General features: G+C 66.7%; 181 protein-coding genes and 2 pseudogenes (2 of these 183 cut by a window edge). 93 read left to right on the plus strand and 90 right to left on the minus strand.

Features of this window, described 5'->3' with window-relative positions; all coding sequences use genetic code 11:
- The 5 genes in view from FHS28_RS02400 to FHS28_RS02420 are tightly spaced (at most 32 nt apart) and all read right to left on the minus strand, a layout consistent with a single transcriptional unit that may run on beyond the window.
- Positions 1-1,736: the 5' portion of a site-2 protease family protein gene (locus FHS28_RS02400; RefSeq protein ID WP_246409427.1), read on the minus strand. It extends 394 nt beyond the left edge of the window; 1,736 of the gene's 2,130 nt are visible here — the first part of the coding sequence; it begins with the start codon at positions 1,734-1,736; the stop codon falls past the left edge of the window.
- On the minus strand, positions 1,721-3,055 hold the full coding sequence (locus tag FHS28_RS02405) for an efflux RND transporter periplasmic adaptor subunit (protein WP_088449258.1): 1,335 nt from the start codon (positions 3,053-3,055) through the stop codon (positions 1,721-1,723). The genes FHS28_RS02400 and FHS28_RS02405 overlap by 16 nt, the downstream gene beginning before the upstream one ends.
- 10 nt (positions 3,056-3,065) lie before the next feature.
- Positions 3,066-3,917, minus strand: a complete 852-nt coding sequence (locus FHS28_RS02410) for an efflux RND transporter periplasmic adaptor subunit (RefSeq protein WP_246409429.1) — start codon at positions 3,915-3,917, stop codon at positions 3,066-3,068.
- A complete protein-coding gene (locus FHS28_RS02415; protein ID WP_221193670.1) occupies positions 3,914-5,461 on the minus strand; it encodes a TolC family protein in 1,548 nt (515 codons plus the stop codon). The genes FHS28_RS02410 and FHS28_RS02415 overlap by 4 nt, the downstream gene beginning before the upstream one ends.
- A gap of 32 nt (positions 5,462-5,493) precedes the next feature.
- On the minus strand, positions 5,494-11,685 hold the full coding sequence (locus tag FHS28_RS02420) for a DUF4347 domain-containing protein (protein ID WP_184294027.1): 6,192 nt from the start codon (positions 11,683-11,685) through the stop codon (positions 5,494-5,496).
- 555 nt (positions 11,686-12,240) lie between these two features.
- Between FHS28_RS02420 and FHS28_RS02425 the strand changes: the two genes are divergently transcribed.
- From FHS28_RS02425 to FHS28_RS02445, 5 genes are all read left to right on the plus strand, one after another.
- Positions 12,241-12,654 (plus strand): hypothetical protein, encoded by a 414-nt coding sequence (locus FHS28_RS02425; RefSeq protein WP_246409431.1) that lies wholly within the window; start codon positions 12,241-12,243, stop codon positions 12,652-12,654.
- A gap of 92 nt (positions 12,655-12,746) precedes the next feature.
- Positions 12,747-13,553: a DUF2145 domain-containing protein gene (locus tag FHS28_RS02430; RefSeq protein WP_088449255.1), complete on the plus strand. Its 807-nt coding sequence runs from the start codon at positions 12,747-12,749 to the stop codon at positions 13,551-13,553.
- Positions 13,554-13,737: 184 nt separating this feature from the next.
- Positions 13,738-15,354: a PHP domain-containing protein gene (locus FHS28_RS02435; RefSeq protein ID WP_088449254.1), complete on the plus strand. Its 1,617-nt coding sequence runs from the start codon at positions 13,738-13,740 to the stop codon at positions 15,352-15,354.
- A 176-nt stretch (positions 15,355-15,530) separates the two neighbouring features.
- The gene (locus FHS28_RS02440) at positions 15,531-17,867 is read left to right on the plus strand and encodes a DOMON domain-containing protein (RefSeq protein WP_184294029.1); all 2,337 of its coding nucleotides are present in this window, start codon (positions 15,531-15,533) and stop codon (positions 17,865-17,867) included.
- 178 nt (positions 17,868-18,045) lie between these two features.
- Positions 18,046-19,020, plus strand: coding sequence for an alpha/beta hydrolase (locus FHS28_RS02445; RefSeq protein ID WP_184294031.1), 975 nt, complete (start codon positions 18,046-18,048; stop codon positions 19,018-19,020).
- Here the strand turns inward: FHS28_RS02445 and FHS28_RS24535 are convergent.
- The gene (locus FHS28_RS24535) at positions 19,005-19,931 is read right to left on the minus strand and encodes a PEP-CTERM sorting domain-containing protein (protein ID WP_184294034.1); all 927 of its coding nucleotides are present in this window, start codon (positions 19,929-19,931) and stop codon (positions 19,005-19,007) included. The genes FHS28_RS02445 and FHS28_RS24535 overlap by 16 nt on opposite strands.
- Before the next feature lie 100 nt (positions 19,932-20,031).
- On the opposite strand from FHS28_RS24535, the gene FHS28_RS23825 reads away from it, so the two are divergent.
- From FHS28_RS23825 to FHS28_RS02465, 3 genes are all read left to right on the plus strand, one after another.
- Complete coding sequence (locus tag FHS28_RS23825) at positions 20,032-20,331, plus strand: hypothetical protein (protein ID WP_221193673.1); 300 nt, start codon at positions 20,032-20,034, stop codon at positions 20,329-20,331.
- Between the two features lie 123 nt (positions 20,332-20,454).
- Positions 20,455-21,840 carry a GntP family permease gene (locus FHS28_RS02460; RefSeq protein WP_088449250.1) on the plus strand — a complete coding sequence of 462 codons (1,386 nt, stop codon included), beginning with the start codon at positions 20,455-20,457 and terminating at the stop codon, positions 21,838-21,840.
- A 52-nt stretch (positions 21,841-21,892) separates the two neighbouring features.
- Positions 21,893-22,396 carry a cupin domain-containing protein gene (locus FHS28_RS02465; RefSeq protein WP_088449249.1) on the plus strand — a complete coding sequence of 168 codons (504 nt, stop codon included), beginning with the start codon at positions 21,893-21,895 and terminating at the stop codon, positions 22,394-22,396.
- A gap of 27 nt (positions 22,397-22,423) precedes the next feature.
- Here FHS28_RS02465 and FHS28_RS02470 read toward each other — a convergent pair whose 3' ends face one another.
- Positions 22,424-22,837: a RidA family protein gene (locus FHS28_RS02470; protein WP_088449248.1), complete on the minus strand. Its 414-nt coding sequence runs from the start codon at positions 22,835-22,837 to the stop codon at positions 22,424-22,426.
- Between the two features lie 141 nt (positions 22,838-22,978).
- Here FHS28_RS02470 and FHS28_RS02475 point away from each other — a divergent pair, with 141 nt between their 5' ends.
- From FHS28_RS02475 to FHS28_RS02485, 3 genes are all read left to right on the plus strand, one after another.
- Positions 22,979-23,884: a LysR family transcriptional regulator gene (locus FHS28_RS02475; RefSeq protein WP_088449247.1), complete on the plus strand. Its 906-nt coding sequence runs from the start codon at positions 22,979-22,981 to the stop codon at positions 23,882-23,884.
- 145 nt (positions 23,885-24,029) lie between these two features.
- Entirely contained in the window at positions 24,030-24,704 is a 675-nt protein-coding gene (locus FHS28_RS02480) for a DUF6345 domain-containing protein (protein ID WP_184294036.1), read from the plus strand.
- A gap of 16 nt (positions 24,705-24,720) precedes the next feature.
- Positions 24,721-25,569: a hypothetical protein gene (locus FHS28_RS02485; RefSeq protein WP_088449245.1), complete on the plus strand. Its 849-nt coding sequence runs from the start codon at positions 24,721-24,723 to the stop codon at positions 25,567-25,569.
- Between the two features lie 37 nt (positions 25,570-25,606).
- Here FHS28_RS02485 and FHS28_RS02490 read toward each other — a convergent pair whose 3' ends face one another.
- The 3 genes from FHS28_RS02490 to FHS28_RS02500 form a co-directional block, all read right to left on the minus strand.
- Positions 25,607-26,611 carry an alpha/beta hydrolase gene (locus tag FHS28_RS02490; protein WP_088449244.1) on the minus strand — a complete coding sequence of 335 codons (1,005 nt, stop codon included), beginning with the start codon at positions 26,609-26,611 and terminating at the stop codon, positions 25,607-25,609.
- A complete protein-coding gene (locus tag FHS28_RS02495; protein ID WP_088449243.1) occupies positions 26,601-26,993 on the minus strand; it encodes a VOC family protein in 393 nt (130 codons plus the stop codon). Before FHS28_RS02495 ends, FHS28_RS02490 begins: the two co-directional genes overlap by 11 nt.
- Positions 26,994-27,095: 102 nt before the next feature.
- Complete coding sequence (locus FHS28_RS02500) at positions 27,096-27,569, minus strand: hypothetical protein (RefSeq protein ID WP_184294038.1); 474 nt, start codon at positions 27,567-27,569, stop codon at positions 27,096-27,098.
- A 126-nt stretch (positions 27,570-27,695) separates the two neighbouring features.
- Here FHS28_RS02500 and FHS28_RS02505 point away from each other — a divergent pair, with 126 nt between their 5' ends.
- Positions 27,696-28,271, plus strand: coding sequence for a hypothetical protein (locus FHS28_RS02505; RefSeq protein WP_184294040.1), 576 nt, complete (start codon positions 27,696-27,698; stop codon positions 28,269-28,271).
- Here the strand turns inward: FHS28_RS02505 and FHS28_RS02510 are convergent.
- Positions 28,252-29,019, minus strand: coding sequence for an NAD(P)H-dependent oxidoreductase (locus FHS28_RS02510; RefSeq protein WP_310736727.1), 768 nt, complete (start codon positions 29,017-29,019; stop codon positions 28,252-28,254). The genes FHS28_RS02505 and FHS28_RS02510 overlap by 20 nt on opposite strands.
- A 293-nt stretch (positions 29,020-29,312) precedes the next feature.
- On the opposite strand from FHS28_RS02510, the gene FHS28_RS02515 reads away from it, so the two are divergent.
- Positions 29,313-30,209, plus strand: a complete 897-nt coding sequence (locus FHS28_RS02515) for a LysR family transcriptional regulator (RefSeq protein ID WP_088449239.1) — start codon at positions 29,313-29,315, stop codon at positions 30,207-30,209.
- A gap of 15 nt (positions 30,210-30,224) precedes the next feature.
- Here FHS28_RS02515 and FHS28_RS02520 read toward each other — a convergent pair whose 3' ends face one another.
- Positions 30,225-30,836: a PH domain-containing protein gene (locus FHS28_RS02520; protein ID WP_088449238.1), complete on the minus strand. Its 612-nt coding sequence runs from the start codon at positions 30,834-30,836 to the stop codon at positions 30,225-30,227.
- Positions 30,837-31,107: 271 nt separating this feature from the next.
- On the opposite strand from FHS28_RS02520, the gene FHS28_RS02525 reads away from it, so the two are divergent.
- On the plus strand, positions 31,108-31,908 hold the full coding sequence (locus FHS28_RS02525) for an alpha/beta fold hydrolase (RefSeq protein WP_246409433.1): 801 nt from the start codon (positions 31,108-31,110) through the stop codon (positions 31,906-31,908).
- Between the two features lie 4 nt (positions 31,909-31,912).
- On the plus strand, positions 31,913-32,920 hold the full coding sequence (locus FHS28_RS02530; RefSeq protein WP_088449237.1) for a dienelactone hydrolase family protein: 1,008 nt from the start codon (positions 31,913-31,915) through the stop codon (positions 32,918-32,920).
- A gap of 162 nt (positions 32,921-33,082) precedes the next feature.
- Here FHS28_RS02530 and FHS28_RS02535 read toward each other — a convergent pair whose 3' ends face one another.
- A complete protein-coding gene (locus FHS28_RS02535; RefSeq protein WP_088449236.1) occupies positions 33,083-34,183 on the minus strand; it encodes an ABC transporter substrate-binding protein in 1,101 nt (366 codons plus the stop codon).
- Between the two features lie 364 nt (positions 34,184-34,547).
- Here FHS28_RS02535 and FHS28_RS02540 point away from each other — a divergent pair, with 364 nt between their 5' ends.
- Positions 34,548-35,630 (plus strand): S1 family peptidase, encoded by a 1,083-nt coding sequence (locus FHS28_RS02540; RefSeq protein WP_246409435.1) that lies wholly within the window; start codon positions 34,548-34,550, stop codon positions 35,628-35,630.
- Positions 35,631-35,657: 27 nt separating this feature from the next.
- Complete coding sequence (locus tag FHS28_RS02545) at positions 35,658-35,888, plus strand: hypothetical protein (protein WP_246409437.1); 231 nt, start codon at positions 35,658-35,660, stop codon at positions 35,886-35,888.
- Position 35,889: 1 nt separating this feature from the next.
- Here the strand turns inward: FHS28_RS02545 and FHS28_RS02550 are convergent, their stop codons facing one another.
- From FHS28_RS02550 to FHS28_RS02560, 3 genes are all read right to left on the minus strand, one after another.
- Entirely contained in the window at positions 35,890-37,224 is a 1,335-nt protein-coding gene (locus tag FHS28_RS02550; RefSeq protein ID WP_246409439.1) for a sterol desaturase family protein, read from the minus strand.
- Positions 37,125-37,841 carry a MipA/OmpV family protein gene (locus tag FHS28_RS02555; RefSeq protein WP_088449233.1) on the minus strand — a complete coding sequence of 239 codons (717 nt, stop codon included), beginning with the start codon at positions 37,839-37,841 and terminating at the stop codon, positions 37,125-37,127. The genes FHS28_RS02550 and FHS28_RS02555 overlap by 100 nt, the downstream gene beginning before the upstream one ends.
- Positions 37,842-38,023: 182 nt before the next feature.
- Positions 38,024-39,073: a hypothetical protein gene (locus FHS28_RS02560; RefSeq protein ID WP_184294042.1), complete on the minus strand. Its 1,050-nt coding sequence runs from the start codon at positions 39,071-39,073 to the stop codon at positions 38,024-38,026.
- A gap of 171 nt (positions 39,074-39,244) precedes the next feature.
- On the opposite strand from FHS28_RS02560, the gene FHS28_RS02565 reads away from it, so the two are divergent.
- Positions 39,245-39,907, plus strand: coding sequence for a hypothetical protein (locus FHS28_RS02565; protein ID WP_088449231.1), 663 nt, complete (start codon positions 39,245-39,247; stop codon positions 39,905-39,907).
- 30 nt (positions 39,908-39,937) lie between these two features.
- On the opposite strand, the gene FHS28_RS02570 is transcribed toward FHS28_RS02565, so the two are convergent.
- Complete coding sequence (locus FHS28_RS02570) at positions 39,938-40,639, minus strand: PEP-CTERM sorting domain-containing protein (protein ID WP_184294044.1); 702 nt, start codon at positions 40,637-40,639, stop codon at positions 39,938-39,940.
- Between the two features lie 218 nt (positions 40,640-40,857).
- Between FHS28_RS02570 and FHS28_RS24715 the strand changes: the two are divergent.
- A pseudogene (locus FHS28_RS24715) lies at positions 40,858-41,076 on the plus strand (hypothetical protein); the annotation flags it as partial.
- Between the two features lie 391 nt (positions 41,077-41,467).
- On the opposite strand, the gene FHS28_RS23835 reads toward FHS28_RS24715, so the two are convergent.
- The 3 genes and pseudogenes from FHS28_RS23835 to FHS28_RS02580 all read right to left on the minus strand — a co-directional run bounded on the left by FHS28_RS23835 (position 41,468) and on the right by FHS28_RS02580 (position 43,591).
- Complete coding sequence (locus FHS28_RS23835; RefSeq protein WP_221193679.1) at positions 41,468-42,421, minus strand: hypothetical protein; 954 nt, start codon at positions 42,419-42,421, stop codon at positions 41,468-41,470.
- A 59-nt stretch (positions 42,422-42,480) separates the two neighbouring features.
- Positions 42,481-42,681 (minus strand): annotated as a pseudogene (locus FHS28_RS24030) (DDE-type integrase/transposase/recombinase); the annotation flags it as partial.
- A 559-nt stretch (positions 42,682-43,240) separates the two neighbouring features.
- Positions 43,241-43,591 (minus strand): hypothetical protein, encoded by a 351-nt coding sequence (locus FHS28_RS02580; RefSeq protein ID WP_088449229.1) that lies wholly within the window; start codon positions 43,589-43,591, stop codon positions 43,241-43,243.
- Between the two features lie 421 nt (positions 43,592-44,012).
- On the opposite strand from FHS28_RS02580, the gene FHS28_RS02585 reads away from it, so the two are divergent.
- The 8 genes from FHS28_RS02585 (at position 44,013) to FHS28_RS02620 (ending at position 50,390) form a co-directional block, all read left to right on the plus strand.
- A complete protein-coding gene (locus FHS28_RS02585; RefSeq protein ID WP_088449228.1) occupies positions 44,013-44,306 on the plus strand; it encodes a hypothetical protein in 294 nt (97 codons plus the stop codon).
- Positions 44,307-44,758: 452 nt separating this feature from the next.
- Positions 44,759-44,977 (plus strand): hypothetical protein, encoded by a 219-nt coding sequence (locus FHS28_RS02590; RefSeq protein WP_088449227.1) that lies wholly within the window; start codon positions 44,759-44,761, stop codon positions 44,975-44,977.
- 195 nt (positions 44,978-45,172) lie between these two features.
- Positions 45,173-46,348: a hypothetical protein gene (locus tag FHS28_RS02595; RefSeq protein WP_184294047.1), complete on the plus strand. Its 1,176-nt coding sequence runs from the start codon at positions 45,173-45,175 to the stop codon at positions 46,346-46,348.
- On the plus strand, positions 46,348-46,674 hold the full coding sequence (locus tag FHS28_RS02600; protein WP_088449225.1) for a DUF5455 family protein: 327 nt from the start codon (positions 46,348-46,350) through the stop codon (positions 46,672-46,674). Before FHS28_RS02595 ends, FHS28_RS02600 begins: the two co-directional genes overlap by 1 nt.
- A 1-nt stretch (position 46,675) precedes the next feature.
- The gene (locus FHS28_RS02605; RefSeq protein WP_088449224.1) at positions 46,676-47,482 is read left to right on the plus strand and encodes a zonular occludens toxin domain-containing protein; all 807 of its coding nucleotides are present in this window, start codon (positions 46,676-46,678) and stop codon (positions 47,480-47,482) included.
- Positions 47,483-48,032: 550 nt separating this feature from the next.
- Entirely contained in the window at positions 48,033-48,893 is an 861-nt protein-coding gene (locus FHS28_RS02610; protein WP_088449223.1) for a rolling circle replication-associated protein, read from the plus strand.
- A 238-nt stretch (positions 48,894-49,131) separates the two neighbouring features.
- Entirely contained in the window at positions 49,132-49,755 is a 624-nt protein-coding gene (locus tag FHS28_RS02615) for a DUF2726 domain-containing protein (protein WP_246409442.1), read from the plus strand.
- Positions 49,756-49,880: 125 nt separating this feature from the next.
- Positions 49,881-50,390 carry a hypothetical protein gene (locus FHS28_RS02620; RefSeq protein WP_088449222.1) on the plus strand — a complete coding sequence of 170 codons (510 nt, stop codon included), beginning with the start codon at positions 49,881-49,883 and terminating at the stop codon, positions 50,388-50,390.
- Here FHS28_RS02620 and FHS28_RS02625 read toward each other — a convergent pair.
- From FHS28_RS02625 to FHS28_RS02640, 4 genes are all read right to left on the minus strand, one after another.
- The gene (locus FHS28_RS02625) at positions 50,354-52,276 is read right to left on the minus strand and encodes a hypothetical protein (RefSeq protein ID WP_221193681.1); all 1,923 of its coding nucleotides are present in this window, start codon (positions 52,274-52,276) and stop codon (positions 50,354-50,356) included. The genes FHS28_RS02620 and FHS28_RS02625 overlap by 37 nt on opposite strands.
- A gap of 242 nt (positions 52,277-52,518) precedes the next feature.
- A complete protein-coding gene (locus tag FHS28_RS02630; protein ID WP_088449220.1) occupies positions 52,519-53,250 on the minus strand; it encodes an SDR family NAD(P)-dependent oxidoreductase in 732 nt (243 codons plus the stop codon).
- Positions 53,251-53,277: 27 nt separating this feature from the next.
- Positions 53,278-54,678, minus strand: a complete 1,401-nt coding sequence (locus FHS28_RS02635) for an FAD-binding domain-containing protein (RefSeq protein ID WP_375140712.1) — start codon at positions 54,676-54,678, stop codon at positions 53,278-53,280.
- Positions 54,679-54,690: 12 nt separating this feature from the next.
- Positions 54,691-55,788: an NAD(P)/FAD-dependent oxidoreductase gene (locus FHS28_RS02640; RefSeq protein ID WP_088449219.1), complete on the minus strand. Its 1,098-nt coding sequence runs from the start codon at positions 55,786-55,788 to the stop codon at positions 54,691-54,693.
- A 95-nt stretch (positions 55,789-55,883) separates the two neighbouring features.
- Here FHS28_RS02640 and FHS28_RS02645 point away from each other — a divergent pair, with 95 nt between their 5' ends.
- A complete protein-coding gene (locus tag FHS28_RS02645; protein ID WP_088449218.1) occupies positions 55,884-57,035 on the plus strand; it encodes a MerR family transcriptional regulator in 1,152 nt (383 codons plus the stop codon).
- A 42-nt stretch (positions 57,036-57,077) separates the two neighbouring features.
- Here the strand turns inward: FHS28_RS02645 and FHS28_RS02650 are convergent, their stop codons facing one another.
- The 5 genes from FHS28_RS02650 to FHS28_RS02670 all read right to left on the minus strand — a co-directional run bounded on the left by FHS28_RS02650 (position 57,078) and on the right by FHS28_RS02670 (position 61,863).
- Positions 57,078-57,596 (minus strand): GFA family protein, encoded by a 519-nt coding sequence (locus FHS28_RS02650; protein WP_088449217.1) that lies wholly within the window; start codon positions 57,594-57,596, stop codon positions 57,078-57,080.
- A gap of 106 nt (positions 57,597-57,702) precedes the next feature.
- The gene (locus FHS28_RS02655) at positions 57,703-58,320 is read right to left on the minus strand and encodes a LysE family translocator (RefSeq protein ID WP_088449216.1); all 618 of its coding nucleotides are present in this window, start codon (positions 58,318-58,320) and stop codon (positions 57,703-57,705) included.
- Positions 58,321-58,380: 60 nt separating this feature from the next.
- Entirely contained in the window at positions 58,381-60,411 is a 2,031-nt protein-coding gene (locus FHS28_RS02660) for a DEAD/DEAH box helicase (protein WP_088449215.1), read from the minus strand.
- 220 nt (positions 60,412-60,631) lie between these two features.
- On the minus strand, positions 60,632-60,973 hold the full coding sequence (locus FHS28_RS02665) for a hypothetical protein (protein ID WP_088449214.1): 342 nt from the start codon (positions 60,971-60,973) through the stop codon (positions 60,632-60,634).
- Positions 60,974-61,107: 134 nt separating this feature from the next.
- Positions 61,108-61,863 carry a hypothetical protein gene (locus tag FHS28_RS02670; protein ID WP_088449213.1) on the minus strand — a complete coding sequence of 252 codons (756 nt, stop codon included), beginning with the start codon at positions 61,861-61,863 and terminating at the stop codon, positions 61,108-61,110.
- Between the two features lie 319 nt (positions 61,864-62,182).
- On the opposite strand from FHS28_RS02670, the gene FHS28_RS02675 reads away from it, so the two are divergent.
- Together FHS28_RS02675 and FHS28_RS02680 are read left to right on the plus strand one after the other, a co-directional pair.
- Positions 62,183-63,619, plus strand: coding sequence for an esterase-like activity of phytase family protein (locus FHS28_RS02675; protein ID WP_088449212.1), 1,437 nt, complete (start codon positions 62,183-62,185; stop codon positions 63,617-63,619).
- Positions 63,616-64,221 carry a PEP-CTERM sorting domain-containing protein gene (locus FHS28_RS02680; protein WP_088449211.1) on the plus strand — a complete coding sequence of 202 codons (606 nt, stop codon included), beginning with the start codon at positions 63,616-63,618 and terminating at the stop codon, positions 64,219-64,221. Before FHS28_RS02675 ends, FHS28_RS02680 begins: the two co-directional genes overlap by 4 nt.
- Positions 64,222-64,369: 148 nt before the next feature.
- Here FHS28_RS02680 and FHS28_RS02685 read toward each other — a convergent pair whose 3' ends face one another.
- Positions 64,370-64,672, minus strand: coding sequence for a YkgJ family cysteine cluster protein (locus tag FHS28_RS02685; RefSeq protein ID WP_184294049.1), 303 nt, complete (start codon positions 64,670-64,672; stop codon positions 64,370-64,372).
- A 194-nt stretch (positions 64,673-64,866) separates the two neighbouring features.
- Positions 64,867-66,312 carry an NAD-dependent succinate-semialdehyde dehydrogenase gene (locus FHS28_RS02690; protein WP_088449731.1) on the minus strand — a complete coding sequence of 482 codons (1,446 nt, stop codon included), beginning with the start codon at positions 66,310-66,312 and terminating at the stop codon, positions 64,867-64,869.
- Between the two features lie 306 nt (positions 66,313-66,618).
- Between FHS28_RS02690 and FHS28_RS02695 the strand changes: the two genes are divergently transcribed.
- The 4 genes from FHS28_RS02695 to FHS28_RS02710 all read left to right on the plus strand — a co-directional run bounded on the left by FHS28_RS02695 (position 66,619) and on the right by FHS28_RS02710 (position 70,292).
- Positions 66,619-67,491 carry a poly(ethylene terephthalate) hydrolase family protein gene (locus FHS28_RS02695; protein ID WP_088449209.1) on the plus strand — a complete coding sequence of 291 codons (873 nt, stop codon included), beginning with the start codon at positions 66,619-66,621 and terminating at the stop codon, positions 67,489-67,491.
- 12 nt (positions 67,492-67,503) lie between these two features.
- A complete protein-coding gene (locus FHS28_RS02700) occupies positions 67,504-68,238 on the plus strand; it encodes a lipase secretion chaperone (RefSeq protein ID WP_088449208.1) in 735 nt (244 codons plus the stop codon).
- 208 nt (positions 68,239-68,446) lie between these two features.
- Complete coding sequence (locus FHS28_RS02705; RefSeq protein ID WP_088449207.1) at positions 68,447-69,334, plus strand: alpha/beta hydrolase family protein; 888 nt, start codon at positions 68,447-68,449, stop codon at positions 69,332-69,334.
- Positions 69,335-69,428: 94 nt separating this feature from the next.
- Positions 69,429-70,292: a helix-turn-helix transcriptional regulator gene (locus tag FHS28_RS02710; RefSeq protein ID WP_184294051.1), complete on the plus strand. Its 864-nt coding sequence runs from the start codon at positions 69,429-69,431 to the stop codon at positions 70,290-70,292.
- Here FHS28_RS02710 and ggt read toward each other — a convergent pair.
- The 4 genes from ggt to FHS28_RS02730 form a co-directional block, all read right to left on the minus strand.
- Positions 70,241-71,983, minus strand: coding sequence for a gamma-glutamyltransferase (gene ggt, locus FHS28_RS02715; RefSeq protein ID WP_088449205.1), 1,743 nt, complete (start codon positions 71,981-71,983; stop codon positions 70,241-70,243). The genes FHS28_RS02710 and ggt overlap by 52 nt on opposite strands.
- A gap of 40 nt (positions 71,984-72,023) precedes the next feature.
- Positions 72,024-72,404, minus strand: coding sequence for a response regulator (locus FHS28_RS02720; RefSeq protein ID WP_088449204.1), 381 nt, complete (start codon positions 72,402-72,404; stop codon positions 72,024-72,026).
- A 124-nt stretch (positions 72,405-72,528) separates the two neighbouring features.
- Positions 72,529-73,938, minus strand: coding sequence for a type II toxin-antitoxin system HipA family toxin (locus FHS28_RS02725; RefSeq protein WP_088449203.1), 1,410 nt, complete (start codon positions 73,936-73,938; stop codon positions 72,529-72,531).
- The gene (locus FHS28_RS02730) at positions 73,935-74,249 is read right to left on the minus strand and encodes a hypothetical protein (RefSeq protein WP_088449202.1); all 315 of its coding nucleotides are present in this window, start codon (positions 74,247-74,249) and stop codon (positions 73,935-73,937) included. Before FHS28_RS02730 ends, FHS28_RS02725 begins: the two co-directional genes overlap by 4 nt.
- A 149-nt stretch (positions 74,250-74,398) precedes the next feature.
- Between FHS28_RS02730 and FHS28_RS02735 the strand changes: the two genes are divergently transcribed.
- Both FHS28_RS02735 and FHS28_RS02740 read left to right on the plus strand, forming a co-directional pair.
- A complete protein-coding gene (locus FHS28_RS02735; protein ID WP_088449201.1) occupies positions 74,399-75,151 on the plus strand; it encodes a YoaK family protein in 753 nt (250 codons plus the stop codon).
- Positions 75,152-75,240: 89 nt separating this feature from the next.
- Positions 75,241-76,077: a hypothetical protein gene (locus FHS28_RS02740; RefSeq protein ID WP_184294054.1), complete on the plus strand. Its 837-nt coding sequence runs from the start codon at positions 75,241-75,243 to the stop codon at positions 76,075-76,077.
- A 21-nt stretch (positions 76,078-76,098) separates the two neighbouring features.
- Here FHS28_RS02740 and FHS28_RS02745 read toward each other — a convergent pair whose 3' ends face one another.
- Complete coding sequence (locus tag FHS28_RS02745; RefSeq protein ID WP_088449199.1) at positions 76,099-77,256, minus strand: YeiH family protein; 1,158 nt, start codon at positions 77,254-77,256, stop codon at positions 76,099-76,101.
- 200 nt (positions 77,257-77,456) lie between these two features.
- On the opposite strand from FHS28_RS02745, the gene FHS28_RS02750 reads away from it, so the two are divergent.
- Both FHS28_RS02750 and FHS28_RS02755 read left to right on the plus strand, forming a co-directional pair.
- Entirely contained in the window at positions 77,457-78,386 is a 930-nt protein-coding gene (locus FHS28_RS02750) for a LysR family transcriptional regulator (protein WP_088449198.1), read from the plus strand.
- 150 nt (positions 78,387-78,536) lie between these two features.
- A complete protein-coding gene (locus FHS28_RS02755; protein ID WP_184294056.1) occupies positions 78,537-78,986 on the plus strand; it encodes a hypothetical protein in 450 nt (149 codons plus the stop codon).
- A gap of 94 nt (positions 78,987-79,080) precedes the next feature.
- Here the strand turns inward: FHS28_RS02755 and kdgR are convergent, their stop codons facing one another.
- The 9 genes from kdgR to kduI all read right to left on the minus strand — a co-directional run bounded on the left by kdgR (position 79,081) and on the right by kduI (position 89,955).
- Positions 79,081-79,890 (minus strand): DNA-binding transcriptional regulator KdgR, encoded by an 810-nt coding sequence (gene kdgR / locus FHS28_RS02760; protein ID WP_088449197.1) that lies wholly within the window; start codon positions 79,888-79,890, stop codon positions 79,081-79,083.
- Positions 79,891-79,919: 29 nt separating this feature from the next.
- Positions 79,920-82,298, minus strand: a complete 2,379-nt coding sequence (locus FHS28_RS02765) for a pectinesterase family protein (RefSeq protein ID WP_184294058.1) — start codon at positions 82,296-82,298, stop codon at positions 79,920-79,922.
- A gap of 362 nt (positions 82,299-82,660) precedes the next feature.
- Positions 82,661-83,812 carry an oligogalacturonate lyase family protein gene (locus FHS28_RS02770; protein WP_088449195.1) on the minus strand — a complete coding sequence of 384 codons (1,152 nt, stop codon included), beginning with the start codon at positions 83,810-83,812 and terminating at the stop codon, positions 82,661-82,663.
- 28 nt (positions 83,813-83,840) lie between these two features.
- Positions 83,841-85,169: an ABC transporter substrate-binding protein gene (locus FHS28_RS02775; RefSeq protein WP_088449194.1), complete on the minus strand. Its 1,329-nt coding sequence runs from the start codon at positions 85,167-85,169 to the stop codon at positions 83,841-83,843.
- On the minus strand, positions 85,166-86,305 hold the full coding sequence (locus FHS28_RS02780) for an ABC transporter ATP-binding protein (protein WP_088449193.1): 1,140 nt from the start codon (positions 86,303-86,305) through the stop codon (positions 85,166-85,168). Before FHS28_RS02780 ends, FHS28_RS02775 begins: the two co-directional genes overlap by 4 nt.
- A gap of 106 nt (positions 86,306-86,411) precedes the next feature.
- Entirely contained in the window at positions 86,412-87,287 is an 876-nt protein-coding gene (locus FHS28_RS02785; RefSeq protein WP_088449730.1) for a carbohydrate ABC transporter permease, read from the minus strand.
- 44 nt (positions 87,288-87,331) lie between these two features.
- The gene (locus FHS28_RS02790) at positions 87,332-88,201 is read right to left on the minus strand and encodes a carbohydrate ABC transporter permease (protein WP_221193682.1); all 870 of its coding nucleotides are present in this window, start codon (positions 88,199-88,201) and stop codon (positions 87,332-87,334) included.
- 101 nt (positions 88,202-88,302) lie between these two features.
- The gene (kduD, locus tag FHS28_RS02795; protein ID WP_088449191.1) at positions 88,303-89,064 is read right to left on the minus strand and encodes a 2-dehydro-3-deoxy-D-gluconate 5-dehydrogenase KduD; all 762 of its coding nucleotides are present in this window, start codon (positions 89,062-89,064) and stop codon (positions 88,303-88,305) included.
- Between the two features lie 54 nt (positions 89,065-89,118).
- Positions 89,119-89,955 (minus strand): 5-dehydro-4-deoxy-D-glucuronate isomerase, encoded by an 837-nt coding sequence (gene kduI, locus FHS28_RS02800; protein WP_088449190.1) that lies wholly within the window; start codon positions 89,953-89,955, stop codon positions 89,119-89,121.
- 213 nt (positions 89,956-90,168) lie between these two features.
- On the opposite strand from kduI, the gene FHS28_RS02805 reads away from it, so the two are divergent.
- The 3 genes from FHS28_RS02805 (at position 90,169) to FHS28_RS02815 (ending at position 94,640) form a co-directional block, all read left to right on the plus strand.
- Positions 90,169-90,501 (plus strand): cupin domain-containing protein, encoded by a 333-nt coding sequence (locus tag FHS28_RS02805; protein ID WP_088449189.1) that lies wholly within the window; start codon positions 90,169-90,171, stop codon positions 90,499-90,501.
- Positions 90,502-90,785: 284 nt separating this feature from the next.
- The gene (locus tag FHS28_RS02810; RefSeq protein WP_088449188.1) at positions 90,786-93,845 is read left to right on the plus strand and encodes a TonB-dependent receptor; all 3,060 of its coding nucleotides are present in this window, start codon (positions 90,786-90,788) and stop codon (positions 93,843-93,845) included.
- Positions 93,846-93,878: 33 nt separating this feature from the next.
- Positions 93,879-94,640 (plus strand): rhamnogalacturonan acetylesterase, encoded by a 762-nt coding sequence (locus tag FHS28_RS02815; RefSeq protein WP_310736728.1) that lies wholly within the window; start codon positions 93,879-93,881, stop codon positions 94,638-94,640.
- A 37-nt stretch (positions 94,641-94,677) separates the two neighbouring features.
- On the opposite strand, the gene FHS28_RS02820 is transcribed toward FHS28_RS02815, so the two are convergent.
- Positions 94,678-95,610, minus strand: a complete 933-nt coding sequence (locus FHS28_RS02820; protein WP_088449186.1) for a sugar kinase — start codon at positions 95,608-95,610, stop codon at positions 94,678-94,680.
- Positions 95,611-95,945: 335 nt separating this feature from the next.
- On the opposite strand from FHS28_RS02820, the gene FHS28_RS02825 reads away from it, so the two are divergent.
- From FHS28_RS02825 to FHS28_RS02835, 3 genes are read left to right on the plus strand one after another with little or no spacing between them, the layout of a single operon-like run.
- Positions 95,946-96,815: a sensor histidine kinase gene (locus tag FHS28_RS02825; RefSeq protein WP_088449185.1), complete on the plus strand. Its 870-nt coding sequence runs from the start codon at positions 95,946-95,948 to the stop codon at positions 96,813-96,815.
- The gene (locus tag FHS28_RS02830) at positions 96,812-97,489 is read left to right on the plus strand and encodes a response regulator (protein ID WP_088449184.1); all 678 of its coding nucleotides are present in this window, start codon (positions 96,812-96,814) and stop codon (positions 97,487-97,489) included. Before FHS28_RS02825 ends, FHS28_RS02830 begins: the two co-directional genes overlap by 4 nt.
- 16 nt (positions 97,490-97,505) lie before the next feature.
- Positions 97,506-98,315, plus strand: a complete 810-nt coding sequence (locus FHS28_RS02835; protein WP_088449183.1) for a bestrophin-like domain — start codon at positions 97,506-97,508, stop codon at positions 98,313-98,315.
- Between the two features lie 44 nt (positions 98,316-98,359).
- Here the strand turns inward: FHS28_RS02835 and FHS28_RS02840 are convergent, their stop codons facing one another.
- Together FHS28_RS02840 and FHS28_RS02845 are read right to left on the minus strand one after the other, a co-directional pair.
- Entirely contained in the window at positions 98,360-98,917 is a 558-nt protein-coding gene (locus FHS28_RS02840) for a hypothetical protein (RefSeq protein ID WP_088449182.1), read from the minus strand.
- Positions 98,918-98,923: 6 nt separating this feature from the next.
- A complete protein-coding gene (locus FHS28_RS02845) occupies positions 98,924-102,448 on the minus strand; it encodes an nSTAND1 domain-containing NTPase (protein WP_184294060.1) in 3,525 nt (1,174 codons plus the stop codon).
- Positions 102,449-103,006: 558 nt separating this feature from the next.
- Here FHS28_RS02845 and FHS28_RS02850 point away from each other — a divergent pair.
- The 17 genes from FHS28_RS02850 (at position 103,007) to FHS28_RS02930 (ending at position 125,474) form a co-directional block, all read left to right on the plus strand.
- Positions 103,007-103,582: a contractile injection system cap protein gene (locus FHS28_RS02850; protein ID WP_088449180.1), complete on the plus strand. Its 576-nt coding sequence runs from the start codon at positions 103,007-103,009 to the stop codon at positions 103,580-103,582.
- A complete protein-coding gene (locus FHS28_RS02855) occupies positions 103,579-104,466 on the plus strand; it encodes a hypothetical protein (RefSeq protein WP_088449179.1) in 888 nt (295 codons plus the stop codon). Before FHS28_RS02850 ends, FHS28_RS02855 begins: the two co-directional genes overlap by 4 nt.
- A gap of 68 nt (positions 104,467-104,534) precedes the next feature.
- Complete coding sequence (locus tag FHS28_RS02860) at positions 104,535-106,178, plus strand: contractile injection system sheath protein (RefSeq protein ID WP_088449178.1); 1,644 nt, start codon at positions 104,535-104,537, stop codon at positions 106,176-106,178.
- Positions 106,179-106,229: 51 nt separating this feature from the next.
- Positions 106,230-106,688 (plus strand): phage tail protein, encoded by a 459-nt coding sequence (locus FHS28_RS02865; protein ID WP_088449177.1) that lies wholly within the window; start codon positions 106,230-106,232, stop codon positions 106,686-106,688.
- A complete protein-coding gene (locus FHS28_RS02870) occupies positions 106,688-107,212 on the plus strand; it encodes a phage tail protein (RefSeq protein ID WP_088449176.1) in 525 nt (174 codons plus the stop codon). The genes FHS28_RS02865 and FHS28_RS02870 overlap by 1 nt, the downstream gene beginning before the upstream one ends.
- Positions 107,209-107,385 (plus strand): DUF5908 family protein, encoded by a 177-nt coding sequence (locus FHS28_RS02875; protein WP_184294062.1) that lies wholly within the window; start codon positions 107,209-107,211, stop codon positions 107,383-107,385. The genes FHS28_RS02870 and FHS28_RS02875 overlap by 4 nt, the downstream gene beginning before the upstream one ends.
- Position 107,386: 1 nt before the next feature.
- The gene (locus FHS28_RS02880) at positions 107,387-108,256 is read left to right on the plus strand and encodes a CIS tube protein (protein ID WP_088449175.1); all 870 of its coding nucleotides are present in this window, start codon (positions 107,387-107,389) and stop codon (positions 108,254-108,256) included.
- 6 nt (positions 108,257-108,262) lie between these two features.
- Entirely contained in the window at positions 108,263-110,062 is a 1,800-nt protein-coding gene (gene vgrG, locus FHS28_RS02885; protein WP_088449174.1) for a type VI secretion system tip protein VgrG, read from the plus strand.
- A 53-nt stretch (positions 110,063-110,115) separates the two neighbouring features.
- Positions 110,116-110,415, plus strand: a complete 300-nt coding sequence (locus FHS28_RS02890) for a PAAR domain-containing contractile injection system baseplate protein (RefSeq protein ID WP_088449173.1) — start codon at positions 110,116-110,118, stop codon at positions 110,413-110,415.
- Positions 110,416-110,433: 18 nt separating this feature from the next.
- Complete coding sequence (locus FHS28_RS02895) at positions 110,434-110,952, plus strand: gp25 family contractile injection system sheath assembly initiator (RefSeq protein WP_088449172.1); 519 nt, start codon at positions 110,434-110,436, stop codon at positions 110,950-110,952.
- Complete coding sequence (locus tag FHS28_RS02900; RefSeq protein ID WP_088449171.1) at positions 110,949-114,821, plus strand: baseplate J/gp47 family protein; 3,873 nt, start codon at positions 110,949-110,951, stop codon at positions 114,819-114,821. Before FHS28_RS02895 ends, FHS28_RS02900 begins: the two co-directional genes overlap by 4 nt.
- Entirely contained in the window at positions 114,818-115,618 is an 801-nt protein-coding gene (locus tag FHS28_RS02905; protein WP_088449170.1) for a contractile injection system tail -fiber like adhesin, read from the plus strand. Before FHS28_RS02900 ends, FHS28_RS02905 begins: the two co-directional genes overlap by 4 nt.
- Positions 115,615-118,536, plus strand: a complete 2,922-nt coding sequence (locus tag FHS28_RS02910) for a contractile injection system baseplate wedge protein (RefSeq protein WP_088449169.1) — start codon at positions 115,615-115,617, stop codon at positions 118,534-118,536. The genes FHS28_RS02905 and FHS28_RS02910 overlap by 4 nt, the downstream gene beginning before the upstream one ends.
- Positions 118,529-120,430, plus strand: a complete 1,902-nt coding sequence (locus tag FHS28_RS02915) for a contractile injection system tape measure protein (protein ID WP_088449168.1) — start codon at positions 118,529-118,531, stop codon at positions 120,428-120,430. Before FHS28_RS02910 ends, FHS28_RS02915 begins: the two co-directional genes overlap by 8 nt.
- Entirely contained in the window at positions 120,414-121,841 is a 1,428-nt protein-coding gene (locus FHS28_RS02920) for an ATP-binding protein (RefSeq protein ID WP_088449167.1), read from the plus strand. The genes FHS28_RS02915 and FHS28_RS02920 overlap by 17 nt, the downstream gene beginning before the upstream one ends.
- Positions 121,842-121,880: 39 nt before the next feature.
- Entirely contained in the window at positions 121,881-124,868 is a 2,988-nt protein-coding gene (locus FHS28_RS02925) for a hypothetical protein (RefSeq protein WP_088449166.1), read from the plus strand.
- A 66-nt stretch (positions 124,869-124,934) separates the two neighbouring features.
- Positions 124,935-125,474 (plus strand): eCIS core domain-containing protein, encoded by a 540-nt coding sequence (locus tag FHS28_RS02930; RefSeq protein ID WP_088449729.1) that lies wholly within the window; start codon positions 124,935-124,937, stop codon positions 125,472-125,474.
- A 161-nt stretch (positions 125,475-125,635) separates the two neighbouring features.
- On the opposite strand, the gene FHS28_RS02935 is transcribed toward FHS28_RS02930, so the two are convergent.
- Complete coding sequence (locus tag FHS28_RS02935) at positions 125,636-125,968, minus strand: hypothetical protein (protein ID WP_088449165.1); 333 nt, start codon at positions 125,966-125,968, stop codon at positions 125,636-125,638.
- Between the two features lie 313 nt (positions 125,969-126,281).
- Here FHS28_RS02935 and FHS28_RS02940 point away from each other — a divergent pair, with 313 nt between their 5' ends.
- The 11 genes from FHS28_RS02940 to FHS28_RS02990 all read left to right on the plus strand — a co-directional run bounded on the left by FHS28_RS02940 (position 126,282) and on the right by FHS28_RS02990 (position 146,716).
- Positions 126,282-127,544 carry an ROK family transcriptional regulator gene (locus FHS28_RS02940; protein WP_088449164.1) on the plus strand — a complete coding sequence of 421 codons (1,263 nt, stop codon included), beginning with the start codon at positions 126,282-126,284 and terminating at the stop codon, positions 127,542-127,544.
- Complete coding sequence (xylB, locus tag FHS28_RS02945) at positions 127,544-129,031, plus strand: xylulokinase (protein ID WP_088449163.1); 1,488 nt, start codon at positions 127,544-127,546, stop codon at positions 129,029-129,031. The genes FHS28_RS02940 and xylB overlap by 1 nt, the downstream gene beginning before the upstream one ends.
- A gap of 99 nt (positions 129,032-129,130) precedes the next feature.
- Positions 129,131-130,450, plus strand: a complete 1,320-nt coding sequence (gene xylA, locus FHS28_RS02950; RefSeq protein WP_088449162.1) for a xylose isomerase — start codon at positions 129,131-129,133, stop codon at positions 130,448-130,450.
- 337 nt (positions 130,451-130,787) lie between these two features.
- Positions 130,788-133,871, plus strand: a complete 3,084-nt coding sequence (locus FHS28_RS02955) for a TonB-dependent receptor (RefSeq protein WP_184294064.1) — start codon at positions 130,788-130,790, stop codon at positions 133,869-133,871.
- Between the two features lie 23 nt (positions 133,872-133,894).
- Positions 133,895-135,565 (plus strand): DUF5597 domain-containing protein, encoded by a 1,671-nt coding sequence (locus FHS28_RS02960; RefSeq protein WP_246409447.1) that lies wholly within the window; start codon positions 133,895-133,897, stop codon positions 135,563-135,565.
- The gene (locus tag FHS28_RS02965; RefSeq protein ID WP_088449160.1) at positions 135,565-138,036 is read left to right on the plus strand and encodes a sialidase family protein; all 2,472 of its coding nucleotides are present in this window, start codon (positions 135,565-135,567) and stop codon (positions 138,034-138,036) included. The genes FHS28_RS02960 and FHS28_RS02965 overlap by 1 nt, the downstream gene beginning before the upstream one ends.
- A gap of 143 nt (positions 138,037-138,179) precedes the next feature.
- A complete protein-coding gene (locus FHS28_RS02970; protein WP_184294066.1) occupies positions 138,180-141,059 on the plus strand; it encodes a glycoside hydrolase family 95 protein in 2,880 nt (959 codons plus the stop codon).
- A gap of 17 nt (positions 141,060-141,076) precedes the next feature.
- Positions 141,077-142,465: a GDSL-type esterase/lipase family protein gene (locus FHS28_RS02975; protein ID WP_184294068.1), complete on the plus strand. Its 1,389-nt coding sequence runs from the start codon at positions 141,077-141,079 to the stop codon at positions 142,463-142,465.
- A gap of 112 nt (positions 142,466-142,577) precedes the next feature.
- Entirely contained in the window at positions 142,578-143,975 is a 1,398-nt protein-coding gene (locus FHS28_RS02980) for a GH1 family beta-glucosidase (protein WP_221193685.1), read from the plus strand.
- Between the two features lie 79 nt (positions 143,976-144,054).
- Entirely contained in the window at positions 144,055-145,143 is a 1,089-nt protein-coding gene (locus FHS28_RS02985; RefSeq protein WP_184294070.1) for a LacI family DNA-binding transcriptional regulator, read from the plus strand.
- A gap of 124 nt (positions 145,144-145,267) precedes the next feature.
- Positions 145,268-146,716: an MFS transporter gene (locus FHS28_RS02990; RefSeq protein ID WP_184294071.1), complete on the plus strand. Its 1,449-nt coding sequence runs from the start codon at positions 145,268-145,270 to the stop codon at positions 146,714-146,716.
- A 62-nt stretch (positions 146,717-146,778) separates the two neighbouring features.
- On the opposite strand, the gene FHS28_RS02995 is transcribed toward FHS28_RS02990, so the two are convergent.
- From FHS28_RS02995 to yicI, 10 genes are all read right to left on the minus strand, one after another.
- Positions 146,779-147,018 (minus strand): hypothetical protein, encoded by a 240-nt coding sequence (locus FHS28_RS02995; protein WP_184294073.1) that lies wholly within the window; start codon positions 147,016-147,018, stop codon positions 146,779-146,781.
- On the minus strand, positions 147,015-147,728 hold the full coding sequence (locus FHS28_RS03000) for a hypothetical protein (RefSeq protein WP_088449154.1): 714 nt from the start codon (positions 147,726-147,728) through the stop codon (positions 147,015-147,017). Before FHS28_RS03000 ends, FHS28_RS02995 begins: the two co-directional genes overlap by 4 nt.
- A 194-nt stretch (positions 147,729-147,922) precedes the next feature.
- Positions 147,923-149,227: a porin gene (locus FHS28_RS03005; RefSeq protein ID WP_375140713.1), complete on the minus strand. Its 1,305-nt coding sequence runs from the start codon at positions 149,225-149,227 to the stop codon at positions 147,923-147,925.
- A gap of 322 nt (positions 149,228-149,549) precedes the next feature.
- On the minus strand, positions 149,550-149,942 hold the full coding sequence (locus tag FHS28_RS03010; RefSeq protein WP_088449152.1) for a response regulator transcription factor: 393 nt from the start codon (positions 149,940-149,942) through the stop codon (positions 149,550-149,552).
- A 101-nt stretch (positions 149,943-150,043) separates the two neighbouring features.
- The gene (mmsB, locus tag FHS28_RS03015; protein ID WP_088449151.1) at positions 150,044-151,282 is read right to left on the minus strand and encodes a multiple monosaccharide ABC transporter permease; all 1,239 of its coding nucleotides are present in this window, start codon (positions 151,280-151,282) and stop codon (positions 150,044-150,046) included.
- The gene (mmsA, locus tag FHS28_RS03020) at positions 151,275-152,858 is read right to left on the minus strand and encodes a multiple monosaccharide ABC transporter ATP-binding protein (RefSeq protein ID WP_088449150.1); all 1,584 of its coding nucleotides are present in this window, start codon (positions 152,856-152,858) and stop codon (positions 151,275-151,277) included. The genes mmsB and mmsA overlap by 8 nt, the downstream gene beginning before the upstream one ends.
- 23 nt (positions 152,859-152,881) lie before the next feature.
- Entirely contained in the window at positions 152,882-153,973 is a 1,092-nt protein-coding gene (gene chvE / locus FHS28_RS03025; RefSeq protein WP_088449149.1) for a multiple monosaccharide ABC transporter substrate-binding protein, read from the minus strand.
- Positions 153,974-154,318: 345 nt separating this feature from the next.
- Entirely contained in the window at positions 154,319-155,728 is a 1,410-nt protein-coding gene (locus FHS28_RS03030) for an MFS transporter (protein ID WP_088449148.1), read from the minus strand.
- Positions 155,725-157,830 (minus strand): glycoside hydrolase family 9 protein, encoded by a 2,106-nt coding sequence (locus FHS28_RS03035; RefSeq protein WP_221193687.1) that lies wholly within the window; start codon positions 157,828-157,830, stop codon positions 155,725-155,727. The genes FHS28_RS03030 and FHS28_RS03035 overlap by 4 nt, the downstream gene beginning before the upstream one ends.
- Positions 157,831-157,897: 67 nt before the next feature.
- Positions 157,898-160,168 (minus strand): alpha-xylosidase, encoded by a 2,271-nt coding sequence (gene yicI / locus FHS28_RS03040; protein ID WP_088449147.1) that lies wholly within the window; start codon positions 160,166-160,168, stop codon positions 157,898-157,900.
- Between the two features lie 306 nt (positions 160,169-160,474).
- Here yicI and FHS28_RS03045 point away from each other — a divergent pair, with 306 nt between their 5' ends.
- The 6 genes from FHS28_RS03045 to FHS28_RS03070 all read left to right on the plus strand — a co-directional run bounded on the left by FHS28_RS03045 (position 160,475) and on the right by FHS28_RS03070 (position 170,195).
- Positions 160,475-162,223, plus strand: coding sequence for an IlvD/Edd family dehydratase (locus tag FHS28_RS03045; protein ID WP_088449146.1), 1,749 nt, complete (start codon positions 160,475-160,477; stop codon positions 162,221-162,223).
- A 363-nt stretch (positions 162,224-162,586) separates the two neighbouring features.
- Entirely contained in the window at positions 162,587-163,564 is a 978-nt protein-coding gene (locus FHS28_RS03050) for an ABC transporter substrate-binding protein (RefSeq protein ID WP_088449145.1), read from the plus strand.
- Between the two features lie 13 nt (positions 163,565-163,577).
- On the plus strand, positions 163,578-165,185 hold the full coding sequence (locus FHS28_RS03055) for a sugar ABC transporter ATP-binding protein (RefSeq protein ID WP_088449144.1): 1,608 nt from the start codon (positions 163,578-163,580) through the stop codon (positions 165,183-165,185).
- Positions 165,186-165,315: 130 nt separating this feature from the next.
- The gene (locus tag FHS28_RS03060; protein WP_246409595.1) at positions 165,316-166,317 is read left to right on the plus strand and encodes an ABC transporter permease; all 1,002 of its coding nucleotides are present in this window, start codon (positions 165,316-165,318) and stop codon (positions 166,315-166,317) included.
- A gap of 134 nt (positions 166,318-166,451) precedes the next feature.
- Positions 166,452-167,378, plus strand: a complete 927-nt coding sequence (yjfF, locus tag FHS28_RS03065) for a galactofuranose ABC transporter, permease protein YjfF (RefSeq protein ID WP_246409597.1) — start codon at positions 166,452-166,454, stop codon at positions 167,376-167,378.
- 366 nt (positions 167,379-167,744) lie between these two features.
- Complete coding sequence (locus tag FHS28_RS03070) at positions 167,745-170,195, plus strand: autotransporter domain-containing protein (protein WP_184294075.1); 2,451 nt, start codon at positions 167,745-167,747, stop codon at positions 170,193-170,195.
- 3 nt (positions 170,196-170,198) lie between these two features.
- Here the strand turns inward: FHS28_RS03070 and FHS28_RS03075 are convergent, their stop codons facing one another.
- Positions 170,199-171,227: an AraC family transcriptional regulator gene (locus FHS28_RS03075; RefSeq protein WP_088449141.1), complete on the minus strand. Its 1,029-nt coding sequence runs from the start codon at positions 171,225-171,227 to the stop codon at positions 170,199-170,201.
- 127 nt (positions 171,228-171,354) lie between these two features.
- Between FHS28_RS03075 and FHS28_RS03080 the strand changes: the two genes are divergently transcribed.
- Both FHS28_RS03080 and FHS28_RS03085 read left to right on the plus strand, forming a co-directional pair.
- Positions 171,355-172,197, plus strand: coding sequence for an oxidoreductase (locus FHS28_RS03080; protein WP_375140719.1), 843 nt, complete (start codon positions 171,355-171,357; stop codon positions 172,195-172,197).
- Positions 172,198-172,372: 175 nt separating this feature from the next.
- Positions 172,373-173,803: a DUF2130 domain-containing protein gene (locus FHS28_RS03085; protein WP_088449139.1), complete on the plus strand. Its 1,431-nt coding sequence runs from the start codon at positions 172,373-172,375 to the stop codon at positions 173,801-173,803.
- Between the two features lie 116 nt (positions 173,804-173,919).
- Here the strand turns inward: FHS28_RS03085 and FHS28_RS03090 are convergent, their stop codons facing one another.
- The 4 genes from FHS28_RS03090 to FHS28_RS03105 form a co-directional block, all read right to left on the minus strand.
- The gene (locus FHS28_RS03090) at positions 173,920-174,864 is read right to left on the minus strand and encodes a LysR family transcriptional regulator (protein ID WP_088449138.1); all 945 of its coding nucleotides are present in this window, start codon (positions 174,862-174,864) and stop codon (positions 173,920-173,922) included.
- A 10-nt stretch (positions 174,865-174,874) separates the two neighbouring features.
- Positions 174,875-175,627, minus strand: a complete 753-nt coding sequence (locus FHS28_RS03095; protein WP_088449137.1) for a FadR/GntR family transcriptional regulator — start codon at positions 175,625-175,627, stop codon at positions 174,875-174,877.
- 66 nt (positions 175,628-175,693) lie between these two features.
- Positions 175,694-177,136: an aldehyde dehydrogenase family protein gene (locus FHS28_RS03100; RefSeq protein WP_088449136.1), complete on the minus strand. Its 1,443-nt coding sequence runs from the start codon at positions 177,134-177,136 to the stop codon at positions 175,694-175,696.
- Positions 177,137-177,147: 11 nt separating this feature from the next.
- On the minus strand, positions 177,148-178,077 hold the full coding sequence (locus tag FHS28_RS03105; protein WP_088449135.1) for a dihydrodipicolinate synthase family protein: 930 nt from the start codon (positions 178,075-178,077) through the stop codon (positions 177,148-177,150).
- A 177-nt stretch (positions 178,078-178,254) separates the two neighbouring features.
- Between FHS28_RS03105 and FHS28_RS03110 the strand changes: the two genes are divergently transcribed.
- The 8 genes from FHS28_RS03110 (at position 178,255) to tagF (ending at position 188,584) form a co-directional block, all read left to right on the plus strand.
- Complete coding sequence (locus tag FHS28_RS03110) at positions 178,255-179,010, plus strand: SDR family NAD(P)-dependent oxidoreductase (protein ID WP_088449134.1); 756 nt, start codon at positions 178,255-178,257, stop codon at positions 179,008-179,010.
- The gene (locus FHS28_RS03115) at positions 179,007-179,903 is read left to right on the plus strand and encodes an SMP-30/gluconolactonase/LRE family protein (protein ID WP_088449133.1); all 897 of its coding nucleotides are present in this window, start codon (positions 179,007-179,009) and stop codon (positions 179,901-179,903) included. Before FHS28_RS03110 ends, FHS28_RS03115 begins: the two co-directional genes overlap by 4 nt.
- Positions 179,904-179,911: 8 nt before the next feature.
- The gene (locus FHS28_RS03120) at positions 179,912-180,961 is read left to right on the plus strand and encodes an aldose epimerase family protein (protein ID WP_088449132.1); all 1,050 of its coding nucleotides are present in this window, start codon (positions 179,912-179,914) and stop codon (positions 180,959-180,961) included.
- Positions 180,962-181,051: 90 nt separating this feature from the next.
- Positions 181,052-181,543, plus strand: a complete 492-nt coding sequence (gene tssJ, locus FHS28_RS03125; RefSeq protein WP_088449131.1) for a type VI secretion system lipoprotein TssJ — start codon at positions 181,052-181,054, stop codon at positions 181,541-181,543.
- A complete protein-coding gene (gene tssK / locus FHS28_RS03130; RefSeq protein ID WP_088449130.1) occupies positions 181,540-182,928 on the plus strand; it encodes a type VI secretion system baseplate subunit TssK in 1,389 nt (462 codons plus the stop codon). Before tssJ ends, tssK begins: the two co-directional genes overlap by 4 nt.
- 39 nt (positions 182,929-182,967) lie before the next feature.
- On the plus strand, positions 182,968-184,290 hold the full coding sequence (locus FHS28_RS03135) for a DotU family type VI secretion system protein (protein ID WP_088449129.1): 1,323 nt from the start codon (positions 182,968-182,970) through the stop codon (positions 184,288-184,290).
- A complete protein-coding gene (gene tssM, locus FHS28_RS03140) occupies positions 184,287-187,856 on the plus strand; it encodes a type VI secretion system membrane subunit TssM (protein WP_088449128.1) in 3,570 nt (1,189 codons plus the stop codon). Before FHS28_RS03135 ends, tssM begins: the two co-directional genes overlap by 4 nt.
- Positions 187,857-187,864: 8 nt before the next feature.
- The gene (tagF, locus tag FHS28_RS03145; protein WP_088449127.1) at positions 187,865-188,584 is read left to right on the plus strand and encodes a type VI secretion system-associated protein TagF; all 720 of its coding nucleotides are present in this window, start codon (positions 187,865-187,867) and stop codon (positions 188,582-188,584) included.
- Positions 188,585-188,679: 95 nt separating this feature from the next.
- On the opposite strand, the gene FHS28_RS03150 is transcribed toward tagF, so the two are convergent.
- Positions 188,680-189,621: a PP2C family protein-serine/threonine phosphatase gene (locus tag FHS28_RS03150; RefSeq protein ID WP_088449126.1), complete on the minus strand. Its 942-nt coding sequence runs from the start codon at positions 189,619-189,621 to the stop codon at positions 188,680-188,682.
- Positions 189,622-189,646: 25 nt separating this feature from the next.
- Complete coding sequence (gene tagH / locus FHS28_RS03155; protein ID WP_184294077.1) at positions 189,647-191,902, minus strand: type VI secretion system-associated FHA domain protein TagH; 2,256 nt, start codon at positions 191,900-191,902, stop codon at positions 189,647-189,649.
- Between the two features lie 365 nt (positions 191,903-192,267).
- On the opposite strand from tagH, the gene FHS28_RS03160 reads away from it, so the two are divergent.
- Positions 192,268-193,035, plus strand: a complete 768-nt coding sequence (locus FHS28_RS03160) for a LysM peptidoglycan-binding domain-containing protein (RefSeq protein ID WP_184294079.1) — start codon at positions 192,268-192,270, stop codon at positions 193,033-193,035.
- 148 nt (positions 193,036-193,183) lie between these two features.
- Here FHS28_RS03160 and FHS28_RS03165 read toward each other — a convergent pair whose 3' ends face one another.
- The 18 genes from FHS28_RS03165 to FHS28_RS03250 all read right to left on the minus strand — a co-directional run bounded on the left by FHS28_RS03165 (position 193,184) and on the right by FHS28_RS03250 (position 216,587).
- A complete protein-coding gene (locus FHS28_RS03165) occupies positions 193,184-194,020 on the minus strand; it encodes a HEAT repeat domain-containing protein (protein WP_088449123.1) in 837 nt (278 codons plus the stop codon).
- A gap of 111 nt (positions 194,021-194,131) precedes the next feature.
- The gene (locus FHS28_RS03170; protein WP_088449122.1) at positions 194,132-195,394 is read right to left on the minus strand and encodes a tetratricopeptide repeat protein; all 1,263 of its coding nucleotides are present in this window, start codon (positions 195,392-195,394) and stop codon (positions 194,132-194,134) included.
- Positions 195,391-196,428, minus strand: coding sequence for a polysaccharide deacetylase family protein (locus FHS28_RS03175; RefSeq protein ID WP_088449121.1), 1,038 nt, complete (start codon positions 196,426-196,428; stop codon positions 195,391-195,393). The genes FHS28_RS03170 and FHS28_RS03175 overlap by 4 nt, the downstream gene beginning before the upstream one ends.
- 11 nt (positions 196,429-196,439) lie before the next feature.
- Positions 196,440-199,010, minus strand: coding sequence for a protein kinase domain-containing protein (locus tag FHS28_RS03180; RefSeq protein WP_088449120.1), 2,571 nt, complete (start codon positions 199,008-199,010; stop codon positions 196,440-196,442).
- Positions 199,011-199,304: 294 nt separating this feature from the next.
- A complete protein-coding gene (locus tag FHS28_RS03185; RefSeq protein ID WP_088449119.1) occupies positions 199,305-201,575 on the minus strand; it encodes a type VI secretion system Vgr family protein in 2,271 nt (756 codons plus the stop codon).
- 127 nt (positions 201,576-201,702) lie between these two features.
- Complete coding sequence (locus tag FHS28_RS03190; RefSeq protein ID WP_088449118.1) at positions 201,703-202,185, minus strand: hypothetical protein; 483 nt, start codon at positions 202,183-202,185, stop codon at positions 201,703-201,705.
- An 84-nt stretch (positions 202,186-202,269) separates the two neighbouring features.
- Entirely contained in the window at positions 202,270-204,921 is a 2,652-nt protein-coding gene (gene tssH / locus FHS28_RS03195; protein WP_088449117.1) for a type VI secretion system ATPase TssH, read from the minus strand.
- Positions 204,918-206,084: a type VI secretion system baseplate subunit TssG gene (gene tssG / locus FHS28_RS03200; RefSeq protein WP_088449116.1), complete on the minus strand. Its 1,167-nt coding sequence runs from the start codon at positions 206,082-206,084 to the stop codon at positions 204,918-204,920. The genes tssH and tssG overlap by 4 nt, the downstream gene beginning before the upstream one ends.
- Positions 206,081-207,994 carry a type VI secretion system baseplate subunit TssF gene (gene tssF, locus FHS28_RS03205; RefSeq protein WP_088449115.1) on the minus strand — a complete coding sequence of 638 codons (1,914 nt, stop codon included), beginning with the start codon at positions 207,992-207,994 and terminating at the stop codon, positions 206,081-206,083. The genes tssG and tssF overlap by 4 nt, the downstream gene beginning before the upstream one ends.
- A 2-nt stretch (positions 207,995-207,996) precedes the next feature.
- Positions 207,997-208,494, minus strand: a complete 498-nt coding sequence (gene tssE, locus FHS28_RS03210) for a type VI secretion system baseplate subunit TssE (protein WP_088449114.1) — start codon at positions 208,492-208,494, stop codon at positions 207,997-207,999.
- 82 nt (positions 208,495-208,576) lie between these two features.
- A complete protein-coding gene (locus FHS28_RS03215; RefSeq protein WP_088449113.1) occupies positions 208,577-209,458 on the minus strand; it encodes a type VI secretion system accessory protein TagJ in 882 nt (293 codons plus the stop codon).
- 19 nt (positions 209,459-209,477) lie between these two features.
- On the minus strand, positions 209,478-209,972 hold the full coding sequence (locus FHS28_RS03220) for an Hcp family type VI secretion system effector (RefSeq protein WP_184294081.1): 495 nt from the start codon (positions 209,970-209,972) through the stop codon (positions 209,478-209,480).
- A gap of 65 nt (positions 209,973-210,037) precedes the next feature.
- Entirely contained in the window at positions 210,038-210,535 is a 498-nt protein-coding gene (locus tag FHS28_RS03225; protein WP_310736746.1) for an Hcp family type VI secretion system effector, read from the minus strand.
- Positions 210,536-210,662: 127 nt separating this feature from the next.
- The gene (gene tssC / locus FHS28_RS03230) at positions 210,663-212,162 is read right to left on the minus strand and encodes a type VI secretion system contractile sheath large subunit (protein WP_088449110.1); all 1,500 of its coding nucleotides are present in this window, start codon (positions 212,160-212,162) and stop codon (positions 210,663-210,665) included.
- A 50-nt stretch (positions 212,163-212,212) separates the two neighbouring features.
- Positions 212,213-212,725, minus strand: coding sequence for a type VI secretion system contractile sheath small subunit (gene tssB / locus FHS28_RS03235; RefSeq protein WP_088449109.1), 513 nt, complete (start codon positions 212,723-212,725; stop codon positions 212,213-212,215).
- Between the two features lie 79 nt (positions 212,726-212,804).
- Positions 212,805-213,845, minus strand: coding sequence for a type VI secretion system protein TssA (gene tssA, locus FHS28_RS03240; RefSeq protein ID WP_088449108.1), 1,041 nt, complete (start codon positions 213,843-213,845; stop codon positions 212,805-212,807).
- A gap of 248 nt (positions 213,846-214,093) precedes the next feature.
- Positions 214,094-215,941 (minus strand): ATP-binding response regulator, encoded by a 1,848-nt coding sequence (locus FHS28_RS03245; RefSeq protein WP_088449107.1) that lies wholly within the window; start codon positions 215,939-215,941, stop codon positions 214,094-214,096.
- A gap of 4 nt (positions 215,942-215,945) precedes the next feature.
- Positions 215,946-216,587: a response regulator transcription factor gene (locus tag FHS28_RS03250; RefSeq protein ID WP_088449725.1), complete on the minus strand. Its 642-nt coding sequence runs from the start codon at positions 216,585-216,587 to the stop codon at positions 215,946-215,948.
- Between the two features lie 619 nt (positions 216,588-217,206).
- Here FHS28_RS03250 and FHS28_RS03255 point away from each other — a divergent pair.
- From FHS28_RS03255 to FHS28_RS03270, 4 genes are all read left to right on the plus strand, one after another.
- Positions 217,207-218,616 (plus strand): glycoside hydrolase family 53 protein, encoded by a 1,410-nt coding sequence (locus FHS28_RS03255; protein WP_088449106.1) that lies wholly within the window; start codon positions 217,207-217,209, stop codon positions 218,614-218,616.
- An 87-nt stretch (positions 218,617-218,703) separates the two neighbouring features.
- Entirely contained in the window at positions 218,704-221,334 is a 2,631-nt protein-coding gene (locus tag FHS28_RS03260) for a TonB-dependent receptor (protein WP_088449105.1), read from the plus strand.
- A 268-nt stretch (positions 221,335-221,602) separates the two neighbouring features.
- Complete coding sequence (locus tag FHS28_RS03265) at positions 221,603-221,968, plus strand: hypothetical protein (protein ID WP_184294083.1); 366 nt, start codon at positions 221,603-221,605, stop codon at positions 221,966-221,968.
- Entirely contained in the window at positions 221,958-223,952 is a 1,995-nt protein-coding gene (locus FHS28_RS03270; protein WP_088449103.1) for a glycoside hydrolase family 19 protein, read from the plus strand. The genes FHS28_RS03265 and FHS28_RS03270 overlap by 11 nt, the downstream gene beginning before the upstream one ends.
- A 92-nt stretch (positions 223,953-224,044) precedes the next feature.
- Here the strand turns inward: FHS28_RS03270 and FHS28_RS03275 are convergent, their stop codons facing one another.
- The 6 genes from FHS28_RS03275 to FHS28_RS03300 form a co-directional block, all read right to left on the minus strand.
- Entirely contained in the window at positions 224,045-224,488 is a 444-nt protein-coding gene (locus tag FHS28_RS03275; protein WP_310736730.1) for a glycosyl hydrolase 53 family protein, read from the minus strand.
- Between the two features lie 79 nt (positions 224,489-224,567).
- Positions 224,568-225,635 (minus strand): galactose-1-epimerase, encoded by a 1,068-nt coding sequence (locus FHS28_RS03280; protein WP_088449102.1) that lies wholly within the window; start codon positions 225,633-225,635, stop codon positions 224,568-224,570.
- Entirely contained in the window at positions 225,632-226,522 is an 891-nt protein-coding gene (gene malG, locus FHS28_RS03285) for a maltose ABC transporter permease MalG (protein ID WP_088449101.1), read from the minus strand. The genes FHS28_RS03280 and malG overlap by 4 nt, the downstream gene beginning before the upstream one ends.
- Positions 226,523-226,532: 10 nt before the next feature.
- Entirely contained in the window at positions 226,533-228,329 is a 1,797-nt protein-coding gene (malF, locus tag FHS28_RS03290; protein ID WP_246409450.1) for a maltose ABC transporter permease MalF, read from the minus strand.
- On the minus strand, positions 228,329-229,762 hold the full coding sequence (malE, locus tag FHS28_RS03295) for a maltose/maltodextrin ABC transporter substrate-binding protein MalE (protein ID WP_246409451.1): 1,434 nt from the start codon (positions 229,760-229,762) through the stop codon (positions 228,329-228,331). The genes malF and malE overlap by 1 nt, the downstream gene beginning before the upstream one ends.
- Positions 229,753-230,686: the 3' portion of an ABC transporter ATP-binding protein gene (locus FHS28_RS03300; RefSeq protein WP_088449100.1), read on the minus strand. It continues 227 nt past the right edge of the window; only the last 934 of its 1,161 coding nucleotides appear in the window; its start codon lies off the right edge, out of view; it ends in the stop codon at positions 229,753-229,755. The genes malE and FHS28_RS03300 overlap by 10 nt, the downstream gene beginning before the upstream one ends.

Here is a 230,686-nt window from a genome sequence, read left to right on the forward strand (position 1 = left end):
CCGGCCACACTCAGCAGACGCTCCCCACCCGGCACCCACACGCCGGGGTGCAGTCCTTCGGCTACTTCCACGACGGTGCCGGCAAACGGGGCCCGCACGGCGAGGCGCTCTCGCTGGGCACGCAGTCCGTCCAGCTCTGCGACCGCGCCTTCCCACTGTTTGCGCAGCGCCGGTCCAAGATCGCGCAGCCGCTCGTCGAAGGGCTGTTGCTCCAGTTGCAGCCGCAGTTGCTGTTCCTGCACCACCGCCTGCTGCCATTGCATCTCCAGCTCGGGCGAGCGCAGCTGCAGCAGCAGGTCGCCGGCCTTCACCCTCCGGCCTTGCTGCGGGGCCTCGTTGACCACCTGAGCCGCATGGCTCGCCACCACCACCTGGACCTCGCTCGGGGACAACACCGCCGGCAGACGGACCGAGGTGCGCCAGGGCCAGCACAGCAGGATCAATGCCGCGCCCAGCACCAGCAGCGTGCGACGCGACGCCCGGCTCCAGCGCCAGCGCTGACGCTGCTCCCACCAAGCCTGAAGCTCCCGCCAGATCGGCCGGGCGATGAACCACAGCAGCTCCACCGCCAGCAGCACCAGGCCCAGCGCCTTGAAGAAGGCGTGATAGACCAGCAGCGCAATGCCGAAGAACAGCACCAGCCGGTAGAGCCAGGTGGCCAGTGCAAAAGCGATCAGGCCGCGACGGCGCGACGGGCTGAAGCGTTCGGGCGGCGGGTCGCCCCAGCCAAAGAGCGCTTCCCGCATCCACCAGCGTCCCAGCGCAAAGGAGCGCTCATGCAGGTTGGGCATGTTCAGCGCGTCGGAAAGCAGGAAGTAACCGTCGAAGCGCATGAACGGACTGGCGTTGATCGCCAGCGTCAACACCCAGGTGGTGGTGGCCAGCAGGAAGGCGCCAGACCGGATCGGCGCCCAGGCCGGTGTGTCCGGCAGCAGGCTCCAGGCCAGCAGCGCCACCGATGCCAGCGCCAGTTCACTGAGCATGCCCGCCGCGCCGACCCACAGGCGCTGCCTTCGGGAGGTGAGCTTCCAGGCTTCGTTGGTGTCGGTATAGAGCACCGGCCACATCACCAGAAAGGCCACGCCCATGGTGGGCACCCGGCAGCCGAAGTGGGTGGCGGTGAAGGCGTGGCCCAGCTCATGCAGCACCTTGGCGCCGCTCAGAGCGAGGCCCACGGCCAGCAGGCCTTCCCAGCTGGCGTAGCTGGTGAGGGTGTGGCTGAACTCGTCCCAGCGGCGGCTCGCCATGACCAGCCCCAGCAGGGTCAGCACGGCGCAGGTCAGCCAGAAACCGGGCTGGAAGGCCCAGCGCACCCAGCGGCTCATGCGCTGCAGCCAATGCATCGGCTGCAGCAGCGGAATGCGGAAGAACAGATAGTGCTTGAGCAGCCACTGCCCGGCGGACATGCGGGTGGCGTTGGCATAGGCGGTCAACTGGTCGGTGTGGCTCGCGTCGGACGCCACCAGCAGGTGGTTGCGGCGCAGCATCTGCAGCACCGCCAGCAGGTCGTTCTCGCCCAGGCGCAGCGTGGTGTCACGTGCCACCGCAGCCAGCAGCTCGCGCGGGTCCGATAGATGCCAGCGCGAGAGCAGCTCGAACGCCGGCCAGCTCAGCGCATAGAAGCGATGGCTGGCCGGGTCATGCAGCGTCCAGGTCGGTGAGCCATCGTCGGCTTCCGGGCCGGGATGCAGCGCCAGGTCTTCCCGCAGCGGCGGCAGTGTCACCAGCCCAGCCATTGCCTCACCGTGGACAGCGGCCGCCGCAGGGCCACGTAGATCAGCGGTGCCCAGCCACCGTAGACCCGGGCGCTTCCGAGTTGCCCGATGCGGGGCAGCGGCTGGTCGGTGCGAAAACTCGCCTTGATGCGGTAGGCCATGAAGCCCTCGCGGGTGGCTTCGGCCCGGTAGGAGACGCTCTCCACCCGCGCGTCGAAGGACTGCATCGGCGCGCCCTGGGGATGCAGCGTCAGCGTGTCGCCGGGCGACACTGGCAGGCGGTCCGCCGCCGGCATCCAGGCCACCAGCTCCACCCGCGCCGGGTCAGCCACGAGCAGCACCCGCTCGCCCAGGGTGACCGCCTTGCCGATCCAGTCATTGGCATCAGCGAACACCGCGATGCCAGCCCGGTCCGACTTGACCTGTACCCGTGCGAGCTGCTCGGCGGTGTAGTCCAGCTCGACCGATTTTTCCTGCACCTTGCCGCGCCGCAGCACCAGCTCAGCGCGGGTTTTGTCGTTGGTCACCGCCGCCTGGGCGGATTGGCGGTATTCCTCCTGCGCCGTGTCGACGGCCTTGCGGGCCACCTCCAGACGGGCGCGCAGGGCGGTGGTGTCCAGGCTGAAGAGTGGCGTGCCGGCCTGCACCGGCTGGTTGGGCCGGATGTCGAAACGGTCGATGACGCCGTCCAGCGGCGCACGCACGACGAATGGCTCGAACGGCACGACCTCCGCCTGGGCCAGGGCCGACAGACGCATCGGGCATAGGCTCACCAGCAGGGCGCCTGCCAGCAGCCAACGGCGCGTCTTGCGTTTGCGCAGCAGCGGCGCGAGGCCTTCCCGCCACGGATGGCGGGGCTGCAGCGCGTCGAGCGCATGGCCGTAGGCATGGGCCAGTTCACCGAGCAGTCCGATTTCATGCGGGGACCACGGCGTGTCGCGCGCCAGCAGCAGGCCGGCCGCCGCGGGACGATCGCCGGCGGGCAGCGGCAGCCAGAGGGCATGCGCGGGCAACCAGCTGGCCCAGTCGGCGCGCACGGTCTCGGGCAGGGCACCGATGACGACTTCGCCTGCCGGCGTCGCTTCCCGCATCAGATGGCGGAACAGCGGCGCCAGCCACTGGATGTAGGGCGCCTGGGGATCGGGTTGGGGCGGCCCGGAGACGGCCATGACCTGGCCGAGCCCCGTGGCGGTCCACATCGCTGCCTGGCGGTAGGCCACCAGCTGCAGCGTTTCATTCACCGCCACGAAGCCCAGCGCCTGCGGCGTGCCTGCCTGCCGGGCACGCCGCTGCAACTGCAGCAGCGTGACCAGGGGAGCCGAACGTTCCGGCGCGGTCATGCTCCGGCCCTCACGGATGCGGCGGAAACACCGCCCAGCCGCTCATGCCGGGCAGCAGGCCCGGCTGGCTGCCGTCCATCACGCCGAAGACGCCGACGGTCTGGCTGACCGGATCAATCTGCGCACCCAGGCGCTGCACCTTGGCGGGATAGCGCTTGCCCAGTTCTTCCACATCCACCTGGAAGGCGGCACCAGGGCGCAGCCACGCCAGCCAGCGGGAGGGCACGATCATCTGCACTTCCAGCTGTCCGGTTTCGATGATGTCCAGCAGCGGATTGCCGGGGGACACGAACTGATGGGCCGCCACATGCCGCTTGGCCACGCGGCCCGCAAACGGCGCCGAGATGTTGCAGCGGCTGACCAGCATCTTGTTGCCCGCCAGCTCGGCCTGCGCTTCCTTCAGTCGCGCCTGGCCTTGCTGCACTTCCAGGGCGCCGATCGAGTTGAGCTCGGCCAGCCGCTGGTTGGAGGCCACCAGCGCGCCGGCGGCTTCCACCGCGGCTTCGGCCTTCTTCTGCTGGCTCTGGTGCAGCGAGCAGTCCAGCCCCACCAGCAGCTCTCCGGCCCGGAAGGCGTCGCCTTCCCGCAGGCGCAGTGTGGCCACGCGAGCGGGGATCTCCGCGGCGATGGTCACGCTGTTGCGTGCACTCAGCTGCGTACGGATGCGGCCGTCCTTGTCGCTACTTGCGCCACTGTTGCCGCTGGTGCCGGTGCTCATGCTGCCAGCGCCGACGTTCGCGGCCGCTGGCGCTGGCCGGGGGGCGTTCTGTGCGTGGGCGGAGGCGGCCAGCACCACCATCCAGCCCGTCATCATGATGCCCAGGCCCCACTGCCGGCTCAGGGCATCCCATCCGTCTCTCATGCACCGCCCTCGGGATTCATCGTCTTGGTCCAGTTCTGCTCGGATGCCTTCACCGCCTCGCCCAGGCTCTTGAGGTCATACCCAGGGACCGACTGGGGCAGGGGATCGAGCCCCAGCGTGGCCACCAGCTGGCTGTAGGCGCCTTGCAGGGCGCCATAGGTCTGATAGAGGCGCAGCTCGGACATCATCGCCGCGGCGGAGGCCCGGATCTCTTCCAGCTTGCCCTGGCTGTTGGCCGTGGCGGCATTGCGGGTGTAGCCCAGAATGCGCTGCTCGACGCCATTGAGCTGCTCGGTGAGTTCGAACTGCCGCAGGCGGCCCTGATAGTCCAGACGCGCCACATGCACCTGCGTCAGCACCGCCATGTTCAGGGCCAGGCGCTGCTGACGGGCGAGGTCCAGCTGGGCCTGTGCCATGCCCCGGATGTTGCTGGCGTTCAGCACGTTGAAGAGGTTCCAGCCCACGCGCAGGCCGGCATCGCCCCACTGGCGATTGACCAGGAAGCTGTTGCTGTCGTAATGGCCGCCCACGCTGATTTCCAGGCCGGGCAGCAGCTTGGCCAGCGCCTTGCGGGTTTCCAGCACGCCGATGCGCTCGTTGTACTGAGCCTCCACCAGTTCCGGACGGCGCATCAGCGCCGCTTCTTCCATGCTGGCAGGGGCCAGCGTGATCCGCGGGGCCTGCATGCTGGTGGGCATCTGCACGGTGAAGCCCTGGCCCGGTTCCAGGTTCATCAACGCGGCCAGGCGCGGCTTGGCCTGGGCCAGTTCATCCCGCACGGCTTCCAGCTGACGCACGATGTCCAGCAGCTGTCGCTGATAGTTCAGTGCCTCCAGCGGGGAGCGGAGCTTCTCCACTTCCACCTTGCGCGAGTCGTCCAGTGCGCGGCGGGTGGTTTCCAGCACCGGCTCGATCTTGCCTTCGAGCATCTGCGCGCCGGCAGCCTGCCAGTAGGCTTGCGCGGTCTGCTGCATCAGCAGATGCAGCACCTTGCGGCGACGTTCCTCGGCCACCAGCACCCGGTCCGCCTGCTGGCGGGCCCCGAAGTAGCTGACACCGAAGTCCAGCACGTTCCAGCTCAGGGTCAGGTCGGCCGTATTGCGCTCACGGTCGCTGGAGGTGGAGGGTTCCAGGGACTGTTGGCCGCTCAGCACGCTGCGCGATGACGATGCAAGTTCGCTGTCCCGCCAGCTGTAGCCCGCCTGCAGCGTCAGCTTCGGCAGCAGGTCGCTGCGGGTGAGGTCCAGTTGGCGCTGGGCCACCGCGGCTTCCATCAGCTTGACGCGATGGTCGAGGTTGTACTTGATGGCCCGCGCCATCGCTTCTTCCAGCGAGATCGGGCCCGCGATGGGCTCCTGCTGGCTGGTCAGCGTCTGGCGGTCCGCCTGGATCAAGCTCTGGCGCTCCTCGGCGGTCAAGGCCTGGGGGGCGACCGCGCAGCCGGTGAGGGCGGCAGCCACCACGGCCATCACGGCCAGGGCCACCCGGCTGGGGCGACCCGGCAGGGGACCGCGGAGCATCGAGTCCTTCGTTTCCATCGTCATCTTGTGCTTCTCCTCTGAATGCATCGTGGGATTCAGGCCGGGGTGCCGGCGTCGGTCAGGACCTGTTCCCAATGTTGTCGTTCAGCCTGCCAGGCGCCGCGTCCATGCTGGCTGAACTGGCTGGCGAGGCCGGGTCGGCCAGCCGGGCTGTTGGGCCGATCGGTTGGCCGCGCCTCGGCCACCCCCGCATCGGTGCCGCGGGAATCGGCCGTCCGGACATCAGCCGCGTCCCAACGGGCCGACAGGTCCGCACCGGCCGCGGTGGCCCGCGCCAGTCGTTCGTGGCCCTCGTTGGGCGCCGCGGCGCCGGACTGCGGCCGGCCCCCCTTGACCTCGACCTCGATCGTGCTGACCGCGCGCTGGCCCTTGGCGTCCCGCACCACCACTTCGATGGCGATCTTCTGGCTCAGGCCGGCGGGCGCGCGGCCGACCAGCGTGCCGGTGACCGGGTCATAGCGCAGCCAGGCGGGCAGCGGCCGTCCGTTGGACAGACGCACTTCCACGGTGGTCGGGCCATCGCGGTTCAGCGTGGAGAGCACATCGATAGGCAGGGCAATCCGCACTGGCTCACCGGCCGCGACTTCGACCGAGGTGGGACGATCCAGCAGCTGCGAAGAGCGGCCGGTGGGCACGCTTTCGGGCATCGCCGTGCTGTCAGGGACACGCCCGGTGATGGTGGGCTCCTGGCGAATCGAATAGTTGGCCGTGTTGATCAGCACCGGCAGATCGACCGGTCCCGCGCTCGCGCCTGCACCCGCGGGAATGACCACGGTTTGCGGCGCTGGCGGAATGACCAGACCGGTGCCGAGGTCCTGGGGCGCCTCGAAGGTCACTGGCACCTGTGTCGGAATCTCCGACGCAGGCGTCTGGAACGTCGGCACGGGCGCTGGCGTCTCGGCCGGTGGCAGGGGCGGCGGAGCGACCGGGGCGATCGCATAGGCCGGCCCTTCCGCATTGCTGCTCAGGGCGTTGCCGGCGCTGTCGGCGATGCCGCTGGCAGCGGCGGCCAGTTGCAGGCTGACCTGGCCCGCGCCGGAAATACCGCCCACTTCGACCACATAAGTACGGCTGTCCACCTGCGTCAGCCCGGTGATGCTCGCGCCGGCATTGCCCGTCGTGGCGAGGCGGAAGTCCGCAGCGTCCACGCCGGTCACCGATTCCGAGAAGGTTACCTGGTAGCGCACCGGCTGGCCGCTGGTCGCGCTGCCGTCCAGGCGGCTGATGGCGGAGACGGACGGCAACACGGCATCCACGCGGATGGCCGTTCTGGCGCCCCCGCCGGTCAGGGCTGCCGTGGCGAGATTGCCGACGCCATCGCGCACGACGGCGCCATTGGCATCGACCGAACCCGCGAGGGTGATGCCTTCGGCCGCCGACTGGCCCGGCGCGACCGTGAGACGGAAGACCAGCGAGCTGCTGCCGGAGCCGGAGACGTAATCGGCATAGGCCACCTGGCCGCCATCCAGCGTGACGCCCAGGCGGGGCGCAGCGTTTGTGCCGGAGAGGGTCACGGCCTCGCTGTAATCCACGACGAAGTCCAGCGTCTGGCCGGCGACGTAGGTGCCGGCCGCGGGCAGCCGCACGCCGGTCACCACCGGCACCACGCCGTCGATCTGGATGGCGTGCTGCGCGGCCAGCGACGCGCCCTGACCGGGGACGGGCAGGTCCAGCACCGCATCGTATTGGGTGGCGCTGCGGATGCTGCCGCCATTGAGTGTCAGGGCGGCGGTGGAGGCGTAGTCGAGGCGGGCTGCGACATCCCCGGCCTGCACGACATAGCTGAAGGTGAGGGTGTTCGTGCCGGAACCGGACTGATAGACCGCCTGGCGGTCGATGCTGCCGGTCTCCAGCAGGAGGCTGGGGCGTCCCCCGGCCACGTCGACCACCACGGCCTGGTCGAAGGTGACGGTGGTGGTGATGGTGTCACCGATCTTGTAGCCACCGTCCGGCGTGGGGGTGCTCACGCCGGTGATGACCGGGTTGATCGGGTCGACGATGAGCGCCAGGGTGTCGGTGTCGGTGCGCGCGGGGCCGCCGGTGTTGCCCAGGTCATCGGTGGAGATCTGCAACTGGGCAGCGCCGTTGTAGCCGGTGGTGGGTCGGAAGCTCAGGCCCTGCAGCGCGGCATTGATGTCGCTGAGACTGCCGCTGAAGGTCATGGTGGCGTTCGCGCTGCCGGTGCCCACCGCAAAGCTGAGCCCGGTGGTGCTGCCGAGGCTGAGCGTGCCCTGCGTCACGGTGAGGGTGACCTGCAGCAACCCGTTGCCCGCATCGGCGTCGCTGATGCTGATGGCATTGCCCTGCGCGGTGCCAAAGACCAGCGTGCCGTCCTGGAAGAGACGCTGCCCGGCGGCGGGCAAGGTGTTGAGCGGCGTGTCGTTGGCGCTGGTGACGGCGACCGTGCGGGTGACGGTATTGCTGTCGATCGTCCCGTCGTTGACGGTGAAGCTGATGACACGCGAGGCGGTGTTCGGCGCTTCGGAACTATTGCTGTAGGTAACGGCGCGCAGCGCGGCTTCCCACTGCGCAACGGTGGCGGTGCCGCCAGCGGAGGCCAGGCTCAACACACCGGTGGTGGCGTCATAGCTGCCGCTGATGTTGCCGTACACGGTGGCATCGGAGTTGAGGAAGGCCAGGCTGTCCTGGCCCGTCTGCAGATTGCCGGTGATAGCCACCAGCGCACTGACAAAGGTGGCGTTGTCGCCATCGCTGACCGTGAGCCCGGGGGCGACGATCACCGGCGCCGTGACCGTCCCGTCGCCTTCGGCAAACACGGGGCTGCCGGTGCCGGCGCTCAGCAGCGGGGCGTCGTTGACCGGCACGACGTTCACATCCCGCAGAACGGGCGCGCTGCTGACGGCACCGTCCTCGACCGCGAAGCCGATGCTTCGCACCAAGGGAGACGGCGACTCGGACGTGCTGGTGTAGGTGACCGCGCGCAGCGCTGCCTGGAACTGGGCCACCGTGGCGGTGGAACCGGCCGAAGTCAGCGTCAGCACCCCGGTCGCAGCGTCGTAGCTGCCGACGATGTTGCCGAAGAGCGAGCTGTTCATGTTGGCGAAGGCCAGGACATCCGAGCCCGCTTCGAAATTGCCCACGATGGCCACCGACGCGCTGCTGAGCGTCGTGCTGTCGGCGTCGGTGACGGTGATGCCGCTGTCAATGACCACCGGCGTGCTGGTGACCTGATTGCCTTCGGTGAAGGTGGCGGAGCCGCCGGACGTGGTCACCACCGGTGGAATGTCGACCGGGATGACGTTGAGGTCACGCGTACTGATGGCGCTGGTCTTGACGCCGTCATTCACTGCGAAGGACAAGGTCCGGACGCTGCTGTCCGGATTGAACGAGGTGTTGGCATAGTTCACCGCGCGGAGCGCCGCCTGCCATTGGGCGACGGTGGCGGTGCTGCCGGCTGAGGTCAGCGTCAGCGCGCCGGTGCCGGCGTTGTAGCTGCCGACGATGTTGCCGTAGGTGACGGCACTGGTGTTGGTGAACAGCAGCAGGTCCTCGCCACTGCGGAAGTTGCCGGAGATCTGCACGGTGGCGGAGGACAGTGTGCTGTTGTCCAGGTCGCTGACGCTCAGGCCGGGGTCGGCCTGCACAGGCCCCTGGCCTTCGGTGAAGGTGCTGTTGCCGCCGCTGGTGCTCAGCAGCGGGGTCTGGTCCACGGCCGCGACGGTGACGTTCCGCGTCGCGGTGATGCTGTTGCTGGTGCCGTCATTGACCGTGAAGCTGATGGTGCGGGTGGAGGTGTTGGGCGTCACCGCCGTGTCGGTGTAGCGTACGGTGCGAAGGGCGGCCTGCCACTGACTCAGCGTGGCAGTGGAACCGGACGAGGTCATCGTCAGCACGCCCGTGCCGGCGTTGTAGCTGGCGGTGATGTTGCCGTAGAGCGCGGTGTTGTTGTTGATGAAGATCAGCTGATCTTCGCCACTGCGGAAGTTGCCGGTGATGGCAACGGAGGCAGATGCGGCGGTCGTGTTGTCGATATCGCTCAGTGTCAGGCCCGCGTCGACGACGACGGGGGTGGCGCTGGCATTGTCACCGGCGGTGAAGGACGTCGATCCGCCGTTGGTCGTCACTACCGGCGCATCATCCACCGGGACCACGGTGATGGCGGACGAGACCGCCAGGGATGCCGTGTCGACGCCGCCATTGGCGGTGCCGCCGTTGTCGCGTAAGGAGCTCAGGGTGGCGATGCGGAGACCACTCGTCGGGTTGTCGCTCGTGTTGCGGTAAGCCAGGCCGTCCACCAGGCTCTGGACGTTGGCCGCGCTCAGGCCCGAGGAGGAATTGAGGCTGATGGTGGCCACGCCCCCCGAAACGCTGACGGTGGCGGACAGCCCCCAGGCCGAGGTGCTGGTGCTGTTGACAATGGAGCCATTGAACAGCGCCACGGACGTGCCGTCGACCGTCAGCACTTCACTCGCCCCGTCACTGACGTTGTTGATGGTGAGTGTCAGGCTGTTCAGGTTCTGTCCGAATTCGACCGTTGACACGGCAGTGCCGTTGAAAAGCTGAACCGCGGATCCGTTCTCCGTGTAGGCGGGGTTGCGGCCCGTGGCGGTCAAGGTCGGTGCGTCATTGACGGGCTGGACCGCGACGGTGACACTCGCTGGGGTACTGTCGTTCAGGCTGTCGCCATCGTTCAGCGTGAATGTAACGGTGCGGGTCTGGGTGCGGGGGTCATTGCCGCTGTCGAAGCCGATGCTGTCGATCAGCGCGCGGACGGATGCCGAAGTGGCGGCGGCATTGAAGCTGACCACCAGGGAACTCGTGCCCGTTCCCCCGGTATAGGCGCCGATCACCACGCCTTCGTAGGTCACCTGGCTGCCGGAGACGCCGATTTGCCCGGTGCCGGTTCCCTGATTCAAGATGACCAGCTTGTCGACGCCGTCGAGTCGATTGCCCGTGATCTGGACGGTGAGGTTGCCCCCCTGGAAATTCGCGCTGTCTCCGTCGGTGACCGTGGCGCTGACGCCCGCATCCAGCAGCACCGGCCCCGACTTCTCCACCCAGGTCACCGCATCGCCATTGAGGTTGCCAATGACGGGCGGTACGTTGGGCGCAGTGCCTGTCGAGACGTTGAGGTCGTCCATGAAGACGGACACCCCGGCGCTGCCGTTTTGCAGAACGATGCGGACTTCATCCACGTACTGCCAGGGCACACCGCTCACGGACACTGTGGTGCCACCGACCGAATTGCCATAGTAGGGCAGTGTGAAATCCTGGCTCGCACCGAGCACTGCCACACCATCCAGATAACCCACCAGACGATAGTTCTGATTGGTGCTTTGACCGTCTTCCAGCGTGATCGAATTGAACTTGAAGGCTTCCCCATTCACGGACTTGAAGACAATCGCCGTGGTGGTGTTGCTGGTGTCCTGCGCAAGAAGCGCGCCATCACCCGTATTGGCAAGGACCGTCTGATTGGGATCGTTGGTCATCCAGATTATCCCGCTGTTGTCCAGGGTCCCGGTGGAGCGGAGCGTTTGGAAGGACCATCCGTTCAGGCTGTAGGAACCGTTGGAGCCGACAACATCCGTCTGATTGGTGCCAGTGAAGGGGTAAGTGTCGAACGTCTCGTAGCCGGGAGCTGCCAGCAGGGCCTGATAGCCGGCCACAAGCGCCGCATCCGCGGAGAGGCTGCGGGCTTCAATGGCGCCGGTGCTACGCTCCAGCGTCCAGTTGCCACCCAGGGCCGCCGAGCCGGTGTTGTCCGTGGAGGCAGCCACGTCCGCGGAGGTGAGCGAGGCGATCTGATTCAGAAACTGCTGACCGCTGGCATCCGCGCCGACCTTGCAGCCGTACAGCAGCAGGTCTCCGTTGTCGGAGAGCGAGGCGCCAATCGTCTTGAGCGCGTCCGCATGGGCTGCCAGATTGTCCGAGGTGAGCCAGACGGAGCCGCCCTGCACGGCGCCGGTGGCGCCGTGAGAGATCAGTGCAATCGAATCAATGTCATGCCGGTTGGCGAGATAGGCCGCCATCTGCGCAAATCCGTCCTTGGTGCCGTCCAGCATCACGACCTCGGTGCTGGCGGGAAGGTTCTGCGCGATCTGGAGGGCGTCCTGCACCTTGCTGTCGACGAACACCACGTCATGACGCGTGGTGGCCGGGGCCGCTTCAAGTGAAACGGGGCGTGCATCGATGCTGGCGGCATGGCTGTGGTCCTGCACCGCGGCATCTGCGGCAGCAGCGGTCACCGCGACCGATGCGTCAAACATCAGCCGGGGCTCCAGCGCGATGATCAATGGCGAACCAAGGGTAGATCGGTGGAGCGGGGCAACTGCATCAGCCGCGGGATCAGTCGCGGGATCGGCCGCCGAATCAGCCGTTTGACTGGCCCGCGTGCCAATGAATTCCCGCTGGGCCCGTTTCCAGAATGTAGCCATTGACGCCTCCCCGTTTTTTAGATTCCCTTGCTGTCGGAATGATACGGGAAGGCCCTTGGACGGCATGAGTGACTTACGGACGCAACTGCGCGACCTGTGACTAGATAGAAACCCTGCTTGACGGCACCATACCGGCATCCGGCGCTGCTTGGGGTCGCGTCAAAACTTCAGTAGCATTCGCTGTGCGCCGGGCTCATTGAAGCAGGGCGTCGTCCACGGTCCACGCCGGGGCGAAACAAAGAATGCAAGGGAGGATGGATGATCAAACAACTCGAGCCCGGAGAGGGGCGGTCTCCAACGAGCGCGTCCCTCTGCGGACATACCCCGCACAAAGTGTCGCGGCGTCACGCCGGGAAAAGGTTCGGCGCTGGCCTGCTGGCCACCACCATGCTCACCGTCAGCCTGGTCGCGCCCGCACAGGCCCATGGCGGTGGACTGAGCCGGGCCAGCGAAGCCTCGCTGTTCCCGGTGGCCGTATCGGTGGCAGTGCCCGCTGTGCTGATCGGGGCTGCCATCGGCGTCACCGTGGGGCTGACGGTCAAGGTGGTCGAATCGACCGCGCAGGGGACGGTGTGGGTACTGGAACGTGCGTCGGACGGCGTGCAGTTCAGCGTCAGGTTTGTCGGCGATGCAGTCACGGCGTCCGCCGTCGCAGTCGGCACCGCAGTGACCGTCAGTGTGGTGGCCACCGGCTACATCGTCTCCAAGGGGTCGGAGGTCATCGCCTTCGTTCCCAATGAGATCGGCGCTTCACTGATGCACAACGAACGCGTCACCCGCAAAGACGAGGTGCTGCGATGAGGGCGTCGGGGACCGCAACAAGCGCAACGGGCGCGGCGATGGGCCCCACCCGCATCACAGGTCGGACCGGCGCGACCGGTTCGACCGGTGCAATGTCCGCGATGGCCGCGATTGCCGTGGCGGTCTGCATGCTCGCCGCACCGGGCGTGGCGCGGGCCGGTCGTCCTTGTGAAGAAACCGCGCTCACGGCCGATCAGGTCCGCAACGGCCTGGCGCTGGCCCAGGCGACGGCCGAAGCGCTGGACAAGTCTGGCGCGCAGGTGGTGCTGCTGGCACGTGCCGGCCAGAACCTCGATGAATACGGCTTGCGCTGGTCGCATGTCGGTTTTGTCTACCTTGACGTCGACCCGGCCGGCAAACCGGTCTGGCGGGTGATGCACAAGCTCAATGAATGCGGCACCGCGCAGGCGGATCTGTATCGGCAGGGATTGGCCGAGTTCTTCATGGACCGGCCCTACCGGCTGGAGGGCGCGTTCTCGGTGCTCAAGCCGCAGTTGCAGGAAGCACTGCTGCCGGTGCTGAAGGACAACGCACGGGCTGCCACCCTGCACACGCCGGCCTACAGCATGCTGGCCTACCCGTGGGCCCAGCAATATCAGCAGAGCAATCAGTGGGCGCTGGAAACCCTGGCCGGTGCGGCCGCCCCGGGGGAGGTGTTCAACCGGCCGCAGGCGCAGCAGTGGCTCAAGGCGGCCGGGTATCAGCCCACCGACTTGCGCATCTCCACCGCCAAGCGGCTGGGTGCCCGCATCGGCATGGCGAACGTGGCGTTTGACGACCATCCTTCGGCGCGCCGGTACAGCGGTCACATCGACACCACCACCGCGGACACCATCTTCCAGTGGCTGTCGCGCACCGGATGGGGCGCAGCGCCCACGGTCGTGCGCGCACCGCGCTGAAGCGAGTCGTTGTCACGGACGTGACATGCGCGGCCGACACAGTGCCGCGCTGTTGTCAACGCCTGGCTCCGGCCCCGCTCCCGTGATTGCTTCCTCCGCTTCCTCAGATTCGTCCGCTTCGTCCGCTTCGGTCCCTTCCGCGGTGCCTTCCGTTGATCGGCCCTCCCGTGGCGCCCGTGCCCGGATGGGCAGCCGCTTCTTTCTCTCCGCCGTGTCGCTCGCGGCGGTGTCCGTGGTGTCCGCAGTGGCCCTGGTGGCCTGCGGCGGCAGCGACGGCGGCAGCGCCACCCCGGCCGAACAAGGCACCTGGACCACCGGCGACCTGCATGTGCACACGGTGCAGTCAGACGACTCCCGCACCACGCAGACGCTGGACTTCGTGCTCGGCAAGGCCTTCACCACCCACGGTCTGGACTGGATGGCGGTGACCAATCACCTGCGCTCGTCCAAATACGACAACAACGGCAACCTGCTGACCGCACCCGTCGCCTTCGCCTACGGCATGGAGAGCTACGAGGCGCCCCGCATCAAGGCCCTGCAGGCCGCAGGCAGCTACACCGGCAAGCTGATCTTCTCCGGCTTCGAATGGGATGCGCCGGCGCATGATCACATTGGCATCGGCATCTTTGACGGTGGTGCCACGCTGACCTCGTCCGCCAGCGCCTTCAAGGAATTCCAGTATGCCTTCACCACCGGCGCCGAATCGCTGTTCACCGCGGACGATGTGACCCGCTTCAAGGCCCAGTATCCACAGCGCTTCAACACCACGGCGGCGGACACCCTCAAGGGCATCAGCTGGCTGAAGGAGCGTTATCCGGACACCAGCTACGCGCTGATCAACCATCCGTCCCGCAATCCCGGCAAGTACACCATCGCCGACTTCCGCCAGATGAATGATCTGGCGCCGAAGATCGTCTTCGCCATCGAGGGCATGGTGGGCAACCAGATGGAGCCGGACCGCGGCGGCTACACTTCGGCCTACATTGATGCCAACCTGCCCAATCGCACCTATGGCGGCACGGATGCTGTCGTGGCCCAGCTCGGAGGCGTCTGGGACGCCTTGCTGGGGGAGGGGCGCCGCATCTGGAACGTGGCCAACTCCGACTCGCACTTCGAGATCGATGCCGCGGGCAACAGCAGCGGCTACTACCCTGGCGAGTATGCAAAGAACTTCGTGTGGATGCCCAAGGGCAGCACCGGCGTGGCCGGTCTGCTGGATAGCCTGCGGTCGGGGCGCAGCTTCGGTGTGTTCGGCGATCTGATCAGCGCGCTGGACTTCACCGCAGGCAGCGGCTCGGACACGGCGCACATGGGTCAGGAACTCAGCACTGCCGCCGGCCGTACGGTCACCCTGACCATCCGCTTCAAGAGCCCGCCGGTGAACAACTACCAGCGGCCGGTGAACAGCGGCAATCTCGGCAACATGGTGCCCAAGGTGCATCACCTCGACCTGATCGTTGGCGACGTGGGCGCCAAGGCCGCGCCCGGGACCGAGGCCTACAACGTGGCCACTAACGCCAGCACCCGCGTGCTCAAGCGCTTCACCAGCGCCGACTGGAAGCAGGGCGCGGACGGCTACTACACGGTGACCACCACGGTGACGGCCGGCAAGAACCAGTACTTCCGCCTGCGCGGGACCAATCTGGCGGAGGATGTGGCCGGGCAGACCGCGGGCGGCGAGCCGCTGCCCGATCAGAAGATCACCACCACCGACAACGCCACCCGTCATGACCAGATCAACGACCGGAACTACGGCAGCCTCTGGTTCTATTCGAATCCGATCTTTGTGACGGTGAAGTGAGAGGGCGGGAGGTGACTGCGGGCCCTCACTGCGGTCACGTCCCGTTTTTCATGGCGAATGGTGCGCGCCTGCAATGACATACTCCCGGCCGCCCCGGCATTCATCGATCGGGGAGTGGCCAGATGCAGGGAGAGAAGTTGCAGTTTCAGAAGTTCCGGGGCGCGGTGCGACGCCCCATGCGTGTCCTTCCATGGGCGTGGCGGACCCACCATCTCGGGGCGGCATTCGCCATCGGACTGGTGCTCGCCGGGCCTGCCCAGGCCTTCGAGGTGCTGACCCTGGGCGAGAGCGATCCTGCTGTCGTTGTGGACGGACGGCTGGACGATGCGGTCTGGCAGCGTGCCGCGGTGCATCGCCGGTTCGCGCAATTGCAGCCGACCGCGGGGGCCGCCTTTGCCGACGACCTTCGCACCGAAGTCCGGGTGGTGGCGGATGGACGGGCGCTGATCATCGGCATCCGCGCCTGGTCGGCACAGCCGCCGCGCAGCCTGCTGTCCCGCCGCGATGCGGTGCAGCGGGACCAGGACATGATCGGTCTGTGGATCGACACCAACGGCCGCGGCGAGTCCGCCATGTTCATCAAGGCCAGTTTGTCGGGCGTGGTGACGGATGGGCTCTACCGGGCGTCCGACGACGAAGAAGACCTCGGCCCCGACTTTCCAGTGCAGGTCGCCGCGACCCGCCTGCCGGACGGCTACAGCATGGAAATCCGCTGGCCGCTGGCCGCCCTGCGTTATCCCTATCAGGCGGCGGCGCCGTGGCGCATGGTGGTGGCCCGGGCCGTTCCCGCGGCCAACGACCTGTTGCTGGTCAGCGGTGATGCGGATGCGGAAGCCTTGAGTTTTCTCCACGCCAGCGAGCCGGTGACCGGGCTGGCGCCGGTGCTCTCGCAGCATCGCGACCGGCAGGAAGGCGATGTCACGGTGGAATGGACCGGACGATCGGTCCGCACCGGCAGCGAGACCGCCAACCGGGGCAGCGTCGGGGTGGAAGGCTGGTGGCGTCCGCGCGCAGACTGGCTGGTCAATGCGACGCTCAACCCTGACTTTGCCCAGGTGGACATCGACGCGCCGCAGACCAGTGGCAATCGCGCGGTGGCCCTGGCGCTGCCGGAGAAGCGTCGATATTTTCTGGAGAGCGCGGACGTGCTGGGACTGCCCCTGTCGGCTTTCTATTCCCGCACGGTGGCCGATCCTCGCTGGGGCCTGCGTGCGACCTGGCGGGGCGAGGGCGCCGACGCGACGATGCTGCTGGCGCAGGACCGCACCGGGACGGTCGTCACTCGCGGTCGGCCGTGGGGGACGGACGAATGGACGCTCGGCGCGCCGAGCAGTGCGCAGGTGTTGCGGAGCCGGTGGCAAGTGGGGATGGCGGCGAGCGGTGAGGGCGCGGAGCTCGCCGAGGATCCGGACGCCGGCGACCGTGCGCTGACCGTGGGGGCCTTGCTCTCGCGCCGGTCGGTGGAAGGCGCCGGGGAGGGCGCGCTGGTGGGCGTCGACGGCCTCTTGCGGCAGAGCCGTGATGGGACGCACTGGAAGGCGCAATGGAGCCTGATGGCGAGCCGTCATGACCTGGCGGTCGATGACGAGGGCCGGGTGGTGCCGGGGCGCGGGCCGCAGCGCCGGGACGCCTCCGCCTGGGGCAGCCTGCTCTACAGCGATGACCACTGGCTCAATGCCGCCGAGTTGTCGGTGATCGGCCCGGACTTCGTCAATCTGCTGGGTTTCGTCGATCAGGCAGGCTTGTGGAAGGCCTCCGGGGAAGTGAACCGGCGTCTGGGCGAAGTGACCTTGCCCGGCGGTGGGCTGCTCAATCAATCGGAATGGCACTGGGGGCTGAAAGAGCTGCGCAGCTTGAAGGATGCGTCCCGCGATGAACCCGGCGGCGAGGTGATTCTGCGGGAGCGCCGCACCGGCCTCTGGCTGGCGACCGCACGCCGCACCGCTGCCTGGCTGCACTTTGGCCTGGATCAGCAACGTGCCCGCAGTGGCGGCCGGCTGCACGACACGCCGGCCTGGCACGGCGGCGTGGAAACGACGCCGTTCGCCTGGATGGCGCGGCTCACGGCGGAGGGCAGTGTGGGACGGCAGCTCGATACCGATTTCGACCGGGTGGGGCACGGCGGCTGGTGGTCGGTGCAGGCGAGTACCCGGTGGGCGCTGCCGGGGGATCGCAGCCTGGAGATTGATCCGGTGCTGACCGGCACACGCATCGCGGCGGAAGGGCCGTTCCCCGCGCTGCGCGAGACGGGGATGCGGCTGCTGACGCTGCTCCATCTGAATGCGCAGGAAAGCGTGCGGGTGATCGTGCAGAACGAGCGCAGCGCGCGTGGGGCCACGCCGCTGCATGCAGCGTGGTCGGAGAAGAGCCGGCATCGGTCGCTGATGTGGAAGAAGCGGTTCTCGTCGCGGTGGCAGCTCGCGCTGGGCGCGCAGTGGGAGGCAAGGCCCGATCAACCGTCGACGCGGGAGGTGTTCCTGAAGCTGGAGGCGGCGCTCGGGGATGAGGGGTGAGCGGTACCTCGGTGCCCCGGTGCCCCGGTGCCCGTTACCCCGGTAACCCGGCTTCGGTCTGGAGCCTCACGCGGGCGTCGCCACAATCGCGCGCTCTGGCTTCACGGACGTTCTCGGCCGTCGAAAGCACCTCTGCAAAGCCGCGGGCCCTGGTGGCCGCCGTACACGTCACGCTCCAATGCTCCATCTGTCCACCCGTCGTCAACACCTGATCCTGTCCGCATGCGGCGCCCTGAGCCTGGCGCCGCACCGCCTGGGCCTCGCGGCTGCAGCGACGCCCGCCACCTCACCGGTGTCGCTACCGCCCGCGTCGGGCCCCTACGTTCTTCCAAACACCTTTGTCCACCCATTGCCGGATCCGGTCAGCGGCCGGCGCTACGAGGTCTGGGTCGACCTGCCTCCCGGGGTGTCCGCCGCGGCGGCGCCGGTGCTGCCATCCGTCTTTGTCACCGACGCGCCGTATGCCTTTCCGCTGGTGCGGGCGCTGCGCCATCGTGTGGGACAGCGGGGACAGAACATCGCCGACTTCGTGCTGGTCGGGCTGGCGGGACCGCCGAATGAATCCGCGGTCGACATGCGGAACCGCGACTACACCCCGACCGACCCGATGAAGCGGCCAGGCAGGCGCCAGCGCCACTATGGCGGTCAGGTCTATGGCGGCGGCGCGGACTATCTCCGTTATCTGGCGGAGGTGGCCGTCCCGGCCGTGTCGTCCCGTTATGGGCTGGATCCCCGTCGCCGAGTCATCCTGGGCCACTCGTACGGCGCCTTGCTGGCGGCCCAGATGCTGCTGGCCCGCAGCGCCTTGTTCAGTCACTACATCCTGGGAAGCCCGTCGTATTGGTTTGATGAGGGGGTGATCTTCGAGCAGCTGGCCGCCCATGGCCGAGATCGTCGGGATCTGCAGGCCCAGGTGTTTCAGTATGTGGGCGGCTATGAAACCGTTGGGCGCGGGGAGCGCTACAACCGGGAGGTCGATCTCGTCGCGGACGCCCGCCGCTTCCAGGTGATGCTGGAGCGTGCCCGATACCCGTCCCTGCGCATTCGAACGACGGTGCTGACCGGGCAGGATCACCTCACCGTGGCACCCGACGGCGCCACGCAGGGGCTGCTCTGGGCGCTGCCCGGGCGAGGACCTTACACGGGAGGTTGATGGGCGCGCCTGCGCTGGCGGACGGCCAGGGCGCCCATGCCGAGCAGCATCAGCCAAGCGGTCGACGGCTCCGGTATGGGCGGTGGCGGAAGGGCCAGCGCGTAGTCCACGCCGGACGCATTGAAGGCGTGGACGTCGGTCAGCAGCTGTCCCTGCGCATCCCGAAGTTCCTCGATACCGCCCCAGTAGAGGGTGCTGCCGAAGTCAGAAAAGTAAGCCGAACTAGCGGCCACCTTGCCTTCGTCCGTGTAGTTGCCGACGACGGCGCCGCCTTGTGCCCAGGCGGACCAGTTGAAGGTCAAAGGCTGGCCCAAGGTGATGCGCGCCGTGATCCCCTCTCTCCAGAACGGGCGGTCGCGGTAGTCCTCATGTTGGCCATAGCGCACGATGGACAAACTCATGAAGCTTTCGGCGGGTTCCCCGGGAATGTTGGCGTCCGCTGCACTCAGATGAAAGTAGCTGGACACATCCCCGTGGGCGCTGTAGATGGATCCCCGGCTGTCTTGCGGCGGCACTTCGGGGCTTCCGGCGGCAGCGACGTCGCCATGTGCGTAGACTCGCACCGTCAGCGTCGCCTCGGTGCCGTCCACGCAGGCCGGACAGGTGATCATGAAGCTGTCGGTGAGGTTGGCACGGGCCTGTGCCTCGGTGGAGATCTGGCCGTAGGGCCCATAGCCGCCGATGTTGGCTTGCCCGAAGGTCCTGAGCTGCATGTAGCCGGTGCCGACGCGGCCCCAGGCGGTCGATGTTGCACTGCCGACCAAGCCGCTGGAGCTGCCCTGGAACGACGAATGCGATGAGACGCTCCCGGGGGCGGACATCGACTCGGTGGGTAGGGCGTCCGACTCACCGAAGGCGGTGGTTCGGGTCGAGACGTATACCGAGTTGGGCAGGTCCTGGGCGAACGTCACAGCGGGGACCCCAACAAGCGCGAGGGCAAGCGCCAGCAGTGACGCGCCCCCTGCGATTCCGACGCAATGGCTCCTCAGAGCCTCTGATGGGATCCTGGTCATGAAAGTCTCCCGCTCGGCCGCAGGTGCGGGCGACCTCTCTACAGTAGTGCAGGAAACGACGGAGGCTTGTCCGGGTTTTGAGGTTCACCGAAGTCCCTGGGCCCTTCACGAGCAGGTGGTGGAAGAAACGCTGTTCGTGCTGGATGTGGATGCGGCATTCGCCGTGGCCGGTGACATTCGTCGTCAGTTCTATGGTGCCAAGCCGCAGCTGGCCAGCAATCTGATCGGTGTCTCCCGTCCGGCCTTCAAGGAGCAGCTGATCGAGATCACCTTCCGGGTCGACCTGTCGATTCAATAAGCGCGCGCTGCGAACTCACCTCGCACCGGATCGGCGTGGGCCTGCTAACGTGGATGACTGCTGCCCATCGCTTGCCAGCCTTCTGGGCATTGGGCGGCCCCCCTCAACCACGGAGACAGGCCCATGAGCCTTGCCGACATCGAATTGCTGGTCATCGCACTCGTCAGCGTACTGGGTCTGGTGGCCTTGATCGTCCTGAAGCCACGGCTTCATCCTCTGGTGGCCCTGCTGGTCGTTTCCATGGCGGTGGGTCTGGCGACAGGCATGCCGCTGAACAAGCTGGCATCGGCGATCTCGTCCGGCGCCGGCAAGACGCTCGGCGCTGTCGGCCTGGTGGTGGCACTGGGCGCGATGCTGGGCAAGCTGCTCGCCGATTCCGGCGTCACCACGCGGATCGCCGACGCGATCGTGGGCCGATCGTCCTATCGCATGCTGCCCTGGGCGATGGCGGGGGTGGCCTTCATCATCGGCATTCCGATGTTCTTCGAGGTCGGCCTGGTGGTGCTGCTGCCGCTCATCTTTGGGGTAGCCCGCAAGCTGGAGACCGGCGGGGCAGGCCGCGGGTCGGCGTATGTGTATGTGTCGGTGCCGGTGATTGCCGCACTGGCCGCAATGCACGGCATGGTGCCGCCGCACCCGGGGCCATTGACCGCCATTGCCACGCTCAAGACCAGTGTGGGCGCGACCATGATCTATGGTTTCATTGCAGCGATTCCCGCCATCATTCTGGGCGGGCCGCTGTATGCGGCCTTCATTGCGCCGCGCATGAAGGCCCGACCGGATGAGGCGATGATTCATCAGTATGTGCCGCAGGTGGAAACGTCTCCTTCCGTAAACAATGCCCTTCCGGGCGTTGGGATCGGCGTGCTTTGCGCCTTGCTGCCCGCACTGCTGATGCTCTTTCACGCGGTCGCGGAAGTGCTGCTGGACAAGGGCAACGGCCTGCTGCATGCGGCGGCCTTCATCGGCAATCCGATCGTGGCCATGCTGCTGGGGCTGCTGTTCGCGATGGTGATGCTGCGCGCCGGAGATCCGGAGGCGGTGCGCCAGTCCCTCAGCGCCAGCGTGAAGCCGATCTCCAACGTGCTGCTGATCATTGCCGGTGGCGGCGCTTTCCAGCAGGTGCTCACCGACGCTCGTGTGGGCGACGCCATCGTGCACATGAGCCATCAGTTCAATGTGTCACCACTGCTGCTCGGGTGGCTGATCTCGATGCTGCTGTCGGTGTCCACCGGCTCGGCCACGGTCGGCATCGTCGGCGCGGCGGGCCTGCTGGCACCGTTGGCGGCATCCGGCACCGACCTCAATACGCCGCTGCTGGCCTTGTCGATCGGCTGCGGTTCGCTCTTCTTCAACTATGCCAACCATGCCGGCTTCTGGCTGGTGAAGGAGTCCTTCGGCATGAGTCTGGGAGAGGCGACGCAGACGATCTCCGTGGTTCAGTCCATCGTCTCGGTGGTGGGTCTGGTGATGGTGTTTGTCCTGAATCTGCTGCCGGCGTTGGGCTGAAGGCGCAGAATGGGCTGGTTCATGAGTCCCTGCCCCCACTGCCGGAGCCTCCATGCCAAAGCCCTTTGTGAATCTCGCGGACGTCGTTTTCACCGACATTGAAGAGAACGGCTATTTCACATCGCGACGTGCCCAGTTCAGCGCCGGCATCGGCGCCAGGAAGCTGGGCTACAACCTCACCGAGCTGCCGCCAGGCAAGGCGCAATGCCCGTTCCACGCCCATCGTGCGGAAGAGGAGATGTTCCTGATCCTGGAAGGAGAAGGGGAGCTACGGTACGGCGATCAGCGCTACAAGATCCGCCCGCATGACGTGATTGCGTGTCCCACCGGGGACCGCAGCACCGCCCACCAGATCATCAACACCGGAACAGTCGTCATGCGCTACCTGGCGCTGTCCAATCTGGCCGAGATCGAGGTCTGCGAGTATCCGGATTCGGATAAGGTGGGTGTCCATGCGGACCAGCCGGAGCCGGGGGTGCACAAGATGTATCGGGCGGACACCACCGTTGATTACTACGATGGTGAAAGCACCGAGGCACCGGAGGGCAGTGGGTGAAGGGATGGGCGTGGTGTCGCGCCGGCGTCACTCTGCGGCGGGCGGATGCGATGATTCCGGAAGCCGCGCAATCACCTTGATTTCGAACTGGAAGCCGTAGAGCCAGGTGACGCCCACGCCGGTCAGCGTGGGGTAGGGCGCATCGCCCCAGTGGGACATCACCACGGGCCAGACCCGCTCGAAGATGGCTTCGGGATCCACCATGAAGAGGGTGACGTCCACCACATCCGAAAAGCTGCAGCCCGCGGCGGCGAGGATGGCATTCAGATTGCTGAAGGCCAAGCTGACCTGGGCCTCCAGATCGGCGTGCGGCGCGCCGTCGGGCAGGCTGCCGACCTGGCCGGAGACAAAGAGGAAGCCATTGGAGCGGATGGCCGGGGAATATCGGTTGCGCTCATAGAGGGCCTGGCGGCCGGCGGGGACAACGACATCGCGTGACATGCAGCAATTCCTTTGAGGTGAATCGGGACCGGGAAATCGGCTGACCGAGGGCCCGAAACCCCACTGTAGGAATTTGCCGGATCGGAATAAACAGGCGTGCAGCACAATCACTGTTTGATAGCGCCAAACAGTGGAGCGGCCGTGGATCGATTTGACGTCCTGAAGACCTTTGTCCGTGTGGTGGAAGCGGGCAGCTTCACTCGCGCGGCGGAGACGCTGTCGCTCAGCAAGACGACCGTCACCCAGCAGATCCAGCAGTTGGAGGCGCATCTGCGGGTGCGCCTGCTTCACCGAACGACGCGGCAGGTGACCGTCACCACCGAAGGCTCGGCCTATTACGAGCGGGCCGTCCGTCTACTGGCGGATCTGGAAGAGGCGGATGCGGGCGTACGCACCGCTTCCTCCTCCCCGCGCGGCGTGCTGCGGGTGGATGTGCCCAGTCCATTCGCCTCGAAGGTGCTGGTGCCGGCACTGCCGGACTTTCATGCGCGTTATCCAGAGCTGCAACTGGAACTCGGCGTGAGCGATCGGGAGGTTGACGTCATTGGCGACAACGTCGATTGCGTGGTGCGCGGGGGCCGCCTGGCGGATTCGACGCTCATCGCCCGCCGCATTGGTGACCTGCCGCTGGGCATCTTTGCAGCCCCGCGCTATCTCCATTTGGCTGGCACCCCCGCGCATCCGCGTGAACTGGAAGATTCCCATCACCGGGTGGTCGGTTTTCTCAGCTCCCGCACGGGGCGAACGCTCCCGCTGAGCCTGCATCGTGGCGGCGAACGGCTGGAGATCCACGCACGCCATGCGGTGGCGCTGGACGATGGCAATGCCTACCTCGCGGCCGGCGTCGCCGGCATGGGCATCCTCTGGCTGCCCCGCTACATGGCCGCGGACCCATTGGCGCGGGGCGAGCTCATGCCATTGTTTGAAGACTGGTCGTGCGACCCCATGCCGATGTCCGTGGCCTTTGCGCCGCATCGTCATCGCAGTGCCAAGCTGCAGGCCTTCCTCGACTGGATCGATGCACTGATGAAGCGCCTTCCCCCCTGATTGCGGGCCCCTAATCCTGTCCCCCTAGCTTCCGGCTCCATCGCGCTGTCGCGTCCTCTGCCTTGTGGATGGCATGGCTGATGCGCGCGGCGCATCGTTGCGCCTCGTCATGACGGCCTTACGCCGGTTCTGAAGGAGTAGTGCAATGGGCAGTATCGGAATTGAATGGGTGCGGCAGTACCACGGGTTGGCTTCCAATCTGAACAACACCAAGCCGCAGGCAGAGGGCTTCTACAACACCCTCAGCGCCACGCGTCGTTTCCAGTGGGGCGACGATCTGGCCTGGGACCAGGACTTCGAACAGCAGGGGCTGGGCAGCCCCGCCGCCGGCACCGACACCACCTGGGTGGACAACGTCGATATGGTGTTCTTTTCGGGACATGGGTCACCGGGCGGCTTCCTGTTCGGCGTGAAAACCGACGACGCACGCGCCAAGCCCACCGAGATTCGTTGGGGTGACAAGGAATTGGAATTCATTGCGCTGGACGCCTGTAACGTGCTGTCCGTCGACGGCGTCTTCGACCGCTGGGGGTGGCCGGTCTTCAAAGGCCTGCATTACATCCTGGGCTTTCACACCACCACCTCGGACGAGCCGGACCGCGGTCGCCTATTGGCGCAATACCTGAATGCCGGTGAGACGATGCGCCGCGCCTGGATCAAGGCCTGCCAGGACACCGAAAACGCCGACACGGTGTGGGCCTACCTGCGGGCCGATACGGCCAGCACCGACACCTACAACGACCACTGGTGGGGCAAGGGAAGCGTCTCGACCGATCCCTACAATCCCACCGTGCTGGTCCATACCCGCGGCACCTGCTGAGGCGAAGGAGAACGACATGTCAGTGAAGATCCAATTCGCGGAAACGCCCCGGGTGCCGACCGAACTGCCCGTGTATGCGGCCCTGCCGCCCCTGTGGACCGAGGACCAGGTGGCCCGACTGGCCGAACGCTTCGAGCTGAAGGGGGACGTGGCGGACACAGGCCTGTGGTACGTGTGCCGCAGCGAGGCCCTGATGCTGGAGGTGTACCAGGCCAGCCATTCGATGCGCATTGAACGGCGCGACCTGGACGGTGAAGGCCGCGGCGCCTCCCAGGATCCGCCCGACCGCGAGCGGGCCCTGGCGATGGCGGAGCGGGTCATGTCGATGTTCGGCGGCGAATACGCCAAGCCCCGGGTGCATTCGGTCACCGAGCTCGAAGTGCAGCGGTCGATGCGAGGGCAGACCGAGATCGAACGTCAGGTGGTGGGGCTGCAGGTCAACTATCGGTATGAGATGGACGGACTGAACCTGGTCGGGCCGGGCGCGAAGGCGCAGATCACGGTGGGCTCGGACGGAGACATGATGCAGGCCTATCGTTTTGCGCGGGCGGCCGAGCGCATCGAGTCCCGCCCCACGGTAGCCCCGGAAGATGCCTTGCGGCGTTTTGCGGCGAGCGAGATGTTCACGCAGCTGGACGGTCGCGCCAAGGTGGCGATCACCTCCACCGAGCTGGGCCTGCTGTCGGTGCCGCCGACCGAAGTGCAGAGCGTGCTGGTGCCGGTCTACGTCATCAAGGGCGAGATCAGCACCGAGCAGTTGCCGCGCTACGCCTTCGTCCGGTATGTGGCGGCGACCGACCTTGGCGACGCGGACATCAAGCGCCGCCGTTGGGAGCAGGTCCGGCCGGCCCTGCTGGCGGCCTGACCCTGCACCCCTGGAGGCCGTGCGCAAGGGCGCCGGCTCAGCCCAGCGCCTTCACCAGCAGCGGCAGGCTTACGTCCATGCGGTAGTCCACAGCGGTGTGATCGTCGGGGAATTCCTCGTAGACGTGCTGGACGCCCAACGCAGTCAGGCGCTTGTGCATGCGGCGGGCGCCGTAGACCAGGTTGTACTGGTCCACGTCGCCACAGTCGATGTACAGCGCCTTGAGTGCCTTCAGGCCCGGGCCATGGGTCTCGACCAAGGTCAGCGGATCCCAGGCGAGCCAGCGTTCCCAGCGCTCCGGAATCAGCTCGCAGGTGTCCAGCGTCACCGGCATCCGCACGCCGTAGGGCGCGGAAGGGTCCGGGTCGAAGCTGGCGGCCTGGGCCATCATCATGAGGATGTGGACGTCGCTGTCCTTGAACTTGCGACCGTTCCAGAAGCTGTCGACCCAGCGGCCCACGTCCGGCTCTTTGGCCAGCGCACGCAGCACCGGAACGAACTCATGGCGGTAGACCAGGTCGAAGCCCATGTCGCCGGAGTGGACCGCCGCGGCGGACCAGAACTGCGGATGCAGCAGGGCATGGACCATGGCGCCATAGCCCCCGCTGGACTTGCCGAACAGACCCCGCCGTCCGGTGCCGCCGCAGGAGAACTGCGCTTCCACCAGGGGCACGACTTCATCGCGCAGGAAATCGTCCCAGCGTCCCATGGCCACTGAGTTCACATATTGGTTTCCACCCAGGCGGGTGAAGCAATCGGGAAACGCAACCACCACCGGCGGCATGGCGCCGGTGGCGATCAGCCGGTCCAGCCGCTCCGGCACGTTCTCACCGAAGTTCTTCCAGTTGGTGTGGATGGGGCCTCCGGCGGTGAAGCCGACGACGTCCACCAGCAGGGGCAGGTTCCGGCCGTCGTGACCGTAGGGAATGTAGACATCCAGCTGCCGCCGGGTGGGTGCGCCCACGAGATTGCCGGCCAGCACTTCGCTGTTGATCGTCAGTCGATGAAGGGTGCCGGCGGGGGTGAGTGGATCACGCTGCATGGGGTGGCTCCCACAACTCGACCTTGCGTCCTTCGGGATCGATGACCCAGCCGAACTTGCCGTATTCCGATTCGTCCATTCGCTCGAGCACTTGGCAGCCTTCCTGGCGCAGCGCCTGCAGCAAGGCTGGCAGGTCGTGCACACGATAGTTGATCATGAAGCCGGGCGATGCCGGGCCGAAGTCGTCGGTGTCGATGTCGTCCGGTTGCACGGACCAGGCCGTCACGCCCTTCACCGGCTGACCGGCGTCGTCCTCCCAGCGAAAGCTCGCGCCGCCCCAGGCATCGACCTCGATGCCCAGGTGTTGCTGGTACCAGGCGCGCAGGGCTGCGGGATCCTTCGACTTGAAGAAGATGCCGCCAATGCCGGTGACTCGCTTCATCGGAACGCTCCGTTGAGGGGGGACGCGACGAGCTTATCACCGGCCAGGGACGAGGATTCGTCTGCGGGTGTCGCGAACGCAGTACGCTCGGCCTGCTGCCTCTCAGTGCTCGCGTTCCTGCCGTTCCTGCTCCTCTTTCCGGGGTCCGTGCGCCACTGGCAGGGCCCGTGGTGACGGGTGGTCCGGCGACGGGTGCTGAGCGCTGTAGACCGGCACAGGCATGGGATTCGTCGGCACCGGCGCCGCAGCGCGCACCACCGCCGGCATTGCAGTGGCGAGATGGGCCGCGGCGGGCGCATGGCCTTCAAAGGCGCGGCCGTTGGCGGTGGCCGATGCGGGCGCAACGATGGTCACGTTGTTGACCGCATTCACGTTGTTGACGTTGTTGATGTTGTTCGTCACGTTTCGGAAGTTGGTCACGTTGGTCACATTGGTGACGTTGGTCGTGTTGGTGACGTTCTGCTGGACCCGCATCCCGACGTTGACGATCGGGGGTGCGCTGACGACCACGGCGGGTGCGGTGCCCACCGGCGCAGGCACGATCAGCCCGGGCCGCGAGCGCGGTGGCGGCGGCACGAAAACGCCTTCGGGGCCCATGGCCGTGTGGCAGCGCTCTGGCGTACCGCGCACGTGATTTGCCCTCTGGCAAGATGGCCCGCGCGACCAAGCGCCGTCCCGCATCGGATTCACTCTGCATTGACCATGAAAACATCGCTCCTGCTTTCCGCACTCGCCGCCACACTCCTGAGTGCGCCCCTCGCGGGCCGCTGCGCGGAAATCGTGCTGGAACAGTCGGCCGTTCAAACCCTCGTCATGGAGGGACTCTTCAAGGACAACGGACGGCTTTATCTGCAGAAGGGCGTGTGCTTTGCCTATCTGGACAGTCCGCAGGTGGCCTTGCAGAACGGCCGGGTGATCATTCGAGCGCATCTCAGCAGCCGGCTGGGCGTGCCTTCGGGGCGCGAATGCGTCGGGGTCTCGCTGGCCAGTGGTGCGACGATGTCGGCGGTGCCGGCCGCGCAGGGTCAGGTGGTGCGGCTCACCGACATCCGGGTCGACGAGGTGGAAGATCCCAACACCCGCAACCTGCTGAACCTCGGCCTGACGCCCGCGGTGCCGGGCACCGTCGAGTTCGATGTCAAGAAGGCCGTCGAAGACATGCTCAAGGGCTCCGGCAGCCGTCTTCAGGCCGAGGTGCAGATGCTGAAGATCGATGCGGTCCAGGTGAAGGAGAACCGCTTGTCGATCAGCTTCGATTTCAAGCTGGCTGGGCGCTGATGAGGTGAGCGTCGAAGCCCACCACGCCCGGCGCCACCTCGTCCCGGAGCTGGTGGCGCCGCTCGTCGAAGTCGCCGCCGTTCTGCGCGCGATACGGAATCGGTGACTCCTCGAAGACACCGGCGAGCCGCTGGGTCCAGGCCTGAAGCGCGGCCTGGATGCCGTCGCGGTCCATCCGCCCCGTGCCATGCACCGCATGGGTGGGCAGCACCTGCATGCCGGGATAGAACAGCGTGCCATGGGTGATGGGGAAGAGCAGGGCGTCCAGCGGACCGTTGATGCCGCGCGGCCCGTAATCGGCTGCCGGACCGCCGGTGGTGACGGACAGCATGGCCCGGCGCCCCTGGAAGCCGCCCTCACCATACCGATGACGATTGCCAGCGCCCTGGAAGCCATACGCCAAGCCCTGGGCCCAGACCCGGTCGATCCAGCCCTTCATGATGGCCGGCATGCCGAACCACCACAGCGGGAATTGCAGGATCACCAGATCGGCGGCGAGCAGCTTGCGCTGTTCTTCCACCACATCCGCGGGTTGGGTGCCGCCGTTGTAGGCATGGCCCGACTCCTTGACGAACGACAGCCGCTCCGGGTCCAGCCGCTGCGGGAAGTCGTCCGTGTCGTACACCGCCTTCCAACCCATGCCGTAAAGATCTGATTCCATGACCTGGTGGCCGGCCTGCTCGAAGGCCGCCCGGGCCGCCTGCACCATCGAGCGGGTGAGGGAGGTGGGCTCGGGATGGGCGTGCACGAGCAGGATGCGACGACTGGCCAATGCAGAGGCCGATGGGGAAGACGATGCAGAAGACGATGCGGACCACGGCGCGGGCAAGGAGCCGGGCGCAGACCCGGAGGAGGCATCCGATGGGGCGCCGGTCGAAGTTGGAAGCGTTGAGTGATGGATCGTCATGGGAAGCCTTTTTCAACGGAACTGCGTGCTGGGTAATACGCCAGAGGCCTTTGGGCCGGGCAGCGAATGCACCCAGTGTGGTGGGCGCTCTGCCATCTGTGAAATCGTGGATGCTTTGGCCTACTATCCAAACCATGGATACCCGACGCCTCGACCTCAACCTGCTGGTCACGCTGGAAGCACTCCTGACCGAACGCAATGTCACCCGTGCGGCCGCCCGGCTGAACCTGAGCCAGCCGGCCGTGAGTGCGCAGCTCAGTCGGCTGCGGGACGTGTTCGATGATCCGCTGCTGCTACCCGCACAGCGCGGCATGACGCCGACGGCCAAGGCGCTGGAAATCCTGGACCCGCTGCGGTCCGCGCTCGATCAGGTGCGCGGCGCGGTGACATCGCATCTGGACTTCGATCCCGCGTCCGCGTCGATGACGGTCACCCTGGCCGGCTCTGACTACATGCAGACGGCGGTGGTGCAAGCGCTGGTGCTGCGGCTTCGCAAGCGGGCGCCCGGCGTGCGGGTGGCGGTGCGTCACATGGATCCGCACCAGATCGAGGGTCAACTGGCGCGGGGCGATGTCGACATCGGCTTGTTGATGCCGAGTGAAGCGCCAAGTTCCGCGCGGATGCGCCACCTGTTCCATGAGCGCTATGTGCTGATTGCGCGGCGAGGCCATCCGGCGGTGCACGGCGCGCTGACGGCGCGCCAGTTTGCGAAGCTGGAGCAGGTGATCGTGTCGCCCGCTGGCGGAGCGTTTTCATCCCCGGTGGATCACGCCCTGGCGGCGCGTGGACTTCAGCGCACCGTGGTGCTGTCGGCCGCGTCGTTTCTGTTCGTCCCGGATATCGTCGCGAAGTCCGACCTGGTGGCGCTGGTGCCGGAGCGGCTCGTCAAAGGTCGCTCCGCGCGGCTGCAGGTGCTGGAATGCCCGTTGCCAATCGAGGGTTTCGAGATGGCCATGGTCTGGCATGAGCGCAGCCATGGCCATGTGGCGCAGCGCTGGCTGCGCGAGGAGATTCTCGCGCTGGCCCGATGAAGCCGCTGGGAGCGCTCAGCTGCGCAGGTACTTCTCGAACACCGGGCCGAAGTCTCGCTGGGTGTAGCGGTCCAGCTGCATCGTGTTCACTGCATGCAGCAGCGCCTGATAGTGCTTGACCAGGGTGGCTTCGCTCTCCACTTCACTGATCTTGTGCATGGCGCCCAGCGCGTCCAGACAGGGCAGCACGTTCTGCTGAGACAGTTCATTGCGATGCTGGATCTTGCCGATGCTGTGCAGCGCTTTGTAGATGTCCTTCAGGATCTCGAGCTGGTCCTTGCGCACGTCGATGCTGAAGGTCGGACCGTCCGCCAGTGAGAATTTCAGCTCCACATCGCGGTCGATGGTGCCCGCCGTTTCGATGGACACGTCGCTGACGTGGTGGCTGGCGTAGTCGTAACGGCGGATGCTGCGCTTGGAAGAGACCGCGGAGTCGCCGTCCACATGGATCAGGGCGAGGTTGGTGAAGCAGTACTCGTCCTTCTTCGACTTGATCAGGAAGAAGATCTTTTCGCTGTCCTCGTGGAAGAGGTAATCGTCGGCATCGACCTTGTCGTAGTCCTTCGGCGAGACGATGACGCCGAGATCACTCAGGCCGAGGGCTTCGGAAGCGAGACGCTTGAACATGGAGACTCCGGATAAAGAAACGCCAGCATGCGCTGGCGAGGAGCATCTTCTCATCGGGTGATGCGGGCGCGGTTCCCACTCAAGGGGGTGGTCCGCGATCGAGGAGGCGGCACAGCCTCGTCGCCATGGGCAGTTCGGAGAAAGCGGCGGAAGGCTCAGGAAAATTCGGCTGTGTTAACGTCCCCGGCCAATGGCCTCCAGTCGCAACGGCTGAGCCTTGAAACGAGAACAGGCTTGCAATGACTAGCCGCCTTTCAGCGAAGGGACTGACTTGACAGAGACGATTGAGATCGACGGCACCACCGTTCATATCGAAGGTGAGGGCGCGGACACCCTCGTGATGGTCCACGGCTGGCCAGACACCCACCGGATCTGGGACGCCCAGGTCGCGGCATTCCGTCACCAGTACCGATGCGTCCGGTTTACGCTGCCGGGTTTCGATGTGCGCGACGAGCGCAGGCTGTATTCGCTGCAGGAGATCGAGACCCTCTACAGGAAGGTCATCGACCGGGTGTCTCCGCATGCGCCGGTGATCTTGCTGGTGCATGATTGGGGCGCTGTCTTTGGCTATCGGTTCCTGTGCCATCATCCTCAGCGGGTCAGCCGGGTGATCGGGGTCGACATCGGTGATGCCGGCTCCAAGCCGCATCTGAAGTCACTGAGCCTGAGCGGCAAGCTGTTTCTGGTGAGCTACCAGGGATGGCTGGCCCTGGCGTGGCGGCTTGGCCCCGGCCTGGGGGACTGGATGTCGCGCGCATTCGTGCGCCGGGTCGACGGCCCCACCGCGCCCGACGCTGTCTTCTCGAAGATGAACTATCCCTACTGGATCCAGTGGACCGGGGCCGCGGGCGGCTATGGCAGGGCGGTCAGCCCTGACCCCACCTGCCCGATGCTGTTCATCTACGGAGAACGCAAACCCGCCATGTTCCATTCCCAGGTGTGGATCGAAGGCCTTGCTGCGCGTCCGGAGTGCGCGGTGAAGGCACTTCCCACCGGGCACTGGGTCATGAACGATGCACCCGAGGACTTCAATCGAACGGTGCTGGATTGGTTGTTGAGTTCAAGGAGCTGATCGGATGCTGAATGCGCTGCGAAAACGCCTGGGTCTGGCAGGTCTCTGTTTGGCGCTATGGCTGACAGGCATGCTGCAAAGCGCTGCAGCGGCAGATGTTCAGCGCGTTGTGCTCCGCAGTGCCACGCCAGCGAGCCTGTTTGACCTGGCCCGGGAGCGGCGGGACCGCTGGACGCCCATCGACATCTGGGGCGACTTGAGCATGCCCGAGGGCTCGCAGGCACCGGTCCCGGCAGTGGTGCTGTCCCACGGCAGTGACGGTGTGACGCCGAGCCTGACCCAATGGGTGAGCCTGTTCAATCAATTGGGTGTGGCCACCCTGGTGGTGGACAGTTTCGGACCTCGTGGCGTGTCATCCACCGCTGCAGATCAGACGGCGGTGCCAGCCGCGGCCAACGTGATGGATGCGCTGACCGCTCTGCAGTGGCTGGCGGACGATCCCCGCATCGATGCACGGCGCATCGGCATCATGGGTTTTTCTCGTGGGGGTTCGGTCGCCTATCAGACGGCCCAGCGGCCGTTTCTTAGGGCCGTGGTGAAGTCGGATCGGGCCTTCGCATTTCATATCGCCGCCTATGCAGGCTGCTTGCAGATCTACACCTCCCGCGAGGTGACCCAGGCACCGCTCCTGAATCTGGTCGGCGGCGCTGACGATTACACCCACCCGGAGCCTTGCGAAGCCTTGGCCGCAGAATACGCGGCGCTCGGCACGCCGGTGAAAAGCATCCGATACGAAGGCGCCCATCACGCCTGGGACAGCCTGCTGCCGGTGCGATGGCTCCCCAATGCCACCAGCGGTTACGCCTGTGGGGTGGTCCGTACCGACATCCCGAGCTGGACGGTCACGAGCGTGTCGTCGGGCGCCGTGATTCCTTCCGCGGACCTGGGGACGTTCTTCAAGGCCTGTGTGACACGCGGGGCGCATGTGGGGCGCAACGCCGCTGCGCTGGAAGCATCGCGTCGGGACGTCACGCGCTACGTCCAGGAAGTGCTGGGCCGTCGCACGGAATGACGCGTGGTGGGTTCGACCGCATGCGGAGCGCGAGGGCGTTGCGTCAGGCAGGGTAGCGGTAAGGCCGCCCGATGAACCCCTCCATCACCCGGCGGCGCACCGAAAACAACCTCAGGCGACGAATCGCACTGAGGTTGAGAGCGGTGCCGAGGGCAGGGGGCCTCAGCGCATGAACTTGCCGTCGGTGCCCACCATCGACAGATCGGTGTAGTCCAGGCCGGTGTGATCCGTCGGCGAGAACGACACTTCCAGCCCGCCGATATCGACCTTGCGCATGCCTTCCAGTGCATCGCGCAGCTTTTGACGGGTCGGATTGGCACCCGCGCGGCGCAGGCCTTCCACCAGGACCTTGGCGGCGGCATAACCTTCCATCATGGCGGGTGTGATGTCGCCCTTGCCCTTGGCCTGCGCCATCTGGGCCGCCTCAGTCACGATTTTGCTGGCCTTGGAACGTTCATACGGGAACACCTGGGTCACGATCACCCCCCGTGCGTTCTCGCCCAGCTCTTTCACAAAGCCCTGCGCAGCATTGTTGGACAGCGTCACGATCTGCGCTTTGGAGCCCGCCGCGCGAATGGCGGCGATGCCATCGGCCACCGCCTTTCCGGAGCCCAGGAACAGAATGGCCTGAGCGTTGCTGGACACAGCGCTTTGCGCGGCCACCTTGAAATCGGGCTTGGCGCGGTCGAACTTGGCCGAGAAGGCGGCCGTCTTGTTCACTGCGGCCAGGCCGTTGTTGGCGCCGATCACCGCGTCCGCACCGAACGAATCGTCGACCTGCACGATGCCGATTCGCTCAATGCCGATGAGGCTGAGGTGACGAATCGCGCGCTCCGCTTCGCGCTGGTAGGTGGCCCGCACATTGAAGACCCACGGGTTGACCGGGAAATGCAGCAGCGAGGCGCCGGAAGAAGGCGCGATGAGCGGCACATGATGGCTAGCCAGCAGCGGGATGATCGCCTGGTTGTGCGGCGTGCCGCGGGTCAGGAACAGGGCCAGGACATTGTCGGCGGTGATCAGCTTCTGCGCATTGGCGGCAGCGGTGGGCGGATCGAACTTGTCGTCCATCGACACGAGCTTCACCGTCTGGCCGTTAATGCCGCCGGCCGCATTGATGGAGTCGAGATAGAGCTTGGCGCCCTCGGTCGTCTCCGTCACGCTCGCAGCGACCGGGCCGGTGAATCCGGCCGTCTGGCCGATCAGGATGTCGGCCTGCGCTGCCAGTGGCAACACGGCAAGGGCAATCAAGGACAGCAACTTCATTCATGTCTCCCTGGAGATAGGTGGTTATGGGGCGGATGCTCGGCGCACTCGCTTTCGGCCCCTCCAGGGATTCCCCTAATGTCATCATTGCATGTGACAAAGTGCGCGGTTCGTTGCGAAAGCGCTTGCAGGAACGGGGTAATTACCAACGGCTTGTGAGCAGGTGTAAAGGGCTTGGTCCGCTTCGAGCCCGACCGGCTTGTGTAAAGCCGCCGAGAAATTCCCTTCCTGACACCGCACGCCGCTACATTAGGAGACTACCGGGCACGCTCGATTTCTGACCGCCCCCTTGTATTCATGCCTTGAAGCGCCACCGGCGGAAGCGTCGCCCCTGTCGGGACAAGTCCTCATCATGAGGTGTTCCTTGACGTCCGACAGCCCCCCACCCGCCACCCCGTTCGAAGAAGCCGCGACAACAGTCACTTTGTCCAGCCCCAACGCGACGCCGAACGTCCGTGCCCGCAGCAAGTCCATGGTGGATGAGCATGCCGAGCTTCAGCGACTGGGCGCGAAGGCTGCGGCGCGTGGGGAACATGCGCTGACCAATCCGATGCTGGATTCGGCCAATCAGCCGGATGCCACCGGCGAGAGTTCCAAAACCTGGGCCGATCGGCGTGACGCCTGGTCACGTGGACATCTCGCCCAGCAGACCGATGTCCCGCGAGCCCTGGTGGCGTCCTCCGCAGGTCGGGAGCCTGCGCAGGATCAGGCACTCTTTGGCGTCACCCGAGTCATGACCTTCCATGGCACCCTCCCGTTGACGGCCGCCAGCGGCTTTTTCTTCGAGCGGGAAGGACGGCTGTTCCTGATCACGAGCCGGCATGTCCTCTTCGACGCCGCGACCGGGCATGCGCCCGACCGCATCGAGATCGAGCTACATACGGATGCGCGAGACCTGACCCAGATTGGCAGATTGTCCGCACTGCTTTATCGCGACGGGCAGGCCGAGTGGATTCAGGCGCAGGACAGTGGCGGTGACGTGGACGTTGCTGCGCTGGCTTTGGACCGCTCCGCCCTACCGCAGGGATATCTGGTTCGGCCGTTTACCCCTTTGGACCTACCGACTCACGGGCTGGAGGTCGTGGTCGGCGACCGGCTGGTGATCCCCGGCTTCCCGCTGGGCTTTTTCGACACCCTTCACCATCTGCCGGTGGTGCGTCAGGCTGCGGTCGCCTCTTGTTACGGCATCCGCTTCCAGGGTGCCGGGTATTTTTTGACCGACGCCCGCATGCACCGGGGCTGCAGCGGCTCGCCCGTGCTGGCACCGGTCAGCGATGCTGCGACGGGGCAGCGCTGGCAGCTGCTGGGCATTCACTCGAGCCGGATGGACATGGCCGATCGCAACAGCGAGCTGGACGAGTCCCTGGGCTTGAATTGCGCCTGGTATGCCGATGTACTGATGACGCTGACGGCGGCGCCATGCCCCGCCTCATCTCGGGTTGAGTGATCACGCTTCTTCCAATAGGAGAGTTACATGACTTCCATGACCAAGACTGCACTGGCTTCACGCCGTCCGGATCTGCAGGAAAAATTGCTTCAAGTGGTGGACCTGCTCAACCGACGGCTCGCCAGCGAGATTGCCAGCGAAGACATTGACGACTATGTGGCGCTGCACTGGCTGGAATGGAATGGCGGCGGCCTGCGGTTGACCACCACCGGCGAGAACATCTGCAAGCAGATGCGAGCGTTGTTGGTGAAGGCCTGAATCAACCCTGCCAAGCCGTCATTACAGCGATCAGTCCGACACATAGGACCAACGCAATGAGGTAGATGCCCCACGCCCGCCGCCGGGAGATCCGCTCGCTGGCGGTGTGCTCATCGACGCCACGTGTCAGCATCACGCCTGTCGCTGACAAACCAATGGCCACCACGGCTGCCGCCAGGAGGTTGCGACCTTCACCCAGGTCGTCAGCGACGTCCAACCACATGGCCGTCGCGGCCCCCGTCGCCAGGAAGAGGCTGATTGCGCGCCCGATATCGAGCGGCTTCAGGTGCGAGACGAAGCGGGGCTGCCGCAGTCGCGCCTCATCCGGCGGTGCAAACGCCGGCAGGCCCGGCGGCGCCCATCCGGGTGACTTGAACAGCACCCGCACACGATCGCGCCAGCGTGGCGTAGCTCGGGCGCGCTCAAAAAGCTCGCCGTAGAACTGACCGACCGCGCGCAGCGGTGACCAGCTGTGCAATGGTTTCACCGTCCCGAAGACGCAGGGCTCTGTTTCTTCGGTGAAGCTGCCGAACATCCGGTCCCAGATCACCAGCACCGCGCCGTAGTTTTTGTCCAGGTAGCCCGGATTCACCGCATGATGTACCCGGTGGTTGGACGGTGTCGAAACCACCCGGTCCAGCCAGCCCAGCTTGCCGATCAGCTCGGTATGGATCCAGAACTGATAGAGCAGCACGAACAGGCCGGCGCCCAGGTAGAGATCGACCGGCATGCCCAGCAGCGCCATCGGCAGGAAGAAGGGCGCGCCCATCACCGCGTAGAAGCTCTCCTGCCGCAGCGCCGTCGTCAGGTTGAAGCGCTCGCTTTGGTGATGCACCGCGTGAGCGGCCCAGAAGATCGCGCTTTCGTGGCTCACGCGGTGCAGCCAGTAGTCGCAGAAGTCATAGACGATGATGGCGGCAGCCCATCCCCAGCCGCTTGACCATGCGGAAGCCGGAAGCAGCGCGACATGCGGCAGCGTGGCGGCATAGAGGCCGGTCTGGAAGAGGGGGGTAACGGCTGCCACCGCCAGGCTCATGAGGCCCTGGCTGAGACTGCTGATCGAGTCCGCCAGATCGTGCGTGTTGCGGCCCATGCGACGGCCCCACATCCACTCAATGACCATGCAGAGCGCGAACAGCGGAACGGCGATCAGGAGGACACGGTGCATGGCGAGTGGGGTGGTGGGCGACGAGAGCGGTGGAACGCAGAGCGGAACGTTGATCGAGGCCCGTGGGTTCAGAAGCGATACCAGAGGCTGGCGCTGAACGTCTGCTGGGATTTGGCGGTGGTCAGCGGCGAATGCGCCGCATCGCCGACCAGCCGTGCATTCAGCCATTGACCACTGACCGACCAGCGCGAGGAAAACTTGTGCTCGCCATTGAGGGCCATGCTCCAGTCCATCATGCCGGCGCGGGGGCGCCATTCAGGCAGACCGCTGGCCAGCGCTTCCCGCGGGCCGATGCCATAGCTGCTGCGCAGGTGAGCAGCGTTGGCGAAGCTTGCCGCAAGCGTCACGCCGATGACGTCATCTCCGATGGGAATGCCGGAGGTCGCGCCGAGCTCCAATTGCTGACCGTCGTGGTGTCGGCCGCTGCCCCAGGAGGCCCCCGATTGCAGCAGGAGCCAGGAGGTCGCCTGCACATTGGCGAAGGCCTCGGTGGTAATGCGCGAACCCAGCCGGTCGATGCCCTGCGGCGTCACGCGGGAGGGACGCCCGAACTGCGGCCACAGGCGCGCGCCCGCTTGCCAGGTTTTGGCGGCGTCGACACCGGCCAGCAGCGGGACGAGATTCCAGCCGACGCCCAGGTCGGTCGAAACAAACGCACCGTTGGGCGAGAGGTACTCGAGCGCGGGCAGCACGTCGTCGCTCCTGGCCCGGGAGCCTGGCGCGGAGGGCCAGCTGCGGGTGGAGACGCCGCCCGACCAGCTGGATTCCGCGGGGGGCGCATCCATCAGTACGAGGCTTCCGGCCGCCCAAGACGGGATGGCGATGGTCAGCAGCCCCGCGCAGAGCAGGGACAACCGGGGAAGGTGGGGGCGAGCAGTGGAGGGCGTGCGGCAGGTCACGCGAAATTCTAGGATGCAAGGTTCCCGCGGACCTTGCAGCAGCCTGTCGCTTGGCCGTCGACGGCCCGTCAGTCACCAGCCAACAAGCGAGGAGCGATGCGCCTGCCAGCTCCTGGCAGGCGGTGCTTCCGTGACGAGCACGCGCTCATCAGGCACAGGGCCGCAAGTCCCACCCACATCAGCCACGCGGCGGAGCTCTCCGGAACGGGAGGCGCCAGCGCATTGGCATAGTTCACGCCGGCAGCGTTGAAGGCGGTGATCCCAGTCAGCAGTTCCCCACTGGCGGTACGCACCTCGGTGATGCCGCCCCAATAAAACCCGGCACTGTAGTCGGTGCCGTAGACCGAGGACGCCTCCATGGTGCCCAGGTCGGTGTAGTTGCCCGCCGAGGCGTTGCCATCCATCCATGCCCACCAGTTGAAAGACAAGGGGTTGCCCAGCGTGAAGCGTGCCGTGACCCACTCGTTCCAGAAGGGGCGGTCATGGTAATAGCCGCCCCCAGGCTCCATGCGCAAGACGGAGAGTCCGAGCGCAGTGCCGGCCGGCTGGGACGGGTCGTCGGCATTGGGAGCGTTCAGGGTGAAGCTGCTGACCATGGAGGCATAGGCGGAGAAGACGGAGCCCATGCCGTCATCGGGGTCCTGCACCATCTGGCCGTCGGCGCCGCCGCCACCGTTGGCGATCACGCGGAAGGTCACCGTCGCTTCGGTCCCGGCGATGCAGGACGGGCAGGTGATCATGAAACTGTCGGTCAGAGAGGCGCGCGCGGCCGCAGAGGTCTTCACTTCGCCCACCAGCCCGCCACCGCTGAGCTGCGTATTGCCAGCGGTGTAGAGCCGCATGTAGCCGTAGCCCACTTTTCCCCAGGCGGTGGATTGGGCATCGCCCGTCAGGCCACCGGATTGGCCTGAAATGGCGGCATGCGTGTAGAGACTGCCCGCGCGCTCCAACGATTGAGGCGGTGGTTCCTGGTCCCGCTGAAAGGCCATTGCGGTGGCGGATACAGAGACGGACATCGTCGCGTCTTGCGCCCATCCGCTGACACTGACAAGCGCCAGTGAGGACGACAGGACGAGCGATGTCCAGCGCCAGCGCTGGCGGGACTGGGTTCGGTGCATGAGAGACTCCTCGCCAGGGGAGGGACCCGGACGCTCTGGAAGCGTAGTCCACGTCGCATCGGGCGGCTGTGACGGGCTGTCGGCGATTTCGGTGTCATGGGACGGAGTGGGACTTGCTCACCCGTATGAAAGTGGACGGCAGCCCGCCCCGGCCGACCACTTGAAGACGACATGGCGCCCATGAATTTCAAGACGCTTTCGATCCCCGACGGCACACGGCTGGCGGCCTTGCCGCTGGACCACGAATGGGAGAACGTCATTGCGGATGGCTTCCTGGCGGCCTCGGATGAAGAGCATCCGAGGTTGTGGAATGCGCTGGCCCCCCTCAACATTCACGGCCTGTCGGATGTGGTGGTCGCCGCGGCTGAACGGTGCGTGGCGCGGCTGAGTGCCCACGTCAACACGGACGATGCGATGCTGAGGCTGCAGTCCGCCTGGGCGGCCACGGTGGACCAACGGTTGTCCCACCTGTCGCAGGCCAATCCCACACCCCCTGCCCAGGGAAACGTGTGGACCCGGCCGGAATGGTTTGTGCGGGCGATGCTGCATTACCTGCACTTCTTCCTGGAGCGGGGAAGAACCGTGAAGGTGCGGCAGTTGGCCGTCACCGGATTACTGACCGCCGAACACCTGTGCGGGCGGGATGTGGACTTCGACCGGTGGATGCAGGACCTGTTGCAGACCAAAGCCCCGCAACGCCCTGAGCGCCCATGCTTCAGGGTCGCTTCCGGTGCGGGAAGCCGTCTCGGCTTGAACCCGCTGGCCTACAGCCGCCCTTGGCCGATTCGATCACGGGCAGCAGGGATCAAGCCGCTTTCAGCACATGGCCGTTAATTTTCGGGCGCGGAAGGCGCTCTGTGGTCTTCAGACATTGACTTGGGGCCGGGCGACATCCAAGGCCCGGGCCCGGGCCTGGAAGGCCTGGTAAGCGAGCCAGCCGGCCAGCCCCAGCAGCATCAGGCCACCGGTGGACGGCTCCGGAACGGGTGGCGTCAGGGGGATGCTCCGGAAGTCCGGCGCGACCACCTGGCCCACATAGAAATTGGTCCCGTCCGGCGGTCCGCCGGTATAGGTGGGCGCGTACAGCTCGTAGGTCACGTCCATCAGGGCGGTGCTCGGCGCCCGGTCGGTGCTGAAACTGAACACCACGTTGTTGCCGGGGAGCCGCGGCTGGTTGACGCCCCATCCCCATAGAACAATGGGCGCGTTGTGGTGCTGGGGCGGGTCGTCTCCCATGTAACCGCCGTAATAGACCCCGAAGTTCCAGCCCGTGGGCGCGTTGTAGGCCGCAGGCGGGAAGCCCGACTCGCCATAGGCCTGATGGCTGTTGACCACCACGAACACCTCATACACCTCCAGGCTGGGGTCATCTAGCACATAACTGTAGGTGTAGATCCCGTTGGCGAAGCCGACGCTGCCCGTGAGTGACGCGTCCGCCAGTGCGGTGAGTGGGCTGGCCAGGATCGCCAGCGCGGCCAGCATGGGGCCCAAGTGGCGACGGCCGGGCCTGGGTGAGGTAGCGATGGAACCGGCGGATGCAGGCGCGCGGGCGGCCGACGTGGGCATTTTGTGTCTCCGTTGCGGTGCGCGGGCTCTGGCTCGGGCGGCGCCTACAGCCAGGCGGTGGTCAGATGCTCCGCCCATCAACGTTAGCTGGAGGAGGGTGGGGATGCCATCCAATGGGGAGGAATTTCGGGGGACAAGATAGTGTTTGTTGCCCGGGCACTCCGGGCTTTGGGAGATTGATCTGCATTGCAGAAATCGAGACAAGCTGAGCGGCGGAGGCGTGCCGCAAGTTGGGCATCAGCAAGCAAATTGTCTATCGCTGGAAGAAGCAGTATGGGAACCCGGAGTCTGGCCTAGCGCGCGAGCTCAAGCAGTTGCAGGGGATCCGCGGCCCGAGTTGCGACGACGCATGCGGGACCTCGCCAACATGTACAAGCCGATCCTGGACATGTCGGACCAGCACTTGCGACGCTTGTTCAAAGAAGTTTCGGCGCTGACCTCGTCTGCGCGTCGCCTATTGCGGGAGGCTGGGTGGCTCGACTTCAGAATCGCCTGTAAACCTTCTCGTTGCTCACGCGGCAATCGCTGTAGGTGAGGCGGATGTCGCTCTGGGTTTCGAACGGTCGCAGCATGACCAATTCGAGGTCTGGGCAGCCAGGCGTCGAAGTCAACAGTGCAAAGATGAAGTTCGACATGGTCAACTGGACGTCGTTGCACGGATGCTGCTCACCCTGTTCCCGTCCTTCGTGGACAAGTTTTTTGCCATCGTGGGTCGAGTAAACGTAAGCGTCAGATCTGAAGGCTGGCCACTTGAACGGCTTCGAAAGTGATGTTGGATGTGCAGGCCAGACCTAACCCCAAAGGACGGCGGGGGAAAGGCACGAGATCTCAGCGTGGATACAGCCCTCGGCGCGCCGCCTCTTGGTCCATCGCGTACGCGCTCATGTAGTCGGGATTGAAATTGAGCCCCTTGGTCGCCCAGAACTGAGCACGGGAGATGTCTTTGACCTTCTGGTCCATCGCGTACGCGGACATGTACTCAGGGTTGAAGGTGTGGCCGCGAGCCTGCCAGAAAGTGGCTCGCTCGATGTCTTTGACCTTTTGATCCATGGCATAGGCGCTCATGAATTCAGCGCTGAACGTGTAGCCGCGTTGCTTCCAGAATGATGCGCGCTCGATGTCCTTCGCCTTCTGGTCCATCGCGTAGGCCGACATGTAGGTCGGATCGAAGGAGTAGCCCTTGTCGCGCCAGAACTGTGCGCGCGCGGCGTCCTTTGCCTTCTGTTGCTGCAGATAGCCGCTGCCGCTGCCGGTCAACGGGGCGGTGTATCTGGCGTTCGTGGTCGCCGGCGGAGATAGTCGGCTAAATACCGGAGTGGGGTGCGGCTGAATTACCACGGGCACCAGGGGGCTTTGCAGCCAGGCAGGGGTGACCGGCGGTGTCATCGGGGCCTCCGGCGCAACAGTTAAAGGCTGCTCTGGCTGGGAGGCGAGGGGGTTCACACTTTCGCCGCCTAGCACAGGGACCGCCGGCACATAGACTTGCGGCGCTAGGGCCAGGTGCGGGGGAGGAGTCCACGTCCGGACGGCGGGCGCTACGCCTGGCTGGGCAGCCGGGGCCGTCTCTACCTTGCCCGGCTCTCCGGTGTACGGGTTGACGTTGCCCGTGGTGCTCCAGTTGTTCTGGAAGTTGGCGTCCGGAGCAGACCGCATGTGCGGTGCGACGTAGGTGCCGTCCTTCTTGACGTACCCGCGTACTGCGACAGCGCCACCACCCTTGGCAAACACTGTGGCGGCCATCGTGCAGATGGCCAGAGTGACCAGGATTCGCCGATCCTTCATGCTAGCTCCCAGTTTTCGTGTGAGTGTAGCTCTGGCCTATGAGAATGGCAGCGCCCTCCAAGTGGGAACTCCGTGTGCATCGGACTGCTCTGACACCAGCCCACGATGCGCCTGCTGAACGCGTCCACGGCGAACGCGACGTAGACCTAGCCTTCCCAGGTACGAGACGTACGTAAGTCCGAGACCCACAGCTGGTTGGGCCCCTCAGCGCGGAACTGCCGGTTGCCCCGGTCCAGCGGGCACGGCGCCTTGGTGTCAGCCGAGTTTCTGTTTGGCGGGGGCGGTCGCAACCGGATAGCGGGGTCCGTCAGAAGCGTGCTGCGACGGGCTGCAGACCTTGCAGAAGCTGACGGCGCTGCCCGGAGCGAGGAAGAACTGCACAGTGCGAATTTGACTTCCTTTCGGAATGCCGTCGAGAGCCACTCGGGCGGCGATCGTGCACTCACTTTGGGGTTCGTAGTCAACGCCAAGGGTTCGCGGGGTGTGGTGGCCGAGTACTTCCTACGGATCGTTTTGGACAACGCAGCGACTGCTGCTGGCTGGGAACGGCTCGCCGAGCATTGGCAACCCTGTAGCGAGCGCCTCGCGTTGACCTCGAAAAAGAGTGGCACCACAGGCTGAGTACGAGAGCGCGGGCGTGTCTGCGAGCCCTTTGGCCAGCCGGGCCGACGCCACGGATCTCGACGGCAAGGTCCTAGCAGCACGGATTTGCCTATCGCTAGGGCTGTGTTGACGCGAAACGGCCCATCGGAAGGGGTTTCTCTTCGGACAGCTGCCTTTGATCGAACAGCGCCACTCTCTGTCAATAGCTTATTCAAGTCACATAATGCACCTTGTCGTATCCAGGCACATGTTGACCAGGTCAAAAAGCCCGACGCTGCCGAAAATGCTCATGGTCGCCACCGCGCCAGCGCCCACGTTTCCCAAAACACTCAGGAGGCGCTCTCCCAGCGGCGTGTTGGCGTGCTTCTCGAGTAGTGCCTCGTGGATCACCTCGTCCACGTTGTACCCGGCTAGGTCGGCCATCAGGGCCCGGTACTCGATGCCGCAGCTTGCGCGCTTCGCTCGCCAGTCGCTGATCTTCTGGCGCCCGACGCCCAAGGTCTGGGCGAGTCGGTAGTCGCTGCCGGTTCGTTTTGCCGCTGCGTCGATCAGTTCATCTAGTTGCATACGTTCACTCCATCGGGTACATTCAGTACACGTTCCCTGGAAAGGGTACGGACCCTGTACCGTGATCATACGCGGCCGCCAGAGATGTCGGCCAGCGCCGGGCTGCTACCCGGTCGGTGGTCACGCATTCGGGGGTCACCTTGTCAACCAGGTCACGCGGCGCCCTTCATGACTGTTGAGGGCTACTGCCAGAAGCGGCCGCGCTGGGGAGAGGTGTTTGACCAGGTCAAAGCTGCCGGGTGGCGTGCCCGGTTGGTGTCGGCATCTGAAAGGACCGGCGGCGTGGTCGTCAACCAGGTCAAAGACCTGCACTCCTGGGAGGGAGAGTGCCTGGAATGGCACGGCTTGGACGGTGATAGCCCGTGGACCTCCTTCGTCTGAACCCCCGGCCTAAGGGCGCGGGCAACCTGAAGGGTTATCCATGAAGTCCATCCTGCAAATCATCAAGGTCAACGATCTGCGCACCGGCAACAAAGACGGCCGCACCTGGGAGATGCAAGACGCTGAGTGCATCTTGCTGAATGACGATGGCGAGGTTGAATCGGTCGGCGTTCTCCAGCTCCCCAAGGAACTGCGCGGCGCCACCAAGACCGGCACGTACCTGGGCTCCTTCGCGCTGCGTCCGAACCTGTCCACCCGCCGTATTGAGGCCGTGCTCACTGGCCTCCAGCCTTACGCCGTCAAGGGCAAGGCTCCCGCCGTCGCTGGGGCTTGATCGTGCGCCGCTGCGTCGTCTTCCTCGTCGGCTGTGTTGTTGGCCTGACTGGATGTTCTTCGCAGTGGCTTTATCACGCTGAGGGCTGCCGCCCTTGGCGCCTGTATGCCTTGGACGCCGGTCGTGACGATGGCCTCGCGCGTCGCTGCTCTGACCTCCAAGCGCAAGTGCAAGAGGAGACCCGCCGTGTTCACCACTGAGCAAGCCCTGACCCTCTTGGCCTACGGCTTCGTGCTGCTTCTTCTGTTCCTCGGCTACATCGCCGGTCGGATGCGCTGATGGATTCCTCTGTTGCTTGGTATGTGGGCTGGTGCCTCATGGCGTTCTCGATTGGCTTTGCGGCTGGTCTCGTGCATCGCTGGTTCCTGCAGTTTGTCGAGACCGCTGTGTGATTTCCTGCCGCGTTGACTGGGCACCTCTGCGGCTTTTTCAACCGCCCACGGAGTCTTTTTATGAAGTCCAAGTTCGCTCTCGTTTCGGTCGTCGCTGCTGCTGCAGTCATCGCTGCTCCCGTGATGGCCGCAGTCCCGGATGGTGCTGCGGAGGTGTTCACCACTGCCGCCGCTGATGCCAAAACCGTTCTCGGCTACGCCTTCACCTGCATGGCCGCTGTGGTCGGTGGCTTCGTCGTCATGAAGCTGGTCAAGCGCGCTGTCAAGTCGGCTACCTGACCTTCTCGCCCGGGCTAACCCCCCGGGCTTTTTCATATGCACTCGTCGCGCTTCCTCTTTCTGTTGTTGCTGTCACTGGTTGCCCTGCTTGCTCCTGCGCGTCACGCTGGCGCCCAGACCCCCGGTAAATGCTATTTCACGTCCTCGCTTCCTACGCCGGTTGCGCAGCAGTGCTATTCCAGTCCTTCTGCGGTTATGTCTGCTGTGGTTGCGCTGGCTCCGGGTCACTACACCGATATTTATGGCAACACGTATGACGAGACCTGGAAGGTTGACACTGTGCCTCCCGATACTGGCGGGACTGGTGTTATCGCTACGACAAAGTGCCCTGCGAACTCGTCCAGTTGTCTGACTGGCACCAATTACGTCTCAGTCGGCCTGCGCCAGATACCTGCAAGTGCGTGCTCGGAAAAGGCTGGCAAGTCTGAGAGCCGCAATTTCACGGTTGGCCACTCGCGCACGTCCGGTTCTGAGCGTGAGTCTGCGTGGGACGCCGCCGTGTTGAAGCGTGGCGCAGACCTTCACAATGCCACTGTCTGCGACGGTACTTGCGAGGGCGTCGCTACTTTTGATCAATCGTCTAACGCCTGGCAGTCCACAGCTCCTGATTCCAACGGGCTTTACCGGCTCTCTATTGACCTTACCGTCACCTACACCGGCGCCACGTGCACGCCGGCTCAGAAAACTCCCGCGATGGACCCTGCGGCCCCTTCTCCCGGCTGCGATGGCTACGTTGGCCAGATCAACGGTAAGACTGTCTGCGTTGGCAAAGTCGGCACCTCCGACCCCATCTACACCGCTCCGAATCCTATCCTTGCTGGTAATCCCGCTGCCGGTAGTAACGGGTCCGCTAGCACTGGTACGCGTACCAACGGCACCGGGGGCGCTGCTGGTGGCCCTCCCTCGTCTGTTGACGGTTCTATTCGTGGCGGCACCGGCTCGGCGACTAACGGCTCTGGTGGTACCGGGTCATCGCCCTCCTCGTCTTCCAACGGTCCGCAACAGGAGGTGAAGGTCTGCGGCACTCCGGGCAATGCTCCCTGCAAGATCGATGAGAGCGGCACCCCTGACGGTAAGGGCGCCTTTTCGTCTGCAGATGGTTTGCTCGAGAGCGCTTCAAAGGCGCGCGAGGCTGGCATGCGCGAGGCTGGCGACCGTAAGGACCTCCCCTGGTCTCCTTCCGGCATCTTGTTGCCCGCTGCAGGCTGTGAAGTACAGAAAACGGAAACGCGCCTGGGCACCATGCCTCTTGATCTCTGCAGCAGTCCCATTGCCCAGCTCTGGCGGCAGTTGCTCGGCTGGCTGCTCTACATGCTCACGTTGCTTTACTGCTGGCGCGTCGCTGGCGGCTCTATTGGCGGAGGTAAGTAATGCCCTTGGTTGCTGGTCTGCTCGTTACGCTCTTCGCTGGCGTCGCTGAGTTCTTCATGCGCTATGTGACTAAGAAGGTCGCGTTTGCCGCTGCTGCGGTCGCCACCTTCACCGCGCTGACTCTTGCGATGTGGGGGCTATTCACTGCCGCACTTGTCGGCGTTGCTGCATCGTTCCCTGGTGGTTCTGCCGTCACAACTGGTGTTTGGCTTATGGTCCCTGACAACGGTCCCGCGTGTTTGAGTGCCATCTTCGCGATGGATACCGCTGCGTATCTCTATCGCTGGAACATGGAAGGCCTGAAGCTCGCAAGCTGGGTGACCTGATATGGCTGGCTACTGCATCACTGGCACGCGTGGTGCTGGCAAGAGCCTCGTTGCCGTGGCTCGTATTCGTGACTACATCCAGCGGGGTTTGCCTGTTGCTACCAATCTGGATCTGTCCCTGGATAAGCTGGTCTCTTCCCCGCCTACGGCGCCGGTCATCCGCATGCCTGACCGCCCTACCGCCGATGATTTCGACGGCTTGCCTGTGGTGCATGACAGTGGGGATGAGTCTCGCAACGGTGCCATCGTCTTGGACGAGTGCGCTGTCTGGCTCAATGCCCGTGAGTGGTCGGGCGGTGATCGTCAGCGCATCATCGATTGGCTTCTGCAGAGCCGAAAGCGCGGCTGGGACCTCTACTTCATCGTCCAGGCCGTGGGGCTGCTAGACAAGCAAGCCCGGGACACCCTCTTTGACTACAAAGTCGTCTGTCGACGTCTTGACCGTCTGAAGATTCCGTTCGTTGGCCAGCTCATCAAATGGCTGTCGCTCGGCATGTTCCAAGGCACCATGCCCAAAGTTCACATGGGCGTTGTTTCCTATGGCTTCGGTCCTGGCAGTCCTCACGCTGACACGTGGTTCTATCGCGCTCACGACCTCTATGCGGCTTATCGCACCGGCCAGCTCTTCATGGCTGACCGCGAGGCGGGCAACCATTGCATGCTCTACCCTCCCCGCCCCCGCCTTGATCCCAAGGGCGCTGTCGTGGATCCGAAGCCCAAGCTGCCTCAGGTGCTTGCGCTGATGGATCTTCCTGAGGCTGAGCGCATTTCAGCCTGGCGCGCGCTCTCTGCTTCCGGGGCGCTGTGATGCGCGCGCACCTCCTCCTCAAGACAGGCCCCGTGGTTATCGCTGCCGTCTATGCATGGTGGGCCTTCGGCCCGGATTACTCCGTTCACCGCCGGGCGTCGCAAGCCAAAGGCCTTGCGGACTGCCGCGCTGCTTCGTTCCGCGCAGCGGGCGAAGCGGCGCGCAGCGCCGCTAGATTTATTCCTAGGACACTTCAGAACACGGGGGGCATTGATGCCTGATTCCATCGGTGTTCTCACGTCCCCGGTACCTCCGGTGACGCGTGAGCGTTGCGTTCATTGTTCGGGGTTGGGTGTTGTTGGTCGTTATGGCCGTTGGCCCCTCCTCTGCGGTGAGTGCGATGGCTGTGGCTTCCACCTTGTTCCTGTTGCTGAGGCCGTCGATGGCCCCCAAGGCGATTGAATGGCGCCGGCTAGGTCTTGGTATCAACCGGACCTCTTCGGCGGCCCTACGCTGGAAATAGCCCCCCGCACGGGGCAACCCAAAAAGAAAGCCCCCGCGACTGCTACCAACAGTCCGGGGGCGGTGACCACAGATCAAAGGACGATCAATGGCAGTAAGGCTTATAGACGGCTGGCTGTACGAAAGCAAGCCCTCAGATGAATACGAGTTGCGCCTGCATCATCTCGGCAATGGGCATCGCGAGGCCGTTATCCAGCGGCAGGACGTCTGGGAAGAAATCCGGCCTGCCACCCGCGACGAGCTCGATATGTGGGCTCGTGAGCGTGAGGAGGGTGAAGAGGAACGGCGCGAGGCAAACCGGCTCCGTGCTGCTCGCCGGGCTAAGACTAAGGTCCGGCGCATGGTCAAGGTGCTTGGACTGGATGCCCTGCTCACCCTCACCTATCGCGCAAACCAGACCGACCTTTCATTGTGCAAAGCGCACATGAAGGAATTTGTCCGACGCATGCGGCGCATCCTTCCTGGCTTCGTCTACGTTGGCGCCTTCGAGCAGCAGCGCCGCGGGGCGTGGCATGTTCATATGGCCATTCACGCCCTTCCTCGTGATCTGCCCTGGTCAGGCGTCAAGGTGAAGTCCTTCAATGTCGTGCGTGCTGTCTGGCGCTCTGTCGTCGGTGATCTTGGCGGCAACATCGATCAGGCGCGTCGTAAGCGGTGGTCCCAGCAGTCATGCGGCAAGCTGGCTGCCTACCTCTCCAAGTACATGCTCAAGGCATTTGAGGATGGTGATGACTGGTCCAATCGATACAGCGCCAGTGCCGGCGTCACCTTGCCTAAGGCCCAGGTCGTCCGGTTTCGCTCGTATGCCCTCGCCGACCTCATTGCATTGGCCTATGAGGAGATTGCAGCCGGCGCCTGTGAGTGCATGTCATGGCTCGCCCGTTGGGGGGATACGTTCTTTCTCTCAACTGAGGAATCCGACCCAATGAAAAAACCCCCGCGCTGGTAAGCTACGGGGGTCAAGTGTTGCATGGTGTCAACAATGTGCGTTTGTCGGTCGCAAACGCAACAACCTGCACCTTGTAGTCTCTCCACAGGTCTAGGCTGACCCGACTCAACGTCTGCAGTGAACCAGCGCCACCCATCCCGGCCCCACATCTTTCACGTTGACGGTCCGCCACACCTGTCCTCATCGCCCCAGACCCGCAGATACTCCCGCTCCTAAACAGAGACCAGGGAGGGTCCAAATGATGAAACTGCTGTGGGTGGTTCTGCCCGTGTTCGTCCTCGTGCTGCTGGCTGCAGCGGTCGCCGGTGCCAGGAACCAGGGTCGCAAGGCCACTGGGTTGCTCGGCGGCAAACGGCCGCTGACCAACCGTGAACAGGCCATGTACTTCCGCCTGGTCCAGTCGTTCCCAGACCATGTGGTGCTGGCCCAAGTTGCGTTCTCGGCCATTCTGACCACCAAGGATCGGCCCACGCGCGCGACGTTTGATCGCAAGGTCTGCGATTTTGTTCTTTGCTCCAAAGCCTTCGACGTGCTGGCCGTCATCGAACTCGATGACGCGAGCCATAAGGGCCGCGCCGATGCGGACCGCAAACGCGACGCCATCCTGACGAAAGCGGGCTATCGCGTCCTTCGATTTCCGCAGGTTCCGGACGCAGACGACTTGCGCATGACGTTGGCACTGCCGGGATCGCAAGTTCAACCGGTGCCGACCAGCTCAGCAGCGCCGACAGCGTCAATTGCACCCTCGATGTCCGCCACGGCAGCTGAACCGGCACCTTCCGGCCAGCGACGGCAGACGCAGTCTGCCCGCACCGAGCGAGCTCGTGCGAAGACGGTTTCCGAAGACAAAGTTTCCAGTTAACCACGAGGACTCAACCTGATCTGCCGCAACGCCGTGAGACTTCGTCGCGTCGTCGCCTCGTCGTCTCATCGCACGGCGGCATCAAGCGCGCGTGGAGCACCGCGCGACCTCATTACCCGAAGATCATGCTCGCAGAGAAACCGGCCTGGATCATCCGTCGCATCAGCCCCGATCCCGTGTTAGACAGAAGGCCGACCTACGTCCTCAAAACGACTCTGATCTCTGTCGCTACGGCACTGACGGTGGTCCACGTGGTCGGTTTTGTTTGGCTCGAATGGCTTGAGTGGCCACCGGGAGCATCGTCCGCCGACCGCCATAACGGTGTGTGGACCTGGCTGTCCGCCGTCGTCTGGGGACCGATCGGCGAAAGCCTGTTCTTGTATTTGGCCTGCGCCTTCGCCTTTATCAATGCCCGGGAGCGCCCAGTCGCTGCATCCGTCGTCATCGGCATCGTGGCAGGATTGCTCCACGGCATCTTCGCCCCGCTCTGGTTCTTTGGCCCAGCAGTCAGTTTCGGCATTTGGAGTTTTGCCTGGTTCCGATGGAGGACGGTACACCCCCCGCGCGGCTTTCTGATTCTCCTGGTTCCGCACATGCTTCAAAACCTGCTGGCAATGGTGCTCGTTGCTGCATGACCGGCCAGGTTCACTTCGGGACGAGTCGCGGGCCGGCCCCGCTCGCCGCCAGCGAGCCCCCTTCTCCGCACCCCCGTCAACTCGACCGCAGCCCGCACCTCCGGCCCAACCACCCCGCCCCGCAATCGCTGCGCAGCCCCCCGTACCGCGCCAAACACCGCCGACAGGCAATCCGCATCCGCATGTCGTCCGACCCATTGCCCGACGCCCGTCGCAGCGCCCGCCAGCACCGCCATCAACAGGCTGCTGACCGTCGCCTTGAGCGCATGCTCAGCCGCAAGAATGTTGTCCTGCGCTGAAGAGTCTGAACCCCGGTCGCCGCCCTCACGCCCATCGGAAAGCGCAAGCCCCGGCACCAACCCGATGTTGATGCCCATCAGCAGCGCCACCAGCGGTGTCATCACCAGCCCGGTCACCGCCAGGGTTGAAGGCGCCAACGCCCCTTCCCCCACGCCCCGCCCGAATGCCGACAGCGACCGTACGGCGCCCCAGGACCAACGGGTACCCGCTCTGGCACGCTGAATCATCTCCGGCAGGTTGTCCTGCGTCAGCAGCTTGAAGTCCTGCGAACTCCGGCAGTCCAGTGTGCGCCGCGTCAGCAGGGTGGCCGCGGCGCCAGAGAACAATCCACCGCCAGCGTCTCCCGCGAAGTCGATGTGATCCCGAAGGTCCCGGCTGACCCCTTGCGGATACGCAGCCGCATACACCGCCGACGGCAGCACCGCTCGCAACAGCGCATTCTTCGTGAAGGTGGCCAGTGCCGAAATGCCCAATCGCATGCCGATGTCCCGAGGCTCGGAGACTCTCATCGCGCTGGCCAGCGGACTGGTGCTGCCCCCGGAACCTGCATACGACAGCGCCGAGCGGACCGCTGACGCCCCGGCACTGGCCACCGAATCGAAGTAGCCGATCATCGCCCCGGCGACTGCGCCAAAGGCCGCAGCGCCGCGAAACCCGCCTTCCGCCCCCAGCAGGACCGGCGCCAGCTGCGGACCGATGCCCCACAGGAAAGCGGACATGCCCACCGGGTAGCCCACCTGCCCCAGCAGGCCTGTCGCGAACGCCAGCCAGTCGTCAATCCGGCGGGCGTGATCCAGAAACTCCTGCACCTTCTCCGGGGTGTCGAGCTCATGGTCCACCAGCACTACAGCCGCTTGTCGCAGCGCGCGAAGCCCTTCCTGTTCGTGATCCTGCGGAGGCAGCTTGAATCGATTCAATGCATCCATCAAGCCGGGCTGAAGGCATTCGACAATTCGGTGAACGTCTGGTTCGATGTCCCTGGCAGGGCAAAGGCGCCGGCCATTCGCCAAGCTCCGGCCGTAGTCGCGACGCACCTCCGCCACCAGCCCTTCGAACCGAACACCCGCGTCAGTGTCCGCCAGGGTCGATGAGGCCGCGACGCCGCCGAGGTCCATCAAGAATCGTTGAATGTCTCCGGGGTCGGCCTGCGACACCGCCTGCCTCAGGCCGTTGGCCGTCAGGCAGATCTCCTGGGCCAATTGTTGCCGGGCCAGCTCCACATCGGCCCGGCGCGCCAGGTCGCACAGCGTCTCCAGCAGGCGGTCCCGCGCCGAGGAGACGGCCGTATGAGGAGGCGCGGAAAGCTTCAGCGCGCCCGGGGCGTCCGGCCGCAAGCACGCGACTTCACCATCCAGTTCTGCCAATGCAAGGCGCAGCTGGTCATTCAGCATCCGCCGCGCCTGCGTCGTCAACGCCTGCTCCAGCGACTGTGTGGCGGAGGGACAAGACGCCGCCGCCTGCACCCGCAACAGCAGCGCCTCGCTCGACTGCTGGATCTGATCCAGCACCTGCGCCGTACTGGCCGAATAAACACCTGCATGGGCACGCTCCGCCGAGCCGTCGCCCCCGACCGGCGTGCCAGTCAAATCCGGCGACCGCCGTGCGCCCCCCTCGGCGCCCTGCCCTGGCTGCGGCTCCGTCCACGCCGGGCTGTCATGGAGAACGCCATCATTGGTAACCCCGAGCGCCGCCCCGTTCATCGCCACACCCATCACCATGACCTCCTACCGGGCCCCTGCCCCGATGCGCATGAGTTGGAGCTGGCTGGGCCAGAGTTCTCGTTGCAGGCGGAAAGACGGGTCCGGAATTTCCTTTAAGGGTTACTCCCTCATTTCACCAGCGGGCGCACGTTGGTGAACCCACCATCCACTGGAATGATCTGGCCAGTGATGCGGCTCGCCTGATCGCTGAGCAGCCAGGCCAGCACCTGCGCCACTTGCTCCGCCGACTGCACGCCGCCCAATGGATATTGCTTTGCCGCGCCCTCGCGCATGGCCGGCATGCTCAGGAGGCCCGACGTCATCGGCGTGTCCGTCATGCCGGGCGCCACCGCGTTGATGCGGACGCCCTGAGCTGCGTAGGTGGCCGCGGCACTGCGTACCAGCGCTTCCACCCCGCCCTTGGCTGCTGCAATGGCCTCATGGTTGGCGACCCCGATCCGTGCCACCACCGAGCTGGCCAACACAGCCGCCCCCGGCGTGCCCTTGAGGGCCGCCAGCCAGGCCTGCAGCATGAAGACGGCACTGTCCAGATTGACGCGGATGAGGTCACGATAGGCCTCAGGCTTGGTCCGATGCAAGGGCGCGATCAGCGTGTTGCCGACGCAGTGGGCCAACAGGCTCGGCGCCGCGCCCAGCCCACCCAGACAGGTTTCCACAGCCGCAGCGGCACCTTCAGGTGTGGTGACGTCGGCCGCGATTCGCAGGTGCGCGTCGATGTCGGCCAGCCGTCCGAGATCCCGGCTCACCGCCGCGATCTGAAAACCCTGCGCGCGCAGGTGGTTCACCAGGGCTCGGCCGATGCCGCCGGACGCGCCGGTGATGAGTGCGATGGAAGTCATGTTGCCTTGTCCTCGTTGTTGTTCAATTCAGGGGCCCGGGGCCCTACGCGCGGTTGCCACAAGGCTGGCTGATCCGACGGGGTCGGGGTCGGGGGCTTGCGCAAGCAAGTCGTCCGCCGTCTGCAGTCCCTTCACCGCGCGGCGCCACCATTGCGAGAAGCTGTCGCAGCGAAGCGGCACCTCAGGAAACAACGGCGAATCCGGCACCCAATCCACCCCACCCGCTGCCGGGGCCATTCCCGGCGCTGCCGGCGCCCGCTGCGGCTCTGTCGAAGAACTGCACCCGATCCAGGGGCGCAGATGCTGGTCCCACCGGCCCTGCACCGCGGACGCCTCGCGCAACACCACGGCCAGCGATGCGACGTCGGTCCACCAGCGGATCGGCGTCAATGCCGCCATTCGTGTATCCACAAATGCCCAGCGCGCATCGCTCCACGGCCAGACATCATGGAAATCCTTCAAGTAGAGACCGACGATGACCGTGTCCGGCGCGAGGTCCGCAGGCAGCGGCCCCAGGCTCCAGGGGTGCACCAGCCAGACCTTCTTCCCCGCGATGAGCGCGACCTCCGGAGCGGTAACGCCCATGGCCGAGCCAGGGGCCCGCCGAACCGCCGGCTGCTCCATGCCGCCGAAACCCGTCAATGCCGAAGTCTCCGGCTTGGCCCGTCGAGAGGAGGCATGCGCCCAGGCGTCCAAGGCGGCATACGACAGGTCCACGGCACTGCCAAAGCTGTGCCAATCCGTCGGCGCATACCGCGCCACGTTTTCGGCATTGAAGACATAGGGCTTGCTGCTGCCGGTGCCGGCCACCCATTGCCAGCTCAGGTGGTTGCTGGCCAGGTCGCCGTCCAGCAGATGACCATAGAGCCAGTCCGCGCCAGCACGCCAATGCACCTTGCGCAGATGCACGACATAGCTCGCCAGCCACATGCGCGCGTGGTTGTGCAGGGTGCCGGTCGTGTAGAGCGTCTCCACGGCGCGGTCGATGACCGGCACGCCTGTGCGGGCCTGACGGATGTCCTCGGGCAGTTCGCGGTCGTACGCCCCCTCCGGCAAGGGGCCGGCATGGAGGGATTGCAGGATATCGTCGCCCCGGTGCTGCCAGACGTGCCGGAAGAACGCGCGCCATCCCAGTTCGTAGACCAGCTTGTGCTGCACATCGAGCGGATGCCGGGCATTCACCTCCGCCAGCACCTGACGCAGGCTGAGCAGGCCGTGGGTGATGTAGGGCGAAAGACCGGTGACCGCGCCTTCGATGGCATTGCGGGTGCGGGCGTAGGCGGACGGTTGCACGGCGGCCAGGCGGGCGAGCGCCGCGTCCATCGTCGGCGGGTGGCTGGCGTGGATCGGCATGGGAGCGGCGAACGGCAAGACGCTCGCACCGTCGATGCCGTCCAGCTGCGGATCGGCTTGATGTCTGTTGCGCACGGTGCCGCTCCTTCAAACGGCAGCGCTTGGCTGCGGAGTGGACGTCGGTAACGATCCACGCATCGCATCCACCAACGCAAGCGCAGACAGATAGGCGCCCTCCACGCCATCCATGCCGTGTCCGGTGAAAAGATCGCCGCAGACGCCCAGCCCCATTCGCTCGTCCCACCAGTGATGCGGTGCCGGCGGTTGCGGATGTGCCGGCGTGCGGGACATCGGCGGCAAGGCATAGCGCCATCGATGCACCACCGAATGCAGCCAGCGCACGCGGTGTCCCAGCACCACCTCCAGCGCGGTGCTCAGCTGGTGCTTCACCCAGTCGGCATCCTGCTCCAGATTGAGCCGACTCCACCCCGCCCTCGCATGCACCACCCATTGCGCCTGGCCAGCATCAGCGCTGCGCCCCGGCCGACGGTCGTTGCGCATCACCCAGGCCAGCGGACCGGTTTCCGGTCGCGCGAGCGACCATTGGGATTCCCGCGCGGCATCCTGCGCCTCCACGGCGGCGACGCCCATCAAGGTCCAGCAGGGCTGCATCGGAACGAGCGACGCATAACGCGCCCAATCGTCGCGCAGGCCGTTCAGCAACACGGCCGCCTGCGCCGGCGGGATGGCGAGCACCACCACATCGAAGGTCTCGGCCACCGCCTGATCGCCAACGTGAAGTTGCCACCCCGTCTCATCACGGGTCAGCCGGTCGACCTGCGCACTCCACTGCGTGCCCATGCCGGCCAGCAGTTGCCTGCATAGCGCCGGCATGTCCGGAGTGGCCACCAGCAGCGGACCCTCCCGTTCCAGCGGCAGGCTGTCAGGGGCCAGGTCCGGCACCCAGGGCGTCACAACGCCCAACCCCTGCATCTCCCGAAGAAAGTCCTGGAAGGCCTCGCTGCCTGCGGTGAAGCCCAGCGCGCCATGGTCCAGGCGGGCGCGACCGGGGGCGCCGTCCTCCCGGAGCCACTCAAACCGCCGGGTGGCCAGTCGTCCGCCGGGCCCACGCGCTTTATCGAAGACCTGGACCCGGTGGCCGGCCTGGCGAAGCGCTCTGGCGCACGCGGACCCCGCCAACCCGGCGCCCACGACAGCGATTGAAGCGGTTTTGTGTGTCAACATGAGTCAATGCTAAAGGTTTCGACGCCGCAAAACGCTTCAATGACCCCATAATCGCCGCATAGATCACCTTTAATGCGAGTCAAAAGGAGGACGATATGTCCGATCCCACGCCATCGCTGACGCCCCTCACTGCCAGTTCCGAAGAAGACGTCTCCCTGCGTCGCAGCGGCGCGGTAGCGCGCATGCTGCGCATGCCGGTCGCCACCCTGCGGGTTTGGGAGCGCCGATATGCCCTGACACCGCCTCGCTGGTCGGCCGGTGGACAGCGCCTGTATTCCGCCGATGACGTGCGGCGACTCGCCCTGATCAAGCAACTCACTGAACTGGGTCACGCCATCGGCAGCCTTGCTCCGCTGGACATGGCGCAGCTGGAAGCGGTGGCCGCCACCCACGTCGGCGCCATGTCGGTGGCCACCCGCAAGGAACACGGGCCGCGCGGGCAGTCCTCCTCGCAGCGCCCGTGGCGAGTGGCCGTCATCGGCGCCGCGCTGGGGGCCCGGCTGGAGCGTCCTTCGCTGCGGCGTCGACTGGGCCGCAGCGTCGAATGGATCGGCCCGTTCGACTCCATGGCGCAAGCCGGCGAAGCGGTGCACCGGGACGATGTCGACGCACTGCTGATTCATCAGCCCCACCTACACGCCGGCTGGCTGGCCGAGCAGGAAGCCGCCGCGCCCAAGCTGATGGGCACGCCAATGGCGGTGCTCTATGTCTTCGCTGCGGATGCGGTCTGTGAATCACTGGCGGCAGTGGGCACGACCCTGCTCCGCGAGCCCCAGCCGGATGTGGTGATCGGCCAATGGTTGCGGCAGTTCGCCTTGGAGACCGGGGAAGAACCGGAGGTCACCGCCGAGGCGGAGATCGCGACACCGGCACCGCGCTCGTCGCGTCGCTGGGACGATGCCAGCCTGGTGGCCTTTGCGAATCGATCGTCAACGGTCGCTTGTGAATGCCCGCGGCATGTGGCCGAGCTGCTGATGCAGCTCTCGCATTTCGAGACCTACAGCGCCAAATGCGAAAACCGCGGCCCGGCGGATGCGGCGCTGCACGCGTACTTGAAGCAGACGGCAGCGGAGGCCCGTGCAAGGTTTGAAGACGCGCTGGAGCGCGTGGCACAGCATGAAGGCTGGCCGCTGCCCGCGCCGGCTGCGGGGCCGCTGGAGAGTGGCGGCGGGCCCTCGCCTTCCCCGTCGACATCATCGTCATCGTCCCTGTTGCCGGGGTCCAGCGTCTTTGCGCCGATCCGTTAGGGCCGGAGAGACTGTCCGCTCCTCCCGCAACGGGTCCGCGAATCAACCTGCGGCCTGCGCCGCTGCCAGGGACTCGCGGTAGGCCTTGATCTGCGGCGCCAGCGCCGCCCAGCGGGCGCGCGCCTCGGCGGTCCAGACCTCCGCCGGCTTGTAGAACTCGGCGAAGACGCGCGCATCCGCCGGCAGCGTCACCCAGGGCTGCTTGCTGCTGGTGAAGATGTGAACGTCCGGCGGGCATCGATCCGGCTCATCCAGCGTGCCGACTCGCACAAAACGGGTCACCGGGCCCGATCCGGCGTAATGGCTCCACACGGCCACGCGGCATTGTGGGCAACGCGCAATCTGCTGTCCGGCGCCGCTGGCGGACGGCGTGTCGACCAGCTCCGGCGTCTCGCCTAGACACTCCACGCGGTCCGCTTCGACCACCGCGTTCAATGCAAAGGACGCGCCCGATCCGCGCTGGCACCACCGGCAATGGCAGCAATGGACGATCATCGGCGCGGACAGCAGCCGGTACCGCACTCGGCCGCAATCGCAGCCGCCTTCGAGAAGCTCACTCATGATGTCGTTTCGATGGATCTTTCGAAATGATGGCAATTGCCACCTGCCAGCCAGTCCAGAGACCCTTGCGACGAATCATGGGGAATCACCTTGCCCCTGAGGCGCCTCAACGCGTGAAGGGCAAGGCCATGCCCAGCACGCCAAACATGCCACCGCAGGCGCGGTTGAACTGACGCCCGGTCTTCTGCAACCAGGGCCGGATGCGGAAAGCCAGCCGCACCAGCCCGTACTCCACCAGGCCTTCCACCAGCGCGAAGGTCCCGGCCATCCAGAGGAACTGCACCCAGAGGCTACCGGACGGGTCAATGAACTGCGGCAGGAAAGCGCCGTAGAACAGCAGCACCTTCGGATTGGAGACAGCCGCAAAGAGCCCTTGGCGGAAGAGCGTCCAGCGGGCCGCGTCCGCCTTGCGGCCGGCGGCCACCGGCGAGAGGTCAATGGCCGGCGCGCGCCACAGCTTGAAGCCGAGCCAGCAGAGATACAAGCCACCGATGACCTTGAGCGCCGTGAGCGCACCAGAAATCGTCTGCAGCAAGGCGCTGATGCCCAGCATGGACAACCCGATCAGCGACACGAATCCGACCGCGCCACCGAGCACAGTGAAGCTGGCGCGCCGATGTCCATACAAGGCGCCGTGGCTCAACACCAGCAGGCTGTTGGGGCCCGGCGTGAAGGACAGGCCCACGACGGCCAGGAGGTAGATCAGCCAGGTATGCAGCGCCATGAATGGTCCTGAAAACGGGTGATTGTCGACCCCTGCCGCTTCGGCGGCCCGGTCAAAGGCCTACTGTGCCACAGGCCCGTCGACCGCCCTCGCCCGCTGACGCCAGAAGGCGACATCCAGCGTCTGACGGATGCCGGTGCGTTCGTTGATCAGCCACAGCTGCAGCCCGTCCGGGCTGACGCCCGCCACCTCTCCGGTCACACGACCGGCCGACACCCGCCGCCCGACCGCATTCCCAGGAAACCCACGTTCGGCCGCCAGGCTCGCCAGCGGCACCACCGCGCGCGCATCCTGCGCCAGCCGCTGACGCTGCACGATGGGCGCCAGCAGCGGATTGGTCAGGTCACCCGCGGACAGGTACAGCACCACCTTCGCCTGGGCGCGACTCAAGGCCACGTTGATCAGCCGCTGCGCTTCTTCCGTCTGAAGGAACGGCTGCCGCCCATCGGCCGGATCAAACAGCACCACCGGGGCCTCACTGCCCTGCGCCCGGTGCACGGTGCTCACCCGGACGGCGTCCGGCACCCCGTGCGCCTGCATGCAGTGCCGGATCAATGCGCGCTGGGCCCGGAACGGCGTCAGCACGATGATGTCCTTGGGTGCCCAGTCACCGCTGTGCAAGGCCGCCGCCACGGCGGTCGCTGCCGCCTCGGCCGATTCCCGCCGCACGGGTCCCCGGGCATCGGCGGACCAGCCGCCATCGCGGGACACCGGGTGCACATGCACGTGCTCGTCCGGACCGATGGCGCCAAACGTCCGTTCCCGCGCGGCGCGCCAGTCGGGCGAGTGCTGCGCGACCTCGGCCACCCGCAGGACGCCGTCGTAGAACAGGTCGCTGACCAGATCCCCGATGGGCGCGGCCATGCGGGACTGCTCGTCCAGCATCGCCACCGACGGCGCCCGCCGCGGCATCTGCGCAAAGGCGGAGCGGCCGAGCCAGCGCCGCGCCTCGCGGTCGGTGCTGCGCAGCACGGGCGACAGCTGCTGGGGGTCGCCGGCAAACAGGCGGGCACGCCCCAGCGGCATCAGGATCAGCGCATGCGCCAGGCTCACTTGGCTGGCCTCATCAAACACGATCAGGTCGAACGGCGGTTCGCCATCGGTCGACAGCTCGCGCAGCGTCTTGAGGGTGAAGGCGGCCCGTGTGGTGGTCATGCTGGCGAGTCGGCAACGCTGCAGCACCTTGAGGGATGAGGCCCGCAGGTCATCGCGCAAATCAGCCACCCGGTCGGCCCAGGCTTTGAGCGCCGCAGCGTCGCGGGCGGCGGGACGGGCGGCTTCAGCGCGGGCCAATCGGGCGATCAGGTCATGGTCGCCCGTCGGGATGAGATGCTCGCGGCCGGCGTAAGCGGCCGCATCAAAGCGCGTGCCCAGACGTTGCACGAATGGGCGCAAGGCCTCGCGACGGCCTTTGTGCAGGGCCTTGTCCACCGCGACGGTGGCGACATCCACCGCCTGGTTGGTGGTGGACAGCAGCAGCACCCGCGCCTGCGGCCGGCGCTCCAGGTATTCGGCGAGGAGCACGCCGAGCGTGGTCGTTTTGCCGGTGCCCGGCGGCCCCCAGAGAAAGGCGCTGGTGTACTGCACCAGCGACAAGGCCTGGCGCTGCGCCGGCCTCAGCCAGCGGAACGGAGCGCCGGTCAGCGGCTCGCCGGCCTCGGAGGCGTCGGGATGCTGCAGATCCGGCAGCGCGGCCAGCGCCTGCTCCGCCCAGGGCGTGTCGGCCCAGGCATCGGCCACTGCATTCAGGAACCGGGGCGGATAGAGGCGGATCAGGTGGTCCGGCCCGGGCGGCGGGGCGGAGGCGTTCTGCAGCACCAGTTGGTCTTCTTCCGGCACGACGGCCAGTACGCTGGCGCCGCCTTTGCTCGGCAGGCCCCACCAGGCCGAGGCGCCGTCGAGGCTGTCGTCCAGTAGCGCCTGCGCGGACGTCTGTCCTGGACGTTGGCCCTCCGCATAGACGTAGCCCGGCTCCAGGGTCACCCGCCAGAGGGACCCTTCACGTTCGGTGTGCAACACCTTGAAATCGTAGAACTCGGGCGTGGCCGACAACTCGGCCTGCAAGGCCGCACGGACGTCGGCAAGAGACATGATTCAGACAGCAACGAGCGCGCAGCGCGAAGGAGCCGGCGCGGCCGTGGACCACGTGGCATCGAGGGCCGCGACTATAGCGTCTGGTGACCGGGCGACAGGCGTCGCTGTGCCGGCGCGAAGCGCTGGAGGAAGCAGCAGCTGGTGCCGATTCGGAGGCGACCGCAGCGCTTCAAGCAGTGTTCCGGGCCGCGCTGCGGACGACGCTTCCGGTCCGGCGTCAGTTGCGATCGTGTCTGCGCGCCAGGCGCCGTTCGCCCGGGGCCGGCGCAGGTCGGCCCGCCTCAGCGGCCTCGCTCTGTCCTCCGCCCACCGACGGCGAGGACCGCAGCGGCGCGGAAGCTGTCGGGTTGGGGGCTGGCAGCGGCGAGGTTTCCACCTCGGACGCCTGCGGATTGGGCGTCGGCGCGGCATCCGGGCTCGCGCCCACGGTGCCGGACTGCCGACGGCTGGGCGGTGCTTGGGTAGCTGCCGGAGCCGCCGTCGACGCCGTGGCGGCAGCGGCCGGTTCCGGCGGCCGCGTCTGCGCGATGGCCGCAGCAGCAACGACAGCCACAGACATTGCAAGCGCGGCAGTGCTGAGGTGTTTCATGGTGAGGCGCCCCGGACTGGGTGAACTCCGATGCCAGTAGGCGGCAATTGGCGCTCCCATGTCCACCTCAGGGTCTTGACGCCCTCGCCTTCTGGCCCTGCCGGTCAGCGACCGCTCAAGCGCACCAGCTCGTACGGCTTGCCCTGAAATCGCCCGGCCCGGAGTTCGCCCGGTGTTCGGAGGAACGGGTTGTCCTCCCATTGGGCCGTCGCCAGCACCGACTCCAGAAACGCCCGGCCGGTATTGCCATCAAACGGAATCGCCAGATCGAACACCTCCCGCGGCACCCAGCGACCGAGTCGTGCGGCGGAGTCGTGGGCGAACAGGTCCGCCACCAGCGGATCTTCCTGCGCCGCGGGATACACCAGCGCCAGCCGGTCCAGCACCAGCGGCAGCCAGGCGGACAGCGGGCCGGCGGATGGCTGCACATGCACCGCCAGTCGGGTCAGATAGGACAGCGCATCGAAGAGATGCCGGGGGAAGTCCACGCCCCGGGTGATGGCGTGACCCAACTGGGTCAGCGCGCACCACAGCGGGCCCTCCACCGGACCGCGCCAGTCGGCACGAAGCAATTCAAAGGCGCGCAGGTATCGCGGGTCCGCCGTGGCGCACCAGGCGGCTTCCAGGTACGCGCTGGGCTCCGTGCGGGTATGCAGTCCGTCGAAGCGCCAGACGATCCATTCCGTCAGCGCAATGGCCAGCGCGAGACGCGCCCGGGGCTCAATCCGCTGTGCCGTCCGCAAGACTGGTTGCGCCTGGGTTTCATTGCCCAGGTCGCGTGTGCTCAGCACCGCATCTTCCCAGCGGAAATGCAATCGGCCAGCATCATGAAAGCGCACCCAGGGCGGTGTGTGAAGCATCTCGCAGGCGGCTCTCGGAGGCGGCTGAGTCAGGTCAAAAAGGGACAACCCGGCAGGTTACCGGCGCGATTTCGCACAAGAGCGGCAAGGTCGGAAACCAATGGCAAGCCCTGTGTCCAACTGATAGCCGCGGCCTCTGAACGCGGTCCGATCGGCCTCAGCGAAACCATTGCGGATGATAGGGGCGACGCAGCGAAACACCGTATGACTAAAGACCTGCGAGCGGCTTCGTCGCCCCTGAACCCGGGGGGCGAGGCGTCACGGAACCGTCACGGCCCATGTTGAACATGCGAGCTTTCCATTGCAGCAATGTCGCACCATGACGCTTGCCTCTCGTGCTCTGGGCTCTGCCCGCCTGTTCCGTCCCGGCCGACTCGTGGGGGCTGCCCGCCGGTGGTCGGCCGCCTGGCGCGTCACGGCGCTGAGCCTGTCGCTGGCCGCGTCCGCACAGGCTGCTCCCCAGCTCATCGCGATCGGCGCACTGGACGGCGCCGGTTCTGATTTCTCGGGACAGTCCGGCGCCCTGGAAAACGGCACTCGGGGCGATCTCCTGGGCGGCCTCGGATCGGGTCTCGCCTGGGCTGGAGGCAGCACCTTCCTTTCGGTGCCGGACCGTGGTCCCAATGCCACCGCCTGGAACAGCACCCTGGACGACACCACCAGTTACATCCCCCGCTTTCACACCCTGAACCTGGCTCTCCAAGCCACGCCGGATCGCACCACCGGTCTGCCTTTCACCCTCACACCGCGCCTGGTGTCGACCACCCTGCTCTATTCCCGCACGCCGCTCACCTATGGGCAGACAGTCGGCGGATTCCCCGCAGTTCCTGCGGCCAATACGGCGACCCGGTTCTACTTCAGCGGCCGATCGGACAACTTCGCCGCCGACACCACGTCCGGCGATGTGAATGATGGGCGGCTGGACCCGGAAGGCATTCGCCTCTCCGCCAACGGACTCAACGTCTATCTGTCTGACGAATACGGCCCCGACCTCTACATCTTCAACCGGGCCACCGGCCAACGCGTGCGGACCTTGCGCCTGCCCCCGGAACTGACCGTGGCGGTGAAGTCGGCGCGAGGCAGCGACGAGATCGCGGGCAACGCCGTCGGACGTGTGGCCAACAAGGGCATGGAAGGGTTGGCGATCTCGCCCGACGGCACGGTGCTGTGGGGGTTCATGCAAAGCGCCCTGGCCCAGGATGGCGGCGACGGCGCCCGCGTCAACCGCATCGTGCAGGTGGAGCTGGCCACTGGCCGGGTGCGCCAATTTGCTTACGACAACTATCTGGCCGATACCGGAAAGACCTACGGCAGCAGCGAGCTTCTGGCTCTGAACAGCCATGAGCTGCTGGTGCTGGAGCGCGATGGCAAAGGCCGTGGCGATGGCTCAAAAGCAGTGGTCAAGCGGGTCTACAAGATCGATCTGGCGGGCGCTGACGATGTGAGCGGCCTGCAAGGCGAAGCCACGCTGCTGCCGCTGGCGGTAAAGAAAACGCTGTTCCTGGACATTGTCTCCAGCCTCACTGGTTACGGCATGGCTGCCAAACAGATTCCGGCCAAGCTGGAAGGTCTGGCTTTCGGTCCGGACATCGTGGTGGATGGCGTGCTCAAGCACACGCTCTACATCGCCAATGACAACGACTTCCTCCCGGTCACCGCCGACGGCCTGGCCAACCCGAACCAGTGGTTTGTGTTTGCCTTCACCGACGCCGATCTCGCCGGTTCCATCTTCACTCCTCAGACCCTGCCCCAATGACCCATATGTTCAGCCGCGGCGCACTGGCCGCGACAGCCACGGCGCTGATGACCCTTGGCCTTTCCACCCCCGCGGTGGCCGCGCTCACCGGTGACTATGACAACAGCCACTGGACGACCATCAACACCCATGGCGGCAATGGCTCGATTCTGGCCATGCCGGACACGGTGACGATGACGTCGTCCGACTTCAGCCTGATCGACGCGACGCCCGTCGAGTCCTGGCTGAGCTATGGGCTGACGGTGACCCGGGACACGCAGCTGGCTTTTGACTGGCACTATGAAACGCAGGACATGAGCAGCAGCTTTGATGTCTTCGGCTATACGCTCAATGGTGTGTTCACCCCACTGAGCCAGGAGGGGCTGAGCTTTCTTGAGACGCAAGGCGGGCGGCAATCGCTGAACCTGATCGCGGGCAGCAGCTTCGCATGGAGCCTGCGCTCGGTGGACAGCGAAGGCGGCTCGGCGATCGTGCACCTGAGCGGACTGTCCGCTCAAGAGGTGACCGCCGTACCGGAGCCGACGACCTGTGCGTTGATGATCGCAGGGCTGGGTCTGGTGGTCGGCGTCACCCGTCGCCGCCCGCGACGGACCCACAACTGACCCACAACTGACCCACAGGCGCGTCCAGCGCGGGGATCTGTGCAGGGATCTGCGCAGGAAGCTGCGGAAGCACGCTCGAAGGGAATGCCCCGCCGCTGCCCATGCCACAGGTCCATGCCGCACGTCCATGCCGCACGTCCATGCCGGATCACATCCGGGCGACCAGTGGCGCGGCAACCGTCAGCACCGTCTGCAGCCCCGCATTCATCTCTTCATCGGACAGTGGGGCGGGCCATGCGCCGCCCTGCTCGTCTGCCAGCGCCTGCATCACCGCCTGCGGGACCTCGCGATTGCTGGCGTCCAGCGCCACGCACCCGGCCGCCTGAACCAGGTAGTAGACCCGCGGCGTGAGCTGTCTGGACAGTCGCTGTTGATACAGCTCGTCGATTCGGCAGATGAGCGGGCGCTCGGCGTACACCGCGCAGCGCTGGGTTGCGGCGTCCAGATGCATGCAGGTGCCATCCCCCGTGTTGAGCACGGAATGCGACGGCAGATGGCGGCAGCAGGCACCGCAGGAGGTACAGGGAAAGTTCATGATCCAAGGGGCGGAGGCCGCCGCAGTGCAGTGCCTCCTAGTCCCCCGGACCCGACGGGGCGGTTCCCTGCCCGCCCCCGCGCTCATCACGGATTGCGCAAACCTCGGGCTTACACGCCCAGAATCGACACCGCCTTGGTGTTGAGGTAGGCCTCCAGCGCTTCCGGCCCACCCTCGGACCCATAGCCGGAATCCTTCACCCCGCCAAACGGCATCTCGGCGGACGGCGTGGCGGGCTGGTTGATCCAGAGCATGCCCACTTCCACCCGCTGCGACAGCAGATGGGCGTTCTTGATGGACCGGGTGAAGGCATAACCCGCCAGTCCGAACGGCAGGCGGTTGGCTTCAGCGATGGCTTCTTCCAGCGAGTCGAAACCGCGGATGGCAGCGATCGGCCCAAACGGCTCGTCATTGAACACCGAGGCGTCCAGCGGCACATCGGCCAGCACCGTCGGGGCGAAGAAGTTGCCTGCATCGCCCACGCGCTCACCGCCCGCTGCAATGCGAGCGCCGCGCTGACGGGCATCCGCCACGATCTTGGCCATCGCCGCCACCCGGCGCTCGTTGGCCAGCGGGCCGAGCGTCGTGCCTTCGGCCAGGCCGTCGCCGAGCTTCAGACCCTGCGCATGCGCCACCAGCGCTTCGGTGAACGCGGCCTTGATGCTGTTGTGCACCAGGAAACGGGTCGGGGAAATGCACACCTGACCCGCATTGCGGAACTTCGCGCCACCCGCGGCCTTCACCGCCACGGCGACATCCGCATCGTCCGCGACGATCACCGGGGCGTGCCCGCCCAGCTCCATCGTCACCCGCTTCATGTGCGCACCGGCCAGCGACGCCAGCTGCTTGCCCACCGGGGTGGAGCCGGTGAAGGTGACCTTGCGGATGATCGGATGCGGGATGAGATAGCTGGAAATCTCCGCGGGGTCGCCAAACACCAGGCCGACCGTCCCTGCAGGCACGCCGGCATCAACGAAGGTCTTGAGCAGCGCCGCGGGCGACGCGGGCGTTTCTTCCGGCGCCTTCACCAGGAAGGAGCATCCGGTGGCCAGGGCCGCGCCGAGCTTGCGCACGATCTGATTGACCGGGAAGTTCCACGGCGTGAACGCCGCCACCGGTCCGACCGGCTCCTTGATCACCAGTTGCTGCGCTGCCAGATTGCGCGAGGGCACGATGCGTCCATACACCCGGCGGCCTTCATCCGCGAACCATTCAATGATGTCGGCGCCCGCCAGCACTTCGCCCTTGGCTTCCGCCAGCGGCTTGCCCTGCTCCTGCGTGAGCAGGCGGGCAATCTCGGGCGCACGCTCTCGCAGCAGGGCAGCGGCGCGGCGCATGGTCGCCGCACGTTCGTGCGCAGGCACGTCGCGCCACGCTTCAAAACCCTGGCGGGCGGCGGTCAGCGCACGGTCCAGGTCTTCCTGGCCCGCATGCGCGACCGTGCCAATCACCTGACCCGTGGCCGGATTGCGCACATCGATCTTGCGGCCGCTGGTGGCGTCCACCCATTCGTTGGCGATCAGCAGCTGGGTATCGGGGTAATGCGGTGCACTCATGGTCATTCCAGAGGAGGGACGCCGTGACGGCCCTCCGTGATGTAACGAAGATGACCCCACTCTACAGCGCCGCCCCATGCAGCGCCGGTGACACGCCGGATGCCGCTGTTGGCCGGGTGGGTTTCCCCGCATGTGAATCTAGGGGGGTCAGGTCATTCCGATACAAGGCATTGCGGCGCGCGGTTTCTAGACTCTCCCGGCCGCTGTGCGCCCGGCTCCGCTTGCACCGTGGGACCGGCCTCCCCTGCCCGACCCTTGTGCAGACAGGACGCGGCGGCGAACCATGTCACTGAACAGGGAGACAACATGCACTTCACGACCCTCTGGCGTCGCCATGCGCGCGCCTGCGCCCTGGCGGCTTCGGCCGTCCTGTCACTGTCCGCCAGCAGCGGATGGGCGCAGCAGACGGGCCCCGATCCCACTTCCGCCAGCCTCAATGCCACGGCCGGTCCGTTTGCGGTCAGCACGTCGACGGTGACGTCGCCGGTCGGTTTCGGCGGCGGCACCATCTACTATCCCACCACTGCCGGGCAGTACGGCGTCGTGGCGCTGAGCCCGGGCTTCACGGCGACGCAGACCAGTGTCGCCTGGCTGGGCCGTCGCCTGGCCACCCACGGCTTCGTGGTGGTGACGATCAACACCAACAGCACCCTGGATCAACCGGCCAGCCGCGCGACGCAGCTGATCGCCGCCTTGAACTATGTGGCCAACAGCGCCAACAGCACGGTGCGCAGCCGCGTCGACCCCAACCGTCGTGCCGTCGGCGGCCATTCGATGGGCGGCGGCGGGTCGCTGATTGCCGCGCAGAACAACCCCAGTCTCAAGGCCATCCTGCCGCTGACTCCGTGGAACCTCAGCACCAACTTCAGCGGCGTGCAGGTGCCGACGCTGATCGTTGGCGCCGACGGGGATGTGGTGGCGCCGGTGTCCTCCCATGCGCGGCCCTTCTACGCAAGCCTGCCCAGCACGGTCCGCAAGGCCTATGGCGAGCTCAACATGGCCAACCACTCGACACCGACCAGCGGCGTGAACACGCCGATCGGCCGGTATGGGGTGACCTGGATGAAGCGCTTCGTCGACGGCGACACCCGCTATTCCACCTTCCTGTGCGGCGCAGAACATCAGGCCTATGCCACGGCCGCAGTGTTCGACCGCTACAGCCAGAACTGCCCGTACTGATGGAGGTCCGCCATGCCGCATCCGCACAAACGTGGAAAAGGCTGGCGCATCTTCGGCCTGGCCCTGATCGCAGGGCTGGGCGCCGCCGGGCTGTATGCCTGGATGGCGGATGCGTCTTCGTCGGAGCCGGTCGTTGCGAGTCAGCAGTTCCCCTGGAGTCAGACGCCGGGGACGCCTGGCGCGCCCGGTACCGCCGGGAATGCCGGCGGGACTGCGGGTCTGTCCGCGACGGAGCTGGCTGCGATGGCCGCCACCAGCGCCGGTGATCCGGACGGCTCGGGCGGCCCCCGTCCGCGGCCCTTCCGGGTCGACGCGCGGGGTCAGCTCGTGACCGACCAGACCCTGAGGCTGGAACTGGAGTCCTTGCTGGCGCTGTATCAAGGCGCGGCACAGACGGCCGCCCTGGAAGCGCAACTGTCCGGCTTGCCGGCAGCGGCCGCGGCCCAGGCGCGGCAACTGCTGAGCCAGTTCGCGAGCTATCAGGAGGCGCAGCGGCAAGCGTTTCCCCCGGACCAGGCGCCGCTGATGCCGGAAGAAGGCCTGGCGCAGCTCAATGCCCTGCAGTCCCTGCGCGCCACCTACCTGGGCGCGGACAACGCGCGGCAGATGTTCGCGCAGGACGATGCCGTGTCGCGGCGTCTGCTGGAGTTGATGCGGGAGGATCCCTCCCCCAACCTGTCCATGTCGGAAAAGGCGGTCCGCGCACAGGCCCGCTACGACGTCGAGCGCAACGGCGCACAGCCCTGAGGTCCCGCCCACGTGTCGGCGCCTGCCGGCACGTGGGTTTCTCCGGATGGGAGCTAGGGGGCAGACGATCCATCCAATACAAGGCATCCCGGGAGGGGATTCCTAGACTGGATCCGCCGCAGCGCATCGGGGTCAGGCGTCCACCGGGCGACCCTGGCCAAGCCTGTTGCTCGCGGCGTTGTCCAACGTGACCTCTCAGGGAGACATCATGACCCTCACCTCGAGCCTGCGCCGTCAGGCACGTGCCACCGCTGCATCCGTCTGCACCCTTGCGGCCGTCTTCGCTGCGGCCTTGACCGTCGCCACGCCGGCCCTGGCCCAGCAGACCGGGCCGGACCCCACGTCCACCAGCCTCAATGCCACTGCCGGCCCCTTCGCCGTCAGCACCGCGACGGTGGTGGCGCCGGTCGGCTTTGGCGGCGGCACCATCTACTACCCCACCACGGCGGGGCAATACGGCGTGGTGGCGATGAGCCCCGGCTTCACTGCCACCCAGTCCAGCATTGCCTGGCTGGGCCGACGCCTGGCCACGCATGGCTTTGTGGTGGTCACGATCAACACGCTCACCACGCTGGACCAGCCCGCCAGCCGGGCCACCCAGCTGATGGCCGCGCTCAACCATGTGATCAACAGCGCCAGCAGCACGGTGCGCAGCCGTGTGGATCCGAACCGGCGTGCGGTGGCCGGGCATTCAATGGGTGGCGGCGGCGCCTTGATCGCCGCGGAGAACAATCCCAGCCTGAAGGCCTCCCTGCCGCTGACGCCCTGGAACCTGACCACCAACTTCAGCGATGTGCGGGTGCCCACGCTGATTGTGGGCGCCGATGGCGACACGGTGGCGCCGGCCGCGGTGCATGCCCGGCCGTTCTATGCGAGCCTCTCCAGCAGTGTGTCGAAGGCCTACGCCGAGCTGAACTTCGCCACGCACTTCACGCCCAACACCACCAACACGCCCATTGGCCGTTATGGCGTGACCTGGATGAAGCGTTTCGTCGATGGCGATACGCGGTACTCCACCTTCCTGTGCGGCGCCGAGCATGACGCGTACAACTCCGCGCTGGTGTTCGAACGTTACAGCCAGAACTGCCCGTATTGATCGGATCGACCCTGCCCGCGGTGCTTTGATGACACCGCGGGCAACAGGGTTCCGTCTTGACGGGGGTGGCGGCGTGCCGGAGCATGCCGCCACGATGCACAAGACATTGGCGACGCCCCGCCTGGGGCTGCTGGGAGACAGCTTCATCTATGCCGGCCCCAACATTCAGGCGGACGTGTGCCGCCATTCCGTCACCCTGGCCTGCGCCCTCGGTCCGGAACCGATCACCATCGCCGCCGAAGGCCGGTCCTGGCAGGGGCACCTGCTGGCCATCCGGCCCTTCCTGAAGCGGGCGGTGGCGTCGGGACCGGCGCCGGTCGCGCTGATTGATCTGGAGCCGTCCCACCCGCGCTACAACACCTTCAGCTGCCAGGCGCCGGACGCTTCCGTCACGGTGCTGGACACCGCGCGATTTGCAGGTCTGCTCAGCTGTGTGCAGGGATTCGCCGATCAGCGTCTGAGCGGATCGCAACTGCGCGCCGCCGTATGCCTGCATGTGGCCGATGTGGCGGACAGCATCGGACCGGAAATGCCGGTGTCGGCGCCGGTGCTGCAGATGATGGCCGCCGTGCGGATGGACCCTGCTTCCGATCTCGGCGTGCTGGGACGCCGGGTTGGACTGCCGGCGCGGCGGGCCTCGCAGCTGTTTGTGTCGGCGCTGGGGCTCACGGTGCGGCAGTACGCATTGGCGGAGAAGATCCGCCGCGCCGCGATGTTCCTCGGCAGCCGCCGACCGCTGACCGACATCGCCCAGCTATGCGGCTTTGCCGATTCCGCCCATCTGGCCAAGGTCTGGCAGCGTTGTTATGGCATGTGCCCGTCGACCTTCTTCGGCGGGCGACTCGCCGCGAGCCACGGCAACCTGGACCTGGCCTGGCGGCAGCAGGTGAGTCTGGCGGACGCGGCTCAGTATCCCAGCGCCAGCCCCGTATTGCGGCGCGGGTCATTCGCGCCATAGAAACGGTTCTTGCCCACGGGCGTGCCGCCCAGGGACGGCGCGCCGATCAGGATCGCGGCCACATGGTTGGCGGGCTGCGGCGGTCCCAGCTTCTGGCCCTTCGCCACGAGCAGCGCCTGGGTATCCGGCGACAGCGCAAACGGCTCGACCTGGGTGACGCCCGGCAGCCATTGTTGATGGAAGCGCGGCGCGTCGACCGCTTCCTGCACCGTCATGCCGTAGTCGATGACATTGAGCATCGTGTGCAGCACCGCGGTGATGATGCGGCTGCCGCCCGGCGTGCCGACCACCATCACTGGCTGGCCGTTCTGGGTCACGATGGTCGGGCTCATCGACGACAGCGGACGCTTGCCGGGGGCGATGGCATTCGCTTCCCCCTGCACCAGTCCGTACATGTTGGGCACCCCCGGCTTGGCGGTGAAGTCGTCCATCTCATTGTTCAGCAGCACGCCGGTGCCGGCGGCCGTCACCTTCGCACCGAACCAGTCGTTCAGGGTGTAGGTGACCGAGACGGCATTGCCCCAGCGGTCGGCGATCGAGTAGTGGGTGGTGTTGCTGCCCTCATGCGGCTCGACGCCCGGCTTGATGTCCTGCGATACGCCCGCCCTGTCGGGATTGATCACCGCGCGGATGCGGGCGGCATAGGCCTTGTCGGTCAGGCGGGCCACGGGGTTCTTCACGAAGTCCGGATCGCCGAGATAACTGTTGCGGTCGGCATAGGCATGCCGCATCGCTTCGATCTGATAGTGCACCGATTGCGCGGAGCGCCAGCCCAGGTCCTTGAGCGGATAGCCCTCGAGAATGTTGAGCATCTCGCAAATGATCACGCCCCCGCTGCTGGGCGGCGGCGCGGAGACCACGTGATAGCCGCGGTAATCGCATTCCACCGGGGCCAGCTCCCGGGTGCTGTATTGGTCGAGATCGGCCTGGGTGAGGATGCCGCCGCCGCTCTTGCTGGATTTCGCCAGGGCCGCACCCACGCTGCCTTGGTAGAAGCCGGCGGTGCCCTTGCTGCTGATGGCCTTCAAGGTGCGGGCCAGGTCTTTCTGCACCAGCGTGTCGCCGACCTGAAAGGGCTCACCGGTGCGGCGCAGGAAGATCGTCCCCGAGGCCGGATCCTTGCGGAAATCGGCGGTTGCGGTGTGCAGCATGTCGATGTCGCCCTGGTCCAGGACGAAACCCTTCTCCGCCAGCCGAATCGCCGGCGCGATCAACGCCTCCCGCTTCATCGAGCCGTATTTGGCACGGGCATATTCAAGTCCGGACACGGTGCCGGGGACCCCCACCGCCAGATGCCCGTGGGTGCTCAGGCCCGGAACCACATTGCCGCTGCGGTCCAGATACATGTTGGCGGTGGCAGCCAGCGGGGCTTTCTCGCGGAAGTCGAGAAAGGTCTTGCGGCCATCGGCCAGCTGGACCGTCATGAAGCCGCCGCCGCCCAGATTGCCGGCGGCGGGGTACACCACGGCCAGGGCATAACCGACTGCCACGGCCGCATCGACCGCATTGCCGCCGCGCTCCAGCACCTGCACGCCGACCTGGCTGGCCAGATGCTGGGCCGTGACCACCATGCCGTTCTCGGCGGCCGCCGGGGCGACCGAAGCCGCCAGCGCGGTGGCGCTGAAGGGGGCGAAGGGAGCCAGGGGGACGAAGGACAGGGTCAGCCCTGCCAGCAGCAACCGCACACGCATCAACTTCTCCAGGAAGGACAGGTGCGGTTGATTATGACGCTCAGGCGGCCGCCATCCAGCCGCTGTGCAGCAGACCGTTCAGATCGCTGACGAGTTCCTCGAACTCGAAGGACTTGTCGTAGAAGCCGTCTGCACCGCGGTGCACCACCTGCGGCCCGAAGATCTGGCTGTTCTCGGCACTCAGCACAAACAGCTTGCCCCGAAAACCGTCGGCACGGATGCGGGAGATGACGCCCAGGCCGCTGCCGGCGGACAAGGTCAGGTCCACCAGCACGACATCCGGATGATTCAGCGCCACCATCGCCACCGCGGCGCTTTCACTGTCGGTCTGGCCGACCACGGTGATGTGGCCCTCCGTCTGGAGGCGGTCCACCATCAGGCGGCGCAGGCGGCTGCAATCTTCCACCAGGACAACTCTCATCTTGTCACTCCCTGTTGGACGTGATGATGCGCGGTGCCGACGGCTTTGCCGATGGCGGGTGCCCGCGGCCTGATGACAGTCATCCCACCCTTGCGGTGTAGGTGTTTGACCGGCGTGTGGGGGGTCAGACGCGCGCGGCCTTGGCCGCCGGGGTGTAGCTGTCCAGCCGCGCGAGCAGCCGTTCCTTCATGCGGTCGGTGATTTCAGCGTCACGGATCAGCGCCGGCCAGGTGTCGAAGGCGCGCTGGGCGCAGCGGCGCAACGCCGTCCAGGCGGGCTTTTCCGGCAGTCCCAGCCGGGCACAGAAATCACGGACCACCACCGGGTGCAACGGGGACTTGCGGTCCGCCGGACGGCGGGCCGCCGCCTTGGACGACGAGGCCGCCGGCCATGAAGCCGCTTGTGATGGAGATGGCGCAGGCATCAGTGACAGCGCCCGCCCGTGGATGCCGATGGGATAGGCCGCATAGGCCACCAGGTCGTAGGCGGGCGGCAGGTCGGGTGCGCGTGGGTCGGTATAGCGCAGGCCGATGTTCTTCAGATGCATGTCCGGATTGCCCATCAGGTCACTGACCAGGATTCGCCGCAGCAGTTCATGCACCGCCGCTTCACCGAGGCTCGGCACCGTCATCATGACGGCGGCGATGGTGAGGTAATCCTGCGTGTATTTGTCTTCCGGCTGCACACCCAGGATCTGCGCAAAATCTTCGCAATGGATGCGCCGGGTGGGCGTGTCCGCGTCCCGGTCGTAGCGATAGACCGCCAGGAAGCGGGTGCGACCGTTGACGTCCCCCAGTTCGTAATGATGCTCGGCGGCCAGCAGGTCCAGCGGCGCCAGTTCGGCCTCCACCACCTGCACGCCGGCGGACCGTGCCAGTTGCAGGGACAGCGCTTCCAGTTCTGGCAGGAAGGGATACTCCGCCACCGGCAGCTTGGCAATGACATGCCGCGCGCCGGTATCGTCCGCCAGCTTGGTGCGGGCCACGAAGCGGCCGCCCTGGTCGCGCAGGACCGCCAGTTTGGCCTGGACGCCGGAGACCGAGATCGCGTCGTCCATCGGTGCCGCCACCACCGACATCTCAAGCGCATCATTGTTCTGGGTGATCAGCCGTTCCAGGTCGCCCCGATCGAGCGCCGCAGGCATGGCGTGCACATCGCCCGGCAGGTCCTTGCCGGTGGCCGCCAGCAGTTCGAAATGATCGTTGGGGCTGCAGCCGCGCATGTCGGCGATACGGGTGCGGAGCGGCCCTTCCGGCAGCAGGTTCTGAAAGAAGGCCGGCAGCAGCCAGCCTCGCTGTGGATCCTTGGAGAGGCTGCCGTTCAGCGGCGGCGCGGTGATGGCCTTCCAGAATGCGGCTTGTGCCTGGGGCTGACGGGCGCGGAAGGACAGCGACAGGATGGGTTGCGCCGGGTCGTTGAGGAAGTCCTCATCCGCCACGAAGCGGTGGACGGTGTGGTCGTGGGAGAGCGGGTACTGGAACAGCACCCCGATGCGACGCTCTCCCAGCAGCAGGGCCAGTCCCTTGACGTTCATGACGCCTCCCCTTCCGGCGTCTGCCCGGCGGCGCGTTGGCGGGCGAGGTCGACCAGCGTTTCCACGACCGGTCCTCCCTCGTCCTCCGGCGCCAGGCCACGGGCGGCGCCCTTGGGCAGCAGGAGCAGCTCCAGCCCCAGACGGTCGGCCAGCGCCAGCAGGGTGCTGAGCTTGAAATCGTTCTCCCCGCCCATGACGTTGGCAAACGTTTGACGCGACAGGCCCGCTGCCTCACGCAAAGACTGGCCGGTGCGGCCACTTTGCTGCAGCTGGCTGCGCAGTGCGGCGGAGATCTCAGGGATGCTGTTCATGTCTAACGTAGTAGAACAATCGTAAGTAATTCTACTCTATTAGGCGTTCCGAGGCGGAGTTCTTGTCTACTAAAGCAGAATAAGAGCGCCATCTTCTACTTTAGTAGACATTTTCTTCTCCAAATCTGGGCGTTATCCTCCCACCCACCATGCCCGTCGCCTTCGCCCGCCAATTGACTGGACCTGATCGCTCCCAGCGCGCCGATCGGCACCTGGGGCTGCTGCTGGCGACCGTCGCCGGCGCCCTGAATGCGGGCGGCTTCCTGGCGGTGCGGCAATACACCTCCCACGTGACCGGGGCGGTGTCATCGGTGGCTGACAACCTGGTCCTCGGCGACTGGGCGCTGGTGGCGGACGCCATTGCCGGGGTGCTTTCGTTTCTCATGGGTGCCATGACCTGCGCGGTGCTGGTGAACTGGGCTCGCCGGCGGCGCCTTCGCAGCGAATACGCCACGGCGCTCCTGCTGGAGGCGGTGCTGATCCTGGTGTTCGGGCTGATGGGCGCCCAACTGGCGCATCACGAGGCGCTGTTTGTGCCAATGACCGTTGTGCTGCTCTGTTTCATCATGGGTCTGCAGAATGCGGTCATCACCAAGGTGTCCAGTGCCGTCATCCGCACCACCCACATGACGGGCATCGTCACCGACATGGGCATCGAACTGGGCAAGATGGTCTATATCAACCGTGCGGGCGGCGAGCTGCCGCCCGTCCGCGCCAATGCGGACCGCCTGCGCATGCTGGGCGGGCTGTTGCTGTGTTTCCTGGGCGGTGGCGTCGCGGGGGCGTTCGGGTTTCAGCGGCTGGGCTATGTATCGACCGTCCCGCTGGCCGTGGTGCTGGCCACCCTGGCGCTGGTGCCGGTGATGGACGACCTGCGGGCGCGCTGGCGGCTGACACACTGACCGGCCTGACCCCGCACTGAACCCGCGGCTTGCACCACTGATCCGCATCGTTCATTCCCGCGGCGCCCTTGCAGCGTTCGCGTCCGCCCATGTGGACCCCCTCCGCCCTTTCTTCTTCCACCGGTGCCCACGCCCTGGTACCGGATGACGCTGCCAGCGGCCCCGCGCAAGACCTTGCCGCGCAGCCATTGGACAGACTTCGCAGCGTTGATGCGGTCGGGGGGCTTCGCGGCGATCCGATGGCGGCATGCCGACGCACACTGGTGTCTGCCCGGCACCTCTCCCCGTCCACCCAAACTGCGGCATTGGCGATGCTCTCCAGCCTGGCCACCGACCATCGCGTCCAGGTACCGGAAGGTGAGGACCTCCGAAAGCAGGCAGTGGCCGGCATTCAATGGGCCATGGAGACCACGCTGCGAGGCACGGAGGTCATCGTGACACCGGAACGCGCCACCCCACTGCGGACCATCGGGGACGCCCATCGTCCCGAGGCCCAGCGGGTGCGGGCGGACGCCCTGCAGGCACGCTTCCATCGCGGCGACCCGCTGCATCTGGTCTTTTGCTGCGATGGTCAAGGCACCCCGGAAGAAGACGCCGCCTACCGTCGCAAGGTCCTGATACCGGCACGCGAAGAGGGCCTGCCGCTGATGGAACATGTGTTGCCGTTGTCACGCGCCCGGTTTCCTCCCGGGCTCAGCGGCGCTTTCATCCTGTCCACGCCCGAGGACGGACCGGTCGCCTTTGCCATCCGTGCGGCCCAGGCGGACAGGATTGGCAGTGCGACCTGCCTCACCCTGTGGTGGGGGGACCCCAACGGATCGGACTGTCAGGACATCCTTCGGGAGTGGGGCCGATTCGTGGAAGATCGGACCGGCCAGACACTCCCCAGTCTGCTCGGTGCCGCCGCGGCATGCCTGCCGCGCTGAAGTCGCCCGCACGCAGCACGATCATGCCCACAGATGCGCGAGGTGCGCCACCCCCACGTGGATGGCGCCGCCTCCCAGCACCAGCCACGCCGCCAGCAGCAAGGCCAGCCAGAGCGGCTGAGCCCCGGAGCGCTGGATGGCGCTCCATTGCGTGCCCAGACCCAGCGCCACCATCGCCATGGCGAGCAGCAGCAGATCGAAGTCGGCCAGCTCCGCGGATAGCGCAGTCGGCAGCGTCCACCAGGAGTTGAGCAGCACCATGCCGATGAAGGCGAAGGCGAACCAGGGGATGGTGATGGCGCCGCGACGCGGGGCTGCGGGCGTGCCGGACGCGCGGGGGCGCCGCAGCGCTCGGTCGCTGTCATGGTCGCGGTCGCGGGCTCGCGCCCCCGCCTCCCGCCGGGCCATCCACGCGCTCAGGCCCAGCAGGCACGGCGCCAGCATCATCACCCGCACCATCTTCGCCATGACGGCCGCATCGGCCGCCTCCGGGCTCATGCCGCGCCCGGCCACCACCACCTGCGCCACTTCGTGCACCGTGGCGCCGGTGTAGAGACCGAAGCCCCGGTCCCCGCCCGGAATCCAGCCGAGCGACAGGTTCCAGTGATAGAGCCAGGGATACACGAACATCGCCAGCGTGCCGAACAGCACCACCGTGGCGATGGCCGGCGCCACCTGGGACTGCTTCGCCTTGAGCACCGGCGCTGCCGCCATCACCGCTGCAGCCCCGCAGATGGCGCTGCCCGCGCCGATCAGCACTGCCTGATTCCGTTCCAGCCCGAACCACCGCCGGCCCGCCCAGGCCCCCAACAGCAAGGTCGACGTCAGCACCAGGGCATCGGTGACCACGCCGGCCATACCCATCTGCCCGATGTCCTGCACCGTCAGCTTCAGTCCGTACAGGACGATGCCCAGGCGCAGCAGCGTCTGGCGGCTGAACTGCACCCCCCGCTCGGCCAGCCCCGCCACGCGCCCATAACCGCTGTGCCCCACGGCCATGCCCAGCACGATGGCGAGCGTCAGCGCACTGACCCCGTGGGCCTGCAGCCAGGGCAGACGGGACAGCATCAGCGTCAGCGACGCCAGTGCGAGGCAGAGCAGCGCACCGGGCACCACCGGGCGCCAGCGCTGCCAGGACCACCATTCCAGTGGACGGGGGAAAGAAACTGAAGAGGACATGGAACCACCAGGATCACCGCGCCGCAGCCTTGTCGGAACTGCGAGCATCACGGGCCACCGCCATCGGTCGCCCTGAGGCCGCACTGTAGGGACCGTGCTTTTGCCGGTCCAACGGGTTATTTATGTAATATCGATCTATCTGATCGATATATAGCCACCGTCGACGCCCGGCTCCTGGGTCCCGCGGTGGCGCTCCTGTCATGGATGTCCTTCGACTCACTCTCCGACAACTGCAGATCTTCGTCGCCGTCGCCAACACGGGCAGCACGACGGCAGCCAGCGAAGCCATTGCGCTGTCCCAGTCGGCCACCAGCTCTGCGGTCAACGAGCTGGAGCGCATGCTGTCCCTGCGTCTGTTCGACCGCTCCGGCAAACGCCTGCTGCTGAATGACAACGGCCGCGCCCTGTTGCCCCGCGCGCTGGCGATGCTGGATGCCGCGGCCGGCATCGAACAAATGGCGCAGGAGGCCGGAGACCAATTGCAGTCCTTGCGCATCGGCGCCAGCACGACGCTGGGCAACTATGTACTGCCCGGGCTGCTGGCGCGGTTTCTGCGTCCACAGCCGCCGCGGGCGGCCGGTGCGTGGCGGTCCCGCGTCGTCATTGGCAACACGGCGGCCATTTGTGATGCCGTGGCGGCCTTCGACCTGGATGTCGGCCTGATTGAAGGCCCGAGTCATCAATCGTCGCTGGCTGTCACGCCCTGGTTGAAGGACGACATGGTGGTGGTGGCGGCTTCGGACAGTCCATTGGCGCGTCGCAGTGCGGCGGGAGAACGCATCCCCCTGCGGGACCTGCGGGAGGAAGTCTGGCTGCTGCGGGAGCCCGGTTCAGGAACGCGCGAGTCCACCGACCAGGCCTTGTTGCCCCACCTGAACACCTACCGGCGCTGTATCGAACTGGGCAGCTCCGAAGCGATCAAACACGCCGCAGCGGAAGGACTCGGCGTGGGATGCCTCTCCACCTGGGCGGTGCAGGAGGCGCTGGATGCCGGTCGGCTGTGCAAACTGGTCACGGCGCTGCCCCGCTTGCTGCGGCAGTGCCACCTGGTCGTGCATCGGGACAAGCAACCGACCGCAGCCTTGCAGGCCTTCGTCGGCCACTTGCTGAGCGATGCTGCCGCCGCGTGAGCGTCCCTGCGAGCGGCCGGGGATCGGCGCCAGCCGCGTGGTTCCTATCCGATCCGCCTCCCCCATGTGGGAGAGGAGCGCCTGTGCGTTCAGCCCAGGTCGGCGGCGACGCGCTACGCTGCCGACTTCCGCCCGTCACGAAGTCCCACCATGCCATTCGACACCTGCAAGCACCTTCGCACCTCCCTGCTGGACCTTCATCGCACCCTGGTCGCACTGGAACGCCGCGACTACGAAAAGCGCAACGGCCCGATGGGCGCGGGCGACTTCCTGCAGGTGATGGCGTATTCGGAGGACATGCGCTGGCTCGATCCGCTCAGCCGCCTGATCGTCATGCTGGACGAAGCCCTCGATGGCCAGGGCGATGCAGACCTGACGCCGCTGCCGGTGGCGCAGCGCGCCCGCGACCTGCTGGCCCTGGACCGCGACAGCGCCCTGCCCTTCATGGTTCGTTATCTCAGCCACTTCGACGGCTCTCCCGAGCTGGTCGAAGCGCATGCGCGCGCGCTGTCGGCGCTCAAGGCGGTGGGCACCGTCACGCCCGGCAGTGCTGCTGCACCTGGCACTGCTGCACCGGGCACTGGCGCACCGCCCGCCTGACTATCACGGGGATTCAGGCCGAGGGCTGATCAGCCCCTCGGATGACTCAGGCTGACGACTTCCGGCGACGCCGCCCGCCAGCGCCCCTGGCGGCTCACTTCTCTTCGTCGAGCGGGAAGCGCACGCATCCCAGCCGCGAAGAGATGTCTCGGCTGGCGTCCTGCAGCATGCGCACCACTTCCGGCGCCTTCTCGTCGTCATAACGGAAGGTGGGGAAACTGACGCTCATGCCGGCGATGGGCTGGCCCAGGCGGTCGAAGATCGGCACCCCCAGGCAGCGGATGTGGTCGTCGAATTCCTCGCGATCCTCGCCGAAGCCCTGGGCCTTCACCCGGTCCAGTTCCACCTGGAAGTCGTCCAGGTTGGTGATCGTCTTGTCGCGGAAGCGTTTGAACTCGGCGCCAGCCAGCACCCGCTGGCGACGGTCCGGATGTTCCCAGGCCATCAGCACCTTGCCGATGGCGGTGCAATGCAGCGGCGCGCGGCGGCCCACCCGCGAATACATGCCGAGCATGTGACGCGAATCGACCTTGTGCACATAGATGATCTCGCTGTCGATCAGCGTGCCCAGGTGGACCGTTTCCCCGGTGGCATCCGCCAGCATCTGCATGTGGTGCTTGGCCAGGTCCACCAGGTCGGGATACTGCAGCGCCTTGGCTCCCAGCTCGAAGGTCTTCATCGCCAGGCCATAACGTTCGCTGTCGGACTCCTGGCGCACATACCCCAGCGTCTTCATCGTCTGCAGGAAGCGGTAGACGGTGGCCTTGGGCATGGCCAGCCGCACCGACAGCTCGGAGATGCCGGTGTCGCTGCGCTCGGACAAGGCTTGCAGGATGGCAAAGACCTTGAGTACGGCCGCCACCGACTCGGGCTGCTGTTTGCCATCGTTCAGATCGTCGTCCATGCGCGGTGTGTCTGGTCAAAGAGGGGATTTCACCACAGCCGCCCCGCGCCCGCACCCTGGCGAACGCGGGAGGCCACTTCAGAGGCGGGGTCCGGGCGCCACGCGTACGGGGGCGTCCAGTCCACCGGCACAGGCCCTCGAGGCGGTGCCGATGCGGTGCTGGGTGTTGAGGCAGAGGCACCGGCGGGGGCGGCGGGCGTCAACAGGCGCGAAAAGTCCACGGGGGCGCCGTTGATGATCGATCCATGGTCCTCAAAGCGCTGACCCTTGAGGAAACGCACCACCTGCGTGGGCGGCACCATGGCGGGCAATTCCCAGGCGTTGTGCTCGCTCAGCAGACGGGACTCGAAGCCCACGCCCAGCGAATAGGTGTAGCCCTCGGGCTGGTCGGCCTTCACCCCATACAGGTTGTTGGCCACATGCACCTGCCCGTACCGCACCCGGGGCGTTCGCTCCTTCACCGCTTCCCAGAGGTTGTGGTGCAAGGTCACCCGCAGGCGGCCGCGGTCTTCCTTGTGGTTGTCGCTGCCGCCGATCAGCATCGTCTTGTCGTGCTGGCGGAAGACATTCCACGAGACGGTGACGCGGTCCGACTGGCGGGTGATGTCCAGCAACCCGTCGTGACGCTGCAGCGGCCGGCCCAGCACCGCGGGTTCGTCCCGGTCCGGCCGCTGGCCGTCGTCGAAGCTGCAGTGGTCCACCCACACCTGATCCGCCTCGCGCAGGGACACGGTGTCGTATTCGGAGTTCCATTCGCCGTGCCCGTTGTCCATCGGGTCCCAGGCCGGGAAATAGTCGTAGGCATCGGAAAAACGCAGGTTGCGCAGGATGACCTGCCGCACCCGCTCCAGCATCAGCGAGCCACCGTCAAATCCGGCATCGGGGGTGATGCCGATGACGGTGGTGTTGGACGGGATGCGCACCAGGACCTGCGCCGCCTGGTTGCGGGCTGATCGGCGGCGGGCCTCTTCCAGCGGTCCTTCGGGCGCCTTGCGTCCCCAGGTGGCGGGGTCGTAGGCCTTGGCAAATGCGGTCAGGTCGAAGGCCGGATCCCGGAAGGCGTCGATGTCCAGGCGCTGACCGCTGGCGTTGGCAGCGAGGTCGATGCGACCAGCGATGGCCAGGATCTTCGGCGTGTCGCCCAATGCCAGTGCGGCATTCAGGTCGGCGCGGGTCTGCACCCAGCGGATCGCCTCGAGCGGCGCCTGAGCGCCGCCGTGTGTGCCTCCGTCGATGGACGCCCAACCGTCGCCGTCCGGCAGGCGCTCGAAGGCAGCGAGCGGCAAGGCTTGGTTGCGATATTCGGCCATGCGGTTGGCTGCGCTGCCTTCGGTGCTGAAGGGGCGACGCGAGGTCGACGATGCCCAGCCGGTGAGGTGCGGGCCCAGCAGGTTGTCCCTTAGCACCGCCTGACCATTGGGCACGGCGGCGCCGGGCACCCAGGTGCCGGGCGTGACGCCCCGGTCCCAGGCGCGTCCCAGGCTGATGCTTGCCGCCGCCACACCGGGCTCGGCCAGCCAGCGACTGCGCTGGATCAGCAGGCCGAAGCGCTCGTCCTGCGGCGTGCTGGGCGCGATCACGTGCCCGCCGTTGCCGGCCTGACGTCGCCCTGCGCGGCTGACGATCAGGCTGTCATCGATGATCAGCGTGGCGCCGCCGAAGATGAAATCGACATCGCCGCGGATCTCGCTGCGACGCACCAGCACCCGACCGGGTCGTCCGGTGACGCGCTCGGCCTCGAACGTGTCCTGGTGGCCGAGCAAACGGACCTCTTCCAGCTGGAGGCGGTCCCCCCGGGTGAGCAGCGCCACGGCCTGGGCACCGCCTTTTTCACCGGCGCCGGGCGGATAAGCCTCGCCACCCCGGACCTTGTCCATCGCGTCGTTGGCGATGGTGAGGCGCTGGAGCTGCACGTCGTCGCTCAGCAGGGTGACGCTGGCGCTGCCTGGGGTGCCGTAGGTCGGCACGGGCGATGCGGTGGTGGTTGGGCCGCTGCTGCGCGCCGCGCCAACCGTCGTAGCGCCGAGCGGCACCTGGCAGCCCTCCGGCAATGCCACGCGCCGCACATGCTCCGAAGCGGCCTGCCGCTCGGCGGCGGTGGCAGCAGGCGGCATCGGCCGCGGCAGGCCGGCATAACGCCCCTCGACGATCACGACATCCTGGGGGGCTCCCAGTCCATAGAGACGGAACGGCGCCTTGCCCTGCACACACAGAGCCTCCCGGTAAACGCCGGGCCGGATCAGAATGTTGTGGCGATGCGCATCTGCCCCCGCTGCCGGCAAGGCATCGAGCGCGGCCTGCACCGTGCGATGGGTGCCGCTGCCGTCGGCCGCCACGATGAAATCAGGGCGGAGCCGTGCCGGATCACCCAGGTCGGTCGGCTGCCAGTCGCCGAGGTATTGATCCATCGTGAACGCGGCCGCTGCCACATCGCTCAACTGCGGGCGTGCGGTGGCGCGAGGATCGGGCGTTCCTGCCGGTGGCGGCGCATCCCAAGGGGCGGAAGCGGCAACGGACGGTGCCGGCGCTGCGCTGGACCTGGGCCCCGACGCGGTCATTCCGGACCCTCCCCCAGCCGCTGCGCCCGCGACAGCGCCAGCCGAAGTCGCGCAGACGCCGCAAGCGCCGATCACCACCACCACAGACCGCAGCGCCGGCATCCACCAACGAGGCTGCATCAACGGCAGCAGCGTGGAATGCTGCCACCGCGCCCAGCCCTGCGGTTCAGCATTCGGTTGCACGTCATCCTCCGCCTCCGGCCGCGCCCGCATCACAGGTCCGCCAGGTACAGTGCCGGTTCCCCTTCCGCATCGGCACTGAAGAGCACCTGCCGTTCATCCGGCGTGAAGGACGGATGCGGATGGGTCACCTGGCGGTTGCCCTTGTAGACCCGCCAGCTGCTGTCGTGGCGTGCCACCTGGCGTTCGGTGCCGGCCTTCATGTCGAACAGGTGCAGGTAGGGATCGGTCTTGATCTGATGGCTGCTGGTGTCGGCCACGTCGGCCGGCGAATCGCAGCCGTCGCCGATCAGCAGGCTGCCGTCATGATTGCTCATCAGATGCGAGCACGGCGGCATCCGCATCAGCCGGCGCGATTCCAGGGTCACCGGATCCAGCGAGCAGATCCAGCGATCCCGCTGCCCCTTGAGATAGGACACATAGATCATGGCCGATCCGTCCGGCACCCAGAACTCATGCGTGCAGCTCTCGCCGGGATCCTGCTGGCGACCGCAGCGGATATTCGTGCCATCCTCATTGATGAACCACATGCGGGCATCCACCAGGTCATGCGGACCTTCGTGGCAATAGGCGACGGTGTGGTCGTCGAAGGGCCGGTATTGCGGGTGGCCCAGCCAGCCCTGCTTCTCCATGATGACCTCACGCTCGCCGGTGGCCAGATCGATCCGGATCAGGCGGCAGCGGGGCTTGGCATGGAACATCTGGTGGAACTTCTGCCAGTCGCTCAGCGGAAACCAGTCGCTGGCGGCGATCTCGATGCCGACCATGCGGGTGCAGGCCGAATTGGCCACCCAGGTGCCGTAGCCGACCCAGCCTTCAGGCACGCGGTAGACCACTTCCTCGCTCAGGTCGGCCAGCGAGAGGCGGATCAGTTGCCGCTCGGCGCGAACGAAATACAGATGGCGGTCGTCCGGGCTGAGGAAACCGCCGAAGGTGTTCTCCCCGGCCTGGTCCGTCAGCTGGGTGGCGACCTGGCTGCCCAGATCCAGCAGGTGGTAGTTCCAGCTGCTGCCCGGACCGAATTCAGCGCCGAAGATCAGACGCTGGCCGTCGCTCGTGAAGGCCTTCTGATAGAAGTAGTTGCGATGGCAGGTCACGTCGGTCGGCGTCAGGCGGGTGACGCGGGCGCCGGTGTCCGGGTCCTGACGGGTGACGAAGCGGAGTTGACGTTCGGTGGCTTTCATACGGGTCTTCACACGGCGGCGCGTGTCTTCACTTGATGCGTTGCAGCAGGGCCTGGCCCTCGGTCACCAGACGGTGCGCGGCGGCTTCGTCGGTGGTCTTGCGGTAGGCGACGGTCTCGAAGACCTCGCGCATGAACTTGTGCAGCCGAGCATGCTCGAACAGCGGCGCGGGACGGCTCAGCCGGCCGGCCAGCCGCTGCTCACGGATCTGCTCGTGCGCGGCCAGTTCCAGCGGTGGCACGCCCGGCCCGTTGCGCAGTTGCTCGAAGGGGCCGCGGGCCGACGGCAGGCCACGGGTGCGGCCCAGCAGTGAGGCCGCCTCCAGGTCGGTCAGCAGGAAGTTGACCAGGCGGGTCGCTTCCTCCGAATGTCCCCGGGTGGCGGCATGGCGGCTGACGGCATACATCACGGTCGGCCGGCCGAACATGCCGCTGTCCTTGGCGCCCGGCAAGGTGGGGAAGTCGCCCAGCGTCAGGCGCTGCTGCTTGTCCAGCGTCGACGAGCGCAGGCCGATGACCGAATCCCAGGTGTAGTTGCCGGCCCAGCGGCCATTCACCCAGTCGGGCTGCTGCTCGGTGGGTTTCTCGGCGCCGCCCAGGCTGGCGCGTAGCGGCAAAGGTGTCGCCACATGCTCCTGGATCAGGCGGCGGTAGATGCGCACCCAGTCCAGCGCGGCGGCATCGGTCATCGCCACGCGCGGCTGTGTCGGGTCGACATACGGTGTGCCGTGCTTCTGCTGCACCCAGGCCTGGGACAGCAGCATCATGTCGTAGAGCTCACCGTCCAGCGGATAGGCGTCTTCGCCGAGCGCCTTGCGGAACGCCGGACCGGCGGCAAACAGCTCCTCCCAGGTCGTCGGCAACGCCAGGCCCGCGCGCTGGAAAGCCGCTTCGTTCCACAGCATCACGCGGGCACTGAAGGACACCGGCAGGGCATTGAGCTTGCCGCCGACATCGCCATAGGCCAGGTCTTCGGCCTCCAGCTGATTCAGGTCCAGCAGCCCGCGGTGCTGCCGGAGGTCGAAGAAGCCGTTGCCACGCTTGCTGAACATGGCCAGCCAGGCCCAATTGATCTGCATGACGTCCGGCTCGGAGCCGCCGGCGATCTGGGTGGTCAGCCGTTCCAGATAGCCGTTGAAGCCCATGTATTCGGCCTTCACCCGCACGCCATAGCGCCGCTCAAACAGGGCCAGGGCCTTGAGCGTGGCTTCATGCCGCCCTGCCCCGCCCCACCAGGCAAAGCGCAGCACGCGCGGCTCCTGCGCTTTCAGGAACGCGGGGGCGAGCGCGAGGCCTGCACCGGTGGTGACCGCTGCGCCTGCCGCTGCGCCCAGGAGTTGCCTTCGGGTCGCCTTCATGCGAGCAGACTCACGCCGGTCTCGGCGTCGAACAGGTGCGCGGCCGCCATCTGTGCATGCAGGGTCACCGGCTCGCCGCGCTGCAGGCCTTGCAGCGGCAGTGCCTGCTCGGCGGGAATGCGGGCGGTCATCACCAGGTCGGCGAGGTCGACATGCACATAGACCTCCGACCCCATGTGCTCGGTAAAGCGCAAGCGGGCGGCCAGCGGTTGGCTGTCGCCCTGCGCGCGCGGCGACAGCGTCAGGTGCTCCGGACGCAGGCCCAGTTGCACGGCGCCATCCGCACGCTGGGCCAGCCCGGCCAGCGTCGCAACGCGCGCGGCTGGCAGCAGGAGCCGGGTGCCCGCCAGTTGCACCGTCAGCCCCGAATCGGTCGCTTCCAGGCGGGCGGGCAGCAGGTTCATCTCGGGCGAGCCGATGAAGCCGGCGACAAACGCATTGGCGGGTCGCTCATACAGCGCGGTCGGTGTATCCACCTGCTGAATCACGCCGTCCTTGAGCACACAGATGCGCTCGCCCATGGTCATGGCTTCGACCTGGTCGTGGGTCACATACACCGTGGTCGCCGGCTGATCGCTTTCGCGCAGGGTGCGGTGCAGTTCGGTCAGCCGCACCCGCATGGCGGCGCGCAGCTTGGCGTCCAGGTTGGAGAGCGGCTCGTCGAAGAGGAAGACGTCCGGCTTCTTGACGATGGCCCGGCCTACCGCCACCCGCTGCGCCTGCCCGCCGGACAGCTGCTTGGGATAACGGTCCAGCAGATGCTCCATTTCCAGCAGGCGCGCGGCGTGGCGCACCCGCCGGTCCAGCTCATCCGGCGGCGTCTTGGCCAGCTTCAAGCCGAAGGCCAGGTTGTCGTAGACCTTCATGTGGGGATAGAGCGCATAGTTCTGGAACACCATCGCAATGCCGCGCTCCTTGGGCGCCAGGCTGTTGACCGTTTTCTCGCCAATGCGCAGTTCGCCAGCGGTGATGCTCTCCAGCCCGGCAATCATGCGCAGCAGTGTCGACTTGGCGCAGCCGGACGGCCCCACAAACACCATGAATTCACCGTCCCGCACTTCCAGGTCCACGCCGTGGACCGCCTTGAAGCCGTTCGGATAGGTCTTCTCGACCTTGTTCAGCGAAAGTCTTGCCACCTGTCTGTCTCCAATGCTTTTGTCTTTGTTGTGTCGCTCACCGGGATCTGGCGGGCTTCATGCGGTCATGCGGTCATGCCTTCACGGATTTCAGGCCGTCAGCCCTTCACCCCTTCACGCCGGACGAGGTGGCCCCTTCAATGAAGTGCTTCTGCGCTGCAAAGAACACCGCCACCGATGGGATCAGGGCCACCACCGAAATGGCGATCACATTGGCCCATTCCACTTCCTCGGTCGCGCCGATGCTCATCTTCAGCGCCAACGACACGGGGTATTTCTCCACCGAGGCCAGGTAAATCAACGGGCCCATGAAGTCGTTCATCGTCCAGATGAACTGGAACACCACCACCGAAATGATGGCCGGCTTGAGCAGCGGCACGATGATGTGCCAGAGCAGTTGCCAGGCATTGCAGCCGTCGATCTGCGCGGCCTCTTCCATGTCCCTCGGGATGCCGCGAAGGAACTGCACCAGCATGAAAACAAAGAAGGTGTCGGTGGCAAAGGCGGACGGCACGATCAGTGGCAGATAGGAATCCAGCCAGCCAATTTCCCGGAACACCAGGTACTGCGGCAGACGCAGCACGATCAGCGGCAGCATCATCGTGGCGATCATGATGCTGAACAGCGTCTTGCGGCCCCAGAACTCGAAACGGGCGAAGGCATACGCCACCATCACACAGGAGATCACCGTGACGATGATGCGCGGAATGGTGATCAGGAAGCTGTTGAGGAAGTACGTCGCAAAGGTGTACTCGGTGCTGGTCTTCCAGCCCTTGGCGTAGGCATCGAAGTCCAGCCGGCTGGGCCAGAAGCCGGCCGAGCTGAAGATCTCCGCATTGTTCTTGAACGAAGCGCCGACCAGCCACAGCAGCGGATACAGCATCACCACCGCCACCGCGCCCAACGCTGCATAACGCAGCCAGGGATTGCCGCGGTCACGGCCCAGCACCAGCGGCGCGGCGGTGCCGCCTGTCTCAGTCATCTTGCCTGTCCCTCCCGGACGACCGGGTTCCACCTGCACGGTGCTCATCGCTTCTGCTCCTTTTCACCGGAGTAGAAGACCCAGTAACGCGAACTCCAGAACGACAGCAGCGCCAGTCCGCCCACCAGGGCAAACAGCACCCAGGACAGGGCCGCGCCATAGCCGAGGTTGAAGAACCGAAAACTCTGGTCGTAGATGTAGAGCGCCAGCACATAGGTGGAATGCAGCGGGCCGCCCTCGGTGATCATGTAGGGGCCATTGAATTCCTGGAAGGCGTGCACCATCTGCATGATCACGTTGAAGAAGATCACCGGGGTGATCAGGGGCACCGTGATCTTCCAGAACTGCTGCGTCTTGCTGGCACCGTCACATTCGGCCGCTTCATAGAGCGAAATCGAGACGTTCTGCAGCGCCGCCAGGAAGATCACCATGGCGGACCCGAACTGCCAGGTAAAGAGCAGCACGATGGTCCACATGGAGTAGTGCTCGTCCGCCAGCCACGGAATCGGATCGATGCCGAACTGCGCCAGCACCAGATTCACCAGCCCCTGGCGGGCGAAGACGAATCGCCACAGCACCGCCACTGCAATCGATCCGCCCAGGATGGACGGAATGTAGAAAGCCGCACGGAAGAAGTTGATGCCGCGCAGCTTGAAGTTCAGCACATGCGCAATGAACAGCGCAAAGCCCACGCGTAGAGGCACGGCCAGAATCGCAAACAGCAGCGTCACGCCCAGTGACTTGCGGAACAGCGGATCTTCCGTCGCCAGTTCGCGGTAGTTCTGCAGCCCCACGAACTGGGGCGGGTCGATCAGGTCGTATTGGGTAAAGCTGAGCGCAAAGCTCATCACAAAGGGGAACAGCTTGAACAGCAGCACGCCCAGCACAAACGGCAGGACGAAAAGGAACCCCAATTTCTTATTCTCGTACACGCGGCCTCCCGTTGTCTCATCGGTCGGCCTGCCGCCCGCCGGCGGGGCGCCGGGCGGCAGACGCTCGTTTCCCGTCGATACGTCTAGCGGGCCAGCCAGCCCCCGTCGACGGCGACGGTGTAGCCATTGACGTAGTCCGAGGCCTTGGAAGCCAGGAAGACCACCGGACCGGCCAAATCGTCCGGCACGCCCCAACGGCCCGCCGGAATGCGTTCCAGGATGGCGGCATTGCGCGCCTCGTCCTGACGCAATGCCGCGGTGTTGTTGGTGGCCATGTAGCCCGGGGCGATCGCATTGACATTGATGCCGTGCGAAGCCCATTCATTGGCCATCAGCCGGGTGATGCCCATCACGCCGCTCTTGCTGGCGGTATAAGACGGCACCCGCACGCCGCCCTGGAAGGACAGCATGGAGGCCACGTTGATGATCTTGCCGCCGCTGCCCTGGGCCAGATATTGCCGGGCCACTGCCTGCGAGAAGAAGAACACCGTCTTCAGATTGAGGTTGATGACGTCGTCCCAGTCCTGCTCGCTGAAGCGGATGGCGTCCTCGCGCCGGATGATGCCGGCGTTGTTCACCAGAATGTCCACCCGGCCGGTCAGCGAGCGCGCTTCGGCCACCAGGCCTTCGATGCAGCTGATATCGCCAAGATTGGCACGCAGGTCCATGAAACGGCGGCCGTGCGCCTCGACTTCCGCCCGGGTCTGCACCGGGTCCGACACATTGACACCGACGATGTCGGCACCGGCCTGCGCCAATGCCACCGCCATGCCCTGCCCCAGGCCGGTATTGCAGCCCGTGACAATGGCCACGCGACCATCCAGCTGGAATTGATCCAGGATCATGTTGAGAGTTCCTTCGAAAGAGCCGATGAGGGGAGCTGATGCGGACCGTGCCGCTCAGCGCAGCGCCGTCATCGGCACGTGGTCCATGTCCTTGAAGACCTGGTTCTCGCCCACCATGCCCCAGATGAAGGTGTAGGCCTGGGTGCCGACACCGGAATGGATCGACCAGCTCGGGCTGATCACCGCCTGTTCATTGCGCACGACCAGGTGACGCGTCTGGGTCGGCTCGCCCAGCATGTGGAAGACCACCGCGTTCTCATTCATGTCGAAGTAGAAGTAGACCTCCATGCGCCGGTCATGCATGTGGCAGGGCATGGTGTTCCACAGGCTGCCAGGCTCCAGCTGGGTCATGCCCATCAGCAATTGGCAGGTGGGCAGCACATCCGGCACCAGGAATTTGTAGATGGTGCGGCGGTTGCTGGTCTCCGGCGAACCGAGGGTTTCCGGGGAGGCTTCGGCCAGGGTCACCTTCCGATGCGGATAGGCAGTGTGGGCCGGCGCGCTGTTGAAATACAGCTTGGCGGGCTGGCTGCTGTCGACACTCTTGAATTCAAGAATGCGGGCGCCCTGCCCGATGTAGAGTGCTTCTCGCGGGCCGATGTCGAACTGCTGGTCATCCACCAGCACCCGGGCGGCGCCGCCGATGTTGATCAGGCCCAGTTCCCGGCGCTGCAGGAAGAAGTCGGTGCCGGTGTGCTTGCCCAGCTCGGGGGCAAAGGTCACCGGGCGCGTCACCGGCATGATGCCGCCGACGATGATCCGGTCGATCTGGCTGTAGGTCAGGGTGGCCTGGTCCGGCACGAACATGTCCTCCACCAGGAAATGGCGGCGCAGGCCTTCCGTATCCAGAGTGCGGGCGTGTTCACTATGCAGGGGTTGGCGGATGTCCATAAGGGTCCTAGGTAACGCCAGTGCTGAATGCAACGGGCTTGATGCAGGCGACTCGATGCAGCCGGCTTGTCGCAGTCGGTCTGCGGCTTGATGGGGCGAAGCGTAAGCGTCCGCGAGACCTCACGAAACTATGGTTTCTATCTAGTGAACCGGCGTTTCATTTTCCTGCGATGTCGCTATAGTTGCTCGCATCCACTGGCTGAACAGCGTCCCATGAACCCCTACTTCGACTCCGAGTCCACGCCCTGGACCGACCTGGGTGACGGCATCCGCCGCAAGATCGTCGGGCATACCGAGCAGCTGATGTCGGTGCTGGTGCAGTTCGACCAAGGCGCCATCGGCACGCCCCATGCGCATGAGGTGCATGACCAGATTGCCTATGTGATCCGCGGCTCGTTTGAATGCGACGTGGGCGGAATCAAGAAGGTGTTGCACGCGGGGGACGCCTTTGTGGCCCCCCACGGCTGGCAGCACGGGGTGGTGGCGCTGGAGCAGGACAGCACCCTGCTCGACCAGTTCTCGCCGCGCCGCGACGACTATCTCTGAGGCGGCTGTGGCGGCTGGTGTCGGCTTCATCCGGCGGCAACGCCACGGCCTCACGCCTGTGCAGTGCCGAAGCCGTGCCACGCATCACCCAGCAGTCCCCCCTGCCTTGGCAGGACCCCAGTAGTACCCGCAGAAGTATCCGCAGTACCGAGGCGGCGCCGCACTGCAGCGGCGGCCGCTCCGTGCCCCGGCGCCCTACGTGCGCCCGTGACTGACACAGCAACCACCAGAGCCGCGGGCCACGTTCCCGCGCCGGTGGCAGAAGAACCCTACGGAGACAAGTCATGCCCCCTTCCACCGGGAACCGCCTCGGGACGACCGCGTCCAACGCCTCTTTCGCTCACGCGTCCGGCCCTGCATCAAGCCGCAGCAATGGCCTGCTGCCCCCGTCCCGCCTGACCCCGCTGGTGGCCTGCCTGCTGGGCACCGCCGTGCTGCCGGCCTGGGCGCAGTCGGCGGCCCCGGCCGCGCCAGGTTCTGCCGCATCGGCCGCCGCCGCTGCCGCCAATCCGGACGCCAAGGCGCTGGACACGGTCGTCATCACCGGCATCCGCGCCTCGCTGGAAAGCGCGCTCAATGCCAAGCGTCAGGACCGCGGCATCGTCGACGTGGTCAAGGCCGAAGACATTGCCAAATTCCCCGACACCAACCTGGCCGAGTCCCTGCAGCGCGTGCCCGGGGTGGTGATTGACCGCGATGCCGGCGAAGGTCGCAGCATCACCGTGCGCGGCCTGGGCGCCGACTTCACCCGCGTGCGCATCAACGGCATCGAAGCCCTGGCCACTACCGGCGGCACCGACAGCTCCGGCGGCGCCAACCGCTCTCGCGGCTTTGACTTCAACGTCTTTGCGTCGGAACTGTTCAACAGCATCACCGTGCGCAAGAGCAGCTCGGCCGATGTGGATGAAGGCTCGCTGGGCGCCACCGTCGACCTGCAGACCGCCCGCCCCTTCGATTTCAACAAGCGTGTCGTCACCGCTTCGGTGAAGGGGCGTTACAACGACCTGTCGCAGAAGACCGACCCGCGCGTCGCCTTCCTCTACAGCGACGTGACCCCGGACAAGCGCTTCGGCCTGCTGGTCTCCGGCGCCTATTCCAAGCGCCGCCTGTTGGAGGAAGGCTTCTCCACCGTGCGCTGGGACAACGGCCCCTCCTCCGGCGGCTGGTGTTCCCCGGTGGGCGTGTCTCCGCTGAACCCGACCACCGCAGCGGGCACCTGCGGCCCGGCCGCTCAAGGCGTGCCGCGCCTGCCGGCCTCGCAGGGGGCGACCGATGCCTACAACGCCGCCAACAGCGCTGACAACTTCCATCCGCGCCTGCCCCGTTACGGTCGCCTGACCCATGACCAGGACCGCCTGGGCATGACAGCCTCCATCCAGTTCAAGCCCTTCGAGAAGACGCTGATCACCGGCGACATGCTCTATTCGAAGCTCAAGGCGACCCGGCAGGAGGACTTCCTCGAAGCCATCTCCTTCAGCCGCACGGCCAGCCAGGGCGGCAAGCCACAGACCAGCGTGGTCGAAGCCCAGTACGACACCAACGGCGGCCTGCTGTACGGCCGCTACAACGGTGTGGACGTCCGGGCCGAATCGCGCTTTGACAAGCTCAGCACGGAATTCACCCAGCCCAGCCTGAAGATCGACCAGGAAATCACTGACCGTCTGCGACTGTCCGCGTCGGGCGGCCGCGCCGAGTCGCGTTTCCGCAATCCGGTGCAGACGACCGTCACGCTGGATGCATTGAACGTCAACGGCTATGCACTGGACTTCCGGGGCAATGACCGTCTGCCGGTGATCACCTACCCGTTCGATCCGGCCGCCACCACCGGCAATCCGCTGACCATCGTCGGTGTGCCGCGCACCGCCTCGAATCAGGCGACCACCGTCGCCAACACCACCACCAGCGAGATCCGCATCCGTCCCCAGGGTGCGAACAACCGCAATGACGTCGGCCACGTGGAACTGGCATGGGACTGGATTCCCGACGTGCTGACGCTCAAGGGCGGCGCCGACTACAAGCGCTACACCTTCGACACCTACGAGTTCCGCCGCGTCAATCAGAACGACACCATCTTCGCGCCGACCAACGGCATGAGCGGCCTGACGACGATGCTGACCGGGTTTGGTCGCAACCTGAGCCTGCCGGCCGGCACGGCCACGTCGTGGGTGATGCCCGACCTCAATGCCATCGCTGCGGCCTACGACATCTACTGCAATTGCATCAAGAGCGGCCCGGCGGGCGGCCCTGGCGACTTCACCCTGTCGTCCATCACCAACGGCAATGCCCGCGGCAACAACCGCAAGGTGTCCGAAACCGACACCGGCGGCTTTGTGCAGGCGGACTTCGACACCCGCGTGATGGGCATCCAGGTGATGGGCAACGTGGGGGTGCGTTACGTCAAGACCGAGCAGGAGGCCACCGGTTACCTGGCCAGCGGCGGTGGTACCGAAGTGGTGGTCGGCCAGAGCTACAAGGATTGGCTGCCGTCCCTGAACGTGTCGGCCAATCTGACCCGCAACCTGGTGGCCCGCTTTGCGGCGGCCAAGGTGATGGCCCGTCCGCAACTGGGCAACCTGAACCCGGGCGGCACCATCAGCACCACCGGCACGCTGTCGATCACCAGCGGCAACCCCTATCTCAAGCCCTTCCGGGCGAAGACCTTCGACGGCAGCCTCGAGTGGTATCACGGTCGCAATGCATTTGTGGGCATCGGGCTGTTCCAGAAGAACATCGACACCTACATCCAGAGCCTGCGCACCAACATCCCCTTCAGCGCCACCGGCTTCCCGCTGTCGCTGCTGCCCTCCAACTTCACCGGTGAAGAGGTGTTCCAGGTCACCACGCCGATCAACACCCCGGGGGGCAAGCTGCGCGGGATCGAGCTGAACTTCCAGCAGCCGTTCACCTTCCTGCCCGCCTGGGGCAAGAACTTCGGCACGGTGCTCAACTACACCTATGTGAAGAGCAAGATCACCTACCTGGTCTCGCCGACCAGCAATGCCGTCATCACCGACGATTTGCTGAACATGTCGCCGCGCTCCTGGAATGCCACGCTGTATTACGACGATGGCACCTTCAATGCGCGTCTGTCGGCCTCCCGCCGTTCCGCGTTCCTGACGCGGGTGCCGGGTCAGAACAACAACGACGTGGAAGGCAAGAATGCCTCGACCAACGTGGATGCGTCCATCAGCTACAAGTACAGCGACCGGCTGAGCTTCACCCTGGAAGGCGTCAACCTGACCAACGAGGTCAACGACCAGTTCATCTCCCGTGCCCGCAACAGTCCGGTGGTCTACAACGTCACCGGCCGGGAGTACCTGGTGGGCATGGCCTACAAGTTCTGAGTCGGACAACGACGAAAGGTGGACATGTCGGGCGTGAATCGTTGGAAGCGCATCGGCCGGCTACTGACGCTGGCTGCGATGCTCACAGGCGGCACCGCCCACGCCGATTCGCTCCGGGTGATTCTGGTGGGAGACTCCACCATGGCACCCCGCAGCGGTTATGGCGACGCTTTATGCGCCCGCTTCAGGCCGGAGGTGCACTGCCTCAATCTGGCCAAGGGTGGGCGCAGTACCAAGAGTTATCGCGCCGAAGGGCTGTGGGACCAGGTCATGGCCGTGCTGCGGGAGCGGCCGGCCGGACAGACCGACCTGGTGCTGCTGCAGTTCGGCCACAACGATCAGCCTGGCAAACCCGGGCGGTCGACCGATCTCGCGACGGAGTTTCCGGCCAACCTGGCGGGATATGTGCGGGATGTGGCGCCGACCGGCGCGCAGCTCGTGCTGCTCACGCCGCTCACCCGGCGCAGCTTCGATCCGGAGGGCCCATTGCGCAATGACCTGCGCCCCTGGGCGGAGACCACCTTGCGCGTGGGCGCCGAGTACGGCGTGCCGGTGATCGATCTCAACGCGGTGAGCCATGCAGCGGTGCAGGCCATGGGCCCCGACGAGGCCGACACGCTGGCCATGCTGCCGCGCCCGCCGGGCCCACCGGCTTCGCCGGCGTCCTCGGTCGGCGCGAAGAATCCCGGGTTCGATTACACCCACCTCGGGCCCAAGGGCGCCGAGGTGTTTTCCGGACTGGTGGGGCAGCAACTGGTGCAGACCCTGCCAATGGTCGGACGCTGGATGCGCTGAGGGAACGCGGCCATTGCACTGAAGCTGCGGTGGCTTCTCAGAGGAGATCTGCCATCGCCGGCGCGGGAATCACCGCCCCGGGATGCTGAATCACCCGCGCCGCCACGCGGTTGCCGAAGGTCGCCGCCTCGACGGCCGAACCACCCGCCAACCGACGCGCCAGATAGCCACCCGCAAATGAATCCCCGGCGGCGGTGGTGTCCACCACCTTCGCCACGCGCTCAGTCGGCGCGGTCAGCCAGCGGCTCGGGTCCTGAGCCTCCCGCACCAGGGTCGGCTCCGCGCCGCGTTTGATCACCAGTTCCGGCGTCGGCAGGTCCTGCGCGCGGGTCAGCGCCGCATCGAGTGTGGGCAGTCCCCACAGCGTCTGGTGGTCATCAGCAGTGACCAGCGCCACCGTGGCGAGGCTGAAGGCCCGCTCAAACGCGTCGCGTGCTTCCTGGATCTGGGGCCACAGCCGGGGTCGGAAGTTGTTGTCGAAGACGACCGTCGCCCGGGACCGCATCCGTGCCATCAGCGCAAACAGCCGTTCCCGCCCCGCCGGCGGAAGGATGGCCAGGGTGATGCCGCTGAGATAGAGCGCGTCGAACTCCTCGGCATACTGCTCCAGGGGCGTCTGTTCCACTTCGAAATAGGCTTTGGCCGCTGCGGTGTCGCGCCAGTAATGGAAGCTGCGCTCGCCGCGTTCGTCGACCTGGATCATGTAGAGCCCGGGATGCCGTCCGGGAATGCGACGGACCAGCCGTGTGTCCAGCCCCTGCCCTATCCAACGATCGAGCAGTCCCTGGCTGAGGCTGTCTTCCCCGACCGCCGTCGCATACGCCACCTGGATGCCGTCCGCCTGGCCGCAGCGGCGCAGATACACCGCCGTATTCAGCGTGTCGCCGCCATAGGTCTGAGTCATCGGCCCGAAAGCCTGGCCCTGCAGTTCAAGCATGCATTCGCCAATGACCGCCACGCGCTGGATCATGAGTTTCTCTTTTTGGAACGTTGTTCCGAATTCTCTGACTGCGCAAGCGAACCGGGGAGCGTGTTGACCCTAGGTCAAGGACACCACGCAGGGAAATGCTCGATTCGTGTTCTTCGGCGCTCATCTCATCCCAACTACGGAAACCCATAGGCTGCTCATCGCCTTGAGATGAGCCTTTCAGCATCTTCTGGCGTGCTCAGGCGCACCTTCCGGAAGGTTGGCGATCCCTCGTAAGGTTTCCAGAAGGTCCTTCCACCGGCCGCCGCATAAGGTGCAGGCCATCGGAGCTCACTGCTCCCGACGGCCTCCCGGCCCGTTACTTGAGAGGACTTTTCATGATCTCCCTGCCCCCTCCGACTGGACGCAGGCCGGCTGCCGCGACCTTGCGCCGCAGCGCCACCTGCCGGCCCCCACGTCCGGCGGGCGTCCGACCGGTCACCGGACGCTCACGTCCCGCCAGCCCCGGAAACGCCGGTCCGGCGCCGACCGGCCGCGCCGGACCGGTGTCTCTGGCCCGGGCCCTCAGCGCCGCTGAAGGCCGTGAACGGGAACGCATTGCCAGCGTGCTGCATGACGAAGTGGGCGCCCTGATCGTCCGCATCCGTCTGCGGATGAGTGAATGGCGCCTCGCCCACCCCCGCCTTCCCGCGCCGGAAGTGGACGAGATGTGCGCCTGGGTCGGCAAGCTCTCCCACACCGTCCGCACCCTGACCACCGCCCTCGCTCCGCCTGCCTGGCATGGCGGCCTGCCCAGTGCCCTGGAAGCCATGACGCAGGAACTGGGGCTGGGCATGGACACCAGGGGCCCGCGGGTGCGGGTCGAGGCGGGCGGTGCGGACTTCGACGTCCCGGAGTCGCTGCGCAACATCCTCTGCCGGGTGGTGCGGGAGCTGTGCCTGAACGTGCTCAAACATGCGAAGGCCCACCGCCTGGACATCACGCCCCGCCTGGTGGACGGCTGGTTGTGCATCCAGGTCCAGGACGACGGCGTCGGCCTGCCTGACGCGCCGGAAAGTCTGAGCCGGGCCAGCTGTGGCCTGGGCCTGGCGGGTTCCCGCGCGCAACTGCGCGCCATCGGCGGCTCGCTGCATCTGCGCTGGGAGGCCGGCCGCGGAACCTGCGCAACCGTCCTCGTGCCGCTGCCCGGAAGGGCCGCCAGCGACATCTGCGATCTTGTTGAACTGCCTCAGGGGAATCGTCCATGACCATCCGCATCGTGCTTGCCGACGACCACCAACTGGTCCGCGAGGGGCTCACCGCCCTGCTGGGAAAATCCGCCGACCTGGAAGTGGTCGGACTGGCCGAGGATGGCGCTGCCGCCGTGCGGCTGGTCCGGCAACTGGAGCCGGACGTGCTGGTGACCGACGTTGCCATGCCGGGCCTCAACGGCCTGGAGGCGGTGCGTCGCGTGAAGCAGCAGCAGCCGCTGGTGGCCTCCATCTGCCTGTCGATGCATGGCGATCAACGGACGGTGGTGACCGCGCTGAACGCCGGGGTCTCCGGCTTCGTGCTGAAAGACGCCTCGGCGGACGAACTGGCCCATGCGGTGCGGGACGTCGCCGCGGGACGCATCTTCCTGAGCCCCAATCTCATGGGCGCGGTGGTGGACGAGCTGCGCCAGCACCATCGGCTGGCTGACAGCGCCACCCCGCTGCGGGCGCCTCAGACGCTCACTGCCCGGGAGCGCGAAATCGTGCAGCTGTTCGCCGAAGACCTCAGCACCCAGGACATTGCGGACCGTCTCCACCTGAGCGCCAAGACGGTGGCCACCCATCGCGAGAACATCACCCGCAAGCTTGGCGTGCGCGGTGTCGCCGGTCTGACGCGTTATGCCGTGCGCGAAGGACTGAGCACGGTCGACCCGGCGGTGGCCGCCTGAGCCGCCGGGAGTGCCCATGCCCTTATGGATCTACAACTGGCCGGACTGGCTGATCGGGATGGTGACGGTGGGAGGATGTGTCGCACTGGCGGCTGGGGGCCATGCCCTTCGCCGGCGCTGGTGCGGCCTGCGCCTGCCGCGCGGGGAGGATGCGATGCTGCTGGGCATCGGACTGCTGCTGGGAACACTGTCGCTGGTGCTGCTGGCCCTGTGCGGCTTCGCCGGGCTGGACGCGGCAAACCGGACGGAGCGGATGGTGCAGCAGGAAGCGGGCGCCATCGGCGGCCTGGGCCGGAGCCTGGCGGTGATGGCACCGGAGGAGTCGCGCCTGGCGCGTGAGCAGCTGCGCGCCTACACCCGGTCGGTCATCTTCAAGGAGTGGCCGGCGATGCAGGCGGGGCACAGCAGCCTGACGACCTGGGACGCCTTCGACACGCTGTTTCGGTCGCTGTCCGGCATTCAGCCGACCAATGCCTCCGAGCGGGCGCTGATGCCGGAAGTGTGGCAATCAACGCTGCAGCTGCTGCAGCTGCGTCAGGCACGGCTGCAGGCAGCCCAGCCCGCAGTGCCTGCGGCCCTCTGGGCGGTGACCACCGCAAGCACCGGACTCACGCTGGGGTTGCTGACCCTGCTGCCGGCGCATCGACGCGGACAGATGGTGTTGATGCTCTCTTCCGGTCTGCTGGGCCTCGGACTGTCCGTGGCGATCGCCCTGGACCGTCCGTTCTGCCGCAGCAGCTGCCCGGCCGCAGATCCGTTTGAGACGGCGCTGCAGCGCATGGAGCGGTGGGACCTGCAGACGACGCGCAGCCGTTCGCCACCGTGACGCCACCGTGTCGCCATCGGGCGTCGATCGGCAGGACACACCCGTTAGTTGCTGCTGCCGTTCTCGACTTCCGGGTCGGCTGATGCGATCAGCCGGGTGGTCTCACCCGTCGCCGGGAACTTGAAGATGAGAATGACGCCCCGACGCGTGGTGGAGACCACCGGGATTACGACCGACCGCGCCCGATGTGCACCGTGCCGGTCGTAGTAGTTGCCTTCCAGCGCCATCATCTGGGTGGAGACGGGGTCCTCGACCATGTTCAGGGTTCGGGCCGTGGCCGTGTAGAGCCCCACGCTTTTGGTGATCTCGTACCCCGAGGTCTTGATGTAGCCGACCACATGTTCAGGCACCGCCTCGGGGGCCACCTGGCGGATGCGCACCAGGTCCTGGTCATCGGCCGCCTTCAGCGCGTTGGACGGCACTGCGAACCACCCGCTGTTGAAATACAGGCAGCGCTCAAAGTCACTCTCGGCCGACGTTCCGGGCCGTTTGACCGGCACCGCGTAGTAGGTGGCGAACAGCGCATTCTGGTTGGGATCATTGTCCGTGTGGACGGCGGCGGTGTCGCGCGGATCCGCGCTGGCAGAGTCAAGAGTGCTCATAGTCCTTCAGGGAATGGTTGAGGTGGAGGGGGAAGAAAGCGCGGCCTGGGTGGGCACATAACCGCCCGCCACCAGCCGCTGGGAAAATTCTGGATACAGGTGGGCCGGGTTTTCGCATTGTTTGGCCAGCAGCCATGCCTCCAGCGGCGCGCCCCCCTGCCCGCTGTTCACGATGGGCCACAGCTGCGCGGCCAGCGCCGAGCAGCGGTCCTGGCGAGTCGCGGTTCCCGCACCCGCCCCACGGGTCTGAAGGGCATGCAGGGCCTGCAATTCCAGGAGCGCCAGCCGTCCGGCCAAATCCTGAACCTGCCAATGCCCGGGACGGTCCAGGTCCAGCCGTTTGAACGCGGGCCACGCCTGGGCCGTCAGTTCGAGCACCCGACTCCATTGCTGACGCGCCGCGGCGGAGGCCACCTCCACCACTTGCAGGCGGACCTGCGCATCCCGTTTCCCAAAGCTGCTGTCTGCACCGCCCAGGGACTGCACCGAGCTTCTCAGTGATTGAAGCGTCTCCGCGGAGATCGGCTCCCGCTCGGCCAGCAGCAGTTGCAGCGACAGGCGCGCGTGCAGAAGTTCCTTGCGCCAGTAGTCGTTGTCGGGATCCTGCGCCACCGAGGCCTCGATGCGCTGCACCGCTGCGCGCATGGTGGCGACGGCGACGTCCTCGCGTCCCATCGCACGGATCGCATCGGCGCGGCGCAGGTCAATCACCGCCACCTGTCGATCACGCGAACGTTCATCCGGATCCATCCTGAGCAGCTCCAGATGAATGTTGCGCGCGGTGTCCAGCCGTACAAGCGCCGAGCGGGGATCGCCGCGCACCAGCGCCACCTTGGCCAGCCAGACCTCCGAAGCGCCCACCGATGCGCGAATGGTGCGACTGTCGGGCTGACGCTCAAGCGCCTCCCGCTTCTGTTTCAAGGCCTGCTCAAACCATCGCTGCGCTTCCGCCCAGTCCGCCTGCTGGAAGGCGGTGGAGCCCAGGCTGTTGACCGCATAGCCCCATTCCATCTGGGCGGTGGCGTCTTCCGGCAGCGCCTCGCGCCAGGTCACACACGCCTGCCGATAGGCATCGAACCACCTCATGGCCGAGCGCCCATCTCCGGCATCCAGTGCCATCTGTCCCATCCAGAATGCACTGGCGCCCAGGGTCTTGTAGTAGTCCGCCAGATCCACCTCCGGGGTGGGTGGATGATCCAGCAGCAGACGCCGCGCGGCATCGAGAGCCTCCAGGGCCACGTCCGTGCGGCCCTTCCCGCGGCTGCTGTTGACCTCGCCGATGACCACCAGCGCCTTGGCCCGCTGCAACGATTCCGCCGGCGACTCCCCCGCGCCATCCGCCGGTGCGAGCAGCCGCACGCCCTGCTCACCGATGCGTGTCAGCAGCGACAGCTTGCCGATGGGCCGGAGCTGGTCAGCCAGATCCCCGAGCATGAAGGACGCGAGCCGCTGGCTCTGACGCTCCCGGTCCGCGGCCAGGCGCGCCTGCCGGCCATAGGCGATCGCCGCCACCACCGCCACGGCAGCCAGCAGCGCCACCAGCGCCGTCCCCACCCAGCGCAGTCGTCGCTGCAGGCGCAGCCGGCGCAGTGAGTCACCGATGAAGCGCTGCTCATCCGCCGCGAACAGTGACGGGGATTCCCGCAGCGCCCGTGAGGCCTGCCAGAGCAGGCCACCGCCGGGCAACAGCAGCGGGGCCGCCTCGCCGCCGGACAGCCAGCGCTGCAGCCAGTGACGCAGCTCATCCCGCAAGGCCAGCGTCGCCCGGTGCTGGGCCACCCAGGCCGTCACCCGCGGCCATTGGCGCAGCAACGCTTCATGGGCCACCCGGAACCCGGTCGCTCCGGCCACATGGTCCGCCACCAGCAGGCGGGCGTCGACAAAGGCCTCGGCCAGCGCCCGCTCGTCGTCGTCGCCCAGCGAGGCCGCGGCGGCCCAGCGGCTGGTGGGCGAAGCATCCTCCGACGACAGGCTCACGATCCGCGGCAGCAGCAGGCCCAGCGCCTCCTGGCGCGACGGCGGCAGGCCCGCCAGCACCGCTTCCGCATGCCGGCCGATCGCCCCCTCCAGGCGGCCCATCGCCTCATAGGCGTCCCAGCTCAGCACGTCGCCCGGGGCGCGGTTCAGATAGAGCGCCTGCAAGGTGTACTGCAGCAGCGGCAAGGCGTCCGGCGCCTGCATCGCATCGCTGCTGAGGCGGTCATCCAGCCGGTTCAGGCCGCTGGCATCGCTGCCGAACACCAGCCCGGCCGCGCGCGCCGGCAGGCGGATCATCTGGGCAAGTGCCTCCGCATCCGGTGGCGCGAGATCCATGTGCGCGCCCTGCTCCTTGTCCCGCATCAGGGTTGGGTGCTGGGCCAGGGCCGGATAGAAGTCGTTGCGGCATAGGGCCAACACCACCATGCGGCCGCTGGCGACCAGGGCATGCAGGGTGGCGATGAAGTCCGCGGGAGGGGCGCTGTTGCCGCCGGCGGCGCGGTCGATGCGGTCGGTGCCGCCGCCCTTCAGCACGGCCTCCAGGCGGTCCAGCACCAGCAGCGGCGGTTGGCGCGGTCCATTGGGGGGTGCCAGGGACGCCGCACTGGCCCCCACCGGCTCCATCGCCCGAAGCGCAATGTCCAGCAGTCGGATCACCTCCTCGGGCCGGTCACGGAGCAGGTGGCCCAGTGAACTGATGCTGTGACCGGACAGCAGCGGCTGCCCGTCCTGCTCCCAGTCCAGCAGTCCGCCGGCCAGCGCCGACCAAGGATCGAGTTCCCCCAGCGTCGCCAGATCCACGCTGGCACTGGCACAAATGCTGAGTCCGCCCGCCTGCAGCGCCGGCATCGCCTGACGGGCGGCAACGCCCTGCCCGCGCAGCGCCGGCAGCAGCCCCGCCTGCACCAGCGACGTCTTGCCGGACCCACTCGGGCCCAGCAGCACCACCAGCGGCCAGCGCCGGCGCCACTGCGCCGCCAGGCGCTGCTGCAGCGACGCCACCGCATCGTCCCGGCCGAAAAACACCGCCGCATGGTCTTCGTCAAAGGCTTCGAGGCCACAGAACGGCGAGTCGCCGCGCCAGCCGCCCTCATGGCTGCGGGTCCCCATGGCGCTCAACACGCCGATGGGGGCGACCACCCGGTATCCCTGCTTGCGAATCGTCTCGATATAGCGCGGCGCACTCGCACTGTCGTCCAGCGCCTTGCGCAAGCCGGCCACCACCTTGTGGACGGGGTTGTCGCCGAGCGTTTCGCCCGGCCAGCAGGTGGTCAGCAGCGTCTCGGCGCTCATCACCACGCCGGGCTGCCGGCACAGCGCCGTCAACACCGCCATCGGACGAGGTTCCAGGCTCACGGACTGGTCACCGCGCACCAGCCGCCGCGCGGCCACGTCCACCAGCCAGTCGCCGAGGAGAAAGCGCGTTGCTTCCCCGGCGTCCATCTCGGCGGCGGAGCTGCGCGGGCCGGTGTCGCTGCTCGGCGCTGCGGGGTCGTCATGCGTGCCAGGGGCCTGACGCACCGCCGGGCGTCGCCGTAGCCCGGGATCCTGCACCTTCCCAAGCCCGGTCTCCAGGCCTTGCGGCGTCCCCCCCTTCAGCGCCTCTGAGGCCTGAGGGCGAGTCGGCCACGTGTGCGCGAGACCCCATCGGTGGCTCGTGTCTTGCGCCTCCTGCGCGTCCTGCCCTTGAGGCCCGCCCTGGCCGAGATGCCGCGACGCGCGCCCCGACGCTTTGACTGACGCACCTACGGACGCACCTACTGAAGCCCCTGCCGCCGCCCCTGAGGGCGCTCCTCCTGACGCCAGAGCTGGCGCCTGCGAGCCGGCCACGGGGGCCCGGTCGCCACCCGGTCCGGCCTCGCCGTCCGTGTTCGCATTCATTGTGTTCTCTCCCTCGCGACGACCCGGTTCGAGCCGCCGACGGGGTGCAGTCTAGGAGCCCCGACGGGTGGCGTCCATCCTGTGGCGACGCACCCACGTTTCCGAGAGAGAAATCAGCACCGTCACCCGCCAAGCTCAGATTTCGTCCGATGGGTCAAAGGGCATCCGGCCCCTATCGTTTCGACACGTTGTCACGCCGACCCGCCCCTTCCCTCCCCATCCGCCCCCGCCATGATTGATGCCGCCCTCGCTCACATTGCACAGCAGCTGAATCAGTCGCTGCGCCGGGCCTATCTGGTGGCGGAAGACCTGGTGGTGGTGTCCAGCCTGCACGAATGCGATGGGGGCCTGGCCACCGGCACCGCCAACCGGCTGGCGCTGTTCCTGGTGAACCTGCAGCGCGACACCGTCGGTGGCGTCACGCCGCGCGCCTCGTCCCAAACCCGCCACCTGGTGCAGCCGGCGCCGGTGCATCTCAACCTGATGCTGATGGTCGCGGCCAACTTTGGCGGCTCGACCTATCAGGAGGGATTGAAGCTGCTGTCCAGCACCCTGGCCTTCTTCCAGTCGCGCCCGCTCTTCGATCACCACAACACCCCCGAGCTGGACCGCCGCATCGAACGCCTGGTGCTGGACCTGGAGAATCTCGATTACAGCCAGCTGTCGCAGGTCTGGGGGCTGTTTGGCGGGCGCTACCTGCCGTCGGTCGTGTACCGCCTGAGGCTGATCACCATCGACGCCGGTCATAGCCAGGGCACGGTGCCGTCGGTGCAGGCGCCGACGGTGCGCATCGGGAGCCCGACATGAGCCGCACGCTGCCGCTGTTCCGGCTGGAGGTGGCTCATGCCTACTTTGCCGATGGCCGCGCCCGGGGTCTGCGGTGGGAGGCGGCCGACGACACCGCCCGTCGCCTGCGCCGCGCCGACGTGCTGGAGCGCCAGGACGGTGCTTCGCTCACGCTGCTGGGACCGGCCGATGCGGCGGTGCAGCTGCTGCACGACAGTGGCGAGCCCCTGACCTGGTGGGTGCGCGCCACCGATCCGGCCTTCGCCATCTATACCGACGATCCGGCGCAGCGTCCGAATGAACTGCTGGTGGTGGCGCCGCCGGCGGGATTCCCTGACTCGAGCAGCGAGCCGGCGACCGCGCATTCAGTGGCTTCCGTGCGTGTGATGCCGATCGTCCACGGCCCGACGGGCGCACCCGATCCGGTGCCGGAAGGCAGCTACGCACTGTCCGGAGAAGCGGCCTGGCGAGCCCCGTTTGCCGTGCTGCGCCTGCCGCCGGATGCACTGGCCACCCCGGACGCCACGCCGGGCGTGTCGACGCGCCCCCCCGGCCCGGCCACGCTGCGCTGGTCCCTCCTCCCCCGCCGGGTCATCTGGAAGTACTGCCTCTTCGGCGACTGGTCCGAGGACGCGCTGGACATCGTGGACCCCGACGGCACCGTCAGCTTTTTTCCACCGGCCGCCGAGCGGGGCCCCGAGGGCCGCCCGCTGCTGGCGATGCGCTCGCGGGTTCCGCTGGCGCTGGCCGAACGTTCCGACACCCGCCTGCAGCTGCGATGCCGCCAGTCGGGCGTCTCCAAAGTCCTGGTGAAGCGGCTGCCGGTGCCCGGCCCGCGTCACCTGGCTCGCGAGGAGATCGACGGCGCGGCGACGCTGGTCTCCGAAATCCATGTGCACCGCTGACGCCCGCACATGGGTCTTGAGCGTCGTTGGTATCGCCCATTCGTCAATCCTTCTGAGAGGAGGCCGTCATGGCTATGAAGACACCCGGTGTCTATATCGTTGAGAAAAACGCCTTTCCCAACTCCGTCGTGGAGGTAGCCACCGCGGTGCCCGCCTTCGTCGGCTACACCGCCAAAGCGGACAACGCGGGCAAGTCCCTCAAGGGACGACCCTGGCGCATCAGCTCCATGGCGGAGTTCCACACCTACTTCGGCTTGGCGCCGGCAGCCCGTCTGACCCTCCGCGACAAGACCGCGGACGACGATGAAGCCGCTTTCACCCTGGGCAAAAAGGACTATGTGCTGGCACAGCCCGCCGGCAAGGACGGCGGGCGCTTCCTGCTCTATCACAGCATGCGCCACTTTTTCCAGAATGGCGGCGGTCCTTGCTATGTGGTGTCGGTCGGTGATTACGACAGCAGCGTCGGCGCTGAAGACCTGACGCGCGGCATCGACGCCCTGCTCAAGGAGCAGGAGCCCACCATGCTGGTCATCCCGGACGCGGTGCTGCTGGACGAGAAGGACTGCGTCTCCGTGCAGCAGGCCATGCTCCTGCATTGCGGCGGGAAGATGCGCAACCGCATGGCGATCCTGGATGTCTACGCCGGCTACCGGGACCAGAAGCATCCCAAGGGCGATCCGGTGGCGGCCTTCCGCAACAGCCTGGGCATCAACTTTCTGGACTTCGCCACCGCCTACTACCCGTGGGTACGCACGACGGTCGTCCAGGAGCGGGACCTGGACTACACCAACGTGGTCAATGGCTCGGTGCTGGCCGACCTGATCCGCCAGGACCTGCAGCTGCCCGAGAAGCAGGAGCAGGACACGCTGGCCCAGGGCACCTCCGGCGCGGCGCTGCGGCGCCAGTCGCTGTGGAAGTCGCTGGCGCAGGTGGCCTATGACGACGATGCCTGGAAGAAGGATCTCACCGACGAGATCAACGCGTCCGACAAGTCGCCGGAAGACAAGGCCAAGCTGCTCACCGACGATGCGCTCAAGGCGGCCGTGGCCACCCACAAGGGCCTGCTGCACAAGAGCCTCGTCGCCATCAGCCCGCTCTACAACACCATCATGGCGGAAGCGCGCAACCAGCTGAACCTGATGCCGCCGGCTGCCGCGATGGCCGGGCTGTTCACGATGGTCGACAACACCCGCGGGGTGTGGAAGGCACCGGCCAACGTCAGCATCAACGGCGTGGTCGCTCCAGCGGTGTCCATCTCGCATGAAGACCAGGAAGACCTGAACGTCACCACCCAGGGCAAGTCGATCAACGCCATCCGCAGCTTCATCGGCGAAGGCGTGCTGGTGTGGGGCGCCCGGACCCTGGACGGCAACAGCCTGGACTGGCGCTACATCAACGTGCGCCGCACCATGATCATGCTGGAAGAGTCCTGCCGCCTCGCCGCCAAGGCCATGGTCTTCGAGCCCAATGTGAGCAATACCTGGGTGACCATCAAGGCCATGATCAGCAACTTCCTCACCAGCGTGTGGAAGCGCGGCGGCCTGGCCGGGGCCGTGCCGGACGACGCCTTCAGCGTGCATGTCGGCCTGGGCGAGACGATGACGCCCGAGGACATCCTCGAAGGCATCCTGCGGGTCACCGTGCTGGTGGCCATCAGCCGCCCGGCTGAATTCATCGAGATCACCTTCCAGCAGCAGATGCAGAAGACCTGATCTGCACCTCTCCATCCTCATTGACTTTCTCGACACACAAGGAGGCAGGTCATGCCTGAAGACGGAAGCACTCAATCGGCCAGCACCTGGCCGCTGCCCAAATTCAGTTTCAAGGTCCAGTGGGACAGCCAGGAAATGGCGTTCCAGGAGGTCTCGGGACTGGACATCGAAGCCCAGCCCATCGAGTACCGCGCTGGCAACAGCAAGGAGTTCTCGGTGCAGAAGATGCCCGGCCTGAAGAAGTTCAGCGACGTGACCATGAAGAAGGGCATGTTCAAGGGCGACAAGGCGTTCTGGGACTGGTTCAAGGAAATCCAGATGAACACCATCAAGCGCAAGAGCGTGGTGATCATCCTGCAGGACGAAGGCGGCAACGCCGCCGTCACCTGGACCCTGGCCAATGCCTGGCCGAGCAAGATCACCGGCACGGACCTGAAGTCCCAGGGCAATGAAGTCGCCATCGAGACCATCGTCATCGTGCACGAGGGTCTGACCTGCGAGGTGGCGTGATGGCAGCCCCCACCTCCACCGCTGGACAAGGCGCCGCACCGCAGCCCTTCGGGCCGCTCAGCACGCCGCGTGCGTTCCACTTCGCCGTGGGCTTCGCGCGGATGCAGGTCGGGCATGTCGAGGCGGCGTTCCAGGAAGCGTCCGGTCTCTCCGCCGACATGGAGACCGACACGCTGGTGGAGGGGGGGCGCAATGACTCGGTGCTGACGCTGCCCAAGGCGGTGAAGCACCCCCGGCTGGTGCTCAAGCGCGGCATCGCCGACCTGGATTCGCTCTGGGCGCAATGGTGCAAGGACACCCTCGAGAAGGGACTGGCCCGGCGACTGGAGCCCCGCACGGTGCATGTGGGCCTGCTCTCCCATGAGGGCAGGATCCTCCAGCACTGGATGATGACCCGCGCCTATCCGGTGAAGTGGGAAGTTGAAGCCTTCAACAGCCAGCGCAATGAACTGGCGATGGAACGCATCGAGCTGGCCTATGAGACCAGCCGGCGCATGAGCCCGGCGGTGCGGAGCGCGGCATGAGCATCGAGATCCGCCAGCTGCTGATCCGCACCCAGGTGCATCCGGCCCCGGCGCCAGCTGCGCAGGTCCGCCCCGGCATGAGCCCGGCAGAGCTGCAGCGCCTGCGGGAGCAGCTGAAGGCCGACTGCAAGACCTGGCTGGCCGAGCGGCTGCGGACCCACGGGGAGCGTTGACATGGGCGCACCCAGCCAAGGGCAGGCCAGCAGCGGAAGCGGCAGCGCGGGGGACGAAGGTCAGCTCAGCCGCCTCCTGATGACCCGCTACACCGTCGACAGGAAAGGGGCGATCACCCTGGAGGACAAGGTCTGCTTCAAGACGCAGATCAACCCGTCCGACTTCAAGCACAACTTCACCATCGGCTACAACACGACCAAGGACATGGGCGCCTCCAAGACGGAGGCCAAGTTCTCCGGGACGGAGCCGGAGGAGGTCAGCTTCTCCATCACGCTGGACGACACCGGCGCGGTGCAGGATGTGCAGGGCCAGCCCAGTGAGGTGAAGGCGCAGATGGTGCTGCTGAGCAAGGTGGTCTACGACTATGTCAGCAGCGCCGGCGAGCCGCCCTATGTGCGGCTGCTGTGGGGCGCCCTGATCTTCTTCGGCCGCCTGCGCAGCATGTCGACGCAGTACAGCCTGTTCAAGCCCAACGGGGATCCGCTGCGGGCCAAGGTCGATCTCAGTTTCGTGGGTGCCTCCAGCACGGAGGAACGGTCGCTGGTCAACCAGCGCGCCGCCACCAATGACATGACCCGCACCGCCACCGTGGAAGACGGCGACACCCTCGCGGGACTGTGCGAGCAGATCTACAAGGACAGCAGTCCCGAGATCCAGGCGATGGTGGCCCGGTCGAATCAGCTCGACAGCCTCACCCAGCTCAAACCCGGCGCCACCCTGGTGTTTCCGCCGAAGCCGAAGAAGGCCGCGGCGCCGGCTCCGGCTCCCGCGCCGGCGGCGGGTGCTGCCCGCGCCAGCACGTCCAAATCGAAGCCGTCCGCAGCGAACCGTCTGCCGCGCCTGCCCCGCCCACCCGCACGCTCCAAGTGACCCATCATGCCCGCCACCGCCCCGTCTCCCATTGAGAACGCCATTGGCGTCGTCAAGCTCAAGCTTCTGGTCAATGGCCAGGCCATTGACGCGTCCGCGTCGCTGGTCTCTGTGCGCATCCATCGGGCGGCCAACCGCATCCCGACGGCCCGCCTGGAGTTCACCGATGGCGACATGCCGGAGCACAAGTTCCCGATCAGCGACAGCAACGACCTCCAGCCCGGCGCCAGGCTGAGCATCTCCGCCGGCTACCTGGAAGACACCCAGACGCTGTTTGAAGGCATCGTCATGCGCCACCGGGTGCAGGTGATCAGCGAGAACGATGCCCGGCTGATCGTTGAATGCAGCGACGTCGCGGTGAAGATGACGGTGGGCCGCCGCAATGCCAACTACATCGACCAGAACGATGCCGACATCCTCAGCGACCTGGCGACCCGTCATGGCCTGACGGCGACCGTCGACAGCAGTGACGTCACCTACACCGAACTGGCCCAGCACTACTGCACCGACTGGGACTTCCTGCTGTCCCGCGCCGATGCCAATGGCTGGCTGGTGGCGGTGAACGACGGTGAACTGACCGTCTCCACGCCCCAGGCCAGCGGCGAGCCCGTGCTGTCGGTGACCTACGGCGTCGACCTGATCGAATTCGATGCCGACATCGATGCCCGTCACCAATACGCCAGCGCCCAGGCCTTTGCCTGGGACATGAAGTCCCAGGCGATCGTTGAAGGCCTCGCTGCGGATCCCGCCAGCCTCCCTGCGCAAGGCAATCTGGATAGTGAAGCCCTCTCGGGCGTCGTCGGCCTGGATGTCCTGCGGCTGCAGGCCGGTGCGCCGCAGCAGCAGGCCGGGCTGACGCGGTGGGCCCAGGCGCAACAGCTCAAGGCGGGCCTGGCTCGCGTGCGCGGCCGGGTGCGTTTCCAGGGCAGCGCGTTGCCGCAGGTCGGCAAGCTGATTGAACTCGCGGGCGTGGGCGCCCGGTTCAGCGGGCCGGTACTGGCCACCGGGGTGCGCCATGAGATCGTCGACGGCAACTGGTTCACCGACGTCGACTTCGGCCTGGCGCCGGACTGGTTTACCGAACGCACCGATGTGGTGGCCCCGCCGGCCGGCGGCCTGCTGCCGGGTGTGCATGGCCTGCAGGTGGGTGTGGTGACCAAGCTGGATGAAGATCCGGCGGGCGAGCACCGGGTGCAGGTGAAGGTTCCGGTCCTGCAGGCGGAGACCGAGGGCGTCTGGGCCCGCCTGATGCAGCCGCATGCCAGCAACGGCTTCGGCAGCTTCCTGCTGCCCGAGTTGGGGGACGAAGTGGTGCTCGGCTACTTCGCCAACGATCCCAGCCATCCGGTGGTGCTGGGCAGCCTCTACAGCAGCAGCCGCCAGCCGCCCTACACGCTGGAAGCGAAGAACAACACCAAGGCCTGGGTGACCCGATGCCTCGCCCGCATCGAGATCAACGATGAAGACAAGGTGATCACCGTCATCACCCCGGGCAAGAACCAGGTGGTGCTCAGTGACAAGGACAAGTCCATCACCCTGCTGGACCAGAACCAGAACAAGGTGGCGCTCACCACGGCCGGCATCGAATTGAACAGCCCCAAGGACATCGTACTGAAGGCCACCGGCAGCATCCAGCTGGACGCCACCGGCCCGGTGACCGTCAGCTCCCAGGCGGATGTGAAGCAGTCCGGTCTGAACATCCAGTGCGAAGCCCAAATCGGTTTCACCGGCAAGGGCAACGCCACCGCGGAGCTCTCTGCCGCCGGCCAGACGGTCGTCAAGGGAGCGATGGTCATGATCAATTGAACGCGCGCAGCCACCGTCGTCTCCAAGCGTCGAAACCCCTTCAGGACACCCTCATGCCCCCCGCCGCCCGCATCACCGACCTGCATGTCTGCCCCATGGTCACCCCCGGCCTGCCGCCGGTGCCGCATGTCGGCGGACCGGTCATCGGCCCCGGGGTACCGACCGTGCTGATCGGCCAGCTGCCGGCCACCGTGGTGGGCGACAGCCTCACCTGCGTCGGCCCGCCCGACACGCTGGTCATGGGCTCCGCCACCGTGCTGATCGGCTCCCGGCCGGCCGGGCGCATCGGCGACGCCACGGCCCACGGCGGCACCATCACCCTCGGCCTGCCGACGGTGATCATCGGCGGCTGAGGACGGGAGAGAACAAGCATGAGCAGCGATCCTGGATTCCTCGGCACCGGCTGGGCCTTCCCGCCTGGCTTCGACACCCGCAGCCGGGCGGCCGCCCTGGTCGGCGGCGCGCAGGACGTACGGGAGAGCCTGCGCATCCTGATGCTGACCCACCCCGGCGAACGGGTGATGCATCCGACCTACGGCTGCGGCCTGCGCCGGCTGGTCTTCGAGCAGGTCACCAGCAGCCTGCTGACCGAGATCCGCAGCATGATCGAGCGGGCCGTGATGCTGTTCGAGCCGCGTGTGGAGCTGGAGGCTGTGCACTTCGACACCAGCGCGCTGCATGAGGGAGAACTGCGCATCCGCCTGGACTACTGGCTGCGCAGCAGCAACACCAGGGACAACCTGGTGTTCCCGCTCTACATGAACGGACAGAGCCCGATGATGAGCCTGGCGCAGGCCACTGCGGCGGACGGGCTGGGGCTGGGCTTCGACCCGAATGCCGTGCCACTCCCGCAGGGCGCCGACGACACTGATGTTCAGGGGGCCGCATGAGCGACGGCTGCACCCAGGACGACCGCTTCCCCCCCGCCCTGTATGAGGGCTATCTGGCGGTGGACCCGCTGCGCTTTGAAGACCGGGTGGTGATGGTGGAGCTGCTGGCGGAGAAGCTGCGTTATGTCGACCCGGACAACAACGATGCCGGCCACTGGCGGGAACTGCTGGAGCGCGACAGCACGCTGGTCATGGCGCGGATGGCTGCGTTCGATCTGGAGGGCCGCGAGCGCCGCCTGGCCCGCGAGCTGGACAGCGCGCCGGTGGAATCGCTGGGCCAGCAGCTCGGTGAACTGGCGACGCTGATGGACGGCTGGTATGCCGCGCTGCAGCAGGATCCGCCGGATCCCGCCGCGCAGGCCCTGCAGGAGCGGCTGCGGCAGCTGGTGCGACAGCAGCTGGCGGGGGACCTGCACTGGGTCCGGCAGCGGTATGCGCAGCAGCGCTGGCTGAATCGTCCTGTCGTCCCATCGCTGAGTGCGCTGTGGACGCCTTCCGCGGAGGATCTGGCGCTGCTCGCCGAACAGCGCGGCCCGGTCTCCGGCCGGCAAATGGCCCGTTACGAGCGGGATCAGCTCCGGCGTCGCCTCGTGGCCTTCCACGGTGCCATCGAAAGCCTGCAGGCCCGGGCGCGCGAACTGCTGCCCGCCTCCTGGGGCACCGGCCAGCATGAGCCCGCCGTCGCACTGCTGATCGCTTTCATGAAGGTGATGGAGCAGGCGCAGGGCCTGATCAACCTCTTCCCGGGTCGGCATACCGACTTCTATTACCGCGAGGTGCTGGGCTTCGAGCCGCGCGGGCCGCAGGACGACACGGTGCTGCTGGCCTGTGAGCGGGACCCGCGCGCCGCCGGCGAGGTGCAGGTCGGCGCTGGCGTGCTGTTTGATGCGGGGAAGGACGCCACCGGCCGGCCGGTGCGATTTCGCAGTGAACAGCCGCTGGCTGTCACCGACACCCGGGTGGTGAGCGTGCGCAGCCTCTTCCTGGCGCGGGACCGGGACATCTCCCCGGAGACCCAGTTCGGCTTCGTCACCCGGGCCAAGGCCGGTGAACTGACGCTCGGCAAGGGGCAGGACTTCCGCCTGTTCGGCGGCGATCCCGCCACGCCGGATGCCCGCATCGGACTGGCCATCGTGTCGCCCATCCTGGCATTGGCGGAGGGCGAGCGGCTGATCGACGTTGAGCTGCGCGTCCGCCAGGACACCCGCTTCACCGCCCGGCCGCTGAAGGACCTGGTGGCCGATGTCGAGGCGGTCGGCGCCCTGCCCTCGGCGACATCCGCCGAGCAGGACCAGCGCGCCGAAGCCCTCCAGCGGGCAATGCGCACCCTGCTGATCCGCTGGATGATGGCGCCCGAAGCCACCCTGACGGCCGGTCCGCTGACCCTGGCCCACTGGGAACGCATCTGGGCCGTGGTGGCCCAGGTGACCGGCCAGCAGCCGCCCACCTCCACCGCCGACCCGCTGAGCCTGTTCTGGCCTGGCTCCGGCGGGCTGACCCCGGAGCCCAACCGGGCGCTCATCTTCGGCAGCCTGTTCCAGCGCAGCCTGCGACTGAGCCTGAGCGCGGCCGACGGCTGGCTGGAGGCTTCCGACGTGCATGTGCGGCCCTCCCCGCGCGGCGGCCTGACGCTGCAGGTGCGCCTGCGGCCGTCGGCGCCTGCCATCGTGGGCTGCAACGCTGCGCTGCACGGCACCGACTGGGACACCCGTCTGCCGATGGCCCGGCTGGAGCTCGCCCAGACCGGCGGTTGTTATGCCTATTCGCTGCTGTCGGAGGTGCCCTTCAAGGAGGCGGTGGTGCGGGTGAGCGTCACCGGCGTCCGCCAGCTGCTGCTGAGCAACAGCCTGGGCCGGCTCGATGCCAGCAAGCCCTTCATGCCCTTTGGCCCCTTGCCCGCCGTGGCATCGAGCGTGGTCGTGGGCTCGCAGGAAGCCGCACGCAAGAATCTGACCCGTCTGGTGCTGCATCTGCACTGGTCCGGCCTGCCGCAGGTGCCTGGCGGCTTCACCACCCACTATGCCGGCTATGGGCTGGGCCAGTACACCGAAGATTTCAGCGCAGCGCTGTCGCTGCTGCGGGACGGACAGTGGGTGCCCTGCGGTGCCGCCGGTGAAGGCCGCCCCCTGCGCCTTTTCCAGACCGGCAGCGACGGCCGGCTGCTGGACACCCAGACGCTCGAAGCCGATGGCGCCACGCTGGCCAACCAGATGCGGGCCAGCGAAGCCCTCTGGGACACCCAGGGCCCGCCGCGCAACGGCCTGCTGCGGGTGCAGCTGGCCGGTCCGCCGGCAGCCTTCGGCCACGCGGCTTATCCGACGGTGCTGTCCGAAGTGGTTGCCGCCAACGCGCGGGCGCGGCGCCATCCGCGCCCTGTGCCGCAGCCGCCCTACACGCCGCTGCTGGAATCGCTGACGCTGGACTACGACGCCGATACCGTCATCTCCCTGGACCGGGACGACGGCCCTGGCGAGGGGGTGGACGGCGAACGGCTGCTGCATCTGCGCCCGTTTGGCGTGGTGTCGCTGCACGAAGCGGACGCACTGTCGGAGCAGACCCTGCTGCCGCGCCTGGACTTCGACGGTCAGCTGCTGATCGGGCTGGCCTCGTCCGATCTGGGCGGTCCGCTGACGCTGCTGTTCGAGCTCAGGGAGTCGCCCGTGCGCCCCGGCCAGCAACTGGCCCGCACACGACCGCAATGGGCGCTGCTGCAGGGCGACCGCTGGGTGCCGCTGCCGGCGCAGGCGGTGCTGTCAGACGAAACGGACGGCTTCCTCACCTCCGGCATCATCACCCTGGACCTGCCGCAGGACGCGGCCCGCAACAAGGGCCTGATGCCGGACGGACTGCACTGGCTGCGCATCGGCGCGCAGGACGGCTTCGACACCTTCGCCCGGCTGCGGGATGTGCGCTGCCAGGCGCTGCGGGCGGTGCGGGCGCCGGCCCCCCCGGCGCCGCAAGCGCTGCCCCCCGAGCCCCCCACGTTGCTGGAACCGGGCCGCATCCGCCGTGCGGTGAGCACGCTGAGCGGCGTGGCGAGCATCTCCCAGGTGGGCAGCTCCGTCGGGCTGCGGGCTGCGGAAGATGTGAAGGCGCTCTATACCCGCGCCGGCGAACGGCTGCAGCACAAGAACCGGGCCAGTACCGGCTGGGACCTGGAACGTCTGTTGCTCGACCGCTTTCCGGATGTCTTCAAGGCACGCTGCCTCAGCGCCGACGAAGTGGTCGATGACCAGGGCCGGCACGGTGACCACCTGGCGCCGGGCAGCGTTGTGGTCGTCGCCGTGCCCACGCTGCCGCGCAACCATCTCGAGACGGCCTGCGAGCAGCCCCGCTTCAGTGCGGTGCAGCTGCGCCGCATGGCCGCAGCGCTGCGCGAGCTGGCGTCCCCGTTCGCCCACATCGAGGTGCGCAATCCGATGTACGAGCAACTGCAGGTGCGGGGCGTGGTGGGTCTGCAGCCGGGCGCCCATCCCGGCGCGACGCTGCAGCGCCTGAACCGAACGGTGGTCGAGATGCTGTCGCCCTGGATGGACGGCGGATACCCGCCACGCTTTGACTGGACGCTGCGCGCCGAAGACATCGAGGCCCGGCTGCGCAGCCAACCTGGCGTGGCCTTCATCACCCAGCTCTCGCTGCTGCGCGTGAGCCAGGACGACAACGGGCGCTACCGGCTGGCCGACACCGCCCGTGGCCCCGAGGACCACCGCCGCCATGTGAGCAGCAGCCGCCCGTGGAGCCTGGCGGTGCCCATGCCGCTGCACCTGCTGAGCGACACCCAGGGCTTCAGCCACTCGGCGCCCGTGGTCACCGGCATTTCGAAACTGGCGATTGGCAGCACCTTCGTCATCAGCGGAGCCACCGCATGAGCCAACAGAACCGCGACACGCTGCGCAAGTTCTTCGGTGTGGGCCAGTTGCCCACGGCCGATCATTTCGAGGCGCTGATCGACTCCAGCCTCAACATGGTGGACGAAGGCTTCCGCAAAAGCCCGGCCCATGGGCTGGAGGTCTCCACCCCGCAGGGACATGACGCGCTGCTCAGCTTCTACCGGGAGCGCACCGGCGACCAGCCGCTGTGGTCGATGAGCTTCAACGGGCGGACCGAGCAGCTGGCCTTCCGCGCCAGCAGTGCCCATGAGCGCCAGAGCGCACCGCCGGTGCTCTCGCTGGACAGCCGCATGCGCGTCGGCGTGGGCGTGGCCGAGCCGACCGCCACGCTGGACGTGGCCGGTGTGGTGGCGTCGCCCGGCCGGCGCGGCAGCTACCCCAGGCCGGACAGCGTGCCGCTGCAGCCCAACGGCGAATGGCAGGACCTGACCGGTGACCTGCGCGGTTGCCAGGCCTTTGAGGTGATGGCCGGCGCCAGCAGTGCCCAGGGCCGCCAGCCGCGTTTTGCCCTGCTGCAGGCCACCGCGATGAACACCTTCAATCCGGCCCAGCGCTGGTTCCAGTTCCTGCAGGACCGCAAGCGCATCCGCTCGCAGCACGCCTGGTTCGGGCGCCGCTGCGACCAGCTGGAACTGCGCTGGGCCAGCAGCGGCAATTCCGAGCGGGTCTATCGGCTGCAGATCCGCACCCGTTGCGACTATGGCGCGGGGGCGGTGCTGCGCGCCACGGTCACCCAGCTGTGGTTTGACGATTTCACCGGAGCGAGCCAGTCATGACCGCCCACGGTGCGACCCCGCGGCAGGACATGCCGGAGCGCTCCAGCGAGGAACTGTCGCTGGGTTTTGATGCGCTGCGGGCAGAAGGCCTGCGCTGGCTGCAGGCGCTGGCCGGCGAGCGCTGGACCGATCACAACCTGCACGATCCCGGCATCACCCTGCTGGAGCAGCTGTGCTTCGGACTGACGGATCTGGTCTACCGCAGCGGCTTCCCGGTGGCGGACCATCTGGCCGGCCCGGGCAACGTCATCGACTATGAAGGCCTGTCACTGCATCCGGCCGACAGCGCCTTTCCCTGCCGCGCCACCACGCCGGAGGACTACCGCCGCTGGCTGCTGGACCACGTGCCGGGACTGGATGATGCGAGCCTGGTGCCGTCCCAGGAGTTGCCTGGCGTCTACCGGCTGCGGCTGAAGCCGTCGGAATGGCTGGTGGGGAACGATGGCGGCGGGGACGGCAGTGAGGGCGAGGACATCGGAGACGGCGGCCTCGACGACGGCACCGACGCGCAAGGCGCCGCACGCCGCGCCGCCCGCGCGATGGAAGCCGCCAAGGCCTGGCACGCCCAGCGCAATCTGGGCGAAGACCTGGCGCCGCAGGTGCAGTGCGATGAGGACGTGATGTGCGAGCTGCGGGCGGTCATCGACATCGACGGTGAGCGCGATGCCGTGCACATCCTGGCGGACGTCTACGACCGCTGCGCCCGTTTCATCGCCGGCGCCCCGGTGGCGGACACCCTGCACGACCTGATGGGTCAGGGACGCAGCCTGGCGGACATCTACGAAGGCCCTGCCCTGCGCCACGGCTTTCTGCGCCCCTCGGTGCTGAGCGCCAGCGGCGTCGGCCGACTGTTCCTGTCCGACGTGGCGGAAGAGATGCGTCGGGTGCCCGGGGTGGCTGATGCACGGGTGGTGGCTCTGGTGCCCGATCGCCCGGACCCGGCGGACGTGCGCGCAGCGGGTCAGGACACGGTGGTGGGCTCGGTCGCCTGGTTCGGTGAAGGCTGGGCGTTATCCCTGCGCTTGCCCTCGGCGCGGCAGCGGCCGCAGATCGAGGTGCGTCGGCGTGGGCATCCGGTGGAGATCTCGCCGCGGGAGCTGCGCCGGCGCCTGAACGATCTCCAGACGGCGGGCCGGGCCCGACGGTCCCGCCAGCAGGCGGACCAGGCCGAACGGGCCCAGGCGCTGCTGCCCACCGGCATCCATCGCGACCTGAGTCGCTACCACTCGGTGCAGCAGCACCTTCCCGCGATCTACGGGCTGGGCCGCCACGGGGTGCCCGCGTCGGCACCGCCGCAGGTGCATGCGCAGGTGAAGCAGCTCAAGGCCTACCTGCTGCTGCATGAGCAGATGATGGCCCAGGCCATGGCGCAGCTGCAGGCGATGCGCCATCTGTTCTCGGTCGACGGCGGCTCCCGTCAGACGATCTGGACGCAGCCGATCACCGAGGCGCAGGTGCCGGGCCTGAAAGCCTTGCTGGACGATCCGGACGCCGTGGCCAAGGCCCAGCAGCAGCGCCTGGACGGCGGGACCGCGCGCAAGCGCCGCGCCCTGGACCATCTGCTGGCCCTGCATGGCGACACCTACACCCAGAACAGCATGCGTCAGTTCTGCGGTCATCTGCTGCATGAAGAGCTGGAGTCGCTGCTGCTGGAAAACAAGGCGGCCTGGGTGCGCGACATCGTCACGCTGACCCGCGACCGCGCCGCGGGCGTGGACCTGACCCGCCCCAGCTGGGGCCAGCTCGACAACTGCAGCGGCCTGCAGCGGCGGGCGAGCCTTCGCCTGGGCTTCCGGCTGTGGCATGACCGGCCGCTGACCCGGGTCCCACGTGATCACCGCGTGCTGATCGACGCCGGCGAAGGCAGCACGCCAGGCACCGGCGCTGACACCGACCCGGGTGCCCTGAATCCCGCCGCAGTCACGGCCGGCGTTGGCGGCAGCCTCGTGCCGCTGCCCCCCGAGTTCGCGGACCGTGCGGTGGCCGCAGGCACCTCCCTGCGACCGGCCACCCGCCAGCAGGTGCAGGAAGACCTGGGCCAGATGCCGTGGCTGCGCCGTCAGCCGCTGCCCGTCTCGCTGACACGCACGGCGGCGCGGGCCGATCGTTATCGGTTGCTGGCGCCCGGCGCGGCACCGGTCACGCCGCCGCCGACCTTGCATCTGCAGGTTCCGCCGGTCGGAAGCCCCGGGCTGGACGACGACCCGGCACCGCATGCGGGCCTTTTCGCCCTGCCGCAGCCGGATCCCGGTCCAGGCTGGCGCTTGGTGCTGGGGCCGGACGAAGAAGGCCGGTGGTGGGTACTGGGCAGCTTCAAGGACGGTGACGCCGCCCGCCGGGCGGCCGCGAGCCTGCGGCTGTTCATGCTGCATCTGGACCAGGAATGCGAAGGACTGCATCTGCTGGAGCATGTGCTGCTGCGTCCGGTGCGGGCGCATTCGCCGGAGCATGAGGCGCTGGCGCTGCCGCCGCATTTTCATCGGCTGCGCATCACGGCGGTGCTGCCGGGCTGGACCACACGGACCGCGCAGGCGTCCTTCCGTCATTTTGCGAAGGAGACCCTGCGAAGCAACACGCCGGTGCACCTGTCGCTGGCGGTCGAGTGGCTGTCGCTGGGGGAGATGCAGCGGTTCGAAGCGCTGTATGAGCAGTGGCTGGATACGCGACTGGCGCTGTCCAGCGCGCCGGAGGACGTCCGGGCGCAGGCGCGCACCGATGGCGCGTCGGCCCGGCTGATCGCGCTGATGCTGACGTGGCAGCGCCAGGCGCCGGCGCCGGCGCCGGCGTCGGTGCCGGATCCGAAGCCGACTTTCAACGCTGCAGCGGCCTCTACGGCAGCGCAGACCGCGCAGACGTCGCGCACCGCGCCGCCCTCGCCGAAAGCGCCGCCCACCTCACCGGAGGCCGACCGTGGCTGATGCCCACCTGATCGAACACCTGCATGCCGACGCACAGGTCCACGGCGTATCGGCCGAAGAGGCGGAGCGGCGCTGGTCCGACTGGCTGCAGCACACCGGATTGCGCCTGCTGGACGAGGTGCTGGACGACTGCTTCCGGGAGACCTGTGCACCCGACGATGTCTGGACACTGCCCACCTTGACGCTGGACCTCGGCCCGGTCAACAGCCCGCACTGGGAGGACTGCTGGAGCCAGCAGCTGTGCCTGGTGGCCCGGCAGGCGCTGGAGGACCAGCGGGGACCCGGCGGCGCGCGGCACCGTCCGTCCGGCGTGCGCAGCCGTCCGCAATCGCGGCTGGTGATGCTGCTGCAGTTCCTGCGGTCGGGACGCTGGCCCTGGCAGGCGCGCGGAGAGGACCCGCGCCAGCTGGCGCAGGAACTGCTCCAGCACGACGCTGCCGCCCTGGTGGCCGCCTTGCGCCAGGAGGAAGACCGCGCCCTGCTGGTGCACCGGCTGGTGCTGCAGTTTGACCGTTCGTGGCTGGCGGCCCTGGTCCGGGCGCTGCTGCCCGGGCGGCCGGCCCAGGCCCAGCGCCTGCTGGCGATGGTGTCCGGCCATGGCCTGCATGGCCAGGCGCCGGCCGGGCTGGTGCCCCTGTGGCAGGTGGTGCTGGACGAGGCGCTGGCGGCCGAGGGACCCGCCACCGGCTCCGCCCTGGCCCGCGCGCGCCAGCAGCTGAAGGTCGCACTGGCGCTGGGACGTGATGTGCCTGTCACGTCCGATCCGCTGCTGTCGCTGGGCGACCTCTGGGGGCAGCTGCTGCGCGAGGATGCGTCGTGGCTGCGCGAGACGCTGCAAGCGGCGGCCCGGCAGGAGGGCCTGCGCGATCGCCTCACCCGCACCCTGCCCACCGAGCTGGTGCCCACGCTGCTGACGCTGTGGATGGACACCGCCTTGCACCAGGAGGTGCAACGCTGGATCGAAACCGTCCTCAGCACCGCGCCATCGACCGTTGTGGAAACGCGCGAGCGGCGGACGATGCTTTGGCAGGCGACGCTTGATCAGGCCTTGCGTGGGCAGACGGGCAGCTTCGAGCCCCAGCGCTACACCGAGCAGGTCCGGCTCCATCTGGAAGCGCGTGCGCCGGAGGGGCCGATGGCGCCGCGGCGCTGGTTCGACAAGGCGGTGGAGAAGGCTTCATCGCTGCTGTCCAGCGCCGCACGTGCGCTCGGGCTGCGGTGGCGTCCGCGCAAACACCGGCACGGGGCGGATGCGCATGACGATGAAACCGGCGACGCCAACGGGGGCGCAGCTGCCACCGCGTCGCGGACGGCCACCGCCTCGACGCGGGCCGCAGACCCGTCGACGCCTGATCCGTCCCTGGAGCCGCTGACCGTTCCCAATGCCGGTCTGGTGCTGCTGCAGCCCTATCTGCCGCATCTGTTCCAGCGCCTCGGCCTGTCGACGCCGGCCGGCTTCAAGGACGCCGACACCGCGCGCCGCGCGGCCCTGTTGCTGCAGGCCCTGGTGCTGGACACGCCGGACGACGGAGACGCGGTGCCGCTGCGCCAGTCGGCCGTTGAATCGGACCTGGCCCTCAACAAGCTGCTTTGCGGCCTGCCGCAGCAGGAGCCGCTGCCCAGGGAATGGACGCTGACCACCGAAGAGCGGCAGGTGGTGCAGGGACTGCTGACCGCGGTGGTGCAGCACTGGCGGGTGCTGGGGAGCACACGTCCGAACGGGCTGAGGCAGACCTTCCTGCGCCGGACGGGACGTCTGACCCGCGAGGCGGAGGGGTGGCGCCTGGCCGTCGAACCCGGACCGTTCGACATGCTGATCGATCACCTGCCGTGGGGCTATTCGGTGCTGAAGTTTGGATGGATGGAGGGGGTGTTGCATGTGGACTGGCGCTGAGACCGCAAACTGCGGAGACCGCCATGCGCAAGCGCTGGCGATGGAACTGGCCTGGCTGGAGCGGGTGGTGCAGACGCGACTGGCGCAGCACTTTGCGGCGGCGCCGGACGATGGCGCGCAGGCGCTGGAGCGCCCGTCCGCCCTTGAGGCGCCACGGACTCCGGTCATCGACCCACCCCCGCCGGCCGGCCTTCGTCCGCCGCGCCTGCCGGCGGGCAGCGCGCTTGCAGATCTTCATGAGACGCTGAATCTCGACGCGGATGCGCGCGTGGTGTTGTCCCTGGCCCTGGCGCCGCATCTGCGTCCGGCGCTGCTGGACCTGCTGTTTGTCCGCAACCGCAATCTGGATCGCGGCTTCAGTGAGTTTGGGGGCTGGAAAGGCCGCTCGCATGGCGGCTTCCTGCCCACCGCGGAGACGGCCGCCTTTCTGATTGCTGGCGAGGATCTCGAGCGTCGCGTCCGCCTTCGTCAGTGTCTGGATGACGATGCCCCCCTGCGCCGGGAAGGCCTGCTGCGGATGGATCACGACGCACCGGGCGAGCCCTGGTTTGCCGCCGCGCTGCAGCTGACGGGTGACACGCTGCAGCGCCTGACCACCGGCGTGTCCCGCAAGCCTGACTTCAGTGCCGGCTTTCCGGCGCGTCTCATCACGACCGCCCTCACCTGGGACGACCTGGTGCTGGACGCCGATGCACTGGCCGAGGTGCAGACCCTGACCACCTGGGCGCGACATGGCCGGCAGCTGATGCGGGACTGGCAGCTGGCCCGCGCCGTCAAACCGGGCTATCGAAGCCTTTTCTTCGGCCCGCCTGGCACCGGCAAGACCCTCACCGCCACGCTGATCGGCCAGGCGGTGCAGGCGGACGTCTATCGAATCGATTTGTCGATGGTGGTCTCCAAATACATCGGCGAGACCGAGAAGAATCTGGCCCAGGTGTTCGACCAGGCACAGCATCGCGACTGGATCCTCTTCTTCGACGAAGCCGATGCGCTCTTTGGCAAACGCACCGCCACCAGCAGTTCCAACGACCGCCACGCCAACCAGGAAGTGGCCTACCTGCTGCAACGGGTGGAGGACTTCCCCGGCACGGTGATTCTGGCGACCAATCTGAAGGGCAATATCGACGAGGCCTTTGCACGCCGGTTCCAGTCGTTGGTGCATTTTCCGATGCCGGACGCGGATCAGCGGCTGCGCCTGTGGGAAGGATTGCTGCGACCCACCGGCCGTCTGGAGGCCGGCGTGGACCTGCAGGAGCTGGCCGAGCGGCATGAGTTGGCCGGTGGTGCGATTGCCAACGTGGCGCGCTTCGCCGCGCTGCATGCATTGCAGGCCGGACGGGATCGGATCAGCCAGGCGGATCTGCGCCTGGGCATTGCGAAGGAACTTCGCAAGGAAGGACGGGTGGTCTGAGCCATGGCTGCCAAACACCCACGATGGAAGGACCCGCGCATGAGCGACACGCTCGACGCGGGCGGCGACGCCACCCGTATGCCGGACGACGGCGGCCAGGGCGGCGGGGATCGACCCCCGCACGCTCAGAGCCACGCCCGGCAGACTCCCTGTGTGCACTGCCGACGCTGGCGCATCTTCCTGGCGGGCATGGCGGCCGGTGTGGTCGCGCTCGCGCTGCACGCCACAGCGGGTCCTCGCGGCAATGCGCCAGTGCCCAAGCCGATGCCGTTCAGCCTGGACGCGCCGGAATTGCAACGCCAGGCGGTCGCTGCCGCCGCGTCGGCCGCCTCGGCAGCGGTGACGGCCGCTGCAGCGGCGGCGGTGAACGCGGCGGCAAGCGCGGCCGCGGATGCTGCGGCGCGGGCGGCCTCGCAGGCCGCACAGGCTGTGGCCGTCGCGATGGGGCCAGCGGCCTCCGCCGCGGCCGGCCTTCAGGCGAAGGCGGCGAAGATCGGGCTGACCAGCGGTGCTGGGGCCACAGCAACGACGGCTCCGGCTGGCTCGGCAGGCGCCGATGGCGCTGCGCGCAGCTATCCGCTGTCCACTGCCTCGTCACAGGTGGCGTCCTTACAGCCCGCGCCTGGCAATGAGACTGTCGGCAACGCTTCCAGTCCCGCTTCCGTCGGGCCCTCCCGCGCCGCGGCGCCGGGCACGACAGCGGCGTTGGCTGCGGCCTCCCGGTCCGCCCCAGACCTTCGACTGGTTTACGTCTCCGTCCCCTTGCCGCCGGGCCGCCTGGACACCGACTACAAAGCTCGCGAGGTCGTCCAAGGCGGACGTCCGCCCTATCACATCGAAATCGAAGGCGCCGCGCCGCCCGGCCTGCGCTTTGGCAGCGACGGCATGATGTCCGGCCGCCCCACCCGCGTCGGCAACTTCAGCTTCACCCTCCGGGCGACGGACAGTGCCTCCCCGCGCATGGAGCAGGAGCAGCATTACGTGCTGCGCATCCTGCCGATGGCCACTGCGGCACCGGCACCGGCACCCGCACCCGCACCCGGGCCGGCCTCCACGCCTTCTCCCAGGCCGACCGGTCCGGCGCCGCTCAAAGGCATCAGCCTGCAGGAGGCGGACGGCACGGCGGATGTGAACGCAGATGTACCGGTCAGCTACCTGTTCACGGCCAAGGACCTGGACGAGCTGGTGCCGCCCACCGAGGCGGACGCGCCCAAGCCGACCAGCACCACCGTGGCCCCCACGCCGCCGCTGCCGGCGCTCGCCGCCTTGCGCGCCGACATCGATGACAACAGCACCCCACTCACCGACCCACCGCTGATCGCGCCGGAAACGCCCACACCCGCTCAACTGCGTGCCATCCTGACGCCGCTGGTGGGCGTTGAATATCCGAGCCGCGGCATGTTCATCGGCGCGGTAGAGGCCGAACGCTGCCGTTACTTCCTCAAGCGCGTCGCCGAGGTCGCAGCCGCGCGCCAGATGACCGCGCCCACCACCTGTCCCAGACCCGCCGCGCTGCGTCCAGTGAGTGACGCGCCCCCGCCGAAGCGGAATGAACGCCGCCCGGATCATTCCGCGGTGCCGCTGGAGGTGTTCTTCGATTCCCTGCTGGCCCCCGACAACCTGCGGGACGCCGTGGCGGCCGCCACCAAGCTGCATCCGGTGGCCGAATCCCGTCCCTTGCGCCTCAGCGCCGAAGGCTGTCAATGCGCCCCCGGCCACAAGAACAATGAGGTCATCGGCGTCATCCCCTTCTGGCGCGCGGAAGAAACGCCGATGCCGATCAACTTCAACCTCTTCACCCGGCTGCAGTACATGGGCGTGGTGCTGAAGGATGATGGCGGCTATGACCTGCCCGCAGACTGGAACGGCGCCGTCTCCGGCTTCTCCCGCGAAGCGCAGCGCTTTGACGTGGCGATGGACCTGGTCGTGTACCGCCGCGCCTGGACCCCGCTGCTGAACCAGCCGGAAGCGACCCAGATCACCATGATCAACAACGCCGCGGAGACCGCGGTGCGCATGGTCACGCAGGAGCGCGACGACACCCAGACGTGGATGAACCGTCTGTTGTTCAAACCGGGCGTGGACGCTGGTGGGCGCGTCTTCGGCGGCTTGACGATCTTCTTCGAAGACGCCCCGACGGAGGGTCGCGACCGCGAGCGCTACACCCGGTTCCTGCAGCGCTTCGTCGACCAGGTCCTGACGCGGATGCAGCAGGACGGGCGCAGCTTCCGCCTCAACCTGGTCGTGCCGGACCAGCAGTTGGGGGAACAGCCGCCCTACAGCTACGAATGGCTGATGGGACTGAAGCTGCGCGGTGAACGCAAGGACCGTCATCACCTGCGCGACACCCTGCCCGGCTCCAGGGAGCCTGACTACACCGGCACCGGCGACGTGACGGTGCAATTCCTCGTGCTGATGAGTGGCGACCCGGACACCCAGAAGAAGGCCCTGCGCCGCAGCATCGACCTGACCCGCCAGGTGCAGGGGGTGCGACGAATCGACTTCCTCGACAGCCTGCTGCCGGTGGTGGTGCATGCGACCTCGCCGGAAGCCGCGCCGGCCAATGTCACCGCCAGCATGGCGCGCGACTTTCCCTACATCGAGTGGAATTACGGGGGGATCGCCCTGTGGCCGCTGCCGCTGGAGAAGGTCGGCATGGGGGCGCAGGTCATCACGCCGCTGACGCAGTACTTCCTGGACACGCCGTCCAACCGGGAAAAGGCCTGTGCCTGGATCTGCCCGAACCGCCTGCCGCTGCGGCTGTTGGCCCAGACGCTGCTGCTCGGCTGCATGGCGGCCGCCATGGTCTACGCGCTGAACTGCCGGGTCCGGCGTGTGGGGCTGATCTATCTGGTGGTGCTGGGCCTGGTGGCCTTGCTCACCGCGGCGCTGTGCCTGATGCTGCTCACCTGCGACCCGGCGCTCTCGTGGCTGCGTGATTCACCTTATGTGCCGGTGGTGGCACTGGTGCTGGTGGTCGGCATCTGTGTCTATCTTTTCCTGCAATTCAAGGCGCCGGAGCTGTGAGGGCCGGCCGCCTGCGTGATCCGGCGATGAGCTCTCTTGTTCAATGCTTCCCAGAAGGACCGACCCATGACCTTCCCCCATGATGCAGACGGACGCAGCCCCGATGCCGGGCCCGTGTCGACCCGAAGGCCGGCCGCCGACCCTGACACGGCACAGCGACACGCCGATGCCGGCGGCGATTGGTCCGCGCAGATCGACGCCACCCCGCGGCAGGCAGCACAGCGCCGCTGGATCGACGCGACTGTCGGTGCGGCCGCCCAGCGGGAGGAGGCGCCCGCGGCTCCGAATCTCACCGGCATGCCGGATTCGCTGAAATCCGGGCTGGAGTCGATGTCCGGCATGGACCTGTCGGACGTGCGGGTGCATACGAACTCCAGCCGCCCGGCGCAGCTCAATGCGCTGGCGTACGCGCAGGGTAGCGACATCCATCTCGCGCCGGGGCAGGAGCAGCATCTCCCGCATGAGGCCTGGCATGTGGTGCAGCAGCGCCAGGGCCGGGTGGCACCGACGATGGAGGTGAGCGGCGTGCCGGTGAACGACGACCACTCACTGGAGGCGGAGGCGGACCGCATGGGCGATCTGGCCAGCCGCCACGGCGGCGGCTGACCGCCGCCGGCCTGGCACCGGTCAGCCGGGCCGGCCATCCGCTGATGGGACCGCTTGAGCCGGTGCCTCAGCGCCGGTGCCTCAGCATGAGTGATCAGGCGCCGGGGGGTCAGCACTCGGCGGCCACCAAACGCTGCGGCACGTCCGGCCACGCCCGGCGCTCAGCCGAGCCGATGCGCATCCTGCAGCAGGTTCAGCGCCTGTTCGGTGTCGCCATGGCGGACGGCCCAGATGGCCTTGTCCAAATGCGCCACACCGCGCTCGCTCACCTCATCATGCTGTGCGATCAGCGCCTGACGGGTTTCACGCATCATTTGCAGCGCATGGTCTTCATGCGAGCAATAAAGCTCCACCCGCACATCGCGCAACTGCTGCTGCAGGTGCGACCGGCGCTGCTCACGGCCGGCGAGTTCATCATCCTGAACGGGCGCTGCCGAAGCAGACGCCGCGGCAAACGCCGCCATCAGGGCCAGGATCGGGGAGGTCTTGCTCATGTCGTACTCCTGTGGGCGCCGCTGCGAAAGACTGCAATCGGGGGAGAAGGAATCGCGACGCCGTGAGACACAGCGTGCGCCCCGAGTGTTAGACCCCGCTTAAGCCGATGTTGCTGCTCTGCAAAGCGCGCGAGTGGCGCCCCCGCGACCACCGCGCCCGCCGCGCCCACCGCGCCCAACACCCACGGTCTTCGGCCCTTGCCTCCCGTTTTGCCTCCCCTTTTGTCACCCTTTACATCCGCTCCGGGTTTCCCCGCCTTCATTCGTGCAGCGCCCGAACTAATATCAGTTGCAGCCCGCATCGATAGCAGGCATGGAGACAAGTTTGCAGAGCGAAGGCGGCAGCAGCCAGCAGTGGCTGAAGCTCATCAACCGCATGGCGCTGGTGCGTCATCTGTGCGTTCACCCCGGCCTGTCCCGCGCGGACCTGGCGGTCGAGGTGGGCCTGACCAAGTCGACCATCAGCGCCCTCACCCGGGAGCTGATCGCCGAGGGCTGGTTGATGGAAAGCGGCGTCGTCGCCACCGGCGATCTCGGTCGACGCCCCACCCCGCTCTTCATCAACCCCGACCGTCTGATGCTGCTCGGTGCCGAAGTCGGCATTGAGTCCGTGCGGGTGGTGGCCACCTCCCTCACCGGGGACATCCGCGCCCGGGCGGTCAGCGCCTATGGGTCCAGCCGCTCCGCCAGGGCCTGCATCGGCGTGCTTGCCTCGCTGCTGCAGAAGGTGTGCGGGCAACTGGAGTCCTCGCAGGACATCATCGGCATCGGTGTCGGTCTTCCCGGTGGCGTGGATGAGGCGCAAGGCGTCCTGCATTTCGCCCCGAATCTTGGCTGGCGCGATCTCCCCGTTGGCGCCTGGCTGGGCGAGCGCCTGGCCGGCACGCCGCTGGCCGATGTCCCGCTCTACCTGCAGAACGAAGCCGATGTGGCCGCGCTCGGGGAGATGGAATTCAATCCGACGCCGCAGCCCATGGACCCGCTGCTCTACGTGAGCATCAACCAGGGGGTGGGCGCCGGAGTGATCGTCGGCGACCGGTTGCTGACCGGCAGCCGAGGCTTTGCGGGTGAAGTGGGCCACATGGTGTTGCAGATCGACGGCCCGCTGTGCAGCTGCGGCCGCCGCGGCTGCGCCGAAGCGTTGATTGGCATGCGCGCCATGCTGCGCCCGGATGAGGCCGCCGAACCCGGCCCGCATTCACTGGCCGAAGTTCGGGCCCGCCTGATCGACAAGGACCGCCCCACGCTCAAGTCCGTGACCACCGCCGGGCGTTATCTTGGCGTGCTGCTGCAGAACCTCAATACCGCCTACGACCCCGCCTGCATCGTGCTGGGCGGCGCCGTGCTTGAGTTGGGCGATCCGTTCCTCCAGCCGGCGCTGGACACGCTCACCGGCTACGCCCAGGCCGCCAGCCTGGCCCCGCCGCTGGTGCGCACCTCCAGATTCGGCGCCGATGCCGTCGCCGCGGGCGCTGCCGCACTGGCCCGATATCGCGTCACCCGACCGCAGTTGCCGCAGGCCAGCGCCAGCCGCGGCGCCTCCATTGCAAACGAAGACACCGAGGAGTCGCTCTGATGTATCTTGGGATCGATCTCGGCACCTCCGAAATCAAGCTCCTGCTGCTGGACGCCCAGGGCCAGGCACGCGGACGTGCCAGCGCGCCGCTGACGGTGCAGCGCCCTCGCCCGCTGTGGTCAGAACAAGACCCGGCCAGCTGGTGGACGGCGACGGCGCAGGCGGTTGCAGCGCTGCGCGCCTCGGCGCCGGACGCATGGTCGCAGATCCGCGGCATTGGCCTCTCTGGCCAGATGCACGGCGCCGTGCTGCTGGATGCGGCGGACCGGGTGCTGCGCCCCGCCATCTTGTGGAACGACGGCCGCAGCCATGCGGAATGTGACGCGCTGACGTCGGCCGCGCCGCAGCTGGCGGACATTGCCGGCAACCTGGCGATGCCGGGCTTCACAGCGCCCAAGCTGCTGTGGGTGCGCCGCCATGAACCCCAGATCTTCGACGCCACGGCCACCGTGCTGCTGCCCAAGGACTATCTGCGCCTGCTCCTGACCGGGGACAAGGTTACCGACCCGTCCGACGCGGCAGGAACGCTCTGGCTGGACGTGGCCGCGCGGGACTGGTCGGACGTGCTCCTGTCCGCCTGCGGCCTGCGCCGCGAGCACATGCCGCGGGTGGTCGAAAGCAATCATGTCGGCGGCACCTTGCGCCCGGACCTGGCCCGCGACTGGGGCCTCTCGCCCGAGGTGGTCGTGGCCGGCAGCGCGGGCGACAACGCCGCCAGTGCCATCGGCATCGGCGCGACGCGCCCCGGCGAAGGGTTCCTGTCCATGGGGACCTCCGGCGTGCTGTTCGTCGTCAACGACCGCTATCGCCCCAACCCCGCTTCGGCCGTCCATGCCTTCTGCCATGCCCTGCCCGGCCGCTGGCACCAGATGAGCGTGATGCTTTCGGCCGCCAGTGCGCTGCGCTGGTTCTGCCACTTCAGTGGCGCCAGCGACGAGGCTGCGCTGCTGACCGAGGTCGAAGCGCTGGCGCCGCAGGACCTCGCCACCGCGCCGCTGTTCCTGCCCTACCTGGCCGGCGAACGCACGCCCCACAACGACCCCTTCGCCACCGGCCAGTTCCACGGTCTCACCCACGAAAGCACCCGCGCCCACGGCGGTTATGCGGTGCTGGAGGGCGTGGCCTTCGGCATGGCCGATGGGCTCGCGGCCCTGCAGGCGGCCGGCACCAGCGTGACCGAGCTGTCCTTTGTCGGAGGGGGCTCCCGCAGCGCCTACTGGGCCCAACTGATGGCGGATGTGCTGGGGGTGGACATCGTGCGCCATGCCGACGCCGATGCCGGCGGTGCGCTGGGCGCTGCGCGGCTGGCCTGGATGGCGGACGGCGGTGACGAACGCACCGTCTGCCAGCGCCCGGCCGTCAGCGATCGATTCCAGCCGCGTGCGGATCGCAGCGCGGTGCTGGCGGCGCGCCTGGCGCGCTTCCGGGCGCTCTACCGCCAGCAACGGGAGCTTCCGCCGTTACCGACCGCCCCGTCGGCGTCCTGACGCGATTCCCCCCTTGCATTCGCCCTGTGCCGGTTCTGACCCTCACTGCCCCACCCTGACGCGTCTTGAACGGTCCCCACCTACACCCTCTTCAGCACCATGAGCAGCTACTTCTCCCACATTGCACCGATCCGCTATCAGGGCCCCGGCTCTGACGAAGCGCTCGCCTTCCGTCATTACGACAAGGACCGCATCGTCCTGGGCAAGCGTATGGAAGAGCACCTGCGCTTTGCGGTCTGCTACTGGCACAGCTTCTGCTGGACCGGTCTCGATCCGTTTGGCAGCGGCACCTTCGAGCGCCCCTGGTTCCAGGGGGGAGCCCTCATGGAGCTGGCCGAGATCAAGGCGCAGGCCGCCTTCGATTTCTTCAGCCGTCTCGGCACCCCGTATTACTGCTTCCACGACCGCGACGTGGCGCCGGAGGGCAGCACCCCGCGTGAGAGCCACGAGCATCTGGCCCGCATGGTGGACGTGCTTGGCGAGCATCAGCAGCGCACCGGCGTGAAGCTGCTCTGGGGCACCGCCAACCTGTTCAGCCATCGCCGGTTCATGGCCGGCGCCGCCAGCAATCCGGACCCGGAGATCTTCGCCATGGCGGCCCTGCAGGTGCGCGACGCAATGGACGCCACGATGCGTCTGGGCGGTGAGAACTACGTCCTGTGGGGCGGTCGCGAAGGTTATGAAACCTTGCTCAACACCGACGTCGATCAGGAACTGGACCAGCTCGGCCGGTTCCTGTCCATGGTAGTGGACTACAAGCACCGCAAGGGCTTCAAGGGCACCATCCTGCTCGAACCCAAGCCGCGTGAACCGTCCAAGCATCAGTACGACTTCGACAGCGCCACCGTCTACGGCTTCCTCACCCGCTACGGGCTGGAGAAGGAGGTCAAGGTCAACATCGAAGCCAACCACGCCACGCTCTCCGGCCACTCCTTCGAGCATGAGATCGCTGTCGCTGCCTCGATGGGCATCCTCGGCAGCATCGACATGAACCGTGGGGATCCTCAACTGGGCTGGGACACCGACCAGTTCCCCAACAACGTGCCCGAGATGGCGCTGGCGCTGTATCACATCCTGCAGGCCGGCGGCCTGGGCAGCGGCGGCCTCAACTTCGATGCGAAGGTGCGTCGCCAGTCGCTGGATGCGGAAGACCTGTTCCACGGCCACATCGGTGGCATGGACGTCTGCGCCAAGGCGCTGCTGGTGGCCGAACAGATGATCCAGGATGGTCGTCTGGCCGAGGCCTTGAAGCAGCGTTACGCCGGCTGGTCCACACCCGAGGGGCGCGACATCCTCGAAGGCCGCCGCACCCTGGAACAGCTCGCCGACCAGGTGCTGAGCCGCAACGCCGATGTGGCGCCGCGCTCCGGTCGGCAGGAATATCTGGAGAACCTGGTCAATCGTTTCTGCGCCGCCTGAGGCGCTCGTCCCGCGGCCGCACGCATGGCCTCATGCAGGGCCTGACGCAGGTCCTGGCCGCAACGCCCTGATGCAGTTCCCGCCGGATGGCCCTCCGCGCCGTCCGGCCCCCCGTCCACCTGGACCTCTTCCCTCCAGCCTGACGCTGAAAGCTTCCCGCGCCGGCCCAAGGGCCTGAGCCGCGCGGGTCTGTGTTTTTTCGATGTCCGCAAGGACGTCAGCGCCCATGAAGGTGCTCTGCCGCCAGCCTCTGCCAGGTTGGCAACGGATCGCCGCAAATCCTCACGAGGCCTCGCCAATGAGCAAGAGGCCCACACCAGAAGAGATTGGAGACAACATGCGCACACACCAGCGGACCGCGGTATCCCTTGCCGCCGCCCAGGCCACCTGCATGATCGGTGGCCTCGTCTTCAGCCAGCTCGCCGCGGCTCAAGGTCCTTCGACCCCACCTCCAGCACCGGAAGCCCCGGCCGCCACCGCGTCGGCCCCGGCCGGCAACCGCCAGGAGGTGCCCACCAAGGTGGAGACGGTGGTGGTGACCGGCAAGCGCGCCGCGCTCAGTTCCGCCCAGCGGATCAAGCAGAACGCCGATGAGGTGGTCGACTCCATCGTGGCTGACGACATCGGCAAGCTGCCCGACCGCTCGGTGACCGAAGTGCTGGCACGGGTCGTCGGCGTGACGATGGACCGGACCATGTCCAAGGACGATCCTGAGCACTTCTCGGTCGAAGGCTCCGGCATCACCATCCGCGGGCTGACCTTCGTCCGCTCCGAAATGAATGGCCGCGATTCCTTCAGTGCCAATGGTGGCCGTGCGCTCAACTTCGAGGATGTGCCGCCGGAGCTGATGTCCGCCGTGGACATCTACAAGAACCCGTCGGCCGAGCAGATCGAAGGCGGCATCGGCGGTCTGGTGAATTTGCGTACGGCCCTGCCGTTTGATTTTTCGGGCCTCAAGACAGCGTTGTCAGTTCAGACAACCTATTCGGATCTGAAGAAGAAATCGTCGCCGGGCCTGTCCGGGCTGGTCTCGAACCGCTGGAATACCGACCTCGGCCAGTTCGGCGCCCTGCTGCATCTGGCCACTTCCAAAAGCAGCACCCGGACCGACGCATTCCAGGTGGAGCCCTATTACCCGCTGGCCAATGCGGTCGATGGTCAGGCCGCCGGCACCTACCTGTGGGTGCCCAAGGGTTCGGCGTGGCGGACGCTGGACTTCGACCGCAAGCGCGACGGCCTTTATGGCGCGCTGCAATGGAAGAACGACACCGTCGAATCGTCTCTCACCTACTTCAAAAGCAAGTACAAGATGGCGTGGGACGAACGCGCCATCTTCGCGCAGTCCGACCCTTACAAGATGCGGGTGCGGGACGGCGTCTTCGGCAGCAACGGCGAATTCCTCTCCGGCACGCTCTTCAACAGCGACAGTACCGGCATCAATTTTGGCTCGGACACCCGCACCGCCTGGCGCAAATCGGACACGCAGGATCTGGGCTGGAAGCTCAGCTGGCAGCCCAACAACCGCTGGCAGCTCAATTCGGACCTGCAATACATCCGCGCCAACAGCCGTGCCTTCGACTCGACCGTCGGCATGGGCATGTTCATGGAGAGCGAGACCATCGATCTGCGCGGCGGCCGCCCCACTCTGACCTTCAGCGATGCCGAACGCGCCGCGCTGCTGGACCCCTCCCGTTACTACTGGGCCTTCACCCAGGAACATCAGGACAAAAGCAAGGCGACCGAGAAGGCGTGGAAGGGCGACGCCCGCTTCCGCTTTGAAGACGGCGTGCTGCAGGACCTGCGCTTCGGCGTGCGCTTCACCGAACGCGACGCCACGACGATCAACACCACACCCAAATACTTCTGGTCGCCGATTTCGCAGCCCTGGCAGCTGGGCTGGGACATCGGACAGCTCGCCTTCCTGAACGACCCGCGCTTCAACACCAACCACGACGTCTACAACTTCAACAATTTCTTCGGCGGCAAGGCCTCGGTGCCGTCGCTGATTTTCCCCACGGCCAATACGGCCTCCGGTTATCCGGACAGCTACGCCGCGCTGCACACCTTTCACGACATCCTCTGCGCGGCGCAGCACGCGGGCGACAGCTCAAGTTGCACGAAGTGGGCCCCGGCGCCATTCGGCACCGACCCCATCGGCACCAACGACCAGACCGAGAAGACCCAGGCCGCCTATGCCCAATTGCGTTTTGCGCTGGAGGACAACTTTGGCGTGCCGGTGGACGGCAACGTGGGCCTGCGGGTGGTCCGCACCCGCATGGATGCCGCCGGCTACACCACCTTTTCCGGGACGCAGGTGCCGGTGAATGCTGCCGGCGTGCCGGTGCCGGTGATCCCCAACTTCGCGGTCGCGCAGGACTACAGCCAGACCTACACCAACAGCCTGCCCAGTCTGAACCTGCGCTTCAAGGCGAGCGAGAAGCTGCAGTTCCGGGCTGCGCTGGCCAAGGCGATCTCGCGTCCGGACTTCAGCCAGTTGCAGGCCACGACCCAGCTGTCGCAGACCGTCACCTCCAACACCGACGCCAACAACGTCACCACCGTCACCAACGTCAGCCGCACCGGCACGGCGGACGGCAACCCGATGCTCAAACCAGTCCGCGCCACCCAGGGCGACCTGACGGCCGAGTGGTACTTCAGCAGGACCGGCTCCTTCACGGTCGCGGCCTTCCACAAGGACCTGAAGGACGTCATCATCAATCAGACCACGGTGGTGCAGGTGCCCGATGTGACCGGGGCGGCGCAGAACTTCACCGTCACCTCGCCGATCAATGGCGCCAAGGCCAAAGTCAACGGTGTGGAACTGGCCTTCCAGACCTACTTCGACAGCTTGCCCGGCTGGCTCTCCGGGTTCGGGGTGCAGGCCAATTACACCTACGTGAAGAGCAGCACCAAGCTCTACAACCCGGTGACCTCGGCCTACTGCGCCGGCAGCAACAGCGCCTCCAACCTCAACCTGAACCTGAACGGCTGCGACACCGACGGCCGCTCCTTTGGCAATCTGCCACTGGCCAACCTGTCGAAGAATTCCTACAACCTGGCGCTGCTGTATGACCGCGGCCCGATCTCGGCCCGGGTGGCCTACAGCTGGCGGTCCAAGTACCTGCAGGCGGTGAACGTCAACGGCACCAACGGCGGCGATGGACTGGACACCAATCCAAACAGCCCGACCTTCGGCGGCACGTCGGTCGGCTGGGCGCTGCCCACCTGGGCCGATGCCTACGGGCAGCTGGATGCCGGCGTCTACTACAAGTGGAACGACAACCTGACCCTGGGTCTGGAAGGACAGAACCTCACCGACGCCACCTACAAGCAGTTGATGCAGCAGCACATCGGCATGATGGGTCGGGCCTGGTTCAACACCGGCCGGCGCTACACGCTGAGCGCCCGCATGTCCTTCTGACCCGTCGATCCGGAGAACCATCGATGCAAAGCCGTTCTGACTGGTTGGGGGCGATGAAGACTGTGGCGTTAGCGTCCGCGCTGCTGATAGGCGCAAACGCGCAGGCGGAGTCCCCGGTGGCACCGCGGCTGATCCAGCAGGACGGCCGCTGGACGATGCAGGTCGACGGCCAGCCCTTCCTGATGCTGGCCGGCCAGGTGCACAACTCCAGCAACTGGGCCGGCGCCCTGCCCCAGGTCTGGGCCGCCATCCGCGATGCCCATGCCAACACGGTGGCGGTGCCGGTGGCCTGGGAGCAGATCGAGCCGGAGGAAGGCCGGTTCGATTTCAGCTTTGTCGACACCCTGCTCAGCCAGGCGCGTGAGCAGAAGGTGCGGCTGGTGCTGCTGTGGTTCGGGACCTGGAAGAACACCAGTGCGCAGTACACGCCAGCGTGGGTGAAGCTGCACCCCGAGCGTTTTCCGCCGATGCTGGATGAGGAAGGCAAGCCGAGCTACTGCCTCTCGCCCTTTGGGGAGTCCACCCTCGAATCGGATCGGCGCGCCTTCGTGGCGCTGATGCGGCATCTGAAGCAGGTGGATGGCGACCGGCACACCGTCATCATGGTACAGGTGGAGAACGAGGTCGGCACCTACGGCCTGGCGCGGGATCACGGTGCTGCCGCCGAAGCGGCTTTCAATGCCCCCGTGCCGGACGCCATCCTGAAGGGCCAGCCGCCAAAGGCATCGAGCCGCGGCCGCGGCAGCTGGCGCGAGGTGTATGGCGAGGATGCCGACCAGTACTTCCACAGCTGGGCCATCGCCCGCTACATCGACCGCATCGCCGAGGCCGGCAAGGCGGTGCATCCGCTGCCGATGTCGGTGAACAACGCGCTGCGGGACCCGCTGGAACCCCTGACCCCCTGGAAGAAGAACTTTGCCAGCGGCGGGCCCACCTACGACGTGCTAGGGCTCTACAAGGCAGCGGCGCCCCACATCGACGTGATCGGTCCCGACCTCTACATGCCGGAGTCCGCCAAGGTGACGCGGGTGCTCGACCAGTTCCAGCGCCCTGACAACGCCCTGTGGGTACCGGAGATCGGCAATGCGGATCGGTATGCCCGCTACTTGTGGCAGGTGGTGGGACGCGGCGGCATCGGTGTCTCTCCGTTCGGCGTCGACTATGCGGACTACAGCAACTATCCGCTGGGCAGCCGCTTCACCGATGAACGCATGACGGCGCCGATCGCGGCCGTCTACCGACTGCTGCGGCCGATGGCATCGCAGTGGGCAGGGTGGGCGCAGCAGGGACGGACCCAAGGCGCGGCCGAAGGCAACGACCATGCGCCACAGACCCTGGCGCTCGACGGCTGGACCGTGCAGTTGATCTTTGGCGAATGGCAGTTCGGTGAGCGCAGCTGGCCGCAGCTCAAGGATGATGCGCCCCCGGGCAGCGAGACGCCGGCAGGCGGCGTGGCCGTAGCGCAGATCGGGCCGGACGAGTTCATCCTGGTGGGCCAACGGGTGCGGCTGCGTGTCTCGCCGGACAGCAGCTTCCGGGGACGCGGCCATACGCTGCTGTCGGCGGAGGAAGGCCAGTTCGATTCGAACGGACGCTGGGTGATGACGCGGCGCTGGAATGGCGACCAGGTCGATTGGGGCTTCAACCTGCCCGCACGGGGCACCGTGCTGCGGGTGCGGATGGGGCGGTACTGATGGGGCTCAAGAACATCCAGGGCGCCATGGCCCACGACGACCACAAGCCGGACGACGAGGGGCACGAGCAGCCTCGGGAGCACCTGCACGGCGGCCCCCCCGGCCGACGCCGCTGGCTGGCCCTTCACGCCCGGTCGGCGGCGGGTGTGCTCGCGTGGAGCGTCGCCCCCGCCTTCATGGCCTCGGCCCAATCCCGACCCCAGGCACCTGCCACCGAAGCGACGCACCCGCGACGCGCGAGGCCCTACCGGTGGACCGCCGTGCCGTTTGGCGGTGGTGGCTATGTGGACGGTCTCCTGTTCCATCCCACCCAGCGGGATCTTCTCTACTGCCGCACCGACATCGGCGGCGCCTACCGCTACGACCCGAGTGCGCAGCGCTGGATCCAGCTGCTGGACCCCCTCCCCCGCGCGCAGGCTGACCTGATGGGCGTGCTCAGCCTCGCCGTCGACCCCAACGACGCCGATCGCCTCTACGCTGCTTGCGGTCTTTATCTCGATCCTGCGGCTCAGGACGGCGCCGTGATGGCCTCCACCGACCGGGGGGCCACCTGGACGGTGCATCCGCTCACGCTGAAGCTGGGCGGCAACTCGGCGGGACGCGGCAGCGGTGAGCGGCTCCAGGTCGATCCCTGGCGAGGCGAGGTCCTGCTGCTGGGCACGTCCCAGAACGGCCTGCTGCGAAGTGCCGACCGCGGCCGCCGCTTCGAACCCCTGCCCTTTGCGCCGCGGCATGTGTCGCTGGTGCTGCTGGACCCTTCCAGCGGCCGTCCCGGCCAGGCTGCGCAACGGATCTACGTCGGCAGCCACGATCAACCTGGGCTCTATCTCTCCGAGGATGGCGGCCAGCACTTCCAGCCGGTCGCGGAGACACCGGCCCAGGCGCCACAACATGCGGCCCTCGGACCCGATGGCGTCCTGTATGTGAGCTTCGCCCTGGGGGACGGCCGCCATGTAGCCAACCCCAGCTACGCCACCACCGGCAGCGTCTGGAAACGCGATGCCCAGGGTCAATGGACGGACATCACCCCGGTGCGACCGGGAACGGGGCGTCAGGGCTTCGGATATTCGGGCCTCGATGTGGACCGTCAACAGCCCGGCCGTCTGGTGGTGTCCACCATTGAACGCTGGATGGACGGCGACGACCTGTTTGTGAGCGAGGACGGAGGCGTCTCGTGGACGGCGATGGGCGCACGTTCCCGGCATGAGCTGGGCACCCATTCCTGGCTGGCCAACTACAAGGCCAACACCCGCCGCCCCGATCCCATGGGGCATTGGCTGGCCGATGTGAAGATCGATCCCTTCAATGGGCGCCGGGCCGCCTACGGCACCGGGTATGGCGTCTGGATGACGGACGGCTTCGAGAGCCGTCCTGAAGCGCCCAGGGTGCCATGGCGGTTTGCGGTCGATGGCATCGAGGAAACCGCAACGCTGGAGATCAAGTGCCCACCGGTGGGCGCGACCTTGCTGGCGGCGATGGGCGATGTGTCGGGCGCGGGTTGGGACCGCCTGGATGCGCAGGCTTCGAGGCGTCTGTTCACCCCCAGCAACGAGACGAACCGGTCGATCGACTTCGCCGGCCTTGCCCCGGAGATTCTGGCGCGGACGTCCGACCATTGCCCGACCGGCGGGTATGTGTCGACAGACGGTGGGCTGTCCTGGCGCGCCTTCGGGCGGTCGTCACGGCTGGCGTCGACTGCCCAAGGCAGCCAGGCGCCGACCGGGATCGTCGCGGTGTCGAGCAAGGGCGGCTTCCTGCTGTGGGCACCCGAGGGGCAGCCGGCCTTGTGGTCGGCGGATCTGGGGCGCACCTGGTCTGCGAGCCAGGGCTGGCCCGCGTCCCCGAGCGCGCGACTGTGGCCGGTCGCCGACCGGGTGAATGAAGGCGTGTTCTATCTGCATGACCGCGCCAGCGGGTCGGTACTGATCTCCGACGATGGCGGTGCCCGCTTCCGACCCATGCTGACCGGCCTGCCGGTGGTGAACGACCATGAGGAGGCACAGCTGATCGCCGGGCCGGATCGTGCACGCGATCTGTGGATGGCGCTGCCTGACGGACTGATCCGCTTCGGCGCTCAGAGCCCCACGCCGCAGCGCCTGCCGCATGTGGCGCAGGCCTGGATGCTGGCACTGGGGGCCGCTGCGCCGGGCGCACGGACACCGGCGCTGTATGTGTGGGGACGGGTCCGGACGGGCGCTGACGGACAGTTGAACGCGCAAAACGGCGCCGAAAGGGACGCGCAAAGGGACGCAAACGGAGATGCCGAGAGGGACGCCCAGGGGGGCGACCCGGGAGAAGAGGGATTTTTCCGATCCGATGACGCTGGCCAGACCTTCGTCCGCATCAACGACGCGCAGCACCAGTATGGACGGCTGCTGCACATGGCGGCCCATCCGCGTGAGCATGGTGTGGTGTTCATCGCGCCTCACGGTCGTGGGGTGCTGGTGGGACGACCGGAGGCACGCGCATGATGGCGATTCGACTGGCGTCACGCCGACCGGATGCTGATGCTGTGCCCGCGTCGCAGCCGGCTGCGGCCCTGTCCGTAGCGGCTGCCGGCAGGAGCGCCGCAGCCCTCATGACGACAAACTTGCAGGGGACGAGGCGGCGGTCGATGCGAGCCGCGCTCCTCGTGGTGGCACTGCTGGCTCTCGTGTGCGGCGTTGCCAGGGCGAAGGCGCCCAACGGCTCATCGTTGTCGCCGTCCCGCGCACTGGCGCCTGCTGCTGGCGCGGCGCCCTCGGGCCAGCCGATGACACACGGCCTGACCCTCCACTACGAGCGCCCTGCCCCCGACACGCCTGCCGGCTGGGAGCAGCAGGCGCTCCCGATAGGCAACGGCCGGTTGGGCGCGATGCTGTTCGGCGGCGTGGCCAGAGACCGTGTGTCCTTCAACGACATCACGCTCTGGACGGGCGATGCCCAGCAGATGGGCGCCTATCAGCCGTTTGGGAATGTGGTGCTGGAGCTTCCCGGGCATGACCGGGAGATTGGTGGATATCAGCGCTCGCTGGACATTGCGTCGGCAGTTCATCGTGTGCGGTACCGCCATCGCGGCGTCTGGTTCGAGCGGGAGACCTTTGCCAGCCATCCGGATCAGGTGATCGTGATGCGGCTGACGGCCAGCCGTCCAGGTCAGTACAGCGGGCGCGTGCGCCTTGAAGACCGTCATGGCGCGTCGATCCTGGTGGACGGCGCCATGACTGAAGCGGTCGGGACGCTCGCGCCGCTGGCATCGGCACCAACATCGGCACCAACATCGGCATCGGCATCCGCATCGGCGGCGTCAGTGTCGTCCACGGCTCCAGGATCGCTTGCATACGCCAGCCGCCTCCAGGTGCTGCACGAGGGCGGACGCGTTCAGCAGGACGGACCGTCCCTCGTCTTTGATGGCTGCAACAGCGTCACCCTGATCCTGGCCGCCGGAACGAGCTACGTCCCGGACGCCACCCGCGCCTTCCTTGGCGACTCGCCCCGCGCCAGGGTCGCCGCCCAGGCCGAGGCCGCAGCCGCCCAAACCTTCGACCAACTGCGCCACACGCATCTCCAGGACCATCAGCGGCTGTTCTCCCGCGTCCATCTGTATCTGGGGCGTTCCCCTGTGGATCGAACCCGGCTGCCCACGGACGCCCGTCTCCTTCGCTACACCCGCGACGGGCAGGATCCAGAGCTGGAATCGCTGTATGTGCAGTTCGGTCGTTATCTGCTGATCGCCAGCTCCCGGGACAGCCTGCCCGCCAATCTGCAGGGCTTGTGGAACGACAGCCTGACGCCGCCCTGGAACGCGGACTATCACACCAACATCAATCTGCAGATGAACTATTGGCCGGCGGAGACGGCCAACCTGTCGGAACTGGCGCAGCCGTTCTTCCGGTTCGTGCAGAGCCAGATCCCTGTGTACCGCCGCACGGTCGCGAACACTGCTGCTGCATCGCTTGCTGCCGCGTCCGGCGCCCGTGGCGCCCATGGCGAAGCGACGTCGCATGTGATGCCCGCTGGAGACGAGGCCAGCGCTACTCCGGCGGCCGGCGACAGTGTGGCCGGCATGCTCGCGCCGCCCGACGCCGTCTCCCACGAGCCAATCCCGATCGACGCCCACGCAGGTCACGCGCGCCCGCCGGAAGAGCGCTTTCTGACTCCCGATGGACGCCCTGTGCGCGGATGGACCGTGCGCACCGAATCAAATCCCTTCGGCGCCATGGGCTACCTCTGGAACAAGACCGGCAACGCCTGGTACGCCCTGCACTTCTGGGAGCACTACGCCTTTGGCCGCGATGAGACCTTCCTGCGGCAGACCGCCTATCCGCTGATGAAGGAGGTCTGTCATTTCTGGGAGGACCAGCTCAAGCCGCTGCCCGACGGCCGGCTCGTAGCGCCGATGGGCTGGTCGCCAGAACATGGTCCGGTGGAAGACGGTGTGAGCTACGACCAGCAGATCCTCTGGGAGCTCTTCAACAACACCGTCACGGCCGCTCAGGTGCTGCAGATGGATGCGCAGTGGCGAGAGCACATCGCGGATCTGCGAGACCGTCTCGCGGGCCCGCGCATGGGCCGCTGGGGGCAGTTGCTGGAGTGGTTGCAAGAAAAGGACGACCCGGTGCTGGACACGCCCACCGACACCCACCGGCACATCTCCCATCTGTTTGCCGTGTTTCCAGGACGGCAGATTTCTCCGGAACGCACGCCTGCGCTGGCTCACGCCGCCCGCCGCACGCTGCAGGCCCGGGGGGATGCGGGCACCGGCTGGTCGATGGCCTGGAAGATGGCCTTCCGCGCCCGACTGGGCGATGGCGATGAAGCTCACCACCTGCTGCGTGGCCTGCTCGCCACGCCGGGCGCGCGGGCGGCCCAGACGTCAGGTCCTGGCACCGAGCACAACAACCATGGCGGGACCTACGCGAACCTGCTGGATGCACATCCGCCGTTCCAGATCGACGGCAACTTCGGCGCCACCGCGGCTGTGATGGAAATGCTGCTCCAGTCCCATGCTGACGTGCTGCATCTGCTGCCCGCGCTGCCCGCAGCGTGGCCCGAGGGTGAGGTGCGCGGCCTGCGGGCCCGAGGCGGGCTGGAGGTGGACCTCCGCTGGTCCGCCGGTCGCCTGACGGAAGCCACCCTTCGCACTGACTCGCCCGCAGCCGCGGTGGTGGTGCGAACCGGTGACCGGCGCCGCGAGGTGCTGGTGCAGCCGGGGCAGGCCCTGGTGCTGGATGGCCAACTGCGCACCGTGGAACCCGTCAGGACCACGCCTCAGGGGCCGTCGGCACGGTCAAGGCGATCGGGGGCATCCACACGAGCGGGCACATCAACACGATCGGCGCAGTCCCTGCCGTCACTGGTGTCACTGCCGTCCCCGTCCCAGGCACCCTGGGCATCCCCATCTCCGTCCTCGTCCTCGTTCCCCTCCACGCCTCAGCCCGACGGCCGTCACGACGCCTCGATCGTGGCGCTGCCGTTCCCCCCTTCCACCGCTCACCGACTCCACCCGCTATGAACCTGCTGCGTATGGTCATGACCGCAACCACCCTGACTGCCTCTCTGGCCGCCGCCGCTGCGGGCGGCTCCCCCGCCCCGGCCGTGACAACGGCCCCGGATGAACTGCCGCTGTTCGTCGGCAAGCCGCTGTCCGGCTGGTCCATCGGTGTGGCCGACTTCGAACAGAGTGCCCGCCTCACCGGCGAGCGCGCCACCGTCCCGAAGCAGGCCAACAGCCAGGTGCCCGCCAGCGAGGTCCACGCGCTGCGCGCCACCAGGACCGAGCGCGGCGACGCCCTCACCCTTCAATGGAAAGAGTCCTGGTTCGCCACCCTGCGGCTGGAAGGCGGCGCGCCGGTCGACCTGCGCCCCTACCTCGCGCACGGCACGCTGGAGTTCGACATCAAGGTCGACGATCTCGCCAAGGGCGGGTTGAGCGTCAAGCTGGCCTGCGGCGACGGCTGCGAACGCAAGGTCAACTACCTGCTGCCCGCGCGAGCGCTGGAGGGCAAAGGCTGGCAACGCCTCTCGTTCGCCCTCAACTGCTTCAAACGGGATGACGACGACTTCAGCGCCGTCCGTCAGCCCTTCAGCGTGGACACCAGCGGCACCGGCCAGGTCACCATTGCCAATGTCCGGGTGCTCAAGCGCGGCCTGCCCAACGCCTTCTGCGCCGACCCTCGCACCGAGTCCGTCACGCCCAGCCCACTGCTGCAGACCTGGGCGCTGGAATGGTGGATCCCCCGCCATGAGCAGAAGCTGGCCCAGGTGCAGCAGATGCGGTCGAGCGGTCCACTGCCGGAGGTCGTCTTCATTGGCGACTCCATCACCCAGGGCTGGGAAGATGTGGGAGCACCCGTCTGGCGCGAATACTTCTCGCGCTATCAACCGTTGAACCTCGGCTTTGGCGGCGACCATACCGAAAACGTGCTGTGGCGCCTGCAGCATGGCGAGATCGACGGCATCGCGCCCAAGGTGGCGGTGCTGATGATCGGCACCAACAACACCGGTGACCGCATGGAAGATCCTCGCACCACCACCGAGGGCATCCGCCGCCTCATCACTGAGCTGCGCATGCGGCTGCCGGCCACCCGCATCCTGCTGCTGGCGGTGTTCCCGCGGGAACAGAAACCCGGCGGTCCGCTGCGGGCCATCAATGACGAGGTGAACCGGCGCATCGCCAGCCTCGCCGACGGCGAAACCGTGCAGTTCCTCGACATCCGCCACACCCTGATGAATGCCGACGGCACCCTCTCCGCCGATGTGATGCCGGACTGGCTGCATCTCAGCGAGAAGGGCTACCGCCTCTGGGCCGAGGCGATGGCGCCGACGCTGGCCGAGCTGGTGCGCACGACGCCGGCCGTCGTGCCGTCGCGGGCCGGAGCGCCGTCACCGGCGGGTGCAGCTCCGTCCTCGTCGCCATGACCGTCCTGCGGGTTTTCCGCCCACCCTTCCGCGCTCCATTCCCCCGCATCGTGGTCCGCCGCGGTGCCTCTGCAGTCCCGGCGCTTGCGCCGTCACCAGGTGGCTTTGCCTCATGAACACCTCGATGTCCTCGACGTCTCCAACGTCCGCCTCCCAGCCCTTCGGCTACCAGTCGCCGTTCCCGCCGCATTTCGTGCTGGGCGTCTCTGCCTCCGCCCCGCAGATTGAGGGTGCCGCCTTCACCGACGGCAAGGGTTTTTCCAACTGGGACCACTTCGCCCGCCAGCCCGGCACCGTCTTGGGCGGCGACACGCTGGACGTCGCCGTCGACCACTACCACCGCTTCGACGAGGACTTCGCCCTGATGGCCTCGATGGGCGTTCGCGACTACCGCCTGTCGATCGCCTGGCCGCGCATCCATCCCGACGGCGGCCCGACCGTCAATCAGGCCGGGATCGACTTCTATCACCGCCTCTTCGCCAGCATGAAGCGGCACGGCATCACCCCCTGGGTCACCCTGTTCCACTGGGACCTGCCGCTCCCGCTGGAAGCCCGGGGCGGCTGGACCTCGCGCGAGACGGTCGACGCCTTTGGCCGCTACGCCGAAACCGTGGTGAAGGCCTTCTCGGGCGCAGTCAAACACTGGATCACCCTCAACGAGATCCGCTGCTTCACCGTGCTCGCCTACGGCCAGGGCATCAAGGCGCCGGGTCGCAAGGAGCCCGAGGCGGTCGTCAATCAGACCATCCACCATGCGCTGGTGTGCCACGGACTGGCCGTCCGCGCCGTGCGCCAATGGGGCGGCGAAGGCGCCCGGGTGGGCCTGACCGACAATTCCGACGTGTGCGTGCCGGTCACCGAAACGCCGGCCGACATCGCCGCCGCTACCGCCTGGTTCCGGGACCGCAATGCCCACATCCTCGGCGCGATGCATGCCGGTCACTATCCGGAGCATTACCTGCGCCGGGTGGGCAAGGCTGCACCCAAGGTGGCCGAGGGTGACTTCGCCCTCATCCACCTGCCGACCGATTTCCTGGGCATGAACATCTACACCGGCCACTACGTGCGGGCTGCCGATACGCCGGACGGCTACGAAACCCTCGCCCTGCCTCCCGCCTACCCCCGCGCCGACCCGCCGTGGCTGCACCTGATGCCGCAGTCGATCTACTGGGCGCCGCGGCTGGCCCATGCGCTGTACGGGCACTCATCTCTCTTCATCACCGAAAACGGCTGCGGTTACGACGACGAGCCGATGATCAAGGGCGAGGTTCAGGATCTGCATCGCCGCGAATACCTGCGCAGCCATCTGCGCGAAGTGCACCGCGCCATTGCGGACGGGGTGCCACTGGACGGCTACTTCTGCTGGTCGTTCATCGACAACTTCGAATGGGAGGACGGCTACCGCCGACGCTTCGGACTGGTGCACTGCGACTATCAGACGCTCAAGCGCACGCCCAAGCTGTCGGCTCGGTACTACGCCCAGGTCATTCGCGAGCGGCGGGTGCTCTGAGATGCACGCGTGGGGCCACGCTTTGAGGCATGCTCACAGGCTGACCTCAAGACCTGCGCCCTGCGAGCGCCGCACGACCATGAACACTCCTGCCAAACCGCGCAAATCCAGTCACGCTGCCACTCTGGCCGATGTCGGCCGGGCGGCGGGGGTGTCGGCCATGGCGGCCTCGGCCGTGCTCAATGGCGCGAGGACCTCGGCGCGCATCAGCGAGGAAACCCGGGATCGCATCCTGGAAGCGGCCCGCCAGCTCAACTACCGACCCAATGCCACCGCCCGGGCGCTGACCAGCCGCCGGATGAACACCCTGGGCCTCGCCACCACGCTCAACCGGGAGGAACTGAACCAGTACTTCCTGGAAGTGTTCACCGGGGTGGTGGAGGCGGGCGCGGAGCTGGGCCAGAACACCACCGTCTTTGCGCTGGAAGACTGGCACCGGCAGGCCTCCCGCATTCCGTCCTTCTGCGACGGTCGCATTGACGGGCTGATCCTGCTGGCCCCGCTGCTGGACGACCAGGAAGCGCAGCAACTGCCGGACCACACCCCGATCCTGTCGATCCACAGCAATGTGATCATTCCCGGCGTCATCAATCTCGAGTCGGATGAAGAAGCCGGCGCACAGGCGATGGTGACGCGGCTGCTGGAGATGGGCCACCGCCGCATCCTGCATCTGGCGGGACCCAACCACTCCCTCGGCGCTCGTCGCCGCGTGGCGGGATATTTGCGGGCGCATGAGCAGGCGGGTGTCGAGCCGCCGCCAGACCATGTGGTGGAAGGCGAGTTCCATGCGGAGTCCGGCCGCCGCCGGCTGACGCAGTGGCTGGAAGCGCATCGCGGTGAGGAACTGCCGCACGCCATCTTTGCTGGCAATGACGCCATTGCCATGGGCTGCGTGGACGTCCTGGTGGCCCGCGGCATTCAGATTCCCCAGCAGATGTCGCTGGTGGGTTTTGACGACACCCAACTGGCCCGGTCGGCCCGCCTCGCCTCGGTGCGCCAGCCGCTGCGCGAGCTGGGCCAGCGTGCCGCCCGGCTGCTGGTGGCCAGCGTCGACGCCAAGCTCGGCGAAGGCCAGCCGCCTGCGGCCACCAATCTGGTGCTTCCCACCGAGCTGGTGGACGGCGCCACCCTCTCTGCGCCGCGGCCTGGGCCGCTGCGCATTACCTGACCACGGGCTCACGCCCGCCCCTGCCATGAGTGCCACTCCCCTGACGGTTTCACAAGATGCCAGCGCCGCCGGCGCAGCCGGACCCTCTTCCCACAGTGGCCCGGGCGACGGGGACGCGTCAGGGATGAAGCACGATGCGCCATGGGGCGCGGCGCCGCACGGAGGCGGGATCGGTGCGCGGGACCGGGTGCCGCTGCCGCAGAAGGTCGGGTACGGGATGGGCTCGCTCATCGATCTGTGGGGCCACTGGCTCTACCCGGCGCTCGCTTTCCACGTCTACAACGTGTTTCTCGGTGTGGCGCCGGGGCTGATCTCCACGGCGCAGATGATCAAGGTGCTGGTCGATGCGGCTTCAGATGCGATTTTTGGCTGGCTGTCGGACAACACCCGCACCCGCTACGGCCGCCGTCGCCCATTCATCCTGGTGGGGGGCGTGCTCGCCGGCATCGGACTGCCGCTGATGTTTGCGGTGGGCCGCGGATGGACGGACACCGAGTACTTCGTGTTCATGGTGGTTTCCACCATCTTGTATGTGCCGGTGATGAGCTGCTTCAACATGCCCTGGGTGAGCCTGGGCGCGGAGATGACGCCGGACTATCACGAGCGCACCAATGTGCAGTCGGTGCGCAATGCCATCCAGAAGCTGCCGGAACTGGCGATGTTCTTTGCCGCCCAGTTCACCACCCTTGCGTGGTTCCACGATGCGGACGGCAAGCCGGACATCCTGCGGGGCGCCCAGACCTACTGCATGCTGCTGGGTGCGGTGATGGTGGTGGTGGCCATTGCGATGTTCGTGCTGGTGCGAGAGCGTTATTACGTGAATCTGGTGGCGCGCACGCAAAGCCACATTCCGTTCCGGGACACGCTGTGGCGCACCCTGCGCTGCCGGCCTTTCCGCCATCTGCTGTGCATGAATCTGGCCTATGGCATTGGCACAGCGATGGTGGCGGCGCTCGGGTATTACGCGACGGTCTACTACGTCTGCAAAGGGGACATCACCCTGGCGACGAAATGGAACACCGCCATGGGGCTCTCCGGCATGGCGTTCGGCTTCCTGGGCATTCTGTTTTTCAACCGGGTGGCGCGTCGTTACGGCAAACGCATCGGTCTGGGCGTGGTGCTGACCCTGGCGATCGGCGCGTTCATTGGAGACTGGTGGCTCTACAACCCAGCGCTGCCGGGGCTGCAGCTGCTGGCCTGCGGCTTTGTGGCCTTCACCGGTGCTGGATTCTGGACGCTCTACAACTCAACGCTGGCGGACGTGGTGGACTACGACGAAACCCAGACGGGTCAGCGACGAGAGGGGTCGTTCTCGGCGTGCCAGTCGTGGATCTCGAAGGTGGGCATCGCGCTGGGCGTGGGCGCATCGGGCTGGATCCTGCAGTTCACCGGCTTCGATTCGAAGCTGCCGGTGCAGTCCGAGCATGCGATCTTCATGATCCGGATTCTGCTCTCCGGCATTCCAGTCATCGGCTTGGTGATGGCGCTGGTGGCGCTGATCCGATTCGAGCTGACGGAGCGGCGGATGCAGGAGATTCGGGTGCGGTTGGAGGCGGAGCGGGGGCAGGTTTAAACCGAGAATGAGCGCCGTAAAAGAAAAAGCGGCCATAAGGCCGCCTCACTGGAAAAAATCAATTATTGCAGGCCCGCCTGGTGAAGTGACATTTCTGCCACCCGGCCTTTCTTCACCCGGGCCTCAATATCATCCGCGGTCATTCGAGGAGTTGGTTTTAGACATTCCAGGTCCACACACTGCGCGCCACTTCGAGCAGAGTTCGCGCCAGACATTCCAGTGGTCCCGAGCTTGACCTTGGCCACCTGCTTTGCCGGGCGACCAACATGCAGGATATGGGTGAAAAAATATTTGATATTCATTGTCGATACCCGTTATCCGACAGATAAGTAGGAAGAGTGTGCCACGACCGGCTCCCCGCTCGCAAGTCGAAGGTCATTTCCCCACCCCCTCCCTCGAGGCTCCACCAATGAGGGTCTCGTTCAATGATTTCCAGGAGGTCCTTGGCACCGGCCAGGCGCGGCAGCGCAGCAATCGCCTCGGCGGTCAAGGGATGAAGAGGCGCGTTGAACCCGAATCGGGCCCAGCTATAGTACCCATTGAATCCAGGGTTCCACTCGCCAGCGATTTTGTAGCTCTTGCCACCTGCGGCGAGTAAATCGACTCGCGCCAGGCCAAGCGCGCAACCTACTTGAGCACATCGGAAGAATCCGACGGCGCCCAGACCCTTTGGACCGTCAGCAAACATGGCCAGCTCGATATATAGATAAAGCTCTTGCGAGTCAGGGTCGGCGCGAATATAAAACTCATTGGTGTAGCCCTTTTTGATGAGCTTCGGATGAGTCACCTGCATGACGATTTCATCTCGCTGCATTTTCACGACCACCGTCGCGCCTGCCGGGGCCATGCTCAACGACTGAATCTGGAAACGGTCAATCGCCTTGCCACCCAACGCCGGCTTATCAATGAAGACAACCCGGCATGATCTTCGGAAGTATTCGTCGTGCTTGCAGCGTTCGTCCGCGAAGCGCCAAAGGACGTTTCGCCAGAACCAACTCTTGACCATCCCCATTTCGCCGCTCCAAGCCAGGTCTTGCCGTCCTTGCCCGCCCCCGCGTGGGCAACAGGACTCAACGATCGATGATCCGCATCGTCGTTGTTCAAGCCGGCAGTGATGACCAGCGCACGAACGGTTCCACCCTCGCGTCATCATGCAGAAACGACAAGGGCCGGCAGAGCCGGCCCTTCAATGTTGAAGCGTGTCTTTCAGAACGCGTGGCGGATGCCAACGCCATACAGGCGCGTGGTCGCATCCATCTGCGTCCCGGCGCCGGACAGCACCGGAATCTCCAGCGCGCCCAGCGGCAGCAGCATCGTGGTGGGGCCACCCGCCAGCGTGAGCGCCGGATTCAGCGGGCTGCGCACGATGTTGCCGCGCTTGTCTTCCACCTGCGCATACCGCAGATACACGGCGGTCCGCTTGGACAGGTTGTACTCCGCGCCAAAGGTGTACGCGAGGTTCTTGCCCTTGGTGAAGTTGTTGAACTTGTTGTCGCTGACTTGCGCAATCAGGTCGATGAAGCCAATCGACTGCTTCACCGCGCCACTGATCGAGGTGATGCGCGGATCCCCATCCCCCGATTCCTTGAACTGCCCCCGGTAGAAGTTGCCCGCCACTTCCGTGCCGGTGCTGTTGAAGCGGTATTTGGCACCCGCCATGTAACTGCTGAAGCTCTCGGCATTGAACAGCGGCACAAAACCCTGCGCAGTCGCCAGACCGAACGGCACCCCGAATCGGTTGTGGTGATAGCCCGCCACCAGCGTCAGATCGGACTGTGTGAAGGCGACCATCGCGCCCACGGTGCGCCCACGGCCGGAACTGTCTTCGGTGCCGGCAGTGGCGCCACCAATGATCTGGCCCGTATTGGCATTCGAGCTGGGCGACCGCGCCGCGCTCACCCGAGGGCCCACACCAGCATTGGGCGAGAAGGTCAGCTGCGCCAGCCACGGCCCCTGCGCCAGCGTGTAGCTGACCATGTTGTCCTGATAGACCTGGAGGTTGTTGACGGTGACGCCCGCCCCAAGGATGTCGGTGGAGCCAAGCCGCTCGACACTGTTGAAGTAGTAGGCCACCAGAAGCGGCGCCGCCTGGCGCCCGAGACGGAACTCACCCACCGGCGTGGTCAGCCCGACCCAGGCGACACGGCCAAAGAAACGGCCGTCATTGCTGATCGTGCCAGCGTCCGGTGTGAAACCGCCCTCCAGCTGGAATCTGGCCTGATACCCGCCGCCGAGGTCTTCATTGCCCTTGAAGCCCAGATAGGACTGCCTCGTCAGACTGGTGGACATGCGGCTGGTCGAGGTGGCCGGAGCCGCCACCGCATTGGGCACCGGACGGCCGCCCGCCACGCCGAAAAGCGTGCCCTGGACATTGCCCTCACTCTTCTTGATCTGATCCACCGCAATGTCGAAAGACCCATAGACGGTCAATCCGCCCTGCGCCTGCGCAGCGCCCTGAACACCCATGACGCCAAGGCCGGCGGCCGCTGCCAAAGCCCAGCCACTACGCACGGCTGCCGCTATGCGGCTCCGGCGGGCGACGGCAACAGAAGCGACGCCGCCATTGGGGGCCGCGGACGGGCACGCGGCCCGACAAATGATGGAGTGGGAATGCATGGGCACGATCATCGACCGGCGGCCACAGGCCCGCCGGTCATTGAATGGAGTGTCTGGAAGTATTCACGAATCTCCCAAGGACCGACACAAGCTGTTGGATTTCGGGGACATTCGTTTGACTTCGTGCGATTGCACTGGCAATCGGGCGAAAAGGAATCGATGTGTGCGATGGCAGCCCACCGCATGCGATTAAACGAACAAACGATATCCGTCCGTGTCAAGCGCCCTGCCCGCCTCGCTGCGCCTTGAGCGCATCCGCGGTCGACTGCAGATCGGCCACCAGCCGGTCCAGCCCGTGGGCCTTGTCATAGAAGGCATCCGCCCCATGACGGGCACAGAGCATTTCGTAGAAGTCCGGGTCGCGGTTGCTCAGCACAAAGAGCTTGCCGCCGAACCCGATCTGCCGCGCCCGCTCCAGCACCTTCATGCCGGAGCCTTCCGCCAGACCGATATCGACCAGCACCACATCGGGCATGGTGCTGCGGATGAGCGTCAGGGCTGATTCTTCATTGTCGGCCTGCCCGATGACGGACAGCCCCGACACATCGGCCAGCAGGCGGACCATCTGGCGGCGGATGATTTCCGAATCTTCAATGAGGACAAGCTTCATGCTGGACTGCGCAGTGCGTGAAGCCCTGAGTCTGCCCGCTTTCGGTGCGTCCGCGACTGAAGAATTTGTAAGACCGGGCCTCTCCCGAGACCCGGCCGTGATCACTTGCGCTTGTTGTACACGTCAATGAACACTGCGGCCAGCAAGACCAGACCCTTGATCACCTGCTGGTAATCGATGCCGATGCCCAGAATGGACATGCCGTTGTTCATGACGCCCATCACAAAGGCACCGATGACCGCGCCCATGATCTTGCCGACGCCGCCGGAGGCAGAGGCGCCGCCCACAAAGCAGGCCGCAATCACATCCAGCTCGAAGCCCAGCCCGGCCTTGGGCGAGGCCGTATTCAGACGCGCCGCAAACACCAGCCCGGCCAGCGCTGCCAGCGCACCCATGTTGACGAAGGTGAAGAACGCCACCCGCTCGGTACGCACCCCCGACAGCCGGGCGGCCTTTTCATTGCCGCCCACCGCATAGACCCGGCGGCCCAGTGTCGTGCGGCCGGCAATGAAGTCATAGGCCAGCGTCAGAACCACCATGACCACCATGACGGTGGGCAGCCCCTTGTAGGACGCCATCAGCCAGCTCATGGCCATCACGCCCACCACAATGACGGCCTGGCGCAGCAGGAAGATCGGACCGGGCTCCACTTCCATGCCATGGGTGAGACCGGCACTGCGATGCCGCCAGGCCACCACCACGGCGGACACCGACAGCAGCAGGCCCAGGCCCAGCGTCGTCGAACGCGGATCTTCCTGATTCAACAGCTCCGGCAGGAAGCCGGAGCTCAGCGCCTGGAAGGCATCGGGGAACGGACCCAGGGACTGGCCCTGCAGGACCGCCAGCGCCAGTCCTTTGAAGACCAGCATGCCGGCCAGGGTCACGATAAAGGACGGAATGCCCAGATAGGCGACGAACCAGCCCTGTGCCGCGCCAATCACGGCGCCGGCGAGCAGGCACACGACCGCGGCGGGAAAGGCCGGCCAGTTGTAATTGACCATCAGCACCGCCGCCAGCGCGCCGATGAAACCGCAGACCGAGCCCACCGAGAGGTCGATATGGCCCGCCACGATCACCAGCAGCATGCCCAGCGCCATGATGACGATGTAGCTGTTCTGAAGCACCAGATTGGTCAGGTTCAGCGGCTGCAGGAGCGTGCCATCCGTGAGGTACTGGAACAGCCCCATGATGGCCACCAGCGTGATCAGCATGCCGTAGTCACGCAGATGACGCTTGAGGAAATGGGCGATACCGCCCGAGGCGTTGCCGCGCGGCGCCGGCGGAGGCGCAGTGCGGGCGGAAGGAGCACCGTGAACCGGTGCCGTCAGTGGGTCATGCATGGCGTAACTCCCGGGCGCCGACGATGGCACCCATGATTCTTTCCTGTGAAGCGTCGGCGGCATCCAGTTCAGCCACCATGCGTCCTTCATTCATCACATACATCCGGTCGCACATGCCCAGCAGCTCCGGCATTTCCGAAGAGATCATCAGAATGCCGCAGCCGCTTTCCGCCAGCTGGGCGATCAGGCTGTAGATCTCGAACTTGGCACCGACGTCGATGCCGCGGGTGGGTTCATCCAGGATCAGCAGACGCGGCTTGGAGAACAGCCACTTGGCCAGCACCACCTTCTGCTGATTGCCGCCGGACAGGTGCACCGTCTGTTGCGTCACATCGCGGCAACGCGTGGCGAGTTGCTGGCGATAGTCCTGCGCCACCGAATGCTCGCGCGCCGCATCCAGCACTCCGGCACGCGAGACGCCGTCCAGATTGGCCAGGCTGGTGTTGCAGGCGATGGAGTCATTCAGCAGAAGCCCCAGCGATTTGCGGTCTTCGGTCACATATGCGAGCCCGGCGCGAATCGCCTTGGGTACGGTCGATACATCCACCGGCTGGCCATCCATCAGGGCGGTGCCTGAAATGCGCCGGCCATAGCTGCGGCCGAAGACGCTCATGGCCAGTTCAGTCCGGCCCGCGCCCATGAGTCCGGCAATGCCGACGATCTCTCCGCGCCGCACATTCAGGTTGATGCCCCGCACCACTTCCCGCCCGGCCTGCACCGGATGGAAGGCATGCCAGTCGCGCAGTTCAAAGAGCATCTCGCCGATCTTGGGCGTGCGGCGGGGATACCGATCCGCCAGATCCCGGCCCACCATCGCCTGGATGATGCGGTCCTCACTCACCGGCTCATGACGGCAGTCCATCGTGGTGATGGAGCGGCCGTCGCGCAGCACGGTGAGTCGGTCCGCCACCTTGGTGATCTCATTGAGCTTGTGGGAGATGAGGATGCAGGCAATGCCCTGCTCCCGCAGCTCCATCAGCCGGTCCAGCAAGGCTTCGCTGTCCGACTCATTCAGGCTGGCGGTGGGCTCATCCAGAATCAGCAGCCGCACGGATTTCGCCAAGGCCTTGGCGATTTCCACCAGCTGCTGCTGGCCGATGCCCAGGTCCGCCACCCGCGTGTCCGGCGATTCACGCAGGCCCACGCGGTCCAGCAGGTCCCGCGCACGGCGGTACATGGCCATGCGATCAATCACCCCGAAGCGCGATGGCTCGTGGTTCAGGAACAGGTTCTCCGCAATGGAGAGCTGGGGGACCAGCGCCAGTTCCTGGTGAATGATGATGATGCCCAGCGCTTCGCTGTCGACAATGCCACCGAAGTGGCGCTCCTCGCCTTCGAAGTGAATCTCGCCTTCATAGTCGGGGTGCGGGTAGACCCCGCTGACCACCTTCATGAGGGTTGATTTGCCGGCACCGTTTTCACCGACCAGGGCGTGAATCTCGCCGGGATGCACCTTCAGGTGCACCTGCTCCAGCGCGGTCACGCCATGGAACCGCTTGGTGATGCCGCGCAGCTCAAGCAGCGGCGCGGCCGCCTCCGGCGCACGCGCCGCAGGCACAGGGATCGCTTCAGCCATACTACCTCCGTGCGTCCGTGGAATCAGCGCACCTGGCTCTCTTTGTAGTAGCCGCCGTCCACCAGCACAGGCTTCCAGTTGGTCGCATCCACCGAGACCGGCTTCAGCAGGATGCTGGGCACCACCTTCACGCCGTTGTTGTAGGTCTTGGTGTCGTTCACCGCGGGCTGCTTGCCGCTCAGCATGTCGTCCACCAGACCCGCGGCGGCCGTGGCCAGCGCACGGGTGTCCTTGAAGACGGTGCTGGCCTGCTCACCCTTGATGATGGACTTCACCGACGGGATCTCCGCGTCCTGGCCAGACACCACCGGGCACGGCAGCGACTTGCTGCAATAACCCGCGCCCTTGAGCGACGACAGGATGCCAATGCTCATGCCGTCATACGGCGACAGCACCGCATGCAGGCGCTCCTTGCCGTAGAAGGCGCTGAGCAGGTTGTCCATGCGGGCCTGTGCGGCGGAAGCATCCCAGCGCAGCGTGCCGACCTTGGCCATGCCCATCTGCTTGCTGCGCACCACCAGCTTGCCGCTGTCAATGTAAGGCTTGAGCACCGACATCGCACCGTCATAGAAGAACGTGGCGTTGTTGTCGTCCGGCGAGCCGCCGAACAGCTCGATGTTGAACGGGCCCTTGCCTTGCGCCAGACCCAGCTTGTCAATCAGCGACTGGCCCTGCATCACGCCGACCTGGAAGTTGTCGAAGGTGACGTAGTAGTCGATGTTCTTGGTGCCCTTGATCAGGCGGTCATAACCCACCACCTTGATGTTGGCGGCGGCCGCCTTTTGCAGCACGCTGGAGAGTGCCGAACCGTCGATGGAGGCAATCACCAGCACCTTCACCTTCTTGGTGATCAGGTTCTCGATCTGCGCCAGCTGATTCGGAATGTCGTCTTCGGCGTATTGCAGGTCGGCCTTGTAGCCCTTGTCCTTGAACGCCTTGACCATGTTGTCGCCGTCCGCAATCCAGCGGGCGGAGCTCTTGGTCGGCATCGCGATACCGATCAGACCTTTGTCCTGGGCCAGCACCTGGGTGGCCGTCCCGGCCAGTCCGATGGCCGCCACCAACGAGGTGAGCAGGCCCAGGGCGCCGCGGCGCGGCAGCATTGCTTTTGTCATGTGGTCTCCGTTGTGTGCTTTTAAGAATCGATGCCCGTCGGACCTGTCCTCTCTCTCAACAACTCAGGACTGCCGAAGGTGGCACAGCATCGCATGAATGAAAACTGAATGCATCATGAACAACCCATGAATGCTTCAGCCTTGTGCGGGGCATGGCAAGCAGCGTGCCAACCGTGTTCATCGAGGTTCTGCCGTGTTTTTGCATCATCCGCCGATGCTGGAGGCCGCTCGATAAAGTTTCAGCGGCAGGTGATATCTGTTTGGGCATCACCTGCCGCGTTTTGGCCTGTCTGGGCGCTATGTCGTCATCCCGACGTGAATGCGCCCGCCGTATTGGTGTTCTCCCTAATGACCGCCGCCACCGCCGGTGTCAGACGAGCTGTCATCCTGCACCTTCACCGGAAACGGTGCAAACCAGGCCAGCACGATCGGCGGAATGGAGAACAGCAGGACCAGACCAAAGAAGGAGGCGTAGTGCTGCCCGACCGCCGCGTAGACCCAGCCACTCACGCTGCCGGTCGCCCATTTGGTCAATGCCATGACGCCGGTCGCCATGGCGTAATGGGTCATCTTGAAAGGCCCCGGCGCAATCTGCTGCATCATGTACAGCATGTGACCCACCGAGCCCATGCCAAAGCCGAATTTCTCCAGGGCCACCACGGCGCCAATCAACATCACGTTGTCGGGCATTGCGTGACTCAGGTAGTAATAAGTCAGGTGCGGCAGGTTGAGACAGATCGCCAGCAGCAGGAAGGTGCGCTTGAGCGTCATGCGGGCGACGATGAAGCCGCTCAGGAAGGCGCCAGCAATGAAGGCCACCGTCCCCACCGTGCCATAGATGTGACCCAGCGCGGCATTGTCGAGACCCAGACCGCCCACGTCCCGCGGGTCCAGCAGGAACAGCGGGCCGAATTTCTCGATGAAGCCTTCGCCGAATCGATAGAAGAAGACCACGGCCAGCATCATCCAGATCGACGGCTTCTGGAAGAAGGTGATCCACGATTCACGCAGGGACACCATGGCACTGCGCAAGTCCTGGCCCTGGATGGACGACGGCGCTCCGGTGGGCAGTACCCGCAAATGCCACAGCCCGAAGCCGCCCATCATCCCGGCCGCCCCCAGCATCACCGCCATCCAGCAATGCACCCAGGACCAGCCCAGGTCCTTGTGCAGCCAGCCGGTCAGCGACACCAGCAGCCCCGAGGCGACCACCGCGCCGAGGTTCCAGCACATGCCCTGCACCCCGGAGTACCGCGCCTGGTCGCGCAGCGGCATGGTGGTCATGAAGACGCCATCCGCGACGATGTCCTGCGTGGCCGAGGCAAACCCGGTGATCCAGAAGAATGCCAGCGAGGCGCGGAAGAAGCCGTCCAGTGGCAGGCTGAATGCGACGAGACCCAGGGAGGCCATCATCAGGAACTGCATGCTGATCACCCACCAGCGTTTGGTGCGATAGGGTTCCAGCAAAGGCGACCAGAGCGGCTTCAGCACCCAGGGCAGATACATCTGCGAGGTGTAGAGCGCAATGTCCTCATTCGAGATGCCCAGATTCTTGTAAAGGATCGCGGCCACCGCCCCCACCAGCACATTGGGCAGCCCCATCGCCAGGTAGAGCGACGGCACCCAGGTCAGCGGATGCAGTCCATTGCGGCGGCGGTCGCCCGCGGAGACGGCCGGGCCGTCCGACGACGGCTGGGCGCCGGAGAGGGACTGCGCCGAATGGGCAGTGCCAGGTGTGGAGAGGTCGGCGCTCATGGCGTGCCTTTCGAGGAAACCGCCGTGGCAGCGGAGGTCGGGAGGAGATGGGCTGCAGCGGTACGGGGGGCCGATGCGCCTGGGGACGTCGGGGGTGCCGACGTCCTGCCCAGCACATCCAGGGCGCCCGCCACATACACGAGCGGTGCATTCCAGTTGATGGCGATTTCATTGCTGGCGTAGCTGCACACATGGTCCAGCCACGACAGCGCCGTGAGGGTCGACGGGTACGGCACCGGGCAGTCCGCCTTGTCCTGCTGGCCGGGGTTCGCCCCGCCTACCAGGAAACCGGGCACCGGGTCGACGATGCCGTCCGCTTCCGAGGGACGATGGTGCGGATGCATCGGCGGCTTCAGGCCAAAACCGGTCACCTGCGACCGGCCGAGCGGATTGCGGCCCAGCACGTAGTCCAGGTCGGATTGCGCCGCCGCAAGCGCATCCCGGCGGAACGGATCGCGCGCGGCCGCCTGCACGGAGCGCGCCGTGCTGTCCACCAGCCGCGCCGCCTGAATCAGCATCAATGCCTGGTTGAGCACTTCGGAGTTGCTGCCCCATTTGAAATCCGACGTCTGCAGCGGCACGCGCCACGCCGATTGCTTCCAGCGCTGGATCAGCCCGGCGGCCAGGATGCGAACCCGCTGCTGCACGATGACCTGGTCCTGCGCCGACAGCCTGCTGCGATGCTGCGCCAGGGTCACCCAGGCCAGGCCGTCCACATCACTCCACGCGGGCACAGCGATGCCGACCTCGCCGGCCCCGCCCAGGCGCAGCGTCTCCAGGAAGCGCGCCTCGCCGGTCGTCGCCCACAGTTCTGCGGCGGCCCAGGCGAATTCATCGCTGAGCCGGGTGTCGTCATACGCGCCCGTCACCACATCGGCGGGCTGCTGATAGAGGACGTCCTTGTGCTGTTGGGCCCAGTCCCATGCAGCCAGCGCGGCGTCGCGCAGGCGCGCCGAACGCCCGGGTGACTGGGCGTCAAACGGTGCGAGGACGCGACTTGCCGCAGCCATCACCGCCGCGAAGTCCAGCGTCGCGGCGGTGGTCTTCTGCACGACGTAGCGGTCCGCTTTCGCCTGGTCCGGCATCACCATGCCATCGAAACGCAGATTGGTGAGCTTGTGATAGACCCCGCCATCGTCGGGATCCTGCATCGTTTGCATCCAGTCGAGATTCCACAGCGCTTCATTCAGCACATCCGGCAGGCCATTGCCGCTTTCCGGCAGGCCGACCTTCAGTGACTGGTAGAAGCCGGGGAAGTGCTCGTAGGCGGCCAGCAGCGTGAAGGTGGTGATACCGGAATTGACGATGTACTTGTTGTAATCGCCTGCGTCATACCAGCCTTTCGGGCTGCTGATGACGTCGCCCGTCTGGCGCTTGGGGCCGGCTGCGGAGGCGTGGATCAGCACCCGGGTATCCGGATGGCCTTCCGCGCGGGCATACACACCGCCCAGTGCCGGCGTGACGGCGGTGCTGGCGCGATTGAAGTAGAAGGCGCGAATCGCCGCTGCAGTGAGTGGCGTGTAGACACCGTCTGCAATGGTGAATGGCGTGGATTCAACCCACGGCGTCGCCTCCACTCGCAGCCGATAGGTGCCGGGACGGCGCAGTCCCGACAGATCCGCGAGCTTCACGGAATCGCCGGAGAGCGGCCAGGTGGCGGGCGCGCTGAGGCGCCCTTTCAAGGCGACACGGCCCCGACCATCAAGGACGGTGAACACGCGCGCCGGCCCGTCCGGCACCACCGCCCATTTGGCCGCACCAGTGGGGAAACCGACGCTGTTGATGTCGATCTGAACCGACCTCGCGCCCGGCACCGGCGCGTCTGCCGCCCACGCGCTGCCGGCAGTCGCAGCGGCGGCGACGGCACCCGCGGTCCAGATCGCCAACAGCGCCGTGCGGCCCATGCGGAAGCTGGACTTGCTGGCGGCATTGCCGCTGGCATGACTTTGATACTTGAACTGGCGGACGGCCGCGACCAACGCGCCCGCACGCCCCCACCGCGGGTGATGAATCACCGGCGGCCCTTCAGAACGATCGAGGGAACCTGCCCACATCGTGTTGTCTCCTGTGACGATGCCCTTCAGGGCATTCTTGTCATCCATGCCAGGACCGTTACCGGCCCCGGGGGTGGCCGGCGCGCCCAAAAGAACGCAGCCGGCCGGTAGGGTCTCAAGGGGTCCAGTCGAGTCGGTCTGCAGACGACTGCACCCCACTGCGCTTGCCATTCACTTCCACCTGCCACTGGGCCAGAGCACCTTCGGTGATCACGGTGCGATAACTGTCGCCTTCCCGCTCGATGTGGCCGCGTGCCGCCACCCCGCCGTCCAGCGTGGGCACCACAAAGCGCGCACGGTGGCCTTCGTCCAGCGCAAACACCCGCAACACGACGCCCTGGGCATAGTCGTAGTCCGGCTTTTCCGTTTCGGCGCCCCAGGGCAGCACGGTGTTCGGCGCCACATACAGCGGCAGACTCAGGAAGTCATGCTGCTCCCGCCGCCAACGCCCGCCCTCCACCACCTCGCCGCTCAGCAGATGCGTCCATCGCCCTGCGGGGAGATAGACGTCCACCTCTCCGCTGTCGGTGAATACCGGCGCCACCAGCAGGCTGTCGCCCAGGTGGTATTGCCGATCCAGCGTGGCACAGGCCGGATCGTCCGGATGCTGCAGGACGGCGCTGCGCATCATCGGCACGCCGGTGGCGCTGGACTCGGCCGCGCTCGCGTACAGATAGGGCATGAGCTGGTGCTTCAACCGGGTGAAGTGCCGCAGCACGTCACAGCTTTCCTCGTCGACCAGCCATGGCACCCGATACGAGCTGCTGCCGTGCAGACGGCTGTGAGAAGACAGCAGGCCGAACTGGATCCAGCGCTTGTAGACAGCCGGCGGCGGATTGCCTTCAAAGCCACCGATGTCGTGACTCCAATAGGCAAACCCGCAACTGCTGAGAGACAGCCCACCGCGCAGGCTCTCCGCCATCGATTCAAAGTTGGACCAGCAGTCACCGCCCCAATGCACCGGGAAGCGCTGGCCACTGGCATAGGTCGAGCGGGCAAACACCACGGCCTCGTCCTGCTTCACCTCCTGAAGCAGCTTGAAGACCACCTCGTTGTAGTGCAGCGCATAGAGGTTGTGCATCTCCACCGGGTCGGAACCGTCGAAGTAGCAGACGTCCTGGTCCGGGATGCGCTCGCCGAAGTCGGTCTTGAAGCAGTCCACCCCCATGGCCAGCAGCCGGCGCAGATGGCTTTGATACCAGGCCACTGCCGCCGGGTTGGTGAAGTCGACAATCGCCATGCCCGGCTGCCACAGGTCTGTCTGCCAGACTCGCCCATCGGGGCGCTTCAGGAAATAACCCTCTCGCTGGCCGATCTCGAACAGCGACGAACGCTGTGCCACGTAAGGATTGATCCAGAGACTGATCCGCAGCCCCTTGGCCTTCAGGCGGGCCAGCATGCCTTCCGGGTCGGGGAATCCGCGCCGGTCCCATTCGAAGTCGCACCACTGGAATTCACGCATCCAGAAGCAGTCGAAATGGAAGACCGACAGCGGCAGCTCGCGGCGCGCCATTTCGTCAATGAAATGCGTGGCGGTGGCTTCGTCGTATTGCGTGGTGAATGAGGTGGTCATCCACAGCCCAAAACTCCAGGCCGGTGGAAGCGGTGCGCGGCCGGTCAGCGCAGTCAGGCGCTTGACGACGTCCTTGGGCGTGGGCCCGGCCACCACGCAGTAATCCAGGCTTTCGCCCTCACGGCTGAACTGCACTCGGGACGTCTTCTCGGACGCCACCTCAAAGGACACCGGCCCCGCTTCATTGACCAGCACGCCATACCCGCGACTGCTCAGATAGAAGGGAACGCTCTTGTAAGCCTGCTCGCAGGCGGTGCCGCCGTCCTTGTTGGTGTTCTCCACCACCTGGCCGTTTTTCACCCACGGGGTGAATCGCTCGCCCAGCCCATAAACGTACTCGCCCACGCCCAGAGACAACTGCTCATGCATGTAGCTCGTCTTGGAAGCCGTCTGCAGATAACCCAGGGCGCGCCCGTCGCTGCGTGTCAGCACCCGGTCCCCTTCGCGGAAGACGAGGCCGTAGCCTTCGCCCTTTTTCACATCCACGGTGAGCGCGCCGGAGGTGATGCTGAGTTGCCGGTCGGTCTCGGTCACCTGCAAGGACTGGGCGGACGCCCCGGGCATGGGCACATGCAGCCGCTTCTCCTGCCCGGCGACGTAATGCACCGCACTGACCCGGATGACGCCGGGCGCCGGGGATTGCAAGGTCACCGTGAGGGTGGGACCCGTCAGCGTATCGCCACGATGCTTGATCGGCCGGGTGGTGACGAGCAGGACCACCTGGTCCGGCCTCACATCTACGGCATAGGTTTCAGTGGCGTAGTGGGCCACCACGCCTGGCTGCAGTAGCCACTGCCCGTCGGTGAACTTCATGCGTCTCCTGATCGTTGTGCCCGGTGGTTGTTTCGGTCGTTTCCATTTGTTTACCGCTAAATCACGGTAAGCGACACAAAGGGAATGGAAGAAGGCGGGCTTTTTGGGATGGCCGCGAGGATAGAGCAACGGCCGTCGCCCATCATCCCGGGACAACCCGCAGGCGCTGCTGCAGTCCGACCCGCGTCGGCGGATCCCATACCGATTTGAATATCGCACCCTGGAAAGAAGTGATTTGAGCAGCATTGCCGTCCGCCCTAGCATGCCCCCAACGGGGCTGGACCCCAGCGACCTGCAGAAGGACCCATGACAGAGGCTAAGAAAACCCGGAAGCTCCGTTCCGCCGAATGGTTCGGCACCCAGGACAAGAACGGCTTCATGTACCGGAGCTGGATGAAGAATCAAGGCATTCCGGATCACGAATTCGAAGGCAAGCCCATCATTGGCATCTGCAATACGTGGTCGGAACTCACGCCTTGCAATGCCCATTTCCGTAAGCTGGCTGAACATGTGAAGCGCGGAATTCTGGAGGCCGGCGGCTTCCCGGTGGAATTCCCGGTGTTCAGCAACGGGGAGTCCAACCTGCGCCCGACCGCAATGCTCACCCGCAATCTGGCGAGCATGGACGTCGAAGAATCGATCCGCGGCAATCCAATGGATGCGGTCGTGCTGCTGGTGGGTTGCGACAAGACCACCCCGGCCCTGTTGATGGGCGCCGCCAGCGTGGACCTGCCCACCATCGTCGTCACCGGCGGCCCGATGCTGAACGGCAAGCTGGGCGGCAAGAACATCGGCTCCGGCACGGCGGTGTGGCAATTGCATGAGCAGGTCAAGGCCGGTGAGATCTCGATGCACGACTTCATTGCCGCCGAGGCCGGGCACTCCCGCTCCGCCGGCACCTGCAACACCATGGGCACGGCCAGCACCATGGCCTGCATGGCCGAATCGCTGGGCACCTCCCTGCCCCACAATGCCGCCATTCCGGCGGTGGATGCGCGTCGTTATGTGTTGGCGCATCTGTCCGGCATGCGCATTGTGGAGATGGTCTGGGAAGACCTGAAGCTGTCCAAGATCCTGACCCGCGAAGCCTTTGAAAATGCCATTCGCACGAATGCGGCGATTGGGGGCTCGACCAATGCGGTGATCCACCTGAAGGCGATCGCCGGCCGCGTGGGCGTTCCACTGGAGCTGGAAGACTGGACACGCGTCGGCAAGGGCACCCCCACCCTGGTGGACCTGCTGCCCAGCGGCCGTTTCCTGATGGAAGAGTTCTATTACGCCGGAGGTCTGCCGGCCGTGCTCCGCCGCCTGGGCGAAGCGGACCTTCTGCCGCACAAGGACGCGCTGACGGTCAATGGCAAAACGCTGTGGCAGAACTGCCATGATGCGCCGATCTACGATGATGAAGTCGTACGGCCGATTGCCAAACCGTTGATTGCTGATGGCGGCATCTGCGTGCTGCGTGGCAACCTGGCGCCGCGCGGTGCGGTGCTGAAGCCTTCAGCGGCGACGCCTGCCCTGATGCAGCATCGCGGTCGCGCCGTCGTGTTCGAGGACTTCGACGACTACAAGGCCCGGATCATGGACCCGGCGCTGGAGGTCGACAAGGACTCGGTGCTGGTGATGAAGAACTGCGGTCCGCGCGGTTATCCGGGCATGGCGGAAGTGGGCAACATGGGCCTGCCACCCAAGCTGCTGGCCCAGGGCATCAAGGACATGGTCCGGATCAGCGATGCCCGGATGAGCGGCACCGCTTACGGCACCGTGGTGCTGCATGTGGCGCCGGAAGCCAAGGCGGGCGGGCCGCTGGCGGTGGTGCGGGAAGGCGACTGGATCGAGCTCGATTGCGCGAACAATCGACTGCACCTGGATATTCCGGAAGCGGAACTGCAATCACGGCTGGAAGCGTGGGCCGCGAATCAGCAACCCGACCCTGCCGACGCCAGCGGCTATCGCAAGCTGTATGTGCAGCATGTGTTGCAGGCGGATGAGGGCTGCGACTTCGACTTCCTGCGCGGGTGCCGCGGATCAGCGGTGCCGCGTCACTCGCACTGATACACACCGGAGCATCGCGTTTCCCGGGAACGGGCGCTGATGCAGATTGAATGGCAGCCTCCCGAGACCCTCAGCGGTCTCGGGAGGTTTTTTTCATCCAGCCGCCGACTGTCCGGTCCTGACTGTCCCCTCGACATGAGCACCCGTTAACCCCCACGTCGTCAGCCGTCCCATCCCGGAGGCGGACTCTCCCCGAGCAAAGGCCACTCCGCTTTGCGGGTTTCCCCCCGATACCGATCACAACATCATTGATGACCGAAATGTGATTGGTTGCACATGCTTGCAGTCCCTACGATGGCCCGACCTCACCCGCTGCCGGTGGTCCCGGCGCGCATATATCCATAGCAACGAGGAGACAAACGCATGAAGACTTTCCGTCGGCAATTGCTGGCCGTGGCCGCACTGGGCCTCACACTTGGCGCGACCGCCCTCACCCCGGCCCTGGCCGCGGACAAGCCACTGGTGCTGGGCTTCTCTCAGGTGGGCGCCGAAAGTGAATGGCGCACCGCCAACACCAACTCGATCAAGGACGCCGCCAAGCAGGCCGGCATCACCCTGAAGTTTGCCGACGCGCAGCAGAAGCAGGAAAACCAGGTCAAGGCCATTCGCAGCTTCATTGCGCAGAAGGTGGATGTGATCGCCTTCTCCCCGGTGGTGGAGACCGGCTGGGACACGGTGCTGCGTGAAGCCAAGGCCGCCAACATTCCCGTCATCCTGACGGACCGCGCAGTCAAGGTCAGCGACCCGTCGCTCTATGTCACCTTCATCGGCTCCGACTTCGTCGAAGAAGGCCGCAAGGCCGGCAAGTGGGCGGTGGAATGGGCCAAGAAAAATGCGCCCACCGGGGACGTGAACATCGTCGAGCTGCAGGGCACCGTCGGCTCTGCACCGGCCATCGACCGCAAGAAGGGTTTCGAAGAGGCCATCCAGGCCGATCCTCGCCTGAAGATCCTGCGCTCCCAGTCCGGCGACTTCACACGCGCCAAGGGCAAGGAAGTGATGGAAGCCTTCCTGAAGGCCAAGGACAAGAAGATCCAGCTGCTGTTTGCACACAATGACGACATGGCCATCGGCGCCATCCAGGCCATTGAAGAAGCAGGCATGAAGCCGGTGAAGGACATTGCCATCGTCTCCATCGATGGCGTGCGCGGCGCTTTTGAAGCGATGGTGGCCGGCAAGCTGAATGTCACCATCGAATGCAATCCGCTGCTCGGTCCGCAGCTCATGCAGCTGGCCAAGGATGTGAAAGCCGGCAAGCAGCTGCCCAAGCGCATCACCACCGAGGAAGGTGTCTTCACCGCCGACGTGGCTGCCCAGGAACTGCCCAAGCGCAAGTACTGACCGTCTGACTTGAATGCTGCCACCGGTGGGGGGTGCCTGGCGCCCGGACCGGCTGGCAGTCACTGCAGGAGAACCGGCTGTGCGGCACAACGGATCAGCGCCCGTGCTGGTGCTTGAAGGAATCAACAAGGGCTTCCCTGGGGTGCAGGCTCTCACCGGCGCTGGCCTGCGGCTGTTCGCCGGGGAGATTCATGCGCTGATGGGCCAGAACGGCGCCGGCAAGTCGACCCTGATCAAGGTGGTTACCGGCCTGTATGCGCCCGACAGCGGCAGCATGAGCCTGCATGGGGGCGCCATTGCCCCCCGCTCCACGGCGGAAGCGCAGGACCTGGGTATCAGCACCGTTTATCAGGAGGTCAATCTCTGCCCCAACCTCTCGGTGGCGGAAAACCTGTTCATCGGTCGCTACCCGAAACGCTTCGGCCAGATCGACTGGAAGCGCATGCGCGCCCGCTCTCGCGAGCTGCTCGCCGAGCTGGAACTGGACATCGACGTGTCCGCTCCGCTGGCCCGTTATTCGCTGGCGGTACAGCAGATGGTGGCCATTGCACGGGCGCTGAATATTTCGGCGCAGGTACTGATTCTGGATGAGCCCACCTCCAGCCTGGACGATGCGGCGGTCCAGCATCTGTTCCGTGTCATGCGACGACTGCGCAGCCAGGGCATGGCCATTCTGTTTGTGACCCATTTCCTCGACCAGGTCTATGCCGTCAGCGATCGCATCACGGTGATGCGCAATGGCCGCACCGAAGGCGAATACTGGGCGGCGGAACTGGGCCGACTGGAGCTGGTTCAGAAAATGGTGGGGCCCCACGCCGCCAACACGCAGGAAGCGGCCACCTGCGAAGCGCCGCAGGGCGAGCCGGTGCTGCGCACGCATGGTCTGGCCCGGCGGGGCAGCCTCCAGCCGATGGACCTGGACATTCGCAGCGGCGAGGTGATGGGCCTGTGCGGCCTGCTCGGCTCCGGCCGGACAGAGGCCGCCCGACTGCTGTTCGGTGCCGACGCCGCGGATGCCGGCCAGATCGAGATCAACGGTCGCCAGCAGCGCTTCAGCACACCGCGGCAGGCCATTGCCGCCGGCCTCGCCTTCTGTTCTGAAGACCGCAAGCTCGAAGGCGCCATCCTGGCATTGTCGGTGCGCGAAAACATCGTGCTGGCGCTGCAGGCTCGTCAAGGCTGGTGGCGAGCCATTCCACTGAAGCGCCAGCGCGCCATGGCGGAAGAGTATGTGCGCCGCCTCGGCATCAAGACGGCCGACATCAACACCCCCATCGGTCTGCTCTCCGGCGGCAATCAGCAGAAGGCCCTGTTGGCCCGCTGGCTGCTGACGCAACCGCGCCTGCTGATTCTGGACGAGCCGACGCGCGGCATTGACGTGCGGGCTAAAGAAGAGATCATGACCGAGGTGCGGCGCCTGTGTGCGGAAGGCTCGGAGCCGGACCGTCGCATGGCCGTGCTGTTCATTTCGTCTGAACTGCCCGAAGTGCTGCGCTGCAGCGACCGCCTGATGGTGCTGCGAGATCGCCGCGCCTGTGGGGTGTATGAACGCGGCCAGCTCAACGAGGACACCGTCCTGGAGGCCATTGCCGGCGATGGCGGAGAAACCCCCCGTGATTGAATCCCTGCCTTTGCCACCCAAGGATGCGGCTGTCGTGGCTGCGTCGGTGAGCGTACCCCCAAGCCCGGCGCGCGCCGATTCGGCCGCGCGTCAGCAGCCTCCCAGCAACTCAACGCTCTGGCAGGCATGGCTGACCCCATTGCGGGAGCATCCGCTGCTGCGTCCGGTCGTGGCACTGGCGCTGCTGCTGCTGGTGGACGTGATCTTCCTGCCCGGCTTCCTGCATCTGGAGATCAAGGACGGCCATCTGTATGGGCCGCTCATTGACATCCTGAACCGCGCAGCGCCGCTGATGCTGGCGTCCCTGGGCATGAGCCTGGTCATTGCCACCCGAGGGATTGATGTGTCCATTGGCGCGGTGGTGGCCATTGCCGCCACGGTGGCTGCGGTGCTGGTCAATGCCAAACAGCCCTTGCCGGTGGCCTATGCCGCCGCATTGGGGACCGCCCTGCTCTGCGGCGCCTGGAATGGGATCCTGGTGGCCGGTCTGAAACTGCAGCCGATCATTGCGACCCTGATCCTGATGGTGGCCGGCCGCGGTCTGGCGCAGCTGATGGCGGACGGGCAGATCATCACCGTTTACGAACCCTCGTTTTTTGTGCTGGGCAGCGGCTATCTGCTGGGTCTGCCGGTCTCCTTGTGGGTGGTGGTGGCCGTCGCGCTGATCACGACGACGCTGCTGAAAAAGACGGCGCTGGGGCTCTTCATTCAGGCGGTCGGCTTGAATCCCGTCGCCTCGCGGCTGGCCGGATTGCGTACGGTCACGCTGATCTTCGGCTGTTATGTGTTCGCCGCCATTTGTGCCGGCGCTGCGGGGCTGATGATTGCGTCCAACATCAAGAGCGCGGACGCCAACAACGCCGGTCTGCTGCTGGAGCTGGACGCCATCCTCGCCGTGACGCTGGGTGGCGCTTCCCTGGCGGGCGGCAAATACCATCTGGCCGGCAGTCTGGTGGGGGCGCTGATCATTCAGACGCTCACCACCACCATCTATTCGCTGGGCGTTCCGCCCGAAGTGAACATGGTGGTGAAGGCGCTGGTCGTCTTCCTGCTCTGCATTTTGCAATCCAATGAATGGCGCGCCATGCTGCGGCGTTGGACCCGCCGCTCACCGCCCGGAGGTCGCGCATGACGACATCGGTTCTGCCCCCCGCACAGGCTACGGCCGGCGCTGCGGGTGGTCCCTCCCCCCAGGCCGCCGGCGGCTATTCCGGGAGCCTGCGCGTGGTCCGGCGCTGGCTGCATCACCCCGCGTTCAGTGCGCAGATGACGGTGGTGCTGCTGGTGCTGCTGCTGGTCGCCGGTGGGGTGATGTATGACGGTTTCGCCGCGCCGCAGGTGATGCTGAACCTGCTGATCGACAACGCCTACCTGCTGGTGCTGGCGGTGGGCATGAGCCTGGTGATTCTCTCGGGCGGCATTGACCTGTCGGTGGGCGCAGTGCTGGCGCTGTCCACCACGGTGGCGGCCTGGCTGCTGCAGGAGGCGCACTGGTCGGCGGCAGTGGTGATGGCGACCGTGCTGGTCGGCGGTACGCTGTTTGGCGTGATGCAGGGGGCGCTGATCCACGTCTTCCGATTGCAGCCCTTCATCGTGACCCTGGCCGGGATGTTTTTGGCGCGGGGGCTGTGTTATCTCATCAGCGTCGATTCCATCACCATCAGCGACGAGACCTTTGTGATGATCTCGCAGACGCAGATTCACATTCCCGGTGGCTTTGTGTCGCCAGGGGCGGTGATTGCGGTGGTGCTGCTGGCGGTGGGCATCTGGGTGGCGCATCGCAGCGGCTTTGGCCGGGCGGTGTATGCGCTGGGCGGCAATGAGTCGTCGGCGTTGATGATGGGGTTGCCGGTGGGCCGGACCAAGCTGCTGGTCTACGGCTTCAGCGGGTTCTGCGCTTCGCTCGCGGGCCTGCTCTTCGGGTTTTACATGCTGTCCGGATATGGGCTGCATGCCCAAGGCGCAGAGCTGGATGCGATTGCGGCGGTGGTGATCGGCGGCACGATGCTCAGCGGTGGATATGGCTATGTGGCGGGCGCGCTCTCTGGCGTGCTGGTCCTGGGCACGATCCAGACGCTGATCGCGTTTGATGGCACGCTCAGTTCCTGGTGGACCAAGATCGTCATTGGCGGGCTGCTGTTTGTGTTTTGTGTGGTGCAGCGATTGCTGTCGAGGCCGATCGCCGGGGCTTGATCCGACGAGGCCATGGCCTGCCGGGCACTGTGTGAACCCTTCAGGGCCATGCGCGGTCCGGTCTTTGATTTTGTAAGCCGGTGCAACCGCGGCTGACCGGTGGGTCGGCGCCGGCGCCATTCTGACGCTGGGCGATACGGCTTCGGACGAGGGTCGGGTTTCGATTTTTGAGCAATAGGTCACGGCTGACCGGTCGCCCGCCCGCCTCCCCTGTGAAGGAGGAAGCCGCCCGTGAAGGCTCCGGAGGACACGCCTTGAAACGTGGCGTACACCGCCTTCGGGCATGATGCCGTCATCCGAATCTGGGACACCCCCAGTCACCGACTGACGTCGCGGAGCCCCTCTTTCCTGACCGCCCGCGGCGCCATGGACAACGACCTTCCATTCAACGACCCTGCGACCCGCTCCCGCCGAGTGACACGCACGCGCTCGTCCCGGAAGGCCGACGTTCCGGCCACGCATCGCGCGCGGCTCGCACCGACCGGCCAGCCTCTGCTGGCGGGCCGGCTGGTGGTTGAAGTCACGGGCCGAAGCCAGAGCGACCGGCCGGTGTCCGGCTGGGTGCTGCTCAGCTTCTCGCTCGCCCGCTGCCTGGTCCTGACCGGCGCGCTGGAAGGCGACGCCCAGGACATTCCACTGCGCTCGGGTGTCAAACAGGTCAGCACCGCCCTCACCCGCCGGGTGCGCTGGGTCATCCGGCGCCTCAATGGCGGGCTGGTGACCCTGACGGCGCTGTCCGTCCGCAGCGGCCACACGCTCTACCGATCACTCCCCATTCCGGAAGACCGTTTCCGCGCCATGATGCGCCCGGGTTGTGTGTCGGGCAGTCCGTTTGAAGCGGTCAGCAGCGACACCGTCTTTTATGGACGTGCGCCCGTACAGCTGTGCGCGGACTTCCAGCAGGACCAGCAGCACCAGCGGGTGCTTCAGGAGATCGCCCGCCGGCCGGCGGCCGCCACGCGTGACGGCCTGACCCTGAGCGGTCGCCGCTCATCCGCCGGTCGCCTGGTTCGGCAGACGCCATCGCGCTCGGCCGCACCGCGCCATCGCCGCTCCGTGCGTGCGCGTGAGCTGCAACGCTCCGCCATTTCCCTCTCGGTCTGCGCCGCCATGGCCACCACTGCGCCAGCGCAGTACGCCCATGCGGCCGCCTACCCCTCCCCCCTCACCCGCACCGGGACTGCCGAAACTGCATTGGGCGCCACCGTGGACGCCTTGGGCCGCCAGGTCTACACGTTGCAGCGCGGCGACAACCTGTTCGCCGCCTCCGGCCCCTGGTCTTCGGTCGGCGGCGTGAAGTTGAACGGCGCCACCACACAGGTGGTCCTGCAGGTGACCGCGCCGGCACTCCAGCAGGCAGGCGCCCAGGTGGCTGCATTGAATGCGGCGACTGCTCGCGCACCCGCCTCGAACCGGGTGATGGGTGCCAATCGTGACGCCGGTGGCAGCAGTGGCGCTGGTGGCGCTGGTGGCGCAAGTAGCGCAACTGCCAGCAGCAGCACCGGTGGCACCAACACCATCGGCAAGAGTGGCAAAAGCGTCACCAGCCGCACGGCCGCCAGCAACGCTGCCAACGCCGCAAATACCGCAACTGCCACCAACGGCAAAGCCAATGGCAGTGGTGTCGGCAACGGCGTCAGCAATGGCGCTGCCGTCGATGAGGCGTCCGAGACCCTGGCGTTCGTCGCTCCCTCGCGCAGTCCCCTGCAGAGCGAAGGCGGTCGCATCGGTCTCAATGGCCAGGAATTGCGCCCCGCCGCGCCCAACCACTGGGCGGCGATGGACGGCAGCACGCAGACGCCTGCCGATTTCGGCGCCACGGACGGGTTGTCGGCCGCTTCCCTGGGCCTGTCCGGCACACCCGGCGCCGCCAGCGTCTCGCCCACCGAGGTCGTCCTCACCGCCGGTGAAGCGCTGGATGCGATGCGCAACCTGGTCCTGAGAACCTCCACCTGGAATGCGGGCAGCGTCTCGAATTCGGCCAGCCGTGCCGACGAATCCGCGCGCCATGTCTGGGCCACGCCGATGGCCAGCCGGGACCGGACCGACACCACCGACGGCCGGCAATATCGCCAGAACGTCACCGCCGTGAATATCGGCGGCGACTGGCAGGTCGGCCAGACCGGCACTGGCGCGGTGCGCGCGGGCGTCAGCCTGACGCAGGGTCATGTCGACGACGCCTACGCCCGGGGCAACGGCATTGCCAATCTCACTGCAGTGAACAGCCATGTCAGCGTTCGGACCAAGTCCGGCGCGTATGTCGCCGCCAGCGTCGGTGCTGGCTCGGTGCGCGCGGTCTACGACGCCACCAGCCTCGACCAGACGGTGAGCAGCGGCAAGTTCCGCATGAGCACCGCCACCGCGAGCCTGGAGGGCGGCCGGCCCTTTGAACTGTCGCGCGGCCTGACGCTCGAACCCTCCGCTTCGGTGGTGGGCGCCGTGATGCTCAAGGACAGCCATGCCACCAGTTCCGGCGTGCTGATCGAGACCCGGCGCACCTCGTTCGGCCAGGCCAAGGCCGGGCTGACCCTTCGTCATAGCGGCATGGACGACACGCTGACGCATCAGGTGTATGCGCGCGCGGCGGCAATTCGGGGGTTCGGCAAGAACCCTGCGGTCCAGGCCACCAAGGACGGCGACGTCATCGGCTCGCAGGCCGTGGTGGGGCAACACACCGGCCACGAAGGCGTGGTCGGCGCTGCGCTCGGCGTGGGTCACCGCAAGGCGCTGGCGGTGAGTGTGGAGGCCGGGCACCAGAAGATCACCGGCGCCACGTCCGGATGGTCCGGCATGGTCAACGTCTCGTTCCGCTGGTAAGCCTCAGTGTGAGGACACATAGCCGGACGGGGGACGCTCCGGATAGCTGAAGCTGCTCTTCAAGCGCTCCACTTCCGCCATCGGCGACAGGCCAAACAGTCGCTTGAATTCGCGACTGAATTGAGAGGGGCTCTCATACCCCACCGCATGCGCGGCTGATGCTGCCGTGATCCCCTGGCGCAGCATCAGCAGACGCGCCTGGTGAAGCCGGATACTCTTGAGGTACTGCATCGGTGAAGTCTGGGTGACCTCCCGGAAGTGATGGTGGAATGCCGCCAGCCCGAGGGCGGATGCCTCTGCCAGTGCAGGCACCGTGAGAGCAGTCGCGTAATCCCGGTGAATGCGCTGGATGGCTTTGCCCACCTGCCCGAACCGGCCTGGAGCCGACAGGGCAGACCGCAGGGTGTCGCCCTGCTCCCCTGCCAACACCCGGAAATAGATCTCGCGAAGGATGAGCGGCCCCAGCACCTGGGCTTGCAGCGGATCATGCATGCTCTGCAGCAGGCGGACCACGGCATCGGCCAATGCGTCGTCCAGAGGCGTGGAAACGAGACTACGAGGAGAAGCCGCGTCTCGGTTTCTGATCTCGTTCCGAACCTCGGCCCGAGCTTCGCGGCGAGTGCCACGTCGGCTCGCTCGCTCGATGTCTCGCTCGATGTCTCGCCCGATATCACGACCGATGTCACGCGCGACGTCATGACGGGGGTGGCTCGCAATCTGCGTGGCCAGTTCAGCCGCCATCACAAAGTCCAGCTGCACATAGATGGCCAGCAGCGGCCGCTCCGGGCTCGCCTCGGTCTGCATGGTGAACGGCACCGGCACGGCGACGGCCAGCACCTGCTGCTCGTCGTACACAAACGCCTGATCGCCCAGCCATCCCCGTTTCCGTCCCTGGCAGACGATCACAAACCCCGGCTCGTAAAGCACCGGCGTGACGCCCAGCGGCCGATTGCTCCGCAACCAGCGCACGCCTGGCAAGGGGCTCAAGGTGTAGCCCTCATCCGGCGCCAGGGCAGATAGCAACCGGGACATTTCGCGCTGGGCGTGGGGGTTCATGGGCAGAGAAATAGGCAATGGCGGCGGATCGTGGGCCATTTTCCATGAAGCCGCTCATCCCTAGCATTCATCGCTTCACTTGCCAGAACATCCCATGCAGAACATGCTTGAATCGACCTTCTTCATCACCGGCGTCAGCAGCGGATTTGGACAGGCCCTGGCGCAGGCGGCGCTCAACGCCGGCCACCGCGTCATCGGGACCGTCCGTCAACCAGAGGCCGCGCGGGCCTTCGAATCACACCCCTCCGGACGGGCGCACGCCCGCGTGATGGACTTGACCGACCCGGAGACGGTCCGACAGGTGGTCCAGGAGGTGGAAGCATCCATCGGGCCGATAGACGTGCTCGTGAACAACGCCGGTTATGGCCACGAAGGCATCCTGGAAGAAAGCCCACTGGAGGAATTGCGCCGCCAATTCGACACGAATGTCTTCGGTGCGGTGGCGGTGATCAAAGCCTGCCTCCCTTTCATGCGCACACGGCGTCGGGGGCGAATTCTGAACATCACGTCGATGGGCGGCACGATCACCATGCCCGGCATCAGCTATTACTGCGGCAGCAAGTTCGCGCTGGAGGGCATCTCGGATGCGCTTGCCAAAGAGGTTTCGGGACTGGGCATTGACGTCATCACGGTCGCCCCGGGTTCCTTCCGAACGGAATGGGCGGGTCGTTCGATGGTGCGGACGCCGCGCAGCATCGACGATTACGACGCGCTCTTCGATCCCGTTCGCGCGCGCCGCGAGGCGGTCAGCGGCCATCAGCTGGGCGATCCGGCCAAAGCCGCCCAAGTGATGCTGCAAGTGGCCACGATGGCGGAGCGACCGCCCACCCGGCTGCTGCTGGGCAGTGATGCGTTCGACCTGGTGCGGGAGAATCTTCAGGGTCGTTTGCGGCAGATGAAGGACTGGGAAAGCGTGACCCGCTCGACCGACCATACCGGCGACTGACAACAAGGCCTCCCTCCGGGGCGGGCTTCGCCGAGCCTCATCCGGTCTCATCCGCGATCGGCGGCGCTCGGCGGCACTCACTCGGCAGGGCTCGCCGAGGCGCAGCCGCACACGGCGTGGCGCGCCGCTTCGGCGATACTCCCGCCGCTGCGCGCGCCCTCCAGACGTCCTCACCATGCACGAAATCATCTGCCCTCACTGCCAAAAAGCCTTCAAGATCGACGAAGCGGGTTACGCCGACATCCAGAAGCAGGTGCGGGACAGTGAATTCGACAAGCTGCGGGACGAACTGGACAAGCAGTTGCATGAACGGCTGGAATTGGCCGAACGGGAGAAGCGCAATGCGATCGCCCTCGAGCAGGCCCGCATGGCCGGTGAGCTGACCACCAGCGCCGCCAGCAAAGACGCAGAGATCCAGCGCCTCAAGTCGCAGCTGGAGAGTGAGGCCGTCGCTCGGCAACTGGCCGTCAACACTGCAGTGACGGAGGCGCAACGACAGCGCGACCAGCTCGCCCAGCAGCTGCGTGAGGCGCAGCTGGAACAGAAGACCCAGGCGGAACTCGCCCAGGCGCGCCTGGACAGCGAGTTGCAGAAAGCCACCGCTCGCAGTGAGCTCGCGCTGCAGACCCTGAAGTCCCAGCTGGCCTCGACCTCGGTCACCCATCAGCTCGCGCTGACCGAAGCCGTGACCCGGGTGCAGCAGGAGCGGGACAGCCTGAAGAATCACCTGGACCGCGCGTCGCTCGAGAAGGAACTCGCCGAAAAGTCGCTCAAAGACAAATACGAGACCCAGCTCAAGGATCGCGACGAAGCGATTGAACGGCTGCGCGACATGAAAGCCAGGCTCTCCACCAAGATGGTCGGCGAGACGCTGGAGCAGCACTGCGAGATCGAGTTCAACCGCATCCGCGCCAGTGCCTTCCCCCGCGCCTACTTCGAGAAGGACAACGACGCCAGCAGCGGCAGCAAGGGCGACTTCATCTTCCGCGAGAGCGACGACGCACAGACCGAGATCGTCTCGATCATGTTCGAGATGAAGAACGAGAACGACCAGACGGCCACCAAGAAGCGCAATGAAGACTTCTTCAAGGAGCTGGACAAGGACCGCAACGAAAAGGGCTGTGAATATGCCGTCCTGGTGTCACTGTTGGAGCCGGACAACGAGCTCTACAACAGCGGCATCGTCGACGTCTCCCACCGCTTCCCCAAGATGTATGTGGTCCGCCCGCAGTTCTTCATCCCGATGATCACGCTGCTGCGCAATGCGGCGATGAACTCGATGCGCTACAAGTCGGAACTGGCGCTGGTGAAGGCGCAGAACGTGGACATCACCCGATTCGAGACCCAGCTCGAAGACTTCAAGACCTCGTTTGGCCGCAACTGGCGTCTGGCCTCGGACGGCTTCGAGGAAGCCGTCAAACGCATTGACGAGGCCATCAAGGATCTTGAAAAGACCAAGGATGCGCTCTACAAGTCGGCCAACAATCTGCGCCTGGCCAACGACAAGGCGGAAGACCTGACGGTGAAAAAGCTCACCCGCGGCAATCCGACCATGGCGGCGAAGTTTGCGGAGCTGAAGAGCGAGGAGTCCGGGGAGTCGACGTAAGGACGGCGCCCCAGCCCCACCGGAGGACGCTGCCCACGCCGGCCGACACCGGCAGACGCAACCGGCAGACGCAGCCAGACGGCGCCTCAGTGTGATCGGTGCCCCGGCTGCCGCCCTCAATACAAGGTCTCGGCCACCGCCCTCACCTCACTGAGCAGCGCCCGCGCCCCAGGCGACAGCAGATGCCCTTCGCGCGTGATGATGCCAAACGCATCCATCGCGCAGGGCAGTTCGATCGGCAGGATGGCCAGCGCCTGCAGCGAGGCGTAGTACTTCGCCACCTCCAGCGGCATCACATGCAGCGAATCGGTCTGCTGCAGCAGCGCGGTGATGACCAGCAGCGCGGTGGTGTCCACCGCATTGGCCGGCGGCTCCAGCGCCGCCCGTCGGAACATCAGCTCCCACCGATGCCGCAGCACGCTGCCCGGTGGCGGCAGGATCCAGGACTGGGTGGCCAGATCCGCCAGACTGAGGTCGTCCCGGCTCAGCAACGGATGCCCCAGCCGCGCCACCGCGCAGGCCGGCTCACCGGTCAGCTCCTCGTAGTGCAGACCCCCGGCGCCGTCCTCGTCCAGGATGCGGCCGATCATGAAGTCCAGCACCCCGCGCTGCAGCAGGTCCAGCAGCACCTTGCTGGTGTCCATCTGCACACCGATGCGCATCAGCGGCGCACTGGCCTTCACTCGCGCAATCGCCTTGGGCAACAGCGACATGCCCGGCGTCATGATGACGCCCACTTCCACCTGCCCCGTCAGGCCCTTCTTGAGCGCGACGATGTCGTCATGTGCCGCCGCCAGGCTGGTCAGCGCCATGCGGGCGTGGCGGATCATGGTCTCGCCGAACAGCGTCGGTTCCATGCCGCGCGGCAGCCGGTCGAACAGCCGCACCTCCAGCATGTCCTCCAGGTCCTTGAGCTGCTTGGAGGCCGCCGGCTGCGTCATGCACAGCGCCTCAGCCGCCCGGTGGATGTTGCGGTGGTCGTCCAGCGCGATCAGCAGCAGCAGCTGCCGCGTCTTCAGGCGTGCGCGCAGGAACCAGTTGGGATTGGGAGCGTCGTCCATCAAAAACAATTCAGGCCAGGTCCACGATGCCCTTGGCCGACAGCACATGACTCAGGTCGTCGTCGGTTTCCTGCAACTGCACCAGGGTCGCCTGACGGGCCGCCAGCGGATCGCGATTGCGGATGGCGGTCAGGATGGCCTCGTGCCGGGGCAGCGACAGCTCATGGGTATTGGGCAATTGGCTGCTCAGCACGATCGACTCGCGCAGCGCCAGCGACAGCATGTTGCCGATGTAGGCCATCAGGTCATTGCCGGTGGCCTCTGCAATGCGGCGGTGAAAGGCCAGATCCGGCTCCAGCAGCTGCTCCACGTCGGTGGCGGCCGCCATGCCGGCGAACGCCTCCTCGATCTGCCGCACCTGGTCGTCGGTGGCGGCCCGGGCGGCCAGCGCGGCGGCGGCCGGCTCGAAGGTCCGCCGCACTTCCATCAGGGTGTTCAGGAACTCTTCCTGCGGCTTGGTCTGGATGAGCCAATACAGCACATCCGGATCCAGCAGGTGCCACTCATTGCGCGGGCGCACCAGGGCGCCGGCCCGCTGCCGCGAGATCACCAGCCCCTTGGCCACCAGCACCCGGATGGCCTCCCGCAGCACCGGCCGGCTGATTTCGTAGCGTTCCAGCAGCTGGGCTTCCGCCGGCAGGCGGTCCCCCGGCTGCAGGGTCCCCGAGACGATCGCCAGCCCCAGGTCGCTGACGATGCGGCCATGCATGCTCTTGCCTTCGGGCTGGCGGCGGTAGGTGGAGTGATCGGCGCGAGTCTTCATCGGGCGGCAGGCTATCACGGCTGAGGCCACTCGCCATCCGGTGCCGCCCAAGGCGTGGCCAAAACCTCAGCCCGGGAAGGTGTAGGCGGTCTTCACCGTGGTATAGAACTCCCGCGCATAGCTGCCTTGCTCCCGCGGGCCATAGCTGGACCCCTTGGAGCCACCAAACGGCACGTGATAGTCGACCCCGGCCGTCGGCAGGTTGATCATCACCATGCCGGCCTGGGCATGCAGCTTGAAGTGGGCCGCATGCTTGAGGGAGGTGGTGCACAGGCCGGCGGAGAGACCAAATTCCGTGTCATTGGCCACCGCCAGCGCTTCGTCATAGTCCCGCACCCGGATGACGTTGGCCACCGGGCCGAAGACTTCCTCGCGGCTGATGGTCATGTCGTTGCGGGTCTCGGTGATCAGCGCCGGACGCTGGTAGAAGCCGCGGGTCTCGCGCTCCACCACGTCGCCGCCGAAGGCGAGGCGACCGCCTTCCTTCTGGGCGATGTCGACATAGCGCAGGTTCTGATCCAGCTGGCGCTGGTCCACCACCGGGCCGATGTCGGTGCCGGCCTTGAGCGCATGGTCGACCTTGAGGGTTTCCAGCTTGGCCACCACCGCCTCGACGAACCGGTCGTGAATGCCTTCGGTGACGATGATGCGGCTGCTGGCCGTGCAGCGCTGACCGGTCGAGAAATACGCGCTCTGCACCGCGGCGTTCACCGCCACATTCAGATCGGCGTCGTCCAGCACGATCACCGGATTCTTCCCGCCCATCTCCGCCTGCACCTTGGCCTGGCGGGCCGCGCAGGACGCAATGATGCGGCGGCCGGTGGCCACCGAGCCGGTGAAGCTCAGGGCCTTGACCTTGGGGGAATCCACCAGCGTGGCGCCGACCTGCGAGCCCGGCCCCATCACCAGGTTGAAGACGCCCTTGGGCAGCGCGGTGCGCGAAAGGATCTCTGCGATGGTCCAGGCGCAGCCGGGCACCAGTTCGGCCGGCTTGAAGACGACGGCATTGCCGTAAGCCAGCGCCGGCGCAATCTTCCAGGCCGGGATGGCGATCGGGAAGTTCCAGGGCGCGATCAGGCCCACCACGCCCACCGGCTGGCGGATCACATCCACGCTCACGCCGGGACGCACCGAGGCCAGGGTTTCGCCGCCCAGCCGCAGAGCTTCAGCCGCGAAGTACTTAAAGATCATCGCCGCTCGATGGGTCTCGCCCATGCCTTCGGGCAGGGTCTTGCCCTCTTCCCGCGACAGCAGGCGACCGATCTCCTCGCGGCGGGCCAGCAGTTCATTGCCGACCTGGTCCAGCACGTCAAAGCGCTGCTGCGGCGTGCTGAAAGCCCAACCGGCGAAGGCGGCCTGCGCGGCATCGATGGCGGCCTCGGTTTGCGCGGCATCCGCCTGGGCATAGTGGCCGATGATGTCGCTGGTGTCGGACGGGTTGATGTTGGGCCGCGTTTCGGCGCCCGCCACCCATTCACCGTTGATGTAGTTCTTGAATTCGTTGCTCATGGGGATTCCTTTCAGCGCGCCCAGCGCAGCACCAGGGGGTCCAGACGTCGCGCCGCATCCAGCAGGCCGTCACGCACGGGGCCCGACATCGGCGGGAAGGGATGACGCGGCGCATCGCAGGCGATCACGCCGCCCTCTTTCATTAGCGCCTTGGCGGTCAGGATGCCGCCCTGGCGGTTCTCGTAATTGATCAGCGGCAGCCAGCGGCCATACTCCAGAACCGCGGTTTCGCGGTCACCGGCAGCGTACGCGTCCACGATGCGGCGAATGCCGTCCGGGAAGCCGCCACCGGTCATGGCGCCGGTGGCGCCGGCGTCCAGGTCGGCCAGCAGCGTGATGGCTTCTTCGCCGTCCCACGGGCCCTCGATGGCCTCGCCGCCCAGGGCGATCAGGTCGCGCAGCTTGCTGGCCGCGCCGGCTGTTTCGATCTTGAAGTAGCGGATCTGCTTGAGTTCCTTGGCCATGCGGGCCAGGAAAGCGGCGGGCAGCGGCGTGCCGGCCATCGGCGCGTCCTGGATCATCACCGGGATGTCGAGCGCGTCAGACAGGCGGGCATAGAACTCATAAATGCCAGCTTCATTCACACGCAGCGTCGCGCCGTGATAGGGTGGCATCACCATCACCATGGAGGCGCCCTGCTCCTGCGCGCGACGGCTGCGCTCGATGCAGATCTGGCTGCTGAAGTGGGTGGTGGTCACAATCACCGGCACCCGGCCGGCCACATGCTCGAGGATGCTGCGAGTCAGCGTCTCCCGCTCATCGTCGCCGAGCACGAACTGCTCGGAAAAGTTGGCCAGGATGCACAGCCCGTTGGAGCCCGCATCGATCATGAAATCCACGCAGCGCTTCTGGCTGTCCAGGTCCAGCCCGCCGTCGGCGGTGAAGGTCGTGGGAACGACGGGGAACACGCCCTTCAAGGGCCTTGGAAAGCGGTTGCTCATGCGAAGTCTCCGGTGCAAAGGACGCGTGCACGCTTCGGTGGGCCGAAGTCCGCCGCGCCATTTCCCATTAAAGTATTACTTTATTGAGCCTTATATCCGGGGAAACCCGGATTCAACCGGGCCATCGATGCCAATTAGTCTGACTAATAGAATTATTTTTCTGGACGGAGACACGACATGACCCTCAGCGCAAGCTACCCCAGCCTGCGAGACCGCCGCGTGCTGATCACCGGCGGTGCCACCGGCATCGGTGCCACCCTGGTGGAGGCCTTTGCCGCCCAGGGGGCGCGGGTCGGCTTCATCGACATTGCCAGGGAGGCGGGTGAGGCGCTGGCGGCCCGGCTGCCCGGGAGCGCGTTTGTTGCCGCGGACCTCACCGACATTGCCGCGCTGCGCAGCGCCATCGATCAACTGCGCGAGACGCTGGGCGGCCCCTTCAGCGCCCTGCTCAACAATGCCGCCAATGACAAGCGCCACGCGCTGGAGACGGTGACGCCCGAGTTCTGGGACGCCGCCATGGCCGTCAACATCCGTCACCAGTTCTTCGCCGCGCAGGCGGTGGCGCCGGACATGAAGGCGCTGGGCGGCGGCTCCATCATCAACTTCGGCTCCTTCAGCTGGATGCTGATGCAAGGCGGCATGGCCGCCTACACCACCTCCAAAGCCGGTGTGCAGGGCCTGACCCGCTCATTGGCGCGAGACCTCGGTCCGTTCAACATCCGCGTCAATACACTGGTGCCGGGCTGGGTGATGACCGAGAAACAGCTGACGCTGTGGGTCAATGACGAGACCAAGAAGGAAATCGATCAGAACCAGTGCTTGAAGAAACCCCTGATGCCTGAGCACATCGCCGCCATGGCGCTGTTCCTGGCCGCAGACGACAGCGCCATGTGCACGGCGCAAGACTATCTGGTGGATGGAGGCTGGGCATGACAACTGCAAGTCCCGCGGGTGCGCCCGCTCAGGTGCTGGTCGACGGCAAGAACCGGCTGGGCGAATGCGCCCTCTGGTGCGAACGTGACCGGGTGCTTTACTGGACCGACATCGACAGCGCGCGCCTGTACCGCTGGCGCCTGTCCGATGGTTCGCTGACCGAGTGGCCCATGCCGGAGCCGCTGGCCAGCTTCGCGCTCTGCGACACGCCGGGCTGGCTGCTGCTGGGGCTGGCGTCGGGCGTGGCCCTGTTCGACCTGTCCACCGGCCGGGTGGGTCCGCTGATCCCGGTTGAGGCGGATGAGCCCCGCACCCGCATCAACGACGGCCGCTGCGATCCGCAGGGCCGTTTTGTTTTTGGCATGTTCAATCCGCAAGGCGTGCAGGTGGGCGGGTATTACCGCGCCAACGGTCTGTCCCGCGAAGCGCTTCGGGTCGATCAGCTGCCCCTGCCATCGGCGGCCATCGGCAACTCGCTGAGCTTCAGCCCGGACGGCGAAACGCTGTACTACACCGATTCGCCACAGCGCCTCATCTGGGCGATGGACTATCACGCCGACGGCCGGCTGGGCGAGCGCCGGGTGCACATCCGCATCACCGATGACGACTGCGAACCGGACGGCGCCACGGTCGATACCGAAGGCGGCCTCTGGTCGGCCCTCTGGGGCGTCGGCGCCGTGGCCCGGTTCGATACCCAGGGACGCGAGACCCATCGCCTGCCCCTGCCCGCCAGCCAGCCGACCTGCCCCGTTTTTGGCGGCGACGCGCTGGACCGCCTGTTTGTCACCACCGCCCGCAAGCAACGCGAGCATGAGCCCCACGCCGGCGCCGTGTTCGAGCTGGATGCCCAGGGCTTCCGCGGCCTGCCGCCCCACCGATTCGCCCTGCGCTGACACCGCCCATGAGTCCTTTGCAGATCCGTGACTACGGCCGCATGCCCGACGGCCGGCAGATCCATGAATACACCCTGGACACCGGCGCCGGCCTGCGGCTGTCGGTGATCAACCTGGGCGGCATCGTCACCCGGCTGGAGGTGCCGGATCGCCGTGGCGACCTGGCCAATGTGGTGCTGGCCCTGCCGACACTGGAGGATTACCGGCTGCGCAACCCGCATTTCGGCGTCATCGTCGGACGCTATGGCAACCGCATCGGCCAGGGCAGTTTCAGCCTGGGCGGCGAGCACTACCCGCTGAATGTGAACGACGGCGCCAACTGTCTGCACGGCGGCGCCCAAGGCTTCGGCCAGCAGGTCTGGGAGATCGAGCCGGAGTCCGACCGCTGCCTCGCCTTGCGGCTGACCAGCCCGGACGGCGACCAGGGCTTCCCAGGACGGCTGATGGTGACGGTGCGCTACCGCCTGATCGGCGACCGGGACTGGCAGGTCGATTACGAAGCCACCACCGACCGCGCGACGGTGGTCAACCTGACCCACCACGATTATTTCAACTTGGCGGGCGGCGGCTCGGCCCTGGGCCACGAACTGGAAATCCCGGCCAGCCGCTACTGCGAGGTCGACACCGGCATGATCCCGACCGGACTGGCGGACGTCACCGGCACGCCGCTGGACTTCCGCAGCCCCCAGGTGATCGAAGCCCGCATCCGCCAGAACCATCCCCAGCTCCAGCGCGCCCAGGGGTATGACCACAGTTTTGTGCTGGATGCACCGCTGGATGGCGATCTGCACCTGGCCGCCCGGCTGCGCGACCCGGTGTCCGGCCGCCAGCTGGAGGTGCACACCACCGAGCCGGCCGTCCAGTTCTATTCCGGCAACTTCCTGAACGGCAGCCTGACCGGCCCGGAAGGCCAGCTGTATCGTCAGGGCGACGGTCTGTGCCTGGAAACCCAGCACAACCCCGACTCGCCGCACCACGAGCCGTCTGCGGACTGGCCCAGCACCGTCCTGCGGCCCGGCGAGACCTACCGCACCAGCACCTTGCACCGCTTCGGCTGAGCTTCAGCCGAAGTCGCGTTACCTAAGTCACCCGCCCGAGGGCTCCCCGGTGGCTATCCTTCCGACCATCCAACACACAACTGGACGGTCATGGGAATCGGGTTCAAGGTGTCCAATCGATCAATGATGGCAGCGCTGGCGGCAGCGGCCATCATTGCCCTGGCGTTGACCGCCTGCTCCAGCACGCCCAAACCGACACAGGTCAGCGGCGCCATTGTCGCCAGCGCGGCGGTCAATCCCAGCGTCAGCAAACGGCCCTCGCCGGTGCTGGTGCGGGTCTACGAGCTGAAATCCGCCAACGCCTTCAATGCTGCGGACTTCGTCTCGCTCTACCAGCGGGATCAGGCCGAGCTGGGCGCAGACGTCGTCTCCCGCGAGGAAATGACTCTGCAGCCGGGCGAAAAGCGCCCCTACAGCAAGACCCTGGCACCCGACACCCGCTTCATCGCCGTCTTCGCCGCCTACCGCGACCTGGAGCATGCGCGCTGGCGCGCCGTGGTGCCGGTGCAGGTCGGCCAGAAGCAGAAACTCACCATCCAGGCCGACGAACTGTCGGTCAGCGCGACTGTCGAGAAACCGTGAGCTGGCACAGCAAAGTCATCTGGTCGCAGGGCATGTTCCTGCTGCCGCACCATTTTCAGCAGGAAACCCGCTACCTCGAGCACCTGGTGGACAGCCGGGTGCGAAGCCTGGCGACCCATGGCTGGGGCTTCACCAGCCTGGAGCTGGATGAGGCGCTGCTGGCCGTCGGACGCCTGGGGCTGATCCGTGCCCGCGGCGTGCTGCCGGACGGCACCCCGTTCCACATCACCCAGACCGATCCGGCCCCGCCGCCGCTGGACGTGCCGTCCGCGCTGAAGGACGAGATCATCTACCTGGCCGCGCCGATCGCCCGTCCGGGGACCAATCAGGTCGCCTTCAGCACCGAGGGCCAGAATGGCAACGGCATTGGCAACAGCCAGGGCGGCGGCAATGAACGCAATGACGCCCTGGACCTGATGCGCTACCGCGTCCTGGACCTGGACGTGCGCGACGCCACCAACGTCGGCGACGAGCCGGAAGCGGTGCAGACCGGCTCGCTGGCGCTGCGCCTCTTGCCGGCGCGCGAACTCAATGACGGCTATGCGGCCATCGGCGTGGCCCGGGTGGCCGAGCGCCGAGCCGACCAGCAGGTGATTCTGGACACCAGCTATGTCCCCCCCCAGACCCGCCTGGATGCCACCCAGCACCTGGCCGCAATGGCTTCGCTGCTGCACGGCCTCGTGCGTCAGCGCGCCCAGTTGCTCGCTTCCCGCATGGGTCAGCTCAACACCGGCGTGTCGGAGCTGGCGGACTTTCTGATGCTGCAGGCGCTGAACCGCGCCGACCCGCTGTTCCGTCAGCATGCCGGCTCGCCGCATCAGCATCCCGAAGCGCTACACCGCGACTGCCTGCAACTGGCGGGTGACCTGGCCACCTTTGTCAGCGAGAACCGCCTCGCCAGTGACTATCCGCTCTACCGCCACGACGACCTGCGCGGCAGTTTCGCGCCGCTGCTGGAAGACCTGCGGCGGATGCTGTCGGTGGTGCTGGAGCGCAATGCCCTGCAGATCGACCTGGTGGACCGCACCCATGGCGTGCGCACCGCAGTGGTGGGCGATCCGGACCTGCTGCGCAGCGCCAGCTTCGTGCTGGCCGTCAATGCGCAGGTGGGCGCCGAACAGCTGCGTCAGCGCTTCCCGGCTCAGTCCAAGCTGGGCCCGGTGGACAAGATCCGCGACCTGGTCAACCTGCAGCTGCCCGGCATTGCCCTGCGCGCGCTGCCGGTCGCACCCCGCCAGCTGCCTTTCCACGCCGGCTTCCATTACTTCGAGCTGGACCGCGGCGGCGAGCTGTGGAAGCAGCTGGAGCGCAGCGGCAGCATGGCCCTGCATGTGGCGGGCGACTTCCCGGGGCTGGAGCTGGAGCTCTGGGCCATCCGCCAGTAATCGGCGGCCGCACGAACGATCTAACTTTCTGGAGCCGGCATGGACCCCTCCGCGCTCAATGACCCGTTCTCGGGCTTCGACGATCAGCGCACCTTCATCAAACCGCGCCCCGGTGGCGCGGCGCCCGCACGTCCGGTGAATCCCGACGGCAGCGGCGAGCCCCTGCCGGATGCGGAGGCCAAGGGACTGAACCCGCTGCTGTCGCTGGCCAACAAGCTGCTGCTGCTGGTGCCGCCGCTGCGGGCCACCCGCCGGGTCGACGACCCGGCGGCCTTGCGCAATCAGCTGGCCCAGGCCATCCGCGACTTCGCCGCCCAGGCGCAGGCCGCCGGCATTGCGCCGGAACGCATCATGGCCACCCGTTATGTGCTGTGCACGATGATGGATGAAGCCGCTGCGGACACGCCGTGGGGCGGCTCCGGCGTGTGGGCCCGTCACAGCCTGCTGTCGATGTTCCACAACGAGACCTGGGGTGGCGAGAAGGTCTTCCAGCTGATGGCCCGTCTGGCCGAGAAGCCGGACGAAAACCGCGATCTGCTCGAAGTGGTCTATGCTGCGCTGACACTGGGCTTCGAGGGCCGCTATCGCGTCATCGACAACGGTCGCGCGCAGCTGGAAGCGGTGCGCGACCGCCTGGCGCAAATCCTCAAGCAGCAGCGCGGCGACTACGCCCCGGCGCTGGCCCAGCACTGGCAGGTCGAAGCGACGCAGAAGCGCCGCCATCTCGGCTGGCTGCCGCTGGCGGCCCTGACCGCCGTGGTGGCGCTGGTGCTCGCCGCGACCTATCTGATGCTGACCCTGTCGCTGGCGGAGCGCTCGGATCCGGTCTTCGGACAGATCCAGTCGCTGCGACTGACGCCGCCGGTGGTCGCGCCCCCGGCGCCGCCGGCCAAGCCCCGTCTGGCGCAGTTCCTGCAGTCGGACATCAAGGCCGGCATGGTGGCGGTGCGGGACGAGGTGGACCGCAGCGTCGTGACCATCCGCGGTGACGGTCTCTTTGCCGGCGGCAGCGCCACGCTCTCGCCGGACCGCGAGCCGCTGATGCTGCGCATCGCCGATGCGCTGAGCAAGGTGCAGGGGCAGGTGCTGGTCACCGGCCACAGCGACAACCAGCCGATCCGCTCGGCGCGCTTCCCGTCCAACTGGCATCTGTCGGAAGAACGGGCGCACACGGTGGCGGAACTGCTGATGGCGCATCAGGTGGGCGCGGAACGGGTGCGTGCGGAAGGCCGCGCGGACGCTGAGCCCGTCGCGCCGAATGACACCCCTGCCAATCGCGCCCTCAACCGGCGTGTCGAAATCAGTCTGATGATCGGTGGCCGCGCGGAAGCTGCGCCGGCGGCCAGCGGAGCCGCACGATGAAACGTGTTCTGGGATGGATTTTCAATCGCTGGGTGCTTCTGGCGGTGCTGTTGCTGGCGGTCGCGCTGGTGCTGTGGATCATCGGCCCGCTGGTGGCCATCGGCGAGTATCGGCCGCTGGAGACCGAGCGGTCGCGCTGGATCACCATCGCCGTGCTGGTGCTGGTGGTGGCGGCGATCGTCGGCTGGCAGCGTTGGCGCGCCAGCCGCAGCAACCAGGCGGTGGTGCAGCATCTGATGCAGTCGCCCGGCGGCCCCGCCGAGACCGAGCGCGAAAGCGCGGACATGGCGGCGGTGCGGGAACGTTTCCAGCAGGCCATGGCCACCCTGCAGCGCGCGCGTTTCGGCGCCGGCAACCAGCTCAAGGGCTGGGCGGCGCGGCTGGGTGGGCGCTATCTGTATGAGCTGCCCTGGTACCTGATCATCGGCGCGCCGGGTTCCGGCAAGACCACGGCCCTGCGCCACAGCGGCCTGCAGTTCCCGCTGGCGGACCAGATGGGCGACCACGCCATCCGCGGCGTGGGCGGCACCCGTCATTGCGACTGGTGGTTCACCGACCAGGCGGTGCTGATTGACACCGCCGGCCGCTTCACCACCCAGGACAGCGATCCCACCAACGACAAGGCGACCTGGAGCGGCTTCCTGCAGATGCTGCGGCGCTCTCGCCCGCGCCAGCCGCTCAATGGCGCGCTGGTGACGGTGTCGGTCTCCGACCTGCTGGCGCGCACCGCGCCGGAGCGCGCGCAATATGCGGCGACCGTCCGCGGCCGCCTGCAGGAGTTGCACAAGGACCTGGACGTCCGTTTCCCGATCTACCTGCTGGTGACCAAGGCCGACCTGCTGTCCGGCTTCATGGATTACATGGCGACGATCGACAAGGACCAGCGGGCCGCCCCCTGGGGCTTCACCTTCCCCCGCGCGGCCGCCACGCCGCTGGCGCAGGCCGGCGCCGAGTTCGATGCCCTGGCCCAACGCCTGCTGGACGGCCTGATCGACCGGCTGCAAGCGGAGCGCGATCCGCAGCGCCGTGCCCGCATCTATGGCTTCCCGGCGCAGTTCGGCACCTTGCGCCAGGCACTGCTGGAATTCCTGGACGGCGTGTTCGCGCCCTCCCCCTACGAAGCCCAGCCGATGCTGCGCGGCGTGTACTTCGTCAGCGGCACCCAGGAAGGCACACCGATCGACCGGGTGCTGGGTTCGGTGGCCCGCAACTACCGTCTGGAAAACGCCGTCATCGCGCCCAACCAGGCCAGCGGCCGCAGCTATTTCCTGAACCGGCTGCTGAGCGAAGTGGTCTTTGCCGAAGCGGGCCTGGGCGGCACCAACCGCCGCTGGGAGCGGATGCGCAATGCCTGGATGGTGGCGGGCTACGCCACGGTGGGCCTGCTGGGCATCGGCATGATCACCGCCTGGGCGGTGAGCTACAGCAACAACCGCAAGTACATCTCGGACGTGTCGGCCCACGCCGAGCAAGTGCGGGAGCTGCTGCAGTCCACGCCCAACCGCGCCACGGCCGATCTGCTGCCGATCCTGCCCGCGCTGGACGCCACCCGCGGCCTCGCCCAGCTGGATGGTGCCACGCCCTGGTCGATGCGCTGGGGCCTGTTCCAGGGCAAGAAGCTGGACAGCGCCGCGCACAACGCCTATCAGCGCATGCTGGGCGACGCCCTGCTGCCGCGCATCATGCTGCGCATCGAGGAGCAGCTGCGCCAGGGCAGCAACACGCCGGAGACGCTGTATGAAGCGCTGAAGGCCTATGTGATGCTGCACAACACCGATCACTTCGATGGTGCCGCGCTCAAGCAGCATGTGATGACCGACTGGGAAACCACCCGCCGCGAGCTCACGCCTGAACAGCGCGAGCAGCTGAGCCAGCACCTCGAAGCGCTGCTGGCCCAGGGCGGCGTGGCCTCGCCGCTGCCGGACGATGAGACGCTGCTCAAGTCCACGCGCCTGCAGCTCTCGACCCTGCCGCTGCCGCAGCGCATCTACAACCGCATCAAGGCGCAGCGCCTGGGCAATGACTTCCCGGACTTCACCGTGGCCCGCGCCGCCGGCGCGAATGCCTCGCTGGTGTTTGTGCGGGCCAGCGGCGCGCCGCTGACCTCGGGCGTGCCTGGCCTCTACACCCGTGACGGCTACCTGCGCGGCTTCCAGCCGCTGGTCGGTCAGGCGGCGTCGCAGCTGGCGTCGGAGCAGTCCTGGGTGCTGGGCGTGGCCGATGCGCCCAAGACCGCCACCTCGATGGTGCAGGCCAACGGCCCGCTGGAAAACGAAGTCCGTCAGCTCTACCTGACCGACTATGCCGCCACCTGGGATTCATTCCTGGCCGACATCAAGCTGCAGCCCATGGGCACGGTGACGCAGTCGGTGGAACGTTCGCGTCTGCTGTCCGCTTCCGACAGCCCGCTGCCGCCGCTGCTTAAGGCCATCTCCCGAGAAACGACGCTGGCCACCGGCGGCAATGCCATCGAGCAGGCGCAGCAGAAGGCCGGGGACCTGATCCAGAAGTCGCGCGACAAGATCGTCAATGCGATTGCCGGCAAGAGCACCCCGGCCGATGCCGCGGCCCAGCAGCGTCTGGAAGCCACCATCGTCGACGACCGCTTCGCCGGTCTGCGCAATCTGGTCACCGCCCCGCAGGGCGGCGGCAAGTCGCCGCTGGACGAGACGCTGGCGCTGATCGGCGAGGCCAATGTGGTGCTGAGCGCCGCGGAGACCGCACTCAAGGGCGGTTCGGCGCCCCCGCCGTCGCCCGTGCCCAACCGGCTGAAGGTGGAAGCCACCCGCATGCCCGAGCCACTGCGTGCCATGCTGGACGATCTCTCCAACAGCTCCTCGCGGGTGTCCCAGGGCGCCATGCGCCAGACGCTGAGCCAGGAAGTGCGCTCGCAAGTGGGCGAGTTCTGCCAGCAGGCGGTGGCCGGCCGTTATCCGCTGGACCGCAATTCCACGCGGGACGTCACTCAGGCCGACTTCGCCACCCTCTTCGGCCCCGGCGGCAAGATCGACCAGCTGTTCCAGCAGAAGCTCGCTCCGTATGTGGACACCACCACCCGCCCATGGAAGTTTCGTCCGGTGGAAGGCACGCCGCTGGGCGGCGACGTCGGCACCCTGCCCCAGTTCCAGCGCGCGGCGGTGATCAAGGAAACCTTCTTCCCGGGGACCAATTCGCCGTCGCTGCGCCTGGACTTCAAGCCGGTGGAGATGGACACGACGATCCAGCAGTTCATCCTGGATGTGGATGGCCAGATCGTCCGCTATGCCCACGGCCCGCAGATCCCGAGCTCGGTGCAATGGCCCGGACCCCGCGGCAGCTCGCAGGTGCGGGTGCAGGTCAGCCCGGCCAGCGCCAACGGCTCCTCCGGCATGGTCAACGACGGCCCCTGGGCCCTGTTCCGGCTGTTTGACCGGGTGAAGATCGAAAAGACCAACGCGCCGGAACGCTTCCGCGTCACCTTCGACGTGGACGGCCGCAAGGCGGTGTTTGAAGTCACGGCCAGCAGCGTGAACAACCCGTTCCGCCTGAATGAGCTGAACCAGTTCTCCTGCCCCAACAGCCTCTGAGGTCCTGCATGGTTCCCTCCTCGACCACAGCGGCCGCCGAGGCCCCGGGCGCCGAGTTCGCGCCCGGCTGGTACGGCAAGATCGCCCCCTTGGGCGACTTCGCCCAGCGACGCCTGCCGCCGCACTGGGTGAAGCACTGCGACCCGTGGCTGTCCAGCCTGATGCGGGACCTGCCACTGGCGCTGGGCGCGAACTGGCTGGATCTCTACCTGACCGCCCCGGTGATCCGCTTTGCCTGGGCACCGGGGGTGGTGGACATGAAGTGGTGGTTCGGCGTGATGATGCCGAGCTGCGACAACGTGGGCCGGTATTTCCCGCTGGTGATCACCCAGCAGCGCACCGACCCGCCGGTGGACCGCGCCGGCATCGACCATCTCGAGCGGTGGTTCTCGGTGCTGTCTCAGGCAGCGGTGCACACGCTGGAAGATGGCGCCACGCTTGAGTCCTTCGAGCAGCGCCTGGCGAGCGCCCCCGCCTTTCCGGCCAGTGCCGCCGCCTCCATTCCGCTGCCGGATGCCGCCAACCGCTGGCAGACCTTCAGCCCGCCGACCGGCTCCCTGCCCAGTGGCATGGCGATGCTGGCGGCCGGGGAATTGATGGAACGGCTGGCGGGCTGCACGCTGTGGTCAGACCGACCGGTGGCGCCAGCACTGCCGCAGTTTCAATGGGGGCCGGGGCTGCCAGGCGCGCAGGTGTTTGGCGCCTTGCTGACGCAGGCGGCGCGGTAAGGGGACGGCCCGCCCAAGGGGTCTTCCCGCTGTGGGGTCTGCGAGCTGTGGGGTTTGCGCGCCAAGGGGCGGCAGCGCCCCGCCTGACGAGGCGTTCAAAGCGGCATGCGCCGCGTCGTTTCGTCGTCCTCGTCTTCATCAGCGACCGGGCCCGCCGTGGCCGCCACGACGGCTTCGGCACTGCGGGCGGCGGTGCCGTTGGTCGCGCTGTCCGTCAGGCTATCCGCCGTGCGTGAAGCAGACGGGGCGGTCGCCGTCACCGTGTCGTCGTCATCCGGCTGCATCACCGGTGCGGTCTGGCGGTCTCCGACCCACAGCGCAATCGCGCTGAAGTTGTCCTGATTCGGCAGCTCGCGCGACTCGATTTCCGCACGCATCGCGAGCAGCCAATCCTGCGGATTCTGCGCCAGCCGCAAGGTGTCCGGAATGGCGGCTTCGCCGGCACTGCCCCACCAGCCGTCGCTGCACAGCAGGAAGACGTCGCCGTCCTGCAGCGGCTCGGCGCCAGTGGTGTGCGGTTCCAGCTCATCATCGATGCCCAGGGCCGCCACCAAATGGTTCTTGTGCGGATGGTCCTCCGCCTGGGCCGGCGTGATCAGGCCGGCATCGATCAAACGCTGCACGACGCTGTCGTCATTGGTGACGCGGTCGATGCGGCCATTGCGCAGGCGATACAGCCGCGAATCGCCGACGTGCGTCCACATGGCGAAGTTGCGCTGCGCATCCACGCACAGCGCCACCAGCGTGGTGTGCATGCGGGCGCGACCGCTTTCCTCGATACCGCGGCGGACATCATCGTGGGCGGCCATGACGGCGCCCGTGAGCAGTTCAGGCCGCCACGGCAAGGTGGCATCGCCCAGCGCCAGCTGCATCCGCGTCACGGCGCGGCGTGCGGCTTCGGCGCCATTGCGGTGGCCGCCGGCGCCGTCGCACAGGACGGCATACCAGCCTGGGCCGTTTTCATGGGCCACCACCGCATCTTCGTTGGTGGTGCGCCGGCCGATTTCGCTGCAGGCCGCGACTCGGATCTTGAGCATGGTTGGTGTGTGGACCGGATCCGCGTCAGGCCGCGGTTTTGCGTTGATTCAGACGTTCGAGCTGTTCTTCGTAGGCCTCCAGGAAAGCCTTGCCAAAGAGATTGTGGAAGTCCTCCTGGGCCTCCTCACGAATCGACTCGAAATGCTGCAGATAAAGTTCCCAGAGCTTGGCCTTGCGGTTGAGCGTGAGCACGCTGTCCAGCATCGAGCGGCTGGTCAGCTTGGACTCCAGCATCTCGGGCTTGAAGCGGCCCAGCACCCCTTCCAGCGCCGCACGGGTACCGGCCATGGTGCCGATGGTGTGACCCACCAGGTCGTGCATGGCGTCGGACATGGCGGCCGGCCCTGGCAGGAACCCACGCACCGGCGGCTGGAGCAATTGTTCCAGCGCGGACTGCGCGTCCGGCGAAAACTTCAGCGGATTGTTGTCCCGGGATCGGATGACGGTGACCTGCGCCCGCAACTCATGCTTGGTGGCGGCGCGCACGGCCATCATCTGCAAGGTGCCGTCGATGGACGAGCGCAGCAGCTGGCCGATGACGCGCATCAGATCGGGCGTCACGCCCTGAGCCGGGTCGAAGCGGATGCCGGCGCCCTCGCTGAAGGCTTGCCACAGGGCGGCGGTGTCGGCGGCAGCGGCTGCGGGTCCGGCAACGCCAGCGGCCGGGGCGGCTGCCACGGAGGAGGACGCAGACGCCTGGGCGTGACCTGGGTGGGTTTGAGCGGGCGGTGGCTGCAGCGGCGCTTGCGCAGTGGATGACGGCCGTGCCGCTGGCCGCGGGGGTGCCGGAGGCGGTGAGATCAGACCGCCCGCTTCGGAGTCCATGAAGAGCGGCGTGGCGGTGTCGCCTGCTTCGGTCGTCGGGAACAACGAAGGGGGCAGGACGTCGGGCGGCAGTGCGGGGCCGCGGCCCGCGGTCGACGCGGGGATGGCGCCCACGGCGGCACCGGCTGAGGCCCCTGCGGCTGCGGTGCTCGGCGTGGCGAAGGTGCTGGACGCGGTCGGTGTGCCGGACGCCGTGGGGCTCACCGGCATTACCGCCGTTCCTTGCGCCTGCAGCGCCAGGGCGTCCTGTGCGGGCACGGCCTGGCGCGCCGGCGTCTGCCCGGCACGCACTTCCGGGGGGCGGAACGAGCTGCTCAGCGCCGACGTGTGGTCGGGCAAGGCCGGTGTGACGGGCTCACTGTGGGCCGGCTTGGCCGGCTTGTCCCCGAACAGGGCCATCGGATCGGTGGGCAGGTCGCTGTGGCTCGCATCACCAAGTCCGCGAGTGGCACCGGCCATGAAACCGGCCAGCGGATCGGCGGACTGCGTCCCGCTGGCTTGCAGGCCAAACAGGTCGTCCAGCGAGCTGGCGTTGTTTCCGGACGACGGAATCAGATCGCCAAACGCACCGCCGCCGCCGAAGTCGGACGAAGGACGGGGCATGGGCGGGGGTGGCGCCATCGGGGCACCGAGGCCGCCAAAGTCGAATCCGCCCGCCGACGATGGGGCGGCGGTGGGCGCGCGCGTCGGGGCCGGAGGCGGTGCAAACGGGTCGAAATCGTCGGGCAACAAGGCCACGGCGGGCGCGGGCGCGGCCACTGGCGTCGTCTTGTGGGTCTGCCCGAAGGCCGAGCGCGGCGCGGGTGGCGGTGGCGCCCCCAGCAGGTCGGCGAAGGGGTTGGCGCCGCTGCTGTTGCCCGGGCTGCTACCGCTACCGCCGCCGCTCCCACCCAGGAGGTCCGCGAAAGGGTCACTGGCAGGCACAGGGGCGGCGGGCTGCGCGGCATGTGGGCTCGCATGCAGGGCTGCGCCTCGGGCGGCCGCGGGCGCCGTGGCGGCGAACGCCGGGGCGCTCGTGGGCAGCGCACCGGGGATCGCGCCTTGGCTCACACCCGGCGTCGCGCCTGGAAGCGGACTGGGGAAGGGATTGGATGCTTCGCCCACCCGGCCGCCGAGCATCATGTTGGTGTCATCCGCCGCGCTGATCGTCACCTCCAGCAGGTAGCCGCCGACGCGGATTTCATCGCGATCGCGCACCGGCAGGCTCTGTCCCTGGGCCAGGGACTGTCCGCCGACGGTGATCGGATTGGCGCTGCCGATGTTGAAGATCACATAGCCGGTGCCGCTGGCGCGGATCTCGGCCTGTTGCCGGGAAATGTGACGTTCCGGGTCCGGCAGTGCCAGCGTATTGCCGTCGGCACGGCCGATGGTGCCCCCCTGCGGTCCAAACTCTGCGGTAATGGGCTGCGTCAGGGGCAGGTCATTGAGCGACACTGCGCGCAGGGTGAGGGTCATGGTGCTGCCTTTGATCGATCCAGGTCCGCCAGACGCGTCTTTGCGAAATAGTTGGCGGCCCTCGCATGTTTGCCGGTCCTGGCCCATGCTTCAATGAACGAAAGTCACCTTCTGTTCGCTGCGGCTGGCCTCATACTGCCGCAGCTTGATCTGGTTCCCTAGCGATGCCGATGCCAAAGTATTCTCTTCGCGCTGTTGCTCCCTGCGTGCTGGCTGCCCTGCTGGCCGGTTGTGTCACGCCTCCCAAGAACCCTCCGCCTGCACCCGCGCCGGCGCCAGAACCGGTGGTGCCTGTCGCACCGCCGGAGCCGCCCCCGCCCCCACCCGCCACGCCTGCCCAGCAGGCGCAGGCTCAGAAGATGGCCATGGCTGCCGTGGACATGCTGGAAGCAGGCCAGGAAGATCAGGCCCGGGCAGAGATCCAGCGTGCGCTGGCCGTGGACCGGGACAACAAGCTGGCCAACAGCCTGATGCGCCAGATCACCGGCGATCCGGTGCAGATGCTGGGCAAGGAGTCGTGGACGTACACGGTGCGCCCGAACGACACCCTGTCTCGCATTTCGGGTCGCTTCATGGGCGACATCTATTCGTTCTACATCCTGGCGCGTTACAACGACATCAAGGTGCCCGCCCGCGTGGCCGGTGGCCAGGTACTGCGCATTCCAGGCAAGGCGCCGCCCCCCGGGTCGCTGGATCCGCAGCCGCCGCGTGGACGCAACACGCCGGCCCCGGCGCCCCAGCCTGCTGCTGCGCCCGCCCCGGCACCGACCGCTGCAGCCGCTCCCGCTCCCGCGCCCGCCCCTGCATCGGTGCCTGAATTGAGCCCCGGCGAGAAGGCGATGCGCAACGGCGAATCGTGGGAGCGCAGCAACCGCCTGGACCGGGCGCTGGATGAATACAAGCGCGCGGCGTCGATGGACCAGCCGGGGGCGCAGGCCAAGGTGGATGTCGTTCGCAAGAAGCTGATCGACCGCTCGACTGTCGCCGCTCGTACGGCATTCGCCAAGCAGGACCTGGCCGGATCGATCAAGGCCTGGGACAACGTGCTGGAACTGGATCCCAACAACGAAGTGGCCAAGCTGGAACGCCAGAAGGCCGTGTCGTTGAAGGCGAAGGTGGATCAGCTGAAGTAAGGCTGAGAACGCTGCATCCAATGCAAAAGCCGCCGCAGGGAGACTGCGGCGGCTTTTTTTTTGCTGAGGCCGACCCTGCATCCGTCAGCGCCGCCCCTGACCTGTGCCGCACTCACGCCAATCATCTGCGTGGGGCACTCAGGCTCTTTCAATCAGTCCCGGCACTGCAAGCGGCGATGGCATTCTGCAGGCGCGAGAACCAGTAGCCGTCCCTCTCGTGGCAACTCAAACCGTTGGCGATCGCTTGAAGTGGACCCAGCAATCTTCGAGTGGCCAGCTTTTCAGCGGCATCCAGTTCATAGACGCTGCATTCGGAATTCAGGTGATCCAAGACATATTCGACCGCTCTGGCATCGCCCCGCGCGGCCAGTCCTGCCAAGGCTTCCCCGCGCACGTCCGCATCCTCATCACTGAGATTTTTCCAGAGGACCGCACGGATTTCGGGCGTATCCGAGGACTGAAGGGAGCCTAGACAGAACGTCGCCCAGTCGCGAACAGCGTCGTGGGTGTCCGCTGCCAGCCTCAGTAGAGCGTTGATGGCGGCTGGCGCGTCATATCGGCCCAGCGACACTGTCACTGACCATCGGAGCATGTGGTTGTGATGTGTCGACAATCGAATCAGGTCATCCAGCGCTGCGGGATGTGGCCGATGGCCCAGGCCCGACACCGCCGCCTGGACCACCTCGATGTGCTGGTCGTGCAAGCCAGCCAGGAGAAGTTCTTGCGTCTCTGACAGAGCGTAGTCGCTGACGAGGGAACCCCGTCGCTGCCTCAGCTGAGCAGCGATGTCCATGCCCAGGCTGCGCCGACGCCAGCTTGGGCTTCGAGCCAGAGCCATTGCACGCTCCAAGGTCGGGAGCGCACCGCGCATCTGCAATTCAGCAATGGCGCGCCATCCTTTGTCGGTGTTCCGGCGCCGAAGCGCTGTGCGGACAAGGCGCTGAAGCGTCTTCTTTCTAATGATGTTCCTGGACAGCCGTTTCATGTCTTCGATGCTAACAACAGTCCATCAGCGCTGTGTCGGACGGGCCCCCTCACCTGTCCATGGCGTGAGGCGTCTGAAACGCTTCAGCCGGGAGACATCCTGCTTTGCAGCTCAGCGCACCGTCCGCGTCGCCGCTCCCGCGGCCGTCACCGTCTTGTTGCCCGGATCCGCCGCTGAAGAGGCGTCGATCCATTGGCGCATCAGCGCCAAGGCCCGCGGGTGTTTGCCATCGATCTTCAGGCACTTCTGCAGCCAGTTGATGCCGCCGGCACGGTCCGTCATCGCCACGCGCTCGGCTTTGCGCACATACAGGTCGGCCAGCAGGCGACGCGCTGACGGATCGCGGCGATCCTGCGCCGAGCGGCGCTCCAGCAGCGCAATCGCTTCATCCACCTCGCCCTGCGCCGAGAGCATCGCGATGTGTTCCAGCTCATTGCGGTCGCCGCCGCCAGAGGCCTCGGCGCGCCCCGCCTTGCTGGATGTAGCCGCCGCGTTGCCAGTCGTGGCCGCTGTTGCCGCGGCCGCAGTGGCCGCCACAGCAGCCGACTCCTTGCCCGCATCCGCCGCACCGTCCTTGGCCCCGGCCGCCTTCGCAGCGACCTTTGCATCCGCCGCTTTCACAGCGTCCTTGCCACCGGCCTTGGCTCCGGTCGAGTCCGCACTGCTGCCAGACACCGCAGCCTTCGCCTCCGACCTGGAGGCGTCCTTGGAAGCATCCTTCGCAGCCAACCGCGCCGCTTCCTTGGCCTCCCTGGCTTCACGCGCCGCGGTTTCCTTCGCCTCCCGCGCTTCCCGTGCCGCCGCTTCCTTGGCTTCACGCGCTTCCTTCACCGCAGCGGCCTTTGCCTGTGCCGGCGTCATCGGCTTGCCTTCCGCCCCGCGGCGCAAGGTGATGCGCGACGGCGTGCCCAGATAGCTGCGCCGGTTGCGCTCCTTCTCAATGACCCGCAGCGCATCGGCCGCCTTGGCGTTGTCCGGCTGCAGGCTCAATGCCGTCAGATAGTGCTGGGTGGCGCCGTCCAGATCGCCTTTCGCCTGCGCCTGCTGGGCCTTCTGCATGCGCTCGGCCACCCCGGCGTCGACCTGGCCCTGCACGGCGATCAGCCGCTCGCGATACGACGGCTCCTGCGGACGCAGCACCGTCAGCACTTCCCAGGCCCAGGCGGCTTCAGCGAGCTGGCCCTTCTGCTCCAGGTCCTTGGCCCGCTGGTATTGCGCCAGTTCGAACTCACCCACCGGTCCACGCGCCACTGGCGGTGGCGCATCGGGCGCACGCTCCCCCACGGTGGCGGTGGTTGTGCAGGCCGACAGCAGCGTCGCGCCCACCAGCAGCACCGGCAGCGCCGCACGCCTGCATTGCGCCAACGCGTTCATGGCGCGCCTCCGATCTTGCGGCTGGTCTGCAGCCGGGCCTTGAAGGCCTCCAGATCGTGGTCGCCAAAAATCATGGTGCGTCGCAGCATCAAGGGCTGCGCAAAGAAGGCATTGCCGCCCGGATTCACCGTGACCGCCAGATTGAACTTCTGCCGCGTCAATTGGTCCAGCACCAGCTCATTCGCATCCCCATACGGATACGCAAATTGCCGCACCGGGCTGTTCAGCCGCTTCTCCAGCAAGTCGCGCGGGAAGACCACTTCCTGCTCGATGTTGCGGGCATAACGCTCGTCGTTTTCACCGGCGGTCCGCTCGATCAGATTGCGGTGCGACTTGGAATGGGACTGGATGTCCATGAAGCCGGACGTCGACATCTCCTGCAACTGCGGCCACGTCAACGCGTCGCCCGCACCGAGGAAATCGGTGTAGACAAACATGGTGGCCGGCAGTCCCAGCTTCTTGAGCACCGGGAATGCAAAGCGATAGACCGACTCATACCCGTCGTCAAAGGTGATGACCACCGACTTGGCCGGCAGCGGCTGCTTGCCCTCCAAGTAGGGTCCGAGCTGCCCCAGCTTGAGCACCCGGTAGTTGTTCTTCACCAGCCATTCCATCTGGGCGCTGAAGTTGGCGGGAGACACCGCCATCTTGCCGCCCACCGTGCCAATGCGGTGGTAACACAGCACCGGCACCGTCTGATAGGTGCCCGGCCACACCCCCAAGGGGTTCTGCGGCTTGAGCGGCACCACGATCGGTTGGCCGGCCTCCAGCTTCGTCAGGCCACCATTGGCGTCACTGATCTGCCAGTCGTTGTCTTCGCCGCCCAGCAGCCGGGCCGCCAGCCCCCGCAGCGAATCGCCGCTGGTGGGCACATAGATCATCAATCGGTCATTACGGGCCAGCACCTGGCCGGACAGCGTGGGCTGGTCCGGCGTGCTGGGGCTCACAGGCGGCTGGGCCGGCGGTGTGGACGTGCATCCACACAGCGCAAGAACCACCGCCGCGCATGCACCCTGCAGGGAGGTCAGTTTCATTGCGGCAGTGTTCAGCGTGGGCGACCGTTGGAGGGCGACTTGTTCTTGGCCGCCGCGGCGGCCAGCGCGGCCGTGGTGCGGATGGTCTCGGGCTTGCTCTGGCCGGCCGTCAGTGCCTGACGGTCCTGCAGCGCCTGGGCCATCTGGTCGAACGCCGCATACAGCAGACCGAATTCGTCCTTGCGCTGTTCGCGGATGCGGAAGGCATATCGGCCGCGGGCGATTTCCCCCAGCGCCTCATTCATCAGCTTGATCGGACGCGAGAACCAGTTGCCCACCACATACATGGCAATGGCAACCGCCAGCACCGTGACCAAGGCCAGGATGGCCATCAGCGTACGGGACAGGCGCACCACGCTCTCCAGCGGGCGCTCCGGCAGACCCAGGGCCACATGCCCCACCACCTTGTCGTTGTAGGTGATGGCGGTCTCGAAGCCGAGTACCGGCTCCCGACCCACCAGATACCGGGTTCGCTTGACCCCACCCAGCTCACCCAGCACTTCCCCGCTGGGCGTCTGATAGGCCTTGCCCACCGTTTCCGCATTGCTGGAGGCGCGCACGATGTTGTCCTTGTCGGACAGCGTGAGGCTTTGGAAGTCCCGCGTCTTCATCATCTCGGCCAGCAGCACGTCGACGGTCACCCAGTCTTCCGCCAGCGCCGGGGTTGCGTTCTGCACGGCGATGAAGCGGCTCAGCGCGGCGCCGGAATCGGCCACCTGCTGCATCATGGCGCCGTACTGCCGGTCCAGGATGATGGTGCAGGTGATGGCCATCACGATGGCGACGATGGCCGCCATCATCGCGGTCCACTTCACCCGCAGCGGAATGATGCGCGGACGGTCCACCGCCTGCGACTCCTCGTCGATCTCCGACAGCACGCGGGTCAGCGCATCGGCCAGTTCGGCGCCGCTGGGGAAGCGGTCGTCCGGCGCCTTGGCCAGACAGCGATCCACCACCCGGCGCAGCGAGGCCGGGATGTTGGGACGCAGCTTGTTCAGCGGCGTCGGCTCTTCCTTGGCGATCTTCAGGGCCAGGTTCACCACGCTGTCGCCGGTGAACGGACGCTGGCCGGTGAGCATCTGGTACATGACGATGCCGACCGAGAACAGGTCGGCCCGTCCGTCGATCTTCTCGCCGTTGATCTGCTCCGGCGACATGTATTGCGGCGTGCCCAGCACATCGCCCACGCGGGTGCGCTGCTCTCCCTTGGTGGACTCCATGTGGGCAATGCCGAAGTCCATCACCTTGATGTCCAGCGTGCCCTTGGAGCGGGCAATGTTGCCCGGCTTGATGTCCCGGTGGACGATGCCGCGCTTGTGCGAATAGTCCAGGGCGCGGGCGAGCTGGATGCTCATCACCACCACGTCGCGGATCGGCAGCGGCTTGCCGGGTTCCAGCACGTCGGCCAGCGATTCGCCGTCCAGCAGCTCCATGGCCATGTAGGGACGGCCGTCGATCTCACCCACGTCATGCACGGTGACGATGTTGGGGTGCGACAGGCCGCCGGAGGCGCGGGCTTCGCGCAGGAAGCGCGCGCGGTATTCCTCGTCCTCACACAGCGAGGCGTGCAGGAACTTGATGGCCACGTCACGGCCGATGCCGGGATCGTGCGCCTTGAACACGCTGGCCATGCCGCCGCGACCCAGGCGTTCGCGGATTTCATAGCGGCCGACCTGGCGGACCGGCATGTCGGCCTGCGGGCTGGGCGCACCGCTGCGGGCGACCGGCACGGGTGGCGTCAGCGGACCGCCGGGCAGCGTGGCCGCACGGAAAGCCGCTTCGGCTTCCGCTTGCAGCGAAGGATCGAAATGCGTGGCGGCGAATTCGGAGTCGTCATCGTCGTCGTCCGCCGGCTCGTTGATGATCGGTGACTGGAAACGGCGGGTGACGGGCTTGCTGGGCGGCGGGACCGGCACAGACGGCGCAGCCGCCACGGCCGGGGCCACCGGGGCGGCCGGTGCCACCGGCACGGCTGCGGGCGCAGGGGCTGCGGTCGTCGATGCCGTCGGCGTCGCCACTGCCGCCGCAGGCGTCGCAGCAGCTACAGGCGCATTGGCGTGGGCGGGTGCAGCCACCACCGGGGCGGCGGCGGGCGGCACTGGTGCAGCGGCAGGCTGAACAGGCGCGGCGTCCGACGTCGAGCCCGGCTGAGCGACGGCGGGCGTCCCACCCTGCGAAGCGGCCGCGGCATTGGTACGCGCGGCGGCAGCGGCGGCCGCCATGGCCTTGAAGGTGGCGCCCGGCACCAGCACGGTGGCGTCATCGCTCGCCGCGCTGTCCGGCAGCGCCGCGCCAGGCGTCAGGTCGAGGTCATTTGCGGCGTCCGCAGAGGCTGGAGAAGTAGAGGGGGACGTCGTCACAGGCAGCGTGTCGGCGGCGGGCGAACCCGCCGTGCCGGAATCAGGAGTGGAGGAAGACTCCGCATGAGGCGTGACACGATTGGCCGCGGTGATGGGCGGCATGCGTTCCAGCGGCATCGCGGCCGTGGTGATCCGGGTGGCGTCCGGATCCATCATCGGATCGTCCGGAACAGCCGGTCCGGTGCCCTTGTCGGGCCGTGGGTAACCTTCAGATCGTGACATCAAAACGCCTCGCCGCGGCCAAGCGCCGCCTCATGCGTAATGGTCATTGTCTCTCTGTGGCAAAGCAATGAACCAAAGTCATCTGGGCATTCCAGATCGTCTTGCGGCTTTGTAACAACGAACGCTGACCGGGCCTTACCGGCCACCACGCCAGGTCACGATGGCTTACCTTTGGTCACGCGCGGACGTTTCCAACCGTGTCGCCAAGGCGACCGCTCCAGCGGTATTTGTTCACGGCTACCGGGCGCTGCGGCCCGTCGACATGCGCTGGCATCGGGCGCCGCTGAGGTCCGCTCAGTTCTGATTGACCTTCGAGCCCTTGAGCGTGATGTCCCCACTGGCCTTCACATTGACTTTGCCGCTGCCGATCACGGTGATGTCGGCGCCCTTGAGCTGGATGTCGCCATTGCTCTTGAGGGTCAGGGAGGCCGATCCGCACTTCAGCACCAGTTGGTCCTTGGCGTTGATGACCGCGCTCGCATCGGTGTTCACCGAATAATTGGCCCCTGCATTGAAGTCCATGGTGGCGCCGGACTTCACCGAATATTTGGCGCCCGCCGTGCGGCTCATGTTGGCCCCCGCGCTGTCGGAGATGTTGGTGCCGGCGCTGACGGACTTGCTCACGCCGATGGTTTCCTTGCTCAGGCCACCCACACCGACGATTTTCACGCCGCCCACTTCCTGCATGAGCGCGCCACCCACCAGGTGGTTCATGGCGGCGCCCACGGTCAGCGCGTACGCGGCGCCAATGGTCTCTGCCTTGGCCAGTGCCACGGTGACCGTCTGGGTGGATCCGAAACTCTGGCTGTCGGCCCCGCCCACCGTCAGCGTATGGGTGCCCCCCACATCTTCCTTCTGATGGCCGCCCACCGTGAGCGATTCATTGGCGCCGACCTTCACCGTGCGGTTGGAGCCCACCGACATGTCCTGATTCACGCCAATGCTGATCGACTGGTTGTTCCCGACCGTCTGCTTCTGGTTGTTACCGACCGATTCGGTGTCGTCCACATCGATGGTGTCGGTGCGGTTGTTGTGCACGACCAGGGTCTGGTCATGCTCGATGGTGGACTGCATGTCGAATTGCCCATGCACGGTGATCATTTCCTTGCCGGCCGTGTCGTCCATCGAGAACTCGTTGTAGCCGGTGGCCTTGTGGCTCTTGGACTTGATGCCGCTCACCACGCCGCCGGCCGGCAGGTCAAAGGGCGGCATCTGCTCGCCGTTGTAGACCCGGCCGGTGATGAGGGGCTGGTCTGGATCCCCTTCCACAAAGTCGACCACCACTTCCTGCCCGATGCGCGGAATGGAGATGCCGCCCCAGCCTTTGCCGGCCCAGGGCTGCGACACGCGAATCCAGCAGGAGCTTTTTTCGTTGCGTTGGCCGCGGCGGTCCCAATGGAACTGCACTTTCACGCGGCCGTATCGGTCGGTGAAGATCTCTTCCCCGGACGGACCGGTGACGATGGCGGTCTGCGGCCCGGGCGCGGCCGGTTTGGGCGTGCGGCGCGGGGGGCGGAACTGCTGCTCGGCAGGGATGGCGGTGAAGCTGCAGCTCAGCGAGGATTCACCAGCGCCGGATTCGCTGGTGGCCTGCTGAAGGTGCAGCGTGGTGCCGGTGACCAGATAGTCCGCATTCTGGTCCTCCCGCGGATGCCGGGTGAGCGACAGGCGGTGGCCGGTGCACACGCCCTGCGCGTTGCAGCTGGCCTCGAAATACGCATGCGAGGTCTGCAGCTCGTCCAGTCGATCCTCCACATACTGAGACCCGTCGGACGACTGGAGATAGCCCCCGGGAAAGTCGAAGATCTCGCTGTCGGACAGATCGTAGTCACGGGAACGGGCCTGGCTGGTCTCCAGCGCGCCCGAGGGCCGCTCGAAGTCGAAGTCGGTGATGACGACCTTGCCGGCGGTCATGCTCCGCACGGCGCTCCAGTGGTCCACATATTCCTGGGCGGGCGGCGACTGGGAGCTGCCCCCGTAGAACGGCAGCATCTCGCAATTCGGCGCGCAGTCGTGGGCGGTGGCGGAATCCGTCAGGACCAGCTTGTGGCCGCTCTCGTCGTGGGTGAAGTACCAGTAGATGCCTTCGTGCTCCAGCAGCCGGGCCACGAAGTTGTAGTCGGTTTCGCGGTACTGGACGCAGTACTTCCAGGTCCGGTACGGACGATTCAACTGGAATTCGAACTTCGCAACGGGGTGGTCGTCAAAGACGGCCTTGACGATGTCGGGCACCGTCAGTTCCTGGAAGATCCGGCAGTCGGCCGTCCGGGTCAGCAGCCAGAGCCAGGGCCGCAAGGTCATTTCGTAGACCGCATACCGGCCCTCGAACCCGCGCAGGGCAAACCGGGTGACGAAGCCGGACAGATGCCGGGGAGCATCGTCCCTCAGGGCGACGGTGACCTGGGCGGTCTTGCCGAGCAGGTCGCCCGCGTGCACGTCCTTATGCTCGCTGAGCAGCGTCAGGACTGTTTCGCCCAGCTCGCTCAGCTGCTCCCGCGCGACGCAGCGGTGCAGCCGCAGCACGTCCTCGGACAGCGGGGTCTTCAGTCGGAATGGGACGGCCATGGCAGATCCAGGATGGGCGATCCGCGGACGGTAGTCCGCCTGGAACTGGCGCGAAAGCGACCAAAGTCATGGCGCGCTGAATCAGGGGACGGGGGGATCCCGGGGCTTGCACCCACCCCCGCAAGCTTTACTGGATGGGCAGTGCGGCGGTGAGGCACAGCACATCGCCGTCCTCGTCGTAATCGGCAGAGAGCTCAACGCCCTGCACGACCCACTGCTCCCATTCCACCGCATCGTCCTCGCCGTCCGAGGCTTCCGGCTCGCCATAGGCGGCCAGGGCCTCCTCACGGGTCTCCACGGTCCCCTCGGCAAGCGGTGTTACGCCGTCGTACGGCTCCACTTCCTCACTGCCCTGGGGGTAGTAGAAGATGCCGCTGAGGACCCGCGGCCCCTCGCCCCTGGGGGCGCCGTACTCGCGCTGGAACGCGTCGCGGCTGGAGAACGAGAACACGACACCCAGTTCGGTCAGCATCAGGAAGTCGGACTTCAACTTCTGGATGCGGGCGGGGGTCAGGGCGGCATCGCCGTGGGCATGGGCCGCCACCGCCAGGTGAAGCGCCTCGTCCAGGTTGGTCAGGCCGAGCAGTTGGGGAAAGAGTTCCGGGTTCATGCTGCGGATTGGAGCACACCGTCGCTCACACGCCGGTGCCGGTCACTCCGCCGCGTGCCGTCTGCGCCGCCTGGATCGATCCCCTCAATCAAACCCGTACTCGAAGTCCCCATCCTTCACACTCAACGCCACCTTCTCAATGCTGTGGCCCTGCGTCAGCCGCGTCAGGTACTCCCGGCTGATGCGCGGCAGCACGGTGTTGGTGAGGATCGCGTCGATGACCCGCCCGCCGCTTTCCACCTCATTGCAGCGGCTGATGACCAGCTTCACCACATCTTCCCCATAGCTGAACGGCACACCCAGGTTGTCCGACACCCGGCGTTGAATACGGCCCAGCTGCAGACGGATGATCTGCCCCAGCATCTCTTCATTCAGCGGGTAGTACGGAATCGTGACCAGCCGCCCCAGCAGTGCCGCCGGGAACACCTTCAGCAGCGGCTCACGCAGCGCCTTGGCAATGCCGTCCGGTTCCGGCATCAGCTCCGGATCGGCGCACAGCTTCATGATCAGGTCGCTGCCCGCATTGCTGGTCAGCAGGATGATGGTGTTCTTGAAGTCGATGTAGCGCCCTTCCCCGTCTTCCATCCAGCCCTTGTCGAAGACCTGGAAGAACAGCTCATGCACGTCCGGATGGGCCTTCTCCACCTCGTCCAGCAGCACCACGCTGTAGGGCCGGCGGCGCACCGCCTCGGTCAGCACACCGCCCTCGCCGTAGCCCACATAGCCCGGAGGCGAACCCTTGAGCGTGGAGACGGTGTGCGCCTCCTGGAATTCGCTCATGTTGATGGTGATGACGTTCTGCTCACCGCCATACAGCGCCTCGGCCAGGGCCAGCGCGGTTTCGGTCTTGCCGACGCCTGAAGTGCCGGCCAGCAGGAACACACCGATCGGCTTGTTGGGGTTGTCCAGGCGGGCCCGGCTGACTTCGATCCGCTTGGCGATCATCTCCAGCGCATGGCGCTGACCGATCACCCGCTGGTTCAGCGTGTCCGCGAGTTGCAGCACCGCCTGCAGTTCATTGCGCACCATGCGACCGACGGGGATGCCGGTCCAGTCCTGCACCACGCTGGCCACGGCCTGCTCGTCCACCGTCGGCAGGATCAGCGGCGCGTCGCCCTGCAGTTCGGCCAGCTCGGCGCGCAGCGTCTTCAGCTCGGCCAGCAGCGTCTCCCGGTCCGCTTCGGACGGCGCGTCTTCGCCTTCCTTGCGCAGCAGCGCATGCAGTTCGAGCACGCGGTCCACCAGGCCCTTTTCGCGGGCGTGCCGGGCTTCCAGCTCGGTGCGGCGTGTCTGCGCCAGGTCCAGTTCAGCAGCGACGCGGTTGCGACGCTCGGTCACGTCCATGCCGATGGCGGCTTCACGCTGGATGATCTCCTGCTCCACTTCCAGGGCCTGGATGCGGCGCAGCGTGTCTTCGAGCTCTGCCGGGGTGGCATGCTGGCTCACCGCGACGCGGGCGCAAGCCGTGTCCAGCAGGCTCACCGCCTTGTCCGGCAGCTGACGCGCGGGGATGTAGCGATGGGAGAGCCGCACGGCGGCTTCAATGCCTTCGTCCAGCAGCGCCACCCGGTGATGCTTTTCCAGCACCGATGCCACGCCGCGCAGCATCAGCACCGCCTTGGCTTCGTCCGGCTCCGGCACCTGCACCACCTGGAAGCGGCGGGTCAGTGCGGGGTCCTTTTCGATGTGCTTCTTGTATTCGGCCCAGGTGGTGGCAGCAATCGTGCGCAGCTTGCCGCGCGCCAATGCGGGCTTGAGCAGGTTGGCCGCATCGCCGGTCCCGGCCGCGCCGCCCGCACCGATCAGGGTGTGCGCTTCGTCGATGAACAGAATGATCGGCTTGGGCGAGGCCTGCACTTCGTCGATCACCGCCCGCAGGCGATTCTCGAATTCGCCCTTCATGCTGGCGCCGGCCTGCAGCAGGCCGATGTCCAGCATGTAAAGCGACACGTCCTTGAGCTGCGGCGGCACGTCGCCCTGCGCCAGGCGCAACGCAAAGCCTTCCACCACCGCCGTCTTGCCAACACCCGCCTCGCCCGTGAGGATCGGGTTGTTCTGGCGACGGCGCATCAGGATGTCGACAATCTGGCGGATCTCTTCATCACGGCCGGCCACCGGGTCGATCTCACCCTGGCGCGCACGCTCGGTCAGGTCGACCGCAAAGCGCTTGAGCGCCTCCTGCTTGCCCATGGCCGCCGGCGCGATGGCCCCACTGGCATCGCCGGGCGCAGCGCCCGGTTCGGCGGCGCGCATCGCCTGCTCCGGCGAGCCTTCCACCACCTTGGCGAAGTTCTCGCTCAGGTCGTCCACCGGAATGCGTTCGAACTGGCGCGACAACGCGAGCAGCGCATTGCGCATCGACGCCGTCTTGAGCAGACCCACCACCAGGTGGCCGGTGCGAACCTGACCGTCGCCATACAGCAGCGAGCCATACACCCAGCCGCGCTCCACCGCGTTTTCCACCCAGCTCGACAGATCGGTGACCGAGGAGGCGCCTCGCGGCAGCCGGTCCAGCGAGGCCATCAGGTCCGCCGAGAGCTGCGCCGCATCCAGCTGGTAGTGCTTGATGATGCGGTGCAGGTCCGAATCCGGCGTGTTGAGGATCTGATAGATCCAGTGCTGCAGCTCCACAAATGGATTGCCGCGCAGCTTGCAGAAGACGGTCGCGCCTTCAATGGCCTTGTAGGCCAGCGGATTCAGTTTGCCAAACAGGCTGGTGCGAGAAATTTCGCTCATGAGGTCTCTCCCTGTGGGGGTCGCATTGTTGTGGTGTCGGTGCGGCGGCCGGCGTGGCCCAGCGCCACAGACCAGGGGCGCAGTCGCAGGTCACCGCGGTCGTTGTCGGGCATGGCGCGGCCCGTGCGGCCGGCCCAGCTGGTGTAGCCCAGGCGCAATTGGTGTCCGAGGGTGGCCTGCGGCACTGCCTGACGCTCCAGCACCGGCTGGATCTCCCAGCGCAGGCTGTGGCCGACGTACTGGCGGATCCAGTCATTCAAGGGGCGCCACGCGCTGCCATCCGGCAGGAAGCGGTCGTACTGCGCGCGCGTCAGCGGGCCGATGACCACGCGAAAGCGGTACTGCCGGTCCCAGGTCTTGGTGCCGATGGTGGTGCTGCGCCCCAGCGCTGCCGGAGGCAGCCCGATGCGCTCCTTGCGGTTGCGCGCGAAACCGAGGCGGGTGCGCTCGTCGGTTTCCAGCGGCAGCCACTGCGGCACATGCGCGTCAATGCGAACGGTCACCTGGAAGTGCTGCGACAGGATCTTCGCCAGGCCTTCGGGATGGCGGCTGCGGGAACCCATCAGGCCGGCATTGAACAGGCGAGCCGTCTGCGGCAGCGAGTCCTTGGGTTGCCAGCCGCCGGGCAGTCCCGTCGCAGCGCCCAGCCAGGCGGCATAGCGGTCGGCCAACGGGCGGTCGTGCTGGACGGCGGGCTGGGACTGGGCCCATGCGCGGTAGAACAGCGTCAGCAGCCGGTGATGGAAAACGTCGAGGAAGCGGGCCAGCGTCGGGTCATTGCGCTGGTATTGGCGTTCACGGGCGTATTCCGTCAGGTGCAGCGGCAGCGGCCCTTGAGGGCCCAGCAGACCGAAGAAGCGCACCCCGAGACGCGGCACGCCGGCACCGGTGGGCTCCAGCTTGGCCAGCGCGGCCGGCGCAAAATCCAGCTCCGCCTCTTCGCCCAGGCGGATCGGCTCCAGGCTCGGCCGGGCGGCACGGCCCAGTCGCGGCAGATGCGGGGACAGGCCCTCGATGCGCCGTAGCAGCGCAAAGAAGTCGTGCGACCAGGGCCGTTTCTCGACATCCGCAAACAGGGCCTGCAGGGCTGCGGCATGCTCGGACGCCGGCGTGGCGCCCTCCCCCACGTCGTCCAGGAAAGCCTCGAAGGCGGTGTCGCTCACACCAGGCTCCCGCCCGGTTCGCGCAGCAGCTCACCGCCCAGGCGCACCGGCCAGCGGCGCAACTCGCCGCGCTGCATGGAACGCAGGCGCAACTGGGTGAAGCTGTTGATGGCTGCGTAGCGGGCGAAGTAGTACTCCAGCACGCTGCCGAAGAGGAAGGCGCTGTGGCCCTGGAAGGCCAGTTCATCCAGTTCCAGGTCGATCTCGGCGCCGCAGCCGTGGCTCAGCGGACCGGTGAACGGCAGCCGGCGCACCACCGACTTCACCGTCACATGCCGCACGCCATCGACCAGCCGCTGCCACGACGGATCCCCCGGCGGCCCGTACAGCGCCAGCAGGCGGCGCAGCGTCGACGCCGCCTGGGACGGCGTCTCGTCGGCAAACGGCAGCTGCTGCATCGTGAGCAGGCCCACCAGGCTCCAGCCGGCGTCGCCCACCGGGAGGCGACTCACCGGTCGGGTCGGGCCGTGCATCGCATCCACCCGCAGCACCGGGCCCGCGGCATCCAGCCGCCATGCACCGGGCGTGGCGCTGGCGCTGCCGTTGTGAGGCAGCAGCGTCGGCAAATCGCGGTTGCTCACCAGGGCCGTGACCGACAGCTGGCGGATGTCTTCGCGATACGGCGCATGCTTGGGATCCACCAGCGACAGGAACATCTCCTCGCCGATGTAGCCGGTGCGCGGCCCCTGCTCTTTCTGGCGCGACGACAGCAGACGCGGCTCACGCCGGGCGGTGTAGTAGCCCGCGCCCTCGCCGGAAGGTTCGTGATAGGTGGCGTACAGCGGCCGGAAGGTCTGCTGGCCGACGTGTCCCGCGCCGTAGCCGATGACGGACTGCAGGCTGTGCACCTCGAAGTCCATCGGCCGGGTCCGGTCCGGCACCACGTGATATTCCCAGCTGCCCGGGCCGAGCTGGATGCGGTCCAGCCGCTTGGGAAAGAGGTTGATGGCCGGGGTGCAGTGCAGCGCCAGGCTGCCCACGTCCACCAGCGCTTCCAGCCCCGCATCCGGGCGGCTGAAGAAGACGACGAGGTCCGCTTCCTGCCCATCGACCCGGGCCAGGCGGTCGGCCAGGTCCTGGATGTCGAAGAACAGGAAACGGCGCGGCATGGCGGCCGCTTCCTGAATCAGGCGGCAGCCGGAAAAGGTGCGGTGCGTGTCCGGCAGCAGCGCCTCGTTCGGCTCATAGCCGACCGGGGTGACGCTGGTGCCGTCCCGCCACTGGGCGCCAGCATTCAGGCCGTCCACCCCGGCGCCTGTGACAAAGCTGCCGACGGAAGCGCCGAGCACCAGCTCATGCAGACGGAAGGCGACGTCGTCGGGCGCGCTGATGTAGAGCTGCAGCCGGTCCATCCGCAACTGACGCAGCGGAATGCCCCCGCCACTGCGGATGCGCAGCCGGAGTCCGCCGCGATAACCGGCCGCGCCGGGCAGCCGGTTCATCGGCAGATCCGGGGCGTGCGTGAAGTATTGCGCCTGCACCAGCTCGATCGGCCAGAGCATGACGTCATGGGCGGTGCGGAATTCGCAGCGGGTGTCCTGACCCCGCGGCAGGCCCGATTGAAGCGTGCTGTTGCGCGGAACCGGGTAGCCTTTGCCCAGGTTGGGATCGGTGATGTCGACCGAGAAACGCGCGACCATCATCGATGGCACCGGCGCGAGGAAATTCGGGTAGATCGATTCGAGCAGATGCGAGATCAGCCGCGGATGCTCCGCATCGAGCTTCAGCTGCACCCGGGCCGAGAGGAAGGCAAAACCTTCCAGCAGCCGCTCCACATACGGGTCGGCGACCTCCGTGCCTTCCATGCCCAGCCGGCCGGCAATCTTGGGAAACTCGCGGGCGAACTCGCCGCCCACTTCCCGCAGGTGGGTGAGTTCGTCGTTGTAGAGGCGAAGCAGGCGCGGATCCATGCTCAAGCCTCCCTCACCTGCACCTGACCGGCCTCGAGGTCCATCTGCGTACGCAGCAGAATTTCCAGCGGCACCGGTTGCGACCACAGGTGGCCGCGGATTTCGAATTCAATCACGTTGTGGGTGTCCAGCACGCTGTCGGCCTCCAAGGCGCGCACTTCCAGCGTGCTCTCCAGGATGCGGGGTTCAAATCGGAGAATGGCCTGGCGGATGGCGCGCTCCACATGGCTCACGTCGATCTTGGAAGCGAGCTGACCGGACAGCGCCGGCAGGCCGAAGTTCAGCACGCTGGCCGCCACTTGCGGATGCGACTCCAGCGCCTTGCCCACCGGCTGCACCGCGTTGAACAGCCAGCCCAGGTCGCGCAGCACCGCCTGGCGCAGCTGCGACTTGGACATCATGCGGCGCTCCTCGGCCTCGACACGGCTGGTCGGGTCGTCATCCGTCAGCCGGTCCAGGAGGGCCGGCTGCAGGCGGTCGCGGGTGGGCTGCTGGCTCATGGGGGCGTGAAGGCGTGAAGGCGATGCAGTGAGGCGGTGCGGCAGGGAGACAGCGCTCGGGCGGGGTCAGCGGGCCGAGCCCTCAGGCGTCGGCCCCGTCAGCCGCGTCGCCTGCACCGGAAGGATCCGAACGGTCCGAGGCATGCTCGACGGCGAATTCGATGAGCCGCGTATCCAGCAGACCGGCTTCCGCCACGTCGGTCATCAGCACCCGCTGGCCGATGCCCGCATACTGGTCACCGGCGCCCTCGACGGTATCGGACACACCGCCCAGCGGCTGCCATTCGGTCAGGCGGGACATCCACGCACGCGGGTCCGCGCTGGCGTGGGTACGGGGATAGCGGGTCGGAATCAGGGCCACCGAGCCACCGCCGTTCGGGAATTCAAGGAAGGCCGGGGCCCAGACGAGGTCTCGCAGGTCCTCCGGCGGCTCGATCTGGATCTTGGCCAGCGCCGAGAGCGGCACCCAGCAATAACGACCGTTGATGATCGCTTCCAGGATCGGACCCAGCCGTGAATCGCCGTCGCAGATCCACTCAAAGCCCTGCCCGTCGATCGAACCCGGCGTGGCCGGGGCCTGTTCGAGCGCCTGGGCCCGCATGCGCTGGGCCGCGGCATGGTCGCCGTCGGCATCCAGCTTGAGCGCCTGCACCATCGACGCCACCCACTCGGCGGGCTCGCCCATCACCAGCGGCGTGGTCTTGCCGTCGAACACTGCCTCGCGCACCAGCTCGCACTTGAGCGCCTCGCGGTAGGTGTTCACCATGGCCAGGGTGGCGGCGTCCAGCTCGCCGCAGACTTCCAGCTGGGCGGCGGCGCGGGCCCACTGGCCGTTCACTGCCAGCAGCTGGAACAGCAGCACCCGCAACTTGGCGTCCTGCGGCTGCTGGCGCACCAGCTGCTGCACGGCGGCCAGGGCCTCGGCCGGCTTGCCGGCGGCGATCAGGTCTTGCACTGCGCTCATGAGAAAACTTTCTGCGGCCTCAGGTGAGGTCGTCGGTGAAGGTGCAGGTGCCGCCCATCTGGCCGGTGGCGCTCTGGTTGCGGTATTCCACCGCCACCTTCTGGAAACTCAGGGTGATGCGTTCAACGGGCTGGCCCTCTTGATCCACATCGATGTCATAAGTCGCAACGCGGGCCTTCTCCAGCGTGATGCTGAAAAAGTCCTGCTGCTCGCCGCCGGCCTTGCGCAGGCTCAGCTTGGCGGTGCGCACTTCGTCGTTGGTGGCCACCGCGCTCATCAGGGCGGTGCTGGCGCTGTCGAGCTGCTTGGTGATGGTGAGCTGCCGGTAGCTGCGGCGGCCCATGCTCTGGCCTGCGACGGCATCGCCACCCGCACCCACGCCCCAGGCGAAGCCGGAGACGGTGATGTCGTTCTGGTGACCCGGCGAGACGGATTCGCCTTTGACCTTGCCCGCGCGCTTGAGGGTCAGGTCCAGGTACATGTCGGCGCTGCCGCCGCTGTTCGAGAGAGACATGTGAAGCTCCATGAGACACGGGCCACCGCAGTGGCCCGTTGCTGGTCAGCGCAACGAGGCGCGGATCAACGGGTTTCGGTGGTCGCGACGTTCCAGCCGAACTTCACAGCACCGCCCAGGGCGCCCTTCTCGTTCTGAGCCTTGTACTCGAACTCGATGTCGGCGTAGCTCAGGGCCACGCTTTCCGAGATGTCACCACCGGCGCTGGCCGACGGCGACACCGAGGTCACCAGCACTTGCTTCAGGGTGATCTTCAGGAAGTCCTGCTGGCCTTCACCGGCCTTGCGGCAGGTGATGACGGCGCTGTCGAAGTGCTTGCCGCTGGCGCAGGCCTTGGCCAGCACCGGGGAAGCCTTGTCGTAGTAGTGCGCGAACACCAGCTGGCCCGGGATGCCCTTGCCCTTGCCCGAGCCGCCGCCGGCAGCGGCGGTGCTTTCCTGGCGTGCGTCCCACGACCATGCGAGCAGGTCGATCTCGCCCTTGTGGTCCTTGTGGGTGGATTCGCCTTCAACACCGGCGAGTTTCAGATTGGCGTCAATCGACATGATGGTTCTCTCCTTGATGGACTCGTGATAACCGGTCCCACTTCAAAAGCGGGCGGGACCGCAAAAACGGGCCGGTGGCCCGGAACTGTTGACCGATGGACCGGCGGACCGGCCCTCCCTCGGTGACGGGATGGAACACGCAGGCTTACTGGCCCTTTTGCGACGGCAGCTTGGACACCAGTCGCAGCGACACCGTCAGCCCTTCGAGCTGATAGTGAGGACGCAGGAAGAACTTGGAGGTGTAGTAGCCGGGGTTGCCCGGGATCTCTTCCACCAGCACTTCGGCAGCGGCCAGCGGCTTTTGCGACTTGGTGACTTCCGACGAGTTCGCCGGGTCGCCATCGACGTAATTCATGATCCACTTGTTCAGCCAGCGCTCCATTTCGCCGCGCTCCTTGAAGGAGCCGACCTTGTCGCGCACGATGCACTTCAGGTAGTGGGCGAAGCGGGTGCAGGCAAACAGGTAAGGCAGGCGCGCGGCCAGATTGGCGTTGGCGGTGGCGTCCGGATCGTCGTATTCCGCAGGTTTTTGCAGCGACTGGGCGCCGATGAAGGCCGCGAAGTCGGAGTTCTTGCGGTGCACCAGCGGCATGAAGCCGTTCTGGGCCAGCTCCGCTTCACGGCGGTCGCTGATGGCGATTTCGGTCGGGCACTTCATGGCCACGCCGCCTTCGTCGGTGGGGAAGCTGTGCGTCGGCAGGTTCTCCACCGCACCGCCGGACTCCACACCGCGGATGCGGGTGCACCAGCCGTAGTTCTTGAACGAACGGTTGATGTTGGTGGCCATCGCATAGGCCGAGTTGGCCCAGGTGTAGGCGTTGTGATTGCCGCCGCCGGTGTCTTCCTCGAAGTTGAACTCTTCAACCGGATTGGTGCGGGCGCCATAGGGCAGACGCGCCAGGAAACGCGGCATCGTCAGGCCAATGTAGCGGGCATCGTCCGACTCACGCAGCGAACGCCAGGCGGCGTATTCGGGCGTGCCGAAGATCTTGGTCAGGTCGCGCGGGTTGGCCAGTTCCTGCCAGGAGCTCATCTGCATGGCCGACGGATTGGCCGCTGCAATGAACGGGGCATGGGCGGCGGCAGCCACCTTGGCCATTTCGCCAAGCAGCTCGACGTCCGGCGGGCTGTGGTCGAAGTAGTAGTCACCGACCATCGCGCCGAAAGGCTCACCGCCGAACTGGCCGTATTCCTCTTCATACACGCGCTTGAACAGCGGGCTCTGATCCCAGGCCGTGCCCTTGTAGCGCTTGAGTGTCTTGCCAAGCTCCTGCTTGGAGATGCTCATCACGCGGATCTTGAGCTGCTCATCGGTCTCGGTGTTGTTGACCAGATAGTGCAGGCCGCGCCAGGCGCTTTCGAGCTGCTGGAATTCGGGGTTGTGCAGGATCAGGTTCAGCTGTTCGGACAGCTTCTTGTCCAGCTCGGCGATCATCGCCTCGATGGACACGATCACATCGCTGCCGATCAGCGAGGTCTGGGACAGCGCCTGCTGAGCCAGGGTCAGCACCGCCTGCTCGACGGCGGACTTGGCCTCGTCGGTCTTGGGCTTGAATTCCTTGTTCAGCAGCTGGGCGAACTCGTTGCCTTCGTACGAGATGCCCTGCAGCGCGGCGGAGGATTGGGCGAGAGTATCTTCTGCCATGGTGGGATGCTCCGGAGTCTGGTTTCAGTGGGCGACGGATGACCGCGCCATCACTGGGCGTCGCCGCCGTCGGCGGGCTTCTGGGCGGATGCCAGGGACTTGAGGAGGGCCTCGTCCTTGACCACCTTGGCGATCAGCTGTTCCGCGCCGACCTTGCCATCCATGTAGGTGATCAGGTTGGCCAGCTGCTGACGGGCTTCGAGCAGCTGCTTCAGGCCGTCCACCTTGCGGGCCACGGCGGCCGGCGAGAAGTCGTCCATGCTCTCGAAGGTGATGTCGACCATCAGGTTGCCTTCACCGGTCAGGGTGTTGGGCACGTTGAAGGCCACGCGCGGCTTCATCGCCTTCATGCGGGCGTCGAAGTTGTCGACGTCGAAGTCGAGGAACTTGCGGTCCGCCACCGGCGCCAGGGGCTCGGTCGGCTTGCCGGACAGGTCCGACAGCACGCCCATCACGAACGGGAGCTGGACCTTCTTTTCGGCGCCGTAGAGCTCGACGTCGTATTCGATCTGGACGCGCGGGGCGCGGTTCCTGGCGATGAACTTCTGGCTGCTGGTGGCCATGTGCTACTCCTGAATGAAGACGTCGTCGTGGGCGTCGGTGTGGTTCTTGTGAAGGGAGGGACGGGGGCTGGGCATCGGATCAGTCATCGGTCCGGCCGGCCAGGCGTTCGATTTCGCTCAGGCCGTCCGGAACCAGGTCGCGGATGATGTCCATGAAGTTCTTGCTCATCAGCCGCTGGGCACGGCGAATCAGCAGCGGCGCGGGATTGCTCGGTTCGTTCAGCTCAATCCACTCGCACACGCGCTGCAGGGCGCGCATGGCGTCGTCCCGGCTGGCGATGACGCCGGCGGGCACGGCGATGCGGGCCGCCGAGGTCATCGTCATCGAGCCGGCAGCACCGTCCTGCAGATCTGCGGCGGCGCCGACCTCATCGGCCGCGGCGGAAGTGCCGCCGCCCAACTGGGCCGCCACCTGGGCCAGCGGCTTCAGGACACGGATCAAGGGGGCGAAGTCCGGTCCCTGGGCGGCACCCAGATGCTGCTCGATGAGCGACGAGATGGCCTGGATCGTGGTGAGGCCGGCCTGCAGGCGGTCCACCAGATTCGGGTCATTGGCGGACAGCGCGCCCAGCCCTTCGAGCAGGCCCTGGGGGGACGGGACTGATTCGTTGGGAGCGGGATCGACGTTGCCGAAGGCCAGTTCCACGTCACGCACGCGAGGGCCGCCGCGTTGACCGGTCAGGCTGGCCGCCCTCAGGTCGGCAAGACCGGCTTCGGGGCTGGCCAGCGGCAGCAGCGCGTTCATGCGCATCGTGGGGTCGTTGTTGTCGCTGGTGTCCAGTTGGGGGTGAACATGGTCCCAGTGACGTTCCAGGAGACCCTGGATGAGGGCCAGGCCCTGCAGGGCGGCCTGATAGCCCTTGAGGCGGGCGCCGCTGCGCACCAGCCAGACGGCCAGGCGCAGGTCGCGGCTGCGTTCGGCCAGGGCCAGGGCCTGTTCCCAGACCTTGATCCAGTCCGGCTCTTCGGCGGGGATGACCGTGTCGCCGTACTGCTGTTCGGGTTTGCCTTCGCCGGCCGTCTGCAGGGCGAGGAAGGCTGCGTCATATTCCAGGTCCGGGCCGCAGGGGGCGTCGTCCTGAAGAGGGGTCAGCAGATGATCGAGATCAATATCAGACATTGTGTCCGGCGTTTTCTAGACGTCCGGACTCTAGAGATTCCTTGGTGACTTGGGAGTGGTCGAAAGTCATATTGACCGTGTTGCCCCCAGGCTCACCCCCCCTACCGACTTCGTCGGCCCCCAAGGGGGCGAGCTGGGGCCCGGCAAAGCCGGATCTCCCAAGCTCCGCTAGAGGGGGACGTGGCTGCGCCCGCCCACGCCGTGCGGTGGGCCTAGGGAGGGAACTGCGATTGACGCCGTGTAGGGCGTCAGGCCACCATGCCGCGCAGCGCGTTGAACAGTTTGCGGGGTTGCAGGGGCTTGAAAAGCACCGTATGGCCACTTTCGTTGGCGCGGCGGATTTCTTCCTTGCTGGTGTCGCCGGTGATGAGAATCGCCGGCACCGCGAGACCGTACACCCCACGCACCGCGCGGATGGCGTCCAGACCGTCCGGGCCGTCGCCCAGGTGCAGGTCGGAGAGAATGAGGTCCGGCGGCTCCGGGCGCTCCCGCGCCACCCGCTCGGCATCGGCCGCGTGCGCCGCCACCTGGACTTCGTAACCCCACTCTTCCAGCAACACCTTCAGACCCTCACGGATCGGTTCCTCGTCATCAATCACCAGCACCGAACGCGGTTCGATGACGGACATCGGAATGGTATCGGCCGCGCCAATCACATCCTGCACGGCGTGCAACTGCCGGACCGGGATGCTCAGGCGGAACATGGTGCCGCGCCCCGGGCGGGAGGCCACCTCCAGCCGGTACCCCAGCAGGGCGGCGAGTCGCTTGACAATGGCCAGCCCCATGCCCAGCCCCTGGGTGCGGCTGCGCTCCCCGTGACCGACCTGATAGAACTCGGCAAAGATGCGGGGCAGATCATTGGGCTTGATGCCAATGCCGGTGTCCCACACTTCCAGATTGATGTGGTCCGGCGTGCTGCGCGCGACCACCACCACCCCACCCTTTTCGGTGTACTTCAGGGCGTTCTGGACAAGGTTGCCCAGAATGCGTTCCAGCAATTGGGGATCACTGCTGACCGACTTGCCGCCCGGCGCCAGCCGCAAGCCCAGACCGGATGCTTCCGCCTGGCCGGCATAGTGCATGTGCAGCCGCTTGAACAGGTCGCGCAGGGCAAAGTGCTGGATATTGGGCTCGACCGTTCCTGCATCCAGGCGGGAAATGTCCAGCATCGCATTGAAGGACCGCTCCAGCCCCTCGATCGACCGCATGATGTTGCGCACCAGCGGTTCTTCCGCCCGCCCCTGAAGGCGACGCTCCAGGGTGGCGGCAAACAGCCCGAGCGCATGCACCGGCTGGCGCAAGTCGTGACTGGCAATGGCCAGGAAACGGCTCTTTTCCTGGTCGGCCCGCATGGCTTCGTCCCGCTCCTGCTCGAGCAGGCTGACCCGGTCGTCCCGCTGCATCACCCACAGCTGGTTGCGGTGCCAGCGGTGATGTTCCAGCAGCGCCAGCCCGGCCACCGCCATCGCGGCGGCAAACCAGGCGGCGCCCTGCCACGGACGCTCCAGGGCGCCGTCCAGCACCAGGCGGGCCAGTCCTTCTGAAGCCGGCAAAAGGGCCACCGCTGCCGCGCCGCGTCCCATCGGGGCCAGCAGCACCGCCAGCACGGTGGAGGCCGCCGCCAGCAGGGGGCCGGCCAGCGGCGCCCGGGCGCCCGGCGCTTCGGCAATCCAGGGATGAAGACTGAGCAGCAACAGGCAGCCCATGCCCTGCAACATCAGGATGCGTCGGCCCTTGCGCGGATCGAGGGAGTGGCGGGCGGCCGGCCGGGACATCCGGTGCGACATGCGCCGGGCCGTCCAGACACAACCGGTGGCCAGGGCGGCCACGCCCACCAGCCAGATGATGAGCCCGGAGGTCAGTTCCCGCCGGTTGAGCGACACCAGCAGGGGCAAGGCCACCGCCGCCAGCAGCCAGGGCCAATGCGCCCAGGCTTCATCGAACGCCGCATCTTCAAGGCGGCGAACAATGGCGCGGCGCTCTCGGCGCCGGCCTTCCTGTTGATTGTCCTCGGCGTCCGCCGCGCGGCCGGCCACGGCCACGAAACGGCCGGAGCCGCCGGATTCAGACGACCGTCTGCGCTTTCGCTCGGTCAAGGGCTCAGCGGAACAGACTGATCATGTGGGAGCGCGACTTCACATCCAGCGCCAGCAGCAGCGACGACACGTAGTTCTTCACCGTGCCCAGCGACAACTGGGTGGAATTGCTGATCTCCTGATTGCTGCAGCCGGACAGCACCAGCTCCAGAATCTCCAGATGCCGCGGGCCCAGTTCGGCCACCCGGTCATACATGGCGGAGGTGGGGAAGCGAGGGAACATCGATCCGGTCGGTGCCGCCCGGCGCTGCTCGGACAGCAGCGCACGCAGCGTGCTGCGCATCTCGGCCATCAGCGCGCCCTTGGGCAAATAGCCGACGGCACCCAGGGCCCGCGCCTGGCGCACAACGAATTCATCTTGTGTGCCGCTGAAAACCACCACCCGCGCTTGGGGATAGGCTTCCATGAATTGGCGGAGCCCCTGCAATCCTTTGCAGTCGCCCAGATTCAAATCCAGCAACACCGCATCGAAGCCCAAACCCTCGGACGCATCGCCATAGTGAGAAAGGCCTTCCTGCAGGGAAGACGCTTCGACCCAGTCGATTTGAATTTCATCCAACGATTGATAAAGCGTACGGATACCCGCACGGACCAGTTCATGGTCATCTACAAGCAGCACGCGACGCGTGACAGTCATGGTCGACATGGCAAAGCCACCATTCACAGAACCCGCAAATTGACGGAAATCAGAAACACCTTCCATAGGGCCCCCTCTTAAGCGATGTACCCAACTCCGGTTTGCACATCGCAACCCCTCTTGCACCGGAGAAGGGCGCATCTTAGGCCCGCAGGGGGACAAAACACCCCCTAAGAAGGGGGAACCCAGAGGGGGGAGTGGCGCAACAGTTGTTACCGCAAGTTGTTACCAACCGCGACTCGCACAGTTCCCCCTCCCCCGGGGGTCTTGACCCGAGCGAATACGCCCGGATCCCTCGACAGTAAGGCTGACACACATTTCGCACCCTCTGCAAAAGTCAGCCACAGGTCAGGCATGAAATCTCACGCAAGCTCCGCCTTTATGCCTTCGCGTGTTGGGTCGCCCGTCCGTTCACCGCGATTTGGCGTTGAAGCCTTTTCCGGCCGGTCCAGGACGGTGCACGGCGCCGCCCCGCCGCCCCAATGTGGCTTTCCAGCCCATGGGGAAACCCCTCAATGGTGCCCCGGCGCAAATCGAGGACACTAGCGTCAGGTTAATCGATTAACCTATGATGGTGCCCCAGAACGAGACAGCATGACCCACGGGACATGCGCGGAGTGAGACAACCTTGAGCGATCGCATCCCGACGACTGAGCCGACCCGGGTCGCCCCCACAAGCGGACCTGGCGCGCCCCTGAACCGCCGCCGTCTGGTCCTGGCCGGCAGCGCCTGGCTGGCAAGTCCGCTGCTGCCCGCTCATGCCGTTGCATCAACGACAGCATCAGCGACTTCACCCGCGAGCCCATCGGCCGCCGGCCGGATCGCCGAACCCATTCCCGCAGCGGCCTCCGAGGCCACGACGGCCGCATGTCTGGCGCAGCCGGCGACCAGGTACGCGAAGTCTTTCATTCTCGGTGCCGATGTCTCGACCCTGGACGTCGTGGAACGCGGCGGCGCGCGCTTTTCCACCGCGGATGGCCGCTCTGGCACCGCGCTCCAGATCCTCCGCGTCGCCGGCATCAACTGGGCCCGCCTGCGCCTGTGGCACACCCCCATCAATGCGGCGGACGTGGTGGAGGGTGACCGCTTCATCTCCCGCCACGGTGAACCGGTCGGCGGGGGCAACAACGGCCTGGACGTCACGCTGGCCCTGGCCCGCCGTATCCGCAAGCAGGGCATGAAGCTGCTGCTGGACATCCACTACTCCGACTTCTGGACCGACCCCGGCAAGCAGGCCAAACCCGCCGCGTGGGCCCGGCTACATGGTGACGCCCTGGTCCATGAGGTTGAACGATATACCTCGCGAGTGCTCAAGGCCCTCCACGATCAAGGCACCGATCCCGACATGATCCAGGTGGGCAACGAGATCAATGGCGGGATGCTCTGGCCGGATGGCAAGACCTGGCGCGAGACGCCCGACGAGAAGATCGGCGGCGACGACGCTTTCATCGACCTGCTGCGTGCCGGCATCCGCGGCGTCCGGGCGACCGATGCGCTGCGCGGGAGCCGGCTGCCCATCATGTTGCACCTGGCCCATCAGGGCGACGGCAAAAGCGGAGAGATGTTCCGCCGCGTCTACGACCAGTTCGAAGCCGCCCGACTGGACTACGACATCATCGGCCTGAGCTGGTATCCCTATCACCACGACAATTTCGACGCGCTGCGCGCCAACCTTCGCGACCTGTCGGACCGCTATCACAAGCCGCTGGTCGTGGTGGAAACCGCCTATGGCTGGCGCGCCGATCACCCGGGCAGCGGCCCCGCCGTCTTCAATGAAGAAGGCGCCCGCCGCGGTGGCTACCCGGCCACGCCTGAAGGTCAGGCCACGATGCTTCGGGAACTGGTGCAGGCCGTCGCGTCGGTGCCGGAAGGCCTGGGCGTGTTCTGGTGGGAGCCCGCCTGGCTCGATGTGCCGGGCGCCGGCTGGCGCACCGGAGAGGGCAATGCCTGGGCCAACCAGACGCTGTTTGACGACAAAGGCCGCGCCCTGCCCGCGCTGAAGGCTTTCCGCGACGCGGCGCCCTGCCCGTCCCCCTGACCATCGATCCCCACCCCGTATCCGGGTCCGTCACCAGACCCCCTTCCCCAACAAGAACGAGTTCCCTCAAGTTTCGGAGACAACACCATGACCGCTTCCCTGCCCCGTCCCAGCCCACGGCCCACCCTGGCGCCGGTCGCCCTGGCCTGCGCCGCCCTGCTGAGCCCGATGGCCCTGCATGCGCAGGAGGCCGCACCCGCGAGCGGTGACAGCAGCAAGCTCGACACCGTGGTGGTGCAGGGCCAGCGTTCCAGCCTGATCCGTGCGCAGGACATCAAGCGCAACGCCGAGCAGGTGGTGGACTCCATCGTCGCGGACGACATTGGCAAGCTGCCGGACGCCAACGTGGCGGAGGCGCTGCAGCGCATCACCGGGGTGCAGATTTCCCGCAACCGCGGTGAAGGCGACCGGGTGCAGGTGCGTGGCCTGCAGCAGACCCAGACGCTGCTGAACGGCCGCGTGATCTTCACCGCCGGCAAGGAGCGCGGCCTGTCATTCCAGGACGTGCCGTCGGAACTGCTGGCTGGCGCGGACGTCTACAAGACCCCGACCGCCGACCTGATCGAGGGCGGCATTGGCGGTGTCATCGACCTGCGGACCCGTCGCCCCTTCGACTTCGCCGGCTTCAAGCTGGCCGGATCGGTCAAGGGCAGCCGCGCGCAGCTGGCGGACAAGAACAATGCCGAAGGCTCGCTGCTGGTGTCCAACCGCTGGAAGCTGGACGCCGGAGAGTTCGGCGCCCTGGTGAGCGTTTCCACCCAGAAGCGCGAATACCGCTCAGACACCCAGGAGCTGGACAATCCGGCCGCTCTGGCCGACGGGTCCGGCACTGTCGCCCCGCTGGGCAACTGGCTGGCCTATGAATTTGGCGAACGCGACCGCAAGGCCGTCAATGGTGCCCTGCAATGGCGCCCCGACGCCCGCAGCGAATACACGCTGGACTACACCCATACCCAGCTCAAGAGCCGCACGGACGTCTACGGTCTCTACGCATCGCCGTTCTGGGCCAATTTCAGCAGCACCGCCAACCAGGGCCAGCTGTGGCCGAACGGTGAGGTCAAGACCGACAGCAATGGCCGCTTTGTCTCGGGCACCTTCTGGGGCGCGAGCATGAGCAGCTCCAGCTCGGTGGCGGACGAAAACACGCGCATCGACCAGCTGTCGCTGGCCGGCAAATGGAAGGTGTCCGACGCCGTTGTGCGCAGCGACATCAGCCACACCCGCAGCAAGTTCGACCGCTTCTATCAGGAAGTGCGCCTGGGCACCTTCTCCAACGACCCCGCCACCTACACCTTCGACCTGAGCACCAAGCTGCCGTCGGCCTATTCGCAGACCTCGGCGCTGGACAATCCGGCCAACTACTGGACCGACAAGGCGCTGTACTTCCGCATCAAGAATACCGGCCGTGAAACCGCCTGGCGCGCCGACGTGGACAAGCCGGTGGATGCCGGCATCATCACCAAGCTGCGCGGCGGTGTGCGGATCAACGATCGCCGCGCCGAAAGCGCCGAGATCAACACGATCAACGACATCTGGATGTTCAAGCTCGGCGACATTCCGAGCGTCGGCCTGCTGCCCAACAACGACCTGCTCAAGGATGCCGGTGCCGGCCAGATCCCGCGCCAATGGCTGGGCGTGACGGACACCAACTGGCTGCGCAATGCCTCGGCGGTGCGTGACACCTTCGATCTGTCGGTCCCGACCTTCGACCCGGCCCAGACCTTCAACTACCGCGAGCGCGGCGGTGCCCTGTATGGCGCCGGTGATCTGGACACGAGCCTGGCCGGCCTGCCGCTGACCGGCAATGTGGGCCTGCGGGTGGTGCGGACCCGGGTCGAGCGCGACTTCACCAACCTGAGCGCCGAACGGGTCAACCTCTCCAAGAGCGATACCGACTGGCTGCCCAGCTTGAACCTGCGCCTGGAACTGCGTCCTGACCTGCAGGCGCGTCTGGGTCTGTCGCGCGTGGTGACGCGTCCCAACTTCGACCAGCTCACCCCCAGCCTGAGCCTGAATGTCAATGACAAGACCGGCTACCAGGGCAATCCGGAACTGGAGCGACTGCGCGCCAACCAGGTCGACACGACGCTGGAGTACTACCTGAGCAAGAGCGACAGTGTCTACGGCGCGGCCTTCTACAAGGAGGTGCAGGGCTTCATCCAGAACAGCGTGTCGCAGGTGACGATTGGCGGCACCACCTATTCGATGAGCACGCCGACCAACGGCAACGACGGTCGCATTCGCGGGCTGGAAGTGGGCTATCAAGGCTTCTTCAACCAGTTGCCCGGCTTCCTGAAAGGCCTGGGGCTGCAGGCCAACTTCACCTATGTGGACAGCGCCGCACCGAGCTCGATCAACGGTCGCACCGCCCCGCTGGAAGGCCTGTCCAAGCGCAGTGCCAACCTGGTGGGCATGTACGACTACGGCGACTTCTCCGCACGCCTGGCCTACAACTGGCGCAGCGAATATGCGGTCGGCTCGCGCTTGAGCTATCCCACCAACGACGGCGTGACCGCCCTCACCTCGGTGACCGTCAAGGGCTACGGCATGGTGGACGCCTACATCAGCTATTCGCTGACCGACAAGATCAAGATTGCGCTGGAAGGCAACAATCTGACCAACACCGTGCGCCGCAGCTACTTCAGCGACTACAACCTGCCGCGCGGTACCTACGCCGACGGCCGCCGGTTCGCGATCAGCCTGCGTGCGGAGCTGTGATCCTGCCAGGGATCCTCCCGATCAGTTGACCCGTTCGAGTTAGCGCCCCCTGCCCAGCCTGGCCGGCCTCTCCAGCGATGGAGGGCCGGCCTTTTCACGTCCTACAAAAGCAGGCTGGCGATTAGCAGTAGAGAGGTAGGTTCAGCGAGTCAGACGCACAAAGAAGCTCTCGCGCAGGGACGCGAGAAAACGGAGCATGACGAGCCACCGCCGTGTGACGGCGAGCCCAGTCATTCCTCATTTCTCACTCCTCCCTCAGCGAAGTTTCATGTCCAAACCCAGCTCCCCCTGGTGCGGTGCGATGGTGTCTCTGCCATCGTCTGCCCACGCCGAATCCCCCCGAACCCGCCCGTCCCGGGCGCGTACTTTCTCGCGGTCTCCGTCCCTCTGCGGCGTCTTCCTCGGTGCCACGGCACTGATCGGATCTGCGCTGCTGTCCGCCTGCGGCGGCGGCGGCTCGGTCACGGAGGCACCGGGCACGCCGGCACCGCCCTCAGGCATCGCCGAAGCGCCCCGCACCGCCCCCGCCATTCCGGTGGTGCCGCAAGCCCGTTATGCGGCGAGCGGCCCGGGCTCCTACCAGGACGCCCTGACGCAATACAACCAGGTTGGGGAGGCGCTCCATGGCCAATAAGCTGCACAACAAAGGTCCTGCACAAGGCCACCGATGCGGTTCAACGCATGCTTCAACGCGCCCCCCGCGCACCCTGCGCCGGCATCGCCAGGCGCTGGCGCTGGCAGCGGCGGTGATGCTCAATGGTGCCCTGGGCCTGGGAATGACGCTGGCGACAGCCGCGCCCACCGCCGCTGCCAGCTCGGCTTCCACGGCGCAGCCCTGGTCCGCCAGCACCACCTACGCGACCGCGGGGACGTTTGTCACCTACCGCGCCACCGTCAACGGCCAGCTGAAAGAGGCCACCTTCATCAACGCCTGGTGGACCCAGGGGGACGCGCCCAGTTTCGTCAGCAGTGACGGCCCCTGGAAACAGGTGGGCGCCGTCCAGCTGATCCAGCCAGATGGCTCTGCGACGGTGGAAGCCGCTCCGCCGTGGTTCGGCACGGCCGCGTACGTCGGCGGCAGCGTGGTGACGGTGGACACATCGTCCGGCCGCCAGTGCTACAAGGCCAAATACTGGACGCAAGGATTTGATCCCACCACGGCAGTCAGTCAGCCGTGGGAGACGCCCTGGGAGGCGTTGGCGGCATGCCCCGCTGCGCCGACCCGTCCTTCGAGCGGCGACCCGACCAGCGCAGATCCCGGCAACACCGGCAACACCGGCAACGACGATGTGAATGGCACCGGCAACGGTTCCGGCGTCAACTCGACTCCCACCCCGGTTGCTCCTGCAGCCTCCTCCTCCCCTCCGCCGCCCCGTACTGACAAGCTTCCGCCGCAAAGCGGCACCCAGGCCCCGCCCCTGCCTACAGGCACACCCATCGTGCCCCCGGTCACGGCGGACATCCCGCCCGCCAGCCCGGTCAAGGCGCCTGCGCTGACCCCAGGCGCCGACCTGCCTGCCCAAGGTTACGCCTTCCTGCGTCGCGTCACCGTCGAAGACTGGGACTGGCTGTTCCCACTCCGCTCCGGCCGCTATGACGTCAACGGCGGCACCCGCAATACGGCACCGTTCGCGCAGCCCGACGGCAGCACCGACACCTTCCAGCTGGCGGCCTTCCGTCGCGCGGTGCTCGAGTACAACGCCTGGGCCAAAGCCAATGGCTACAAGCAGTTCCTCAACGAAGGCACGCTCAAGCAGCAGGCGGAGGAATTCCTGGTGTTCTGGGCGAAATCGTCCCGTGAGACGTCCGGGTCGTGGTCCAACGCGCCCGCCCCGTGGATCACTTCCCTGAACGACGACAACGGCACGACGATGAACGTCTGGAAGGGCGGCCTCTACTGGGTCGAGGAAGTCGGCTACAGCAGCCGCCCGGACGGCACCAGCCCGGCCATCGGTTACGTGGACACCGGCTCGGCGGCCTTCCCGCCGGCGCCGGGCCGCTCCTATCATGGGCGGGGCGTCATCCAGCTGTCCTGGAACTACAACTATGGCGCCTTCTCCCGCTGGCTCTACGACAGCGGCCTGATGCGGGACGTGATCACCGCCCCGGACACGCTGCTGCAGCGGCCGGACCTGGTGGCCAGCAATGGCGCCCTGTCCATCCTCTCCGGCATCTGGTTCTGGATGACGCCGCAGGGCCAGAAGCCTTCGTCGCATGACGTCCTGTATGGCGACATGACCCACATCTCGACCAGCGGCACCGACACGGGTCTGCCGCAATTGCGCACCGGGCTGACGGTCCGGGGCGCAGCCACCGGTCCGGTGGCCGCCGGCGACACGACCGACGAGCAGGTGATGGCGTTCCGCATCGGCAGCATCATCAACATCGTCAATGGCGGTCTGGAATGCAACGGGGCGGCGTCCTGGCACAACGGTCCGCCGCAGCGTGTGAGCTACTACAACGCCTACACGGCCTACTTCAACCAGAAGATGCCAGACCTCCAGGCCACCCGCGTGCGCGCCGCCACCAATGTGTGGGATGCCCGGGTGTCGACTTCGTCACCGGAGGCTCTGCAAAGTGCCACCTGCTTCAACCAGAAGTCCTATTACGGTTGGTAAGCAAAGCCCCCAGCGCCACTCAGGCCCTGGGGGCTCTTTTGTGCACAGCTGGCACCGTGAATGGAGCTGATATGAAGCCGATATGGAGCCAATCAGAACGGATCCAGCGCGCTGGTGAACCGGCCCGAGCCATCCATCGCACCCCAGGTGTAGCCTTGCCAGCCCGGGTACGCCTGCGGCTCCCAGTACAGCACCCCCAGCCCGTTGCTGCCCAGGCCCGCCACCCGGTTCAGCAGGTCAGCGAGCATCGCTTTTGACGCCGCTGCCTGCTGCCAGTCCATGCCGGTCTCCGCGATAATGACCGGCTTCTTGTAGCGCGACACCATGTCCGCCATGTTGGTCGACAGCTGCGCATTCAGCGAGCTCCAGTTGCTCGACGTCGGATAGTGCGACATGCCGATGACGTCGTACTTCGCGCCGTTGGCCTTCATTCCGTCAAAGAACCAGCGGAACAGCGAGTTGTCATATCCATTGGACAGGTGCAGCACCACCTTCGCGCCGGGGAATACCGCCGCAGGGCCTCGCGTCGTGTCCACGTTCTCTTCTTCATTCCCTTGTCTCCTGTGGTGGTTGTGTTGAGGGGAAATCGGAGGCAGACAGCCCGGACGGAGATCGTCAGGGCCGGAAGCGATATCGGATGCGATGCGACCACACCGACCCGGGGCGCAGCCAGCAATCCGGCTGTGGCCATTCGGGATGGTGCGGGCTGTCGGGCAGGTATTGCGGTTCCAGCGCGATGCCACTGAAGGCCGGCCATTCCGGTTGGCAGCCGCGGGTGCCGCTGCCCAGGAATTCGCCGGTGTAGACCTGCAGGGCTGGCAGCGTGGTGAACAGGTCCATCGCCAGCAGACCGTCCGCCGACTTGAGGGTCGCCGCGCAACGGGCCATGCTGGCAATGCCCTCATCCAGCAGGAAGGCGTTGTCCAGCGCCTGTCCGATGGTGCGTCCGCCCCGGTAGTCCCAACGGCCCGAGGCATGGCGCTCCACCGCTTCGGGGGCACCGGTCGGCAGGCCCTGGCCGTCCACCGGCAGCACGCGGGAAGCCGACACCTGCAGCCGTTGCTGGCGCACGTCGCGGTCACTGTGTCCATCGAGCTGGAAGTAGGCGTGGTTGGTCAGTCCCACGGGCGAAGATCGGTGGCCTCCGAGGCGGGCCCGATAGTCGATCTCCACCACCAGGCCCGGCAGCAGCCGATACAGCACCTCCACCGCCAGATCGCCCGGAAAGCCCTGATCGCCGTCTTCGGATTGCAGCCCCAGCCGCAGGCGATCGCTCGCCGCTTCCAGCACCGTCCATTCGCGCTGATGGAAGCCGCCCGGTCCGCCGTGCAGTTGATGATTCGCGCCCGGCTCGGTCGCCAGGGCCCAGCTGCGGTCCCCCGCGCGCAGCCGCTGACCGGCGATGCGATTGGCCCAGCGTCCAATGGTCGCGCCGACGTAGGCACGATTGCGACGCTGGGAATCCAGATCGTCAAAGCCCAGCAGCACTTCGCGCTGGGCAGCATCGCGCATCGGGACGCGGCAACCCACCCAGCTGGCCCCCAGCCCCAGCACGCGGATCTGCAGGCCTTCGGGGCCGGTCAGGGTCCAGGCTTCGGGCGCGTCAGCGCAGCGCACCGACGGCCGGTCGCGCCGGTCTGCCGGGAGCAGGAAATCGCCAACGCTCTGATCCCACGGGCTCATTCCTTCACGCCTCCCGCCGTCAGACCTGCCACCAGCCAGCGCTGCATCAGCAGGAACATCAGCGTCAGCGGCAGGCCCGCCAGCAGCGCGGTCGCGGCGAAATCGCCCCACAGGTAGCGCTGGTTGAACAGGAACAGCCGGGAGCCCACCGCCAGCGTCAGTTGCTGCTCGTCATGCAGCAGCACCGAGGCCACCGGGTACTCGATCATCGCGCCCAGGAAGGCCAGCACGAACACCACCGCCAGCACCGGCTTGGCCAGCGGCAGCAGCACCATCACGAAGGACTGCCAGCGGCTGGCGCCGTCCACGGCGGCGGCTTCTTCCAGATCGGGCGGAATGCTTTCAAAGTAGCCCTTGACCAGCCAGATGTGCTGCGCCACCGCGCCGGTGTAGGCCAGCGCCAGGCTCCAGTGGCTGTTGAGGCCCAGCCACGGCACCCAGTCGCCGAGCCGGTCGAAGATGGCGTAGATGGCCACCAGCGCCAGCACCGACGGGAACATCTGCAGCAGCAGCATCGCGGTGAGCGTGCCCTCCCGGCCGGCGAAGCGCATGCGGGCAAAGGCATAGGCGCTGGTCACCGACAGCACCAGGCACACCGCCGCACTCACCAGTGCCACCTTCAGGGAATTGAAGATCCACTGCAGCACCGGAAACGGCGGCTGCGTGACATTCCCCTGCGCGTCGGTCACGGGCAGGCCCAGCGCCAGGCGCCAGTGCTCGAAGCTGATCTCCGTCGGAATCAGGCTGCCACCGGCGAAGTTGCCCGGGCGCAGCGAGATCGAGACGATCATCACCAGCGGCAGCAGGCTCAGCACGATAAACACCAGCAAAAAGGCATGCAGGGCCAGCACCCGCCAGCGCTGCGAAGAGGTCATCACCATCGGCATGTCAATCTCCTCAGACGCGGGCCGCTCGCGCGCCCGATTTGGCGCCGCCGAAGAAGCGCAGATTCACATAGGCCAGCAACGCCACGATCACAAACACGATCGACGAGATGGCGCAGGCCAGGGCGTAGTTCTGGCCGCCGTCGTTGAAGGCGATGCGGTAGGTGTAAGACGCCAGCAGGTCGGTGGCCCCCACCGGCACCACCGTGTCGAGGTAGTCCGGCGCGCCTTCGGTCAGCAGCGCGATCAAGGTGAGGTTGTTGAAGTTGGCCGCGAAGGACGCCACCAGCAGCGGCGCCATCGGCCGCATCACCAGCGGCAGCGTGATGCGGAACAGGTTGGTCAGTGGTCCGGCGCCAGCCAGGGCGGAGGCTTCGTACAGATCTTCGGGGATGGCCTTCAGCAGGCCCATCGCCAGGATCATCATGTACGGATAGCCCAGCCAGGTGTTGACCGTCAGCACCATCGCACGGGCGAGCGTGGCGTCGCTGAACCAGCCGGGGCGCACGCCGAAGAACAGGTCCAGCACCAGGTTGATCTCGCCCAGGTTCTCGTTGAAGAGCCCGCGGAACACCGGAATGGAGATGAACGCCGGCACCGCATACGGCAAAAACAGCGCGATGCGATAGGCCGACCGGCCCTTGAGCGCCGGCCAGCTCAGGGCCACTGCGAAGAACAGGCCCAGGGCGAAGGTCAGCACAGTGTTGAGCGTCGCGAAGCTCACCGTCCAGGCAAAGACCCGGCCGAACGGCTCCAGGAACTGGCGGTCGCCGAAGATGCGGGCGTAATTGGCCCAGCCCACCGTCGTGCGGAAGCCGGGCTCCAGCGCGCGGCCCTGGGCATCGCGCCAGACACCGGCCGCATGGTCGGCGGTGAGCATGCGGCCGTCCCGCAGGTCGATGAGGTGGTCCACGTCCGACGACGCCGTGCTGCCGTCACCCTTCACCGCATAACGCGGCTTCTGGTCGGTGATGCGGTGCAGGCTGGACAGGCGCCAGCTGCGCCCATCCGGGGTACGCAGCACTAGCGAACGCAGTTGCGGCAGCAGCGCGACGACGTCGCGGCTGTCCAGCTTCTGGCCGCTCGCAGGTCTCCCAGTCGATGCGTCGGCGTCGGCGTCGGCGTCGGCGGCACCCTGGGTCACTCCGCGCGGACCGCGCTTGGCAACGCTCGGTGCGCCGCGCATGTCACCGGCGTTGGAGCTGCCGCCGGCACCGCCGCGTGAGCCGTCGGTGGCGCCGCCAGCGCCTCCGTCCACGTCCACGTCCAGGTCCACGTCGACAGCGTCCAGCATCGGCCTCAGCGCCACACCCTTGGCGACGTCGGCCAGAACGAACGCCTCACTTCGCCAGGCCTTCCCATCGTCGTCGACCAGGGTCGCGGTGTACGTGGCACCGCTGCCAACACCGGTCCGGCGCGCGCCGCCCCTGTCATCGCGGCCCTGGTCCGCGCCCTGCTTCCACAGCGTCAGGTCCATGCCACGACCTTCGCTGTCCGTCTGCTGCAGCAGCACCTCGGTGGCCCGGGTGAAGGAGAGCAGGTGCGCGGAGCTGTAATTGGTAAAGCCGATGCCCAGTGTGAAACCCATCGGCAGCACGATAAACACGGCGACAGCCAGCACACCCGGCGTGACATACCGCCACGCCTGCAGACGCTTGGAGAACTGCAGCATCACCAGCAGCCCGGCCAGACCGAGCACGGCCATCGCCCACGCGGCTTCGTGGCCGCGCAGCAGTTGCTGACAGAGGAACAGCAGCCCGAGGACCACCAGCAGATTCAGGCCGTGCAGGCCCCAGCTCAGCGCGCGCATCAGCAGGCCTCCCCGCCGATGAAGGCCGATCCGGATGCGGATCCGCCCCGCGATCCCAGCCCGGATGCGGATGCCGTGGTGGGCGCGGTGACGGCGTGGATGGCGGTGGCGGTGGTTGCGGCTGTGGCGGTTCCGGTGGTGCCGTTGCCCTGTCCGGCCACACGCCGGGCGGCGCGGGTCAGTCCCTCGTCCACGCCTTCCCGGCCCTGGGTGATGCTCTGCACCGCCGCATTCATTGCGGTCCAGAAACGGGCCATTTCCGGAATGTTGGGCATGGGTTCCCCCTGCTCTGCCGCTGCGGCCGTCCCGGCGGCCAGTGCGTCATGCTTGAGCTCCGCCAACAGCGTCCGGTTGGCGGGCACGCCCAGCGGCACATGCGCCTGCATCGCCCGCAGGCCGTCCAGGCTCAGCAGATAGTTCTCGATGAATTCGGTGGCCAGCAGCGGCTGGCGGCTGGCCGCACAGACCATCGCGCCCAGCACCCCCACCATCGGCCGACCCGGCCGCCCCTGCAGCGACGGCAGCGGTGCGGCGGCCACCCGCAGTCCACTCTTCTTGAGGTTGTTCCAGCCCCAGGGCCCGTTGATGGTCATGGCCACGCGGCCCTCGTTGATGGCCGCTTCGCTTTCGGCATAGGTGGCCGTGCGCGGCACCACGCCTTCGTCGACCAACCGCTTGAGCAGCGCCATGCCCTGGCGTGTACCCGGCGTGTCGATGCCATTGCGGCCGGCGTCCCAGCTGCCGTCGTCACGACGTGCGAAGGCAAAGCCGCCACCGGCCGACATCAGCGGATAGGTGTAGTAGAACTCGTTGTACGGCCACATGATGGCCCGGCGGCCGGACGGACGCAGGCGGCGGTCCAGTTCGAACACGTCCTCCCAGGTGCGGGGAATGCGCTCGACCAGGTCCAGATTGCAGATCAGCGCCACCGTTTCGATGGCGATCGGGTACCCCCAGGTCCGCCCGCCGATGCGCCAAGGCGACCAGGCCAGCGGATTGATCGCCTCCCGCAGTCGCCGCGACGGCGCCACCGGCCGGATCAGCCCGGAAGCGGCCCACCCGCCCGCGCGGTCATGCGGCCAGATCCAGACGTCGGGCCCCTTGCCGGCCGCAGCGGCCTGCTCGAACTTCGAAACGCCGTTTTCCGGATGCTCCACCCGCACCGCGATGCCGGTGTCACGGGTGAAGACCTCGCCGATCCTGACGATGCCCTCGTAGCCCTTGTCGCCGTTGATCCAGATGCGCAGCGGCTCATGCCCGGCCAGCAGTCCCGCGGAGGCAGATCCAGCGAAGGTCGCCAGCGCCCCACCCAGCCCGGCCTGCAGGCCCAGGCCCGCGCCTGCGCGCAGCCATTGCCGGCGGCCCGGCATCAGCCGGTCGTCCTGCGGCCGTCCGTCCGTACCGCCCTGTGGGTCCTCGCCCTTCAAGCGCATGGCGCGACCTCATCCTGCAGACGCGGCACCGCATCTCCTCGGGTGTCGAACAAATGCACCTCGTCCCGCAGCGCCGCCACCGGTAGCGCATCGCCCACCTGCGGCGTCGCAGCGCCTTCGGGCAGACGCAGCACCAGCGAACCGCCGGGACCCGTCAGGTAGGCCAGGCTCTGGTCGCCCAGATGCTCCATCCATTGCACCTGGCTGGAGAGCGTTTCGGTCAGCCGCGGGTCGCTGCCCGTCGCCGGCCGCAGATGCTCGGCGCGCACGCCCAGCGTCACGGCATCGCCGACGGAGACGGCGTCCGGCCGCATCGGCAGCGACAGCACCGCCCCGTCCTGCAGCGCCACATGCACCCCGTCGCCGCCGCGCGCACGCACGGTGGCAGGCAGAAAATTCATGCGAGGCGAGCCGAGGAATCCAGCCACGAACAGATTGCGCGGCCGGTGATACAGCGCCAGCGGCGCGCCACATTGCGCGACGCTCGCCTGCGGCTCGGTGGCCCCGGGCGGTGGCGGCTGCAGCAGCACCATGCGGTCGGCGAGCGTCATCGCCTCGACCTGATCGTGGGTCACGTAGATCGAGCAGGCCCGCCCCTGGCTGCGATGCAGCCGGGCAATCTCCAGACGGGTCTGCTGACGCAGCGCCGCATCCAGATTCGACAGCGGCTCGTCAAACAGGAAGACGCCCGGCTGACGCACCAGCGCACGGCCGATCGCCACCCGCTGCCGCTGCCCGCCGGACAGTTCGCGCGGCTTGCGCTGCAGCAGATGGTCGATCTGCAGCAGCCGCGCCACCTCCTCGATGCGCTTGCGGGCTTCCAGCTTGGGCACCCGCGCCAGGCGCAGGCCGAAGCCGAGGTTGTCCGCCACATCCAGATGGGGATAGAGCGCATAACTCTGGAACACCATGGCGACATCCCGT

The organism is Roseateles terrae, from assembly GCF_014192155.1.
GTDB classification, from domain to species: Bacteria; Pseudomonadota; Gammaproteobacteria; order Burkholderiales; family Burkholderiaceae_C; genus Roseateles; species Roseateles terrae.

Bases quoted from the DNA above. Each gene is read 5' to 3' on its own strand.
- FHS28_RS02405 (WP_088449258.1), bottom strand. From the start codon at position 3,055: ATGACCGCGCCGGAACGTTCGGCTCCCCTGGTCACGCTGCTGCAGTTG.
- FHS28_RS02410 (WP_246409429.1), bottom strand. From the start codon at position 3,917: ATGAGAGACGGATGGGATGCCCTGAGCCGGCAGTGGGGCCTGGGCATC.
- FHS28_RS02415 (WP_221193670.1), bottom strand. From the start codon at position 5,461: ATGACGATGGAAACGAAGGACTCGATGCTCCGCGGTCCCCTGCCGGGT.
- FHS28_RS02420 (WP_184294027.1), bottom strand. From the start codon at position 11,685: ATGTTTGACGCATCGGTCGCGGTGACCGCTGCTGCCGCAGATGCCGCG.
- FHS28_RS02425 (WP_246409431.1), top strand. From the start codon at position 12,241: ATGCTCACCGTCAGCCTGGTCGCGCCCGCACAGGCCCATGGCGGTGGA.
- FHS28_RS02430 (WP_088449255.1), top strand. From the start codon at position 12,747: ATGTCCGCGATGGCCGCGATTGCCGTGGCGGTCTGCATGCTCGCCGCA.
- FHS28_RS02435 (WP_088449254.1), top strand. From the start codon at position 13,738: ATGGGCAGCCGCTTCTTTCTCTCCGCCGTGTCGCTCGCGGCGGTGTCC.
- FHS28_RS02440 (WP_184294029.1), top strand. From the start codon at position 15,531: ATGCGTGTCCTTCCATGGGCGTGGCGGACCCACCATCTCGGGGCGGCA.
- FHS28_RS02445 (WP_184294031.1), top strand. From the start codon at position 18,046: ATGCTCCATCTGTCCACCCGTCGTCAACACCTGATCCTGTCCGCATGC.
- FHS28_RS23825 (WP_221193673.1), top strand. From the start codon at position 20,032: ATGAAAGTCTCCCGCTCGGCCGCAGGTGCGGGCGACCTCTCTACAGTA.
- FHS28_RS02460 (WP_088449250.1), top strand. From the start codon at position 20,455: ATGAGCCTTGCCGACATCGAATTGCTGGTCATCGCACTCGTCAGCGTA.
- FHS28_RS02465 (WP_088449249.1), top strand. From the start codon at position 21,893: ATGCCAAAGCCCTTTGTGAATCTCGCGGACGTCGTTTTCACCGACATT.
- FHS28_RS02470 (WP_088449248.1), bottom strand. From the start codon at position 22,837: ATGTCACGCGATGTCGTTGTCCCCGCCGGCCGCCAGGCCCTCTATGAG.
- FHS28_RS02480 (WP_184294036.1), top strand. From the start codon at position 24,030: ATGGGCAGTATCGGAATTGAATGGGTGCGGCAGTACCACGGGTTGGCT.
- FHS28_RS02485 (WP_088449245.1), top strand. From the start codon at position 24,721: ATGTCAGTGAAGATCCAATTCGCGGAAACGCCCCGGGTGCCGACCGAA.
- FHS28_RS02490 (WP_088449244.1), bottom strand. From the start codon at position 26,611: ATGCAGCGTGATCCACTCACCCCCGCCGGCACCCTTCATCGACTGACG.
- FHS28_RS02495 (WP_088449243.1), bottom strand. From the start codon at position 26,993: ATGAAGCGAGTCACCGGCATTGGCGGCATCTTCTTCAAGTCGAAGGAT.
- FHS28_RS02505 (WP_184294040.1), top strand. From the start codon at position 27,696: ATGAAAACATCGCTCCTGCTTTCCGCACTCGCCGCCACACTCCTGAGT.
- FHS28_RS02515 (WP_088449239.1), top strand. From the start codon at position 29,313: ATGGATACCCGACGCCTCGACCTCAACCTGCTGGTCACGCTGGAAGCA.
- FHS28_RS02520 (WP_088449238.1), bottom strand. From the start codon at position 30,836: ATGTTCAAGCGTCTCGCTTCCGAAGCCCTCGGCCTGAGTGATCTCGGC.
- FHS28_RS02530 (WP_088449237.1), top strand. From the start codon at position 31,913: ATGCTGAATGCGCTGCGAAAACGCCTGGGTCTGGCAGGTCTCTGTTTG.
- FHS28_RS02535 (WP_088449236.1), bottom strand. From the start codon at position 34,183: ATGAAGTTGCTGTCCTTGATTGCCCTTGCCGTGTTGCCACTGGCAGCG.
- FHS28_RS02545 (WP_246409437.1), top strand. From the start codon at position 35,658: ATGACTTCCATGACCAAGACTGCACTGGCTTCACGCCGTCCGGATCTG.
- FHS28_RS02550 (WP_246409439.1), bottom strand. From the start codon at position 37,224: ATGGCTGAATGCACGGCTGGTCGGCGATGCGGCGCATTCGCCGCTGAC.
- FHS28_RS02555 (WP_088449233.1), bottom strand. From the start codon at position 37,841: ATGGATGCGCCCCCCGCGGAATCCAGCTGGTCGGGCGGCGTCTCCACC.
- FHS28_RS02560 (WP_184294042.1), bottom strand. From the start codon at position 39,073: ATGCACCGAACCCAGTCCCGCCAGCGCTGGCGCTGGACATCGCTCGTC.
- FHS28_RS02565 (WP_088449231.1), top strand. From the start codon at position 39,245: ATGGCGCCCATGAATTTCAAGACGCTTTCGATCCCCGACGGCACACGG.
- FHS28_RS02570 (WP_184294044.1), bottom strand. From the start codon at position 40,639: ATGCCCACGTCGGCCGCCCGCGCGCCTGCATCCGCCGGTTCCATCGCT.
- FHS28_RS23835 (WP_221193679.1), bottom strand. From the start codon at position 42,421: ATGAAGGATCGGCGAATCCTGGTCACTCTGGCCATCTGCACGATGGCC.
- FHS28_RS02580 (WP_088449229.1), bottom strand. From the start codon at position 43,591: ATGCAACTAGATGAACTGATCGACGCAGCGGCAAAACGAACCGGCAGC.
- FHS28_RS02585 (WP_088449228.1), top strand. From the start codon at position 44,013: ATGAAGTCCATCCTGCAAATCATCAAGGTCAACGATCTGCGCACCGGC.
- FHS28_RS02590 (WP_088449227.1), top strand. From the start codon at position 44,759: ATGAAGTCCAAGTTCGCTCTCGTTTCGGTCGTCGCTGCTGCTGCAGTC.
- FHS28_RS02595 (WP_184294047.1), top strand. From the start codon at position 45,173: ATGTCTGCTGTGGTTGCGCTGGCTCCGGGTCACTACACCGATATTTAT.
- FHS28_RS02600 (WP_088449225.1), top strand. From the start codon at position 46,348: ATGCCCTTGGTTGCTGGTCTGCTCGTTACGCTCTTCGCTGGCGTCGCT.
- FHS28_RS02605 (WP_088449224.1), top strand. From the start codon at position 46,676: ATGGCTGGCTACTGCATCACTGGCACGCGTGGTGCTGGCAAGAGCCTC.
- FHS28_RS02610 (WP_088449223.1), top strand. From the start codon at position 48,033: ATGGCAGTAAGGCTTATAGACGGCTGGCTGTACGAAAGCAAGCCCTCA.
- FHS28_RS02615 (WP_246409442.1), top strand. From the start codon at position 49,132: ATGATGAAACTGCTGTGGGTGGTTCTGCCCGTGTTCGTCCTCGTGCTG.
- FHS28_RS02620 (WP_088449222.1), top strand. From the start codon at position 49,881: ATGCTCGCAGAGAAACCGGCCTGGATCATCCGTCGCATCAGCCCCGAT.
- FHS28_RS02630 (WP_088449220.1), bottom strand. From the start codon at position 53,250: ATGACTTCCATCGCACTCATCACCGGCGCGTCCGGCGGCATCGGCCGA.
- FHS28_RS02640 (WP_088449219.1), bottom strand. From the start codon at position 55,788: ATGTTGACACACAAAACCGCTTCAATCGCTGTCGTGGGCGCCGGGTTG.
- FHS28_RS02645 (WP_088449218.1), top strand. From the start codon at position 55,884: ATGTCCGATCCCACGCCATCGCTGACGCCCCTCACTGCCAGTTCCGAA.
- FHS28_RS02650 (WP_088449217.1), bottom strand. From the start codon at position 57,596: ATGAGTGAGCTTCTCGAAGGCGGCTGCGATTGCGGCCGAGTGCGGTAC.
- FHS28_RS02655 (WP_088449216.1), bottom strand. From the start codon at position 58,320: ATGGCGCTGCATACCTGGCTGATCTACCTCCTGGCCGTCGTGGGCCTG.
- FHS28_RS02660 (WP_088449215.1), bottom strand. From the start codon at position 60,411: ATGTCTCTTGCCGACGTCCGTGCGGCCTTGCAGGCCGAGTTGTCGGCC.
- FHS28_RS02665 (WP_088449214.1), bottom strand. From the start codon at position 60,973: ATGTCTGTGGCTGTCGTTGCTGCTGCGGCCATCGCGCAGACGCGGCCG.
- FHS28_RS02670 (WP_088449213.1), bottom strand. From the start codon at position 61,863: ATGCTTCACACACCGCCCTGGGTGCGCTTTCATGATGCTGGCCGATTG.
- FHS28_RS02675 (WP_088449212.1), top strand. From the start codon at position 62,183: ATGACGCTTGCCTCTCGTGCTCTGGGCTCTGCCCGCCTGTTCCGTCCC.
- FHS28_RS02680 (WP_088449211.1), top strand. From the start codon at position 63,616: ATGACCCATATGTTCAGCCGCGGCGCACTGGCCGCGACAGCCACGGCG.
- FHS28_RS02685 (WP_184294049.1), bottom strand. From the start codon at position 64,672: ATGCATCTGGACGCCGCAACCCAGCGCTGCGCGGTGTACGCCGAGCGC.
- FHS28_RS02690 (WP_088449731.1), bottom strand. From the start codon at position 66,312: ATGAGTGCACCGCATTACCCCGATACCCAGCTGCTGATCGCCAACGAA.
- FHS28_RS02695 (WP_088449209.1), top strand. From the start codon at position 66,619: ATGCACTTCACGACCCTCTGGCGTCGCCATGCGCGCGCCTGCGCCCTG.
- FHS28_RS02700 (WP_088449208.1), top strand. From the start codon at position 67,504: ATGCCGCATCCGCACAAACGTGGAAAAGGCTGGCGCATCTTCGGCCTG.
- FHS28_RS02705 (WP_088449207.1), top strand. From the start codon at position 68,447: ATGACCCTCACCTCGAGCCTGCGCCGTCAGGCACGTGCCACCGCTGCA.
- FHS28_RS02710 (WP_184294051.1), top strand. From the start codon at position 69,429: ATGCACAAGACATTGGCGACGCCCCGCCTGGGGCTGCTGGGAGACAGC.
- ggt (WP_088449205.1), bottom strand. From the start codon at position 71,983: ATGCGTGTGCGGTTGCTGCTGGCAGGGCTGACCCTGTCCTTCGTCCCC.
- FHS28_RS02720 (WP_088449204.1), bottom strand. From the start codon at position 72,404: ATGAGAGTTGTCCTGGTGGAAGATTGCAGCCGCCTGCGCCGCCTGATG.
- FHS28_RS02725 (WP_088449203.1), bottom strand. From the start codon at position 73,938: ATGAACGTCAAGGGACTGGCCCTGCTGCTGGGAGAGCGTCGCATCGGG.
- FHS28_RS02730 (WP_088449202.1), bottom strand. From the start codon at position 74,249: ATGAACAGCATCCCTGAGATCTCCGCCGCACTGCGCAGCCAGCTGCAG.
- FHS28_RS02735 (WP_088449201.1), top strand. From the start codon at position 74,399: ATGCCCGTCGCCTTCGCCCGCCAATTGACTGGACCTGATCGCTCCCAG.
- FHS28_RS02740 (WP_184294054.1), top strand. From the start codon at position 75,241: ATGTGGACCCCCTCCGCCCTTTCTTCTTCCACCGGTGCCCACGCCCTG.
- FHS28_RS02745 (WP_088449199.1), bottom strand. From the start codon at position 77,256: ATGTCCTCTTCAGTTTCTTTCCCCCGTCCACTGGAATGGTGGTCCTGG.
- FHS28_RS02750 (WP_088449198.1), top strand. From the start codon at position 77,457: ATGGATGTCCTTCGACTCACTCTCCGACAACTGCAGATCTTCGTCGCC.
- FHS28_RS02755 (WP_184294056.1), top strand. From the start codon at position 78,537: ATGCCATTCGACACCTGCAAGCACCTTCGCACCTCCCTGCTGGACCTT.
- kdgR (WP_088449197.1), bottom strand. From the start codon at position 79,890: ATGGACGACGATCTGAACGATGGCAAACAGCAGCCCGAGTCGGTGGCG.
- FHS28_RS02765 (WP_184294058.1), bottom strand. From the start codon at position 82,298: ATGGATCAATACCTCGGCGACTGGCAGCCGACCGACCTGGGTGATCCG.
- FHS28_RS02770 (WP_088449195.1), bottom strand. From the start codon at position 83,812: ATGAAAGCCACCGAACGTCAACTCCGCTTCGTCACCCGTCAGGACCCG.
- FHS28_RS02775 (WP_088449194.1), bottom strand. From the start codon at position 85,169: ATGAAGGCGACCCGAAGGCAACTCCTGGGCGCAGCGGCAGGCGCAGCG.
- FHS28_RS02785 (WP_088449730.1), bottom strand. From the start codon at position 87,287: ATGACTGAGACAGGCGGCACCGCCGCGCCGCTGGTGCTGGGCCGTGAC.
- kduD (WP_088449191.1), bottom strand. From the start codon at position 89,064: ATGATCCTGGATCAATTCCAGCTGGATGGTCGCGTGGCCATTGTCACG.
- kduI (WP_088449190.1), bottom strand. From the start codon at position 89,955: ATGGACATCCGCCAACCCCTGCATAGTGAACACGCCCGCACTCTGGAT.
- FHS28_RS02805 (WP_088449189.1), top strand. From the start codon at position 90,169: ATGAACCCCTACTTCGACTCCGAGTCCACGCCCTGGACCGACCTGGGT.
- FHS28_RS02810 (WP_088449188.1), top strand. From the start codon at position 90,786: ATGCCCCCTTCCACCGGGAACCGCCTCGGGACGACCGCGTCCAACGCC.
- FHS28_RS02820 (WP_088449186.1), bottom strand. From the start codon at position 95,610: ATGATCCAGCGCGTGGCGGTCATTGGCGAATGCATGCTTGAACTGCAG.
- FHS28_RS02825 (WP_088449185.1), top strand. From the start codon at position 95,946: ATGATCTCCCTGCCCCCTCCGACTGGACGCAGGCCGGCTGCCGCGACC.
- FHS28_RS02830 (WP_088449184.1), top strand. From the start codon at position 96,812: ATGACCATCCGCATCGTGCTTGCCGACGACCACCAACTGGTCCGCGAG.
- FHS28_RS02835 (WP_088449183.1), top strand. From the start codon at position 97,506: ATGCCCTTATGGATCTACAACTGGCCGGACTGGCTGATCGGGATGGTG.
- FHS28_RS02840 (WP_088449182.1), bottom strand. From the start codon at position 98,917: ATGAGCACTCTTGACTCTGCCAGCGCGGATCCGCGCGACACCGCCGCC.
- FHS28_RS02850 (WP_088449180.1), top strand. From the start codon at position 103,007: ATGATTGATGCCGCCCTCGCTCACATTGCACAGCAGCTGAATCAGTCG.
- FHS28_RS02855 (WP_088449179.1), top strand. From the start codon at position 103,579: ATGAGCCGCACGCTGCCGCTGTTCCGGCTGGAGGTGGCTCATGCCTAC.
- FHS28_RS02860 (WP_088449178.1), top strand. From the start codon at position 104,535: ATGGCTATGAAGACACCCGGTGTCTATATCGTTGAGAAAAACGCCTTT.
- FHS28_RS02865 (WP_088449177.1), top strand. From the start codon at position 106,230: ATGCCTGAAGACGGAAGCACTCAATCGGCCAGCACCTGGCCGCTGCCC.
- FHS28_RS02870 (WP_088449176.1), top strand. From the start codon at position 106,688: ATGGCAGCCCCCACCTCCACCGCTGGACAAGGCGCCGCACCGCAGCCC.
- FHS28_RS02875 (WP_184294062.1), top strand. From the start codon at position 107,209: ATGAGCATCGAGATCCGCCAGCTGCTGATCCGCACCCAGGTGCATCCG.
- FHS28_RS02880 (WP_088449175.1), top strand. From the start codon at position 107,387: ATGGGCGCACCCAGCCAAGGGCAGGCCAGCAGCGGAAGCGGCAGCGCG.
- vgrG (WP_088449174.1), top strand. From the start codon at position 108,263: ATGCCCGCCACCGCCCCGTCTCCCATTGAGAACGCCATTGGCGTCGTC.
- FHS28_RS02890 (WP_088449173.1), top strand. From the start codon at position 110,116: ATGCCCCCCGCCGCCCGCATCACCGACCTGCATGTCTGCCCCATGGTC.
- FHS28_RS02895 (WP_088449172.1), top strand. From the start codon at position 110,434: ATGAGCAGCGATCCTGGATTCCTCGGCACCGGCTGGGCCTTCCCGCCT.
- FHS28_RS02900 (WP_088449171.1), top strand. From the start codon at position 110,949: ATGAGCGACGGCTGCACCCAGGACGACCGCTTCCCCCCCGCCCTGTAT.
- FHS28_RS02905 (WP_088449170.1), top strand. From the start codon at position 114,818: ATGAGCCAACAGAACCGCGACACGCTGCGCAAGTTCTTCGGTGTGGGC.
- FHS28_RS02910 (WP_088449169.1), top strand. From the start codon at position 115,615: ATGACCGCCCACGGTGCGACCCCGCGGCAGGACATGCCGGAGCGCTCC.
- FHS28_RS02920 (WP_088449167.1), top strand. From the start codon at position 120,414: ATGTGGACTGGCGCTGAGACCGCAAACTGCGGAGACCGCCATGCGCAA.
- FHS28_RS02925 (WP_088449166.1), top strand. From the start codon at position 121,881: ATGAGCGACACGCTCGACGCGGGCGGCGACGCCACCCGTATGCCGGAC.
- FHS28_RS02930 (WP_088449729.1), top strand. From the start codon at position 124,935: ATGACCTTCCCCCATGATGCAGACGGACGCAGCCCCGATGCCGGGCCC.
- FHS28_RS02935 (WP_088449165.1), bottom strand. From the start codon at position 125,968: ATGAGCAAGACCTCCCCGATCCTGGCCCTGATGGCGGCGTTTGCCGCG.
- FHS28_RS02940 (WP_088449164.1), top strand. From the start codon at position 126,282: ATGGAGACAAGTTTGCAGAGCGAAGGCGGCAGCAGCCAGCAGTGGCTG.
- xylB (WP_088449163.1), top strand. From the start codon at position 127,544: ATGTATCTTGGGATCGATCTCGGCACCTCCGAAATCAAGCTCCTGCTG.
- xylA (WP_088449162.1), top strand. From the start codon at position 129,131: ATGAGCAGCTACTTCTCCCACATTGCACCGATCCGCTATCAGGGCCCC.
- FHS28_RS02955 (WP_184294064.1), top strand. From the start codon at position 130,788: ATGCGCACACACCAGCGGACCGCGGTATCCCTTGCCGCCGCCCAGGCC.
- FHS28_RS02960 (WP_246409447.1), top strand. From the start codon at position 133,895: ATGCAAAGCCGTTCTGACTGGTTGGGGGCGATGAAGACTGTGGCGTTA.
- FHS28_RS02965 (WP_088449160.1), top strand. From the start codon at position 135,565: ATGGGGCTCAAGAACATCCAGGGCGCCATGGCCCACGACGACCACAAG.
- FHS28_RS02970 (WP_184294066.1), top strand. From the start codon at position 138,180: ATGCGAGCCGCGCTCCTCGTGGTGGCACTGCTGGCTCTCGTGTGCGGC.
- FHS28_RS02975 (WP_184294068.1), top strand. From the start codon at position 141,077: ATGACCGCAACCACCCTGACTGCCTCTCTGGCCGCCGCCGCTGCGGGC.
- FHS28_RS02980 (WP_221193685.1), top strand. From the start codon at position 142,578: ATGAACACCTCGATGTCCTCGACGTCTCCAACGTCCGCCTCCCAGCCC.
- FHS28_RS02985 (WP_184294070.1), top strand. From the start codon at position 144,055: ATGAACACTCCTGCCAAACCGCGCAAATCCAGTCACGCTGCCACTCTG.
- FHS28_RS02990 (WP_184294071.1), top strand. From the start codon at position 145,268: ATGAAGCACGATGCGCCATGGGGCGCGGCGCCGCACGGAGGCGGGATC.
- FHS28_RS02995 (WP_184294073.1), bottom strand. From the start codon at position 147,018: ATGAATATCAAATATTTTTTCACCCATATCCTGCATGTTGGTCGCCCG.
- FHS28_RS03000 (WP_088449154.1), bottom strand. From the start codon at position 147,728: ATGGGGATGGTCAAGAGTTGGTTCTGGCGAAACGTCCTTTGGCGCTTC.
- FHS28_RS03010 (WP_088449152.1), bottom strand. From the start codon at position 149,942: ATGAAGCTTGTCCTCATTGAAGATTCGGAAATCATCCGCCGCCAGATG.
- mmsB (WP_088449151.1), bottom strand. From the start codon at position 151,282: ATGCATGACCCACTGACGGCACCGGTTCACGGTGCTCCTTCCGCCCGC.
- mmsA (WP_088449150.1), bottom strand. From the start codon at position 152,858: ATGGCTGAAGCGATCCCTGTGCCTGCGGCGCGTGCGCCGGAGGCGGCC.
- chvE (WP_088449149.1), bottom strand. From the start codon at position 153,973: ATGACAAAAGCAATGCTGCCGCGCCGCGGCGCCCTGGGCCTGCTCACC.
- FHS28_RS03030 (WP_088449148.1), bottom strand. From the start codon at position 155,728: ATGAGCGCCGACCTCTCCACACCTGGCACTGCCCATTCGGCGCAGTCC.
- FHS28_RS03035 (WP_221193687.1), bottom strand. From the start codon at position 157,830: ATGGATGACAAGAATGCCCTGAAGGGCATCGTCACAGGAGACAACACG.
- yicI (WP_088449147.1), bottom strand. From the start codon at position 160,168: ATGAAGTTCACCGACGGGCAGTGGCTACTGCAGCCAGGCGTGGTGGCC.
- FHS28_RS03045 (WP_088449146.1), top strand. From the start codon at position 160,475: ATGACAGAGGCTAAGAAAACCCGGAAGCTCCGTTCCGCCGAATGGTTC.
- FHS28_RS03050 (WP_088449145.1), top strand. From the start codon at position 162,587: ATGAAGACTTTCCGTCGGCAATTGCTGGCCGTGGCCGCACTGGGCCTC.
- FHS28_RS03055 (WP_088449144.1), top strand. From the start codon at position 163,578: ATGCTGCCACCGGTGGGGGGTGCCTGGCGCCCGGACCGGCTGGCAGTC.
- yjfF (WP_246409597.1), top strand. From the start codon at position 166,452: ATGACGGTGGTGCTGCTGGTGCTGCTGCTGGTCGCCGGTGGGGTGATG.
- FHS28_RS03070 (WP_184294075.1), top strand. From the start codon at position 167,745: ATGGACAACGACCTTCCATTCAACGACCCTGCGACCCGCTCCCGCCGA.
- FHS28_RS03075 (WP_088449141.1), bottom strand. From the start codon at position 171,227: ATGTCCCGGTTGCTATCTGCCCTGGCGCCGGATGAGGGCTACACCTTG.
- FHS28_RS03080 (WP_375140719.1), top strand. From the start codon at position 171,355: ATGCTTGAATCGACCTTCTTCATCACCGGCGTCAGCAGCGGATTTGGA.
- FHS28_RS03085 (WP_088449139.1), top strand. From the start codon at position 172,373: ATGCACGAAATCATCTGCCCTCACTGCCAAAAAGCCTTCAAGATCGAC.
- FHS28_RS03090 (WP_088449138.1), bottom strand. From the start codon at position 174,864: ATGGACGACGCTCCCAATCCCAACTGGTTCCTGCGCGCACGCCTGAAG.
- FHS28_RS03095 (WP_088449137.1), bottom strand. From the start codon at position 175,627: ATGAAGACTCGCGCCGATCACTCCACCTACCGCCGCCAGCCCGAAGGC.
- FHS28_RS03100 (WP_088449136.1), bottom strand. From the start codon at position 177,136: ATGAGCAACGAATTCAAGAACTACATCAACGGTGAATGGGTGGCGGGC.
- FHS28_RS03105 (WP_088449135.1), bottom strand. From the start codon at position 178,077: ATGAGCAACCGCTTTCCAAGGCCCTTGAAGGGCGTGTTCCCCGTCGTT.
- FHS28_RS03110 (WP_088449134.1), top strand. From the start codon at position 178,255: ATGACCCTCAGCGCAAGCTACCCCAGCCTGCGAGACCGCCGCGTGCTG.
- FHS28_RS03115 (WP_088449133.1), top strand. From the start codon at position 179,007: ATGACAACTGCAAGTCCCGCGGGTGCGCCCGCTCAGGTGCTGGTCGAC.
- FHS28_RS03120 (WP_088449132.1), top strand. From the start codon at position 179,912: ATGAGTCCTTTGCAGATCCGTGACTACGGCCGCATGCCCGACGGCCGG.
- tssJ (WP_088449131.1), top strand. From the start codon at position 181,052: ATGGGAATCGGGTTCAAGGTGTCCAATCGATCAATGATGGCAGCGCTG.
- FHS28_RS03135 (WP_088449129.1), top strand. From the start codon at position 182,968: ATGGACCCCTCCGCGCTCAATGACCCGTTCTCGGGCTTCGACGATCAG.
- tssM (WP_088449128.1), top strand. From the start codon at position 184,287: ATGAAACGTGTTCTGGGATGGATTTTCAATCGCTGGGTGCTTCTGGCG.
- tagF (WP_088449127.1), top strand. From the start codon at position 187,865: ATGGTTCCCTCCTCGACCACAGCGGCCGCCGAGGCCCCGGGCGCCGAG.
- FHS28_RS03150 (WP_088449126.1), bottom strand. From the start codon at position 189,621: ATGCTCAAGATCCGAGTCGCGGCCTGCAGCGAAATCGGCCGGCGCACC.
- tagH (WP_184294077.1), bottom strand. From the start codon at position 191,902: ATGACCCTCACCCTGCGCGCAGTGTCGCTCAATGACCTGCCCCTGACG.
- FHS28_RS03160 (WP_184294079.1), top strand. From the start codon at position 192,268: ATGGCTGCCGTGGACATGCTGGAAGCAGGCCAGGAAGATCAGGCCCGG.
- FHS28_RS03165 (WP_088449123.1), bottom strand. From the start codon at position 194,020: ATGAAACGGCTGTCCAGGAACATCATTAGAAAGAAGACGCTTCAGCGC.
- FHS28_RS03170 (WP_088449122.1), bottom strand. From the start codon at position 195,394: ATGAACGCGTTGGCGCAATGCAGGCGTGCGGCGCTGCCGGTGCTGCTG.
- FHS28_RS03175 (WP_088449121.1), bottom strand. From the start codon at position 196,428: ATGAAACTGACCTCCCTGCAGGGTGCATGCGCGGCGGTGGTTCTTGCG.
- FHS28_RS03180 (WP_088449120.1), bottom strand. From the start codon at position 199,010: ATGTCACGATCTGAAGGTTACCCACGGCCCGACAAGGGCACCGGACCG.
- FHS28_RS03185 (WP_088449119.1), bottom strand. From the start codon at position 201,575: ATGGCCGTCCCATTCCGACTGAAGACCCCGCTGTCCGAGGACGTGCTG.
- FHS28_RS03190 (WP_088449118.1), bottom strand. From the start codon at position 202,185: ATGAACCCGGAACTCTTTCCCCAACTGCTCGGCCTGACCAACCTGGAC.
- tssH (WP_088449117.1), bottom strand. From the start codon at position 204,921: ATGAGCGAAATTTCTCGCACCAGCCTGTTTGGCAAACTGAATCCGCTG.
- tssF (WP_088449115.1), bottom strand. From the start codon at position 207,994: ATGGATCCGCGCCTGCTTCGCCTCTACAACGACGAACTCACCCACCTG.
- tssE (WP_088449114.1), bottom strand. From the start codon at position 208,494: ATGAGCCAGCAGCCCACCCGCGACCGCCTGCAGCCGGCCCTCCTGGAC.
- FHS28_RS03215 (WP_088449113.1), bottom strand. From the start codon at position 209,458: ATGAGCGCAGTGCAAGACCTGATCGCCGCCGGCAAGCCGGCCGAGGCC.
- FHS28_RS03220 (WP_184294081.1), bottom strand. From the start codon at position 209,972: ATGTCTCTCTCGAACAGCGGCGGCAGCGCCGACATGTACCTGGACCTG.
- tssC (WP_088449110.1), bottom strand. From the start codon at position 212,162: ATGGCAGAAGATACTCTCGCCCAATCCTCCGCCGCGCTGCAGGGCATC.
- tssB (WP_088449109.1), bottom strand. From the start codon at position 212,725: ATGGCCACCAGCAGCCAGAAGTTCATCGCCAGGAACCGCGCCCCGCGC.
- tssA (WP_088449108.1), bottom strand. From the start codon at position 213,845: ATGTCTGATATTGATCTCGATCATCTGCTGACCCCTCTTCAGGACGAC.
- FHS28_RS03250 (WP_088449725.1), bottom strand. From the start codon at position 216,587: ATGTCGACCATGACTGTCACGCGTCGCGTGCTGCTTGTAGATGACCAT.
- FHS28_RS03260 (WP_088449105.1), top strand. From the start codon at position 218,704: ATGACCGCTTCCCTGCCCCGTCCCAGCCCACGGCCCACCCTGGCGCCG.
- FHS28_RS03265 (WP_184294083.1), top strand. From the start codon at position 221,603: ATGTCCAAACCCAGCTCCCCCTGGTGCGGTGCGATGGTGTCTCTGCCA.
- FHS28_RS03270 (WP_088449103.1), top strand. From the start codon at position 221,958: ATGGCCAATAAGCTGCACAACAAAGGTCCTGCACAAGGCCACCGATGC.
- FHS28_RS03280 (WP_088449102.1), bottom strand. From the start codon at position 225,635: ATGAGCCCGTGGGATCAGAGCGTTGGCGATTTCCTGCTCCCGGCAGAC.
- malG (WP_088449101.1), bottom strand. From the start codon at position 226,522: ATGCCGATGGTGATGACCTCTTCGCAGCGCTGGCGGGTGCTGGCCCTG.
- malF (WP_246409450.1), bottom strand. From the start codon at position 228,329: ATGCGCGCGCTGAGCTGGGGCCTGCACGGCCTGAATCTGCTGGTGGTC.
- malE (WP_246409451.1), bottom strand. From the start codon at position 229,762: ATGCGCTTGAAGGGCGAGGACCCACAGGGCGGTACGGACGGACGGCCG.